Annotated in this window: 214 protein-coding genes, 1 tRNA gene and 1 pseudogene (2 of these 216 only partly in view); 141 read left to right on the top strand and 75 right to left on the bottom strand. The window is 66.6% G+C overall.

Annotated features, from left to right (window positions below; genetic code table 11):
* Positions 1-946, bottom strand: the 5' portion of a protein-coding gene (locus K7G81_RS10155; protein WP_223030622.1) for a pyridoxal phosphate-dependent aminotransferase. The gene continues 254 nt to the left of window position 1, outside the view; the window shows 946 of its 1,200 coding nt (coding positions 1-946); the start codon lies at positions 944-946; the stop codon falls past the left edge of the window.
* 40 nt (positions 947-986) lie between these two features.
* A complete protein-coding gene (pabB, locus tag K7G81_RS10150) occupies positions 987-2,759 on the bottom strand; it encodes an aminodeoxychorismate synthase component I (protein ID WP_223030621.1) in 1,773 nt (590 codons plus the stop codon).
* 84 nt (positions 2,760-2,843) lie between these two features.
* Between pabB and K7G81_RS10145 the strand changes: the two genes are divergently transcribed.
* Positions 2,844-3,503 (top strand): MBL fold metallo-hydrolase, encoded by a 660-nt coding sequence (locus K7G81_RS10145; RefSeq protein ID WP_223030620.1) that lies wholly within the window; start codon positions 2,844-2,846, stop codon positions 3,501-3,503.
* 136 nt (positions 3,504-3,639) lie between these two features.
* Here K7G81_RS10145 and K7G81_RS10140 read toward each other — a convergent pair whose 3' ends face one another.
* Positions 3,640-4,080, bottom strand: a complete 441-nt coding sequence (locus K7G81_RS10140; protein ID WP_223030727.1) for an MAPEG family protein — start codon at positions 4,078-4,080, stop codon at positions 3,640-3,642.
* Positions 4,081-4,268: 188 nt separating this feature from the next.
* On the opposite strand from K7G81_RS10140, the gene rpmF reads away from it, so the two are divergent.
* The 7 genes from rpmF (at position 4,269) to K7G81_RS10105 (ending at position 8,398) form a co-directional block, all read left to right on the top strand.
* Positions 4,269-4,448 carry a 50S ribosomal protein L32 gene (gene rpmF, locus K7G81_RS10135; protein ID WP_223030619.1) on the top strand — a complete coding sequence of 60 codons (180 nt, stop codon included), beginning with the start codon at positions 4,269-4,271 and terminating at the stop codon, positions 4,446-4,448.
* 34 nt (positions 4,449-4,482) lie between these two features.
* The gene (gene plsX, locus K7G81_RS10130; RefSeq protein ID WP_223030618.1) at positions 4,483-5,511 is read left to right on the top strand and encodes a phosphate acyltransferase PlsX; all 1,029 of its coding nucleotides are present in this window, start codon (positions 4,483-4,485) and stop codon (positions 5,509-5,511) included.
* On the top strand, positions 5,508-6,476 hold the full coding sequence (locus K7G81_RS10125; protein ID WP_223030617.1) for a beta-ketoacyl-ACP synthase III: 969 nt from the start codon (positions 5,508-5,510) through the stop codon (positions 6,474-6,476). Before plsX ends, K7G81_RS10125 begins: the two co-directional genes overlap by 4 nt.
* 85 nt (positions 6,477-6,561) lie before the next feature.
* Entirely contained in the window at positions 6,562-6,861 is a 300-nt protein-coding gene (locus tag K7G81_RS10120; protein WP_223030616.1) for an integration host factor subunit alpha, read from the top strand.
* 8 nt (positions 6,862-6,869) lie between these two features.
* Positions 6,870-7,223 carry a MerR family transcriptional regulator gene (locus K7G81_RS10115; protein WP_223030615.1) on the top strand — a complete coding sequence of 118 codons (354 nt, stop codon included), beginning with the start codon at positions 6,870-6,872 and terminating at the stop codon, positions 7,221-7,223.
* Positions 7,216-7,722 carry an Ivy family c-type lysozyme inhibitor gene (locus tag K7G81_RS10110; protein ID WP_223030614.1) on the top strand — a complete coding sequence of 169 codons (507 nt, stop codon included), beginning with the start codon at positions 7,216-7,218 and terminating at the stop codon, positions 7,720-7,722. Before K7G81_RS10115 ends, K7G81_RS10110 begins: the two co-directional genes overlap by 8 nt.
* A gap of 46 nt (positions 7,723-7,768) precedes the next feature.
* Positions 7,769-8,398 (top strand): YbhB/YbcL family Raf kinase inhibitor-like protein, encoded by a 630-nt coding sequence (locus tag K7G81_RS10105; RefSeq protein ID WP_223030613.1) that lies wholly within the window; start codon positions 7,769-7,771, stop codon positions 8,396-8,398.
* A gap of 440 nt (positions 8,399-8,838) precedes the next feature.
* On the opposite strand, the gene K7G81_RS10100 is transcribed toward K7G81_RS10105, so the two are convergent.
* Both K7G81_RS10100 and K7G81_RS10095 read right to left on the bottom strand, forming a co-directional pair.
* Complete coding sequence (locus K7G81_RS10100) at positions 8,839-9,858, bottom strand: GGDEF domain-containing protein (RefSeq protein WP_255586832.1); 1,020 nt, start codon at positions 9,856-9,858, stop codon at positions 8,839-8,841.
* A gap of 111 nt (positions 9,859-9,969) precedes the next feature.
* On the bottom strand, positions 9,970-10,521 hold the full coding sequence (locus K7G81_RS10095; RefSeq protein WP_439649543.1) for a peroxiredoxin: 552 nt from the start codon (positions 10,519-10,521) through the stop codon (positions 9,970-9,972).
* Between the two features lie 105 nt (positions 10,522-10,626).
* On the opposite strand from K7G81_RS10095, the gene hisN reads away from it, so the two are divergent.
* The gene (hisN, locus tag K7G81_RS10090) at positions 10,627-11,412 is read left to right on the top strand and encodes a histidinol-phosphatase (RefSeq protein ID WP_223030611.1); all 786 of its coding nucleotides are present in this window, start codon (positions 10,627-10,629) and stop codon (positions 11,410-11,412) included.
* A 345-nt stretch (positions 11,413-11,757) separates the two neighbouring features.
* On the opposite strand, the gene K7G81_RS10085 is transcribed toward hisN, so the two are convergent.
* The 4 genes from K7G81_RS10085 to K7G81_RS10070 all read right to left on the bottom strand — a co-directional run bounded on the left by K7G81_RS10085 (position 11,758) and on the right by K7G81_RS10070 (position 15,269).
* The gene (locus K7G81_RS10085) at positions 11,758-12,174 is read right to left on the bottom strand and encodes a VOC family protein (protein ID WP_223030610.1); all 417 of its coding nucleotides are present in this window, start codon (positions 12,172-12,174) and stop codon (positions 11,758-11,760) included.
* A 1,078-nt stretch (positions 12,175-13,252) separates the two neighbouring features.
* Entirely contained in the window at positions 13,253-13,567 is a 315-nt protein-coding gene (locus K7G81_RS18020) for a GNAT family N-acetyltransferase (protein ID WP_369412076.1), read from the bottom strand.
* On the bottom strand, positions 13,564-14,682 hold the full coding sequence (locus tag K7G81_RS10075; protein WP_223030609.1) for a M14 family metallopeptidase: 1,119 nt from the start codon (positions 14,680-14,682) through the stop codon (positions 13,564-13,566). The genes K7G81_RS18020 and K7G81_RS10075 overlap by 4 nt, the downstream gene beginning before the upstream one ends.
* Positions 14,679-15,269 (bottom strand): DUF4136 domain-containing protein, encoded by a 591-nt coding sequence (locus K7G81_RS10070; protein ID WP_223030608.1) that lies wholly within the window; start codon positions 15,267-15,269, stop codon positions 14,679-14,681. The genes K7G81_RS10075 and K7G81_RS10070 overlap by 4 nt, the downstream gene beginning before the upstream one ends.
* A gap of 150 nt (positions 15,270-15,419) precedes the next feature.
* Here K7G81_RS10070 and ykgO point away from each other — a divergent pair, with 150 nt between their 5' ends.
* Both ykgO and K7G81_RS10060 read left to right on the top strand, forming a co-directional pair.
* Positions 15,420-15,545: a type B 50S ribosomal protein L36 gene (ykgO, locus tag K7G81_RS10065; protein ID WP_003046794.1), complete on the top strand. Its 126-nt coding sequence runs from the start codon at positions 15,420-15,422 to the stop codon at positions 15,543-15,545.
* Positions 15,546-15,634: 89 nt separating this feature from the next.
* A complete protein-coding gene (locus K7G81_RS10060; protein WP_223030607.1) occupies positions 15,635-16,258 on the top strand; it encodes an HAD family hydrolase in 624 nt (207 codons plus the stop codon).
* A 72-nt stretch (positions 16,259-16,330) separates the two neighbouring features.
* Here K7G81_RS10060 and pal read toward each other — a convergent pair whose 3' ends face one another.
* The 6 genes from pal to K7G81_RS10030 all read right to left on the bottom strand — a co-directional run bounded on the left by pal (position 16,331) and on the right by K7G81_RS10030 (position 20,789).
* A complete protein-coding gene (pal, locus tag K7G81_RS10055; RefSeq protein WP_223030606.1) occupies positions 16,331-16,855 on the bottom strand; it encodes a peptidoglycan-associated lipoprotein Pal in 525 nt (174 codons plus the stop codon).
* An 82-nt stretch (positions 16,856-16,937) separates the two neighbouring features.
* The gene (gene tolB / locus K7G81_RS10050) at positions 16,938-18,323 is read right to left on the bottom strand and encodes a Tol-Pal system beta propeller repeat protein TolB (protein ID WP_223030605.1); all 1,386 of its coding nucleotides are present in this window, start codon (positions 18,321-18,323) and stop codon (positions 16,938-16,940) included.
* A gap of 16 nt (positions 18,324-18,339) precedes the next feature.
* Positions 18,340-19,179 carry a cell envelope integrity protein TolA gene (gene tolA, locus K7G81_RS10045; RefSeq protein ID WP_223030604.1) on the bottom strand — a complete coding sequence of 280 codons (840 nt, stop codon included), beginning with the start codon at positions 19,177-19,179 and terminating at the stop codon, positions 18,340-18,342.
* A gap of 19 nt (positions 19,180-19,198) precedes the next feature.
* Complete coding sequence (gene tolR, locus K7G81_RS10040; protein WP_223030603.1) at positions 19,199-19,636, bottom strand: protein TolR; 438 nt, start codon at positions 19,634-19,636, stop codon at positions 19,199-19,201.
* Positions 19,636-20,328, bottom strand: a complete 693-nt coding sequence (gene tolQ, locus K7G81_RS10035; protein WP_223030602.1) for a protein TolQ — start codon at positions 20,326-20,328, stop codon at positions 19,636-19,638. Before tolQ ends, tolR begins: the two co-directional genes overlap by 1 nt.
* Positions 20,325-20,789, bottom strand: coding sequence for a YbgC/FadM family acyl-CoA thioesterase (locus tag K7G81_RS10030; RefSeq protein WP_223030601.1), 465 nt, complete (start codon positions 20,787-20,789; stop codon positions 20,325-20,327). The genes tolQ and K7G81_RS10030 overlap by 4 nt, the downstream gene beginning before the upstream one ends.
* Before the next feature lie 106 nt (positions 20,790-20,895).
* On the opposite strand from K7G81_RS10030, the gene K7G81_RS10025 reads away from it, so the two are divergent.
* Positions 20,896-21,642, top strand: a complete 747-nt coding sequence (locus tag K7G81_RS10025; RefSeq protein WP_223030600.1) for an ABC transporter ATP-binding protein — start codon at positions 20,896-20,898, stop codon at positions 21,640-21,642.
* Positions 21,643-21,646: 4 nt separating this feature from the next.
* On the top strand, positions 21,647-23,092 hold the full coding sequence (locus K7G81_RS10020) for a putative ABC exporter domain-containing protein (RefSeq protein ID WP_369412075.1): 1,446 nt from the start codon (positions 21,647-21,649) through the stop codon (positions 23,090-23,092).
* An 8-nt stretch (positions 23,093-23,100) separates the two neighbouring features.
* On the opposite strand, the gene K7G81_RS10015 is transcribed toward K7G81_RS10020, so the two are convergent.
* Genes K7G81_RS10015 through K7G81_RS09995 form a run of 5 tightly spaced genes read right to left on the bottom strand, consistent with a single transcriptional unit; the run spans position 23,101 to position 30,749 of the window.
* Positions 23,101-23,913: an ATP-binding protein gene (locus tag K7G81_RS10015; RefSeq protein ID WP_223030599.1), complete on the bottom strand. Its 813-nt coding sequence runs from the start codon at positions 23,911-23,913 to the stop codon at positions 23,101-23,103.
* A 52-nt stretch (positions 23,914-23,965) separates the two neighbouring features.
* On the bottom strand, positions 23,966-25,969 hold the full coding sequence (locus K7G81_RS10010; RefSeq protein WP_223030598.1) for a tetratricopeptide repeat protein: 2,004 nt from the start codon (positions 25,967-25,969) through the stop codon (positions 23,966-23,968).
* Positions 25,953-27,308, bottom strand: a complete 1,356-nt coding sequence (prsR, locus tag K7G81_RS10005; protein WP_223030597.1) for a PEP-CTERM-box response regulator transcription factor — start codon at positions 27,306-27,308, stop codon at positions 25,953-25,955. Before prsR ends, K7G81_RS10010 begins: the two co-directional genes overlap by 17 nt.
* A complete protein-coding gene (prsK, locus tag K7G81_RS10000) occupies positions 27,305-29,356 on the bottom strand; it encodes an XrtA/PEP-CTERM system histidine kinase PrsK (protein ID WP_223030596.1) in 2,052 nt (683 codons plus the stop codon). The genes prsR and prsK overlap by 4 nt, the downstream gene beginning before the upstream one ends.
* A 4-nt stretch (positions 29,357-29,360) precedes the next feature.
* On the bottom strand, positions 29,361-30,749 hold the full coding sequence (locus K7G81_RS09995; RefSeq protein WP_223030595.1) for a TIGR03013 family XrtA/PEP-CTERM system glycosyltransferase: 1,389 nt from the start codon (positions 30,747-30,749) through the stop codon (positions 29,361-29,363).
* 166 nt (positions 30,750-30,915) lie between these two features.
* On the opposite strand from K7G81_RS09995, the gene K7G81_RS09990 reads away from it, so the two are divergent.
* Together K7G81_RS09990 and K7G81_RS09985 are read left to right on the top strand one after the other, a co-directional pair.
* The gene (locus tag K7G81_RS09990; protein WP_223030594.1) at positions 30,916-31,968 is read left to right on the top strand and encodes a mannose-1-phosphate guanylyltransferase/mannose-6-phosphate isomerase; all 1,053 of its coding nucleotides are present in this window, start codon (positions 30,916-30,918) and stop codon (positions 31,966-31,968) included.
* Between the two features lie 64 nt (positions 31,969-32,032).
* Positions 32,033-33,001, top strand: coding sequence for a bifunctional helix-turn-helix transcriptional regulator/GNAT family N-acetyltransferase (locus K7G81_RS09985; RefSeq protein ID WP_223030593.1), 969 nt, complete (start codon positions 32,033-32,035; stop codon positions 32,999-33,001).
* A gap of 10 nt (positions 33,002-33,011) precedes the next feature.
* Here K7G81_RS09985 and pepF read toward each other — a convergent pair whose 3' ends face one another.
* Complete coding sequence (pepF, locus tag K7G81_RS09980) at positions 33,012-34,877, bottom strand: oligoendopeptidase F (RefSeq protein WP_223030592.1); 1,866 nt, start codon at positions 34,875-34,877, stop codon at positions 33,012-33,014.
* A 266-nt stretch (positions 34,878-35,143) separates the two neighbouring features.
* Between pepF and rimP the strand changes: the two genes are divergently transcribed.
* The 7 genes from rimP (at position 35,144) to rbfA (ending at position 41,847) form a co-directional block, all read left to right on the top strand.
* A complete protein-coding gene (rimP, locus tag K7G81_RS09975) occupies positions 35,144-35,707 on the top strand; it encodes a ribosome maturation protein RimP (protein WP_223030591.1) in 564 nt (187 codons plus the stop codon).
* Between the two features lie 4 nt (positions 35,708-35,711).
* The gene (nusA, locus tag K7G81_RS09970) at positions 35,712-37,343 is read left to right on the top strand and encodes a transcription termination factor NusA (protein WP_223030590.1); all 1,632 of its coding nucleotides are present in this window, start codon (positions 35,712-35,714) and stop codon (positions 37,341-37,343) included.
* 62 nt (positions 37,344-37,405) lie between these two features.
* Positions 37,406-38,110: a DUF448 domain-containing protein gene (locus K7G81_RS09965; protein ID WP_223030589.1), complete on the top strand. Its 705-nt coding sequence runs from the start codon at positions 37,406-37,408 to the stop codon at positions 38,108-38,110.
* Positions 38,107-40,752, top strand: coding sequence for a translation initiation factor IF-2 (gene infB / locus K7G81_RS09960; RefSeq protein ID WP_223030588.1), 2,646 nt, complete (start codon positions 38,107-38,109; stop codon positions 40,750-40,752). The genes K7G81_RS09965 and infB overlap by 4 nt, the downstream gene beginning before the upstream one ends.
* Before the next feature lie 60 nt (positions 40,753-40,812).
* Positions 40,813-41,055 carry a type II toxin-antitoxin system RelE family toxin gene (locus tag K7G81_RS09955; protein WP_223030587.1) on the top strand — a complete coding sequence of 81 codons (243 nt, stop codon included), beginning with the start codon at positions 40,813-40,815 and terminating at the stop codon, positions 41,053-41,055.
* A gap of 4 nt (positions 41,056-41,059) precedes the next feature.
* A complete protein-coding gene (locus K7G81_RS09950) occupies positions 41,060-41,440 on the top strand; it encodes a helix-turn-helix transcriptional regulator (RefSeq protein ID WP_223030586.1) in 381 nt (126 codons plus the stop codon).
* Positions 41,437-41,847 carry a 30S ribosome-binding factor RbfA gene (gene rbfA / locus K7G81_RS09945; protein ID WP_223030585.1) on the top strand — a complete coding sequence of 137 codons (411 nt, stop codon included), beginning with the start codon at positions 41,437-41,439 and terminating at the stop codon, positions 41,845-41,847. The genes K7G81_RS09950 and rbfA overlap by 4 nt, the downstream gene beginning before the upstream one ends.
* Positions 41,848-42,101: 254 nt before the next feature.
* Here the strand turns inward: rbfA and K7G81_RS09940 are convergent, their stop codons facing one another.
* Positions 42,102-43,106 (bottom strand): histone deacetylase family protein, encoded by a 1,005-nt coding sequence (locus K7G81_RS09940; protein ID WP_223030724.1) that lies wholly within the window; start codon positions 43,104-43,106, stop codon positions 42,102-42,104.
* Complete coding sequence (gene nhaA, locus K7G81_RS09935) at positions 43,106-44,299, bottom strand: Na+/H+ antiporter NhaA (protein ID WP_223030584.1); 1,194 nt, start codon at positions 44,297-44,299, stop codon at positions 43,106-43,108. The genes K7G81_RS09940 and nhaA overlap by 1 nt, the downstream gene beginning before the upstream one ends.
* A 70-nt stretch (positions 44,300-44,369) precedes the next feature.
* On the opposite strand from nhaA, the gene K7G81_RS09930 reads away from it, so the two are divergent.
* Positions 44,370-45,899 (top strand): DUF389 domain-containing protein, encoded by a 1,530-nt coding sequence (locus tag K7G81_RS09930; protein WP_223030583.1) that lies wholly within the window; start codon positions 44,370-44,372, stop codon positions 45,897-45,899.
* Between the two features lie 20 nt (positions 45,900-45,919).
* Here K7G81_RS09930 and K7G81_RS09925 read toward each other — a convergent pair whose 3' ends face one another.
* The 3 genes from K7G81_RS09925 to K7G81_RS09915 form a co-directional block, all read right to left on the bottom strand.
* Complete coding sequence (locus K7G81_RS09925; protein WP_223030582.1) at positions 45,920-46,480, bottom strand: 2'-5' RNA ligase family protein; 561 nt, start codon at positions 46,478-46,480, stop codon at positions 45,920-45,922.
* A 59-nt stretch (positions 46,481-46,539) separates the two neighbouring features.
* A complete protein-coding gene (locus K7G81_RS09920; RefSeq protein WP_223030581.1) occupies positions 46,540-48,120 on the bottom strand; it encodes a lysine--tRNA ligase in 1,581 nt (526 codons plus the stop codon).
* A 64-nt stretch (positions 48,121-48,184) separates the two neighbouring features.
* On the bottom strand, positions 48,185-49,009 hold the full coding sequence (locus K7G81_RS09915; RefSeq protein ID WP_223030580.1) for a helix-turn-helix transcriptional regulator: 825 nt from the start codon (positions 49,007-49,009) through the stop codon (positions 48,185-48,187).
* 97 nt (positions 49,010-49,106) lie between these two features.
* Between K7G81_RS09915 and K7G81_RS09910 the strand changes: the two genes are divergently transcribed.
* From K7G81_RS09910 to K7G81_RS09875, 8 genes are all read left to right on the top strand, one after another.
* Positions 49,107-50,009 (top strand): SDR family oxidoreductase, encoded by a 903-nt coding sequence (locus K7G81_RS09910; protein WP_223030579.1) that lies wholly within the window; start codon positions 49,107-49,109, stop codon positions 50,007-50,009.
* Positions 50,010-50,065: 56 nt separating this feature from the next.
* Positions 50,066-50,617 (top strand): hypothetical protein, encoded by a 552-nt coding sequence (locus tag K7G81_RS09905; protein WP_223030578.1) that lies wholly within the window; start codon positions 50,066-50,068, stop codon positions 50,615-50,617.
* Positions 50,618-50,810: 193 nt separating this feature from the next.
* Positions 50,811-51,014 (top strand): 50S ribosomal protein L35, encoded by a 204-nt coding sequence (gene rpmI / locus K7G81_RS09900; protein WP_223030577.1) that lies wholly within the window; start codon positions 50,811-50,813, stop codon positions 51,012-51,014.
* Positions 51,015-51,028: 14 nt separating this feature from the next.
* Positions 51,029-51,394: a 50S ribosomal protein L20 gene (gene rplT / locus K7G81_RS09895; RefSeq protein ID WP_223030576.1), complete on the top strand. Its 366-nt coding sequence runs from the start codon at positions 51,029-51,031 to the stop codon at positions 51,392-51,394.
* Between the two features lie 110 nt (positions 51,395-51,504).
* On the top strand, positions 51,505-52,566 hold the full coding sequence (gene pheS, locus K7G81_RS09890; RefSeq protein WP_223030723.1) for a phenylalanine--tRNA ligase subunit alpha: 1,062 nt from the start codon (positions 51,505-51,507) through the stop codon (positions 52,564-52,566).
* Positions 52,563-54,935 (top strand): phenylalanine--tRNA ligase subunit beta, encoded by a 2,373-nt coding sequence (gene pheT, locus K7G81_RS09885; protein WP_223030575.1) that lies wholly within the window; start codon positions 52,563-52,565, stop codon positions 54,933-54,935. The genes pheS and pheT overlap by 4 nt, the downstream gene beginning before the upstream one ends.
* 56 nt (positions 54,936-54,991) lie before the next feature.
* Positions 54,992-55,738 (top strand): SDR family NAD(P)-dependent oxidoreductase, encoded by a 747-nt coding sequence (locus K7G81_RS09880; RefSeq protein WP_223030574.1) that lies wholly within the window; start codon positions 54,992-54,994, stop codon positions 55,736-55,738.
* On the top strand, positions 55,735-56,610 hold the full coding sequence (locus K7G81_RS09875) for an aldose 1-epimerase family protein (RefSeq protein ID WP_223030573.1): 876 nt from the start codon (positions 55,735-55,737) through the stop codon (positions 56,608-56,610). The genes K7G81_RS09880 and K7G81_RS09875 overlap by 4 nt, the downstream gene beginning before the upstream one ends.
* A 21-nt stretch (positions 56,611-56,631) precedes the next feature.
* Here the strand turns inward: K7G81_RS09875 and K7G81_RS09870 are convergent, their stop codons facing one another.
* Positions 56,632-57,342 (bottom strand): FadR/GntR family transcriptional regulator, encoded by a 711-nt coding sequence (locus tag K7G81_RS09870; RefSeq protein WP_223030572.1) that lies wholly within the window; start codon positions 57,340-57,342, stop codon positions 56,632-56,634.
* A gap of 189 nt (positions 57,343-57,531) precedes the next feature.
* On the opposite strand from K7G81_RS09870, the gene msrB reads away from it, so the two are divergent.
* Entirely contained in the window at positions 57,532-58,029 is a 498-nt protein-coding gene (gene msrB, locus K7G81_RS09865; protein ID WP_223030722.1) for a peptide-methionine (R)-S-oxide reductase MsrB, read from the top strand.
* A 20-nt stretch (positions 58,030-58,049) separates the two neighbouring features.
* Here msrB and K7G81_RS09860 read toward each other — a convergent pair whose 3' ends face one another.
* The 7 genes from K7G81_RS09860 to rsmI form a co-directional block, all read right to left on the bottom strand.
* Positions 58,050-58,607 carry a CHAP domain-containing protein gene (locus K7G81_RS09860; protein ID WP_223030571.1) on the bottom strand — a complete coding sequence of 186 codons (558 nt, stop codon included), beginning with the start codon at positions 58,605-58,607 and terminating at the stop codon, positions 58,050-58,052.
* 228 nt (positions 58,608-58,835) lie between these two features.
* Positions 58,836-60,794 (bottom strand): M1 family metallopeptidase, encoded by a 1,959-nt coding sequence (locus K7G81_RS09855; protein ID WP_223030570.1) that lies wholly within the window; start codon positions 60,792-60,794, stop codon positions 58,836-58,838.
* Between the two features lie 93 nt (positions 60,795-60,887).
* The gene (locus tag K7G81_RS09850; protein ID WP_223030569.1) at positions 60,888-62,348 is read right to left on the bottom strand and encodes an MFS transporter; all 1,461 of its coding nucleotides are present in this window, start codon (positions 62,346-62,348) and stop codon (positions 60,888-60,890) included.
* On the bottom strand, positions 62,345-63,175 hold the full coding sequence (locus K7G81_RS09845; protein ID WP_223030568.1) for an SDR family NAD(P)-dependent oxidoreductase: 831 nt from the start codon (positions 63,173-63,175) through the stop codon (positions 62,345-62,347). The genes K7G81_RS09850 and K7G81_RS09845 overlap by 4 nt, the downstream gene beginning before the upstream one ends.
* Before the next feature lie 181 nt (positions 63,176-63,356).
* Entirely contained in the window at positions 63,357-64,313 is a 957-nt protein-coding gene (gene gshB, locus K7G81_RS09840) for a glutathione synthase (protein ID WP_223030567.1), read from the bottom strand.
* 49 nt (positions 64,314-64,362) lie between these two features.
* A complete protein-coding gene (locus K7G81_RS09835) occupies positions 64,363-64,716 on the bottom strand; it encodes a YraN family protein (RefSeq protein ID WP_223030566.1) in 354 nt (117 codons plus the stop codon).
* Positions 64,713-65,546: a 16S rRNA (cytidine(1402)-2'-O)-methyltransferase gene (rsmI, locus tag K7G81_RS09830; protein WP_223030721.1), complete on the bottom strand. Its 834-nt coding sequence runs from the start codon at positions 65,544-65,546 to the stop codon at positions 64,713-64,715. The genes K7G81_RS09835 and rsmI overlap by 4 nt, the downstream gene beginning before the upstream one ends.
* Positions 65,547-65,559: 13 nt before the next feature.
* On the opposite strand from rsmI, the gene K7G81_RS09825 reads away from it, so the two are divergent.
* Positions 65,560-66,756, top strand: coding sequence for a penicillin-binding protein activator (locus K7G81_RS09825; RefSeq protein ID WP_223030565.1), 1,197 nt, complete (start codon positions 65,560-65,562; stop codon positions 66,754-66,756).
* A gap of 6 nt (positions 66,757-66,762) precedes the next feature.
* Here the strand turns inward: K7G81_RS09825 and hemW are convergent, their stop codons facing one another.
* Entirely contained in the window at positions 66,763-67,917 is a 1,155-nt protein-coding gene (hemW, locus tag K7G81_RS09820; RefSeq protein ID WP_223030564.1) for a radical SAM family heme chaperone HemW, read from the bottom strand.
* 41 nt (positions 67,918-67,958) lie between these two features.
* On the opposite strand from hemW, the gene K7G81_RS09815 reads away from it, so the two are divergent.
* The gene (locus tag K7G81_RS09815) at positions 67,959-68,522 is read left to right on the top strand and encodes a CAP domain-containing protein (RefSeq protein ID WP_223030563.1); all 564 of its coding nucleotides are present in this window, start codon (positions 67,959-67,961) and stop codon (positions 68,520-68,522) included.
* Between the two features lie 100 nt (positions 68,523-68,622).
* Here K7G81_RS09815 and K7G81_RS09810 read toward each other — a convergent pair whose 3' ends face one another.
* Entirely contained in the window at positions 68,623-69,405 is a 783-nt protein-coding gene (locus K7G81_RS09810) for an SDR family NAD(P)-dependent oxidoreductase (RefSeq protein WP_223030562.1), read from the bottom strand.
* Positions 69,406-69,546: 141 nt separating this feature from the next.
* Positions 69,547-70,716, bottom strand: a complete 1,170-nt coding sequence (locus tag K7G81_RS09805) for an acetyl-CoA C-acetyltransferase (protein WP_223030561.1) — start codon at positions 70,714-70,716, stop codon at positions 69,547-69,549.
* 102 nt (positions 70,717-70,818) lie between these two features.
* Here K7G81_RS09805 and K7G81_RS09800 point away from each other — a divergent pair, with 102 nt between their 5' ends.
* Entirely contained in the window at positions 70,819-71,484 is a 666-nt protein-coding gene (locus tag K7G81_RS09800; RefSeq protein ID WP_223030560.1) for a nitroreductase, read from the top strand.
* Positions 71,485-71,493: 9 nt separating this feature from the next.
* On the opposite strand, the gene K7G81_RS09795 is transcribed toward K7G81_RS09800, so the two are convergent.
* On the bottom strand, positions 71,494-71,760 hold the full coding sequence (locus K7G81_RS09795) for a hypothetical protein (protein ID WP_223030559.1): 267 nt from the start codon (positions 71,758-71,760) through the stop codon (positions 71,494-71,496).
* Positions 71,761-71,899: 139 nt separating this feature from the next.
* Between K7G81_RS09795 and K7G81_RS09790 the strand changes: the two genes are divergently transcribed.
* Entirely contained in the window at positions 71,900-73,102 is a 1,203-nt protein-coding gene (locus K7G81_RS09790; RefSeq protein WP_223030558.1) for an MFS transporter, read from the top strand.
* A 6-nt stretch (positions 73,103-73,108) separates the two neighbouring features.
* On the opposite strand, the gene K7G81_RS09785 is transcribed toward K7G81_RS09790, so the two are convergent.
* Complete coding sequence (locus tag K7G81_RS09785) at positions 73,109-74,656, bottom strand: DEAD/DEAH box helicase (protein ID WP_223030557.1); 1,548 nt, start codon at positions 74,654-74,656, stop codon at positions 73,109-73,111.
* A 251-nt stretch (positions 74,657-74,907) separates the two neighbouring features.
* Here K7G81_RS09785 and K7G81_RS09780 point away from each other — a divergent pair, with 251 nt between their 5' ends.
* The 10 genes from K7G81_RS09780 to K7G81_RS09735 all read left to right on the top strand — a co-directional run bounded on the left by K7G81_RS09780 (position 74,908) and on the right by K7G81_RS09735 (position 85,352).
* Positions 74,908-75,066 (top strand): hypothetical protein, encoded by a 159-nt coding sequence (locus K7G81_RS09780; protein ID WP_223030556.1) that lies wholly within the window; start codon positions 74,908-74,910, stop codon positions 75,064-75,066.
* Positions 75,067-75,124: 58 nt separating this feature from the next.
* On the top strand, positions 75,125-76,255 hold the full coding sequence (locus tag K7G81_RS09775) for an ABC transporter ATP-binding protein (protein ID WP_223030555.1): 1,131 nt from the start codon (positions 75,125-75,127) through the stop codon (positions 76,253-76,255).
* A gap of 14 nt (positions 76,256-76,269) precedes the next feature.
* Complete coding sequence (locus tag K7G81_RS09770) at positions 76,270-77,280, top strand: LacI family DNA-binding transcriptional regulator (RefSeq protein WP_223030554.1); 1,011 nt, start codon at positions 76,270-76,272, stop codon at positions 77,278-77,280.
* A 67-nt stretch (positions 77,281-77,347) separates the two neighbouring features.
* Positions 77,348-78,772: a glucoamylase family protein gene (locus K7G81_RS09765; RefSeq protein WP_223030553.1), complete on the top strand. Its 1,425-nt coding sequence runs from the start codon at positions 77,348-77,350 to the stop codon at positions 78,770-78,772.
* Complete coding sequence (locus K7G81_RS09760) at positions 78,769-80,052, top strand: extracellular solute-binding protein (RefSeq protein ID WP_223030552.1); 1,284 nt, start codon at positions 78,769-78,771, stop codon at positions 80,050-80,052. The genes K7G81_RS09765 and K7G81_RS09760 overlap by 4 nt, the downstream gene beginning before the upstream one ends.
* A complete protein-coding gene (locus tag K7G81_RS09755; protein WP_223030551.1) occupies positions 80,049-80,927 on the top strand; it encodes a carbohydrate ABC transporter permease in 879 nt (292 codons plus the stop codon). The genes K7G81_RS09760 and K7G81_RS09755 overlap by 4 nt, the downstream gene beginning before the upstream one ends.
* Positions 80,924-81,739 (top strand): carbohydrate ABC transporter permease, encoded by an 816-nt coding sequence (locus tag K7G81_RS09750; protein ID WP_255586826.1) that lies wholly within the window; start codon positions 80,924-80,926, stop codon positions 81,737-81,739. Before K7G81_RS09755 ends, K7G81_RS09750 begins: the two co-directional genes overlap by 4 nt.
* Positions 81,740-81,741: 2 nt before the next feature.
* The gene (locus K7G81_RS09745; protein ID WP_223030550.1) at positions 81,742-83,085 is read left to right on the top strand and encodes a GH1 family beta-glucosidase; all 1,344 of its coding nucleotides are present in this window, start codon (positions 81,742-81,744) and stop codon (positions 83,083-83,085) included.
* Between the two features lie 153 nt (positions 83,086-83,238).
* Positions 83,239-83,682 (top strand): hypothetical protein, encoded by a 444-nt coding sequence (locus tag K7G81_RS09740; RefSeq protein ID WP_223030549.1) that lies wholly within the window; start codon positions 83,239-83,241, stop codon positions 83,680-83,682.
* Between the two features lie 143 nt (positions 83,683-83,825).
* On the top strand, positions 83,826-85,352 hold the full coding sequence (locus K7G81_RS09735; protein WP_223030548.1) for a peptide chain release factor 3: 1,527 nt from the start codon (positions 83,826-83,828) through the stop codon (positions 85,350-85,352).
* A 3-nt stretch (positions 85,353-85,355) separates the two neighbouring features.
* Here the strand turns inward: K7G81_RS09735 and K7G81_RS09730 are convergent, their stop codons facing one another.
* Both K7G81_RS09730 and K7G81_RS09725 read right to left on the bottom strand, forming a co-directional pair.
* The gene (locus K7G81_RS09730) at positions 85,356-86,603 is read right to left on the bottom strand and encodes a spinster family MFS transporter (RefSeq protein WP_223030547.1); all 1,248 of its coding nucleotides are present in this window, start codon (positions 86,601-86,603) and stop codon (positions 85,356-85,358) included.
* An 88-nt stretch (positions 86,604-86,691) separates the two neighbouring features.
* Positions 86,692-89,076: a TonB-dependent receptor gene (locus K7G81_RS09725; protein WP_223030546.1), complete on the bottom strand. Its 2,385-nt coding sequence runs from the start codon at positions 89,074-89,076 to the stop codon at positions 86,692-86,694.
* A gap of 117 nt (positions 89,077-89,193) precedes the next feature.
* Between K7G81_RS09725 and K7G81_RS09720 the strand changes: the two genes are divergently transcribed.
* Together K7G81_RS09720 and K7G81_RS09715 are read left to right on the top strand one after the other, a co-directional pair.
* On the top strand, positions 89,194-89,832 hold the full coding sequence (locus K7G81_RS09720; RefSeq protein WP_223030545.1) for a TetR/AcrR family transcriptional regulator: 639 nt from the start codon (positions 89,194-89,196) through the stop codon (positions 89,830-89,832).
* Positions 89,829-90,248, top strand: a complete 420-nt coding sequence (locus K7G81_RS09715) for a DUF1810 domain-containing protein (protein ID WP_223030544.1) — start codon at positions 89,829-89,831, stop codon at positions 90,246-90,248. The genes K7G81_RS09720 and K7G81_RS09715 overlap by 4 nt, the downstream gene beginning before the upstream one ends.
* A 388-nt stretch (positions 90,249-90,636) precedes the next feature.
* On the opposite strand, the gene K7G81_RS09710 is transcribed toward K7G81_RS09715, so the two are convergent.
* A complete protein-coding gene (locus K7G81_RS09710) occupies positions 90,637-90,915 on the bottom strand; it encodes a DUF2061 domain-containing protein (RefSeq protein ID WP_223030543.1) in 279 nt (92 codons plus the stop codon).
* Between the two features lie 6 nt (positions 90,916-90,921).
* Positions 90,922-92,130 carry an LL-diaminopimelate aminotransferase gene (locus K7G81_RS09705; RefSeq protein WP_223030542.1) on the bottom strand — a complete coding sequence of 403 codons (1,209 nt, stop codon included), beginning with the start codon at positions 92,128-92,130 and terminating at the stop codon, positions 90,922-90,924.
* Between the two features lie 137 nt (positions 92,131-92,267).
* On the opposite strand from K7G81_RS09705, the gene K7G81_RS09700 reads away from it, so the two are divergent.
* From K7G81_RS09700 to clpS, 3 genes are all read left to right on the top strand, one after another.
* Positions 92,268-93,944 carry a PHA/PHB synthase family protein gene (locus K7G81_RS09700; protein WP_255586895.1) on the top strand — a complete coding sequence of 559 codons (1,677 nt, stop codon included), beginning with the start codon at positions 92,268-92,270 and terminating at the stop codon, positions 93,942-93,944.
* A 127-nt stretch (positions 93,945-94,071) separates the two neighbouring features.
* On the top strand, positions 94,072-94,755 hold the full coding sequence (locus K7G81_RS09695; RefSeq protein WP_223030540.1) for a phasin family protein: 684 nt from the start codon (positions 94,072-94,074) through the stop codon (positions 94,753-94,755).
* A 273-nt stretch (positions 94,756-95,028) separates the two neighbouring features.
* Positions 95,029-95,397: an ATP-dependent Clp protease adapter ClpS gene (gene clpS / locus K7G81_RS09690; protein ID WP_439649542.1), complete on the top strand. Its 369-nt coding sequence runs from the start codon at positions 95,029-95,031 to the stop codon at positions 95,395-95,397.
* 2 nt (positions 95,398-95,399) lie between these two features.
* Here the strand turns inward: clpS and K7G81_RS09685 are convergent, their stop codons facing one another.
* Positions 95,400-96,134, bottom strand: coding sequence for a Crp/Fnr family transcriptional regulator (locus K7G81_RS09685; protein ID WP_369412074.1), 735 nt, complete (start codon positions 96,132-96,134; stop codon positions 95,400-95,402).
* A 128-nt stretch (positions 96,135-96,262) separates the two neighbouring features.
* Here K7G81_RS09685 and murA point away from each other — a divergent pair, with 128 nt between their 5' ends.
* The 5 genes from murA to K7G81_RS09660 all read left to right on the top strand — a co-directional run bounded on the left by murA (position 96,263) and on the right by K7G81_RS09660 (position 101,520).
* Complete coding sequence (gene murA, locus K7G81_RS09680) at positions 96,263-97,546, top strand: UDP-N-acetylglucosamine 1-carboxyvinyltransferase (RefSeq protein ID WP_223030538.1); 1,284 nt, start codon at positions 96,263-96,265, stop codon at positions 97,544-97,546.
* 421 nt (positions 97,547-97,967) lie between these two features.
* Positions 97,968-98,966 carry a ligase-associated DNA damage response exonuclease gene (locus K7G81_RS09675; RefSeq protein WP_223030537.1) on the top strand — a complete coding sequence of 333 codons (999 nt, stop codon included), beginning with the start codon at positions 97,968-97,970 and terminating at the stop codon, positions 98,964-98,966.
* A gap of 61 nt (positions 98,967-99,027) precedes the next feature.
* Positions 99,028-99,651 carry a sugar transferase gene (locus tag K7G81_RS09670; protein WP_255586824.1) on the top strand — a complete coding sequence of 208 codons (624 nt, stop codon included), beginning with the start codon at positions 99,028-99,030 and terminating at the stop codon, positions 99,649-99,651.
* Positions 99,652-99,739: 88 nt separating this feature from the next.
* Positions 99,740-100,711 (top strand): FkbM family methyltransferase, encoded by a 972-nt coding sequence (locus K7G81_RS09665; protein ID WP_223030536.1) that lies wholly within the window; start codon positions 99,740-99,742, stop codon positions 100,709-100,711.
* Positions 100,693-101,520, top strand: coding sequence for a class I SAM-dependent methyltransferase (locus K7G81_RS09660; protein WP_223030535.1), 828 nt, complete (start codon positions 100,693-100,695; stop codon positions 101,518-101,520). Before K7G81_RS09665 ends, K7G81_RS09660 begins: the two co-directional genes overlap by 19 nt.
* Before the next feature lie 76 nt (positions 101,521-101,596).
* On the opposite strand, the gene K7G81_RS09655 is transcribed toward K7G81_RS09660, so the two are convergent.
* From K7G81_RS09655 to K7G81_RS09630, 6 genes are all read right to left on the bottom strand, one after another.
* Positions 101,597-103,066: a lipopolysaccharide biosynthesis protein gene (locus K7G81_RS09655; RefSeq protein ID WP_223030534.1), complete on the bottom strand. Its 1,470-nt coding sequence runs from the start codon at positions 103,064-103,066 to the stop codon at positions 101,597-101,599.
* Entirely contained in the window at positions 103,008-103,721 is a 714-nt protein-coding gene (locus K7G81_RS09650) for a LuxR C-terminal-related transcriptional regulator (protein WP_223030533.1), read from the bottom strand. Before K7G81_RS09650 ends, K7G81_RS09655 begins: the two co-directional genes overlap by 59 nt.
* A gap of 381 nt (positions 103,722-104,102) precedes the next feature.
* A complete protein-coding gene (locus K7G81_RS09645) occupies positions 104,103-105,137 on the bottom strand; it encodes an ATP-grasp domain-containing protein (RefSeq protein ID WP_223030532.1) in 1,035 nt (344 codons plus the stop codon).
* Positions 105,137-105,820 (bottom strand): PIG-L deacetylase family protein, encoded by a 684-nt coding sequence (locus tag K7G81_RS09640; RefSeq protein WP_223030531.1) that lies wholly within the window; start codon positions 105,818-105,820, stop codon positions 105,137-105,139. The genes K7G81_RS09645 and K7G81_RS09640 overlap by 1 nt, the downstream gene beginning before the upstream one ends.
* The gene (locus K7G81_RS09635; protein ID WP_223030530.1) at positions 105,817-106,776 is read right to left on the bottom strand and encodes a methionyl-tRNA formyltransferase; all 960 of its coding nucleotides are present in this window, start codon (positions 106,774-106,776) and stop codon (positions 105,817-105,819) included. The genes K7G81_RS09640 and K7G81_RS09635 overlap by 4 nt, the downstream gene beginning before the upstream one ends.
* A gap of 5 nt (positions 106,777-106,781) precedes the next feature.
* Positions 106,782-107,966: a glycosyltransferase family 4 protein gene (locus tag K7G81_RS09630; RefSeq protein ID WP_223030529.1), complete on the bottom strand. Its 1,185-nt coding sequence runs from the start codon at positions 107,964-107,966 to the stop codon at positions 106,782-106,784.
* A gap of 426 nt (positions 107,967-108,392) precedes the next feature.
* Here K7G81_RS09630 and K7G81_RS09625 point away from each other — a divergent pair, with 426 nt between their 5' ends.
* The 10 genes from K7G81_RS09625 (at position 108,393) to K7G81_RS09580 (ending at position 120,084) form a co-directional block, all read left to right on the top strand.
* Complete coding sequence (locus K7G81_RS09625; RefSeq protein WP_223030528.1) at positions 108,393-110,492, top strand: polysaccharide biosynthesis protein; 2,100 nt, start codon at positions 108,393-108,395, stop codon at positions 110,490-110,492.
* Complete coding sequence (locus K7G81_RS09620; protein WP_223030527.1) at positions 110,489-111,715, top strand: DegT/DnrJ/EryC1/StrS family aminotransferase; 1,227 nt, start codon at positions 110,489-110,491, stop codon at positions 111,713-111,715. Before K7G81_RS09625 ends, K7G81_RS09620 begins: the two co-directional genes overlap by 4 nt.
* On the top strand, positions 111,712-112,554 hold the full coding sequence (locus tag K7G81_RS09615) for a sulfotransferase (protein WP_223030526.1): 843 nt from the start codon (positions 111,712-111,714) through the stop codon (positions 112,552-112,554). Before K7G81_RS09620 ends, K7G81_RS09615 begins: the two co-directional genes overlap by 4 nt.
* Positions 112,551-113,876, top strand: a complete 1,326-nt coding sequence (locus tag K7G81_RS09610) for an O-antigen ligase family protein (protein WP_223030525.1) — start codon at positions 112,551-112,553, stop codon at positions 113,874-113,876. Before K7G81_RS09615 ends, K7G81_RS09610 begins: the two co-directional genes overlap by 4 nt.
* An 80-nt stretch (positions 113,877-113,956) precedes the next feature.
* Positions 113,957-114,532 carry a polysaccharide biosynthesis/export family protein gene (locus tag K7G81_RS09605; protein ID WP_223030524.1) on the top strand — a complete coding sequence of 192 codons (576 nt, stop codon included), beginning with the start codon at positions 113,957-113,959 and terminating at the stop codon, positions 114,530-114,532.
* A complete protein-coding gene (locus K7G81_RS09600; RefSeq protein ID WP_223030523.1) occupies positions 114,523-115,761 on the top strand; it encodes an outer membrane beta-barrel protein in 1,239 nt (412 codons plus the stop codon). Before K7G81_RS09605 ends, K7G81_RS09600 begins: the two co-directional genes overlap by 10 nt.
* A gap of 47 nt (positions 115,762-115,808) precedes the next feature.
* A complete protein-coding gene (locus tag K7G81_RS09595; protein WP_255586823.1) occupies positions 115,809-117,125 on the top strand; it encodes a pectate lyase in 1,317 nt (438 codons plus the stop codon).
* Positions 117,126-117,243: 118 nt separating this feature from the next.
* Positions 117,244-118,401: a glycosyltransferase family 4 protein gene (locus K7G81_RS09590; RefSeq protein ID WP_255586822.1), complete on the top strand. Its 1,158-nt coding sequence runs from the start codon at positions 117,244-117,246 to the stop codon at positions 118,399-118,401.
* Complete coding sequence (locus K7G81_RS18015; protein WP_223030521.1) at positions 118,398-119,360, top strand: ATP-grasp domain-containing protein; 963 nt, start codon at positions 118,398-118,400, stop codon at positions 119,358-119,360. The genes K7G81_RS09590 and K7G81_RS18015 overlap by 4 nt, the downstream gene beginning before the upstream one ends.
* Positions 119,350-120,084 (top strand): HAD family hydrolase, encoded by a 735-nt coding sequence (locus tag K7G81_RS09580; protein ID WP_223030520.1) that lies wholly within the window; start codon positions 119,350-119,352, stop codon positions 120,082-120,084. The genes K7G81_RS18015 and K7G81_RS09580 overlap by 11 nt, the downstream gene beginning before the upstream one ends.
* Here K7G81_RS09580 and K7G81_RS09575 read toward each other — a convergent pair.
* The 3 genes from K7G81_RS09575 to K7G81_RS09565 all read right to left on the bottom strand — a co-directional run bounded on the left by K7G81_RS09575 (position 119,997) and on the right by K7G81_RS09565 (position 122,558).
* The gene (locus tag K7G81_RS09575; protein ID WP_223030519.1) at positions 119,997-120,284 is read right to left on the bottom strand and encodes a hypothetical protein; all 288 of its coding nucleotides are present in this window, start codon (positions 120,282-120,284) and stop codon (positions 119,997-119,999) included. The genes K7G81_RS09580 and K7G81_RS09575 overlap by 88 nt on opposite strands.
* A 133-nt stretch (positions 120,285-120,417) precedes the next feature.
* Positions 120,418-121,572 carry a glycosyltransferase family 4 protein gene (locus K7G81_RS09570; RefSeq protein WP_223030518.1) on the bottom strand — a complete coding sequence of 385 codons (1,155 nt, stop codon included), beginning with the start codon at positions 121,570-121,572 and terminating at the stop codon, positions 120,418-120,420.
* Positions 121,569-122,558, bottom strand: coding sequence for a sulfotransferase (locus K7G81_RS09565; RefSeq protein ID WP_223030517.1), 990 nt, complete (start codon positions 122,556-122,558; stop codon positions 121,569-121,571). Before K7G81_RS09565 ends, K7G81_RS09570 begins: the two co-directional genes overlap by 4 nt.
* Positions 122,559-122,661: 103 nt before the next feature.
* Here K7G81_RS09565 and K7G81_RS09560 point away from each other — a divergent pair, with 103 nt between their 5' ends.
* The 9 genes from K7G81_RS09560 (at position 122,662) to K7G81_RS18010 (ending at position 132,886) form a co-directional block, all read left to right on the top strand.
* On the top strand, positions 122,662-123,771 hold the full coding sequence (locus K7G81_RS09560; RefSeq protein WP_223030516.1) for a glycosyltransferase: 1,110 nt from the start codon (positions 122,662-122,664) through the stop codon (positions 123,769-123,771).
* Positions 123,772-123,926: 155 nt separating this feature from the next.
* Positions 123,927-124,991 (top strand): helix-turn-helix transcriptional regulator, encoded by a 1,065-nt coding sequence (locus tag K7G81_RS09555; protein WP_223030515.1) that lies wholly within the window; start codon positions 123,927-123,929, stop codon positions 124,989-124,991.
* A 256-nt stretch (positions 124,992-125,247) separates the two neighbouring features.
* Positions 125,248-126,483: a hypothetical protein gene (locus K7G81_RS09550; protein ID WP_223030514.1), complete on the top strand. Its 1,236-nt coding sequence runs from the start codon at positions 125,248-125,250 to the stop codon at positions 126,481-126,483.
* Between the two features lie 100 nt (positions 126,484-126,583).
* Positions 126,584-126,988 carry a hypothetical protein gene (locus K7G81_RS09545; protein WP_223030513.1) on the top strand — a complete coding sequence of 135 codons (405 nt, stop codon included), beginning with the start codon at positions 126,584-126,586 and terminating at the stop codon, positions 126,986-126,988.
* On the top strand, positions 126,988-127,692 hold the full coding sequence (locus K7G81_RS09540; RefSeq protein WP_223030512.1) for a C39 family peptidase: 705 nt from the start codon (positions 126,988-126,990) through the stop codon (positions 127,690-127,692). Before K7G81_RS09545 ends, K7G81_RS09540 begins: the two co-directional genes overlap by 1 nt.
* A gap of 1 nt (position 127,693) precedes the next feature.
* A complete protein-coding gene (locus K7G81_RS09535) occupies positions 127,694-128,368 on the top strand; it encodes a hypothetical protein (RefSeq protein WP_223030511.1) in 675 nt (224 codons plus the stop codon).
* A gap of 2 nt (positions 128,369-128,370) precedes the next feature.
* Positions 128,371-129,750: a transporter family protein gene (locus tag K7G81_RS09530; protein WP_223030733.1), complete on the top strand. Its 1,380-nt coding sequence runs from the start codon at positions 128,371-128,373 to the stop codon at positions 129,748-129,750.
* Positions 129,751-129,891: 141 nt separating this feature from the next.
* Positions 129,892-132,192: a GumC family protein gene (locus K7G81_RS09525; RefSeq protein ID WP_223030510.1), complete on the top strand. Its 2,301-nt coding sequence runs from the start codon at positions 129,892-129,894 to the stop codon at positions 132,190-132,192.
* 13 nt (positions 132,193-132,205) lie between these two features.
* Positions 132,206-132,886, top strand: a complete 681-nt coding sequence (locus K7G81_RS18010) for a helix-turn-helix transcriptional regulator (protein ID WP_223030509.1) — start codon at positions 132,206-132,208, stop codon at positions 132,884-132,886.
* Between the two features lie 5 nt (positions 132,887-132,891).
* On the opposite strand, the gene K7G81_RS09515 is transcribed toward K7G81_RS18010, so the two are convergent.
* The gene (locus K7G81_RS09515; RefSeq protein ID WP_223030508.1) at positions 132,892-133,866 is read right to left on the bottom strand and encodes a hypothetical protein; all 975 of its coding nucleotides are present in this window, start codon (positions 133,864-133,866) and stop codon (positions 132,892-132,894) included.
* 221 nt (positions 133,867-134,087) lie between these two features.
* Between K7G81_RS09515 and K7G81_RS09510 the strand changes: the two genes are divergently transcribed.
* From K7G81_RS09510 to K7G81_RS09495, 4 genes are read left to right on the top strand one after another with little or no spacing between them, the layout of a single operon-like run.
* A complete protein-coding gene (locus K7G81_RS09510) occupies positions 134,088-134,558 on the top strand; it encodes a MarR family winged helix-turn-helix transcriptional regulator (RefSeq protein WP_223030507.1) in 471 nt (156 codons plus the stop codon).
* A gap of 1 nt (position 134,559) precedes the next feature.
* Entirely contained in the window at positions 134,560-135,993 is a 1,434-nt protein-coding gene (locus K7G81_RS09505; RefSeq protein ID WP_223030506.1) for an efflux transporter outer membrane subunit, read from the top strand.
* A complete protein-coding gene (locus K7G81_RS09500) occupies positions 135,990-137,219 on the top strand; it encodes an HlyD family secretion protein (protein ID WP_223030505.1) in 1,230 nt (409 codons plus the stop codon). Before K7G81_RS09505 ends, K7G81_RS09500 begins: the two co-directional genes overlap by 4 nt.
* Positions 137,216-138,754 (top strand): DHA2 family efflux MFS transporter permease subunit, encoded by a 1,539-nt coding sequence (locus K7G81_RS09495; protein ID WP_369412073.1) that lies wholly within the window; start codon positions 137,216-137,218, stop codon positions 138,752-138,754. Before K7G81_RS09500 ends, K7G81_RS09495 begins: the two co-directional genes overlap by 4 nt.
* 44 nt (positions 138,755-138,798) lie before the next feature.
* On the opposite strand, the gene K7G81_RS17770 is transcribed toward K7G81_RS09495, so the two are convergent.
* The gene (locus K7G81_RS17770; RefSeq protein WP_255586820.1) at positions 138,799-138,930 is read right to left on the bottom strand and encodes a hypothetical protein; all 132 of its coding nucleotides are present in this window, start codon (positions 138,928-138,930) and stop codon (positions 138,799-138,801) included.
* A gap of 83 nt (positions 138,931-139,013) precedes the next feature.
* Here K7G81_RS17770 and K7G81_RS09490 point away from each other — a divergent pair.
* Positions 139,014-139,088, top strand: a tRNA-Thr gene (locus K7G81_RS09490).
* Positions 139,089-139,122: 34 nt separating this feature from the next.
* Here the strand turns inward: K7G81_RS09490 and K7G81_RS09485 are convergent.
* The 5 genes from K7G81_RS09485 to K7G81_RS09465 all read right to left on the bottom strand — a co-directional run bounded on the left by K7G81_RS09485 (position 139,123) and on the right by K7G81_RS09465 (position 146,434).
* Positions 139,123-140,919 (bottom strand): aminopeptidase P family protein, encoded by a 1,797-nt coding sequence (locus tag K7G81_RS09485; RefSeq protein ID WP_223030504.1) that lies wholly within the window; start codon positions 140,917-140,919, stop codon positions 139,123-139,125.
* A gap of 189 nt (positions 140,920-141,108) precedes the next feature.
* A complete protein-coding gene (locus K7G81_RS09480; RefSeq protein ID WP_223030503.1) occupies positions 141,109-141,438 on the bottom strand; it encodes a hypothetical protein in 330 nt (109 codons plus the stop codon).
* 84 nt (positions 141,439-141,522) lie between these two features.
* Positions 141,523-142,545, bottom strand: a complete 1,023-nt coding sequence (locus K7G81_RS09475) for a LacI family DNA-binding transcriptional regulator (protein WP_223030502.1) — start codon at positions 142,543-142,545, stop codon at positions 141,523-141,525.
* On the bottom strand, positions 142,542-143,852 hold the full coding sequence (locus K7G81_RS09470; RefSeq protein ID WP_369412072.1) for an MFS transporter: 1,311 nt from the start codon (positions 143,850-143,852) through the stop codon (positions 142,542-142,544). The genes K7G81_RS09475 and K7G81_RS09470 overlap by 4 nt, the downstream gene beginning before the upstream one ends.
* Before the next feature lie 110 nt (positions 143,853-143,962).
* Positions 143,963-146,434, bottom strand: a complete 2,472-nt coding sequence (locus K7G81_RS09465) for a glycoside hydrolase family 3 protein (protein WP_223030501.1) — start codon at positions 146,432-146,434, stop codon at positions 143,963-143,965.
* A 185-nt stretch (positions 146,435-146,619) separates the two neighbouring features.
* Between K7G81_RS09465 and K7G81_RS09460 the strand changes: the two genes are divergently transcribed.
* The 6 genes from K7G81_RS09460 (at position 146,620) to K7G81_RS09435 (ending at position 156,520) form a co-directional block, all read left to right on the top strand.
* Entirely contained in the window at positions 146,620-148,851 is a 2,232-nt protein-coding gene (locus K7G81_RS09460; RefSeq protein ID WP_223030715.1) for a beta-glucosidase family protein, read from the top strand.
* Between the two features lie 151 nt (positions 148,852-149,002).
* Positions 149,003-152,233, top strand: a complete 3,231-nt coding sequence (locus tag K7G81_RS09455; protein ID WP_223030500.1) for a TonB-dependent receptor — start codon at positions 149,003-149,005, stop codon at positions 152,231-152,233.
* An 88-nt stretch (positions 152,234-152,321) separates the two neighbouring features.
* Positions 152,322-153,041 carry a SapC family protein gene (locus K7G81_RS09450; protein WP_223030499.1) on the top strand — a complete coding sequence of 240 codons (720 nt, stop codon included), beginning with the start codon at positions 152,322-152,324 and terminating at the stop codon, positions 153,039-153,041.
* Positions 153,038-154,069 (top strand): cupin-like domain-containing protein, encoded by a 1,032-nt coding sequence (locus tag K7G81_RS09445; protein ID WP_223030498.1) that lies wholly within the window; start codon positions 153,038-153,040, stop codon positions 154,067-154,069. Before K7G81_RS09450 ends, K7G81_RS09445 begins: the two co-directional genes overlap by 4 nt.
* The gene (locus K7G81_RS09440) at positions 154,066-155,568 is read left to right on the top strand and encodes a tryptophan halogenase family protein (RefSeq protein WP_223030497.1); all 1,503 of its coding nucleotides are present in this window, start codon (positions 154,066-154,068) and stop codon (positions 155,566-155,568) included. Before K7G81_RS09445 ends, K7G81_RS09440 begins: the two co-directional genes overlap by 4 nt.
* Before the next feature lie 91 nt (positions 155,569-155,659).
* Positions 155,660-156,520: an SMP-30/gluconolactonase/LRE family protein gene (locus K7G81_RS09435; protein ID WP_223030496.1), complete on the top strand. Its 861-nt coding sequence runs from the start codon at positions 155,660-155,662 to the stop codon at positions 156,518-156,520.
* 118 nt (positions 156,521-156,638) lie between these two features.
* Here the strand turns inward: K7G81_RS09435 and K7G81_RS09430 are convergent, their stop codons facing one another.
* Both K7G81_RS09430 and K7G81_RS09425 read right to left on the bottom strand, forming a co-directional pair.
* The gene (locus tag K7G81_RS09430) at positions 156,639-158,006 is read right to left on the bottom strand and encodes a methyl-accepting chemotaxis protein (protein WP_223030495.1); all 1,368 of its coding nucleotides are present in this window, start codon (positions 158,004-158,006) and stop codon (positions 156,639-156,641) included.
* A 25-nt stretch (positions 158,007-158,031) separates the two neighbouring features.
* Entirely contained in the window at positions 158,032-159,375 is a 1,344-nt protein-coding gene (locus K7G81_RS09425) for a methyl-accepting chemotaxis protein (RefSeq protein WP_223030714.1), read from the bottom strand.
* A 216-nt stretch (positions 159,376-159,591) separates the two neighbouring features.
* Here K7G81_RS09425 and sdhC point away from each other — a divergent pair, with 216 nt between their 5' ends.
* From sdhC to K7G81_RS09400, 5 genes are all read left to right on the top strand, one after another.
* A complete protein-coding gene (sdhC, locus tag K7G81_RS09420) occupies positions 159,592-160,008 on the top strand; it encodes a succinate dehydrogenase, cytochrome b556 subunit (RefSeq protein WP_223030494.1) in 417 nt (138 codons plus the stop codon).
* 2 nt (positions 160,009-160,010) lie between these two features.
* Entirely contained in the window at positions 160,011-160,400 is a 390-nt protein-coding gene (gene sdhD, locus K7G81_RS09415; protein ID WP_223030493.1) for a succinate dehydrogenase, hydrophobic membrane anchor protein, read from the top strand.
* On the top strand, positions 160,400-162,202 hold the full coding sequence (gene sdhA / locus K7G81_RS09410) for a succinate dehydrogenase flavoprotein subunit (RefSeq protein ID WP_223030492.1): 1,803 nt from the start codon (positions 160,400-160,402) through the stop codon (positions 162,200-162,202). The genes sdhD and sdhA overlap by 1 nt, the downstream gene beginning before the upstream one ends.
* 34 nt (positions 162,203-162,236) lie before the next feature.
* Positions 162,237-162,602: a hypothetical protein gene (locus K7G81_RS09405; protein WP_223030491.1), complete on the top strand. Its 366-nt coding sequence runs from the start codon at positions 162,237-162,239 to the stop codon at positions 162,600-162,602.
* Between the two features lie 91 nt (positions 162,603-162,693).
* Complete coding sequence (locus tag K7G81_RS09400) at positions 162,694-163,680, top strand: alpha/beta hydrolase (RefSeq protein ID WP_223030490.1); 987 nt, start codon at positions 162,694-162,696, stop codon at positions 163,678-163,680.
* 193 nt (positions 163,681-163,873) lie between these two features.
* On the opposite strand, the gene K7G81_RS09395 is transcribed toward K7G81_RS09400, so the two are convergent.
* Complete coding sequence (locus K7G81_RS09395) at positions 163,874-164,467, bottom strand: glutathione S-transferase N-terminal domain-containing protein (RefSeq protein ID WP_223030489.1); 594 nt, start codon at positions 164,465-164,467, stop codon at positions 163,874-163,876.
* Positions 164,468-164,584: 117 nt separating this feature from the next.
* Here K7G81_RS09395 and K7G81_RS09390 point away from each other — a divergent pair, with 117 nt between their 5' ends.
* From K7G81_RS09390 to K7G81_RS09365, 6 genes are all read left to right on the top strand, one after another.
* Entirely contained in the window at positions 164,585-164,959 is a 375-nt protein-coding gene (locus K7G81_RS09390) for a winged helix-turn-helix transcriptional regulator (RefSeq protein ID WP_223030488.1), read from the top strand.
* Positions 164,960-165,253: 294 nt separating this feature from the next.
* Complete coding sequence (locus K7G81_RS09385; RefSeq protein WP_223030487.1) at positions 165,254-165,523, top strand: ribbon-helix-helix domain-containing protein; 270 nt, start codon at positions 165,254-165,256, stop codon at positions 165,521-165,523.
* 67 nt (positions 165,524-165,590) lie between these two features.
* Positions 165,591-168,056 (top strand): TonB-dependent receptor, encoded by a 2,466-nt coding sequence (locus K7G81_RS09380; protein WP_223030486.1) that lies wholly within the window; start codon positions 165,591-165,593, stop codon positions 168,054-168,056.
* On the top strand, positions 168,053-168,790 hold the full coding sequence (locus K7G81_RS09375; RefSeq protein WP_223030485.1) for a tetratricopeptide repeat protein: 738 nt from the start codon (positions 168,053-168,055) through the stop codon (positions 168,788-168,790). Before K7G81_RS09380 ends, K7G81_RS09375 begins: the two co-directional genes overlap by 4 nt.
* Positions 168,784-169,467 (top strand): Fe2+-dependent dioxygenase, encoded by a 684-nt coding sequence (locus K7G81_RS09370; RefSeq protein ID WP_223030484.1) that lies wholly within the window; start codon positions 168,784-168,786, stop codon positions 169,465-169,467. The genes K7G81_RS09375 and K7G81_RS09370 overlap by 7 nt, the downstream gene beginning before the upstream one ends.
* Positions 169,468-169,479: 12 nt before the next feature.
* Positions 169,480-170,556: a PepSY-associated TM helix domain-containing protein gene (locus K7G81_RS09365; RefSeq protein WP_223030483.1), complete on the top strand. Its 1,077-nt coding sequence runs from the start codon at positions 169,480-169,482 to the stop codon at positions 170,554-170,556.
* Here the strand turns inward: K7G81_RS09365 and K7G81_RS09360 are convergent.
* On the bottom strand, positions 170,516-171,085 hold the full coding sequence (locus K7G81_RS09360) for a hypothetical protein (RefSeq protein ID WP_223030482.1): 570 nt from the start codon (positions 171,083-171,085) through the stop codon (positions 170,516-170,518). The two genes, K7G81_RS09365 and K7G81_RS09360, sit on opposite strands and share 41 nt — an antisense overlap.
* A 430-nt stretch (positions 171,086-171,515) precedes the next feature.
* Between K7G81_RS09360 and K7G81_RS09355 the strand changes: the two genes are divergently transcribed.
* Positions 171,516-172,451: a DUF6414 family protein gene (locus tag K7G81_RS09355; protein WP_223030481.1), complete on the top strand. Its 936-nt coding sequence runs from the start codon at positions 171,516-171,518 to the stop codon at positions 172,449-172,451.
* 115 nt (positions 172,452-172,566) lie between these two features.
* Here the strand turns inward: K7G81_RS09355 and K7G81_RS09350 are convergent, their stop codons facing one another.
* Positions 172,567-173,061 carry a GNAT family N-acetyltransferase gene (locus tag K7G81_RS09350; RefSeq protein ID WP_223030480.1) on the bottom strand — a complete coding sequence of 165 codons (495 nt, stop codon included), beginning with the start codon at positions 173,059-173,061 and terminating at the stop codon, positions 172,567-172,569.
* A gap of 22 nt (positions 173,062-173,083) precedes the next feature.
* Positions 173,084-173,410, bottom strand: a complete 327-nt coding sequence (locus tag K7G81_RS09345; protein WP_223030479.1) for a type II toxin-antitoxin system TacA family antitoxin — start codon at positions 173,408-173,410, stop codon at positions 173,084-173,086.
* 214 nt (positions 173,411-173,624) lie between these two features.
* Here K7G81_RS09345 and acnA point away from each other — a divergent pair, with 214 nt between their 5' ends.
* On the top strand, positions 173,625-176,297 hold the full coding sequence (gene acnA, locus K7G81_RS09340) for an aconitate hydratase AcnA (protein ID WP_223030478.1): 2,673 nt from the start codon (positions 173,625-173,627) through the stop codon (positions 176,295-176,297).
* Between the two features lie 62 nt (positions 176,298-176,359).
* On the opposite strand, the gene K7G81_RS09335 is transcribed toward acnA, so the two are convergent.
* The 3 genes from K7G81_RS09335 to K7G81_RS09325 form a co-directional block, all read right to left on the bottom strand.
* Positions 176,360-178,882 (bottom strand): glycoside hydrolase family 31 protein, encoded by a 2,523-nt coding sequence (locus K7G81_RS09335; protein ID WP_255586818.1) that lies wholly within the window; start codon positions 178,880-178,882, stop codon positions 176,360-176,362.
* 253 nt (positions 178,883-179,135) lie between these two features.
* A complete protein-coding gene (locus K7G81_RS09330) occupies positions 179,136-179,792 on the bottom strand; it encodes a LolA family protein (RefSeq protein ID WP_223030477.1) in 657 nt (218 codons plus the stop codon).
* Between the two features lie 74 nt (positions 179,793-179,866).
* Complete coding sequence (locus tag K7G81_RS09325) at positions 179,867-182,170, bottom strand: DNA translocase FtsK (RefSeq protein WP_223030476.1); 2,304 nt, start codon at positions 182,168-182,170, stop codon at positions 179,867-179,869.
* A 142-nt stretch (positions 182,171-182,312) separates the two neighbouring features.
* Between K7G81_RS09325 and K7G81_RS09320 the strand changes: the two genes are divergently transcribed.
* Positions 182,313-183,530, top strand: a complete 1,218-nt coding sequence (locus K7G81_RS09320) for an FAD-dependent monooxygenase (RefSeq protein ID WP_223030712.1) — start codon at positions 182,313-182,315, stop codon at positions 183,528-183,530.
* A 181-nt stretch (positions 183,531-183,711) separates the two neighbouring features.
* On the opposite strand, the gene K7G81_RS09315 is transcribed toward K7G81_RS09320, so the two are convergent.
* Both K7G81_RS09315 and K7G81_RS17955 read right to left on the bottom strand, forming a co-directional pair.
* Positions 183,712-184,218, bottom strand: a complete 507-nt coding sequence (locus tag K7G81_RS09315; RefSeq protein ID WP_223030475.1) for a thioredoxin family protein — start codon at positions 184,216-184,218, stop codon at positions 183,712-183,714.
* Between the two features lie 185 nt (positions 184,219-184,403).
* On the bottom strand, positions 184,404-185,183 hold the full coding sequence (locus K7G81_RS17955; RefSeq protein WP_223030474.1) for a cold-shock protein: 780 nt from the start codon (positions 185,181-185,183) through the stop codon (positions 184,404-184,406).
* 207 nt (positions 185,184-185,390) lie between these two features.
* Between K7G81_RS17955 and K7G81_RS09305 the strand changes: the two genes are divergently transcribed.
* The 14 genes from K7G81_RS09305 to K7G81_RS09240 all read left to right on the top strand — a co-directional run bounded on the left by K7G81_RS09305 (position 185,391) and on the right by K7G81_RS09240 (position 201,393).
* Positions 185,391-186,167 (top strand): TerC family protein, encoded by a 777-nt coding sequence (locus K7G81_RS09305; RefSeq protein WP_223030473.1) that lies wholly within the window; start codon positions 185,391-185,393, stop codon positions 186,165-186,167.
* Positions 186,168-186,198: 31 nt separating this feature from the next.
* Entirely contained in the window at positions 186,199-186,816 is a 618-nt protein-coding gene (locus tag K7G81_RS09300) for a ribonuclease D (protein ID WP_223030472.1), read from the top strand.
* 38 nt (positions 186,817-186,854) lie between these two features.
* A complete protein-coding gene (gene lptC / locus K7G81_RS09295) occupies positions 186,855-187,493 on the top strand; it encodes an LPS export ABC transporter periplasmic protein LptC (RefSeq protein ID WP_223030471.1) in 639 nt (212 codons plus the stop codon).
* 6 nt (positions 187,494-187,499) lie between these two features.
* Complete coding sequence (locus K7G81_RS09290; protein ID WP_223030470.1) at positions 187,500-188,081, top strand: LptA/OstA family protein; 582 nt, start codon at positions 187,500-187,502, stop codon at positions 188,079-188,081.
* A 115-nt stretch (positions 188,082-188,196) separates the two neighbouring features.
* Positions 188,197-188,973, top strand: a complete 777-nt coding sequence (lptB, locus tag K7G81_RS09285; protein ID WP_223030469.1) for an LPS export ABC transporter ATP-binding protein — start codon at positions 188,197-188,199, stop codon at positions 188,971-188,973.
* A gap of 118 nt (positions 188,974-189,091) precedes the next feature.
* Positions 189,092-190,582, top strand: coding sequence for an RNA polymerase factor sigma-54 (gene rpoN, locus K7G81_RS09280; protein ID WP_223030468.1), 1,491 nt, complete (start codon positions 189,092-189,094; stop codon positions 190,580-190,582).
* A 66-nt stretch (positions 190,583-190,648) separates the two neighbouring features.
* On the top strand, positions 190,649-191,506 hold the full coding sequence (locus K7G81_RS09275; RefSeq protein WP_223030467.1) for an endonuclease/exonuclease/phosphatase family protein: 858 nt from the start codon (positions 190,649-190,651) through the stop codon (positions 191,504-191,506).
* Between the two features lie 66 nt (positions 191,507-191,572).
* Positions 191,573-192,514 (top strand): complex I NDUFA9 subunit family protein, encoded by a 942-nt coding sequence (locus K7G81_RS09270; protein ID WP_223030466.1) that lies wholly within the window; start codon positions 191,573-191,575, stop codon positions 192,512-192,514.
* A gap of 69 nt (positions 192,515-192,583) precedes the next feature.
* Positions 192,584-193,390 carry an undecaprenyl-diphosphate phosphatase gene (locus K7G81_RS09265; RefSeq protein ID WP_223030465.1) on the top strand — a complete coding sequence of 269 codons (807 nt, stop codon included), beginning with the start codon at positions 192,584-192,586 and terminating at the stop codon, positions 193,388-193,390.
* Positions 193,391-193,559: 169 nt separating this feature from the next.
* A complete protein-coding gene (locus K7G81_RS09260) occupies positions 193,560-195,011 on the top strand; it encodes an NAD(P)-dependent oxidoreductase (protein WP_223030464.1) in 1,452 nt (483 codons plus the stop codon).
* Between the two features lie 32 nt (positions 195,012-195,043).
* Positions 195,044-195,799, top strand: coding sequence for a DUF2059 domain-containing protein (locus K7G81_RS09255; protein WP_223030463.1), 756 nt, complete (start codon positions 195,044-195,046; stop codon positions 195,797-195,799).
* On the top strand, positions 195,796-200,307 hold the full coding sequence (gene gltB / locus K7G81_RS09250; protein WP_223030462.1) for a glutamate synthase large subunit: 4,512 nt from the start codon (positions 195,796-195,798) through the stop codon (positions 200,305-200,307). The genes K7G81_RS09255 and gltB overlap by 4 nt, the downstream gene beginning before the upstream one ends.
* A 43-nt stretch (positions 200,308-200,350) precedes the next feature.
* Positions 200,351-201,022 (top strand): glutathione S-transferase family protein, encoded by a 672-nt coding sequence (locus K7G81_RS09245; protein ID WP_223030461.1) that lies wholly within the window; start codon positions 200,351-200,353, stop codon positions 201,020-201,022.
* The gene (locus K7G81_RS09240) at positions 201,022-201,393 is read left to right on the top strand and encodes a tRNA-binding protein (RefSeq protein WP_223030460.1); all 372 of its coding nucleotides are present in this window, start codon (positions 201,022-201,024) and stop codon (positions 201,391-201,393) included. Before K7G81_RS09245 ends, K7G81_RS09240 begins: the two co-directional genes overlap by 1 nt.
* A gap of 76 nt (positions 201,394-201,469) precedes the next feature.
* Here the strand turns inward: K7G81_RS09240 and K7G81_RS09235 are convergent, their stop codons facing one another.
* On the bottom strand, positions 201,470-202,147 hold the full coding sequence (locus tag K7G81_RS09235; RefSeq protein ID WP_223030459.1) for a YiaD family glycine zipper/OmpA-like lipoprotein: 678 nt from the start codon (positions 202,145-202,147) through the stop codon (positions 201,470-201,472).
* 150 nt (positions 202,148-202,297) lie between these two features.
* On the opposite strand from K7G81_RS09235, the gene K7G81_RS09230 reads away from it, so the two are divergent.
* The gene (locus K7G81_RS09230) at positions 202,298-203,611 is read left to right on the top strand and encodes a hemolysin family protein (RefSeq protein ID WP_223030458.1); all 1,314 of its coding nucleotides are present in this window, start codon (positions 202,298-202,300) and stop codon (positions 203,609-203,611) included.
* 40 nt (positions 203,612-203,651) lie between these two features.
* Here K7G81_RS09230 and K7G81_RS09225 read toward each other — a convergent pair whose 3' ends face one another.
* Positions 203,652-204,254, bottom strand: a complete 603-nt coding sequence (locus tag K7G81_RS09225; RefSeq protein ID WP_223030457.1) for a helix-hairpin-helix domain-containing protein — start codon at positions 204,252-204,254, stop codon at positions 203,652-203,654.
* 90 nt (positions 204,255-204,344) lie between these two features.
* Positions 204,345-205,610 (bottom strand): phosphoribosylamine--glycine ligase, encoded by a 1,266-nt coding sequence (gene purD, locus K7G81_RS09220; protein ID WP_223030456.1) that lies wholly within the window; start codon positions 205,608-205,610, stop codon positions 204,345-204,347.
* Here purD and xseA point away from each other — a divergent pair.
* The 4 genes from xseA to K7G81_RS09200 all read left to right on the top strand — a co-directional run bounded on the left by xseA (position 205,609) and on the right by K7G81_RS09200 (position 208,807).
* Positions 205,609-206,988: an exodeoxyribonuclease VII large subunit gene (xseA, locus tag K7G81_RS09215; RefSeq protein ID WP_223030455.1), complete on the top strand. Its 1,380-nt coding sequence runs from the start codon at positions 205,609-205,611 to the stop codon at positions 206,986-206,988. The two genes, purD and xseA, sit on opposite strands and share 2 nt — an antisense overlap.
* A gap of 26 nt (positions 206,989-207,014) precedes the next feature.
* Positions 207,015-207,215, top strand: coding sequence for a DUF2093 domain-containing protein (locus K7G81_RS09210; RefSeq protein WP_223030454.1), 201 nt, complete (start codon positions 207,015-207,017; stop codon positions 207,213-207,215).
* Positions 207,216-207,316: 101 nt separating this feature from the next.
* Entirely contained in the window at positions 207,317-208,144 is an 828-nt protein-coding gene (locus K7G81_RS09205; RefSeq protein WP_223030711.1) for a M23 family metallopeptidase, read from the top strand.
* Between the two features lie 144 nt (positions 208,145-208,288).
* A complete protein-coding gene (locus K7G81_RS09200) occupies positions 208,289-208,807 on the top strand; it encodes a YciE/YciF ferroxidase family protein (RefSeq protein ID WP_223030453.1) in 519 nt (172 codons plus the stop codon).
* A 69-nt stretch (positions 208,808-208,876) separates the two neighbouring features.
* Here K7G81_RS09200 and K7G81_RS09195 read toward each other — a convergent pair whose 3' ends face one another.
* Complete coding sequence (locus tag K7G81_RS09195; RefSeq protein WP_223030452.1) at positions 208,877-209,368, bottom strand: winged helix-turn-helix transcriptional regulator; 492 nt, start codon at positions 209,366-209,368, stop codon at positions 208,877-208,879.
* A 116-nt stretch (positions 209,369-209,484) separates the two neighbouring features.
* Here K7G81_RS09195 and K7G81_RS09190 point away from each other — a divergent pair, with 116 nt between their 5' ends.
* The 22 genes and pseudogenes from K7G81_RS09190 to nuoH all read left to right on the top strand — a co-directional run.
* Entirely contained in the window at positions 209,485-209,796 is a 312-nt protein-coding gene (locus K7G81_RS09190) for a CC_3452 family protein (protein WP_223030451.1), read from the top strand.
* 117 nt (positions 209,797-209,913) lie between these two features.
* Positions 209,914-212,004, top strand: a complete 2,091-nt coding sequence (locus K7G81_RS09185; protein WP_223030710.1) for a RelA/SpoT family protein — start codon at positions 209,914-209,916, stop codon at positions 212,002-212,004.
* A gap of 102 nt (positions 212,005-212,106) precedes the next feature.
* Entirely contained in the window at positions 212,107-213,123 is a 1,017-nt protein-coding gene (locus K7G81_RS09180; RefSeq protein WP_223030450.1) for a glycosyltransferase family 2 protein, read from the top strand.
* Between the two features lie 401 nt (positions 213,124-213,524).
* Positions 213,525-213,603 (top strand): annotated as a pseudogene (locus K7G81_RS09175).
* 36 nt (positions 213,604-213,639) lie between these two features.
* The gene (locus K7G81_RS09170; RefSeq protein ID WP_255586815.1) at positions 213,640-213,879 is read left to right on the top strand and encodes a hypothetical protein; all 240 of its coding nucleotides are present in this window, start codon (positions 213,640-213,642) and stop codon (positions 213,877-213,879) included.
* 110 nt (positions 213,880-213,989) lie between these two features.
* The gene (gene thiE / locus K7G81_RS09165) at positions 213,990-214,670 is read left to right on the top strand and encodes a thiamine phosphate synthase (protein ID WP_223030449.1); all 681 of its coding nucleotides are present in this window, start codon (positions 213,990-213,992) and stop codon (positions 214,668-214,670) included.
* 14 nt (positions 214,671-214,684) lie between these two features.
* The gene (locus tag K7G81_RS09160; protein ID WP_223030448.1) at positions 214,685-215,095 is read left to right on the top strand and encodes a low affinity iron permease family protein; all 411 of its coding nucleotides are present in this window, start codon (positions 214,685-214,687) and stop codon (positions 215,093-215,095) included.
* Between the two features lie 68 nt (positions 215,096-215,163).
* A complete protein-coding gene (locus K7G81_RS09155) occupies positions 215,164-216,168 on the top strand; it encodes a L,D-transpeptidase family protein (protein ID WP_223030447.1) in 1,005 nt (334 codons plus the stop codon).
* 4 nt (positions 216,169-216,172) lie between these two features.
* Entirely contained in the window at positions 216,173-216,799 is a 627-nt protein-coding gene (locus tag K7G81_RS09150) for a M23 family metallopeptidase (protein ID WP_223030446.1), read from the top strand.
* Positions 216,800-216,860: 61 nt separating this feature from the next.
* A complete protein-coding gene (gene efp / locus K7G81_RS09145) occupies positions 216,861-217,424 on the top strand; it encodes an elongation factor P (RefSeq protein ID WP_223030445.1) in 564 nt (187 codons plus the stop codon).
* Between the two features lie 4 nt (positions 217,425-217,428).
* A complete protein-coding gene (locus K7G81_RS09140) occupies positions 217,429-217,797 on the top strand; it encodes a hypothetical protein (RefSeq protein WP_223030444.1) in 369 nt (122 codons plus the stop codon).
* Between the two features lie 3 nt (positions 217,798-217,800).
* Entirely contained in the window at positions 217,801-218,613 is an 813-nt protein-coding gene (locus K7G81_RS09135) for an inositol monophosphatase family protein (protein ID WP_223030443.1), read from the top strand.
* 175 nt (positions 218,614-218,788) lie between these two features.
* Positions 218,789-219,163: an NADH-quinone oxidoreductase subunit A gene (gene ndhC, locus K7G81_RS09130; protein ID WP_223030442.1), complete on the top strand. Its 375-nt coding sequence runs from the start codon at positions 218,789-218,791 to the stop codon at positions 219,161-219,163.
* Positions 219,160-219,720, top strand: a complete 561-nt coding sequence (locus K7G81_RS09125; RefSeq protein ID WP_223030441.1) for a NuoB/complex I 20 kDa subunit family protein — start codon at positions 219,160-219,162, stop codon at positions 219,718-219,720. The genes ndhC and K7G81_RS09125 overlap by 4 nt, the downstream gene beginning before the upstream one ends.
* Complete coding sequence (locus K7G81_RS09120) at positions 219,717-220,598, top strand: NADH-quinone oxidoreductase subunit C (RefSeq protein ID WP_223030440.1); 882 nt, start codon at positions 219,717-219,719, stop codon at positions 220,596-220,598. The genes K7G81_RS09125 and K7G81_RS09120 overlap by 4 nt, the downstream gene beginning before the upstream one ends.
* Positions 220,595-221,881, top strand: a complete 1,287-nt coding sequence (locus K7G81_RS09115; RefSeq protein ID WP_223030439.1) for an NADH-quinone oxidoreductase subunit D — start codon at positions 220,595-220,597, stop codon at positions 221,879-221,881. Before K7G81_RS09120 ends, K7G81_RS09115 begins: the two co-directional genes overlap by 4 nt.
* Positions 221,882-221,889: 8 nt before the next feature.
* Positions 221,890-222,270 (top strand): hypothetical protein, encoded by a 381-nt coding sequence (locus K7G81_RS09110; protein ID WP_223030438.1) that lies wholly within the window; start codon positions 221,890-221,892, stop codon positions 222,268-222,270.
* Positions 222,270-222,938, top strand: coding sequence for a complex I 24 kDa subunit family protein (locus tag K7G81_RS09105; protein WP_223030437.1), 669 nt, complete (start codon positions 222,270-222,272; stop codon positions 222,936-222,938). Before K7G81_RS09110 ends, K7G81_RS09105 begins: the two co-directional genes overlap by 1 nt.
* Positions 222,935-223,084: a hypothetical protein gene (locus K7G81_RS09100; protein WP_223030436.1), complete on the top strand. Its 150-nt coding sequence runs from the start codon at positions 222,935-222,937 to the stop codon at positions 223,082-223,084. The genes K7G81_RS09105 and K7G81_RS09100 overlap by 4 nt, the downstream gene beginning before the upstream one ends.
* A gap of 5 nt (positions 223,085-223,089) precedes the next feature.
* Positions 223,090-224,394, top strand: coding sequence for an NADH-quinone oxidoreductase subunit NuoF (gene nuoF / locus K7G81_RS09095; RefSeq protein ID WP_223030435.1), 1,305 nt, complete (start codon positions 223,090-223,092; stop codon positions 224,392-224,394).
* On the top strand, positions 224,394-226,397 hold the full coding sequence (gene nuoG / locus K7G81_RS09090; RefSeq protein ID WP_223030434.1) for an NADH-quinone oxidoreductase subunit NuoG: 2,004 nt from the start codon (positions 224,394-224,396) through the stop codon (positions 226,395-226,397). Before nuoF ends, nuoG begins: the two co-directional genes overlap by 1 nt.
* Positions 226,394-227,201, top strand: partial view of an NADH-quinone oxidoreductase subunit NuoH gene (nuoH, locus tag K7G81_RS09085; RefSeq protein ID WP_223030433.1) — the 5' portion only. 242 nt of this gene lie beyond the right edge of the window; the window shows 808 of its 1,050 coding nt (coding positions 1-808); its start codon is at positions 226,394-226,396; its stop codon lies beyond the right edge, outside the window. The genes nuoG and nuoH overlap by 4 nt, the downstream gene beginning before the upstream one ends.

Here is a 227,201-nt window from a genome sequence, read left to right as displayed (position 1 = left end):
AATGCACGCCGGTGATCTGATTGAGCATCGACACCACGAGGTCGCGGCGGGACTGGAACGCGGCGGCGCGCTCTTTCAGGAAAGACTGGTCGCCGTTCAGCGCGGCGGTCGCCGCGGCCTGCGCGATCGAGCAGGGGTTGGAGGTCGATTGCGACTGCAGCTTGGCGATCGCCTTGATCAGCGCCGCCGCGCCGCCGGCGAAGCCGATCCGCCAGCCGGTCATTGCATAGGCCTTCGAGCAACCGTTGACCGTCAGCGTGCGGTCGTAGAGCGCGGGGCACACCTCGGCGATCGTCGCGAAGCGGAAATCGTCATAGGTGATGTGCTCGTACATGTCGTCGGCGAACACCCAGACGTGTGGATGCCGCTCGAGCACCTCGCCCAGAGCCTCCAGCTCGGCGGCGGTATAGCCCGCGCCGGTCGGGTTCGACGGCGAATTGAGGATCAGCCACTTGGTCCTGGGGGTGATCGCCGCCTCCAGCTGGTCGGGCAGCAGCTTGTAGCCCTGCGAGGCGCCGCACGCGACGAACACCGGGGTGCCGCCGGCGAACTGCACCACGTCGGGATAGCTCACCCAATAAGGCGCCGGCACGATCACTTCGTCGCCGGGATCGACGGTGGCGACCATCGCGTTGAACAGCGTGTGCTTGCCGCCGACGTTCACCGTGATCTGCGCCGGCGTATAGTCGAGGCGGTTGTCGCGCTTGAACTTGGCGGCGATCGCTTCCTTCAACTCGGGCGTGCCGTCGACATTGGTATATTTGGTCTTGCCCGCGCGGATCGCCTCGATCGCCGCTTCCTTGACGAAATCGGGCGTGTCGAAATCGGGCTCGCCGGCGCCCAGGCCGATCACATCGACCCCGGCGCGCTTCAATTCCATCACCTTGCTGGTGATGGCGAGGGTCGGGGACGGCTGGATGCGGCCGAGCGCGGCGGAGGTCTGCATGATGTAAGGCGCCTGTCCTGGAGGGAGGATGCGGTCGCGCCTATAGCCGCTGCCCCTTCGCGACTGCAACCGCCGGAATCAGTCCGCGCAGCGCATTGCCGATGAAAAAGCCGTCGGTCAGGTCGCCCGGCGTCAGATCGCCTTCCACCGCGCGGCCGCTCTCGATCAATTCGGCGCGCAGCACGCCGGGCAGCAGCCCGCGCGACAGCGGCGGCGTGATCAGCATGTCGTCGCGCCGGACGAACAGGTTGGTGAAGCTCCCCTCGGTCATGAAGCCGTCGCGGTCGATCATCGCGATGTCGAAGGTGCCCGCCGCGGCGCGTGCGTCGTTATAGAAGGTCCGGCGGCTGGTCTTGTGCGCGAGGCGGAAATCGCGGGGGTCGGCCGGGTGCCGCACCAGCGCCACCTTGACCGGCCCCGGCGGGGTCGCGGGCATCGCCGACACCTGGATGGCGACGGCGCCGCTCGGTGCCAGCAGCAGCCGGATGCGGCGCGCGGTGCGCAGGCGGAAGGTCGCGGCCTGCAATTCGTTGCGCGTGGCATGGCGATCGAACGGATAGCCGAACTGAAGCGCGCTCGCCTTCATCCGCGCCAAATGGCGTTCGAGCAGGGGAATGCCTTCATCGGGATCGAACGCCATCGTCTCGATCAGGTCGAACGGCCCTTGCCCGGCGGCGACGAACGCGCCCTTGGCCAGGCATTCGGCCCATTCCTCGCCGGCCCGCGAATCGGCCACCACGCCCGATCCCAGCCCGAACCGCGCGACAGCTGGTTCACGGATCGCCAGCGTCCGGATCGCGACGTTGAATATCGCGTCGCCATCGGCGTCGATGCGGCCGATCGCCCCGGTATAGATGCCGCGCGGCTGCCCCTCGATCTCGGCGATCACCTCGCTTGCGCGGATCTTGGGCGCGCCGGTGATCGAGCCGCAGGGGAACAATGCTGTAATCACGTCGATCGCGTCGCGCGCCGGGGCGATTTCGGCGGTTATGTCGGAAACCATCTGGTGCACGGTCGGATAGGTCTCGACGCGGAACAGGGCGGGCGTCTCGACGCTGCCGGTGGCGGCGACCCGCGACAGATCGTTGCGCAACAGATCGACGATCATCAGATTCTCGGCGCGTTGCTTGGCGTCGTCGGCAAGCCGCGCGATCGCGGCGCGGTCGGCGTCGGGCGTCGCCGCGCGGGTGGCGGTTCCCTTCATCGGCCGCGCGAGCAGTCGCCCGCCGTCGAGCCGGAAGAACAATTCGGGGGAGAGCGACAGCAGCGTCTCGCGCCCGGTCGCGATCAGCGCCCCATAGCGCGCCTGCGCCTGTCCACGCAGCCGGGCGTAGAGCGCCAGCGGATCGCCGACGAAGCGCACCTCGGTCGGGAAAGTCAGGTTCGCCTGATAGATATCGCCCGCCGCGATCAGTTCGGCGACATGGGCGAATTGGCCGTCATAGGTCTCGCGGCCGATCTGCGGCGCCGGTGCCGCGGCCCAGGCCGCGGCGGGATCGGGCAGCAGCAGCGGCAGGTCGCCGCGCGCGATCGTCTCGAACCGCGCGAACAAGCCAAACCACACCAGCGGCTCGTCCGGCATGCCGGCGATTGCGAGCCGCGGCTCGATGCCGTTGCCCGCTTCATAAGCCAGGAACCCCGCCGCGTGCAGCCCGGCGCGCTGGCCTGCGCGCACTGCCTCCAGCGCCGGCATCACCTCGGCGGCCGTGCGCGCCTCGATCACGCGCACCGGCGCGCGATAGAGCCGCGCGCCCGCCCCATCGGGCGCGGCATCGTCGAGCAGGACGAACGGGGCGGCGGCATCGAGCTGCATTCTTGACGCCAGATGCACTGCACTGGGCCCTCGGGGCAAGCCCATGCTTGCCGCGCCGCGCGGCGCTGCCTATCCACCAGGGCTATGTCGACTCCTCCGCTCCGTGCCGCGATCGTCCCCGTCACGCCGCTCCAGCAGAATTGCTCGCTGATCTGGTGCACGCGCACGATGCGCGGCGCTTTCGTCGATCCCGGCGGCGATCTGCCCAAGCTGAAGGCGGCGATGGCCGAGCACGGCGTCACCGTGGAGAAGATCATCCTCACCCATGGTCATATCGATCATTGCGGCGAGGCGGGCGTGCTGGCGGCGTCGCTCGAAGTTCCGATCGAAGGTCCGCATCAGGCCGATCGCTTCTGGATCGCGCGGCTCGACGAGGATGGTCGCCAATGGGGAATCGCCGGGCAGGTGTTCGAGCCCGATCGCTGGCTCAACGAAGGCGATCAGGTCACTGTCGGTGATCTGACGCTCGATGTCTATCACACCCCCGGACACACGCCGGGCCATGTCATCTTCCATCATCGCGAATCGAAGCTCGCGCTGGTCGGCGACGTGTTGTTCGCCGGCTCGATCGGCCGCACCGATTTCCCGATGAGCGATCATGCCGCGCTGATCGACGCGATCGTCACCAAGCTCTGGCCCCTGGGTAACGACACCGCCTTCATCCCCGGCCACGGCCCGCCGAGCACTTTCGCTCGCGAACGGCAATCCAATCCCTTCGTCGGCGATACCGCGCTGGCGGGCTGACGCGCTTTCCTACACGGCTGCGTTCTGCTAACGTTCCACCCGCTCCTTGAATCGTCGATCGCTCGCGCCTGCCGGAAGCGATGCCTCGCGCGTAGCGGTGTGACCTTCCGTGACCTTCGCCTTGTTTCGGCCGTTTTCAGCCCTGCGGCGGCCCGACCTCGATCGTGTGCGGCTGGCCGCCGGCACCCTCGGTCAGCGGGGTGATCACCGCATAGAGCCCCAGCCCGGCGAGCAGCAGCACGGTCACCGAAGCGCCGGTCATCCGGCACCACCGCACGCCGTCCATGCCGAACGGATGCAGCACGCGGGCGATCAGGAAAGCGACGCTGGCGATCCACAGCCACAGCGACGGCCCTTCGGTCAGCTCGATCAGCCCGATCAGGATCAGGATGAAGGGCGCATATTCGACGAAATTGGCCTGGGCCCGCATCCGCCGCACCAGCCTTTCGTCGCCGCCGTCGCCGACGAACACGCCCGAGGCGCGGCGTGCCTGCCCGATGCGGAACGCGAGCCACACGTTGATGAGCGCCGCGCCCCCCGCCGTCACCAGCGTGATCGGCAATTCGGCCAGTCCCATCATGCGTCCTCTCCCTCGATCATGTCTGCGGCCTTGCAACCGCTGCGAAAACCGCTATAGCGCGCCCCTTCGCGAAGCGTCCGGCCGCTCGAGCCCTTCCGCGGCCCCGAACGCCGCCGGTTGCGTCTTGAGCCGACCGGGCCTAACGCGGTCCTGATCCAGATTTATAGTGAAGGCAAGGTGCCGAAATGGCCGTCCCTAAGAGAAAGACTTCGCCCTCCAAGCGCGGCATGCGCCGGGCCCATGATTCGTTGAAGGTCGAGGCGTTCCAGGAATGCCCGAACTGCGGCGAGCTGAAGCGCCCGCACAATTTGTGCCCGGCGTGCGGCCATTATAACGGCCGCGAGATCGTCTCGGTCGAGGGCTGATAAGCCCGATCTGAAGCAGCGGAGACCAGCGCGCGTGCCAGACAGCTCCCGGATCGCCGTCGATGCCATGGGCGGTGACGAAGGGCTGGAGGTGATGCTCGCTGGCGTTGCGCGCGCGCGCCGTCGGTTCGAGGGGATGAAGTTCATCCTCGTCGGCAATGAGCCGGCGATTCGCGACGGGCTCAAGACCCACCCCAATCTCACCGCGCATTCGGAAATCGTCCATGCGCCCGACGTGGTCGGGTCGAGCGACAAGCCGAGCCAGGCGATCCGCCGAGCCAAGTCGACCTCGATGGGTGTCGCCATCGATATGGTCAAGCAGGGCCGCGCCGGCGCCGCCGTTTCGTCGGGCAACACCGGCGCGCTGATGGCGATGGCCAAGCTCGCGCTGCGCACGATGCCGGGGATCGATCGCCCCGCGCTTGCCGCGATGCTGCCGACTCTCGGCGATAATGACGTCGTGGTGCTCGATCTCGGTGCCAATACCGAATGCGATGCGCGCAATCTCGTCCAGTTCGCGGTGATGGGCGCGGCTTATGCGCGCACGACGATGGATCTCGCCAGCCCTCGCGTCGCGCTGCTCAACATCGGCACAGAGGATCAGAAGGGCACGGACATCATTCGCGATGCCGCCGCCACGCTGCGCGCGGCCGATCACCTGCCGCTCGATTTCACCGGCTTCGTCGAGGGCGACCGTCTGTCGCGCGGCGATGTCGACGTGATCGTGTGCGACGGCTTTTCGGGCAATATCGCACTCAAGACCGCCGAGGGCACCGCGCGTTTCGTCGCCGATCTGCTGCGCCGCGCGTTCCAGAGCTCGACGCGCTCGAAGCTCGGCTTCCTGATTTCCCGGCCGGCGACTGATTTGCTGCGTCACCATCTCGATCCCAACAATCACAACGGCGCGGTTTTCCTCGGCCTCAATGGTCTGGTGGTAAAGAGCCATGGCGGCGCCAATGAGCTTGGTGTCGCCACCGCGATCGGCCATGCAGCCAAGATGGTCCGCGATTCGTTGACCGAGAAGATCATTGCCGATCTCGCCAATGTCAGGGCCGCTGCATGATTCGCGCCGTCATCACCGGAACCGGTTCGGCCTTGCCGGCGCGCCGTGTGTCCAATGCCGAACTCGCCGAAACCGTCGATACGTCTGATGAGTGGATCGTCGAGCGCACCGGCATCCGCTTCCGTCACATCGCGGGGCCCGAAGAAACCACCGCGACGCTCGGTGCGGACGCGGCCAAGGCGGCACTGGCAGCGGCCGGCGTGGTTGCGCGGGACATTGATCTGATCGTGCTCGCCACGGCGACGCCGGACCAGACCTTTCCGTCGTCGGCCACCAAGGTTCAGCACCTGCTCGGCATCGACGATTGCGTCGCGTTCGATGTCGCGGCGGTCTGTTCGGGCTTTCTCTATGCCGTGCAGGTGGCCGACAGCATGATTCGCGCGGGCTCCGCTCGGCGCGCGCTGGTGATCGGCTCGGAGACGTTCAGCCGCATCCTCGACTGGGAAGATCGCGCCACCTGCGTCCTGTTCGGCGACGGCGCCGGTGCGATCGTGATCGAGGCGCAGGAAAGCGACGTGCAGCATGGACGCGGCGTGCTCGCCACCCGGCTGCACGCCGATGGGCGCCACAACGAACTGCTCTATGTCGATGGTGGGCCCTCCACCACCGGCACGGTCGGCAAGGTCCGCATGAGGGGGCGCGAGGTGTTCCGCCATGCCGTGGTCAATCTCGCCACGGTGCTCGAGGAAACGCTTGCCGCCGCCGGCCTGTCGGTCGCCGACATCGATTGGGTCGTGCCGCATCAGGCCAACGCCCGCATCCTCGATGCGACCGCGCGCAAGCTCGGGCTCGGCGCCGACAAGGTCGTCGTCACCGTCGATCAGCATGCCAACACCTCGGCCGCCTCCGTCCCCCTCGCGCTCGACACGGCGGTTCGCGACGGACGGATCGAACAAGGCGATCTCGTCGTTCTGGAAGCGATGGGCGGCGGCTTCACTTGGGGAGCGGCAGCCGTTCGATTTTGATACGGCCGCGACGGCCCTAAAGGGTCTTTGTGCTTGGCCTGCATTGTGTTACTTCTATGACAGCTTTTGCACGGAAAGGGATCGCATGGCGACTGCCGGGACATTGACGCGGGCTGATCTGGCCGAATCGCTGCACCGCAAGGTGGGGCTGTCGCGCGCCGAGTCCGCGGATCTCGTCGAGCAGGTTCTCGGCCATATGTCCGATGCGCTGGCCAAGGGCGAGAACGTCAAGATTTCGGGTTTCGGCACCTTTGTCCTGCGCGACAAGGGGGAACGGATCGGCCGCAATCCGAAGACCGGCGTCGAAGTGCCGATCGCGCCGCGCCGCGTGCTCACGTTCCGCGCCAGCCAGATGATGCGGGACCGCATCGTCGAGGCTGACTGAGGCGACCGATGACGGATGCGGGCGGCAAGGACGCGAGTGCCTTCCGCACGATCGGGGAGGTCGCGGAAGAGACTGGCCTTGCGCAGCATGTCCTGCGCTATTGGGAAACGCGCTTTTCCGAGCTTCGGCCGCTGCAGCGCGCCGGAAACAGGCGCTATTATCGGCCCGATGACGTCGCGCTGATCCGGCGCATCGACCATCTGCTCAATCGCGACGGCTATACGATTCGCGGGGTTCAGAAGCTCCTCGCCAGCGAAACGCGGTCACCGGGAGAGACTGTAGCCGACGAAGGCTCGCTGCTTGCCTCGTTACAGGCCGTCCGCACCATCATCGCGCGCGCTCTCGCCGACGATCGTGGCTGATCGCCTCGGCGTGATCGCGGCGCTGGCCGGGCTGGCGCTGCTCGCTGCCTGCCATGCGCCACGCACCGACAATCGGATATCGCCGACGCCCGAGGCGAATCGCGTCGCTGCCCCGCACTCTCCCGATGCCGGGGCATTTGCGACGCTGAGCGCCTATGTGGGGCACTATCCATTCGACAAAGTGAATGGCACCAGCTTCCTCGATCAGCCTTCGGTCATCGCAGCGGTGGATCGGCTGGTGTCCGATGGTCGGATAAGGGCGCTCGTGCTCGGCGGCGATGGACCGGGAACCCCGGTCGCGCCGCAGGCGGGCAAGCTCATTGCCTGGGGGTGCGAGACGCACAATTGCGGCGATCACGATTGGACGGTGTCGATCGCGCCGGATGGGTCCGATCCCTCGGTTTGTTATCACGATGCGGCAACGATGCGGGCGCGGTCGCGTTGGTATCTCGCACCTGATCGTGTTGAAATGCGCGACGGCGATTGCCCGAGCAGCTGAGCTCGGCCATTCTCTTGTTGATGATGTTGGATTTCTAGGAGCCGTCATGCTCGAACATGTGCCGCGCTGGCTCGGCGCCGCGATGAAGGGCATGCGTGCCGGCGCCGACAAGCTGGCGATCGTCCAGCCCGCGCTCGGCGGCCGGTTCGATGCGATCGAACTGATGAGCCCGGCCTTTGCCGATGGCGCGCGCTTGCCGCCGCGGTTTACCGCCGATGGCGCGGGCGTGTCGCCGCCGCTGGTCTGGGGCAATGTCCCCGAGGGAACGTCGAAGCTGGTCCTGCTGGTCGAGGATGCCGACGCGCCAACGCCGGCGCCATTGGTCCACGCCATCCTGTGGGGCCTGCCCGCTGATGAGCGCCGCATCGAGGAAGGGGCCATCGTCGCCGACGGCGCGGGGGCGGCGAACGGGCGCGATGTCGGCCGCAACTCGCTGCGGCGCGAGGGATGGCTGCCCCCCGATCCGCCGACCGGGCATGGCGAGCATCGCTATGTGTTTCAACTGTTTGCGCTCGATGCCGAGGTCGCGGATCCGGGCGAGACACCGCGGCGATCGGCGCTGATCAAGGCGATGAGCGGGCACGTTCTGGCGGCCGGCCTGCTGATCGGTTGTTATTCGCGGGGTGAACTGACCCCGGGCGCGCGCGGCGGAGCGGCGGTGCTGAGACCTGCCTGAGCCGCCGCCTGGGCTCAGCCGAACAGGCTGATGCCGAACGCGGCGCTCTGGCCGGCGAGAATCAGGGCGGTGGTGGCGAAGGCGGCGAGGCCGAGGGCGAAGCTGCGAGCCATGATGAAATTCCTGACTGTAAGGGGCGATCCCGATCAGGCGACCGGGATCACGGGGACGGCGGCGGCAACCAGCACCGCGGCGAACATGACGGCGGCAACCACCGAAGTGGCGGTGCGCTGAGCGGCGTCGAAATGAGCGAACATTAGAATATCTCCCTATCAATCTGCGGCGTCCGGACCATCCGAATGCCGATGCCCGTAGTTTTGCAGGGAGCGTGCCAATTTCTTATATTATTGTTTTCAAACGACTTTAATTTTGTCCGATAGAAGAATGCGGATTTTACGCCATTCATCAGCGGTAAATATGCCACCTAGTGGCGCATTATCCTAACCGGCTTTCAGGCAGTTCCGGCCATCGGCCTTGGCCGCGTAGAGCAAGCGATCAGCGCGCTCGAACACGTCGGTCAGCGGCTCGCCCGGCGCCGCGGCGGTGACCCCGGCGGAAAAGGTGATCGCGCCGAGCGGGGCATTGGTCTCGCGCAGCCGATAGCGCTTGCCGGCCACCGCGGCGCGGGCGCGGTCGAGCAGCGCAAGCGCCTCGTCGAGCGCGATGCCGGAGAACAGCACGGCGAATTCCTCGCCGCCGTAGCGCGCGACGAGATGGCCGGCGCAATGATCGGCGAGCAGATCGGCGATCGCCTTGAGCACGCGATCTCCGACAAGGTGGCCGAACGTATCGTTGAAGCTCTTGAAACTGTCGATGTCGCACACCGCGAAGCACATTGCCTCGCGGGACGCGGCGGCGGTGGTGTAGCTTTCCTCGAGCGCGCGGCGGTTGGGCAGCGCGGTCAGCGGGTCGCGGCGGGCATTGTCGCGGGCTTCCTGCAATTTCTGGCGCAGCTCGCTCGCCTCGCTGGTCGCCGCGGCAAGCCGGCGCTCGGCTGAGCGGACACGGTTGACCATCGCCCCGGCGATCTCGACCACCTCGTCGATTCGCACCGAGCCGGCGTTGCGCATCGCGGCGGCGCCGGCGGCGAGGTCGTCGCCGAATTGCCCGGTTTCGTCGCGTATCTCACGCACCATCGTCTCGAAGCCGAGCACCTGATCGTGGGTGCGCGCGACCAGCGCCTGGTTGTGCGCGACCTGGCGCGCGGCATCGGCATCGGCGGCGCCCGGTCCGCCGATGCGATCGAGATCGGCCTGGGTCAGCCGCACCCCGCCATCGGCGATCGTCGCCACCGCCCTGGCGAGCATGCCGTCCGGATTGCTGACGAGCTGATAGGCGAAGGCATAATTGGCCGGGCTGGGCGGCAGATGGTGGGCGCACAGGAAATCGGTGACGCGGGCCATCAGCCGGCGCGTCGTTTCCTCCGCTTCCTGCATCATCGTCGTACCGGAACCGGCCATCCCCAACCGCTCCTGCCGTTGCCGCCCCGGCCATTGCCGGTGGCGCCATGGTGCGTTCATCCCCCCGAACGTAGCGGATACACTGCTAACATCCAGTAACCATGTTACGATTTACTTGTGCGTCAATTGCTTGACTGCGGCCAGCGTGCCGGAAATGTGCCCGGCCGGATCGGGATCGCTATGGACGTACGCGATGTGGCCATCGGGCGCGATCACATATGAGGTGCGCGTGGTGATCTGGCGCGGCGCCGAGCCGTTGATCGGCACCAGCTTGCCGTAATCGACGTCATAGGCCGCGACGACGCGCGGGCCGGCGCTCGCCACGGCGAACTTGCCGGCGCATTTCTGGGTCGAGAATTTGGCCAGCGTCGGCACATTATCCGCCGACATGCCGATCACCGTCGCGCCGGCAGCCTTGAACGCGTCGATCTCCTCGGCGAAGGCATGCGCCTCGGCATTGCAGCCCGAGGTGAAGGCGGCCGGAAAGAAATAGAGCACCACCGGGCCTTTCTTGAGCTGATCGGCAAGGTGAATGCTGATGACTCTGCCGGCGACCGCGCCGCGCGTGCTGAAATCGGGCGCCGTGGCGCCGGGCTTGAGCGTTGCCAGCGCCGGCGCGGCGAGCACCATGGCGAGGCCGGCGGCAATCGTGATCATGCGCATCATCTGTCTCCCTCGGCTATCCGATACTGCACCGGCCCGGCGGACGCCAGCGGTTCGACGCGGGCGGACTGGCGCCGGGGCGCGGCAACCGCTAGGGGCGCGGTGATGCGCATCGACCAAGCCGATATCGATTTCGCCGACCGTCTCGCCGATGCGGCAGGCGCGGCGATCCGCCCCTATTTTCGCGCCGATCACGGGCTCGAGACCAAGCCCGATCAATCGCCGGTGACGCTGGCCGATCGCGCTGCCGAGCAGGCGATGCGCGCGCTGATCCGCGCCGAACGGCCCGACGACGGCATCCAGGGCGAGGAATTCGGCATCCACGAGGGGACGAGCGGCCGGACCTGGGTGCTCGATCCGATCGACGGCACGCGCGCGTTCATTTCCGGCCGCCCGATCTTCGGCACGCTGATCGCCTTGCTGATCGATCAATGGCCGATGGTCGGGGTGATCGACCAGCCGATCATCGGCGAGCGCTGGCTGGGCGTGATCGGCCGCGAGACGCTGTTCAATGGCGCGCCCGCGACGACGCGACGCTGCCGCGCGCTCGACGAGGCGCTGCTGGCGACGACCTCTCCGGCGCTGTTCGACGATGCGCAACTGCACGCCTTCGAGCATCTCGACGCGGCGGTTCGCTCGACCGTGCTGGGCGGCGATTGCTACAATTACGGCTGCCTCGCCTCCGGCCATCTCGACGTGGTGGTCGAGGCCGGGCTCAAGCTCCATGATTTCGCCGCGCTGGTGCCGGTGGTCGAGGGCGCGGGCGGGCGGATGTGCGATTGGCAGGGCGAGCCGCTGACCGCCGATTCGAAGGGCGAAGTGATTGCCGCGGGAGACCCGGCGCGGGTCGAGGAGATCATCGACGCGCTGGCCTGCCGCGGGCACGGATAACCGCGCGATCGGCGCGCGAAGTTGACCAGATTGACTCGATCCAGCAGGTCCCGTCGCTTCGCTGTCGCGACCGTGTCGCGTCAGCGCGCGAAAGCGTGTCGAAAGGGCAAAGCCGGCCATCCACGATCTTGAAGCAGATCGCGGCCGTGTAGGAAAATGGTTTCTTTCGGCGTGTTATCCGCGGGCAGTAAAGTCCCCGGCATCGCGGCCGATCGTCACCGGCGGATTTGTTTTGAGATCCATGGCGTTCCATCACCGCCAGACAGGCCGGTTGGCGTTGCACCATGGATGATGAAACAAGTTCAGCATGACGGCACTTGTGACGCGAACTCCAGGTTTGGATGGCTATCCCTTCAGCGGTCCGGCGATCGACCAGGTGTGGCCGAACGGGTCGTCGAGCTGGCCGTAGCGATCGCCCCAGAACTGGTCGGCGATCGGAAACCTGACGGTAGCACCGGCGGCGAGCGCCTTGTCCCATGCGGCATCGGCGTCGGGCACCTGGAGGTGGAGCACGGTGCCGCTGGGCGGCGGCGCCTTGTGGCCGGTCATCTCCGGGAAATCGTCGTGCAACAGCACCGCGCCGCCGTTGATCGCGAGGTGCGCGTGCATCAGCCGCTTGCCGTCCTGCGCCGGCGAGCGCGCGACTTCGGTCGCGCCGAACGCCTTGGCGTAGAAGGCGATTGCCTCTTGCGCGCGGTTGTCGGCGATCATCAAATGCGGGGTGACGCCGGTGAGCGTGGCGTTGGGATTGGTATCGGGCATGATCGGCCTCCCGAGTCGATGAAGGCGCGATGATAGCGCAACGGGCGCGGGCCGGGGGGTCGTTTTTGGATGGTCGATTATCGTGCTGAGCGGACGCTGAGCCCAATTTCTCATCGATCGCTTGTCGATCGAAGCGCCCGATAAGCGACGCTGGCACAAAGCAGCGTTATGACAATCTGAAAAGCAATCTCAGACCAGAATAGACCGGGGTGGCTTACCCGCGCAGAAGATCCGCCAGTCCTATGATAAGCGGCACCAGCGCAAAGTTCCCAAGCGATCCCAGCTATGAACAGAGCAGTTAGGGACGGCCAAACAAGCCTGCCCAATTTCGATATGCGCTTCCGTTTTGGCGGACCTGTCATTGCGGCAATATGACCGCCTTCGGTACGATCGAAAAGAGGGTAGCTTATCCGCAAGCGGGGTGTCATCCGACGCCTCCGATCGCCTCAATCGAGCGCCAGCACGGAAGAATCAGAACGGCCCTTCGACACGCTCGGGGCTCATCGCATGGCGCGCCGGGCCGGATCGACCTTCAAAAATGCGGCGATTGGCCTGAAGGGGTGATTTTCCGACATTGCGGCATGGGCGGTCGGCCCTTCCAATGTTGGAAAATGTCTGAGACACCGGCTCATTGCCTTGGCCAACCGCTCTTTGATAACTGCATCAGTTCGATCGCAAACCTGTCGCGTTGCGGTCGCCGCGGCGTGCGGCAAGGCCGCGACACTGTCGCGTCGCCGTCGCGCTGCGGACCGCAAACGGTGCTCGCGTGTCGCGCCACTGTCGCGTGGATGCGGCGACCCCGGCGCTTCGTAGGCGCGTTCCCGGCGCATAAGCCCCCCAAACGCTGCCAGGGCCTCCACATTCTCCACTTCAGGCCGGAAATCGCCACTTCATGTCGGCAATTGAGCCCAACCCGACGCCTCCGATCACCTCAATCGAGCGCCAGCGTCATGAATCGATTGTGGGCGCTTGGGGGATAGCCGGCGAAGGCGTCGCAATCGGTGAAGCCGGCGGCTTCGTACATCGCGTTGGCGGGCGCGAACATCGCTGCGGTGCCGGTTTCGAGGCTGAGGCGGCGCTAGCCGCGGGCGCGGGCGACGGCGATCAGGTGCGCCAGCATCGCCCGGGCGACACCGCGGCGGAGATGATCGGGGGCGGTGCGCATCGACTTGAGCTCGGCATGGGCCGCATCGAGTTGCTTGATCGCGCCGATGCCGAGCAAGGTCTCGCCCTCCCACGCCGCGAAGAAGCTGACCGACGGATCGCTCAACCCCGACGAATCGAGCGAGTGCGCATTGTGCGCCGGCGTCGTCGATCGCGCCTCGTCGCGGTGGTGGCGGATCAGCGCCTCGACCCGAGCATCACCCAGGCCACCGGCGCGGATCTCGATCACAGCGCGTCGATCTGCTGCGCCAGCGTCTCCAGGCAGGCGTGGGCGAGGCGTTTGCAGCGCTCGGGCGACCAGCCGTGGACCGCATCGGGATTGGGGTCATGGTCCTTGAACGGCATTTCGAGCGTCATGCCGACCGCGCCGAACCGCTCGGCGAGCTGGTTGGTCGACATCGACAGATTGGCCTTGCCGGCGGCCGATTTGGCATAGCCTTTCTCGGTCTGGAAATCGGGCGTGTTGGCGGCGAGCGCTTGTTCGAAGCGATAATATTTGTCGCCCAGCGCGTCGGTCCACGAGGGAATGCCCTCGAACCCGGCGAGGAAATTGGCGGGGATCGCCTCGTCACCATGGACGTCCATCGCGAAGACGACGCCGGTTTCGTCCATCGCCCGGCGGACGACATAGACCTCGGGGCTCCGTTGCAGCGAGGGCGCGTGCCATTCGCGGTTGAGGTTCACCCCGGCGGCATTGGTGCGCAGATGGCCGCGCCGCGAGCCATCCGGGTTCATGTTGGGGACGAGGTGGAAGGTCGCCTTGTCGAGCAGCGCGGTCGTGACCGGATCATCGCTGCGCGCGAGCTTTTCCAGCGCGCCTTCCATCCACCATTCGGCCATGCTCTCGCCGGGATGCTGGCGAGCGTAGAGCCACACCGGCTTCGGCCCGGTGCCGACGGTGAGGCAATCGATCGATTCGCCGTCGAGCGTCTTGCCCAGCTCGCGATGCGCGAAGCCGGGCATCGCGGCGTAATCGGCAATCAGCTGGTTGTGGCGCTCGGTGGTATAGGGGGCGAAATAGGCGAACCAGACGCAATCTGTGTCGGACGCGTAGCTGAATTCGAGCACGCCGCCCGCATAGCTGGTATCGGCCAGCCGCCAGGTCTCGCGGTCATGGCTGACGCGGGCCTTGTAGCCCGGCCAGCCATCGGGATAGGCCGAGCCGCCGGCATTGAGGATGCGGCAGGTGATCGTCTTGCCGCGTGCCCCGGCGACGCGGAAATAGAACCATTGGTAGAAATCGGACTCGTTATCCTTGACGATTTCGAGGTCCGCACGGGTGCCGTCGATGGCGACGACATGGATGTTGCCGCCATCGAAGGCGCTGGTGATGCTGAGGGTCATGAAACCTTGATAGTGCGCCCCGACTCGCCGGGAAAGCCCTTGAACAGCGCGGCGGCGAGGCGCGACGCGGTCGCTGCGGGGCTGGCTTCCTTCTCGCCGACCGCGCCGTCGAGCTGCGCGCGGCCTTCCCAGATCGTGCTGCCGGTGGCGCGATCGGTGATTCGCACCGACAGCTCCGAGGCGATCAGCTCCTTGTGGCGATGCTTGCCGATGCCGATGCCGCCGCCGACACCGCCGCCGACATGGCGGCCGAAGCCGCCGACGCCGAGGCCGAGCGTGACCGGCGGCCCTTCGTCGATCGTCCCGCGCGAGGTGCGCATGAAGTTGACGGTGGCGAGATATTGCGCGGTTTCGCCCGGCGCGGCGGCGGTGTAGCCGAGCCCGAGCAACTGGCTCTGGACCGCGGCGGCGAAGGTCTTGAACTCGATGCTCGCCGGGCCGGCGCCCGACAGCGGCTGCACGTCGATCGTGCCGCGGCTGATCGGCTGATCGAGATGGAAGCGCGTCACCTCGACCGGGCGCGTTGTGGCGCAGCCGGTGAGCGCGATCGCGCCCATCGCCGCGAGGATCATCTGGATAGTACGCATCTCTACACCTCTCGACCGGCTCGTTCCGTTGCCCCTACGCATCGCTTGTCGCGGAAGGTTCCGCAAGGGGATACGCCTTGACTCGTGGTTGCTCTCCCTATAGGCGGACGCGCTTTCCAGACACCCTTATTTTCGAGAAGCGCGTCCGACATGAAGATCCGCAATAGCCTGAAGTCGCTCAAGGACCGGCATCGCGACAACCGCGTGATCCGCCGCCGCGGCCGCACCTACGTCATCAACAAGACGAACCGGCGTTTCAAGGCCCGCCAGGGCTGAGTCTTTTTGGTTGCCGCACCGGCCCACTCCCCCACCCGGCCTCCCATCTAGGATAGGCTGACTGGGAGGCCGGGTGGGGGAGTGGGCCGGTGCCGAATCCCGCAAAGGCAGTCGTTTTCGACGTCGGGCGGGTTCTGTTCGATTGGGACCCGCGGTTCCTGTACGAGCGTCTGATCGATGACGATCAGGCGCTCGACGCGTTTCTGCGCGAGGTCGTCACCACCGAGTGGCATTTCCAGCATGACGCCGGGCGGCCGTTCGCCGAGACTTCGGCCGAGCTGATCGCGCAATTCCCCGAGCATGAAGCGCTGATCGCGTTGTGGCAGCCGCGCTTCAACGATACCAACAAGGCGCCGATCCCGGGCATGCACGAGCTGGTAGCCGAGCTCGATGCGGCCGGCGTGCCGCTTTATGCGATCACCAATTTCTCGGGCGAGTTCTGGCCGCCGTTCCGCGCCAAGCACGCGCAACTGTTCGATCGCTTTCGTGATGTCGTGGTGTCGGGCGACGAGAAGCTGATGAAGCCCGATGCGGCGATCTATCGGCTCGCGCTCGATCGCTTCGGCCTTGCGCCGCACGAGGCGGTGTTCATCGACGATAATCGCGACAATGTCGCCGGCGCCGCAGCGGTGGGCATGGCGGCGATCCATTTCAGCGACGCGCGTGCGCTGCGCACCGAGCTGGCGGCGCTGGGGCTGCCGATCGCGCGCTGATCCGACAAGAAAAAGGCCGGGCTCGCCGCTTCGGCAAGCCCGGCCCTTCATGCGAAATCGCAGCGCCGGCGATTATTCGATGACGACAGTCACCGCGCGACGGTTCTGCGCCCAGCTCGCCTCGTCCGAGCCGAGCGCGATCGGGCGTTCCTTGCCGTAGCTGATCGTGTTGATCCGCGACGGATCGACACCGCGCTCGGCGAGATAGTTCTTCGCGGCATTGGCGCGGCGATCGCCGAGCGCGAGATTGTATTCGCGCGTGCCGCGTTCGTCGCAATGACCCTCGATAGTGATCCGCACATTGGGATATTTGGCCAGCCATTGGGCTTGGCTGTCGAGGATCTGCTGCGCTTCCGGATCGATGTCCGACTTGTCGGTATCGAAATGAACCGTGTCGCTCGACACCGACTGTTTGAAGTCGGCGGCCGAACCCGGAACGACGGTGTTGCCGACCTGGCCGCTGTTATCGACCGGCGCGGGCGCCGGCGGCGGCGTTTCGCTGGGCGGCGGGGGCAGTTCGGCAGGGCGTTTCTTGGAACAGCCGGCAACCGCGACAAGAGCGGTGGCGGCGATCAGCGTGGTCTTCAACTTGGCCATTATCGCTTCTCCTCGAGTGGATGTTGTTACGGCCCCGCTCCAACGGCGTTAGCCATCGCCGGTCGGGGCCGCTGAGTCAATGTCAGGGGCGTAACGGTCCCCAGGCCGGATCGGATCCATCGAGCGGTGTCGGAATCCGCCGTTCGGCAACACCGGTCTTATCGACGGACCACAGATCCGAGGTGCCGCGGCCGCCCTGCGTGGTGCGGAAGAACATGATCACGCGGCCGTTGGGCGACCAGGTCGGCCCCTCGTCCTGCCAGCCATGGGTGAGCAGTTTCTCGTTGCTGCCATCGGGGCTCATCACCCCGATCTGGAAGGTGCCGCCGATATGCGTGAAGGCGATCAGGTCTCCCTTCGGGCTCCACACCGGGGTGGCGTAGCGGCCGCCGCCGAAGCTGATGCGGTGCTGGTTCGAGCCGTCGGCGTTCATCACGTAGATCTGCTGCGCGCCCGAGCGATCGCTTTCGAATACGATGCGGCTGCCGTCGGGCGAATAGCTGCCGCCGGTATCGATTCCCGGCGAGGTCGTCAGCCGCTGCGGCGCGCCGCCCGAGGCGGAGATGCGATAGATGTCGGTATTGCCGCCGACCGCCATCGAGAACAGCACATAGCGCCCATCGGGCGAGAAGCGCGGCGCGAAGGTGAGGCGATCGCCACGCACCAGCAGGCGCTGACGGCCCGAGCCGATGTCGTAGACATAGATCGACGGCTGCTTGTCGGCATAGCTCATATAGACGATCGACTGCCGGTTCGGCGCGAAGCGCGGGGTCAGCACGATCGACTGGCCGTTGGTCAGGAAGCGGTGATTGGCCCCGTCCTGATCCATGATCGCCAGCCGCTTGATGCGGTGCGCCTTGGGCCCGGTTTCGGAAACATAGACCACGCGGCTGTCGAAATAGGGGCCTTCGCCGGTCAGCCGGGTATAAACGGTATCGGCGCATTTGTGCCCGGCGCGGCGCCAGTCGGCGGGCTGGACGACGAAGCCCTGACGGGTGAGCTCGGTCCTCGCATAGACGTCGTAGAGGTAGCAGCCGACGGTCAGCGATCCGTCGCCATTGGCGCGGACATAGCCTTCGACCAGCACCTGGGCGCCGGTCGTGCTCCAGTAATCGAACGCGGGCGCGGTAACCTCGGGCACGGTGACGGCGCGCAGGCGGTTCGCCGCGACCGGCGAGAACAGGCCCGAATTGCGCAGGTCATCAGTTATAACGCCAGCGAGCTTCTGGCCGAGCACATCGGTCGACCCCGCGGCAGTGTTGACCGTCTGCGTGGTCGGCATCGGCGGGATCGCGATCGGCGTCGGCGCGCCGGCGCCGCCGGTGATCTCGACCTGCAACGGCCCGTTGTTCTGGCCCGGCGCGGTCGCCTGCGGGGCCTGGGACGGCGGCATGGTGGCGGTCTGCGCCATCGCCGGGGCGGCGAAAGCGAACGCCGCTACAAGCTTCCAGAGGGTCGCGAAACGCATCCTTCTCTCCATCGTCTCAGCCGAAGTCGCTCGGCCTGAAGGTGAATTCGATATCTTCCCAGCCGCCCTTGTAGAGATCGGGCGGCAGGCCCTTGAGCGGCGAACAGCGCAGCACCGCGCGGCGGCTCAAATCCGCCATCTGCTGCGAGTATTGCTGATTGGAGCCGTTGACGCCATCCTGGCGGCTGAGCGTCGCCGAGGCGACCGAGCCATCGCGGCGGAATTGCAGCCGCAGCACGGTGACGATGCTCATCGCCGAGGTGCCGGCAAGCGCGCCGAGATCGTAGCACGGCTGGACCTGGCGCTTGATCAGGCCGGCGATGTTGGCGATGTCCTGCGCGCCGATCTTCGAGGCGCGCGGCGCCTGGGTGGTGCTCGCCGACTTCTCCGCGGTGATGCCCTTGAGGAAATTGGGCCCGAGCCGCGAGCCGCGCTCATGCGGCTGGTCCGAGGCCTTGCTGTCGCCCTTCGATTTCTTCGGCTGCGGTTTCGGCTCGGGTTTGGCGGCGGGCTGCTTCTTTTCGGGCTGCGGCTTGCTGACCTCGGCGGGCTTGGGTTGCGGCGCCGGTTTCGGTTTGGGGGGCGCGGGCTGCGGCTCGGCGCTGGTCATTTTGACCGGCGTCGATTGCGCGGCTTCGGCGGGCGGACCGACCTCGGGCGCCTGCGATTCGGCGGGCTGCTGGGTGATCTTCGGCGCGGCCGATTCCATCGCCGCCTCGGTCGACAGGGTGACATCCATCGGCGGATGGCTGAACGACGGCGGCTGGCGCCACATCAGGCTGAACGACAGCAAGGCGAACAGGGCGACATGCCCTGCAATCGCGACGCCGAGACCGGTCTTTTCGGTGCGATCCATCGTCAGGCCGAATCCCCGATCACTTCTCGTCCTTGCCGACCGTGACCAGCGCGACGCGATTGAGCCCGGCACGATTGAGCTCGCCCATCACCTGCATGACGCGGCCGTAATCGAGCCCGCGATCGGCGCGCAGGAAGATCTGCGGCGGCTTGCCGTCGCTCGATTGCGCGGCGATCGCTTCGAAGCGATCGGGCAGATCGCTTTCGCTGACCGGATCCTTGTTGATGAAGATCGCGCCGGTGTCGTCGATCGACACCTCGGTCGGCTTCTGATCCTGATCGAGCGCCTTGGCGCGGCTGTCGGGCAGGTTGACCGGCACGCCCGAGGTCAACAGCGGCGCCGTCACCATGAAGATGATCAGTAGCACCAGCATCACGTCGACCAGCGGCGTGACGTTGATCTCCGCCATCGGCGCCCGCCGCCCGCGACCGCGCCCGGAGGGAAGGTGCATCGCCATCAGGCGGCGCCCTCCAGCTGCCGGCTCAGCGTGGCGTGGAAGCCGTCGGCGAAGCGGTTGAGGCGCGCCTCGATCTTGTTCACGCCGTGGCTGAAGCGGTTATAGGCGATCACCGCGGGGATCGCTGCGAACAGGCCGATCGCGGTGGCGAACAGCGCCTCGGCGATGCCGGGGCCGACCGTGGTCAGCGACGTGCTCTGCGACTGTGCGATCTGGGTGAAGCTGTGCATGATGCCCCAGACGGTGCCGAACAGGCCGACGAACGGCGCCACCGAGCCGACCGTCGCCAGCACGTTCAGGCGATCCGACAGCCGATCGATCTCGCTCGCCACCGTCGCGCCCATCGTCGTCGCCAGCCGCTCGCGCGTGCCGGCGCGATCGACCGTGCGGTTGCGGGTCGATTGCCGCCATTCGGCGACGCCGGCGGTGAACACCCGCGCGGCGGCGAGATCGGTATCCTTGTGCAGCCGGTGGAAGGCGTCGATATCCTCGGCGCGATAAAAGTCGCGCTCGAACTTCTCGGTCGCCTTGCGGGTGCGGCCGAGCTTGCGCCAGAAGCTGAAGATGATCGACCAGGTCCAGATGCTGGCGAGCAGCAGGCCGATCATCACGATCTTCACCACCCAGTCGGCCTGGAGGAACAGCGCGATTGGCGACAGCGTCGCCGCGTTGGTGTTGAAGACAAAATTCATCGGGCGTCGGAATCCTCTTGAACGATCAGCGCTGCAAAAGCGTCGATCCAGGCTTTTGGTTGCCGAACCGGTTTCCCGGAAGGCGCGACGAACGCCGCTGTCACATGGGCCTCGGCCAATAACAGGTGATCGCGGCTGACTGTTTGATGAATGCGGCAGGACGCGGCGCGGAGCGCGACGAGCCGGCTGGCGACGACCAGATCGTCGTCGAGCCGGGCCGGCGCGCGATAATGGATGTGGAGATCGCTGACCGCATAAGCGCCGAGCCCGGCCTCGAACGCGGCGCGCTGATCAATCCCCGCACAGCGCAGCATGTCCGAACGCGCGCGCTCCATGAAACGCAGGTAATTGGCGTGATAGACGATGCCCGAAAGATCGGTGTCCTCGAAATAGACGCGGAGCGCGAAACGGTGCTCGCGCCCTTCGAAGCGGCCGGTGGTCGGTCGGTCGGCATTTACCATCACTGCCGCCTCTAGCGTGTCGGATGGGACGATCAAGCCGAAGCCGGCACGATCGGCGCAACGAAATGTCTTTGACGAAGCGGTGTCTTGTTCGCATGATGCACCGATGACCGACGACGCGCTCCGCCTGACCGGCGTCTGCAAGGCTTTCGACAAGCCGGTGATCACCGATCTCGATCTCGCGATCGCGCCGGGGCAGCTCTATGCGCTGCTGGGCCCCAACGGCGCGGGCAAGACGACGACGCTGCGGATGGTGGTCGGGCTGACGCCGCCCGATCGCGGCCGCATCGCGATCTACGGCATCGACATCGCGCGCGATGCCAATGCGGCCAAGGCGATCACCGCATGGTTGCCCGACGAGCCGATGATCTACGACAAGTTGAGCCCGGCCGAATATCTCGCTTTCGTCGCCGGGCTGTGGCGGATTCCGCCGGGCGAGGCGGCGGCGGAGGCCGAGCGGCTGTTGCGCTGGCTGGAATTGTGGGACGTGCGTGACGCGCGCTGCGAGGGCTTCTCGCGCGGGATGAAGCAGAAGGTCGCGCTCGCCGGTGCGTTGATCCACAAGCCGCGACTGCTGATCCTCGACGAGCCGCTGACCGGGCTGGACGCGGCGATGGCGCGATCGGTGAAGGACGTGCTGCGCGCGCACGCCGATGCCGGGCACACGGTGATCGTCACCACGCATATCCTGGAAGTCGCCGAGCGGCTGGCCGATCGCATCGGCATCATCGCGGGCGGCAAGCTCCATGCCGAGGGCACGCTGGCCGAATTGCGCGCGCTGGCCGGCGAGGACGAGGCGACGCTGGAGGATACGTTCATCCGGCTGACCCAGCCGGCGCGCGAGGCGGCCTGAGGCGGTGCTCGGCTGGGTGATGCGCCATACGCGGCCGGCCTCGTTCGGCTGGTTGCTCGCGCACGAGATGCGCGTGGCGTTGCGCGCGCGGCAGACCAAGGCGGCGACGCGCTGGATCGGCTATGCGGTGATCGCAGTGATCGTCGGGTTCGGGCTGCTCACCGCCAAGGGGCTGGCGGGGACGCCGATTCCGGCGACGCCGATGGCGCTGCTGATCGTGCTGACCGCGACGATCGCCTTGTTCAGCTTCATGACGACGCAGGCGGTGCTCGGCAGCCAGCGCACGCTCTACGAAGCGGGCGATCTCGACCTGCTGTTCTCCGCGCCGATCGCGCCGCGCACCGTGCTGATGGCGAAATTGTGCGGCATCGCGGGCACCATCGTGCTGACCTTCGCGATCTTCCTGCTGCCGTTCGCGGTGCCGGTCGCGGCGCTCGGCCATCCCGGTCTGTTCGGAGTGATTCCGCTGCTGGCGGCGGTGGCGATGGTCGCTGCGTGCCTCGGGCTCGCCATCACGCTGGTGCTGGCGCGGATCGCGGGTCCGCGCGCGGCGCGCACCGTGGGGCAGGTCGCCGCGGCGCTGCTTGGCGGTGCGGTGTTCCTGACGACGCAGATCGTCAATGCCGGCGAGCATCGCCGTCAATCGAGCTGGCAGACGCTGTTCGAGCGGCTGCGCGATGATGGGTTCGGTGCGAGCTACGCGGGGCAATTGCCCGGCCGCGCGGCGTTCGGCGATCCGGTGGCGATCGTGCTGCTGTTCGGCAGTGCGCTGGCGCTGTTCCTCGTCACCGGGCTGATCTTCCGCCGCTTGTTCGAGCGCGGCGTCGCCGATGCCGGGCAGCATCTCAACCGCCGCACCGCCTCGACCAAGGCGATCGCGCGGCATTTCCGCGCCGGGCTGTTCGCCAGCATCATGGCCAAGGAAGTGACGCTGCTGCGACGCGATCCGGCGCTCACCTTCCGCATCCTGCTGCGGCTGATCTACCTGATTCCGCTGATGCTGATCGGCTTCCGATCGGATCATCATCTGCCGCTGGCGCCGGGGCTGGCATTCTTCAGCGTGACGATCGCGGGGCAATTGGTCGGCAGCTTCGCGTGGCTCGCCGTGTCAGCAGAGGACGCGCCGGACCTGATCACCGTCGCGCCGGTCGACAAGGCCGAGATCGATCGCGCCAAGCTGGGCGCGGCGATGGCGATCGCGGCGCCGATCGCGTTGCTGGTGCCGATCGCGATCGCCACGATCAGCCCGATCGCGGCGCTGATCGCGATTCTGTTCACCGCCGCGGGCGGCGCGGCGGCCGGGATGATCGAGCTCAAGCTCGGCAAGCCCGCGCCGCGCAGCAATTTCAACCGCCAGCGCCCCGGCTCGTTCGTCACGCGGCTGCTGACCCTCATGGTGACGATCGTGCTCGGCGCGATCAGCGGTATTGCAGTGTATTTCGTGGGGTAGATTCTCCCTTATTCGATTGCCTTGCCGGCGCGGCCGGCGAGATCGACGAGATATTGCCAGGCGACGCGGCCCGAGCGGCTGCCGCGGCGCGTCGCCCAGCCGATCGCTTCCTGCGCGTCGAAGGGCAGGCCATAGGCCTCGGCATAAGTGCGCACGATATCGACATAGCCGTCCTGATCGACGACGTGGAAGCCGAGGCTGAGCCCGAAGCGATCGGCGAGCGCGAGGTGATCGTCGATCGCGTCGCGCGGGTTGATCGCGCTTTCCTGCTCGGCGATATCGCGCGGCACCAGGTGGCGGCGGTTCGAGGTGACGATCAGCCGCACGTTCTTCGGCCGTGCCTCGGCGCCGCCCTGCAGCATCGAGCGGAGCTGGCGCGCATCGGCCGCGGCATCGAAGCCGAGATCGTCGATGAACAAGGCGAAGGCACGCTTGACCGGGGCGATCGCGTCGAACAGCGCCGAGAGGCCGTCGAGCCCGTCGCCGGGCGCCTCGACCAGGGCGAGGGCGCCGCCCGCCGCCTGCACCGCGGCGATCGTGCTCTTGACCACCGCCGACTTGCCGGTGCCGCGCGCGCCCCACAACAGCACGTCCTGCGCGGCGTGGCCGGCGGCTAGCCGTTCGAGATTGGCGCGCAGTGCTGCCTTCTGCTGCTCGATCCCGTGCAGCATCGCGAGCGGCAGCGGCGAGAAATCCCGCGCGGCGACGAGCGCGCCCTGCCGCCAGACATAAGCGGGGTGCGCGAGCGGATCGGCATGCGCGGGCGGCGGGGGGGCGAGGCGGTCGAGCGCGGCGGCGATGCGGGCGAGCGGATCGGTCATGATCGCTGTCCTACCCCGTTCGGCGGGGGATGGGAACGGCTGTCGCTGCCGGTCAGCCCAATGCCGCCAGATGCGCGGCGATGCCGGGATCGCCGGGGGCGAGGCTGGCGGCCTTGACGAGCAGCTGCCGCGCGCCGTCGCGGTCGCCGGCCTTGGCGAGCGCCCAGCCATAGGCATCGACGATCGCCGGGTTCATCGGCGCGAGGCGATAGGCCGCGGCGCCATAATGGGTGGCGATGGCCGCGTCGCCGTTTTCGGCATGCGCCAGCGCGAGCTCGCCGAGGATCGCCGCATCGCGGTTGCCGATCGTGCGGCGCAGCCCCTCCAGCGTATCGATCGCCGCCGGCCAGTCGTGCGCGGCGAGCTGCCAGCTCGCGGCGAGGCGGCGGGCGGCGATGTTGGCGGGATTCTGCGACAGGAACAGCGCCAGCGCATGCTGCGCCTGATCGCGATGGCCGGTGCGATCGAGCGCCTCGACGAGGCGGAGCATCGCCGGTTCGTCGAAATCGAGGTTGGCGGCGCGGCTATAAGCGGCGGTCGCCTCGGGGAAACGGCCGAGCGCCCATAAGGTGTCGCCGAGCACGGTCTGCGCCTGGGGCGATCCGGGCGAGGCAGCGGCAAGCGCGCGGGCGTGGCCTAGCGCGGCGCCGGCCTGCCCCGCCTCGAGGAAGCCGCGGATCAGGCCAAGCTCGGCGACCGGATCGCCCGGCGCGGCGTTCACCGTGCCGGCCAGCGTCGTCACCCCGTCGTCGGTGCCGAACGGCGCGGACGAGGGCCGCGACGGGCTGGCGGCGCGATCGAGGAAGCCCGCGGCCCAATCCCGCTTGCCCTCGGCCTCGAAAGCGCGAGCGATCAGGGTGAGCGAATAGGCATCGGCATCGGCGCGCAGCCCGATCGGGCGCAGGGCATCGAGCGCGTCGTCGGCGCTGCCGCCGGCGAGCAGCGCGGCGCCGAGCAAGCGACGGGCGCTGAGATTGTAGGGCTGGCTGCCGCTCAACGCGCCCCATTGGTCGGCCGCCTGCTGATAGGCGCCGTTGCGGAAATCGAGCGCACCGCCGAGCAACAGCGCGCCGGGCATGTCGTCGAGCGCGCCGTCGGTCTTGTCGAGCAGATCACGAGCGAGATCGTCATTGCCGGCGCGCGCGGCGAGCACTGCCTGGAGATAATAGGCCATCGGATCGTTCGGACGCTCGGCGAGCGCCCGGCGGCTGGCATCGAGCATCGCGCCGTAACGGCCGAGATCGCCGAGCGTGGCGGCCTTGGCGAGCAGCGTATCGGGATTGCCGGGATCGACCTTGAGCGCGGCATCGAACCACGGCAGCGCGGCGACGAGGCCGTAGCGATCGCGGACCAGCTCGCCCTTGAGCGTCAGCGCGCCGGCATCGCGGCGGCTGAGCGCGAGCGCGCGGCCGATCGCGTCGTCGGCGCCGGCGATGTCGCCCGACTGGCGGCGCAGGCGGGCGAGATCGGCCCAGGCGGCGGCGTCGGGCGCGTCGGCGAGCAGCGCTTCGAGCAGCGCGCGGCCGGCCGGCAGATTGCCGCTGGCGGCGAGCGCGCGGGCCTTCACGCGATCGGCGTAACCGGCGTAGCGATGCAGTGCGCGATCCGCCTCGGGGATCGCCTGATCGGCCTCGTCCTGTTGCAGCCATGCTTCGGCGTAGAGCTGGTGAAGGCGCGCGGGATCGAATCCGGTCGATTTGGCGCGATCGAGCTCGGCCTCGGCCGCGGCGCCGTTGCCGGCGGCGAGATAGAGCCGGGCGAGCAGGGCATGCGCCAGCGGCCAATCGGGCTTGTCGCGCACCGCGGCTGCGGCCTGCGCGCGGGCGCCGCTCATGTTGCCGGCGCGGTACAGCGTCAACGCCGATACGATCTCGCCGCGCGCGCGCGACGGGTGCGGCATCGCGCGCCAGTGGCGAATGCCGAGGACGAGCGCGGCGAGCGCCGCCAGCGCGATCAGCGCCAGAGCACCGCGTCGGAACCATGGCGCGGACAGCCGCCAGCGGCGACGGCGGCGGCGAACCCAGCGCGTCCGGCGGCGCTCAGCCGTGGAGGCCATAAGCCTTGAGCAGGTCATAAAGCGTCGGGCGGCTGATCCCGAGCAATCGCGCGGTGCCGGAGATGTTGCCGTCGGCGCGCGCCAGCGCGTGGCGGATCGCCTTGCGGTCGGCGGCCTCGCGCGCGGCCTTGAGATTGATGACGGTGCCGTCGTCCTCGCCCTCCAGATCGAGGTCTGCGGCGGTGACGCTCTTGCCCTCGGCCATGATCACCGCGCGCTTGATGCGGTTTTCGAGCTCGCGGACGTTGCCGGGCCAGCCCCAGGCATCGATCGCGGCGCGCGCGTCGGGGGCGAGGCCGGTCACCTGCGGGTTCATCGCCGCGGCATATTTGGCGAGGAAATGGCGCGCGAGTAGCCCTGCGTCGCCCGGCCGCTCGGCGAGCGCGGGAATGCGCACGACGATCTCGGCGAGGCGATAATAGAGATCCTCGCGGAAGCTGCCGGCGGCGACCATCGCGTCGACATCCTGATGCGTCGCGCAGACGATGCGAGTATCGACGGGAATCGGCTTGCGGCCGCCGATCCGCTCGATCACGCGCTCTTGCAGAAAGCGCAGCAGCTTGACCTGCAACGGCAGCGGCACGTCGCCGATCTCGTCGAGGAACAGCGTGCCGCCATGCGCCTGCTCGATCTTGCCCTCGGTGGTCTTGACCGCGCCGGTAAACGCGCCCTTTTCGTGGCCGAACAGCTCGCTTTCGAGCAGGGTCTCGGGGATCGCGGCGCAGTTGATCGCGACGAACGCGCCCTGCCGCCGCGCGCTGGCATCGTGAAGGCCGCGGGCGAGCAGTTCCTTCCCGGTGCCACTCGCACCCAGCAGCATCACCGAGACGTCGGCATTGGCGACCCGCTCGATCGTGCGCGTGACCTTCAGCATCTCGGGGGCGGCGGTAATCATCCCGCCGAGCACCGATCCGCCGCCCGCCTGCGCGGCGAGCCGACGGTTCTCGGCTTCAAGCGCGTGGACGTGGAAGGCGCGCTCGACGATCAGGCCGAGCGCATCGATATCGATCGGCTTCTGGTAGAAATCCCACGCGCCGTCGGCGATCGCCTTGAGCGCGCTTTCCCGGGCGCCGTGGCCGGAGGCGACGATGACCTTGGTATCGGGCTTCAATGCGAGGATTTCGGCGAGTGCTGCGAAACCTTCGGACACGCCGTCGGGATCGGGCGGCAGGCCGAGATCGAGCGTGACGACATCGGGCTCCTCGGCGCGCAGCAGATCGATCGCCGCCGCGCGATCGCTGGCGACCAGCACCTCATAGCCGTCATAGGCCCAGCGCAACTGGCGCTGCAGGCCAAGATCGTCCTCGACGATGAGCAATTTGCGCATGCTCTCGCTCATGCCGCTTTCCCCAGTGCGTCGGCTGTCGCGACCGGCAGCGCGACGCGAAAGCGGGTGCCTTCGCCTTCGCGGCTGGCGACAGTGAGCGTGCCGCCCATCGCCTCGGTCAATTGCCGCGCCTCGAACGCGCCGAGGCCGAACCCGCCGGGCTTCGACGAGACGAACGGGCGGAACAATTGATCGCGGACGAAGGCCGGCGCCATGCCGCAGCCGTGATCGATCACGTCGATCGTCGCGCGGCCATCCTGGCTGCCGAGCGCGAGCGTGACGGGGCGCGTCGGCGGGCTCGCCTCGATCGCATTCTGGACGAGATGGCCGAGCACCTGATCGAGCCGCGCGGGATCGGCGAGTGCTGCCGGCGCGCTGCCGACCACATCGATCGGATGCTGCGCGCGGCGGGCGGTGGCGAGACTCTCGACGAAAGCGCCGAGATCGACCGGCACCGCGCGTTCGGCACGGCCGCGATGATGTTGCGACAGCCGCTGGAGCAGCGCGTTCATGCGGTCGGCGGCGTCGCCCAGCGTCGCGACCATGTCGGCGCGGAACGCGGGATTGTCGGCATGACGCTCGGCATTGCGCGCGACCAGGGTCAATTGGCTCACCAGATTCTTGATATCGTGGATGATGAACGCGAAACGGCGGTTGAACTCGTCGAAGCGCCGCGCCTCGGCGAGCACGGCATGCGTCGCCGCCTCGGCGAGATAGCTCGCCGCCTGGCGCCCGAGCATCTTGAGCAGGTCGAAATCCTCCCAATCGAGCGCGCGCGCGATCGGCGGGCGGGCGAGGACGATGACGCCGGCGAGTGCGTTGAAATGGGTCAGCGGGACGAGCGCCCAGGCATCGGGCGAATCGAGCAGCCACAGCGGGACGACGGCACGTTCGGCGGCATCGCCCTCGGTGGTGCGCAGAGGATCGAGTTCGACGATCCGGCCGGTCTCGGCGAGGTAGCGCGCGAGCGGCTCGTCGCCGGCGGCGATCGCCTCGCCCGGCCAGTTCCACGCGCCGGTGACGGCAAGCCCGGCGCCATCGGGCGTCAGCAGCAGCCCGGCGGGCGAATCGGTAACGTCGGCGACCGCCTTGACGATACGCTGTTCAAGCGGGGCGCCGCCATCGTCGGGCCGGCCGAGCGTATCGGTGAAGCGGACCCATTCGGCCCGATAATCGTAGCGATGGCGGAACAGATGCTTGGCGAGCTTGACCTTGATCCAGGCGCGCAGCCAGGGCGTCGACAGCAAGGTCAGCATCGCGGTGGTCGCGCCGAACACAAAGGCGGTCTGCACGATCCGGGCATGGCTGCCGCCAATCCCGGCGATCAGCCCGGTGGCGACGATCATCAGCGCGACGTAAAGCGCGACCGCCGCGAGCGAGAGCGACTGATAAGCGACGGTGCGCGACAGGCGCAGCGACCAATCATCGTTGCGATGGACCGCCAGCGCGAACACCGGCGCCAGCACGACCAGCACCAGCCCGCGCACCGCAGCCATGCCCGCCGGCCATGATCCGGAGAAATAGGCAGCGCCGTAAAGCGTCAGCCCGATGCCCCAGAACAGCGCCAGCGCGGCGACCGCGAGGCGGATGCCGTGGCGGCTGTGCGGCGCGACCGCGGCATGGAGGTGGTGGACCAGCACCAGCGCGCTGACCGCGATCATCATCCGCATCACGAGCGCGGCGGTGGCGAGCGCGGGGCTCACCGGGCCGAGCGACGCGCCGAGCGCGATGTCGAGCGTCGTCATCGCCACGGCGATGACCAGCACGACCCCGTAAATCAGGGTGACGGCAAGCGCCTGCCTTTCGTCGCGGCCGCGGCGGGCAAGCGCGAACATGAAGGCGAGCCAGGCGAGATCGCACACGGTTTCGGCGATCGTGGTCGGCAATTCCCGCGGGCCGATCCCGGCGACCGCGAGCGCCCACAAAGCCGTGCAGGCAAGCGCGGCGGTGAAGGCGAGCTGCGGCACCGCGTCGCCGGCGCGGCGCACCTGGCTGAGCGCGATCGCGCCGAACAGCAGCGCCGCAAGCGCATGGCCCCACAAGGTGAGCGTCGCCAGCATGGCGTCAGCGCGCGCCTTCGGGAAACAGCACGACCCTGATCGTCTGGAGCAGGATCAGGAGATCGAGGAACGGCGAATAGTTCTTGGCGTAATAAAGATCGTATTCGAGCTTCTGGCGCGAATCCTCGATCGAGGCGCCATAGGGATAGTTGATCTGCGCCCAGCCGGTGATGCCCGGCTTCACCATGTGACGCTCGGCGTAATAAGGTAGTTGCTGTTCGAGATCGTCGACGAATTGCGGGCGCTCGGGGCGGGGGCCGACGAAGCTCATCTCGCCCTTCAGCACGCTCCACGTCTGCGGCAATTCGTCGATCCGGAGCTTGCGAATGACGCGGCCGATGCGGGTGATGCGCGGATCGTCCTTCTCCGCCCATACCGCCTGGCCGTGCGCCTCTGCGTCCTGGCGCATCGAGCGCAGCTTCACGATGTCGAAACCGATGTTGTAGAGCCCCACGCGGCGCTGGCGATAGAAAGCGGGGCCCTTGCTTTCCAGCTTGATGGCGAGCGCGGTGAGCACGATCAGCGGCAGCGTGAGCGCCAGCAATATCAGGCTGGCGGTGATGTCGAACAGGCGCTTGAACACCGCCGACAGCATCCGGCTCGACGAGAAGCCGTCGGAAAAGATCAGCCACGACGGATTGACGCTGTCGAGATCGACGCGGCCGGTCTCGCGCTCGAGGAAGGTCGATATCTCGTTGACGTGGACGCCGGTGGTCTTGATCCTGAGCAGATCCTTGAGCGGCAGCGCATTGCGCCGTTCTTCTAGCGCGAGCACGACCTCGCTGGCGTTCAACAGCACGACGTGATCGGCGAGGTTGTAGATCGCGTCGCGCGCGATCGCCTCGGGGATGACGCGGTTGGCCTCGCTCATCGACACATAGCCGACCACGACGAAGGCGGCCGACGGCGAGGCGGCGAGCGCCTTCAGCCGCGCCGCCCGCGCGCCGGCGCCGAGCACGACGATGCGCCGCTTGAACGCCTGGCTGCCGAGCGTCTTGCCGAGCAGGATGCGCAGCGCCATCAGCATCACCATCGAAAACCCCATCGCGTAGAGCAAATTCGATCGCCAGAAGGTCAGCGGCGGCACCAGGAAGAAGATCAGGCTGAGGAAGATCGTGCCGAGCGAGATCGCGATCAGCAGCCGCGTGCCGGCGATCCTGAGCGAGCGCAGCGCATCGGCGCCATAGACGCCGACCGCGATCATCGCGAGCTCGAGGCTGAGCGCGAAGCTGGCGAGTTGCGGGATACGGGTCGAGATCGGCTCGACGGCCATGCCGATCTGGCCGGCGCGCACCGTCCAGCCGAGCTCGGCCGCGACGAGCAGCAGCACGATATCGAACAACCCGAGCAGCAGAACGGCGTTCGGCACATAATGTTTGAACAACCGAATCATCGCTGCGCGGGCCCTCGACCAGGTGTAAAGCATTCCGACACGCTCACCGCTGTCGCAGAAATTGACAAACAAAGATTGAACGCCGCTGCATCCAATCGCCGCGTGGCGGGTTTCGCCCGGCGGGGATTCTCGCCTACAGCAGCAAAAATCGCAGTGGAGACCGTGAATGACCGATCAGCCGCGTATTGTGCCCGTGATCCTGTCCGGCGGATCGGGGACGCGGTTATGGCCGATGTCACGGCCCGAGCAGCCGAAGCAATTGCTGTCGCTCACCGCTGACGAGACGATGCTGCAACTGACCGCGCGGCGGACGATCGACGAAGCACGTTTTACCCCGCCGATCGTGGTCGGCAATGCCGCGCATGCGGAGGCGATCGAGGTGCAATTGCAAGCGGCGGGCGCGCCGCCGCGCGCATTGATCCTCGAACCGGCGGGGCGCAACACCGCGCCGGCGATCGCGCTCGCGGCGATCGAGGCGGGCGGCGCGGCGCCGTTGCTGGTGATGCCGTCGGATCACGTGATCGCGGACGTCGCGGCGTTCCACGCCGCGATCGAACGCGCATTGCCGCTGGTTAACGACGGCTGGCTCGTCACCTTCGGCATCGCTCCCGATGCGCCGGAAACCGGCTATGGCTGGATCGCCGAGGGCGAGGAGATCGCCGGTGGCGTCCACCGCGTCGATCGCTTCGTCGAGAAGCCGCCGCGCGATCGCGCCGAGGCGATGCTCGCGGCGGGCGGGCATTATTGGAACGGCGGCATCTTCCTGTTCCGCGCCGACATGTTCCTGGGCGCGCTCTCGATCCATGCGCCGGAGATGCTGGTCGCTTGCCAGGCAGCGATGGACGGCGCCGCGCGCGATGGCTGCCGGATCATGCCCGATGCCGACGCGTTCGCCGCCTCGCCTGCCGATTCGATCGACTATGCGGTGATGGAAAAGGCCGATCGCGTCGCGGTGGTGCCGGTCGACATGGGCTGGAGCGACGTCGGCAGCTGGGACGCGCTGCACGCGCTGAGCCAGCTCGATGGCGCTGGCAATGCCCATGCGGGGCAAGTGCTGTCGATCGACACCAACAATTGCCTGGTGCGATCGGACGGGCCGCGGATCTCGCTGGTCGGGGTCAGCGACCTGATCGTCGTCGCATCGGGCAACGACGTGCTGATCGCGCCGCGCGGCCGCAGCCAGGAGGTCAAGAAGCTGATCGAGGCGATGAAGCGATAAAAGCTGTTGCCCGCGCGTTCGATAACAAGCTATATAACGCGTTATCGAAGTAATGGAGCGGGTGATGCAGGATATTCTGGCCGATGGCGGGCACCTTTTTCTGGGCAGCCGTTTGAAGCGGCTCGGCGAGCGGATGCAGGCCGATGTGTCCCGCGTCGTGGCGGCGGCGGACCTGCCGATCCAGCCGAGCCAATATCCGGTCCTCGCCGCGCTCGATCTCTATGGCCCAATGACGGTGGGCGCGGCCGCCGACACGTTGGGGCTGAGCCAGCCGGCGATCACCCGGGCGGTGACGCGCCTGATCGATCTCGGCTTGGTCGCCTCGTCGCGCGGCCGCGCCGACCAGCGCTGTCGGACGATCGCGCTGACCCTGGCCGGCGAGGCCGCGCTGGCGCAATCGAAACGCGAGGTGTGGCCGCGCATCGAGGCAGCGGTGACGGCGATCTGTGCGCCGCTCGACGGGCCGTTGCTCGATCAACTCGCGGCGATCGAGCGCGCGCTAGCCGAAGCCCCGCTCGACCAGCGCGCCGCTGCCGCCGCGCCGCCCGGCCTGTCGATCCGCGATTTCTCCGACGCGCTCGCCCCGGCGTTCCACGACATCAATGCCGCCTGGATCGAAGCGATGTTCAAGCTGGAGCCGACCGATCGCGACGTGCTGGAAAACCCGCGCGCCCGGATCGTCGATCGCGGTGGTGCGATCCTGTTCGCCGAGACGCCCGATCTGGGGATCGTCGGCACCTGCGCCTTGCAGAAGACCGGCGAGCGCCAGTTTGAGCTGACCAAGATGGGCGTGCTGGAAAGCGCGCGCGGCCGCAAGGTTGGCGAGTTCCTGCTCCGCGCCGCGCTCGACCGCGCCGCCGAAATGGGCGCCGAGACGCTTTATCTGCTCACCAATTCGGCGTGCGCGCCGGCGATCCATCTCTACGAGAAGATCGGCTTCGTTCATGACGCCGCGATCATGCGCGATTTCGGCGCGCGCTATGCCCGCTGCGACGTCGCGATGCGCTACCGGCCCAAGGATGCGGGCCGGTAGCGCATCGCGGTCACGCCATCAGCGCCTCGACCTGATCGAGCGTGTCCTTGAACACGCCGATCACCGCCTGATACGGCGCCGGGGTCGTCATATCGAGCCCGGCGCGCTTCAGGATATCGACCGGATAGTCCGACCCGCCCGACTTCAGCACATCGAGATAGGTGTCGCGCTCCTTTGCGCCGCCACCGAGGATCGAGCGCGCGAAATAGGACGCCGCCGAGATACAGGTGGCGTATTGATAGACGTAGAAGCTCGAATAGAAGTGCGGGATATAGGCCCATTCGGAGAAATAGGTCGGCGATACCGCCATCTTCGGCCCCGAATAGCGCGTCAGCAGATCGCCGTAGATCCTGGTGAACGCGGCCCCCGACAGGCCCTCGCCGGCTTCCGCCATGTCGTGCACCTTGAGCTCGAATTCGGCGAACATCGCCTGGCGATAGAAGGTGCCGCGGATCTGCTCGAGCTGCTGGCCGAGATAATAGATCTTCTCCGCCTTGGTCCTGGCTTGCGCGATCATATAGGCGGCGAGCAGCTGCTCGTTGCAGGTCGAGGCGATCTCGGCGAGGAACAGCGGGTAATCGGCCTTGTCGTAGACCTGGCTTTTCTGCGCGAGCAGCGAGTGCATCGCGTGGCCCCATTCATGAGCATAAGTGGTCATGCCCGAATAATCCTGCTTCAGGTTGAGCAGGAGATACGGGTGCACGTCGTAGGCGCCGGGGTTCATATAGGCGCCCGATTTCTTGCCCGGCCGCGGCAGCGGGTCCATCCATTTCGCCGCGGTCGATTTCGCCAGCATCGCGACGTAATCGGGGCCGAGCGGGGCGAGCGCCTTGAGCACCGTGGCGCGCATTTCCGCCAGGCTCTCCGGCTTGTCGAGTTCGACCAGCGGCGGATAGATGTCGTAATAGGCGATGTCGGGCAGCTTAAGCAGGCGCCGGCGCACGTCGAAATAGCGATGGAGCTGCGGCAGGCCCTTGTTGGTCTCGGCAACCAGCGTGCGATAGACGCTTTCGGGAATGTTGTTGCCCGACAGCGATGCGGCGAGGCTGGTCGGATAGCGGCGCGCCTTGGCCGTATAGACATCGGCCTTGACGTGGGTGAGATAGCTAGCGCCGAGTGAGTTCTGGAACTTGCCATATTCGCCGAAAAAGGCATCGAACACCGCCTTGCGATCGGCGCGGTCGGCGGCGTCGCGGTGAAGCGTATAGCCCTGATCGTCGAGGCGGACCTGCTGGCCGTCGCTGAGCGTGATCGTCGGCCACGGCATGTCCGAGGCGGTGAGCTGGCTGCGAATGTCGCGCGGCCCCGAAAACGGCGCTGTCGTGCCGGCAAGCAGCGCCTCGCCTTCGGGCGACAGCGTATGCGGCGCTTCCCGCAGGATATTGGCGAGATAGAAATCGAAACGGCTCTTGAGCGTGGCATTGGCGGCAATAAAGCCGTCGATCTTTGCCGCACCCACCGACAGGATCTCCGGCGACATCCATGACGTCGCCTCGCCGAACTTGGTGTAGAGGTCGATCGCCTGCGCCTGCCTTTCCTGGTTCGCGGCGATGCGGACATCGGCGTCGGACTTCAGGCTGATATAGGTATAGATGCGCGCGATGGTGCGGCCGAGATCGGATTGCGCGACCAGCGCGGCGGCGAGCGCGTCGGCCGAATTGCCCAGCGTGCCCTTGTATCGGGCCAGCCCGGGAATCGCGGCGAGCGCCTGTTTGCGCGCGGCATCCCATGCGGCGTCCGACGGATAGATGTCGGTCAGATCCCACGCCGCGCCGGTGGCGTCGGTGGCCTTGTCCTGCGCCCAGACGGGCATCGCGGCGGCAAGCCCGGCGAACACGGCGGCGCCCAGCGCCCCGCGACGGGTCAATTCGGTCATGCAAGCTCCCCAAGTCTCGTGATGGAGCGGTGATGCCAAAGCCCCGGGTGTTTGGCCAGCCTAAAGCACCTCCGTTCGTGCCGGGCCTGTCGCAGCACGGCTTGCGGCAACCGCGCTTCGACGAGCTCGGGGCGACCGGTGGCAAGGATGGTTGCCAACCGTCTTCGACCGGCCTATATCCCGCCTGCCTTCTCTACATCGGTAACGTTGCAGAGGCTGGTCCCGATCGGGGCCGGCGGCAAGAGGACATGCCTGTTGGAGCCCGAATGGCCGATATCGACCTGTTGACGCGGATCATCGAACCCGAAGCCAAGGCGCTGGGTTTCGATCTCGTGCGCGTCAAGATGATCGGCGGCGCTTCGGACCCGACGCTGCAGGTGATGGCCGAGCGCCCCGACACGCGGCAGCTGACCATCGACGATTGCGGCGCACTGTCGCATCGCATTTCCGACAAGCTCGACGAACTCGAAGCAGCCGGCCGCGATCCGATCGACGGCGCCTACCGGCTCGAGGTCAGCTCGCCGGGGATCGATCGGCCGTTGACCCGGCTTCAGGACTATCGGGACTGGGCGGGGCACGAGGCGCGGTTGAAGCTGGTCGAACCGATCGATGGCCGCAAGCAGCTGACGGGTGTATTAGAGGGAGTCGAGGACGACAGAATCGTCATCGACGTCAAGAAACACGAGACGATGCGGGTCGCGTTCGAGGCTGTCGCCGATGCGAAGCTGTTGATGACCGACGCCCTGCTCGCCGCCACCGCGCCGCTTTCGAGCGAGGGCGCAGACGAATTCGAGGCGTCCGACGACGCCGACATGGAAGGACAGGACTGACACCATGGCCACCGCCATTTCCGCCAACAAGGCCGAGCTGCTCGCCATTGCCGATTCGGTCGCGCGCGAAAAACTGATCGATAAGGCGATCGTCATCGAGGCGATGGAAGAGGCGATCCAGCGCGCCGCGAAGAACCGCTACGGCGCCGAGATGGACATCCGCGCCAAGCTCGATCCCGAATCGGGCGATCTGCGGCTGTGGCGCGTCGTCGAGGTGGTCGAACAGGTCGACGACATCTACAAGCAGGTCGACCTCAAGGGCGCGCAGAAACTGCAGCCGGGCGCGGTGGTCGGCGATTATCTGGTCGATCCGTTGCCGCCGATCGAATTCGGCCGCATCCAGGCGCAGGCCTCGAAGCAGATCATCTTCCAGAAGGTCCGCGATGCCGAGCGCGAGCGCCAGTATGAGGAGTTCAAGGACCGCACCGGCGAAATCATCACCGGCGTCGTCAAGCGCGTCGAGTTCGGCCATATCGTGGTCGACCTCGGCCGGGCCGAGGGCGTGATCCGGCGCGACGCGCAGATCCCGCGCGAGGTGGTGCGCGTCAACGATCGCATCCGCAGCATCATCCTGCGCGTGGTGCGCGAAAACCGCGGCCCGCAGATCTTTCTCAGCCGCGCGCATCCCGATTTCATGAAGAAGCTGTTCGCGCAGGAAGTGCCCGAAATCTACGACGGCATCATCGAGATCAAGGCGGCCGCGCGCGATCCGGGCAGCCGCGCCAAGATCGGCGTGATTTCGTACGATTCCTCGATCGATCCGGTCGGCGCGTGCGTCGGCATGAAGGGCAGCCGCGTTCAGGCGGTGGTCCAGGAAATGCAGGGCGAGAAGATCGACATCATCCCGTGGAGCGAGGACACCGCGACCTTCGTCGTCAACGCGCTGCAGCCGGCCTCCGTCAGCCGCGTCGTGCTCGACGAGGAAGAGGATCGCATCGAGGTGGTGGTGCCCGACGATCAGCTCAGCCTGGCCATCGGCCGCCGCGGCCAGAACGTCCGTCTCGCCTCGCAGTTAACCGGCAAGGCGATCGATATCCTCACCGAGGAAGACGCCAGCGAAAAGCGCCAGAAGGAATTCATGGAGCGCTCCGAAATGTTCCAGCGCGAATTGGACGTCGACGAGACGCTGGCGCAACTGCTCGTCGCCGAGGGCTTCGGCGCGCTCGAGGAAGTCGCTTATGTCGAGGCCGACGAGATCGCCGGCATCGAGGGCTTCGACGAGGAACTCGCCGCCGAGCTGCAGAACCGCGCCACCGAGGCGCTCGAGCGCCGCGAACAGGCCAATCGCGAGCAGCGCCAGGCGCTCGGCGTATCCGACGAGCTGACGACGATGCCGTATCTGACCGAGGCGATGCTCGTCACGCTCGGCAAGGCGGGGATCAAGACGCTCGACGATCTCGCCGATCTCGCCACCGACGAACTGGTCGAGAAGCGCCGCGCGCAGCCGCCGCGCCGCTCGGAGAACGCGCCCAAGGTCGAGAACAAGGGCGGCATCCTCGCCGAATATGGCCTCAGCGATGAGCAGGGCAACGAGATCATCATGGCCGCCCGCGCGCACTGGTTCGAGGACGAGCCGGCTGCTGCGGAAACGCCGGCCGAAACCGGGGAGGACGCGGATGCGGAAACCTCCCAATGAGACGGCTGGGGTAGCCACCGGCAGCATCGGCGCCATCGCCGCTTCCCGCGAGGAGGCGGCGCATGGCTGAACCGATCCGCAAATGTATCCTCTCCGGCGAGCGCGAGCCGCGGGGCGAGCTGGTTCGGCTCGCGCTCGGGCCCGATGGCGAGGTGCTGCCCGACGTGCGCGCCAAGGCGCCGGGGCGCGGGGCGTGGATCGGGGTCGGCAAGCGCGAGCTCGAAGAGGCGATCGCCAAGGGCAAGCTGCGCGGCGCGCTGGCGCGGGCGTTCAAGTCGAACGCGCTCGTCATTCCCGACGATCTGCCTGACCTCATCGCCGAGGCGCTGCGCAAGGCGGCGCTCGACCGGCTCGGGCTCGAAGCGCGCGCGGGCAAGGTGGTGATCGGCTCCGAGCGGATCGAGACGGCGGCGCGGCAGGGCAAGCTGCATCTGCTGTTTCACGCGAATGATGCCGGCGTTGACGGCAATAGAAAGCTCGATCAGGCCTGGCGCGTCGGCAGCGATGCCGAAGGAAGCGACATGAAGGGGTTGGTTCTTCCGGTGGGAAGGGCCATATTGTCCTTGGCACTGGGCCGCGAGAATGTGGTACATGGCGGCCTGACCGACCCCGATGCCGCCCGGCGATTGCGCGACGCGCTCGATCGCTGGCTGCACTTTATCGGCCCTGACCTGGATACGGCACCTTGCGAAACGGCCTCGCACGGCGCATCGGCTCTTGGGGCGCACGCGGGTTCGGCCGAGAAGACGACAGAGGATTTTGAGTGAGCGATACCGATAACGAAAAGCCGAAACTGGGCGCCCGCGCACCGCTGGGCCTGAAGCGCACGGTCGAGACCGGCAAGGTGAAGCAGAGCTTCAGCCATGGCCGCTCGAACACCGTGGTCGTGGAGGTCAAGCGTCGTCGCGTGCTGGGCAAGCCCGGCGAGGCCGAGGCGGCGCCGACGCCCGCCCCGACGGCGGCGCCTGCTCCCGCCCCGGTGCCCGCCGCCGCGCCGAAGCCCGCGCCCAAGCCGCCGGTTTCGAACGAGACGCCGCAGGAGCGCCAGGCGCGCCTGTTGCGCGAGGCCGAGGAACAGCGCCTCGCGATGGCCGAGGAAGCGCGCCGCCGCGAGGAGCGCGAGAAGGCCGAGGCCGCCGAGGAAGAGAAGCGTCGCGCCGAAGAGAACAAGCGCGCCGCCGAACAGCAGGCCGAGGACGCTGCCAAGGCGCCCGAGCCCGCACCCGAGCCGGAAGTCGAGACCGCCAAGGCCAGCGAACCGGCGCAGGAGGCTCCCGCGCCGCAGCCGCGCACCGTGTCGCTCGACGATTCGATGCCGGCGCCGCGCCGCTTCACGCCGGTTCAGCGCCCGCAGCCGGCCCGCCGGCCGCAGCCCGCTGCGCCCGCCGCCGCCGATCCCGCCGCACCGTCGTCGCCCGCGGCGCCGAAGCGCAGTGGTGGCGGCGAAGCGCCGTCGCGCGCGCCGCGCAACGATCGCCCCGAGCGCAAGGGTGCCGGTGGCGACGATCGCCGCCGCTCGGGCAAGCTCACCGTCAACCGCGCGCTCGGCGACAATGACGGCGCGCGCGCCCGCAGCCTCGCCGCGCTCAAGCGCGCGCGCGAAAAGGAGCGTCGCTCGCATCACACCGGCCCGCGCGAGCCGCAGGCCAAGCAGGTCCGTGACGTGGTCGTGCCTGAGACGATCACGGTGCAGGAACTCGCCAACCGCATGGCCGAGAAGGGCGCCGACCTGGTGAAGGCGCTGTTCAAGATGGGCATGCCGGTCACCGTCAACCAGACGATCGACCAGGACACTGCCGAGCTGCTGGTCACCGAATTCGGCCACAACATTAAGCGCGTGTCCGATTCGGACATTGATCTGACGCTCGACACGGTCGACGATACCGAGGACCAGCTCAAGCCGCGTCCGCCGGTCGTGACGATCATGGGCCATGTCGATCACGGCAAGACGTCGCTGCTCGATGCGCTGCGCGGCACCGACGTCGTCAAGGGCGAGGCTGGCGGCATCACCCAGCATATCGGCGCCTACCAGGTGACGCTGAAGGACAAGTCGAAGATCACCTTCCTCGACACGCCGGGCCACGAAGCCTTCACCGAGATGCGCGCGCGCGGCGCCAACGTCACCGACATCGTCATCCTGGTGGTGGCGGCCGACGACGGGCTGATGCCGCAGACGATCGAGGCGATCAACCACACCAAGGCGGCCGGCGTGCCGATGATCGTGGCGATCAACAAGGTCGACAAGCCCGAGGCCAATCCGCAGCGCATCCGCGAGCGGTTGCTCGAGCATGAAGTGATCGTCGAGGAAATGTCGGGCGACGTCCAGGACGTCGAAGTCTCGGCCTTGAAGAAGACCGGGCTCGACAAGCTGATCGACGCGATCCAGCTCCAGGCCGAGCTGCTCGAACTGAAGGCCAATCCTGATCGCGACGCCGAAGGCACGGTGATCGAGGCCAAGCTCGACAAGGGCCGCGGCCCGGTCGCGACCGTGCTGGTCAATCGCGGTACGCTCAAGGTCGGGGATGTGTTCGTCGTCGGCGCCGAGAGCGGCAAGGTCCGCGCGATGATCGACGACAAGGGGCGGCAGGTGAAGCAGGCCGGGCCGACCGTGCCGGTCGAGGTGCTGGGCATTTCGGGCGTGCCGTCGGCGGGCGATCCGCTGCAGGTCGTCGAGAGCGAGGCGCGTGCCCGCGAGGTTGCCGAATATCGCCAGGGCGTACTGCTGCAGAAGCGCACGACCCAGGCGCCGGCGAGCCTCGAGAGCATGTTCAGTGCCTTGAAGGACAAGCAGGCGATCGAATATCCGCTGGTGGTCAAGGCCGATACGCAAGGTTCGGTCGAGGCGATCGTCGCATCGATCAACAAGATCTCGACCGACGACATCAAGGCCCGCGTGCTGCATTCGGGCGTCGGCGGTATCACCGAGAGCGACGTGACGTTGGCGGGCGCCAGCGGTGCGCCGATCATCGGCTTCAACGTCCGCGCCAATGCCAAGGCGCGCGAGATCGCCGAGCGGCAGGGCGTCGCGCTCAAATATTACGACATCATCTACGATCTGATCGACGAGATCCGGTCGGGGATGGCAGGCGAGCTCGGCCCCGAGGCGTTCGAAACGGTGGTCGGCCGCGCCGAAATCCGCGAGGTGTTCTCGGCGGGCAAGCACGGCAAGGCGGCAGGCCTGCTGGTCACCGACGGTGTCATCCGCAAGGCGCTCAAGGCGCGCATCACGCGCGAGGACGTCATCATCTACAATGGCGAGATCGCGAGCCTGCGTCGCTTCAAGGACGATGTCGCCGAAGTCCGCGCCGGCCTGGAATGCGGTGTCACGTTCACCCAGAACTTCACCGACATCCGACCGGGCGATTTCCTCGAGACGTTCGAAGTCGAGATGCGCGAACGGACGCTGTAAAGCAAACGATGCGTTTACCGGTCACTTGTATCTGGTAAACGCATCGATTATACCATCGCGGTGGACATCCGCTTCTCCCGAACGGCGGCGCGGTCATTGCTGCGTTGCGACAAGCGTGATCTGGTCCGCGAAAAGATCGGGCAGCTCGCTGACGAGCCACTGGCCTTGAGCGCCAATGTCAAAAAGCTGAAAGGGCGTCCAGAATATCGGCTGCGTGTGCAGGATTGGAGGATCATCTTTCGGATCGATGCCGACACGCTTTGGATCGACGACATCGCCCCGCGAGGATCGGCTTACAGGTGAAACCATGACCGTTCAGATCATCGAAGTCGCCGGCAATCGCATGGCAGTTCTTCCGGAAGACGAATATCGCCAGTTGCTTGATGCCGTCGAGGACCGCGGGGATCGTGACGCCGCGGTCGAAGCGGAGCGTCGTCGTTTGGCAGGGGAGGAATATATTCCGGTGTCTGTCATGGACAGGCTTTTGGCAGGTGAGAGCCCGGTTAAGGTCTGGCGGCAGTATCGAGGTCTGACGCAAGGCGAACTGGCGTCCAGAATCGGCGTGACGAATATGAGCGTTTCGAATCTGGAGAGAGGCTCCAGGGGAGCTAAAATGCAAGTATGGCGCGCTCTAAGTGAGGCGCTGGACGTACCACTCGAAGATATTTTGCCCGAGGATCGACCGTGAGCCGCCCTGCAGAATCATCCGAGACCCAATCAGTCCGCACGCTGCGGGTCGGCGAGCAGGTGCGGCATATCCTGGCGGACATCCTGCAGCGCGGCGACGTGCATGACGAGACGCTGGCGAGGCATATGGTCAGCGTCACCGAAGTGCGGATGTCGCCCGATCTCCGGCATGCGACGGTGTTCGTGAAGCCGCTGCTCGGCAAGGACGAGGAAGCGGTGCTCAAGGCGCTGCGCACCAACACCGCCTATCTGCAGCGCGAGGTCGCGCATCGCGTGAAGATGAAATATGCCGCGCGCCTCAAGTTCCTCGCCGACGAGAGCTTCGACGAGGGCGGCCATATCGACGCGCTGCTGCGCTCGCCGGAAATTGCACGCGACCTCGACGGCGAGGATCGCGACGCCGACTAGGGGCAGATCAACCGGGCCGACGTAGAGCCATCCCGTCATCCCACCGATCGCGCTGCCGTTGATATGGAGTCCCGTCGCGGCGCCGACGAACCGCCATCGGCCTCCTGCGCGACATACGCCATTGCCACCGCCAGCGGTCCAGTCGCGAGGCTTGCCGTCAGGCTCGCCGCCGCTGCCGACAAGTGAAAATCGCGCGCGAACTCAGGCGGCAGCGGCTGCACCAATAGAGCGGCGAAAAGGTGGAGAAGCCGGCTTCAGAATCCGGCAAGGAAGCTCGCGACATTGGCGCCGAGCGCGTCGACCGCATATCCGCCTTCCATCGCGATCAGCACCGGCCAACCGCAGCCGGCGATGTCGCGCGCGAGTCCGGTGTAATCCTCGGTACGGATCGCAAAACCCGAAATCGGATCGTCGACATAGGTGTCCGCGCCGAAGCTGACGATCGCGAGATCGGGCGCGAAGGCTGCAATCGCCGCAAGCGCCTTGCTCTGCGCCGCGCGGAACGTATCGAGCCCGGTGCCTTGCGGCAGCGGCAGGTTGAGCGTGGTTCCCGCGCCGGCGCCTTCGCCCACTTCGTCGGCATGGCCCCAGTAGAACGGATAGTCTGTCGCCGGATCGGCGTGGATTGAGGCGTAGAACACATCGCCACGGGTCCAGAAAATGTCCTGCGTGCCGTTGCCGTGGTGATAGTCGATATCGAGGATCGCGACGCGCTTCATACCGCCGTCGATCGCCGCCTGCGCGGCGATCGCGGCGGTGTTGAGATGGCAATAGCCGCCCAGATAGTCGCGGCCCGCGTGATGGCCGGGCGGGCGGCACAAGGCGAAGGCGGCGCGTTCTCCGTCGTTGATCGCGTCGAGCGCGGAAAGCACGCTCTGCGCGCTCCAATAGGCCGCGCCCCAGGTGTCGGCGGTGAGCGGGGTCGACGCGTCGAGGCTATATTGTCCGGCCAGCGCATCGATCCGGTCGAGCCTCAACGGCCGCCGCCTGACGATCGGCCAGATATAGCCCATCACGTCGCCCGGCCGCCCCGCCGCCGCCCAGCGCTCGGGCGCGGTCTTGAGGAAATCGACATAGCCGGCATCGTGAACGGCGAGGATCGGCGCCTCGCCATGATCCGCCGGGCGATCGAGCGAGCCAAGCGCAGCGGAGACGATCTCGGCGCGCAACGGCTTTTCGGCATAATCGACGAAACCGCCATTGTGCAGTTCCTTGGCCGGGGCATGTGCCAGTTGGCGCGGATCGAAGAAGCCCCGCATCACGCCTGCTCCCGGCTGGTGAAGCGCAGGATGAGGAACCCGCCCAGCGCCGAGAGGATCGAGCCGAGCAGCACCCCGAGCTTCACCGCATCGACCGCCGCCGGATCGGCGAAAGCGAGATCGCCGATGAACAGGCTCATGGTGAAGCCGATCCCGCACAGCATCGCCAGCCCGTAGATTTCCCGCCAGCTCGCGCCGCCCGGCCGCTTGGCGATGCCCAGTTTCACTGCGGCCCAGATGCTGCCGAAAATGCCGATCTGCTTGCCGACGAACAGCCCCGCCGCGACGCCGAGCGGCAATGGCGCAAGCAGTTGCGCCAGCCCGGCGCCGCCCAGCGACACACCGGCATTGGCGAAGCCGAACAGCGGCACGATCGCGAAGGCGACCCAGGGATGCAGGCTGTGCTCGAGCCGGTGCAGCGGCGAATCGTGCTTGCCCGGCGCGCTCGACCGGATCGGCACCGCCATCGCCGCGACCACGCCGGCGATCGTCGCATGGACGCCGGACAGCAGGACGCAATACCACAAGGCGACGAAGCCGATCAGATAGAAGGCGTTGCGCCGCACCCCCATCCGCCCGGCGATCAGCATCGCAGCGAACACCGCCACCGCTGCCGCGAGCGCAAGCAGGTTGATTTTGGCGGTATAGAACAAGGCGATGATCGCCACCGCGCCCATGTCGTCGACGATCGCCACCGTCGTCAGGAACAGCTTGAGCGCGGGCGGCGCGCGACTGCCGAGCAGCGCCAGCACGCCGATCGCGAAGGCGATGTCGGTCGCCGCGGGAATCGCCCAGCCTTCGCCGAGCCCCGGCTCGCTGCGCGTGATCGCGAGATAGACGATCGCCGGCATCGCCATCCCCGCCGCCGCGGCGATCGCCGGCAGCCGCCGCCGTTCCCAGCTCGACAGCCGCCCGTCGAGCAGCTCGCGCTTGATCTCCAGCCCGACGAGCAGGAAGAAGGCCGCCATCAGCCCGTCGTTGATCCACAGGTGCAGGCTCATCGGGCCGAGCGGTTTGGCGAGCACCGGCCCCGTCTCGAGGTGGAGCAGGCCGTGATAGAAATGCACGGTCGCCGGCAGGTTGGCCGCCAGCATCGCCGCTGCCGCCGCGACGATCAGCACGATTCCGCCCGCCGCCTCGCTCGCCAGGAAGTCGCGCAGCGGACTGATCACGGCACGCCTTGCTTCGGCCATCCGAAATCCCCTTTCGTCACCAGTGCCTATCGAGTGGCGCGCGCCACGCAAACCCCCTAAAGAGCGCCGGATGGCCACGCTGATCCGCCCGTCGCATAACCCGATTATCCAATGGTGGCGCGATCATGTCGTTGCCTCGGTCGAGCATGTCCGCGTGGTGGAGAAGGTCCACGAGGAATCGGGCTGGAGCCCGCGCTATCTGTTCATGACTCTGGTGTCGGCGGGAATCGCGGTGCTCGGCCTGCTGCTGTCGTCGCCGGCGGTGGTGATCGGCGCGATGCTGATCTCGCCGCTGATGGGGCCGATCATCGGCCTGGGCTTCGGCATCGCGACGTTCGATTCGGCGGAGATCCGGCGTTCGGGCGTCGCGCTGGGCGGCGGCACGATGGTCGCGATCCTGTTCTGCGCCCTGGTCGTCATGCTGTCGCCCTTGCAGAATGTGACGAGCGAGATCGCGGCGCGGACGCAGCCCAATCTGTTCGATCTGATGATCGCCTTGTTCTCGGCGTTGGCGGGTGCCTATGCGATGATCCGCGGGCGCGAGGGCACGATCGTCGGCGTCGCCATCGCCACCGCCTTGATGCCGCCGCTGGCCGTCGTCGGCTTCGGGCTGGCGACGCTCAACTGGACGGTGTTCTCGGGCGCGCTGCTCCTCTTTTTCACCAACCTGATGACCATCGCGCTGACCGCGGCGGTGATGGCGCGGCTCTACGGCTTTGCGCATCGCCTGTCGCCGCAGCAGACCTTGCTGCAGAGCGTGGCGATCGCCATCGTGTTCATCGCGCTGGCGATTCCGCTGGGCTTCACGCTGCGCAACATCGCCTGGCAGACCACCGCGAGCCGCGACGCGCGCGACGTCGTCGCCAGCCAGTTCGGCGACAATGCTCGGATCAGCCAGATCGACGTCGATTACAAGGTGCGCCCGGTCAAGGTCTCGGCGACCGTGCTGACCCCGCATCTTGTCGCCGATGCCGAGAAGGACAGCGCGATGATGCTCGGCAAGCTGCTCGGCGAGCCGGTTTCGGTCGCGATCGAGCAATATCGCGTCGGCACCGGCGCCGCCGATGCCGAGGCGGCACAGCTCGCCCAGGCGCAGGCCAATGCGCAGAAGAAGGCCGCCGCCGATCATGCCGTGACGCAGCTTGCCACCGAGCTGGCGGTGGTCGCCGGCACCGATCAATCGGCGGTACTGGTCGATCGCGAGGCGCATCGCGCCGTGGTCACCGCCAAGCCGCTGTCGGGTGCGGACCTCGCCGCCTATCGCACGCTCGAAGCGCGCGTGGCGCAGACCGCGATCGACTGGCGCATCACGCTGGTGCCGCCCGCAGCGGCGCTCGACGACGTGACGTTCAGGGCCAATCCCGATGAAAAGGCCGGTGGCGAGATCCCCGACGCGGCGGGGCAGGCGGCGATCGCCACCGCGATCTGGGGCGCCGAGCGGCTCAACCTGCCGATCGCCGTCGCCGGGCCCAAGGACCATGCCGATCAGGTCGCCGACGCGCTGACCAAGGCCGGCGTCACCGTCGTCCGCCAGGGCACGCGGGGCGGCGCCGGGGGCACGGTGACGCTGCGCTGGCAAGCGCCGAGCGCGAGCGATTAGAGCGGTTTTCGCGCAAGAGATCAGCCGAACAGGTCGAGCTGCGGTTCGGCGGCCGCGAGCGCCCAGCTACCGAGCCGTTCGTGCCGGGTCCGGCCGAGGTGGCTGTGGACCAGCACCAGCTCGCGCGCGGTCCAGGCGACCGGCGTCACCGGCGTGTTGAACGGGCGGCCGTCGCGATAGCCCAGGGTCATGTGCGGGCTGAAGCTGTAGTTCGCTCGCGCCTCGATGCCGGCCGCGGCGCACAATCTGCCGATCTCGCGATGCAGCGCGTCGAGCGGCGCAATGCGTCGGCTCGGGCGTAGCGCGATCGACCGTTCGCCGCCGCCGGCGCGATCGAACACCAGCCGGATCGGCGCCGCGGCGATCGCGCTGCCGACGCCGCGCAGCGCCGCGACCAGCGACGGCGGCACACCATATCGATCATCGAGGATGAACATGGTGACGTGCAGCCGATCGGCGGCGACCGGCGCACCCTCGTCATCGAACCACGCCGCCGCATTGGCCACCTGACGCGCGAGCACGATCGGCGGCACCAGCGCAAAAAACAGGCGGTGCGAGGCTGTGACGGCACGATGGAACATGGCGGCCTCCCTTCCGACTCGGTGGCCCTGTGTTCTATACATGTTCCGATCGATTCGCGCTAGCGGGCAAGCGCCTCGGCGATCAGTTTCCGGGTGTTGTCGATCCCGTAGAGCGCGATGAAACTGCCCATCCGCGGCCCCTGCGACGAACCCAGCAACGTCTCGTACAGCGCTTTGAACCAGTCGCGTAAGGACTCGAATCCGCCCGCCTTGCCGATTTCGTAAACGATGTTCTGGATATCCTCCGCGCTGGCCCCGGCGGGCAACGCGGCAAGCTCGGCATCCAGCTTGCGCAGGCCGTCAATCTCCGCCCCCTCCGGCGCACGGCGCTTCAACGTCGGCGCCACGAAATCGCGGTTGTACGCCAGCGCGTAACCGATCAGTCGGTCAAGTTCGGGATAGGTCTCGGCGGAGGCATCCTCGACATAATTGCCGAGATAGCCCCACACCTGTTCCTTGGTCGCCTCGCCGCCCATCACGCCGACGAGATTGAGCAGCAACCCGAACGTCACCGGCAACGCCTCGCCCGGCACATCGCCGTCATGGATGTGGTGGACCGGATTGCCCAGCTGCTCCTTGATCGCCTGCCCCGGATAATTGCCCCGGAACTGCCAGTAATCGTCGACCGCGCGCGGGATCACCCCCATGTGCAGCGCCTTGGCCTTCTTCGGCTCGCGATAGATGTAGAACGCCAGGCTCTCGTCCGGCCCATAGGTTAGCCATTGCTCGAGGCTGAGGCCGTTGCCCTTCGACTTGGAGATCTTCTCGCCCTTCTCGTCGAGGAACATCTCGTAATTGAACCCCTCGGGCGGCCGCCCGCCGAGCACCCGGCAGATCTTCGACGATTGCGTCACCGAATCGATCAGATCCTTGCCGGCCATTTCGTAATCGACCCCCAGCGCCACCCAGCGCATCGCCCAGTCGACCTTCCACTGCAGCTTGGAAAGCCCGCCGAGCGCCGACTGCACGATTCGCTCGCCGTCTTCGTCGGTGAACGCGATCGTCCCGGCCGCGGCATCGACCACCTCGACCGGCACCTGCAGCACCACGCCGGTCTTCGGGCTGATCGGCAGCACCGGCGAATAGGTCGCTCGCCGCTCGGCGCGCAGCGTCGGCAGCATCACGTCCATGATCGCCTGATAGTGGCCGAGCACGCCCCGCAGCGCATCGTCGAACCGCCCGGAGGTGTAATAGTCGGTCGACGAGGCGAACTCGTAATCGAACCCGAAGCGATCGAGGAAGTCGCGCAGCATCGCATTGTTGTGCGCGGCGAAGCTGTCATGCGTGCCGAACGGATCGGGGATGCGCGTCAGCGGCTTGCCGATATGCTCGCGCAGCATTTCCGCGTTCGGCACATTGTCCGGCACCTTGCGCAGCCCGTCCATGTCGTCGCTGAACGCGATCAGCCGGGTGGGCTGGTCGCTGAGCGTATGGAAGGCATTGCGCACCATCGTCGTGCGCAGCACCTCGTTGAACGTGCCGATATGCGGCAGCCCCGAGGGGCCATAGCCGGTCTCGAACAGCACCGCCTCGCCGCCCGGCTTGCCTTGCGGATAGCGCTTGAGCAGCTTGCGCGCCTCCTCATAGGGCCAGGCCTTGGACTCGAGAGCGGCGGTGCGTAGATCGGATGCGTCGGTCATGATCGCGCGCGTCTAGCGAAAGCGGGGCGGCAGCGCCAGCATCGCGCTCCGACCGCGGCGGCGATTACGCATCGCCCGGCGCGCGCTCGCCAATCAACGCACGCACGCGTTCGGCGGTTTCCGGCGTCGCCGGGTTGTAGACCATCAGCGACAGATCGGGCCGGCCGTCGATTGCGAACAGGGAGAATTCGAGCTCGATCGGGCCGAGCTCGGGATGGCGCAGGCGCTTTGTCCCTTCGCCGTGCCCCGCGACATCGTTCGCCCGCCACAGCTGATCGAATTCGGGGCTGGCTCGCGACAGCTCGGCGACCAGCTCCGCCGTCTCGGCGCCCGCGCGCGCGGCATCGGCGCGGAAGGCGCCGACGACGAAGCGCGCGACGCTCCGCCAATCCTCTTGCACGTCGCGCACGCGACGATGCTCGAACATCAGGCGCAGGATGTTGCGGCGTTCGGGCGGCAACTCGGCATAATCCATCAGCACCAGCGCCGCGGCACGGTTCCACGCGATGACGTCCCACATCGCATTCTTGATGATCGCCGGGCTATGGGGAAAGGCGTCGAGCACGCGCTGCAGGCGCGGCGTGATGCCCTCGGCCCGCTGGTAGCGTGGCTCTGGCGAACGGCCGAGACCGAGGATGAAGAGATGCTCGCGTTCGGGCTCGGTCAGCATCAGCCCGGATGCGATCCGGTCCAGCACGTCGGCCGACGGCGCCCCGCCCCGGCCCTGTTCGAGCCAGGTATACCAGGTCGGGCTGATATTGGCGCGCTGCGCGACCTCCTCGCGCCGCAGCCCCGGGGTGCGGCGGCGGCCGCCGGGAAAGCCCAGGGCGGCGGGATCGAGACGCGCGCGGCGATCGCGCAGGAAGGTGCCGAGGGCATTGTCGGGCATGGCCAGCCTGTTGAATATTATACCATGATAAAGTCACTACTTTTACAGGATGTGACCTAGCCCGACATGGCCATGAGGACAATATCGGAGGCTTCTCATGCGCGTATTTCTCACTGGAGCGACCGGCTTCATCGGCTCGCGGATCGTGCCCGAATTGCTGGCGGCGGGTCATCAGGTGCTCGGGCTGACGCGATCCGATGCCGGTGCGCGGACACTCGAGGCCGCCGGCGCCGAGGTGCATCGCGGCACGCTCGAGGATCCGGCCAGCCTGCGCGCGGGCGCCGAGCAGGCCGATGCGGTGATCCACACCGCTTTCGATCACGATTTCTCGCGCTTCGTCGAGAATTGCCAGAAGGACAAGCGCGTTATCGAAGCGATGGGCGCGGCACTCAAGGGCTCGGACAAGCCGTTCATCATCACCTCCGGCACCGGAATGGGCAGTGCGGCGCTGGGCGATGTCGCCAGGGAGGATGTGTTCAATGCCGACAATCCCAATCCCCGGGCATTATCCGAAACGACTGGCAACGCGCTGCTTGATGCCGGCGTCAACGTCTCGGTGGTGCGGTTGCCGCAAGTCCATGACACGGTGAAACAGGGGTTCATCACGCCCTATGTCGCGATCGCGCGCGAGAAGGGCATGGCTGCTTATGTCGACGAAGGCCGCAACCGCTGGCCGGCGGCGCATGTGCTCGACGTGGCGAAGCTCTACGCGCTCGCGCTCAATGCCGCCAAGCCGGGCGCGCACTGGCATGCCGTCGCCGAGGAAGGGATCGAGGTGCGCACGATCGCCGAGACGGTTGCCGCCGGGCTCGGCGTGCCGGCGCGATCGCTGACGCCCGACGAGGTGCCGGCCCATTTCGGCTGGATGGCGCCGTTCGCCGCGATGGACCTGCCGGCGTCGAGCGCGCTGACTCGCGAGCGGCTCGGCTGGAACCCGACCGGGCCCGGCCTGATCGCCGATCTCGAGGCGATGGATTATTCGCAGGTGGCAGCGATTTGATCCGGTGACTTGCCGCCGCCCCGGTGCGATAGGGGTGGCGGACTGACGAGGACCGGATGATGCGTATTGCGATGATCGGGATGGCGCTTGTGGCGGCGACAATGGCGCAGGCACAGGTGCCGGGAGGCGATGGGCCCGCTTTGTCGCCGGGCACCGCGTCGGTCGAGGTGGTCGACGACCAGCACCAACATCCGGCGCTCGACCAGGTGTTCGCCGACGCGGTGGGCTCGGCGTTGACCGACGCCAATTTCCTGATTCTGCCCGGCCAGGGCCACGGCCGCTATATCGCGCGCGTGACGGTGACCCAGCAAGCGCGGGGCGCGGTCGCCGCCGATACCCGATCGGGCGGCGGCGCCAATTACAGCGGGGGGCGACTGGGCGTGGCGTTGCCGGCCACCAAGACGCAGCTTTCGGGGCTGGTGGTGACGCGGCTGACGGTCGAGCTGGCGCTGCGCGACACCGGACAGACCGTGTGGAGCGGCAGCGCCTCGACCGCACAGGTCCAGGGCACCGCCGCCGGTGCGCCGGCGGCCGTTGCCGCCAAGCTCGCCAAGGCCGTGATCGGTCGTTTTCCGCAGAAGATCGAGGAGCCGATCGCGGTTCCCTGACCACCGGCGCGAAGCGGTGTCGGCCGCTGCCGTCACGGCGGCAGGCGATGGACGGCGAGTCATTCCCGGCGGTTGCATTGTGCAACGTGTTCCGTTAAGGGGCCCGCTTCCCGCGAGATCAAGAAGGGACTGCCCGGCCGGTATGGGCTGCCGTGGCCGTCTGCAATCGTCGCGCTAGTATGAGGAGACGAAAATGCCCAAGCTCAAGACCAAGAGCGGTGTGAAGAAGCGCTTCAAGCTCACCGCGACCGGCAAGATCAAGCACGGCGTGGCCGGCAAGCGCCACCGCCTCATCAGCCACAATGCGAAATATATCCGCCAGAATCGCGGCACCGCGGTGCTGTCGAAGGCCGATACCGCGACCGTCAAGGCCTGGGCGCCTTACGGGCTCAACTGAGGGAGGCTGGTTAGATGGCACGCGTAAAACGGGGTGTAACCACCCGCGCCAAGCACAAGAACATCCTGGAACAGGCGAAGGGCTATTACGGCCGTCGCAAGAACACCATCCGCGTCGCGCGGCAGGCGGTCGAGAAGGCCGGCCAGTACGCCTATCGCGACCGCAAGGTGAAGAAGCGCAGCTTCCGCGCGCTGTGGATCCAGCGCATCAACGCGGCGACCCGCGCCGAAGGGCTGACCTACGGCCAGTTCATGCACGGGCTGAAGCTCGCCGGCATCGAACTCGACCGCAAGGTGCTCGCCGACATCGCGATGCACGAGGGCGAAGCGTTTAGCGCCATCGTCGCACAGGCGAAGGCGGCGTTGCCCCAGGCCGCCTGAAGCGACCTGTAGCGACTGCACGAATAGGGGCGTCGGTGGTTTGCCACCGGCGCCCTTTTCGTTATCGGGACCGCGGCCAGGAAAGGGTTGATGTGACGGATTTGGAAAAGATGCAGGGCGACCTGCTGGGGCGGATCGCGGCGGCGGATGATCTCGACACGGTCGAGGCGATCCGGGTCGAGGCTTTGGGCAAATCGGGCAGCGTGACCGCGCTGCTCAAATCGCTCGGCAAGATGACGCCCGAGGAGCGGCAGGCGGAAGGGCCGCGCATCCATGGGCTGCGCGAGGCGGTGACCGAGGCGATCGCGCGCCGCAAGGCGACGCTGGAGCGAGCGGCGCTCGATGCGAAGCTCGCGGCCGAGACGATCGACATGACCTTGCCGGCTGATACGCCGCTGTCTGGGACGGTCCACCCCGTCAGCCAGGTGATGGACGAACTCGCCGAGATATTCGCCGACCTGGGATTCGCGGTGGCGACGGGGCCGGAAATCGAGGACGATTGGCACAATTTCACCGCGCTCAACATTCCCGAGAGCCATCCGGCGCGGGCGATGCACGATACGTTTTATTTTCCGGAAGCCGAGGACGGGGAGCGGAAAATGCTGCTCCGGACGCACACATCACCGGTGCAGATTCGCACGATGATGCAGCACAAGCCGCCGATCCGCATCATCGCGCCGGGGCGCACCTATCGCTCGGATTCGGACGCGACGCACACGCCGATGTTCCATCAGGTCGAGGGGCTGGTGATCGACAAGGGGATCACGCTCGGCCACCTCAAATGGACGCTCGAGACGTTCCTCAAGGCGTTCTTCGAGCGCGACGACATCGTTCTGCGGCTGCGGCCGAGCTATTTTCCGTTCACCGAGCCCTCGGCCGAGGTCGATGTCGGCTTCACGGTCGAGAAGGGCAAGCGCGTGATCGGCGGTTCGGATGGCTGGATGGAGGTGCTCGGCTCGGGCATGGTCCACCCCAAGGTGATCGCGGCGTGCGGGCTCGATCCCGACGAGTGGCAGGGCTTCGCGTTCGGCTGTGGGATCGATCGGCTGGCGATGCTCAAATACGGGATGGATGACTTGCGTGCGTTCTTCGACGGCGATCTGCGCTGGCTGAAGCATTACGGCTTCTCGGCGCTCGACGTGCCCACGCTGAGCGGAGGAGTGGGGGCATGAAGTTCACGCTCGGCTGGCTCAAGGAGCATCTGCAGACCGACGCCTCGCTCGACGAGATCGTCGAGGCGCTGACGCGCGTCGGCCTCGAAGTGGAAGGTGTCGATAACCCGGGCGAGAAGCTCGCCGCCTTCACCGTCGCCAAGGTGCTGACCGCCGAACCACATCCCAATGCCGACAAGCTGCAGGTGCTGTCGGTCGATGCCGGCAAGGGGCCACTTCAAGTCGTGTGCGGCGCGCCCAATGCCCACGCAGGGCTGGTTGGCGTGTTCGGCCCGCCGGGCGCGTTCGTGCCGGGGAGCGGGTTCGAGCTGAAGGTCGCGGCGATCCGCGGCGTCGAATCGAACGGCATGATGTGTTCCGCACGCGAGCTCGAGATCGGCGAGGGGCATGACGGCATCATCGAGCTGCCCCAGGATGCGCCGGTCGGCACGGCGTACCCGGATTATGCCGGGCTCAACGACCCGGTGATCGACGTCTCGATCACCCCCAACCGGCAGGATTGCATGGGCGTGCGCGGCATTGCGCGCGACCTCGCAGCAGCGGGGCTGGGCACGCTGAAGCCGCTGGCGGAGGTGTATCGCACCGACGCGATCGAGCCGATCGCCGGTGACGGACCGGGGCCGGACGTGCGCACCGACGATCCCGCTGGCTGCCCGGCGTTCTACGCGCAGGCGGTGTCGGGCGTGACCAACGGCGAGGCGCCCGAATGGATGCGCCGCTTCCTCACCGCGATCGGGCAGAAGCCGATCTCGACCTTGGTCGACATCACCAATTTCGTGATGATCGATCTCGGCCGGCCGCTGCACGTCTATGATCGCGCCAAGCTGTCGGGCGGCCTCGTCGCGCGGCGGGCGAAGGCGGGCGAGAGCGTGCTGGCGTTGAACGGCAAGACCTACACGCTCGACGACACCATGACGGTGATCGCCGACGATGCCCATGTCCACGACATCGGCGGCATCATGGGCGGCGAGGAGTCGGGCGTGACCGCGGGCACCACCGACGTGCTGATCGAATGCGCCTATTTCGATCCCGACCATATCGCGCGGACCGGGCAGAAGCTGGCGCTGACCAGCGATGCGCGCCAGCGGTTCGAGCGCGGCGTCGATCCGGCGTTCCTCGACGACGGACTCGCCATCGCGTGCCGGCTGGTGCTCGATCATTGTGGCGGCACGGCCAGCGGGGTGACGCGCGCCGGCCAGCCGCCGGTCGAGGCGCGGACGGTCAAATATGATCCCTATCGCGTCGAGACGCTGGGCGGCCTTACCGTCGCGCCCGATCGGCAGAAGGCGATTCTCGAAAGCCTCGGCTTTGAGGTCAGCGATGATTGGCAGGTGACCGTGCCGACCTGGCGGCGCGATGTCGATGGCGTTGCCGATCTGGTCGAGGAAGTCGTCCGCATCGAAGGCATCGACAAGGTGCTGCCGGTGCCGCTCGATCGGGCGCCCGGTGTCGCCACGCCGACCGCGACCGCGGAGCAGAAGATCGAGCGCCGCGTGCGCCGCGCGGCGGCGGCGCGCGGACTCGACGAGGCGGTGACGTGGAGCTTCGTCTCCGAAGCCGAGGCCGCGCCGTTCGGGGGCGGCGCCTGGACGCTCGCCAATCCGATCAGCGAGGATCTGAAGGTGATGCGTCCCTCGCTGCTGCCGGGGCTGCTGTCAGCGGCGGCGCGCAACGTAAAGCGCGGCGCGGACAGCGTGCGGCTGTTCGAGATCGGCCGGCGCTATCTCGATACCGGCGAACGCCCGACGCTCGGCGTGGTGCTGGCGGGCGATCGCCGGCCGCGCCACTGGTCGACGGGGAAGGCGCAAGGCTTCGACGCGTTCGACGCCAAGGCGGAGGCGCTGGCGCTGCTCGCTGCTGCCGGCGCGCCGGTCGACAATCTGCAGGTGTTCGGCGAGGCGGGCGATGCCTGGCATCCCGGTCAGTCGGGCACCTTGCGGCTCGGCCCGAAGACGGTGCTCGCCACATTCGGCGTGGTGCATCCGCTGGTGTTGAAGGCGTTCGACCTCGATGGTCCGCTGGCGGCGATCGAGCTCTATCTCGATGCGATCCCAGCCAAGCGGGCGAGCGGCTTCATGCGGCCGGCCTATACGCCGCCGGCGCTGCAGGCGGTTCGCCGCGACTTCGCCTTCACCGTGCCGGCCGACCTCGCCGCCGATGCCCTGGTCCGCGCGATGAAGGGCGCCGACAAGCAAGCGATCGTCGCCGCGCGGGTGTTCGACGTGTTCGAACGCGACGGCGTGCGCTCGATGGCGGTCGAAATTGTGCTGCAACCCGGCGACAAGAGCTTCACCGAAGCCGAGTTGAAGGCGGTTGCCGACAAGATCGTCGCCGCGGCAGCGAAACTGGGGGCCGTGTTGCGGGGTTGAGGCGATGATGTCGCCCGGCCTCGTGCCGGCTCCACTATCTGACGAAAGGACCAATCATGCGCACAGCCCTTATCACCGGCGCGACGGCCGGCATTGGCGAGGCCGCGGCGCGGGCATTCGTTGCGGCGGGTTGGCGGGTGATCGGCACCGGGCGGCGTGCCGAGCGACTGAGGGCGCTTGGCGGTGAGTTGGGCGACGCCTTCCACGGCGCCGCGTTCGACGTGCGTGACGAGGCCGCCCGCGACGCTGCGCTCGACGCGCTGCCGGAAGATTTCCGCGACATCGACCTGTTGATCAACAACGCCGGGCTCGCGCTCGGCACCTCGCCGGCGCAGGCGAGCGATCTCGATCAGTGGAAGACGATGATCGATACCAACGTCACCGCGCTGGTGTCGCTGACCCACAAGCTGTTGCCGCAATTGATCGAGCGCAAGGGCGCGATCATCAACCTGTCGTCGGTCGCGGCGACCTATCCGTACACCGGCGGCAACGTCTATGGCGGCACCAAGGCATTCGTCCGCCAGTTCAGCCTCAACCTGCGTGCCGATCTGCACGGCACCGGCGTGCGCGTCACGTCGATCGAGCCGGGCATGGTCGAAACCGAGTTCACCGTCGTACGCACCGGCGGCAACCAGGCCGCGTCCGACACGCTTTACGCCGGTGCCGATCCGATGACCGGCGCGGATATTGCCGACACGCTTCTATGGGTGGCCGAGCTGCCGCCGCATCTCAACATCAACACGCTGGAGCTGATGCCGGTGACGCAATCGTTCGCCGGCTTCCAGGTCGCGCGCGCGCAATGAGCGAGCTGGTCGAGATTGGCTCGGGCGCGCTCAGCGCGGCGATCAACCCGTTCGGCGCCGAGCTCACCCGCCTGCGCGATGCCGCCAGCCGCGAGTTGATGACCGACGCCGATCCGGCGTTCTGGACCGGGCATGCGCCGATCCTTTTTCCGATCGTCGGCGCGCTCGAGGGCGATCACTATCGGCTGGACGGCAGCGTCTATTCGATGCCTCGGCACGGCTTCGCGCGGCGATCCTTGTTCGATTGCGTCGAGCGGACCGCCAGTTATGCGCAATTCCGGCTGACAGATAGCGCGGCGACCCGCGCGGTTTACCCGCCGGTGTTCGCTCTCGACATCGCGTTCGCGGTCGACGGCAGCACGCTCGAGATCACGGCGTCGCTGACTAATCCCGGCGACCGCGATCTGCCGGCCAGCTTCGGTTTTCACCCGGCGTTCGCGTGGCCGCTGCCGTACGGCCGGGCCCGCGGCGACCATCGTATCGTTTTTGGCTCCGAGGAGCCCGGCGCGTTGCGCGAGCTTACCGCGGACGGGCTGGTCATGCCCTCGCTCCGGCCGTCGCCGCTCGCCGGGCGGACGCTCGCGCTTGCCGACGATCTGTTCACCGATGATGCGCTGATCTGGGATCCGGTCGAATCCGATCATGTCCGCTACGGTGCGGGCGAGGGGCCGCATCTCGTTGTACGCTTTCCCGATACCCCGCGGCTCGGCATCTGGACCAAGCCCGGCGCGCGGTTCGTGTGCATCGAGCCGTGGCACGGGATTGCAGACCCGGCCGGCTATTACGGGGATTTCCGTGACAAGCCGGGCATCTTCGCAGTGCCGCCGGGTGACACGAAGACGATCGCGATGAGCGTGACGCTGGAAGCCTGAACGCCCAGCGCTCGGGCGCCGTCAGGCGTGATCGATCAGCTCGACGACATCGGAAATGATCGCGCGCATCGCCGTCTGCGCGGTATCCGGCGTGCGATCCTCGATCGCCTTGAGCACGGCGCCGTGTTGCGCCAGATCGGCGGTGCGTCCCTTGATCCGGTTGGTGAAGCGGATCGAGGTGCGCAGCGCGGTGGTCACGACGTCGCGGAACTGGGCAAAGAACGGGTTGGCCGAGGCGTGCAGGATGGCGACGTGGAAGGCGATATCGGCGTCGAGTGGATCATCCTCGCCGCGCTCGGCAGCCTCCATGCGGGCGAAGCCGGCGCGGATCGCGGCGAGTCCGTCGGCATTGGCGGCGCGCGCGGCCAGCGCGGCAGCGGCCGGCTCGATCGCGATGCGCAACTCGCTGAACTGGCGCAGCAGATCGACCGAGAATTTACGGTCGAGCAGCCAGCGCAGCACGTCGGCATCGAACAGGTTCCAGCTGCTCACCGGCTGCACGATCGTGCCCTGACGCGGCCGCGCCGACAGCAGACCCTTGGCAGTGAGCATCTTGACCGCCTCGCGCGTCACCGAGCGGCTGACCGCGTGCTGCTTGGAAAGCTCGGCCTCGGTGGGGAAGGGCGTGTCCTCATAGGCGCCGGTGACGATCGCCTTTCCGATCGCGTCGAGCATGCCATAAGTGAGATTGCGGCCGAGCGCGGTGCGAACGTCTTGGGGGTCGGCGGCCATGAAATCCCTTTCGAGCGTTAGTGTAATCGGACCAATGATATAAAAAGACGACCGCCGAGACAATGCAGGCGCCGTTAGCGGCGAGAGCTGGCGCCTTGCCGCGACGACGGCGCGGCTTCGCCCGATGTCTGGCAGGCGCGGCGAGCCTTCCTATATCTTCGACATACCCTCGAACGGGAGACTGCAATGATGCCCGACCGCCGCCAGTTTCTGTCCGCTGCAAGTGTCGGCGTAATCGGTCTCGCGATGCTCGGCGCCTGTGGCGGCAGCGACGAGGCGCGCGCCGCCGGTCGTTACCCGGTGCGGATGAGCGAGGAACAATGGCGGCGCAAGCTGGGACCGCAGGCGTTCGCCGTGCTGCGCAAGGCAGCGACCGAGCGGCCTTATTCAAGCCCGCTCAACGACGAGCATCGCGCCGGCATCTTCGCCTGCAAGGGATGCGACAACCATCTCTATTCGTCGAACACCAAGTTCGACAGCCATACCGGCTGGCCGAGCTTCTGGGCACCGCTGCCGCATGCGATCCTGACGAAAACCGATCGCTCGCTGCTGCTGGCGCGAACCGAGGTGCATTGCGCGCGTTGCGGCGGGCATCTCGGCCATGTGTTCGACGATGGGCCGCCGCCGACCGGCAAGCGCTACTGTATGAACGGCGTGGCGATGGTGTTTCACCCCGGCAAGGCTTGACGGCCGCCGGGCGGCGGCAATCAGAACTTGCGGATCGCGGCGAGTGCGATGACGTTGGCGAGGCCTGTCTTCTGGTCAGCGGTCATCACCGCCTGCTGCGTCGCGGCTTTCGCGTCGCTGCCGTCGGCGGCAGGATAGATGAAGCCCTTGATCTGATAGACCGTGGTCCCGAGGCCGCCGACCGGCGCATACCACACCTTCACTTGGCTCCAGTCGTTATCGGGCGAGACGTCGACCGCGCGGACATCGGTTTCGACCTTGCCGGGGTGCGACCAATTGGCGTGGGTGAGCAGCACCTCGCGGTCGCTGACCACCTTCGACACCATCGCGACATGGCCCATCGGCATGCGGCCGGTCGCGGCGAAGGCGAGCACCGCGCCTTCCTTCGGCGTGTCGCCGCGCCGATACTTGCCGGCGGCCTGCGCCCACCAGGTGTTGGCGTTGCCGTGAATGTCGATGCCGGAAACCGAGCGGGCGAAGGTGACGCACTGCCAGAAATGGGCCGAGACGGGTGCTGCCGTCATCAGGCCGCACGCGGCCACCAGCGCGAAACGCGCTGCAAATGCTCGGATATTCATGCGACCCCCCAAAGGTCAAACTTATGCCGTGACGGTGTTGAAGCAGGTCGCCCGCCGGGTGAAAACCCCTATAGCCTGATCGACGGAACCTTTTCCGACGAACTGTGTTGCGGCGGGGACGAGTGGCGGAACGTCGTGCGGACGCACGAGCGGAACATCGTCCGGACGTTACCGAAACCTTAAATTTGCGCGGTTTTCAGGCCCTATGGCCCGACGAATCGATCCCGATCAGTTCGTCGCGGCCGTCGGCGTCCCCGTCCAGCCGACGATCTTGTCGACGCCGGCCTGCGTCACCGGATGATAGGTCGGGCGCGCTTCGGCATAGATCTGCTTGGCGAGCGCCGGTCCCCAGTCCGCCTGCTGCATCAGCAGCGTATAGAGCGGCTCGACGAACTTGAGCCGGCCCTGACTGGTCAGGAACTGCTCCGCCGACTTGCTCGCCGGCGGATATTTGTTGGCCAGCGCGAGATCGAGCCAGGCGAAGCGAATCTCGCTGTTGCCGGTCTGGTTCCAGTGGAACTGGTTGTCGAGCGCGGCGAGCTTGTCGGTGCCGATGTTGCGCGGCAGATCGTTGAGGAAACGGATCGTCTCCTGCGTCACCATGTCGGTGGGCACCGCGGTAACATCACCCTTTTTGGCGAACGCCTTTGCCGCGGCGTCGATTTCCTCGAACGCTTCCGACTTCACGTGGATGGCATTGGCCGGCACGCCGGGCTGATAGATCCATTGTTCGAGCCCGATCCGCTTCGCCATGCGCGGATCGTCCTTGAACAGGGTGGCGCGCATGTCCTCGATCAGCCCGGCGCTGGTCTGCGGGCTGAAGGCGTGGCGATCGAAATAGCCCTTCAGCCAGGCGTCGAACTTGTCGCGGCCGACCGCTTTTTCGATCGTCATCAGGAATTCGGCGCCCTTGTCATAAGCGATCTGGGTCATGCCGTCGTCGGGGTTCTGCGACGCCGGAATATCGACGTGCAGCTTGGTCATCGGCGACTTCGGCCCGCCCAATTGCTTGATCGTGTCCTGCAGGTCGGACCACATCAGGTCCTGCTCCATCGCCTCGCGATCGGCGCCGTAGACCTGCTCCATGATGCGGCCCTCGGCATAAGTGGTGAAGCCCTCGTTGAGCCAGAAATCGTTCCACGTCGCGTTGGTGACGAGATTGCCCGACCAGCTGTGCGCGAGCTCGTGCGCGGCGAGGGAGACGAGGCTGCGGTCGCCGGCGATCGCGGTCGGCGTGACGAAGGTCAGCATCGGATTTTCCATGCCGCCATAAGGGAAGCTGGGCGGTAGGATCAGCAGATCGTAGCGGCCCCAGCGATACGGCCCGTAGAGGTTCTCGGCGGCATCGAGGAAGCGCGGCAGGTCGGCAAACTCGTCGGCCGCCTTGTCGACCATCGCCGGCTCCGCCCAGACGCCGGTATTGTCGCTGATCGCCTTGTAGCGCAGATCGCCGATCGCCAGCGCGATCAGATATGGGGGCACCGGCTTGTCCATCTTGAAGCTGAAGGTGCGCCGATCACCGGCGGCAAGCGCCCCCAGCGCAGAATCGCGCGCCGCGCTCATCACCACGTTCATGCCTTCGGGCACGGTGATCTTGGCATCCCAGGTCTGGCGGATGCCGGGGCTGTCCTGGGTGGGAATCCAGCTGCGATTGAGGATCGGCTCGCCCTGGCTGAACAGGAAGGGATATTTCTTGCCCAGCGTCTGTTCGGGCGCGAGCCATTGCAGCGCCTTGGCATCGGGCGCGGTCTGATAATCGATGGCGATGGTGCGCGCCTGGCCGAGCTGGACGGTGAGCGGCGCGCCATGGATCGGGTCGCTCTGGCCAAGCTGATAGTGAAGCGCATGGCCGGCGCCATCGGTCACCTTGCTGATCGTCAGGTGATCGGTATCGAGCACGATCTTTTGGGCATTGGGCTCGGCCGCGACGTCGAGCGTCGCGGTGCCGGCGAGCACATGATCGACGAAATTGGCCTGCAGATCGAGCGAGACATGCGTCACGCGCGCCTCGCGCGGGTTGGCATAGCTATGCACGTCCTGCGCTTCGGGAGTGAGCAGGATCGGTGGAATCGGCTGCGTGTCGGCTACGGGAGTCGCGGCATTTCCCGGGGCTTTTTCGGCGGGCTTGCAGCCGGTGAGCGTCATGGCGGCGGCAAAAGCGAAAGCGGCGAGGAAACGGAAACGCATGGGGTGGCGGCAACCTGTCGTCAAAAGAGCATCGGGGCGCGACCGTTCCTAGCCCGGCACGGATCAAAAGTCATGGCCGAGTTGGGACGAATTTCACGGCGAATGTGGCGTCCCCTCGTCCTCCGCAGCGGCGGCCATCCGCGCCAGCCGCGCCTCGTGCTCGGCCCGACCGAACGGGAAGCGCGAAAAGGCCAATGCCGCGAACAGGCCGAGGGTGAGATAGATGACGATGTAGATCAGCGTCAGCCGGTCGATCGTCGGCACCGGCACCCCGCCCGGGCTCGCCTTGGCCGGGAAATGCGCGAGGCTCAGGATCGCGCCGGCGATGAAGATGCCGATGCCCGACGTGCATTTCTGGACGAAGAACGATCCGGCGAAGAACACGCCTTCGGAACGGCGCCCGGTCTCGACCTCGGATTGCTCGACGACATCGGCCATCATCGAGGCGCCGATGATGAAGCCCGACACGGTGAGCGAGTTGGCCACCGCGATCAGCGTGAAATAGAGCGGCAGGAACACCGGCGCGCCCGGCTCCGGAAACAGGCCGAGCAGCCGCAGGATATAGGGCGTCATCTGAAGCAGCGAGCCGACCAGCGTCACCGTGACGGCGGCACGCGGCTTGCTGGTGCGACGGCCGATGATCGGTGCCGCGGCGAAGGCGAGCAGCACACCCGCCATCAGCACGAACGGGATCACCGTCAGCGATGGCCCGAGCTGCCAGACATAGGAATACATGTAATTGGCCATCGCATAGCCGATGCCCTGATTGGTGTAGGCGGCGAGGCCGGCCAACATCAGTACGACGAAGGCACGGTTCTTCATCGTTTCGGCAAGCTCGCGGAAATGGCCGCGCACGGTTTGCGGCGCGACGACGGGGCGCGGCAGCCGCTTGATCTCGCGATGCGTGCCGAGCGCCGAGACGAGGATCGCGACGACCATCAGCACCGCCGCGCAGATCGCCATCTCGCCATAGCCGGCGCCGCGCAACAGGCCGTTGGGATAGCCGGCGCGTGGCGACAGGAAGACGCGATAGGCAAGCAGCATCATGACCAGCCCGCCGGCCCAGCCGAGCAGGTAGCGCCAGGCGGTGATCCGCGTGCGCTCGTCATAATCGGCGGTGAGCTCCGGGGTCAGCGCCTGCGACGGCACTTCGTAGCAGGAGACCGCGCTCCTCACGAGAACGGCGGTGACGAACAGCCACAGGCCGGTAAGCGCGGGCGACATCTGCGGCGGGTGCCACAGCAGCAGCCAGCCGACCGCGATCGGCACGGCGGAGGCGTACATCCAGGGATGTCGCCGCCCCCATCGGCCGCGCGTGCGATCGGAAAGCGCGCCGACCGCCGGATCGATGAACGCATCGAGCACCAGCGCGGCCATGATGATGAGGCCCACGGTGCCCGGCGCGACCCCGACGACCTGATTATAGAACAGCAGCAGAAAGGTGCCGAAGCCCGAATCCTTGATGCCATAGGCGACCGCGCCGGTGGCATAAGCGATCGTCGTCGGCGTCGAGACGCGGCGCGCCGGCGGCGCCAGCGGGCGGCGGGAACTCACGCGGCGAATTGGTCGAGCGCGGCGAACATCGACGGCTGGCTCGGATCCCAGCTCTGGCGAGTGCCGATGGTCAGCCCGCCGTCGACCAGGATGTGCGTGCCGGTGATGAACGAGGCGTCGTCGCTGGCCAGGAAGGCGACCGCTGCGGCAATGTCCTCCGATCGGCCGGTGCGCTGGATCGGCTGGGCGTGCGCGGCCATGCCGGCGATCGCCTGGTTGGCCTGATCGCGCGCCGCGCCTTGCAGGCCCAGCGTCGCGGTGAAGATGTTGGTGGCGATAAAGCCGGGCACCACCGCGTTGACGCGGATCTTGTGCTGCGCGAGGTCGGCGGCGGCAATCCTGGTCAGATGCAGCACGCCGGCCTTGGCGGTCGAATACGCGGTCGGCGCATAGCCCGAGCCGAGCGCCGAGACGCTCGAGGTGTTGACGATGGCGCCCCCGCCGCGCTTGGCCATCAATGGGGCGGCATAGCGGATGCCGAGCGCGACCGAGCGCAGCAGCAGCGCCTGGGTGCGATCCCAATCTTCTGGTGAAATCTGGTCGATCGGCTCGCGCGCGCCACCGGCGCCGGCATTGTTGAACATGATGTCGAGGCCGCCGGCCTGATCGGCGGCGGTCACCAGTGCCTCGATCTGATCGGCTTGGGTGACGTCGGTGCGCCGGAAAGTGATGCGGCCGTTCGAGGTCTCGGCGAGCGCGCCGCCTTCGGCCTCGTCGATGTCGCCGACGATCACCTCGGCGCCTTCCTCGGCGAACCTCAGCGCCGCCGCGCGCCCGATTCCCGAAGCGCCGCCGGTGACGATCGCCCGCTTGCCCGAAAAGCGCATCCGACTCTCCTATGCCGTCTTTTTTTGACAGCATAGTATGGGGATGGAGCTCGTCAATCGGTGTGTTTGGAATATAGGGTATTTCAGTCATGCCGGACTTGTTCCGGCATCCAAGGTGCCGCAAGTGCTAGCGCAGGTGGAGGGTTGCACCCCGGAACAAGTCCGGGGTGACGAAAGAGGGTTATGCCCGCTCCGCCACGCGGCGCTCGATCGCATCCCAGATCATGCCGGCGGTATCGGTGCCGTTGAATTTGTCGATGGCGACGATCCCCGTGGGAGACGTGACGTTGATTTCGGTCAGCCACTTGCCGCCGATCACGTCGATGCCGACGAAGATCAGCCCGCGCTTCCTCAGTTCGGGGCCGAGGACGTCGCAGATTTCCTGTTCGCGCGGGGTGAGCTCGGTTTTCGCCGCCGAGCCGCCGACCGCGAGATTGGAGCGGATTTCGCCCTCGCCGGGGAAGCGGTTGATCGCGCCCGCCACTGCGCCGTCGACGAGCACGATGCGCTTGTCGCCCTGCGTGATCTCGGGGAGGAAGGCCTGCACCATGTGCGGCTCGCGATAGGCGGTGTTGAACACCTCGATCAGCGAGGAGAGGTTGGCGCCGTCGCGACCGATCTTGAAGATCGCCTTGCCGCCGTTGCCGTGGAGCGGCTTGACGACGATCTCGTGGTGCTCGGCGAGAAACGCCTTGGCTTCGTCGAGACTGCGCGTGACCAGCGTTGGCGGCATGAACTGCGGATAATCGAGCACGAACACCTTTTCGGGCGCATTGCGCACGCTGGCGGGATCATTGACGATCAGCGTCTTGTCGCTGATCCGCTCGAGCAGGTGGGTAGCGGTGATATAGCCGAGATCGAACGGCGGGTCCTGCCGCATCAGCACGACGTCGGCATCCTCGCCGAGATCGAGGCGGACGGGATCGGCGAAGGTAAAATGATCGCCCGCGACGCGCTGCACCGTTACCGGATGCGCCCGCGCCCAGACATGGCCGCTGGCGTAATTGAGGTCCTCGGCCGCATAGTGGAACAGGGCGTGTCCGCGCGCCTGCGCGGCGAGCATCAGCGCGAAACTCGAATCGCCGGCGACGTTGATCTGATCGAGCGGGTCCATCTGGACGGCGACGCGAAGCGGCATGCGGGTCTCCTGTATTGTTGCCGCCATGTAGGAGCGCGGGCGAGCGCCGTCACCCTATCCAGGCATTCTCGATATGGCGTGGCGCCGTGCCGGGGGCGAGCAGGATCACGTCGACGCGGATGTCGTCGCCGGGTTTGGCATAGCGTGGCATCAGGACTTCCGCCGCCGCGGCGACGCGCGACAGGCGGCGCTCGTCGATCGCGAAATCGAGTTCGGCGGCGGATTTGCGCGTCTTCACCTCGACGAAAGCGACGAGGCTGCCGCGTCGTGCCACGAGATCGACTTCGCCCGCCGGCGTGCGCACGCGGGTATCGAGCACGCGCCAGCCCTTGAGCCGCAACCACCACGCCGCGATTCGCTCGCCGCGCCGGCCCGAGGCTTCGGCAGCGCGGCGATTTCTCACGCCTTCATCTCCAGCGCCCGCGCGTAGAGCGCCTTGCGGTCGAGGCCGAAGCGCTTTGCCACTTCTCCGGCGGCCTTGGACGCGGGCAGACGCGTGAGCGCCTCGGCCAGCGCGGCATCGGCGTCGGCCGCGCTGGCCGGCGGCGCCTCGCCCGGTGGCGCGACGACGACGACGATCTCGCCCTTCGGCGGCGCATCGGTGTAGCGGGCGGCGAGGCTCGCGAGCGTGCCGGTGACGGCCTCCTCGAACTTCTTGGTGAGCTCGCGCGTCACCGCCGCCTCGCGGTCACCCAGAACCGCGGCGAGAGTCGTCAGCGTCGCAGCCAGGCGGGGGCCGGATTCGTAGAGCACCAAGGTCGCGCGCACGCCCGCCACCTCGGCGATCGCATCGGCTCTGGCTTTCTCCTTGGGCGGCAGGAAGCCCAGGAACAGGAAGCGATCGGTCGGCAAACCGGCGAGGGTCAAGGCAGCGATCGCCGCGCAGGGGCCGGGGATCGTCACCACCGCGTGGCCCGCGGCGCGAGCATCGCGCACCAGCTTGTAGCCGGGATCGGAAATCAGCGGGGTGCCGGCGTCGGACACCAGCGCGATCGCCTCGCTCGCCATCCGCGCGACGAGGCCGGGGCGAACGCTTTCGGCATTATGATCATGATAGGGTGTCATCGGACGGCGGACGCCGATATGGTGGAGCAGCTTGGCGGTCACCCGGCTGTCCTCGACGGCGATCGCGTCGGCGCGGGCAAGGACATCGGCGGCACGCGGCGAGAGGTCGCCGAGATTGCCGATCGGGGTGGCGACGATATAGAGGCCGGGCGCGAGTGGTGCGTTCATGAGGGGATCAGTCATGGCAGAGGCGATGGGGACACGGCAACGGATGGTTTCGTGGCAAAGGCTGGCCACGATCGCCGCGACATTGTTCGTCGCGGCCTGCTCGACGATCGTGCCCAAGGGGCCGCCGCCGCCGGTCACCGGCCCGGCGCAGACCCGGCCGTCGGAAACCGGCCCGATTCAGGGCGGGATCCCGACCGATAACGACCGCGATCGCGTCGCGCTGCTGGTGCCGCTGACGGGGCAGAATGCCGGCGTCGGCAAGTCGCTCGCCAATGCGACGCAGATGGCGCTGCTCGATACCGGCAGCGCCAAGGTGCGGATCACCACCTATGATACCAATGGCGGCGCGGCGGCGGCGGCCAATCGCGCGCTGGCCGACGGCAACAAGCTGATCCTCGGCCCGCTGCTCGCCGAAGACGTGCGCGCGATCGAGCCGATCGCGAGCCGCGCGCACGTGCCGATCATCACCTTCTCGAACGACGCCAGCGTGGCCGGCGACGGGGTTTATCTGCTCGGCTATGTGCCGTCGCAGGCGATCGACCGCGTGGTGAGCTATGCCCAGAGCCGCGGGGTGACGACCTTTGCCGGGCTGATGCCCAACGGGCTCTACGGCCAGCGCGCGTCGACCGCGTTCCTGCGCTCGGTGGAGGATGCCGGCGGGCAGGTCGTCTCGCTGCAGACCTATGATCGCAGCTCGGCTTCGGTATCGACCGCGGTCAAGCGGATGGCGGCCAAGGCGCCTTATGGCGCGGTGCTGATCGCCGACAGCGGCGCCACCGCAGCAATGGTCGCGCCGACGCTCAAGAAGGCGGTGGGCATGGATACGCGGCTGCTCGGCACCGAATTGTGGAATACCGAAAGCTCGATCGCGTCCAAGACGTCGCTGAACGGCGCGTGGTTCGCCAGCGTGCCCGATGAGCTTTATCGCCAATATGCCGTGAAATATCGCAGCCGGTTCGGCGCCGCGCCCTATCGCCTGTCGAGCCTCGGCTATGACGCGGTGCTGCTGACCGTCAGGGTGGCGCGCGACTGGCGACCGGGAAGCGATTTCCCGCAATCCGACCTGCGCGATCCGGGCGGCTTCTCCGGCATCGACGGCGCTTTCCGCTTCGGGCGCGACGGCATCGCGCAGCGCGCGCTCGAGGTGCAGGAAATCCGCGACGGCCGCACCGTCGTCATCTCGCCGGCGCCGACCTCGTTCGGCAAATAGGCGCGATCAGGCGGCGGTCGTCACCTCGCGCAGGATCGCGTCGAGCAGTGGCATTCCCGTGTCGGTGAGCGCGAGCCGTGCCGGCGATCGCGTGACCAGCCCGGCGCGTTCGAGCCGCGCCACCGCCGCGTCGTCGAGCAGCGGCGCGATCGCGATCCCCCGTTCGGCGTGGCGGCCGAAATCGATTCCCTCGGCAAGGCGCAAGCCCATCACCAGCGCCTCGGTGGCGCGGGCGCGAGGGTCGAGCGGCTCCTCGCTCTGCGTGCCATGGCCGTTGCGCGCCACCGCCGACAGCCAGTTCTCCGGCTTGCGATGCCGGGTGGTCGCCAGCGCGTTGCGGCGGCCGTGAGCGCCGGGGCCGATCCCGGCATAGCCGGTGTAGCGCCAATAGCTGAGATTGTGGCGGCTCTCCGCGCCCTGGCGGGCGTGGTTGGAGATTTCATAGGCGGGCAGGCCGGCGGCGGCGGTGAGGCTGCGGGTCGCCTCGAACAGGTCGGCGGCGGCATCGGCATCGGGGATGACCAGGCGCCCGGCGGCGGCCTCGGTAGCGAAGCGCGTGCCGGGCTCGATCGTCAGTTGATAGAGCGAGAGATGCTCGGTGCCGAAGCCGATCGCGCGGGCGAGCTCGGCTTCCCATTGGGCGAGAGATTGGCCGGGGCGGGCGTAGATCAGATCGAAGCTGACGCGATCGAACACGGCCTGCGCGGTATCGAGCGCGGCGAGGCCCTCGGCAACGTCGTGGGCGCGGCCGAGGAAACGCAGCGCCTCATCGTCGAGCGCCTGCAGGCCCAGCGACACGCGGTTGACGCCAGCGGCGGCGAGATCGGCGAAACGCGCGGCCTCGACCGAGGAGGGATTGGCCTCCAGCGTGATTTCGATCCCCGGCTCGAACCCCCAGGCGGCGGCCGCCGCCGCGATGATCGCCGCGACCGTTTCGGGCGGCATCAGCGACGGCGTGCCGCCGCCGAAGAAGATCGATCCGAGCTTGCGGCCGGGCGTCTCGCGCGCTTCATGGGCAAGATCGGCGAGCAGCGCATCGCGCCACGCCTGCTGGTCGATTTCGGCGCGGACATGGCTATTGAAGTCGCAATAGGGGCATTTCGAGACGCAGAACGGCCAATGGACATAAAGCGCGAGCGGCGGCGTTTGGGCGGCATTCATCACGCCGGCGATATGGCGCGGGCGACGATCGAGGGAAAGGCATGAGGATCATTCTGGCATCGCTGATGATGCTCGCGGCGTGCGCGCCGTCGCCCTCGCAGCAGGCGGCGCCGACTCGTGTGGTCGAGCCCCGCACCTTCGCCGGCCCGGCGCCGCGCGATCCGGCCGCGCTGCAACGCGTGATGCTGGAGCGTCACAACGCGGCGCGGCGCGCGGTGGGGGTGGCGCCGCTGGTGTGGAACGACGCGCTCGCCCGCGATGCGCAGGCCTATGCCGAGCAGATGGCGCGGACCGGGCGATTCGCGCACGCCGTGCAACCGCAGGGGCTGGGCCGCGAGGGCGAGAATCTGTGGACCGGGACACGCGACGCCTATCGCTACCGCGAGATGGTCGATGCCTGGATCGCGGAGAAGAAGTGGTTCAGGAACGGTGTGACGCCCGATTTCAGCACCACCGGCAATTACGAGGATGTCGCGCATTACACGCAGATCATCTGGCGCGGCAGCAAGGCGGTGGGCTGCGCCCTGGCGAGCAACCGCAGCGACGATTACCTCGTCTGCCGCTACAGCCCGCCGGGCAATGTGGTGGGGCAGAAAGCGCTTTAGCCATGTGCGTCATTGCGAGCGCAGCGAAGCAATCCAGAGCCAGGCGCGCGCGCGCTGGATTGCCGCGGGCCTGCGGCCCTCGCAATGACGATGGCGGATTTCAGCGCGGCGCCATGCGGATCGCGCCATCGAGGCGGACGTCCTCGCCGTTGAAATAGCTGTTCTCGATCATCGCCAGCGCGAGCCGGGCATATTCCTCCGGATGGCCGAGCCGCTTGGGAAACGGTACCGAGGCGGCGAGCGCGTCCTTCACCTGTTGCGGTGCGCCCTGCATCAGCGGCGTATCGAAAATGCCCGGCAGGATGGTGTTGACGCGGATGCCCTCGCTCATCAGGTCGCGCGCGATCGGCAAGGTCATGCCCACGACGCCGCCCTTGGACGCCGAATAAGCGGCCTGCCCGATCTGCCCGTCCTCGGCGGCGACGCTGGCGGTCATCACGATCGCGCCGCGCTCGCCATCCACGCCGGGCTCGAGCGTCAGCATGCCGGCGGCCGACTTGGCGACGCAGCGGAAGGTGCCGATCAGGTTGATCTGGATGAGCCAGTTGAACGCATCGAGGCTGAAATGCTTGATCGAGCCATCTTCCTTCGAGCGGCTCGCCGTTTTCATCGCATTGCCGGTGCCCGCGCAGCAGACCAGCACCGCTTCCTGGCCATGCGCGGCGCGCGCCTTGGCAAAGCCGGCATCGACCGAGTCGTCCGAGGTGACGTTCACTTCGCAGAAGACGCCGCCGATCTCGTCGGCAAGCGCCTGGCCTTTCTCGACTTGCAGGTCGAAGATCGCGACCTTGGCGCCCTTCGCCGCAAGCGCCCGCGCGGTCGCCGCACCAAGGCCCGAGGCGCCGCCGGTGACGACGGCCGCGATATTGGTGCCGAGTTCCATGTCATTCTCCCTCGTATATTAGGTCGCCATGCTGAGGTTGTTTCAGCATCCATGGTGCAACGCTGCTCGCTTCCTCGCGGCGACTGTCGGCCCATGGACCCTGAAACGAGTTCAGGGGGACGGTTTGCATTTGGCTACAGCTTACAGCCGCTCGATGATCGTCACGTTGGCGATGCCGCCGCCTTCGCACATGGTTTGCAAGCCATAACGGCCACCGCGTTTCCCGAGCGCGTGGACCAGCGTCGCCATCAGCTTGCTGCCCGAGGCGCCGAGCGGATGGCCAAGCGCGATCGCGCCGCCGTTGACATTGATCTTCGCCGGATCGCCGCCGGTGTGCTTGAGCCAGGCGAGCGGCACCGGGGCGAACGCCTCGTTAACCTCGTACAGGTCGATCTCGTCGATCGTCATGCCGGCGCGCTTCAGGGCGCGATCGGTGGCGAACAGCGGCTCCTCGAGCATCACCACGGGGTCGCCGCCGGTCACGGTGAGGTGGTGGATGCGCGCCCGCGGGGTCAGCCCATGCGCCTTCAACGCCGCTTCGGAGACGACCATCACCGCGCTCGACCCGTCGCAAATCTGGCTGGCGTTGGCTGCCGAGATCACCCCGCCCTCCTTCAACAGCTTGACCGACTGGATGCCCTCGAAGGTCGCATCGAAGCGGATGCCCTCGTCAATGCCGTGCTGCTGCTCGCCTTCGGGCGTCTCGATCGTCAACGCCACGATCTCGTCGGCGAAATCGCCGCGCTCGGTCGCGGCGGCAGCGCGGCGATGGCTTTCGAGCGCATATTCATCGAGTTGATCGCGCGAGAAGCCATATTTGTGCGCGATCATCTCGGCGCCCATGAATTGGCTGAACTGGATGCCCGGATAACGTTCCTCCTGGCGCGGCGACTTGGCCTTGCCGAGCCCGGCCTGCGCGAACAGCATGCCGGTCGAGCCCATCGGCACCCGCGTCATGCTCTCGACCCCGGCGGCGATCACCACGTCCTGCGTGCCTGACATCACCGCTTGCGCCGCGAACTGGATCGCCTGTTGCGAGGAGCCGCACTGGCGGTCGATCGTCACCGCAGGCACGCTCTCGGGGAGTTTCGACGCGAGGACGGCGCCGCGGCCGACCTGGAAGCTCTGCTCGCCGCCCTGGCTGACGCAGCCCATGATGACGTCGTCGATCGCGCCCGGATCGATGCCGGTACGCTCGACGATTCGGTTGAGTACTTCGCCCGCCATGTCGGCGGGGTGCCATCCGGCGAGCTTGCCGCCGCGCTTGCCGCCGGCGGTCCGCACCGCATCGACGATATAGGCTTCTGCCATGCCGTCCTCTCCATTAGTCCTGATTTGCAACCGAGTGTCGCGCGAATTGACGTTCACGGCAAGAGGGTGCGCATACCGAATCGTCGAAAAGGGAGGGGGTGGATGACGGTAACCGAGGCGATAGCGGCGCGGCGATCGGTGCGCGGGTTCCTCGATCGGCCGGTGGCGCCCGATCTGCTCCATGCCATCGTCACCAAGGCGGCGCGCGCGCCGAGCGGCGGCAATCTCCAGCCGTGGCACGTCGATCTCGTCGCCGGAGAGTCGCTACGGCAACTCAAGGCGATCATGCGCGACACACTGGCGGCGGGCCGAATCGAGCCGGCCGCTTATGCGATCTACCCGCCCGCGCTCGGGGAGCCCTATCGCACGCGCCGATTCGCGGTCGGCGAGGCGCTGTATGCGGCGCTCGGCGTGAGGCGCGACGATCGGGAAGCCCGGCGGCGCGCCTTTGCCGACAATTTCGCGTTCTTCGGCGCGCCCGCCGCGCTGTTCGTCACCGTCGACCGCGCGATGGGGCCGCCGCAATGGGCCGATCTCGGCATGTATCTGGAAAACGTGATGCTGCTCGCCGTCGAGGCGGGGCTGGCGACCTGCCCGCAGGAATGCTGGGCGATGTATCCCGAAACCGTCACGCGGTTCCTCGCCACACCGCCCGAGCGCATGCTGTTCTGCGGCATGGCGATCGGTCATGAGGATCCCGCCGCCCCCGCCAACCGCCTGCGCACCACCCGCGCGCCGCAAAGCGAGTGGCTGACGATCCGCGGTTAGCGCTGGGCGCTAAAGCACCACCGTTTCGGGCTTGGTCTGCTCGATCGCGGCGAGGATCATGCGTTCCCAGACTGCGGGGTCGCCCGCGTTGGCCATCGCCCGATCTGGCTCGCGCAAGGTACGCAGCACGGCAGCGGCATCGGCGAGATGATCCTTCCAGCTGTTCTCGACCAGCCGGGCCGCCGATTCCGCGTCGCCTTCGCCATTGGCGCTGATCCGCTGGCCGGCGAGCACGCGCGCGATGCGCTCGGCGGCGGTCTGGGTGCTGATATCCATCGAACCTCTCCTCTGTCGCGACTAGGGTCCTGACCCTAACAACCACCGCGCCGCGATTCGGCTCCCGCCTGCATCGCGCATCACGCCGATGCAGGCTTTTGCAGTTGACGCTGCAGTGCAGCATGGCCAGCTAGGCGCGATGGACGCCTCCACCACGATCGACCGGCCAAGCGGCGCCGTCCGCCATGTCGGCCTCACCCATCTGGCGTTGTCGGTTGGTGGCTTCGCGATCGGCACCACCGAATTCGCGACGATGAGCCTGGTGCCCGATTTCGCGCGCGATCTCGGCATCGATGCGCCCACCGCGGGGCATGTGATAAGCGCCTATGCGCTGGGCGTCGTTGTCGGCGCGCCGACCATCGCGGTGCTCGCCGCCAAGCTGTCGCGGCGGACGTTGCTGATCGGGCTGATGACGATCTTCGCGCTCGCCAACGCGCTGTCGGGCCTGGCGCCGAGCTATCACTGGATGCTGCTGTTCCGCTTCCTGAGCGGGCTGCCGCACGGCGCCTATTTCGGGATCGCCTCGCTGGTCGCCGCCTCGCTGGTGCCGCGCGAGCATCGGACGAAAGCCGTCGCGCGGGTGCTGCTCGGCCTCACGGTCGCGACGATCGCGGGCGTGCCGCTGGCCAATTGGCTGGGGCAAGGGGTCGGCTGGCGCTGGGCATTCGGGCTGGTCGCGCTGCTCGCCGCGTTGACCGCCGCGCTGGTCGCGGTCTTTGCCCCGCGCGACGCGCCCGATCATCGCGCCAGCCCGTTGCGCGAGCTCGGCGCTCTCAAACGCGGCCAGGTGTGGCTGACCTTGGGCATCGGCGCGATTGGGTTCGGCGGCATGTTCGCGGTCTACACCTATCTCGCCGATACGCTGCTCGCGGTGACCCGGGTTTCGCCATCGCTGATTCCGATCGCATTGATGGTGTTCGGCATCGGCATGACCGCGGGCAATCTGATCGCGCCGCGGTTCGCCGATCGCGCGCTGCTGCCGACGGCCGCGGTGATCCTGCTGTGGAGCGCGGCGGCGCTGGCGCTCTATCCGCTTGCGGCCGGGAATTGGTGGGCGATGCTGGCCGATATCGGCGCGATCGGGATCGGCGGCGCGCTGGGCACGGTGCTCCAGACGCGGCTGATGGATGTCGCCGGCGATGCCCAGGCACTTGCCGCCGCGCTCAACCATTCGGCATTCAACACCGCCAATGCACTCGGCCCGTGGCTCGGCGGGCTGGCGATCGCTGCCGGGCTCGGCTGGACCTCGACCGGTTGGGTCGGGTGCGGCCTGGCGCTCGGCGGCCTCGCCATCCTGTTGGTATCGGCGATGGTCGGCCGGCGCACGACGGCGCCGGCCTGATCCGCCTCAGCGTTGCGCCGACTGCGGGCGGCGCGGCCCGCCGCGGCGCGGATTGTTGCCGCGGGGGCGGCGGCGATCCTGCGCCGGCTGGCCGTCGCCGCGATCGTGCGCCCGTGCGCCGTCGCTGCCGCGATACGGCTTGCGCTGGTCGCCGGTCGGCGCGCGCCGGGCATCGCCCTGTCCGGCCGCCGGACGATGACCATCACCGCCATGGGGCGCACGCTCACCGCGCTGCGTATCGCCATATGCCGGGGAACGATTGCCACCCTGGCCCTGACGACGACCGTCGCGGCGCGCTTCGCCGGTCGGCCGCGCCTGGTGCGTGGCGCGCGGGCGGCGCGGCCCACGCTGGCGATCCTCGCGCGGCGCGGGGTCGGCGCCGATCGCCTGCTTGCGCTCGGCCTGGAGCTTGGCCGCGGCGGCGACGAAATCGGCGGGCAGCGCCTCGATCGCGACCTTCTGCCGCGTCGTGCGCTCGATATCGCGCAGATAGGGCCGCTCGTCGTCGGCGCAGAAGCTGATCGCCACGCCGCTCGCCCCGGCGCGCGCGGTGCGGCCGATGCGGTGGACATATTGCTCGGGCACGTTGGGCAGCTCGAAGTTGAACACATGGCTGACGCCCGAGACGTCGATGCCCCGCGCGGCGATATCGGTGGCGACGAGGATCGGCACCTGGCCCGATTTGAACGCACCCAAGGCGCGCTCGCGCTGCGGCTGGCTCTTGTTGCCGTGGATCGCGTTGGCAGCGATGCCGTTGCCGGCAAGCAGCTTCACGACGCGGTCTGCGCCGTGCTTGGTACGGGTGAACACCAGCGCCCGGTCGATCGTCGGATCGGCGAGCTTGATGGTGAGCAGCGCCTGCTTCTCCTTTTGCCCGACGAACGTGACATATTGATCGACCCGCTCGGCAGTGGTCGCCGCGGGCTTGATCGAAACCATGGCGGGATCGTTGAGGAACTGATCGGCCAGCTCGCGGATCGCCTTGGGCATCGTCGCCGAGAAGAACAGCGACTGGCGCTGCCGGGGTAGCAGCTTCACGATGCGGCGCAGCGCGTGGATAAAGCCGAGATCGAGCATCTGGTCAGCCTCGTCGAGCACGAGAATCTCGAGCATCGACAGGTTGACGTATTTCTGGTCGATCAGGTCGAGCAGCCGGCCGGGCGTGGCGACCAGCAGGTCAACGCCGCGGCTCATGTCCTGGCGGTTCTTGTTGATGCTGGTGCCGCCGAATACGGTGGCGACCGAGAGTTGCGAGAACTTGCTATAGCCGCGCGCATTGTCGGCGATCTGGGTGGCGAGCTCGCGCGTCGGGGTCAGCACCAGCATGCGGCAGTGATAGGGCAGCGAGCGCTTGCCCGACTCCGCCAGCCGCTGCAGCGACGGCAGCACGAACGCGGCGGTCTTGCCGGTGCCGGTCTGCGCGATGCCCAGCAGGTCGCGGCCTTCGAGCAGCGTCGGGATGGCCTGCGCCTGGATCGGCGTCGGCTCGCTATAGCCCTTGGCCTCGAGCGCGCGGACGAGCGGCTCGGCAAGGCCGAGTTTGGCAAAAGTCATGGAATAAAACCTTCAAAATGGGCCACGCTCGCCCGGACCAAAGCCGAACGAGGGGCGGGGAAATCGACACCCCGCGTGATATGGGAAGCCCTGAAAAATCGACCGAGGCGGAGCCTGAGCACCGGATGTCTCCCGGCCGCTCGATCACGCTGCATGACGCCTCGATAACGCGGCAAATGGATGCTGCGGCGCAAAAAGTCAATGACCGCAACTATCGGGGCGGCCGAACGGTTGACGATACGGAGGTTCGCATGCCCGATGAAGACCAGCAGACCGACGCCCCCCATCTCACCGGCCAGCAGGCGCGCGGCGGCGATATCGTGTTGCGCACGCCCGCCCGGCGCGCGGTATTCGTCGGCGGGCTGGTGCTGATCGTGATCGTCGCGGTGATCGGCTATTGGCTGAGTTGATCGCAGGATAGTCAGCGCCGGATCGAGCCGCTAGGCTCGCCGCCGAGGGGAGACCGAGTTGGCGGCAGTCGAGCTCAACGGCGTAACCAAAATGTTCGGCGCGGTTGGCGTCCTCGATGGCATCGATCTGGCGATCGCCGATGGCGAATTCGTCGTGTTCGTCGGCCCGTCCGGGTGCGGCAAATCGACCTTGCTGCGGCTGATCGCCGGCCTCGAGGCGCCGAGCGCGGGCACGATCGCGATCGGCGGGCGGGTGGTCAACGATCTCGAACCCGCCGAGCGCGGGATCGCCATGGTGTTCCAGTCCTACGCGCTCTATCCGCACATGAGCGTGCGCGACAATCTGGGCTTCGCGCTGAAGTTGCAGGGCAAGCCGCGTGCGGAGATCGCCGCGGCGGTCGAGGCGGCGGCAGCGACGCTCGACATCGCGCATCTGCTCGACCGCAAGCCAAAGGCGCTGTCGGGCGGGCAGCGCCAGCGCGTCGCGATCGGCCGCGCGATCGTGCGCCAGCCGAGTGCGTTCCTGTTCGACGAGCCGCTCTCGAACCTCGATGCCGCGTTGCGCCAGCGGATGCGATACGAATTCGCGCAACTGCACGATCAACTCGGCGCGACGATGATCTACGTGACGCACGATCAGATCGAGGCGATGACGCTGGCCGATCGCATCGTCGTGCTGTCGGCGGGCAGGATCGAGCAGATCGGAACCCCGGCCGAGCTTTACGACCGGCCCGCGACGCGGTTCGTCGCTGGGTTCATCGGCGCGCCGCAGATGAATTTCCTGCCCGTGACGGCAACGGCCGAAGGCAAAGTGCGGCTCGCCGACGGCACCGTAATCGCGACAGGAATCGACCTCGGCGGAATTGCATCCGAGACGCCGCTGACGCTCGGCATCCGGCCCGAGCATGTCGTGATCGGCGGCGCGGTCAACCGCATCGAGGCGCCGGTGGCGATGATCGAATCGCTCGGCGCCAGCCACTTTGCCTATCTGTCGACCCCCGGCGGCGAGCCGCTCGCCTGCCAACTCGCCGAACAGCCGCACGAGCGCCCCGGCCGGCTCGCGATCGCGCTGCCGCCAGAACGCTGCCACTTGTTCGACGAGAGCGGCCAGGCGCTTCGCAATGCCAGCGCAACGACCGCGAGCAGCCAGCTTGCGGGCATTCATGAAACCGGTTACATGATCGAATAAGGAAAGAGGAGGCGATGGGCACGGCGACGATCCGCGACGTAGCGCGCAAGGCCGGCGTGTCGGTAGCTTCGGCCTCCCGCGCGCTGAACGGCCACCGCAGCGTGACCCCGGCGACGCGGGCGCGGGTGGCCGATGCCGCCCGCGCGCTCGATTACGTGCCGCATCTCGGCGCACGCAGCCTTTCGACGCAGCGATCGAACACGCTGGGCGTGGTGCTGCCCGATCTGTTCGGCGAGTTCTTTTCCGAGATCATCCGCGGCATCGATTATGCCGCGCATCGCCGCGGGCTGCAGATCTTGCTGTCCAATATGCACGGCGATGCCGAGGAAACGGCGGCGGCGATCCGTGCGATGCGCGGGCGCGTCGACGGGTTGCTGGTCATGTCGCCGCAGATCGATGCCGAGGCGCTGGCGAACGCCCTGCCGCGCGGCCTGCCGACGGTGGTGATGGGCAGTCGCGTCGGCGGTCCGCGCCATACCTCGATCGTGATCGACAATTATGAAGGCGCGCGCGAGGCGGTCTCGCATCTCGCCGCGCAGGGCTGCCGCCGCATCGCGCATATCGCCGGCCCCGCCGACAATGCCGATGCGCTCGAGCGGACGCGGGGGTTCCGCGATGCCGCCGGCAGCCTGCTCGGTGATGCCGCTCCGATCGTGTTCGCCGGCGATTTCGGCGAACAGGCCGGTGTCGAGGCGGCGCACGCGATCATCGCCGACCGCACGATCGACGGAGTCTTTTCCGCCAACGACATGATGGGCATCGGCTGCATGGTGACGCTCACCGCCGCGGGGCTCGACGTGCCGCGCGACGTCGCAATCGTCGGCTTCGACGACGTGCCGATCGCGCGCTACGTCACCCCGGCCCTGTCGACCATGGGGCTGGGCATCGCCGCGCTCGGCGGACGCGCGGTGGAGCGGCTGGTCGAATCGATCGAGCAGCCCGACGATACCAGCGCCGGCCCCGAGCGGCTGGTGCCGCAGTTGATCGTGCGCGGATCGAGCCGGCGGCGGGGCACGGCCGAATGAGTTCCCCCCTGCCGGCCGCGCCGTCACCCGGCGCGGCCGGGTTTTTGCCTTGAACGGAGACCTGAGATTGCTTGATCGGCGTGCTTTTGTCGGGCGCTCGGCCCTGGCGCTGGCCGGGCTTGCCAGCGGATGCGCATCCGGCTCGAAGCCCGGCACGATCGCCGCCGCGGCCGACGAGACGCCGCCGATCGACGATCTTCAACACCGCACCTTCCAGTATTTCTGGGACACCTCGAACCCGAAGAACGGTCTCGCGCCCGATCGCTGGCCGACCAAATCGTTCGCCTCGATCGCCGCGGTCGGCTTCGCGCTGACCGCTTATCCGATCGGCGTCGTTCACGGCTGGATCAGCCGCGATCAGGCGCGGCAGCGTACGCTCGCTACGCTCGATTTCTTCGCCAACGCCAAACAGGGGCCGGAGCCGACCGGGACGAGCGGCTACAAGGGCTTCTTCTACCATTTCCTCGACATGGAGACGGGCGAGCGGTTCGATCAGACCGAGCTGTCGACGATCGATACCACGCTGCTGCTCGGCGGCGTGCTGTTCGCGCAGAGCTGGTTCGACACCGATCATCCCGACGAGGTCCGCATCCGCGCGCTTGCCGATCGCATCTACGCAGCGGTCGACTGGACCTGGATCAGGCCACGCTATCCGTTCATCTCGATGGGCTGGCATCCCGAAAGCGGCTTCATCTCCTCGGCCTGGAGCCAGTTCAACGAGGCGCTGCTGCTCTACGTGCTCGCCCTCGGTTCGCCGACCTATCCGATCCAGGCGGGGACGCAGGAGGAATGGACCAGCCGCTTCCAGCCGCAATGGGGCGGCCAATATGGTGAGCCCCACCTCATCTTCCCGGCCCTGTTCGTCTATCAATATTCGAATCTCTGGCTCGATTTCCGTGGGTTGCAGGATCAGTTCACCCGCGCGCACGGGATCGATTATTTCGAGAACAGTCGGCGCGCGACTTATGCGCAGCGCGATTATGCGATCGCCAATCCCAAGGGCTGGGTGGGTTATGGTCCCGATATCTGGGGGCTCACGGCGTGCGACGGGCCGGGGCAGATCACGCGGCAGTTCGGCGGCATCGCACGGAGCTTCACCGGCTACTCCGCGCGCGGGCCGGGGGCCGACGGCGTCGATGACGGCACCATCGCGCCGACCGCCGCAGCGGGCTCGATCGCGTTTGCGCCCGATATCGTGTTGCCCGCGATCGGCGCGATGCACGCGCGCTACGGCTCGGCGATCTACGGCAAATACGGCTTCCTCGATTCGTTCAACCCGACCTTGTCGACCGGGCCGGCGACGCCCAAGGGCCGGATCGTCGAGGGGCTGTGCTGGGTCGACGACGATTATCTCGGCATCGATCAGGGGCCGATCGTCGGCGGCATCGAGAACTGGCGGAGCGGCATGATCTGGTCGACGATGCGGCGCAATCCGCACATCCGCCGCGGGCTGATCCGCGCGGGCTTTTCGGGAGGCTGGCTGTCGCAGTGAAGGCGCGGGCGCTCTGGGCGATCGTCGCGGCGCTGCTCGCCGGCAGCTGCGCGAAGCCCGGTGACCGCGTGACGCTCACCGTCTGGGCGATGGGCGCGGAAGGGACGGCGATCGTCCAGCTCGTGCCCGGATTCGAAAAGGCCAATCCGGGCATCAAGGTCGATGTCGAGCAACTGCCCTTCGCCGAGGCACACCAGAAATTGCTCACCGGGTTCGCCGGCGATTCGCTGCCCGACATGGCGCAGCTCGGCAATTCGTGGCTGCCCGAGTTCGAGGCGCTGGGCGCGCTCGCGCCGCTCGACGCGCGGGTGGCGACAACGCCGGCGATCGATCGGCGCGATTATTTCCCCGGCATCTGGGATGCGAGCCGGATCGACGGGCGGCTCTACGGCGTGCCGTGGTATGTCGATACGCGGCTGCTGTTCTACCGTCGCGATCTGCTGAAACGCGCCGGGTTCGATCATCCGCCGCGCGATTGGGCCGAGTGGCGGCGGCAGATGGTGGCGATCAAGCGGCTGGTCGGGCCGGGCAAATTCGCCGCGATCTTTCCCCTCAACGAATATGAGCCGCTGGAAGTGCTGGGCCTGCAACAGCCCGAGCCGATGGTGACGGCCGACGCGCGCGCCAATTTCGAGAATCCGGGATTCGAGCGCGCGCTCGCTTTCTATCTCGGCACGGTGCGCTCGGGGCTGGCGCCGGCGATCGCCAACACCGAGATCGCCAATATCTGGGACCAGTTCGATCGTGGCGATTTCAGCTTCTACATCACGGGACCATGGCAATTGGACGAGTTCGCCAAGCGGATTCCCGCCGACCGGCAAGACGAATGGGCGACCGCGCCGATGCCGGGCCCGGATGGGCCGGGCGCATCGAATGCGGGGGGATCGAGCCTCGTCATTTTCCGCCGTTCCGACAAGCAGGATGCGGCGTGGAAGCTGATCGCCTATCTCTCGACGCCCGAGATGGAATTGCGCTTCCACCAATTGACCGGCGACCTGCCGCCGCGCCGCTCGACCTGGCGTGCGCCGGCGCTGGCCGGCGATGCCAAGGCGCAGGCGTTCCTGGCTCAACTCCAGCGGGTCAAGCCGACGCCCAAGGTGCCCGAATGGGAAGCGATCGCGACGATGATGCGCACCGTCACCGAGGCGGCAGCGCATAACGATATGCCGGCCGCCGAGGTTGCGGCGGAGATCGATCGCCAGGCCGATGCGATCCTCGCCAAACGGCGGTGGATGCTGGAGCGCGAGCGTAAGAAGCCCGTTGCTGGGGCCGCGTCATGAGGCGCAGCGTCGCCGCCTGGACTCTGGTCGCGCCGGCGCTGATCGCGCTGGCGATGTTCTTCTTCCTGCCGATCGTCGCGGCGTTGCTGCTGAGCTTCACCGATTTCGATCTCTACGCGCTCGCCGATCTCCACAACCTGCGTTTCGTCGGGCTGGGCAATTATCTGACGCTGCTCAAGACCCCGCTGTTCTGGCAGGCGCTGGGCAATACGATCGAGTTCGTCGTGCTCGGCGTCCCGTTGTCGATCGCCACCTCGCTCGGTGCGGCGCTGCTGATCAACTCGAAACTGGCGCGATTCCGCTCGATCTTCCGCACGATCTTCTTCGCGCCCGTCGTGACGACGCTGGTCGCGGTGGCGGTGATCTGGCGTTATCTGTTCAACACCCGGTTCGGCGTCATCAACTGGCTGCTCGGGCTGATCGGCCTTGGCCCGGTCGACTGGCTGGGCAGTCCGCATTGGGCGATGCCGGCGATCGTCATCTTCGCGGTGTGGAAGAATTTCGGCTACAATATGATCATCCTGCTCGCCGGGCTGCAGACGATCCCCGACGATCTCTACGAAGCGGCGCGGATCGACGGCGCGGGGCCGCTGGCGCAATTCCGCCATGTCACTTTGCCCGCGCTGGCGCCGGTGATGCTGGTCGTCTCGATCCTGACGATGGCGGCCTATTTCCAGCTGTTCGCCGAACCCTATGTGATGACCCAGGGCGGGCCGGTGCAGAGCACCACCAGCATCCTCTATCTGATGTTCGTGCAGGGCTTCCAGTTCTGGAACCTGGGTTATGCGACCGCGGTGGCGTTCGTGCTGTTCGCGATCCTGTTCGCGCTGACCTTGGTGCAGGTGCGATTGTCGCGCCGGTGGAGCGGGCAATGAGGCGGCGCGCGATCCCAGTGAATGTGGCGATGTGGCTGCTCGGCCTGTTCGCGATGACGCCGCTCCTGTGGATGCTGTCGGTCTCGCTGATGCAGCCGGGCGAGGCAGCGCATTTTCCGCCGCCGCTGCTGCCGGCGCGGCCGACGGTGCAGAATTACGTCACCTTGTTCGCGACCACCGACATGGCGCGGTTCTTCTTGAACAGCCTGGCGCTGGCGACGCTGGCGACGCTGATCTCGACGACCTTCAACGTGATGGCCGGCTATGCCTTCGCCAAGCTCGATTTTCGCGGTCGCGACGCGCTGTTCCGCTGGCTGCTCGCCGCGCTCGTCATCCCGGCGCAGGTGGCGATGATCCCGCTGTTTCTGCTGTGCAAGGAGCTGGGGCTGGTCAATTCGTTCGCGGGCGTGTTGGCGCCGTCGATCGCGACGGTGTTCGGCATTTTCCTCGTTCGCCAATATGCGCTGGCGATTCCCGACGAGCTGCTCGAGGCGGCGCGGATCGACGGAGCGAGCGAATGGCGCATCTTTCGATCGATCGCGCTGCCGGCGCTGACCCCGATCCTGGTCACGTTGGCGACCTTCGCCTTTCTCGCGAGCTGGAGCGATTTTCTCTGGCCTCTCATCATCTTGAACGATACCGCCAAGCAGACCCTGCCGATCGCGCTCGCCAATCTGTCGCGCGAACACGTCCAGGATTTCGAGCTGATGATGGCCGGCGCCGTCGTCACGCTCGCCCCCGTGCTGCTGCTGTTCCTGGCCTTGCAGCGTTATTATCTGAGCGGCCTGCTGGCCGGCAGCGTGAAGGGATAAGCATGACCAGCCCGTTTCCCGACGATTTCCTGTGGGGCGCCGCCACCGCGGCCTATCAGATCGAGGGCTCGCCGTTGGCCGATGGGGCGGGCGCGTCGATCTGGCAGCGCTTCAGCCACGATCCGCGGCTGATGGCGGCGAAGGGCGATACCGGCGATGTCGCGTGCGATCATTACAACCGCTGGAAGGAAGACGTGGCGCTGATGAAGCGGCTGGGGCTGCAAGCCTATCGCTTTTCTGTCGCCTGGGGGCGCGTGCTGCCCGAAGGAACCGGCCGCGTGAACCAGGCCGGCCTCGATTTCTACGAACGACTGGTCGACGAGCTGCTCGCCAATGACATCGAGCCGCTGCTGACGCTCTATCACTGGGATCTGCCCGCCGCGCTCGACGACAAGGGCGGCTGGCTCAACCGCGATAGCGCCGACTGGTTCGCCGATTATGGCCGGGTGCTGTTCGATCGGCTCGACGGGCGAGTGAAGAAATGGGTGACACTGAACGAGCCATGGGTGGTGACCGACGGCGGCTATCTCCACGGCGCGCTCGCGCCCGGCCACCGCAACATGTTCGAGGCGCCGATCGCCAGCCATAACCTGATGCGCGCGCACGGCGCCGCGGTGAAAGCCTATCGCGAGACTGGCGCGCACGAGATCGGCCTCGTCGTCAATATCGAGCCGAAATACGCGGCCACGGACTCGCCCGCGGACCAGGCCGCCCGCGCGCGCGCCGAGGCGTATATGAACCGCCAGTATCTCGATCCGGCGATGCTCGGCCGCTATCCGCCCGAACTCGCCGAGATGTTCGGCGAGGCCTGGCCCGACTGGCCCGCCGAGGATTTCGCCCTGATCCGGCAGAGGCTCGATTTCCTCGGGGTCAATTACTACACCCGCAACGTCACCCGCGCCGACGACAGTTTCCTGCTGCGCGCGGGGCCGGTCGAGCAGAAGCATGCCAGCCACACGACCACCGGCTGGGAGGTGTTCCCGCAAGGCCTGACCGACATGCTGGTGTGGGTGAAGGAAAGCTACGGCGATATCCCGCTCTACGTGACCGAGAACGGTGCCGCTTTCTACGATCCGCCGCAGCCGATCGACGGCCGGATCGACGATCCGCTGCGCGTCGATTACCTCAAGACGCATATCGCCGCGGTCGGCGAGGCGATCCGGCGCGGCGTCGACGTGCGCGGCTACATGCTGTGGTCGCTGCTCGACAATCTCGAATGGTCGCTGGGCTATTCGAAGCGATTCGGCATGGTCCATGTCGATTTCGAGACGCTGGCACGCACGCCCAAGGCGAGTGCGCATTTCTATTCGGACGTGATCGCCTCAGGCGGCGCCAATCTCGACTGACGATCCGTCCTAGCCCGCAAGGGTAGGTTGCCTCAACGCGCTGATTGCGGGACACTTCGGCCGCTTCGCCGCCTATCGGGCGCGGTCGAGCGAATGCCAGTGATGCGTGCCTGCCCGGCGGACGGCCGGGAACTCGCAACGAAAGGCAAATCGATGAACAAGGGCTTCGTCGCTGCGGCTGCGGCCGTGGCACTATCGTTCGGCGTGACCATGTCCGCCGCCGCTCAGGACCTGCCGTTCAGCTATGGCGATTATTGGGAAGTCTCGGAAATCTCGGTCGATGACGGCGGCAATGCGCAATATATCGACTTTCTCGCCAGCCAATGGAAAAAATCCCAGGAATTCGCCAAGTCGAAGGGCTGGATTTCCGAATATCACGTCCTCGCCAATCTCAACAAGCGGCCCGGCGAGGCGGATTATTATCTCATCACCCAGTTCAGCCACATGCCCGATGCTGCGGAGGCCGCCGCTCGCGACAAGGCCTATACGGACTATATGCAGTCGAGCATGCGGCAGATGGAAGCAGCCAGCGGCGACCGCGCCAAATATCGCCATGTGATGGGTAGCGAGCTGCTCGGCGAAGTCCTGCTCAAATAACCGCGCGCCGGGCGAGCCAGGCGCCGCCCGGCGCCACTCCCCCGCTTTCCCCTTGTCCGGGGGCCTTCCGGCCCCCATAAGCCGCGCGTCCCGATGGCCGGTTTCGCGCGATGCCGAGCCTTGTTCGACTTTCCAGGAACTTCATGACGTCTCCCCGCCGTACCTTCGCGATCATCTCCCACCCCGACGCCGGCAAGACCACGCTGACCGAGCGGTTACTCGTCGCGGGCGGCGCAATCCATCTCGCCGGCGAGGTGAAGGCGCGCGGGGCCAACCGGCGCGCGCGATCCGACTGGATGAAGATCGAGCAGCAACGCGGCATCTCGGTCACCAGCTCGGTGATGACGTTCGAGAAGGACGGGATTACCTTCAACCTGCTCGACACGCCGGGGCACGAGGACTTCTCCGAAGATACCTATCGCACGCTCACCGCGGTCGATTCGGCGGTGATGGTGATCGACGCGGCGCGCGGCATCGAGGCGCAGACGCGCAAGCTGTTCGAGGTTTGCCGGTTGCGCAGCGTGCCGATCATCACCTTCGTCAACAAGGTCGACCGCGAGGGCCGCGCACCATTCGAGTTGCTCGACGAGATCGCCGACGTGCTCGCGCTCGATGTTGCGCCGATGAGCTGGCCGGTCGGCATGGGCGGCACGTTCGAAGGCGTGTACGATATCGCGCACCACCGCATCGCCCGCCCCGAAGGGCCGAGTCGCGAATTCCACGGCAAGATCGAGGACGCGCCCGCGCTGCCCGGCGAGACGGCCGAGGAGATCGAGCTGGCGCAGGCCGGCTATGCATCGTTCGACGAGCAGGCCTATCGCAACGGAGACCTGACCCCGGTGTTCTTCGGCTCGGCGCTCAAGCATTTCGGCGTTACCGAGCTGATCGAGGCGCTGGCGACCCATGCGCCGGGGCCGCGCCCGCAGCCGGCCGAGCCGGCGCCGGTCGCCCCCGAGGCGGACGAGGTGACCGGCTTCGTCTTCAAGGTGCAGGCCAATATGGACCCGCAGCACCGCGATCGCATCGCGTTCATGCGGCTATGCTCGGGCACGTTCAGGCGCGGCATGAAGCTGACGCCGACGGGGCACGGCAAGCCGATCGCGGTGCATTCGCCGATCCTGTTCTTCGCGCAGGACCGCGAGATCGCCGACGAGGCATTTCCGGGCGACATCATCGGCATTCCCAATCACGGCACGTTGCGCGTGGGCGATACGCTTTCCGAAAAGGCCGCTATCCGCTTCACCGGGCTGCCCAATTTCGCGCCCGAAATCCTGCGCCGCGTCGCGCTCAAGGATCCGACCAAGACCAAGCAGTTGCGCAAGGCGCTCGACGACATGGCCGAGGAGGGCGTGACGCAGGTCTTCTATCCCGAGATCGGCTCGAACTGGGTGATCGGCGTGGTCGGCCAGCTCCAGCTCGACGTGCTGGTGAGTCGGCTGGAGGCCGAATACAAGGTCGCCGCGGGGCTGGAGATGGCGCCGTTCGAAACCGCGCGCTGGATTGCGGCGGACGATCCCGCCGACCTCAAGGCGTTCACCGACGTCAACCGAGCGGCGATGGCCAAGGATCGCGACGGCAACCCGGTGTTCATGGCCAAGAGCGCGTGGGAAGTCGGCTATGTCGCCGAACGCTATCCCAACGTGCGCTTCATGGCGACGCGCGAGCGCTAAATATCACCCATGCCAGCCGCGGCGGAGCGGCTTCACCGCGAACAGCATCAGCACGGCCGCGATCAGATAGAAGCCGAGGCACAGGATGGCGGCGTTGCGCAGCGCATTTTCGGCATAGGTCGCGGTCATCGCGTCGGACAGGCGGCCCATCAGCCACGGGCCGATGCCCAACCCGATCAGATTGTTGATGAGCAGGAAGCTCGCCGAGGCAGTCGCGCGCATGTGCGGCGGCACGAGATGCTGGACCGCGGTCGTCACCGGGCCGAGCCACAGGATGTTGAGCGCATTGGGAACGAGCAGCAGCAGCCAGCCGAGGGTGAGCGACGGCGACAACAGGCCGGCGGCGAAGGTCGGCGCGGTAATCAGCCAGGCGATCGCCGGCAGTTTGGCGTACCAGCCGTGGTCGGCGGGGCCGAGCCGGTCAGCCAGCCAGCCGCCGGCGAACACGCCGATCGTACCGCCGATCAGCAGCAGCGATCCCATGAACTGCCCGGTGTGGATGAGATCGAGGTGGAAGCTGCGGATCAACACCGACGGCGTCCACAAGGCGAGGCCATAGCCGGTTAGCGAGCTACACCCGGCGGCGATCGCCATCAGCCAGAAGGCCGGCTTCCGGGCCAGCATCGGGAACACGGTGGCGAGCGGCGCACGCTCGGCGGCCTCGGCGCGGCGCGGCACGTCGCGGACGACGAGGCGGAAGATCGGCGCGATGACGATGCCCGCGAGACCGACCGCGTAAAAGGCGGTGCGCCATTCGACCGCAGAGGCGATATAGGCGCCGAGCAGCGTGCCGCCGGCCAGCCCGATCGGGATGCCGAGCGAATAGATGGCGAGCGCGCGGGCCCGGCTCCTGGGCGGGAAATAATCGGCGATCAGCGCATAGGACGGCGCCACACCGCCCGCCTCGCCCACCCCCACGCCGAGGCGATAGAGGAACAATTGGCCGACGCCCATCGCGGTGCCGCACAGCGCGGTGAACGCGCTCCACACCGTCAGCGAGCCGGTGATGACCCAGGATCGGCTGGTGCGATCGGCAAGATAAGCGAGCGGCACACCGAGCACCGAATAGAGCATCGCGAAAGCAAGGCCGCCGACAGCGCCGAACTCGGCATCGGAAAGGTGGAGATCCGCCTTGATCGCCGGCGCCAGGATGCCGAGGATCTGGCGATCGAGGAAGTTGAACGTATAGACGAGCAACAGCATCGCCAGCACCAGTCGGCGATAAGCGGGGCTGGCGATACGCTCGGTCATGCTGGTGATCCTCCCCGCGTGGCCGGGCGCGCGCGGCGCCCGGTTCCTGGCAGCAGTTGTGGCGTGCAAATGCGCGCCGGTCCAGCGGTCAGAAAAACTTCGCGGTCAGCGTCAGCAACACCTGGCGGGGATTGCCGTAGAAGGCGTCGGCGACGCCATGCAGCCCCAGCGTCGAGCTGTAGCTGCCGTCGGCATTCTGCGTGACGTAATTATAGCCCGAGGTGATGTAGTGCTTGTTCAGGATATTCTTGGCGTGCACGCCGACCGAATAGCGATCGTTGTCGAACGAATAGGTCAGGTTCGCGTCCCATAGCGCATAGGCGGGCTGATCGAGCCACGGGATCGGCGTTTCGAACTGGTGCGTCAGGCTGCGGTAGGAAACGGTCGTCGAGACGTCCAGTTCGTTGCTTCCCATCGGCAGCACCGCGCCGAGCGTGCCGGAAGCCGTCCATTTCGGCGTGTTCTGGATCGAGCGCTGGTTGTGGACGTCGTTGCCGAACGCGTCGATATATTTGTCGTACTTGCCGTCGAGATAGCCGGCGGTGGCGGACAGATTGATGCTCGACCCCGGCCCGGCGAAATCGCGCGCCAGCACCGCATTGCCCTCGAACTCGATACCCTTCATCGTCGCCTTGGCGGCATTGGTGGTGATGCCGATGAAGGTGTCGTTCACCCCATCGCCATTGGTGTCGTAGCCGATCGAGCCCGGAATCTGCACGTCCTTGTAATCGGCATAGAAGCCATCGAGCGCGAAGGTCAGGCGGCGATCGAACAGCGCCGCTTTCCAGCCGATTTCGTAGCTGTTGACGCTCTCGGGCCTGAACAGGAGGAAGTCGTACACTTCCTGGTAGCTGACGGCGCCGTCGTGATTGGCGTCGGGCGCCGCCGCGGCGCTGCCGCGCGGATCGAAGCCGCCGCCTTTGAAGCCCTGTGAATAGCTGGCGTAGAACAGATTGTCCGGGGTCGCCTGGAAGTTGAGCGAGACGCGCGGCGTGAAGCGGCGGAACAGGGCCTTGCCGCGGAAATCGGTGGCGGTGGCGAGAACGATGGGATTGCCGCCGAACTCGGCCGAGCCGCCGAGCTTGGTCTGCTTGACGATATGCGACTTGCGCTGATCCCAGGTGTAGCGGCCGCCAACCTCGAGACTCAGCCTGTCGGTGAAGTTATAGGTGAAGTCTCCGTAGAAAGACGACGTATTGGTGCGCACATCGCCAGCGGTATAGGCGTTGAGGCCCGGCAATCCGATCAGCTCGCCGGTCGGGAACAGCAGTACGTCGAACGCCGTCGAGGCATCGGCGTCGAGATAATAATAGCCGAAGATGCCGTTCAGCTTGCTGCTCGAATAGAGCAACTGGAATTCCTGGCTGACCTGCTCGTTGCGATAGACCGCGGGCACGTCGACGTCCGCGGTCGGCCCGGAATCGAAATCGATCGGCGTGTACGAGCGATCCTTGCGCCACGCGCTGATGCTCTTCAGCGTGACGTGATCCGAAAGCTCGGCCTGCGCGGTCATCGCCAGACCACCGGCCCACACGTCTTCCTTCGGATTGTCGAGCCCGGCTTCGGTGTTGAACACATTCTTGAGGGGCGGTTCGCCGGTCACGAAGTCGGCGAAGATACGGTGGCCGTTGCGCGCGTTGGACTTGTCGTGGGTATAGTCGCCGTTGATGCGGATGAAGGTGCCGCTGTCGGCATGGCCCATCTCGATCGTGCCGCGCGCGGCCCAGATGTCCTTGTTGTAATTGTCGATGCCGAGATTGATGTTCTTGCCGAACCCGTCGTGGCTGAGGCGCGCCACCGAGGCGCCGACACGGAACATGTCGCCGAGCGGCGTACTGGCGGTGATGACGCCATCGGCTTCGTTATAGCTGCCGTAGGTCGCCTTGACCTTTACCTCGGGATGGTCGGGCAGGCGCGCGGTGACATATTTGATCGCGCCGCCGATCGTGTTGCGGCCGTAGAGCGTTCCCTGCGGCCCGCGCAGCACCTCGATCCGCTGTACGTCGTAAATGTCCAGCACCGCCGCCTGCGGGCGATTGAGATAGACGTCGTCGAGATAGACGCCGACACCCGCCTCGAAGCCCGGCACCGGGTCCTGCTGGCCGACGCCGCGGATGAACGCGGTGAGCGTCGAATTGGTGCCGCGAGAGGCCTCGAACGTCACATTCGGGGTGGTCTCGGCGAGATCGGTGATGTCGCTCGCGCCTTGCTTTTCCAGCGCGGCGCCAGTGAAGGCGGTGATCGCGACGGGCGTGTTGAGCAGCCGTTCGCTGCGCCGCCGCGCGGTGACGACGATGTCGCCGGCGCCGCTCGCGTCGGCGGCCTGCGCCGCATTATCCTGATCTGCCGTGTCTGCCTGCGCGGGCGCGCCAGTGGTGCCGGCATCCTGGGCGAAGGCGGGCGCGGCGGCGAGCGCGAACAGCGCAGCCCCCGACGACAGCAATGTGCGGGCGCAATTCAGGCGACGTGACATATGGTCGGTTCTCCCCTCCTGTGGCACCCCCTGTGGCCGGGGTTGTGCAACGATCACCGAGGCTATACTGAAACCTGAACCAGGTTTCAACTTGGGAAATGAACAGAGGGGAACTGAATGGCGAGCGAGCGTGTCCCGGAAGTCACAGCGGCGGGCGCGGCGAGCGCCGGCAAGGCGCCGCGGACGGAGCGCGGCCGCCGGACATTGCGCGCGATCCTCGACGCGGCGGCGGCCGAATTCGGGGAAAAGGGGTTCCACGAAGGCTCCGTCAGCGGCATCACCCGTCGCGCCGGCGTCGCGCTGGGCAGTTTCTATACCTATTTCGATTCGAAGGACGCGGTGTTCCGCGCGCTGGTTCGCGACATGTCCGATCAGGTGCGCGATCGCGTCGCCCCGGTGCTCAAGGCCGCGTCGGATCAGCTCGCCGCCGAGCGGGCCGGGCTGCTCGAATTTCTCGAGTTCGTGCGCGGGCACAAGGAGCTTTACCGCATCATCGACGAAGCCGAGTTCGTCGATCCCGAAAGCTTCCGCGCGCATTATGCCACCACGGCCGATCGTATCACCCAGCGGCTGGTCGCGGCCGCGGCGCGCGGCGAGGTGCGCGATGACGTTTCCGACGTGCACGCCTGGGCGATCATGGGGATGAACGTGTTTCTGGGCCTGCGCTTCGGCGTGTGGGGCGACGATCGCCCGGCCCGCGAGATCGCCGACACGATCGCCGATCTGCTCGCGCGCGGGCTGGCGCCGGGGCGGTGAGCCTCGATCGCTTCGTCGCGGCACAGCAGAACGTCTATCCGACGGCGCTCGCCGAATTACGCGCCGGCGCCAAGCGCAGCCATTGGATGTGGTTCGTCTTTCCGCAGATCGCCGGGCTCGGTCGCAGCGAAACGGCGCGGCGCTACGCCATTCGCGATCTCGCCGAAGCGCGCGCTTATCTATTGCATCCGCTGCTCGGCGCGCGATTGATCGAGGCGACCGAAGCGATGCTCGATCATGCCGGCGCGATTAGCGTCGACCGTGTGCTGGGGCCGGTCGATGCGCTCAAGCTCGGATCGTCGATGACGCTGTTCGAGGCCGCGGCGATCGATCCCGATCAGGCGCGTCCGTTCGCGCGCTGCCTCGACGCCTTCTTTTCGGGCCGCCGCGACCAGGCAACGCTCGATCGCTTGTAATCGCCGTTAACTATCTCCGAAACGGAGCGAATTTCCTGCCAATCCGTTCGTTCTGGGCTAATGTAGAGCGAGTGGGAGCGGCATATGACTCGGACGCGTGCAATCGCGCATTTCCTCAATTCGGCTATCGATCGCCATGGCCATCATCCGACGGCGCAAGAGGAGCGTGCCCAACGCATCGATCCAGCCGCCCCCGATCGCCCTGCGCCGCAACGCAAGACCCGCGCTCGGCCCGATTGACGCCCTAGGGCCAATCGCCATTCAGAAGATGACGAGGCAAAAATGGTGGTTTTCCGTGACCCGGCGCGCAGCGTACTACAGGTACGTGAGCACCGGAAGCGCGGAAGACCGCCATTTGCAGGCCGTCAGGGCTGAATGGCGATCGGCCCTAATTGGCGACCTCATGCTCGGCATCGGTTTCGGCCGCCTCTACGGCGGCTTCGGGCGGGGTCAGATGTCCCCAGCGGATCAGCGACCAGATCCGTTCGTGGAAATAGAACAGGAATATCTTGGTGAACACCTCGGTGCCGGCGATCGCCCCGGCGGCGCTGGTGTTGCCGGTATACAGCAAGCTCAGCACGAACGTATCGATGCTGCCCAGCGCTCGCCAGGTTACGGCCTTGACGAACGAGCGAGGGTGGCTCTCGACGCCACGGAACAAGAACATAGGCGCTCAGCCGGTCCGCGACGATGGGGTGTTGACCCCCATGGATTGCAGATAGCGTTTCACGTTGCGTGCCGCCTGCCGCAGCCTTTGTTCGTTCTCGACCATTGCGATCCTGACATAGCCTTCACCGTTCTCTCCATAGCCTACGCCAGGGGCCACGGCGACATGCGCATGGGTGAGTAATTGTTTCGAGAACTCAAGACTACCTAGATGGGCTAGTGCCGGCGGCAATGGCGCCCAGGCGAACATCGACGCAGGTGGGCTGGGAATCTCCCAGCCGGCGCGGCCGAAGCTCTCGACCAGCACGTCGCGGCGCTTGTGATAAAGCTGCCGGTTCTTCTCGACGATGTCCTGCGGGCCGTTGAGCGCGGCGCAGGCTGCCGCCTGGATCGGCGTGAAGGCGCCGTAATCGAGATATGATTTCACCCGCGTCATCGCCGCGATCAGCTGCTTGTTGCCGACCGCGAAGCCCATCCGCCAACCGGCCATCGAATAGGTCTTCGACAGCGAGGTGAATTCGATCGCGACATCCTTCGCGCCCTTCACCTGCAGGATCGAGACGGTCGGGTTGCCGTCGTAATAGAGCTCCGAATAGGCGAGGTCGGAGATGATCCAGACCTGATTCTCGCGCGCCCACGCGACGAGGCGCTCGTAAAAGGCGAGATCGACCGTCTCGGCGGTCGGGTTGGACGGATAATTGACCACCAGCACGCTCGGGCGCGGCACGGTGAACGCCATCGCGCGTTCAAGGCTCTCGAAATAATATTCGTCAGGCGTGGTCGGCACCGCGCGAATCGTGGCGCCGGCGATGATGAAGCCGAAGGTGTGGATCGGATAGCTCGGATTGGGCGCCAGGATGACATCGCCCGGCGCGGTGATCGCGGTGGCGAGACTGGCCAGCCCTTCCTTCGAGCCCATGGTGACGACAACTTCGCTCTCGGGATCGAGATCGACGCCGAAGCGGCGCGCATAATAATTGGCCTGGGCGCGGCGCAGGCCGGGAATGCCCTTCGATTGCGAATAACCGTGCGCGTCGGGCTTCTGCGCGACCTCGCAAAGCTTGTCGATGACATGCTGGGGCGGCGGCAGATCGGGATTGCCCATGCCGAGGTCGATAATGTCCTCGCCCGCCGCGCGCGCCGCTGCCCGCATGCCGTTGACTTCGGCGATGACATAGGGCGGCAGCCGCTTGATGCGGTAGAATTCTTCGGACACCTGTTCCTCCTATTGGGCAGCGGACATTCGCGTCCGCCCCGCGCGTTGGTTATACGGTGCCCCCCAGGCGCTTGCCAGAGGAGATGAGATTGACCGAGGACAAGCAGCGATCACAGCATGGCTTCACGCTCGAAGACATGCAGCATTGGACCTGGGTGATGGGCCGCGCGCAGCAGATGATGCTCGAAGCGGGGCTCGAGACGCTGCAACAACAGCCCGCCATCCCGACCATCCCCGGCTTCACCGATCAGGCGACCATCGAGCGCGCGCAGGCATTCTGGGCCGACAGCATGAAATTGTGGCAGCGCTTCCTCGATCCCGCCGCGCTGACCGAAGCCGATGCCAAGCCCGATCGCCGCTTCCAGGCAACCGAATGGCGCGACAATCCCGTGTTCGACTGGATTAGGCAGAGCTATCTGCTGATTTCCGACCATATCCTGCGCGGAGTCGATGCGCTGGAGGGAGTCGAGCCGAAACAGAAGGAGCAGCTGCGCTTCGCCGCGAAGAATTTCGTCGACGCGATGAGCCCGACCAACTTTCCCGTCACCAATCCGCAGGTGATCCAGAAGACGATCGAGACGCGTGGCGAGAATCTGCTCAAGGGGCTCGCCAACATGCTCGGCGATCTCGGCAGGGGGCAGCTGACCCACACCGATTCGAGCGCGTTCGAACTAGGCCGCAACATCGCCGCGACGCCGGGCAAGGTCGTCCACCGCACACCGCTTTACGAGCTGATCCAGTATAGCCCGACCACCGACACGGTGTTGAAGACGCCGCTGGTGATCTTCCCGCCATGGATCAACCGCTTCTACATCCTCGACCTCAGGCCGGAGAAGAGCTTCGTCAAATGGGCGGTCGACCAGGGGCTCACCGTGTTCATGGTCTCGTGGAAATCGGCCGATGCCTCGAGCGCAGAGGTGATCTGGGACGATTACGTGTCGGCGCAGATCGATGCGATCGACACGATTCGTGACGGCCTGGGCGTCGAGGGCGTGCACGCGATCGGTTATTGCGTCGCCGGCACCACGCTTGCCGCGACGCTGGCGGTGCTGACCGCGCGCGGCGAAGCGGACAAGGTCAAAAGTGCCACTTTCTTCACCGCGCAGGTCGATTTCGCGCAGGGTGGTGATCTGACGCTGTTCGTCGACGACGAACAGTTGAAGATGATAGAGGCGCTCGCGCCCGAGGGCTTTCTCGACGGGCGCTACATGGCCGCGACCTTCAACCTTTTGCGCGGGCGCGACCTGATCTGGAACTACGTCACCAATAACTATCTGCTTGGCCAGGATTATGCGCCGTTCGATCTGCTGCACTGGAACGGCGACACCACCAACCTGCCGGCGCGCTGGCATTTGAGCTATCTGACCGATCTCTATCGCGACAACCTGCTGGTGCGCCCCGGCGCGCTGGCAGTGGCGGGGACGCCGCTCGACCTCTCCACGGTCAAGACGCCGGCCTATGTCCAGGCGGGACGCGAGGATCATATCGCGCCGGCCGAAAGCGTGTGGAAGATCACCGAGCATTTCGCCGGGCCGATCAAGTTCGTGCTCGCCGGATCGGGGCACATCGCCGGCGTCGTCAACCCGCCGGCGGCCGGCAAATATCAATATTGGACCAACGACAAGCCCGTCGGTTCGCTCGACGAATTCGTCGCCGGCGCGCTCGAAACCAAGGGTAGCTGGTGGCCGGATTGGCTTGGCTGGCTGCGTGACCAGGACGGCGAGGAAGTGGCGGCGAAGGGCGCGCGCAAGCCCGGCAAGGGCAAGCTCAAGGCGCTGGAAGATGCTCCGGGAAGCTATGTGCGGCAACGATGAAACCGGTATCATTGCAATAAGATGCTGCTTTCGTTGCAGCTATGTTGCAGCGCACAAAAACACTTGAAAGGTCCGATTCGATCGCTTATTGTGCGTTGCAGCAATGAGCGAGGAGTCCGAATCAGCCATGGCGAGTAAAGGCCCCAAGCCGACGACCGCAGCCAAGCCCAAGGCGGCGCGCCCCGCGCGCAAGCCAAGGACGACGGCCAAGGCGGCGACCACGCCCGTTGCCCCTCCGCGCGAGACGGCCCCCGCTTCGATCAAGCCGACAGAAGCCGCCGCGCCCGCAGCACCGAAACCGATCGAGACCGTGACCGAAACACCTGCCGCCGCGATTGCCGAGCCGGCGCCAAGCACAAGCGAGGACATCACAATGGAAGACACCGTGAAGAAAACCGCCGCCAAGGCCGAGACCCTGTTCGCCGAGTTCAATGATCGCGCCAAGGCCGCGTTCGAAAAGGGCACCAAGGCGTTCGACGAGATTAACGACTTCGCCAAGGGCAATGTCGAGGCGGTCGTCGAATCGTCGAAGATCGCCGCCAAGGGCTTTGAAGGCCTGGGCCAGGAAGCCGCCGAATACGGCCGCAAGTCGTTCGAAAGCGCGACCGCTGCGATGAAGTCGTTCGCCAGCGCCAAGTCGCCGACCGATTTCTTCAAGCTGCAGAGCGATTACCTGCGCTCGACGTTCGATTCGATGGTCGCTGAGACCTCGAAGAACACCGAAGCGATGATCAAGCTGGCCGGCGACGTTGCCCAGCCGCTGTCGAACCGCGCCGCGGTCGCTGCCGAGAAGATCAAGATCGCCGCGTAACTGGCGATCTGGCGACGCGTATCGTCGCAACAGGGCGGCCGTTCCTCCGGGGGCGGCCGCTCTTTTTTGGTGCTGGCCTCCCCTCGTCGGTCATGCTGACGTGGTTCAGCATCCATGGTGCGCGGCGTGTCGCGTGCATGACGAAGGGTGGCCCATGGCCCCGCGAAACGCGTTTGGGGCGACAACCGGGCATACCGCTGCTCCAAAAAGAGGGTTTACGGCGTCGCACACCTCTTGCCCCTGGCGGCATCGATGCCATATTTTCGGCTCACCATGGCGATTGATCCTTTCCCCCTCCAGGCGGCCGGCCCGGACGCCGGCGACGATGATGTCGACGATGCCGGCACGACCGGCACCGGACTCGCCACCAAGACGCTGACGCGGACCAAGAAGCCGACGCCGTATCGCGTGCTGATGCTCAACGACGATTACACGCCGATGGAATTCGTCGTCCTGTGCCTGCAGCGCTTCTTCCGCATGAGCCTCGAGGACGCGACCCGGGTCATGCTCCACGTCCACCAGAAGGGCGTCGGGGTGTGCGGCGTGTTCAGTTACGAAGTGGCCGAAACCAAGGTCAGTCAGGTCACCGATTTCGCGCGGCAGAACCAGCATCCCCTGCAATGCACGCTGGAAAAGGCGTAAGGTTATCGCGGCTCCGGCAACCAGCTGAGATCGAGATTGGCGTAACGGTTGACGAAATTGGCGGTCCGCGCCAGCGCACGCTCGTCGAGGATCGTCACCCGGCCGTTTTCGCGAGCGATCAGATGCTCGTTCTCCAATTGCCGGAACATGCGGTTGACATGGACCGAGGTGAGCCCGGTGGCGTCGCCGATTTCCTCCTGCGTCAGGCCGAGCAGGAAACTGTCGCCGATCTCGCGGTCGACGATCCGCCGGCGGCCGCGAATCTCGAGCAGGATCGCGGCGACCCGCGCCTTGGCCGAACTACGGCCCAGCCCGGCGAGGCGATCGGTTAGCGCCATCCGCTCGATCTGGTTGTAGACCACCATCAGCGCGGCCAGCCGCGGATGCTCGACCACGATCCGCGACAGCGCCGGCTTCTCGAACGGCGCGACGGTGCAATCGGTAAGCGCGATGACGTTTTCCGGCGCGTCGCGATAGACCAGCCCGGTGATCGCGACCATGTCTCCCGGGAACAGGAAGCGCAGGATCTGCCGGCTGCCGTTGTCGAGCAGCACATAGCTCATCATGCTCCCTGCGCGCAGGATGAACATCTCGGGCGCCGGGTCGTTCTCGCGCACCAGCACCGCGCCGCGCTTCAGATGGCGCTCGCGTTCCTCCAGCCGTGCGAGCGCGGCCTGCTCGGCCGGGCTCAACGGGATCAGATCGCCGAGTCGATCGGCGAAACAACTTGCCGGCACGCGGAACACCCCCTTTGACGTTGACGTCAAAGCAGGGCGCGGGACGGTGCGCATTAAAATCGATCAATAGAACGAGGGCATTGTGCGCAAACTTGCACGGCGTCGGCGAGCGGTTAGAAGCGGACGGCATGGACCGTATCCTCATCCGCGGCGGCAATCGCCTTGCCGGCCGCCTGCCCATTTCCGGCGCCAAGAACGCTGCCCTGACGCTGATGCCGTGCGCGCTGTTGACCGACGAGCCGCTCACCCTGCGTAACCTGCCGCGTCTCGCCGATGTCGACAGTTTCGGGCATTTGCTCAATCAGCTCGGTGCCTCGACCCAGATCGAGGGCGCGCGGCCGGAGGATTTCGGCCGGGTGATGACGGTTCGCGCCGGCCGCCTGACGGCAACCGAGGCGCCCTATGACATCGTCCGCAAGATGCGCGCCTCGATCCTGGTGCTCGGCCCGCTGGTCGGGCGCGCCGGCGAGGCGACGGTGTCGCTGCCCGGCGGTTGCGCGATCGGCAACCGGCCGATCGACCTGCACCTCAAGGCGCTCGAGGAAATGGGCGCCGCGATCGAGCTCGCCGCGGGCTATGTGAAGGCGACCGCGCCGGGCGGCCGGCTGCCCGGCGGCCGCGTGTCGTTCCCGGTCGTCTCGGTCGGCGCGACCGAGAATGCGGTGATGGCGGCGGTGACGGCGAAGGGCGGCACCCGGATCGAAAATGCCGCGCGCGAGCCCGAGATCGTCGATCTGTGCAACTGCCTGGTCGCGATGGGCGCCTCGATCTCGGGAATCGGCACCGAGACGCTGGAGATCGAGGGGCGCGATCGGCTGCACGGCGCGACCTATCGCGTGATGCCCGATCGCATCGAAGCGGGCAGCTACGCCTGCGCCGCGGCGATCACCGGCGGGTCGCTCGATCTCGTCGGCGCCGATGCGGGCGACATGCGCGCGACGCTCGACGCGCTGATCGAAGCGGGCGTGACGATCGAGGAACACAAGGACGGCGTGCGCGTCGAGGCGTCGAACGGGCTTGCGCCGCTCACTCTCTCGACCGCGCCCTATCCCGGCTTCGCCACCGACATGCAGGCGCAGTTCATGGCGATGCTGTGCAAGGCGAACGGCGCCAGCGTGCTGACCGAGACGATCTTCGAGAATCGCTACATGCACGTCCCCGAGCTGGCGCGGATGGGCGCCGACATCCAGGTGCGCGGCCGCACCGCGGTGGTGCGCGGCGTCGACAAGCTGGTCGGCGCGCCGGTGATGGCAACCGACCTGCGCGCCTCGATGAGCCTGATCCTCGCCGGGCTCGCCGCCGAAGGCGAAACGGTGGTGCAGCGCGTCTACCACCTCGATCGCGGCTACGAGCGGCTCGAGGAGAAGCTGTCCGCCGTCGGCGCCGATATCGAACGCGTCGGCGACGGCTGACGGGATGTCCGGGGATGGGGTGGGGAGCTGCCGCCGATATCCTCTCCCCTTGCGGGAGAGGATACGGAGCCTTGGCAGCTTGCTGCCTAGGCGCAGTTGGTGAGGGGGATGCGCGGCTGTGCCGCGCGCGAAGCGGCGCCTCGCATCCCCCTCACTAAGCTCTGCTAGGCGGCAGAGCCGCCAAGCGCCGCTATTCTCTCCCGCAAGGGGAGAGAAATTCATGTCTGCCATTGAGCGAAACCTGCCGACCGCGCCGCTGCACATTGCGCCTAGGAATGTTGGAAACCCGCTGCCATATCATCGGCATGCGCGGCATTTTGTCTCACGCTGGCCCTCTCCGTTTCGCGAAGAGTCATTTTAGGGTCTGCGCGAAACCGCGCGACACTCTCCACTTTCTCCACTTCACCTCGGCGCGGCGGCGATGACCCGGCTCGGCGACTGGCTCGATCCGCAGCCGCACGGCATCTACGTCGCGCCTGCCGACGCCTGGATCGATCCCTCGATCCCGTCGCCGCGCGCAATTGTCACCCACGGCCACGCCGATCACGCGCGCGGTGGCCATGATGCCGTTTGGGCGACGCCCGAGACGCTGGCGATCATGGAGGCGCGCTATGGGCCGCAGGCGGGCCTCCCGGTCGCCTATGGCGAGCCGCTGACGCTCGGCGAGGTCGAATTGCGCTTCGTGCCGGCCGGTCATGTGCTTGGCTCGGCGCAGATCGCGATGGATTATCGTGGCGAACGCATCGTCGTCTCGGGCGATTACAAGCGCCGACCCGATCCCACCTGCGCGCGGTTCGAGCCGGTGCCGTGCGACGTGTTCGTCACCGAGGCGACGTTCGGCCTGCCGGTGTTCCGCCATCCCGACACGCACGAGGAAATCGACAAGCTGCTCGCCGCGCTCCATGCCAATCCCGATCGCTGCGTGCTGGTCGGTGCCTATGCGCTGGGCAAGGCGCAGCGCGTGATCCGCGAACTGCGCGACATGGGGCATGACGATCCGATCTACATTCACGGCGCGCTGCAGCGGCTGTGCGATCTCTATGTCGAGCATGGCGTCGATCTGGGCGCTCTTCTTCCGGCAACCGGCGCTGCCAAGGCCGATCTCGCCGGGCGCATCGTGCTCGCCCCGCCGGGCGCGCTCAACGATCGCTGGTCGCGGCGGCTGCCCGATCCGATCACCGCAATGGCATCGGGCTGGATGCGGATTCGCCAGCGTGCCCGACAGCGCAATGTCGAGCTGCCGCTGATCCTCTCCGATCATGCCGATTGGGACGAACTGACCGACACGATCCGAGAGCTTGCCCCGCGCGAAGTCTGGGTGACACACGGCCGCGAGGACGCGCTGGTCCATTGGTGCACGACGCACCAGATCAAGGCGCGCGCGCTGGCGCTGGTCGGTTTCGAGGACGAGGACGATTGACCGGCCATACCCCCTTTGCCCCTTTGCGCGCCGGGGCCGCTTCGCCCTAGCAATCGGGCCTATGGCGGGTCTCGAGTCCTTCCGTCCGGGCGATGTGATCGATCGCGGCATGGATTTCGCGGTCGGCGCGGTTGCGCTCGTCCTCGCGACGCCGATCATGCTCGCCGTCGCGCTCGCCGTCCGGGTCGCGCTAGGGTCTCCGGTAATGTTTTCGCAGCGTCGCGCCGGCCTTCGCGGGCGCAGCTTCACGATCCGCAAGTTCCGCACGATGGCCGATCGCCGCGATGCCGCCGGTCGCCTGCTCCCCGACAGCGAGCGCACGCCGGCGTTCGGCCGCTGGCTGCGCCGCAGCCGGCTCGATGAGCTGCCGCAACTCATCAGCCTCGTTACCGGCGACATGAGCCTGATCGGCCCGCGCCCGCTGCTGCCGGAGACGATCGCCGCGTTCGGCGATGCCGGTGTCATCCGCGGCATGGTGCGCCCCGGCCTCACCGGCTGGGCGCAGGCGCATGGCAACAGCGTGCTCAGCGATCAGGACAAGCTCGCGCTCGATATCTGGTATCTCGGCAATCGTACCCGTCGCCGCGATCTGCTGATCCTGCTGCTCACTGCGCGGATGATCCTGTCCGGCGAGCGGATCGACGGCCGCCGCCTCGCCGAGGCGCGCCGCGCCGCGCGCGGCTGATCGCCTGCGCGACATCCGAAGTAATCCGTATGCCCGGCCCGTCGCTGCGCGACATTTGGTAGCCTCACGCGTCTTCAGGGAGGCACGGATGCTGTCATCGTCATTGCTGCAGCGCGGCCGGAGGTTCGCGATCGATCACCGCCTGATGCGGGTCAAATGGCTGCGCCACCTGGCGCTCGCCGCGCTCGCGCGGTCCGGCCAGCGCGACATCACCATCGAGCACCATTGGGTGTCGGGGCGGCGGCTGCGCCTCCATCGCTTCCGCCACAAGGGCTATTGGTTCTACGGCCGCCGCCGCGAGCAGAACGTGATGAAGAATTTCGCGCGGCTGATTCGTCCCGGCGATACGGTGTTCGAGCTCGGCAGCCACATCGGCTATATCGGCACCTGGTTCGCGCATCTCGCCGGCACGCAGGGCCGCGTCGTGCTGTTCGAGCCGAGCCCGGACAATCTCGCCTATCTCGAGCCCAATGTAGCCGGGCTCGCATCGGTCGAGCTGGTGCGCCGCGCGGTCAGTGATCGTGAGGGGACGGCGCCGTTCTTCGTCGAGGGGCTGAGCGGGCAGAATTCGACGCTGGTCGACGGTTACAGCGTGTTCGCCGCCAATCGCGAAGCGGCGTTCAGCGACGAGCATTACCGGCAGATCGAGGTCGAGACGGTGACGATCGATGGCTTCATCGCGGCGCGTGGGCTGGTGCCCGATTTCATCAAGATCGATATCGAAGGCGGTGAGCTCGCCGCGTTGCGCGGCATGAGCGAGTGTCTCGCCCGCCATCGGCCGCTGCTGATGGTCGAGGTCACCAACCGCGTCGACGACGTGATGCGCCTGATGGCCGCGGCCGGCTATCGCGCCCACGACTGCCGGCTGCGGGCGATCGCTGCGGATGACGCCGATCCTGGTCCCAACCGCTTCTTCGTGCCGGCCGAAATCAAGCTGGTGGGCCGTCTCGATCAGCAATTTAGGGCTACCCAACCTGCCCGCAAGACGCCTCCCGGTGCCGGCACCTATGCTGCGGACGACACGTCAACACGGAGGGCGGGATGGCAAGCCAGGCAGTAACCAGTAACGATGGCGCGGCGATGTCGCGCGCGACGATCGAGAGCGAGTTGAAGCGGCTGGCGCCGTTCCATCATGCGATCGATCTGCCCCACGGGCTCAGTACGCATCTGCCCGAATTTTCCCGGCAGGAGCGCGAGAAGACGCGGCTCAAGACGCTGATCGATCATGCCTGGCCGTCTATACTGGAAGCGTGCGGTGGCTCGCTCAAGGGCAAGCGCGTGCTCGATATCGCGTGCAATTGCGGCGGCTTCGCGGTCACGGCGGCCCAGGCCGGTGCCGATTACGTGCTCGGCATCGATATCGAGGACCATTATCTCGAACAGGCCAATTTCATCCGCGATGCACTGGCGCTCGACAATCTCGAATATCGCAAGGTCCATCTCGAGGACCTGACGCCCGAGCGCGTCGGCCGGTTCGATCTGATCCTGTGCTTCGGCATCCTCTATCACCTCGAAAACCCGGTGCTCAGCCTGAAGCGGATCGCCGGCGTCGCCGATGGCGTGCTGGTGGTCGATACCACGCTGATGCGGATCCCGGTGATCAACAATCTGCTGCGGCGCTGGCCGATGTGGCACATGAAGTGCGTGCCGGCGGTCGACGATACCGCGTGGAACATCACCACCTCGCGCTGGCGCAAGGCGGAGTTCCTGCAATTCTACCCGAACCCCGCCGCGGTGATCGAGCTGATGCGCTATGTCGGCTTCGATGGCGTCCGGCAGCTCCCGGCGACGATCAAGGGGCTCGAGCCGCGCTATTACGGCGGCACGCGGGCGACCTTCATCGGATCGATCGCCCGACCCGGCGCCTGATTCCCGGCTCCTGGTCTCGGTGTGCGGCGCCGTCCTCGAAAAGGGCGGCGCCGTTTCGTTTGGATGCGCGCGCTGCTCAGCTTTGACTGCTGGCGCGCCGATGCTCGATCGATGCGTGACGCGCGGCGCCCAGCCAGATCGCATCCATCGCCACCGCGATCACCAGCGCCAGCGCGATCTGGCCGATGTTGGCGCCGATCGGCCCGATCCGCGGCACCAGCCAGAAAGCGACCGCGAAGAAGGTCACCATGCCGACCGCGGCGATAATCAGCACCGCGGTCGGCTTGTTCATCGCCAGCAGCGCGGTTCGCGATGGCCCGGCGTGCATCGCCAGGATCACCGCGACAAGCTGAGTGACGAGCAGCGGATAAGCGTCGCCGTAGACGGTGCCGAACCCGATCCGCAGCAGCGCAGCGCCGAATAACCATACCACCACCAGCAACGCGATGCCGACCGCACCGAGCATTGCCTGGACGTGCAGCGTGGTGGACCGGAATCGCGCGATATTGCCCTTGGCCCACATCCGCGCGATGTCTGGATAGATCACCGCCTGCACTTGCGCGCCGATCTGTTGGCCCGCCTTGGCGATCCGCTTGGCGATGTAATAGAATCCCGCCGCCTTTGGCCCGGCCAGCGCGCCGACCACCAGCGCGTCGGCTTCGCTGGTCATCGTTCGCAGCGTCATCGAGATGTTGCTGGTCCAGGCGAAGCTCAGGAAGCCGGGAAAACCGCCCTTGAGCGAACCGATCGGCACGGTCAGCGGATTGCCGATCCCCTGCTTTGAAAGCGCGCGGACGGCGAGTGAAAAGAACAGCACCGCGCCGATCATCTGCGCCACCGTCCAGGTGATCATGAAGCCGTAGAGCCCGGCGCCGCTGTGCCAGCACCACAAGGCGAGGAACACCTGGATCACGTTGCCGACATATTGGGTATAGGCGATCGTCGCGAACTTGCCGGCCAGCCGCAGAGCGGCGGTCGGCATGCCGGTATAATTGATCAGCAGCGCGGCCGAATAGATCACCGCGAGATCGACATGCCGCGCGGAAAAGCCGAACAGCGGCCCGGCGAAGGTTGCGAGGGCGATGGTGATCATCGCTGCGGCAAATGCGGCCAAGGCATCGAACATCAGACCATAAGCGAACAGCCGCCGGAATGCGCCCGGGTCTGCCTTACCTTCCATTTCCGCGGCGAAGCGGATCAGCGGCTGCCACGATTCGAACCGGCAGACGCGTTCGATCGTGCGGCCGAACGACAAGGCGAGGATCAGGATGCCGTAATCATGCGGGCCGAGCGCCCGGGCGGCGATCGCGGTGCTGATCAGCATGATCCCGGCATTGGCGAAATTGCCGGTGGTGAGATGGCCGATGTTGATCAACTGCTTTCGCAGCCCGGTGCCGCGCAGGCGCGCGATCAGCGATCGCAGCGGGCGCGTCGGCAGCGGGGCTGTCCAGCCGGCAAACATCGGTACGCGACGCCGGTCGTACGGATCAGGCGGCGGCGACCAGCGGCGCCGATCGCATGCCGGGGACAGGCTCGGCCTCGCCATAGCCATAGCCCTCGACGCCGCGATTGACCGCCCAGATCGCCGCCTGGGTGCGGTTCTGCACGCGCAGCTTGCGCAGGATCGCCTTGACGTGGACCTTGACGGTGGCCTCGCTGATCTCGAGCCGGCGGGAGATCACCTTGTTCGGGCATCCCATGATCAGGCAGCGCAGGATTTCCAATTCGCGATCGGAAAGCGCGGCGCTGTCCAGCGTCTTGCGCGTATCCGGGGCCTCGAAGAACGTGGCGTGCGCGGGTAATGCGTCGGCCAGCTTGGACGGCATCACCTTCTCGCCCATCGCGACGAGCTGCAGCGAGCCGACCAATTGGCGGCAGCTGATTTCCTTGACGATATAGCCGTGAATACCGAGTCGGAAGGCGCGGACCATCGCGTCGAAATCGAAACTGTCGGAAAGCAGCACCATCCGCGCGTCGGGAAAGCGTCGCTGCAGCAAGCGGACGTTGTCGAGATCATCCTGATCGGCGCCGCTGTCGACCACGATCAGCAACGGCGGCGCATCGGCAGGCGACGCATCAAGGCTATCGGGCTGATCGACCGATTGGACGATATGGAAATTTTCCTCCGTCAGGATGCGACGGAGACCTTCCCGAACGATCGAGTTGCGACCCAGCAAAGCTACGTTGACGGTATCCGGCATAGGTAATCTCCCTGAGACACGTACCGCGACCCGATAGTTTTGACCTTGCTGGTCTGTATTGTTTTTGTTCGATAATTTGGGCGATGGGGCAATTGAGGCGCCCCGACCGTTCCCCCAACTTATGAAGGCGATATTACTTCGGAAGGACAATCTTGTCGAATCTTGAAGGGATTAGTCCTTTTGGATGATCACTTGCATCCCGAAGTAAAGAGAATCGCCAGTATTTCTGCGCATTTTGGTGCGTTCGGACGCCGTGCTGAATCGGCACGTCGAACACGGCCAGACTATGAGTCCTAAGAATCATTAGCGCCCGGAATCCCGAATCAGGACTGAATTAACCATAGTCCTCAATGGAATTCGCACGAGTCGTTGCGCGGTCCGTCAGCCGGCCAGGAACAACGGCATCGGATAGGTCAGCATGGTGAAATGGTCCTCCATTTCGATCGGGCGCTGGAGCGGGCGGCCGAGCACCTGGGCGAGGAGCGCCTGCGCCATCTTGGCGCCGGCGCAATCGACCAACGGATAGGTGTCGGCAAGCATCGGCAGCATGCGATCGATCAGGATCGCGCCATCGGCTTGGCGTACCGCGTCGATTGCCAGTGGGCCGCGCGCCATCGGCAGCAGCTTGGCGAGCCGCCGGGCAAGGGCAGTCAATTGGCGATCGTTTACCGTCCTTGCGATATCGCTGTCGGCGCCAGCGATGATGTGGCAGGTCGCGACGCCGAGCAGCGTACCTTCGTCGTCGAACAGCAGTTGAAGGACGAATCGCTCGCCGCGCGGTATTTCCTGCAGCACGACCGCGCGATTGGGATCGAGTAGCAGCATTTCGGTCGGCGTGCGGATGATGCGGGCGGGCGTTACGTTGCCACCGCTCCTTATCGCGCGGGCGACCAGCGGCCAGCGCCAGCCATCGGGGTTTTCGGCGATTTCGGCGCGCCCGCCGATGCGTGGCACCGCGGCACCGGCGCCGAGTGCGATTTCCTGCCATTGCCAGAGATCGAGCAGCGGATCGACCAACGCCGCCGGCGCCAGTGCCAGCCGGGTGCCGAACGCGCCCAGCGCGTCGTGCATGGTGCTCAGCGGGCCGAGCTCGCGCACGCCGCACGGCACGACCAGACCGACGTGGTGATCGCGGCACAGTGCCTCGATTTCGTCGAGGTAGTCGTCGTCATCGGCCGAAGGGACTCGATGACCACCCTCCGCAAGCAGACAGGCCGGCGCCTGATCGGGGTGTTGATCGGCGGCAAGCACGCGCAACGCGATACCGAGCGTGGTTGCCGCCGTCCGGAAGCAGCGAATCAACGCGACGTTCGTGCCAGCGGAGGTGAAAAGCACCGTCATCCGTTGCGAATCGCGGCTGCCCCGGTCGTCGTCATTGACCGCCGCGCCGATCGAAGGCGCCGCGTCCGAGGGCATCACAGGATCGCCCGAACCGCGACGAAGGCTTCGGCGGCGCGCCGGTGGACGGTCGCCCCGCGCAACATCGCCAGAGCCCGAATCGCCTCGGGAGAGCGCTCGTCGGGAAAAGGTCGCACTTGCGAGGCGAAGCGCGCGAACGCCGCCAGCTTCGCGTCGAGATGTTCGCTGATGTCGATATGGACATTCGGCAGGAAGCCCGGCGTCACGCCTGGTGCCAGCCAGTTGGTTTCGGATAGCGTTTCGTACGCCAGAACCAGGCGCGGCGCGGCGGCGCTGCGCGGCCGTGCCCAGACCAGCGCGGCCTCGAAGGTGATCTGGTGATCGCGATGGATATCGCCGACGAACGGCACGAACAGCACCTCCGGCGCGATGCGATCGAGCCGCTCCCCCAGCGCGCGATTGATCTCGATCGCGGGCAAGTGGTCGAGCTCGGCCGCCGGAAGGTCGAGGAAATGTGTGTCCGCGACGCCGAGCTCCCGATGGGCGATGAGCGCTTCACGCCGCACCTGCTCGACCTGCGTCGTATCGAATTGCGGCGCTACGCCACGCGTCATGATGATGACGTCGACCCGGGCGCCGCTCGCGGCGAGCCGGGCGATCGTGCCGCCGCAGCCGAGCACCTCGTCATCGGGATGCGGCGCGACGATTGCCGCGCGGTCGACCGACGCGAGGTCGATCATGCCGGCTGCCCCAGCACGGCATGAAGCGGCGGCGCGCGTTCGCCGTGCCAATCATCGATGCGCAGTGCCGTTCCGTCGCCGCACATCACCGTGAAGCTCGCCGCGTCGCGCGCGATCACCTGGCCGGGCAGGGCTTGATGGCGAGGGCCGATCGGCGACGGCTCGGCCGCCCAGATGGTCAATCGCTCGCCGCGATGCTCGGTGAACGCGCCGGGATAGGGCCGGCCGACGGCGCGAATCAGCCGATCGAGGGCGGCGGCGTCGCCGCGCCAGTCGATGCGGCCGTCGGCGGCGATACGCTTGGCGGTCCAGGTGGCATAGCGCTCGTCCTGCGGGTCGCGCCGTGCCGTGCCGGCGGCAACCTGCGGCAGCGTGCGATCGAACATCGTTGCCAGCGCAGCCATGTGGCGTTGGTAGAGCGAGGCTGCGGTTTCGTCGGGCGCGACATGAAAGAATTGCTGATCGAGGATCGCGCCCGAATCGACGTCGTCGTCGATCCAGAACAACGAGCCCGCGGTGATTGGCTCCGCGGAAAGAATCGTCCACGGGATCGCGGCTCGCCCACGCATCCGCGGCAGCGGTGCCGGATGGTAGCCGATCACCCGGCCCGGCGCGATCGCCATCAGTTCCGGGCCGCAGAGCTGCGACCAGCCGATCACCAGCAGATAATCGGGATCGAGCGCCGTGATGCGGTCGATCGCGTCGGCCCGGTTGATCTGCTCGACGGTGATGACCGGTATGTCGAGCGCGCGCGCGCGCGCCGTCAGGTCGGCGAAATCCGAATGGCGATGGCTCAGCTCCGGCGGTAGCGTCACCAGCCCGGCGAGCGTCCAGTCTGTTGCCGCCGTGAGCGCCTCGATCGCGACCTGCGTACTGCCCACCGCACCGATCAACACCGCGCGCGCGGGATGAACACGACTCGGCTGGGGGGTGTCGGGGCGGGTCAGAGTATGCATCGCGGTCACCCCTCGGCAGCGAGGGCGGGCGCGGCCACCGGGATTTCGGCGCCGGGGCGCGGGGACGGGCGATCGAGGTGCATGATTGCCAGCAATTGCGCATTGACCTTGGCGACATCGTAATGGGTGACGGCGCGCTCGCGCGCGGCCCTGGCCATTGCCGCCAGCACGCCGCGATCGGCGATCGTCCGCAGCATCGTGGCGGCGAGCGCCGGCGCATCGCGCGGCGGCACCAGCCAGCCGTTGACGCCGGGAATCACCGGTTCGCGACAGCCGGGCAGATCGGTGGTGATGACCGGGCGGCCGCTTGCCAGCGCCTCGAGCAAGGTGCGGGGCAGGCCTTCGCGATAATAAGAGGGCAGGACGAAGACGTGCGCGGCGGCGAGATACGGGCGGACATCGCGCGTTTCGGGGATATGCTCGATAAGCCCGGCATCGACCCAGCGGGCGATCTCGGCGTCGCCGATCCCGGTCGGGTTGGCGGGCTCGGGGCGCCCGACGAGCTGGAATCGCGCGTCGGTGCGATGGTCGCGGACCAGCCGCGCCGCCTCGACGAACTCGCCGATCCCCTTGTCGCGCATCAGCCGGGCGATCATCAGGAAGGTCGGCCGGCCCTCGGGGAGCGGTCGCGCGGCGAAATGTTCGATATCGACCCCCGATCCCGGCACCTGCACCACGTAATGGCTCGTGCCGATGATGCCGTGGGCGATCATCTCGCGGCGGTCGTCGCCATTGAACACAAAGATCGTCGCGGCGCGCGCGACTGCGATGCGATAGGCGCGGCAGGTTGCCCAGCGCAGCAGACGGCGCCCGGCAGCGGCGTCGCTGAACACATAGCCGAGCCCACTCATCAAGACGTGGAAGCGCGATATCCGGGCGATCCGTGCCGCGATGCCGCCGAGCACGATCGGCTTTTGCGTATAGGCGATCACGACGTCAGGCCGTTCGCGCAGCATCAGGGCGACGTAACGCGCCAGGGTCATGAGATCGGCGAGGGGATTGGTGCCGGCCCGATCCATCGGCGTCAGCGCGAAGCCCACGCCCATTTGCGCGAGCCTCGCGCGCACCGCGGGGTCATCGTCGGGGGCGCAGGCGATCACATCGTGGCCGGCATCGCGCAGGTCGGTGAGCAGCCGGCCGCGGAAATTGACCAGCGACCAGGCGAGGCTGGAGAGCACCAGCACCTTCATCGTGCGCGCTCCGCGTCGCGGCGCGTGCGTTCGTTGCTCCAACCGGGGCCATTGCGCCGCGCCATTGCCATCCCGAGCCCTCCCTTGGTGTCGCGCGGACCGGGGGGCAGCCGCGCGACCGTTCAGCGATAGCCGCTCGATGCCCGCCGGGGCACTTGGCAATCGGGGCGATATACTTAGGGGTATCTGCAGGGCCGTCCGCCGTGGTCACCCGGCCGCGCCACGGGCTACATCGTCCGGTCGATATTCCTCCCATATGGGGGATGCGCGCGATTCCGGATAGTCGCCGTCTGGGCGTCTCCGCCGCTCCCACCGATATGATAGCGACCATTACCAGGCCATCGCCGTCGAGGGGGATTCTGCTCGCCGTCGCGCATGGTGGAAGCGCGTCCGCATGCGATCGTGGCGCGCCGGTGGGAGTGACCGATGGCGACGACCCAACCCGAAACCACGGAAGCGTTGCCGGCCGGCGCCGGCGCTGCCCGGTGGTTCGGCGGACGGGATCGCTTGAACGCCCTCCGGTTGCGGCCATTGGTGCGCCTCGTTGCCGTAGGTTTGCTCGATGCCTTGGCGATCGTCGCGTCGATCAAGATCGCGGCAGCGCAAACCGGCAGCGAGCTTGCCGCCGTGCTCGCCCGCAGCGGCACCTTTTCCACGCTGTTCGCCACGATCCCGGTCGGGCTGTTCATCGCCACCGGCCTTTACCGGCGGAGCTGGCGATTCATCTCTTATGCCGATGCGCTCTATCTCGTCACCACGGTAGCTGCGGGCCTCGGCGCCGCCTGGGTAGCGGCGCTTGTCACCTTGCCGGGGCTGCGCGATCAGGGCGCGACGTTGCTCCCCTTCGCCTTGGTCAGCGGCGCTCTCGCGCTGGTGGCGATGGCCGGGCTGCGCGGCGCACGGCGCGGCTTGCGCGTATGGCGCTCGAACCGGCGCGCTGCCGAGACCGCGCAACCACCGCGCATTCGCCGCGCCTTGCTGCTCGGCGATCCCGAATGGGCGTTGGCGATGATCGAGCTGATCCGCGCCGATCGCGGCGCCGGAATCGAGATCGTCGGCGTCCTGACTCCCGACGGCAGCGATCACCGCTTGCAGATCGCCGGCATCCCCGTACTCGGCTCGCCCGAGATGCTCGGCGGCATCGTCGCAATGCTCGATCGGCGCGGGCAGCGCCCGGCGTGTGTGTTGCTGCGCGACGACGGTGCGGATCTGCCACGCCGTGCTTTCCTGCGACTGGTTTCGCTGGCCGATCAGAACGATCTCGTCATCGCGCGCGCCGGGCGACCGGGGGGCGCGGTCGGCCATGGCGGCCGGTTCAACCTCGAATATCTGCCGCTTGCCGACCTGCTCGGCCGCCCCGAGATCAGCCTGGCGCGCGAGGCGGTGAGCAAGCTCGTCGCCGGGCGCCGCGTGCTGGTGACGGGCGCGGGCGGCACGATCGGCGGCGAGCTGGTACGTCAGCTTGCCGCGTTCGGCCCGGCCGAAGTGACGCTGCTCGATCACGGCGAGTTCAATCTCTACGCGATCGACATGGAGGTGCGCGAGCGTTTTCCCAACGTCACGTTCCACGCCGCCTTGTGTTCGGTGCGCCAGCGCGATGCGGTGTTCGAGGTGTTCGCCGAGCGCCGGCCGGACGTCGTATTCCACGCCGCCGCGCTCAAGCACGTGCCGCTGGTCGAGGCCAATCCGTGCGCCGGCATCCACACCAATGTGATCGGCACGCGCAACATCGCCGATGCGGTGTGCACGTTCGGCGCGGCGGCGATGGTCCAGGTATCGACCGATAAAGCGGTCAACCCGGTGGGCATGATGGGCGTCACTAAACGGCTCGGCGAACTTTACTGCCAGGCGCTCGATCTCGTCGGTGGCGGCGAGCCGGACAGCCCGCGCTTCATGACCGTGCGGTTCGGCAATGTCCTCGGGTCGAGCGGCTCGCTGATCCCGCTGTTCCAGCGCCAGCTTGCCGAAGGACGGCCGCTGACCGTCACCCATCCCGACATCGAACGCTTCTTCATGACCGTGGAGGAAGCGGTGCAGCTCATCCTGACCAGCAGCGCGCACGCTTTCGAATGTGATCTCGAGCGCGGCACTGTGTTCGTGCTCGACATGGGTGAGCCGGTGAAAATCGTCGATATCGCCAAGCGCGTGATCCGCCTCGCCGGGCTCGAGCCGGGCGTCGACGTGCCGATCCGCTTCATCGGGCTGCGCCCCGGCGAGAAGCTGTTCGAGGAATTGTTCGACGCGTCCGAGGATCGACTCGAGTCACGGATACCCGGCATTTTCGAGGCGCGGCCGTGCCCGGTGCCGCTGCCCGAGCTGGTGCGCGGGATCAATGAGCTCGAACGCCTCGTCCATGCCGGCGACGCCGAGCGGCTGCGGGTGCGCGCACGCGAGATGGTGGAATGGTCGTCGAGCGCACCGTGGCGCGCCGCCTTCCACGCCATGCTCGAAGAGGCTGCGGCGGTGCCCGGCGATCAGACGATCACTCTGGTCGAATCGCCGCCGCCCGGGGTCACGCTGCAATGACCGCGCTGCGCCTTCGTGAGGCCGACGCCGAGGCGCTGCCCCGCTCGCGCTGGCCGCGGCACGAGGAGGACGAGATCGCGGCGGTCTCCGCCGTGCTGCGCTCGGGCCGGGTCAATTCGCTCGTCCATGGCGATCAGTGCCGCGCTTTCGAGGCCGAGTTCGCCGATTTCTGCCGGATGCCGCACGCGATCAGCCTGGCTAACGGCACGCTGGCGCTCGAACTGGCGTTACGCGCGCTCGGCATCGGGCCGGGAGACGAGGTGATCGTGCCAGCGCGCAGCTTCTTCGCCACCGCAGCCTGCGTGATTGCGGTCGGCGCGACGCCAGTGTTCGCCGATATCGATCCGATCAGCCAGGGCATCGATCCCGACAGCGTCGAGCGCGTTGCCGGGCCCGCGACGCGCGCGGTGATCGCGGTGCATCTCGCCGGCTGGCCGTGCGACATGGATGCGCTTTGCGCCGTATGCGACGCGCACGGGCTGTTGCTGATCGAGGATTGCGCGCAGGCGCATGGCGCCGAATATCGCGGCCGCCGGGTCGGCAGCTTCGGCGCGGCCGCGGCATTTTCGTTCTGCACCGACAAGATCATCTCGACCGGCGGCGAGGGCGGGATGGTGCTGCTCGCCGAGCGCGACGCCTGGGCGCGCGCCTGGGCGTACAAGGATCACGGCAAGAATCCCGCCAAGGTGTTCAATCCCGTCCCCGGCAAGGGCTTCCGCTACATCCACGATAGCTTCGGCAGCAATTTCCGCATGACCGAGATGCAGGCGGCGATCGGCCGCGCGCAGCTCGACAAGCTGCCCGAATGGCTGGCGCGACGCCGCGCCAACGCCGCCGTGCTCGCCGAGGGGCTGGCCGATGACCCGTTGGTGCGATTGCCGCAGGTGCCCGATCACATCGCCCATGCCTTCTACCGGTTCACGATGCTGATCGAGCCGGCGCGGCTCGCGCGCGGCTGCGAGCCGAGCGACCTGCTCGCCTGGCTCAACGCCGCCGGCGTGCCGGCGGCAAGCGGCTCGTGCCCCGATATGTCGAAGGAATATGCTTTCCATCAATGCCCGCCGCGCCGCGACGGCACGCTGGCCAATGCCGCGGATATCGGCCGCCGCTCCCTGGTTTTGCCCGTCGATCACACGTTCGAGCCAGCAGATATGCGCCGCGTCGCCGCAGCGATCCGTGCGATCCTGGACGAGCATGGCGCCGGCTTGTGGATGGGGCGATGAGCGAGGCGCGGCTTCCCGATTTCATCGTGTTCGGCGCGGTCAAGGCCGCGACGACATGGATCCAGGCGCAGCTCGAGGCCAATCCGGACGTATTCATGCCCGCTCCCGAGCCGCATTTCTTCAGCCGCGACTATGACGCCGGCATGGCGGCCTATGCGCGCTGGTTCGCCGATGCGCGCGGCGATCAGCGGGTCGGCGAGAAATCGGCCGATTACCTCGCTCATCCCCGCGCGCCGGGGCGGATCGCGGCGTGGCTGCCCGACGTGCGGCTGGTGGCGCAGCTCCGCAATCCGATCGATCGGGCCTATTCGGATTACAAGATGCTCTATCGCCGCGGCACCGTGCGCGGCGCGCCCGAGGATTACCTTTCCAGCCTCGACAATCCGCAGCCGCGCTTTCTGCAAGACGGGCTCTACGCCCGTCATCTCGCACACTGGTTCGACCAGTTCGATGGTGATCGCATCCTGCTGATCCTGCACGAGGACGTGCGGCGCGATCCGCGCGGCACGGTCGATCGCGTCAGCACGCATATCGGCGTTGCCCCACGCTTCAGTGAACAGGCCGCCGCGCGCCGCGTCAACGATGGCGCCGCCCGTTTGCTGCCGTTGCCGCTGCGCACCATGCTCGCGCCGCTGAAGCGCAGCGTTGCGCCGTTGCGCGGCACCGCCTGGTTCGAAGGCGTCCGTGGCACGATCGCGCGCGACGTGGCGTATCCGCCGCTCAGCGATGCGCTTCGGGCGCGGCTCGCCGATTTCTATGCCGATGACGTGGAACGTCTGTCGCGGATGATCGGCCGGCCGCTCGATCATTGGCTGACCCCGCGACGTGCCGCGGCATGAGCACCGGTCGCGACCGGATCGATCTGCTGCTCGCGCAGGAGCCGGCGGGTTCGCGCAACATCGGTCCCTATCTTCATCGCGGCATCACCCGGCGCTCGGGGCCGATGGTCGCGGTGCGCGCGCTGCTACTGATGGCCGCGTTCTTTTCCGCTTATCAGTTGATCCGGGTGAGTGCGCAGAACATCACGGTGTCGGATGTCGCCCTGCTCGGCGCGTTTGCCCTGCTGGCAACGCGGGGCGGTGTCACCGGCACGCCGTTCGGGCTGTTCACCCCGATGTGGTTCGCGGCCGTCGGGCTGATGCTCGGCGGGCTGTTCTTCAGCAGCCTGATCAACGGCGATCTGTTCCGATGGATGATCATCGCCGTGCAATATATGGTGGCGTATCTGCTGGTGCCGATGGTGGTGATGTCGCAGCCGCAAGGCTTCATCCGCCGGATGATCGTCGCCTTCGTGATCGGCGTCGCGGTGCTCGAAGGCAGCGGCATCCTTGCCTCGTTCGCGATGTCGAGCAACGATGCGACAAAATTGTTCGGTACCGGGTTCCTCGCCGGCAACGGCCGGATGGGCAGCTTCGTTGGCGAGGCGAACTGGAACGGCGCGATGATCGCTTTCGCCGTTGCGCTGCTGCTCTATGCCATCCACGAGCGGCTGGTGCCCCTGGTCGCCGGCGTGGCGCTCGGCATCGTGTTGCTGTGGGGCCTGTTGATGAGCGCCTCGTTCACCGGCTTCACCGCGACCAGCATCGCCGTACTGGTGACGCTCGGCGTTGCCGGGCGGCGCTACCTGTTGCGCATCGCGCTGCCGGCGGCGATGCTGATGGCAGGGTTCGCTTATAGCGGGCTGCCGTTGCCGGCGATCTTCGAACAACGTGTCGGCGATGCGCTGCTGTCCGGCGATATTCAGGAAGCAGGCACCTATACCGGCCGCGTCGGGCTGATCGGCGAGGCATGGGGCATGGTCGAGAACACCAGCCTGCTCGGTGTCGGCGCCGACGAATTCCGGAGCTATAGCAGCGATCACCAGCCGGTCCACGATCTCTATCTGCTGATGTGGGTGGAGGGCGGCATCGTCGCGGTGGCCGGGCTGATCGCGATGCTGGCGATGCTCGTGCTGCTGGCGGTCGCGCGCATGAGCAGACGGCCGGAAACCGCACTGGCGCTGTCTGCCGTGGCGGTTTTCACCGTATATACCGCGGCCAGCCCGCACATGTTCGCCCGGCTTTGGGTGCTGCCGGTGATGCTTGCGCTCGGCCCCCTTTATGGGCGCGACGATGCCTATCCGGCCGGGTATCATGCCCCCTCCTTTTGGGTTGCGGTCTAGGCCTTAATCGTCACCGCGGGCCATCGACCGATCGGCTAGTGTCGGCAGCATCCGTCAGCGAGTCTGGGGAGGCGCAAGTCATGGGGTTCAATCGTCATTTTGCCGGCCTTGCGGCGCTTTTGCTGCTGCCGCTTGCGGGATGCGGCGGCGGTAGCGCGTCGTTGCCGCCGCTGCAGCAGGCATCGGCCACAGATAGCGAATACCGCCTGGGCAGCGGCGACGAGATCCGCGTATTCGTCTACGGGCTCGATCCGCTCAATAACACCTTCATGATCACCGACCACGGCCAGCTCGCCTTGCCGCTGATCGATCCGATCGATGCCGCCGGGATGACGGTGCCGCAGCTCGAGCATGCGATCGCCGACAGCCTGATCGCCAAGCAGATCGTCAAGCAGCCCAATGTCAACGTCCAGCCGCTCAAGCTGCGGCCCTTCTACATCCTGGGCGAGGTGCACAATCCGGGCGAATATCCCTATCGCCACGGGCTCACCGTGCTGTCCGCAGTATCGATCGCCGGCGGCTACACCTTCCGCGCCGATCAGAAGCACATGGCGATCACCCGCACGGTGAACGGCCACCAGACCATCGGCCGCGCCGAGCCGGATACGCCGGTCGCCCCCGGTGACACGATCCGCGTCGACGAGAAATGGTTCTGACTCGCATCGCGTGGCGCGCCGGCCCTGCCGCCGGCGCGGCGCTGTGGCTCGCGCTCGGTGCGCCCGGCGCGGCGCAGCAGCTCGATTCGCCGGCGCCGGTGCTCGCTGACGATATTCCCGATTACCAGCCGACCGGGCTCGGCGCCGGCGCCTTCAAGCTCTATCCCAGCGCGACGGTGCGCATCGCCTATGACAGCAATATCTACGCCAAGGCGACCGATCCGATCGATGATGCGATCGTCACCTTCTCGCCCAAGGCGGTGGCCGATTACGATCATGGCAATCTGCATCTCACCGGCACCGCGGCGGCTGATATCCGCCGCTTCACCACGCATACCACCGAGGACAGCACCGCTGCTCTGGTCAACGGCCATGCCGTGCTGGCGTTCAACGCGACCGATCAGTTGATCGGCGATCTCGGTTGGCAGCGCGCGGTTGAGGATCGCGGTGACCCTGAAGCCCGTACCGACGATACGGTCGGCCCGCGCCTCTCCAATGTGTGGAGCGGGGGCCTCGATTATCGTCATCAGGGTGGCCGGATCGGTTTTCAGGCGCATGGCGGTGTCGATCGCTTCAACTTCCTCGCCGCCAGCGACGCCGATCGGGACCTCACGCAATATGCCGTTTCGGGCCGGGTCTATTATCGCATCCACGGGCTGACCAACGTCTTTGCCGAGGCCTTCGCCAACAGGCGCAATTATCGCCTCGCCACCGATTTCACAGGGATCGATCGCGACGCCAGCACGGTCGGCGGGCGCGCCGGCCTGTCGATCGATCCCGGCGGGCTGTGGAGCGGCGATGTCGGCGTCGGCCTGTTTCGTTTCAATCCGGACGACCCGACGCTCAAGGCGCGAACCGGCCTGTCGGTGCAAGGCTCGCTGATCTACACGCCGACGCCGCGATTGGCATTCACGCTGCAGGGCTTCCGCGGCGATGTCGCCACGGTGCGAAGCGGGGCTTCGACGCGGATCGATACCCGCATCCAGCTCGGGTTCCAGCAGGAAATCCGGCACAACCTGCGGTGGAGCGGCGCGGTCGTCTATCGCCGGTCGCAATTCGTCGGCGGCGGCACGCAGCGGACGCTGGGCGGTGAGACCGAGCTCGAATACCGCTTCAACCGCCGCTTCGCGATCGCCGCGACCGCGCGCTACGCGAACCGTGGCAGCAGCCGCGCGAGCGAACGCTTCGATCGCTTCCGCGGGGCCCTCGAGTTGAGGATGCGCTATTGATGATATGGTTCCACCGCCAACGCATCGCTGTCGCGGGCGTCGTACTTTTGGTCCTTTCGCCCGTCGCCGCTTGCGGCGCGAATGGGCAGGAACCACCGCCGCCGCAGCCGGTCGCGGGGCCGCTCGCCTTTCCCGGCGCGGTCGGCTGGGGTGCCGGCGCGAAGGGCGGGCGGGGCGGCAAGGTGATCCAGATCACGACGCTGGCCGATTCGGGCAAGGGCTCGTTCCGAGCCTGTGTCGAGGCGGCGGGGCCACGCGTCTGCGTGTTCCGGGTCGGTGGGCTGATCCGGTTCACCGGGAGGCCGCCGGTCATCAAGAACCCCTATCTCACCATCGCCGGGCAGACCGCGCCGGGCGGCGGTATCACGCTCGCCCATTCGGGTGGGCCTGATGGGCGCACGCCGCTGGTCATCAAGAACACCCATGATGTCGTCGTCCGCGATATCCGCGTGCGGCTCGATCGGATCGGCGGCGAGCGCGAATCGGAAGATGCCTTCACTATCGAACATGCCGATAACGTGATCCTCGACCACGTCAGCGGCAGCTGGGCGCGGGACGAGAACGTCAATCCCTACGGACAGAACGATCGCATCACGATCAGCTGGTCGATCTTCGCCGAGGGCATTCCCAAGCACGACAAATGCGCACTGCTCGGCAGCGATCCGCAAGGACCGCAGCATCTGAGCTTCATCGGCAACCTCTGCGCGCACAACGGCGATCGCAATCCGGACGTCAATTTCATGCCCGGCTCATGCGTCGAGATCGTCAACAACGTCTTCTATGACGCCGAATCGCAATTCACCGAAATCTGGCAGAGCTATGGCGGCACGCCGGTCTCCGAGGTCGGCAACGTGATGCGCAAGGGGCCGAGCACCGCCGATCATGCCGTCGGGCTTGACGTGGTGCCGATCGCCGCCACCGGCAAGGCGCAGATCTATGCTTATGGCAACAAATACGAGGGCAAGTTCGTCCACGAATCGCCACTGCTGCCTGCGGTCGCCGTGTCGAAGCCGCCGTGCCCGCTGACGGTCGCGCCGCTTTCGGCCGACGCGGCCTATGCCAAGGTGCTGGCCGAAGCCGGCGCTTTCCCGCGCGACGATGTCGATACGCGTATCGTCCACGAAACCGAGACGAGGACCGGTCATATCGTCAAGCAGCCAGGCACCTTCGCGATCCCGGCTTCGGGTACCCCCTATCCTGACCAGGATGGAGACGGCATGGAGGACAATTGGGAACGGGCTCACGGCACCGATCCGACCCGCTTCGACGCCTGGGGCGATGCCGATCACGACGGGGTGGACAATCTCGACGCCTTTCTCGCCGATGCTCATGCGAAGCTGGTGGCGGCGCACGGCAATCCATGATGACGACCATCCGGTTTACCACCCATTTCCAATCGCGTGGCCGATGCGCTCGGGTTTATTCTCGGCCTACGGGTGAAGGTGCGCGACGCCTTCGCCCGACCAGTTGATGGGATGCCTCATGGAGCCGGATGGCCGCACCACGATCTGCTTTCCCTTCGTCGGCGATACCGTCGGCGGTAGTCATCTCTCGGTCCACGGGCTGATCGACCGGCTCGATCGGCGGCGGTTTCGGGTGATCATCGTGCCGCAGGTGCGCGGTGGCGCGATCGCCACCTTGTTCGCGGGCAACGAGCTCCACGCCGGGCCCGATCTCGGCGTTCGCTTTCCGCCCGGCGAGCCATTCGGCCCGGGCAAGGCCCTCAGGGCGCTGTCCGCATTGGTGCCGCAGGTCCGCTTCCTGCGCCGCGAGCGCGTCGATATCGTCCATACCAACGACGGCGGCACTCATGCCCGCTGGGCGCTGGCGGCGCGGCTCGCCGGCGCGCGCCTGGTCTGGCACCATCGCGGCGACCCAGGTGCGCTCGGCTTGCGGACGTTGGCGCCATTGCTCGCCGATCGCGTACTCGCCGTGTCGAGCTTCGCGCTGCCGCGGCGGCGTTGGTGGTCGGCGTCGGCGCGCGCGGAGGTGCTGCACAGCCCGTTCGATGCGACGATCGAGGTTGATCGCCGCGCTGCCCGCACTGCTCTGCTTCGCGAGGCGGCGCTGCCCGAAGACGCGGTGCTGCTCGGTTATTTCGGCAGTTTCATCAATCGCAAGCGGCCGATCGCCTTTGTCGAGGCGATCGCGCGGTTGCGGCGCATCGTGCCCGATCGCCCGGTGATCGGGCTGATGTTCGGAGAAGCCGACGATCCGCGGATGGCGCTCGCGCTCGAACGCCGCATCGTTGATCTCGATGTCACGCGCAACGTCCGCCTGATGGGCTATCGTACCCCCGGCGCGTTCTGGATCGGGGCGTGCGACCAACTTGTCGTGCCCGCGGTTGGCGAGCCGTTCGGGCGAACGCTGGTCGAAGCGATGCTGGTCGGCACGCCGGTGGTGGCGACGCGATCGGGCGGTAATGTCGAGGCGCTCCGCGAGGGGCGGCTCGGCCTGCTTGTCGCGCCCGACGATCCCGCGGCACTTGCCGAGGGGTGCACGCAATTGATTCATGAGCCGGCGGCAACCCGCGCGCGTGCCGCCTTTGCCCAGGGCGATGCTCGCCAGCGGTTCGGCGCCGAGCATCATTGCGCGCGGGTCAGCCAGATCTACACCGAGCTCGTCGGCCGCGCTGCGTGAGGCGCGACCTGCTTCTGCTGTCGGCCGGCCGCCGGGTCGAGCTGATCGAGGGCTTTCGCGCCGCTGCCCGTCAGCTGCTGCCCGCCGCGCGGGTGCTCGCCGCCGATATGCGGCCGGGACTGTCGGCCGCCTGCCAGGTCGCCGATGCCGCCTTCGCGCTGCCGGCCATTGGCGCCCCCGATTATGCCGAGGCGCTCGCCGAACTATGCGCGCGCGAAAAGATCGGGCTCGTCGTCCCGACGATCGATACCGAGCTCGCCCCGTTGGCGCGGCTGCGCGAAGCGTTCGCGTCGGAAGGGACTCATCTCGTCATCTCCGATCCCGCTTTGGTTTCCGCATGCCGCGACAAGACCACGGTAGGCGCGCTGTTCGATCGGCTCGGGCTGGCGAGCCCGGCGCTGATGCCGCACGACGCGATACATTTTCCCTGCTTCACCAAGCCGCGCGACGGATCGAGCAGCATCGGCGCGATGCGCCTCGACGCCCCGGAGATGCTGAGCGAGGCGATGCGCGCCGATCCCGATCGCGTGTTCATGGAGCTCGTCCCTTCTGATCATGTCGAAGTGACGATCGATCTCTATTACGGCCGGGATCATCGACTGAAGGCGGCCGTGCCGCGCCAGCGCATCGAGACCCGCGGCGGCGAGGTGAGCAAGGGCGTCACCCGGCGCGACTGGCTGCATGATCTGCTGCGCGATCGTCTGGCGGCGATCGCGGGCGCGCGCGGCTGCCTGACGCTGCAACTCTTCGCGCCGCCCGCAGGCGATCGCGTGCTGGCGATCGAGATCAACCCGCGCTTCGGCGGCGGCTTTCCGCTCGCGCTCGCGGCGGGCGCCGATTTCCCGGCATGGCTGATCCGCGAATACCTTCTCGGCGAGACGATTTCCTGGTTCGATGACTGGGAGGACCGGCTCGTCATGCTGCGTTACGATGCCAAGGTGCTCGTCCATGGCGGCTGAGCGTCGGCCGCGAACGATCGTGTTCGACCTTGACGACACGCTGTACGCCGAGGCGGATTACGTCCGCTCGGGGCTGGCGGCGGTGACCGCGCTCGTCGGGCGTCTGACCGGCGCGGCGGTCGATCCCGTCGAGCTGCCCGAGACGGACCCGCTCGGTGCGATCCGCCGCGCGGCGCGGTTGCCCGAGGCGGCGTTCGAGGCGTTGCTATGGACCTATCGCCTGCATCGTCCGGCGATCACGCTGCGCCCCGGCGTCGCGGCGGCGATCGCGCAATGCCGGCGGCGCGGCGAGGCGATTGCCGTGCTCACTGATGGTCGCGCGATCTCGCAACGGCTCAAGGTCGCGGCGCTCGGTCTCGAATTGGATGGTCTGTTCATTTCCGAGGAACTGGGCGCGGCCAAGCCTTCGCAGGCCGGGTTCGTCGCGGTCGAGAATGCACTGCCGGCGGCGCGCTATGTCTATGTGGCAGACAATCCGGCCAAGGATTTCATCGCGCCCAATGCCCGCGGCTGGTACACGATCGGGCTAAGGCCGAGGCCGGATGCAATCCACAAATGGGATCTGGCCGCCTTGCCCGCGGCGACACGGCCACACGACTGGGCCGATGATTTCAGCGCGATCGCGGCATTGCTCGATCAATGCGCCGTGCGCTCGCGATCGAGCCGGTCGGCGACGCGACGCAGGATCGCGGGCAGCATCGTGCCCAGCCCGACCGACTTGTAGAGCATCACCGTCGCGCCCAGCATCGCTTGTCCCACTGCGGCTTCGTCGAGGCCGCTGCCCAGCAGGTCACCGTAGATCGCGGCGATACGCACGCTGGCGTCGAGCACCGCCGGATTGTCCAGCAGCGCGTCACCCGGGTCGCCGGGATCGCTGTGGCGATCGATGAAATCGTCATCGAGATGGCGGGCCGCTCGGTCCATCACCGTGCGCCCACGAAACAATCGATCGTCAAGTTCGTCATCGCCAACCCGGCCATCCTGTGTCAGCTCTTGCGGAGCCTGTGCTCCGGCGGTTCTGCGACTCGCCCGGCTGATCCATGTGAAGATCGGCTGACTATGAACGCTCGCGACGCGCTGGCAAGTGACAATAGGATGACGCCCGAATGAACCGCGCCTTAGCCTTTCGGCGTGGTCTGGCGACGGCATCGAGCAGCGCATCCCAGCGCGCCAGGACGGTGCTCGGGGCATAGGCGCGCATCGCCGCGCGGGCTGCGGTGCCGATCCGCGATCGTAGCGCATCGTCGCCCAGCAGCCGGTCGAGTCCGATCGCCAGGGTGGCGACATTCTCCGCCGGGATCAGCAGCCCGGTCCGTTCGGGGGCGATCAGTTCGGCTGGGCCGAACGCGCAATCGGTGGCGAGCACGGGTAGCCCCGCCGCCATCGCTTCGGCGAGCACGTTGGGAAAGCCTTCGTAACGCGAGCTCAGCACCAGAGCGCCGGCTTCGGCGAGCCAACCGCCCGGCGCCGCGCTGAGTCCGCGGAGAGCGATCCGGTCCGCCATTCCGAGTGTCGCGATCCGGCTGGCAAGGGTGGCGCGATCGTCGCCCTCGCCCCAGATGTCGAGCTGCCAGGCCGGGTGGCGATCGGCGACCCGCGCATAGGCGTCGATCAGCAGATCGAACCCTTTCTGGTGCGTGAGGCGCCCTACCGCGGCGAGCCGCGGCGGCAACGGGTCCTGCGTCGCGACGGCATAAGGTTCGATCGGGTTGGGGATTACGGTAGCGCGCTTTCGCACACCGCGCGGCAGGCAGCGTCGGCTCGCCGCAGTCTGCAGCACGATCGCCGTCGCGCGGCGGTAGAGCAGGCGAAGCGCGAGATTCCAGATCGGGTGCGCATCCTGCCGTGTCGGGTTGTTGCGTTCGCAGGGTATCACGCGCGCCGGCAGGCCGATCGTCGCCAGCAGCGTGATCGCGTTGATCTTGGTCAGCAGGCTGAGCACGATATCGGGCTGCGCGGCGGCGAGCAGCCGGCGCAAGCGCATGATCCGCGCGAGCGGTTCGATGGCCGAGCGCCGCGTTGCTCCGAGGCGGTGGATCGTCGCGCCCTCGGGCAGCGGATGAAAGATCGGGTCGTCTGGCCGGTCGAACGCGATCACTGACACTCGATCACCGCGCGCGACGAGATGATCGGCGATAAGCGCGATCACCCGCTCCGCACCGCCGGCGCCGAGACCGGAGGTAACGATCGCGATATGCCGTCGCCGCATCATCCCCGCGCGACCGGATAGCCCAGCGCGGCGAGATCGAGCCCGGTCAGCCGCTCGGTCCGCGCATTGCTTTCGGCATAAAGGTCGCCGATCCGCGCGGCGATCGCACGGTCGAGCCGTCGCGCCAGCCAGCGTTCGAGCACCGCCGGCGACAGCCGCTCGAACACCGGCAGCAGCCGCGCGTAGCGTTTGTGGAAGCGCGTGATGTGGAACAGCGCGCCGGGGCTGAGCTCATTGTGATAGAACAGCAGGTTGAACGGCCGCTGCACCAGTTGCATCATCAATGGCCGTCGCTGGTTGGCCCGCGCCGCCGGTACGATCGGCAATGCCGGTCCGCCGCACAGCCGCGCGATCGCATCGGCGAACCCCTGGGGATCGCGGGCGAGGTGCTCGACGGGGAGAACCAGCACGCGATCCTCGCCGAACAGCCGATGATAGAGCGCGACCAGCCGATCGAAGGCATAGAAATCGGTGGTGAAGCTCGGCTTGCGGCACAGGCTGGGCTCGGGCGTGTCGAGGAAGCGGCCCAGGCTCTCGACCCCGCCATCAGTGATATGCTGGCGATACATCGAGCCGATCAACGCGCGCTGCTCGCGGATGACGATCAGCACCCGCGCCTCCGGAAAGGCAGCGGCGAGACGCTCGGCAATCGTCACCCGGTCGCGACCGCCCGAAGAGGGATAGCCCGACAAGCGTTCGTGAGACAGCACCAGCGTCAGCCCCGCCGCGCGCGCATCGGCGAGCGGCGCGGCATAAGCGGCGGCCGCGCCGGCGGGATCGAAGGCCAGCGGATCGGGGACGACCAGGTCCTCGACCAGTCGATGGCGCGGGGTCGCCGGCATCGCGAAGCGGCGCGGATCGGCGAACAGATGGTTCTGCAGCCAGGTCGATCCGGTCTTGTGGAATCCGACGTGCAACAGCACCGGCGCGGGCGACGCGCGGACGGCGCTGGCATCGACGGGCGGGGCGAAAGCGTCGGTATCGGTCATCGCCTCACCACTGGCATGCGCGCGCGCGCGCCGCGACGGGTGCATCGGTCCTAGCCCGAAATCGCATTTTCCCCGCAGGCGGCGATGTCCGAAACGGGCGGTGATGCGTATCCTGTCGATCCTCACCAGCTTCACCACCGGCGGGGCCGAGGCGTTGGTCACCAGCCTGTCGCGGCGGTTCGTCGTCGAAGGCCATGAAGCGCTGATCGTTGCGCTGTGCGATGCTGCGACGCTCGGCAACTCGCTCGAATCCGAGGTCGCGATGAAGGCCAGGCTCGCTGCCGCGGGTGTCGAGACATCCTCGCTCGGCCTCGCCAACCGGCGCAATCCGATCGCGGGGGCCTGGGCGCTGCGGCGAGCGATCGCCGCGGCGCGGCCCGACGTGATCCACGCCCATACCGCCCAGGCTGGCTTGATCCTCGCGCTGTTGCGGCCGTCGGTGCCGGTGGTGATGACGCATCACAACAGCAAGCTCAGCTTTCCGCCCGCGCTGTTTCGCGTGTTCGATACGGTGGTTCGCGGTTATGTCGGGATCAGCGCCGAATGCTCGGCGATCATCGCGCGCTTGTCGCGGCGCCCTGTCTCGACGATCATCAACGCCGCCGACGCCGCGTTCGAGGTGCCCGAGCCGCGGCCCGCGCCGGCGGCCGATCCAGTGGTTATTGCGGTCGGCGCGCTATCGACGCAGAAGAATTATCCGTTGTTGATCCGGGCTACCCCGCGACTGCGCGACCTGATGGCGCGGGCCGGGCGCAAAGTAAAAGTCCATATCGTTGGCGATGGCGCGCCGCTTGCCGAATTGCGTGCGCTCGCCGATCGCGAGGGCGTCGGAGATATCGTTACGCTGCTCGGCGCGCGCCATGATGTCCCCGATCTGCTCCGTGCCGCCGATCTGTTCGTCAACTGCTCGCTGTGGGAGGGGCTGCCGGTGGCGATCATCGAGGCGATGATGGCCGGGTTGCCGATCGTCGGGACCAACATCGCGGGCAATCGCGAGCTCGTTCGTCCCGAACTCAATGGCGTGCTGGTGCCGAAGGCCGACCCCGCAGCATTGGCGGACGCGATCGCCGCCGTACTGCTCGATCCCGCCCGTTATGCCGCCCTGTCCTGCGGTGCGTGGGAAGCGTCACGGCGCTTCTCGATCGAAGGTGCGGGCCGCGCGCATCTCGATCTCTACGCCCGGGTCCAGGCCGAGCGTGGGCGCGCCGCCTGAACGAACGATCTACCCCTTCCGCACCCGGCTCGCGGCCATCCGATATCTTTGTGATGCGGCGAGACGTGCTAATCTGGCGGTAGCGGGTCTCAATTCCGCCGCATCGGCAGACACGGGCAAATGCCCGGCATCCGTGCGGCGACGCAGGAGGGGCAATGCTCGAGCTCGTGGATACGGTCGGTGCGGCGGCCCGGCCGGTTACCGGTTTGGCCGCTTTCGATGCCGACGGCGATGAAGTGCGCGCGCCGGTGCTTGCCGGCGACGCCGACCTTGCCGGCCTGCTGGTCGAGATCGGGCAATTGATCGGCGCCGATGCGATCGGCCTCGTCCATGTTACGACCAGCGGCCGTGCGGGAGAGACGCTGGCCCGCGCCGCGATCGATCCGCAGCGCGATGGCGCCGCTCGCGAAGACCTGCAGGCGGCGCTCGACGGAATCGACTCCGATGCCGGCATGCCTTGCGAACATGGCGACCTCGCCATGCTGCTGCTGCGGCCGCGGCCGTCGGATCGTGTCGGCCTTTATGCTGTCGCGTCCGGTCGCAGCAAGGTCGCGGCGCGGCTTGCCGGGTTCGCGCCGCTCATCGAACGCAGCCTCGCCTTGTGGATGAAGGCTCATATCGAACGGCTGTTACGCGACGATCAGCGCGTTGCGCTCGACCGGCTTGCGACGGCCTTGTTGCTGGTCGATGGCGACGGCGCGATTCATTTCGCGAACCATGCGGCACGGACCTTGCTTGCCGCGGCAACCGATCTGTTCGAAGCCGACGGCCGCCTGATGCTGCGCGACGTGCAGGAAGCGACGCGGTTGCAGCTGATGCTCCACCACGTCGTCGCTCAGCCGAACCTCGATTCCGCCGGCGATCCGCTGATCGTCGCCGTCCCCCGGCCGGGCCGCTTTCCCCTGCTGCTGGCTCTCCATCCGCTGGGCTCGGGCCCCGGCCGGCCCCGCATCGCGGTTCAGCTGATCGATGCCGAGGCTGATCGCGACTTGCCGATCGCTGCCGTGGGCGACCATTTCGATCTCACGCCGGTCGAATGCCGGCTGGTCGACCAGCTGGTTCGCGGCCGCACCCTCGTCGAGGCCGCCGAGGTAATGCGGCTTAAGGAACAGACGGTGCGAACCTACCTAAAGCAGGTGTTCCAGAAGACCGGCCTGCGTCGCCAGACCGACTTGGTCAGCGCGATGATCAAGACGGCGCTGCCGCTCCTTTCCGCCTGAACCATCCGCTCGCTGCGCCTATCCGCACGGCAGTGTCGGCGCGTGCCCGCCCGGAATCGACAAGCATTTGGCGCAAAGGGGGTATTTGTCACGAAAATCCCCGTTTGGGGGGTGTCAATTGCCTCGTTTGCGGCGGGGGTTTTCGCCCGGCTGGGCCATGCCCGGCGGCGTTGCGGGACGTAATTTCATCGATGCGCGGCGCTCCAGGGCAACCCGCGATTCCGATCGTCAACGCAACCGAAGAGGATTTCGAGAGATGAACAAGCTCCTGACAGGCACCGCCGTCGCGGCTTTCCTGACCGCGATCGCCGTTCCGGCCATGGCCGATCCAACACCGACGCCAAGCCCGACGCCCGCCGCGACACCGGACACCAATACGGCGTCCGCCGGCAATGCCGCCGCAGCAGGCGGTTCGAGCGCCACCAGCGACAATTCGAACAACTCGGTCAACACCTCGGTGGCCGATTCGGGCAACACCGCCGTGGCGGACAGTGGCAACACCGCCGTTTCCGATAGCGGCAATATGTCGGTGGCCGACAGCGGCAACGACATGAGCAATAACTCGACCAATGTCGGGATTGCCGACAGCGGCAACGACATGAGCAACAACTCGACCAACACCAATGTCGCGGACAGTGGCAACGATCAGTCGAATAACTCGACCAACGTCGGCATCGCCGATTCGGGCAACGACAATTCGACCAACGACGCCTCGACCAACACATCGGTGGCGGACAGCGGCAACACCTCGGTGGCCGATAGCGGCAACGACATGAGCAACAATTCGACCAATGTAGCCGACAGCGGCAACGATCAATCGAACAACTCGACCAACGTCGGCATCGCCGATTCGGGCAACGACAATTCCACCAACGATGCCTCGACCAACACGTCGGTAGCGGACAGCGGCAACACATCTGTTGCTGACAGTGGCAACACGTCGGTGGCCGACAGCGGCAACGACAACAGCGACAATTCGACGAACACCAATGTCGCGGACAGCGGCAACGATCAGTCGAACAACTCGACCAATACGACCAACAATGTTGCCGATAGCGGCAATGACAATTCGAACAACTCGGTCAACACCAACGTCGCCGATTCGGGGAACGACAACAGCGACAACTCGACCAATGTTGCCGACAGCGGCAACGACAATTCGACCAACGACGCATCGACCAACGTCTCGATCGCGGACAGCGGCAACACCACGACCACGTCGACGCAGTCACAGACCTTCGCCGGCACGTCGAACGTGTTCGGCAACGGGGCGCTGGTCGCTTCCTCGACGCTGTCGAGCTACGTCTCTGGCGTGTCGGTCGCGTTCGACATGAACAAGAAGTCGGGGCCGGTGAACAACAGCCTGTCGAACCAGGGCAACGCGTTCCAGAACTATGCCGGCGTCCAGGCGCTCAACCAGAATACCGGCGCCGCCGCTTCGCAGAACGCGAGCGTGAACCTCGCCGTCAGCACCGGCGACGTGTCGTTCTGACGCGCTCGGTGTGATCCCCTTGGCCAGCGCCTCGGCAGTTCCCCTCGCCAAACCCGACGAGGCGCTGGCCATCCCTTCAAGGCCGTTTGGGAGAGGCCCGATGGTGATCCGTTCGTTCCTTGCCGCTGTTGCGTTCGTGCTGGGCGCAAGCGCGGCCACCGCGCAGACGGTCGATGCACCGGCGGCGACCGCCCCCGATCCGGCGGCATCCCACCTGTTCAGCGAAACCCCGCTCGACGAAGCCGGGCTCGCGCATGTCTCGGGCCGTGACGGCACCCCCACCTGGGTTTCCGCCAATTCCTCGAGCAACGCGACCGTCGGCAACAACAGCGTCGGCGATCAGTCGCCGACCGGCACGCTGGCCGTTTCCGACAACGCTTTCCAGAACGTGTCGGGCATCTCGATGGTCAATCTCAACACCGGCAACAACAGTGCGATCAACGCGTCGATGAACATCAACGTGCTGATCAGCCAGGCGCCGGTGGCGAACGGCGGCGGCATGTGATGATCCGCCGCGCCGGCATCCTGCTCGGCTCCGGCCTCGTCGCCGTCGCGCAGCCCGCGGCGGCGCAACACGTGCAGCGGTTCGAGATTCCGGCGCTGCCCGGCGGCGGTTTCCAGGTGCCGATGCGTTCGATGCTGGACGCGCGGTTCTACACCGTGATCCGCCAACGCTACGATTTCAGCTGCGGCTCGGCCGCGCTCGCTACCCTGCTCCACTATCACTATGGCGTCGCTGCCAGCGAGGACAGCGTGTTCGCCGGCATGTGGAAGGAAGGCGATCGCACGCTGATCAAGCAGCAGGGCTTCTCGCTGCTCGACATGAAGCGGTATCTGACCGCGATCGGCCTGTCCGCGGACGGCTATCGCGTCACGCTCGACGATATTGCCAAGGCCGGCGTGCCGGGCATCGCGCTCACCGTGGTCGACGGCTATCGCCACTTCATCGTCATCAAGGGCGTGCGCGGCGATCACGTCCTGGTCGGCGATCCCTCGAAGGGCCTGCTGGTCTATGATCGTGCCGCTTTCGGCAAGATCTGGGACGGGCTGTTCTTCGTCGTCACCGCCGCGCAGGATGTCGGCAAGTCGTCGTTCAACCGGTCCTCGCAATGGGCGCACTGGCTTCGCGCCCCGGTCTCCGGCGATTTCGCGCGGCCGCTGAGCGAAGCGGCGCTGTCGCTCGCGGCCCCCCAATTGGGGGATTTCTGAGATGATGCGGCGTTTCGCCAAGGCGCTGGCCGTGGTGCTGGCGATGATGTCGGCAACGACGGCACGCGCTACCGACGCGCCCGCGCTGTTCGCCGCGCCGGCGCTGAGCGACGCCGAACTCGCCGGGCAACGCGGCGGCTTCGAACTGCCCGGCGGCATCGACGTGGCGCTGGCCGCGACCGTCACCACCAGCGTCAACGGCGCGCCGGTACTGACCACCACTTTCAAGATCGTCGGCGATACCGCCACCGTCACCACCGATGGCGTGCTGGCCACCGTCACCGCTGCCGCGCCGGCGCCGGTCAACGCGAGCAGGGGCGCGCTATCGGCGCCGACGCCGACGATCACGATAAACTTTGCGCAGGCCACCGCGGCGCCGGCATCGGCCACGCCGCCGGTCTCGACCACCGAGAGCAAGGCGAGCGTGACGACGGTGCTGACCGCGCCCGGAGAACTGGCCAGCACTGCCTCGCTCGATGGGCTGCAGGTGACGCATTTCGTCGGCGATCGCATCGGCACGATGGTCGCCAACAGCGGCGACGGCCGCATCATCAACCAGAGCCTCACGCTCGATCTCACTTTGAGCAACGCCGCGCCGTTCTCGATCGGCTCGACGCTGGCCCGCGTGCAGGATGTCGCGGCGGAGGCAAGCATGTGGCGCGGGGCGGGGGGCTGAACATGAACGACCATATCGGACAACGACTCCGGCGTCTCGCCGGCATCCTGGCCGTCGCGCTCGGATTGGCCGCCGCCACACCGGCGCTGGCGATGGACCCCGCGGTGCTCGGCGCCCCGTCCGGCCTGTCCCCAAATGGGGGTATCGGCGTTGCCCAGACGGCGGCCAGCGATCCCGAGGCAGAGCTCGCTGCTGCCCGTGCGCAGATTGCCGCGCAGCAGGCCAAGCTCGACGCGCAGCAGCGACAGCTCGACGCGCAGGCCGCGCGGCTCGATGCGCTCGAGCAGAAGCTCGCCGGGGTTGCCGACACCGCGCAGCAGGCGCGTGACGAGGCGGTCGCTGCCCGCGCCGCGCCGGCCGCCGGGCAGGTTGCCGCCGCCACGCCGGTCAAGGTCGGCCAGCCCGATGAGGACGATCAGCCGCCCTCGGTCGCGGTGCTTGACGATCAGGGCCGCGTCGTCACCCCCAAGGGGCAGCTCGTCGCCGAGTTCGGCCTCGATTACGCGCGTGCCGATCGCAATCGCGCGGTGTTCCGTGGCGTCGAACTGATCGAATCGATCCTGGTCGGCGTGTTCGATATCAACGAGAGCCGGCAGGACATCCTCACCGCGTCGGGCACGCTGCGCTACGGGCTCGCCGACCGGCTCGAGGTCGGCGTCCGCGTTCCCTATGTCTATCGCGCCGATCATTCGGTGCTCGCGCCGATCGCCGGCAGCACCACCAACGATCAGGCCGCGACGGTGGACAGCTCGACCAGGGGTGGCAACATCGGCGATGTCGAACTGTCTGCGCGGTATCAGATCAACAACGGCGGCCCCGACAAGCCCTATCTCACCGCCAATCTCCAGGTCGACCTGCCGACCGGCCGCAGCCCGTTCGCGGTCAAGCGCGACGCCAATGGCGCGGCGCTGCAATCGGCGACGGGCGCGGGCTTCTACGGCATCTCGCCGAGCATCACCGCGATCGTGCCGACCGAACCTGCGGTGCTGTTCGGCACCGTCGGCTATACCTACAATATCGCGCGCAACGTCCATACGCGGATTCCGCCGGTCCAGATCGATCGCGTCGCGCCGGGCGGCGAGCTCAATTTCTCCGCCGGGATCGGTATCGCGGTCAACCAGCGTACCTCGTTCAACATCGGCTATGCCCACACCTGGGCGTTCGGTACCAAGACGGTATCGCGGGTGCTCGACCAGCGCACCGGCGAGCCGACCGGCGATCCCATGACCACACGCTCGCGCGATCTGCAGATCGGGCGGCTGCTGTTCGGCGTATCGTATCGGCTCAACAACCGCTCCTCGATCAACTGGTCTGTCGAAGTCGGCGCGACTCAGGACGCGCCCGACGTGCGCACCTCGCTGCGTATCCCATTCACGTTGTAATCCCGCCCGGCTGCTCGAAAGGCTTAGCCAACATGCCCATCGCACCAGCCCCAATAGCGGGTGCCCTCTCCGTCGCCTCGCCGCACAATGCGGGGAAGGGTGAGCCGGCCCGCCGCGCCGGCCGCCGGAAGGGGTGAGGCGATGAACGATCTGGCGATATTCCCGGGCGGAGCAGCCCTGCCGGGTGACCGGCGCGACGAGAGCGAACGCCGTGTGATCGGCGGCGACATGGCCGATACGATGAGCCTGTCGGCGCGTCAGATCTGGCAGGTGATCCGGCGCCACTGGAAGTTGCTGGCAATCGTCGTCGGTGCGTCCACATTGCTTGCGCTGGTTACGCAATTGATGGCCACCCCGGTCTATGAGTCGGTCGGTCTCGTCCAGGTCGAGCTCAACGAAAGTGCCGATGCCCGGCAGGACGAAATCGCGGCGCGCGATCAATTGCGCGTCGCCAACGAAGCGCGCACCTATCGCGCTCGCTCGCTTGCCGAGAAGGTGGTTCATGATCTCAACCTGACTCACAATCGTCGCTTCATGGGCGATGCGGTGGTGCCCAAGGGCGTATCGTCGCCCGCTGCGGTCGATGCGGCGACGACAAAGCTGCAGAACATGGTGCAGATTTCCAGCCAGACCGGATCGGATTTCATCGATATCGCGGTGCGCAGCCACTCGGCCGCACTGTCGGCACAGATCGCCAACCAGTTCGTCGCCAGCCTGCGCGCGCGGCGCCTCAATCAGCGCCAGCAGCGCAAGCAGGACCTTGCGGGCGCGCTGGAAAGCGAGGTGACGCGTCTCGCCAGCGTCGCCAAGACGGCCGATGACCGCGTCGCCGATTTCCGCCGCACGCATGACATGCCGGCCGGCGCGGGCAGCGAGGAAGATTATGCCCAGTTCAACCGCATCGAGGTCGAAGCTGCTTCGGCCAACGGGATGCGCGCCGCAGACGCCGCGCGCTCGGCGGGCGATTCGCGTGCCGCGACGATGCGCACGACAGCCGGCGCGACATCGTCGCTGCTCGACCAGCAGCAGCGCCAATATGATGCGCTGACCACGCAGCGATCGAGCCTCGCGGTGACTTTCGGTGACGGGCATCCCGACATCCAGCGCATCGACGCCCAGCTCGCCGAGCTCAAGAAGGACATGGCCGCCGAGCGCGCCCGCGTGATCGGTGACGAACGCGCGCGCATTGCCGCCGACACAGCCCGCGATCAGACGCTGGCGCAAAGCGTGGCTGCTGCATCGGCGGCGCGCGCCGGGCAATTGGCAGGTCAACTTGCCGATCTCAAGCGGCGGATCGTCGCGAATACGGTCAACACGCCCGAGCTCGCCGAGCTGCAACGCCAGGCGGATATCGCGCATCAGGCCTATGCCGCGGTCGCGCAGCGCGCCGAAACGGTCAAGGCTGGTCTCGATTCGAGCGGCGTCAATTCATGGCTGGTATCGCCCGCGGTCGCGTCCGACGTCCCGATCGCACCGCAGCCCAAGCGCACCGTTGCCGCCGCCTTCATCGGCTCGACGATGCTCGGCCTGATGCTGATCTATCTGATCGAGCTGTTCGACAACAAGCTCAGGACCAGCGAGCAGATCCGCCGCCTGTTCCGCCTGCCGACCTTCGGCATGTTCCCGGAAATCGCCGGCGCCTCGGCGCGGACGCCGGAGGAAAGCCCGGTGTTGCTCGATCCGCAATCGCTGTTCGCCGAGGTCGCGCGGTCGCTCCATGCCGAGGTCGCGCAGCTCCCGCACGAAGGCTCGACTCAGTCGGTGCTCGTCACCTCGCCGCTGCCGGGTGACGGCAAGTCGACGATCGCGTTGAGCCTTGTCGCCGCCGCTTCGGCGATGGGCCGGCGCGCCGTGGTGGTCGATCTCGATCTGCGGCGCCCGGGATTGCTTCAGGATATCCAGCGCGAGGTCGACGGCCCCGATCTGGTCGATTACCTCACTGGTACGGCGGACATGCGGAAGCTGTTGCCGTCCTCTCCCTCGTCACAGGCCGAGCGCGAGATCGATACCTACAAGCCGGTGGTGATCTCGACCCGCGAACCGGTGCGCGATCCTGCTTCGTTGATCCGCGTCAGCCGGTTGCGCTCGCTCGCCGCCGAGCTGCGCGAACGCTTCGATCTCATCATCATCAACGCGCCGGCGACGCTGGCGGTGCGCGACGCGCGGACATTGACCGATATCGCCGATGCGACGCTGGTCGTGCTCAGTTGGGGCAAGACCACAGTCGAGCAGATGCGGGCCACGCATCAGCTCCTCCAGGGCAAGATCGATGCGGTGGTGTTCAACCAGGTCGATTATGCCGAGCATGCGCGTCGCGGCTATGGCGATGCCGTCCAGTTCTATGTCGATTCCTCGGCTTATTATACCGGCCCGATTCCGCAGCGGCGGTCGTTCGTCGAGTGGCTGCGCGGGCTGGTCGGCCGTCCGGCCGCGGCCGGATAGAACGCGCTTGTTCGTGCCCGGGCCCGTCGTGAGCGAGATGTCGACCGCCCCGGCTGGCACCATCGCCGTGACGCTGATCGATGCCAGCGCTTTCTCGCGCTCGTGCACGCTGGCCGGACTGGAAGAAGCGGCGGGCCTCGTCGTTCGTGCCGCCGCCACGGTCGCTGCGGCCCCACCGGAACGGCCCGATCTCGTGCTCGTCCAGCATCATGCCGGCGATCCGCTCGACCTGCTGACTGCCGAATTGCGCGCGGCGCGGCGCGCGTGGCCCGGCGCGATGCTCGCCGTGCTCGCCGATGCGGCGGCGGCCGTCGCGCTCACGGCATTGAGGTCCGGCGCGCGGCTGGTGTTGCCTGGTGACGTCGGGCTCGACAGCGTGATCTCGGCGATCCGCCTTGCCGATGCGTCGCTCGCGGTGGTGCCGGTCGCAGCGCTGACGATGCTCGAACAGCCCGATACCGGCGTTGAATCGGGGGAGGGACATGTCGCGCCGCTCGGCGCCGAGCAGCTCGGGTTGCTTACCCCACGTCAGCGTGACGTTATCGGCGTGCTTGCCACCGGCTTATCCAACAAGGCGATCGCGCGGCGGCTGGGGATCAGCGAGAGCACGGTCAAGGTGCATATCCGCGCGATCATGGCGGCGACCGGCGTCAGCAACCGGACACAACTCGTCGCCCGCTTCCTCGCCGGTTGAAGCGATCAGACCGCGCCGATCAGCAATGTGACGTTGCCGCTGCGCGGATCGACCGTCGTTGCCGGCGCATTGCCGATATGGACGACACGGTGAAGCGTCGGCTCGATTCCGAAACGGCGGGCGAGCCGGCCGGGGAAGATCGCGATCGAGTCGAGCCCAATCGGCAGCTCGTGCCAGCGGCCGTTCGCGAACACTTCGGTACGCACGTTGGTCCGCGCGCCCGTAAGCGCCGAGAAATAGCGTTCGTCGACATGCGCGCGCTCGACGATCGTGTCGCCCTCGGCAAGCCGCTCGCGCGGGTCGCGCGCCGCTATTCGGGCGGCGAAAGCACGGACCAATACGCCGATTCCCGGCACCAGCGACAGCATGCCGATCAGGTCCGCGAACCCCTTGCGTGACAGGAAGCCGGTGGCGCGTTGCCGCTGGCGATCGATCGCCGCGCCGAGCCGACCCCAGCGGCCGAGTGAATTGGCGGTAAGCTGCGCGAGACTGTCGAAGTCGCTCGCATGCGGCTGGTACTTGAGGCGCTGCACGGCAACCCGTGCCGTAGCCTGGGTTTGTCCTTCCGGTGTGAGAGCCATCATCACCGTCTCGGCAAGATCGGCGCAGCGCTCGATCGTCTCGCGCTCTATCACATAGTGCGCATTGCCCTGCGCGAACCGATCGGGGCGCGCGCGCGCCGAGCCGGTCGTGTCGCGTTCGATCTCGAACTTGCGCGCGATATAGCCGTGCTGGCCGGGCTGGAAATAGAACAGGTCACCCAGGCTGACGGTGATGTCGCCAGTGCCGTGATGGTTGCGCGCGATGTCGATCAGCGGCGCCTGCCACGGCAATTGCTCGCGCTCGTTCTCGACGAGCCGGGCCCACAAGTCGCGCACGCGCGCGTCGCCGCGGATCACCGCGGCAACGGCGCCGGTGGCGAAACCCGTCGCGAGCACGCCCTGGCGCAGTTCGTCAACGCCGAGCTCTAAAATGGTCATGGCCGGCCAGCCTTGCGGCGCGCACGCCGCCTTGTCATCCGCAAATAGGACCGCTCACCCGCAAGAACCCGTCGCGCTACTTCTTAAGGGCAGTATCCTGCGGGAATCGGCGGGAGGGAGACGATTGCTTGATCGGTGCGTGGCGAAAAATGAGGCCCGCCCCTTGAAAGCGTGCCGGCGATCAATATCTGCACCGGCAACAATTGCCTGGGCAATCAATTATGGCCGATTTTTACACCGTCGAAAGCTTCTCGCCGCGCGTTTCGCTGGGCTATCTGCTGCGTCGGATCAACAAGCTCGGCATCGCGCGGGTCGAAGCCGCGTTCGACGGGTGCGACATCTCCTTCACGCAATGGGTCGTGCTGGCATTGGTGTCGAGCGAGGTCGCGACGACCTGCACCGAGCTTTCGCGCAATATGGATCACGACAAGGGCGCGCTGACCCGTCTGCTCGATCAGCTCGAAGAGCGCGGGCTGGTTGTCCGGCGCCGCAATGACGAGGACCGGCGCGTCAGCAGGCTATCCACCACTGCCAAGGGAAGAGAGGCGGTTGCCGATCTCGCGCGCCGGGTGGTCGACGTATGGAACCACATCCTGCGCGATTTCGACCGCGAAGAGATCACCCGGTTGATCGACACCCTGGGCCGGCTGCTCGATCGCATGGAAGCCCCCGAAACAGAATCGGATCGTTGAGATGAAGCGTACGGTCATCGGCATCACCTCGCTCGGCGCATTATTGCTGGCGGGCTGTGCGATCCCCAGCGAACGGGTCGCTGTCACGCCCGTCGCTTCAGGCTCGATCGGCCTCGGCGCCGATGCCGCGCCGGCGATTGCTGGCGATTGGTGGACCGCGCTGGGGGACCCGCAGCTCGATCGCATCATGGCCGATGCGATGAGCGGCAGCCCGACGCTGGAGGCGGCGATGGCCCGGGTGCGGCTCGCGCAAAGCACGCTTTCGGGCAGCGAGGCGGCGCGTCGTCCACAGATCACCGGCGATGTCAGCGATCAATTCCAGCGGCTGAGCAGCGTCTACATCATCCCGCCGCCTTATGGTGGCAGTTTCCGCTGGGTCGGCCAGGCGCAGGCGAATCTCAGCTGGAATCTCGATTTCTGGGGTCGGCAGGCCGACCGTATCGCCCAGGCGCGCCACGGCGCAGAGGCAGCGGCGCTCGATTACGATGCGGCGCGACTCGCGCTCGCCGGCTCGATCGCGCAGACCTATGTCGAGCTGGCGCGCGCCGAGCGGCAGATCGCGCTCGCGCAATCGACCGTCGATCAACGCGACCACGCCGTCTCGCTTGCCGAAGTGCGCAAGAAGAGCCAGCTTTCGAGCGACATCGACGTGCGCGCCGCCGAAACATTGCTCGCCCAGGCGCGGCAGGCACTGGTCGAGGCGCAGGGGCAGCGCGAAACGGTGATCCACGCGCTGGCGCTGCTCGCCGGGCGCGGGGCGGATTATTACGGCACTATCCAGCCGACCCGATTGCGGCTCGATGCGGTGCTGCCGCTGCCGGCGACGTTGCCTGCCGACCTGCTCGCTCGCCGTCCGGATATTCTCAGCGCCAAGGCGTCGGTCGCCGCCGCGGGCGCGGGCCGGCAGGTCGCGCGCAAGGCCTTTTATCCCGATATCAACCTGATCGGCCTCGCCGGGCTGCAGGCGCTCGGCATCGGCAATCTCTTCTCCAGCGATGCGTCGACCTACGGGGCCGGGGCGGCGATCCATCTGCCGATCTTCGAAGGCGGCAAGCTCAAGGCCGATTATGCCGGCGCCACGGCGCAGGTCGATGCGGCGATCGCCGAGTATAACCGCACGGTGCTCGGCGCGGTGCGCGAAACCGCCGACGCGCTGACCCGCGTGCGCACGCTGGGCGATGATCTCGCTCAGCAACAGGATGCGGCGAACGGCCTTGCCGAGGTGCAGCGGCTCAATGCCGTGCGCGTCTCGACCGGGCTCGATTCGCGGCTCGATCTGATCGGATCGGATGTGCGGCTGCTCGCCGCGCGTCAGCAGACCGTCAATCTCCAGGCCGACAAGGCCGTTGCCCAGATTCAATTGCTGGTCGCCGTCGGCGGCGGGTTCGATCCCGCCGGCGCCGCGGCGCTCGCCGACACGAGGACCGCCCAATGACCGACGCTACCCAGGACGACATCCGGCATGACGCCGAGGCCGAGACGATTGCCGAGGAAGCGGTGCAGCCGCCGCAGGCGAGCCCGCCGGTGGAGCGCGGCAATCCGCGCGCGCGCCGCAAGTGGCTGGCGATCCTCGCCGCGATCGTGGTTATCGCGATCATTGTCTACGCGGTGTGGCACCTGTTCTTCGCCGCGCCGAGCGAGACGACCGACGACGCTTATGTCGCCGGCGACACGGTGACGATCACCGCGCGCGATCCCGGCACCGTCACCGCGCTTTATGCCGACGATACCGAGCGGGTGCGCGCCGGCCAGCCGCTGGTCGATCTCGATCCCGCCACCGCTGATGTCGATCTCGCCGCCGCTGCGGCGCAGCTCGGCCAGGCGGTGCGCGGTGTGCGCGGTGATTTCTCCGCGGTCAGCGCGGCCAATGCGGAGGTCGCCAACGCCCGCGCCGATCTCGCGCGGGCCCGCAACGATCTCGCGCGGCGTCAGCAAGCCGCTGGTCAGGGCGCCGTGTCGGGCGAGGAAGTGTCGCACGCCGCCGATACGGTGAAGACCGCGACCGCCGCGCTCAACCTTGCCGAGAGCAAGCTGGCGCAGGCCCAGACGCAGGTTCAGGGCGCCGACGTGCGGAGCAACCCCGCGGTGCTCGCCGCGATCGCCGCCTATCGCCGCGCAGCGATCCGCCGTAGCCATATGCACATCGTCGCCCCGGTCGACGGCACGATCGCGCAGCGCACCGTGCAGATCGGCCAGCAGATCGCCGCGGGCACGCCGCTGATGGCGGTGGTACCGCTGCATCGCGTGTGGATCGATGCCAATTTCCGTGAAACGCAGCTTGCCGATCTGCGCGTCGGCCAGCCGGCGACGATCACCACCGATACCTACGGCGGCAAGGTCGTCTATCACGGCCATGTCGTCGGTCTGGGCGCGGGCAGCGGCAACGCCTTCGCGCTGCTGCCGCCGCAGAATGCCAGCGGCAACTGGATCAAGATCGTCCAGCGCGTGCCCGTGCGCGTGGCGCTCGACGCGAATGAGCTCGACAAGCATCCGCTGCGCATCGGCCTGTCGGTCGACGTCGATGTCGATACGTCGAACACCTCGGGATCGCTGCTTGGCCGCGAGGCGCACCAGGCCTTCGCGACCCAGGCGAGCGACAGCCCGGACGTCGATGCCGATATCGCGCGGATTATTGCCGCCAACGCGGGTCGCGGGCGGTGAGCGACGCCGCCCAAGCGCCGCTGGAGGGCAGCGCGCGTGCGCTGATCGCCTTCGCGCTCGCGCTCGGCACCTTCATGCAGGTACTCGATTCGACGATCGCCAACGTGTCGTTGCCGACCATTGCCGGCAACCTCGGCGTCAGCGCCGATCAGGGCACCTGGGTGGTGACGTCATTCGCGGTGGCCAACGGCGTCGCGGTGCCGCTCACCGGATGGCTGATGGGCCGGTTCGGCGTGGTCCGCACCTTCGTCGTGTCGGTCGCGCTGTTCACGCTCGCGTCGTTCCTGTGCGGTATGGCGTGGAATCTCAATTCCTTGATCGCCTTCCGCGTATTCCAGGGCGCGGTGTCGGGGCCGATGATCCCGGGCAGCCAAGCGTTGTTGATCGCCATCTTTCCGCCAGACAAACGTTCGACCGCGCTGGGCGTGTGGTCGATGACGACGCTGATCGGCCCCGTCGCCGGGCCGATCCTCGGCGGCTACATTTCGGATAATTACCACTGGAGCTGGATCTTCCTGATCAACGTTCCCGTCGGCATCTTCTGCGCGATGATCTGCTGGCGCGGTCTGAAGTCTCGGGAAACGCCGACGCGCAAGTTGCCGATCGATTCGATCGGCGTGGCAATGCTGGTGATCTGGGTCGGCGCGTTGCAGGTGGTGCTCGACAAGGGCAAGGATGCCGACTGGTTCAGCTCGCCGTTCATCGTCGTCGCCGCGATCGTCGCCGGGGTCGTGTTTCTTGCCTGGCTGATCTGGGAGATGACCGATCGCCATCCCGCCGTCGATCTGATCATGTTCCGGCGCCGCAATTTCACGCTCGGCACGATCGCCTTCTGCCTCGGCTATGCGGTGTTCTTCGCCAATGTGCTGCTGATGCCGTTGTGGATGCAGACCCAGCTCGGTTACACCGCGACCTGGGCCGGGCTGGTCGCGGCGCCCAGCGGCATGGTGGCCGTGCTGCTGACGCCGATCGTCGCGCGGCTCAGCGGCCGGATCGATGCGCGGGTTCTGGCGACGGTGGCGTTCATCGCCTTTGCGACGTCGTTTTTCATGCGCTCGCATTTCACCACCAACGACAGCTTCTGGGTCTATACCATGCCGCTGCTCGTCCAGGGTGTCGCAATGAGCACGTTCTTCCTGGCGATGCTGACGATCCAGCTTGATGGCATCCCGCCCGAGCGCATCCCGTCCGCGACCGGCATTTCCAATTTCGCGCGGATCACCTCGGGCAGCTTCGCCGCTTCGCTGATCACGACGATGTGGGATCGCCGTGAGGCATTGCACCAGAGCCGGCTGGCTGATCATTTCACGATCTTCCAGCCGCGTTATCGCGATACGATCGCGCATCTGCAGGCGCTGGGCGCAAGCGCGCAGCAGGGCGCCGCGGCGATCACGCGCCAGATGGTGCACCAGGCCTATCTGCTCGCTGCCGACGATCTGTTCTGGCTGTCGGGCTGGATCGCGCTGGCGATGATCGCGCTGATCTGGTTCGCACGCCGCCCCGCGGGCAGCGCCGGCCACGTCGCCGCCGATTAGAGCGGTTTTCGACAGGCCGAAAACCGCTCTAGGGAGAGGGCGCCTTAATCACGGTCTTCCGCGCGCGGGGGCGTCGGCGGCGGCGCATCGTGCCCGCGCGCTTGTGCCTTGCGCTTGCGCAGGTTCTCGCGGAGCTGTTCCGCCAAGCGGGCGGCGCGGTCTTCCTTCTCGGCCATGGCACGCGCAATAATCGCTCAATGCCCGCCTTGACAATCGGGGTCTCTCGCGGCCATAGGCGCCGCTCCCCGACATGGGCCGTGCTGCCGTAGCTCAGTGGTAGAGCGCATCCTTGGTAAGGCTGAGGTCGTGAGTTCAATCCTCACCGGCAGCACCATTTCCCGGCCGTCGGGGCTGCGTGTCGATCCGTCCTAGCCGATCGGCGCGCACTTGGCTTCGAGCCAGGCGTGATCCTCGCCGTCGAGTTCGGGGGCGATCTTTTCCAGCACCTTGGCGTGATAGGCGTTGAGCCACGCCAGTTCGCTAGCCGTCAGCAGCTCGGGCAGGATCAGCGAGCGCTCGATCGGCACGAAGGTCAGCGTCTCGAAGCCGAGCATCGGCGTGTCGCCGCCCGCTACCTCGCGCTCGATCACCAGCACCAGCGTCTCGATGCGGATGCCGTATTCGCCCGCCTTGTAATAGCCCGGCTCGTTGGAGAGGATCATGCCCGGTTGGAGCGGCACGGCGGGGCCGCCGCCGGGATAGATCGGCTTGGCGATCCGCGCCGGGCCCTCGTGGACCGATAGATAGGCGCCGACGCCGTGGCCGGTGCCATGGGCGAAGTCGAGCCCGGCTTCCCATAGCGGCCGCCGCGCGAAACCGTCGAGCTGGCCGCCGTTGGTGCCCTTCGGGAACAGCGCGGTATCGAGCGCGATATTGCCCTTGAGCACGCGGGTGAAGCGGTCCTTCATTTCATCCGTCGGCTCGCCAATCGGGATCACGCGGGTGACGTCGGTGGTGCCGTCCTCATATTGCCCGCCCGAATCGACGAGATAGAGCTGACCCGGTTCGAGCTCGGCATTCGACTGCGGCGTCGAATGATAATGCGGGCTGGCGCCATGCGCGCCGGTCGCCGAAATCGTGTCGAACGACGTATCCTTGAGCAGGCCGGTCGCCTGGCGGAACTCGAGCAGCTTGTCGACGCAATCGAGCTCGGTGAGGCCGCCCTTGGGCGCGGTTTGCTCCACCCAGCGCAGGAAACGGCTCAGCGCCGCGCCATCGCGCACGCTTGCCGCCCTGTGGCCGGCGATTTCGGCGTCGTTCTTGATCGCCTTGGCGAGCACGACGGGATCGGGGAGCGCCAGCACTGTCGCGCCACCGGCTTCGAGCGCATCGAAGATCGCGGCGACGGCATTGTCGGGATCGGCCGCGACACGCTTGCCGGCGAAGCGCCCGAGCGCAGGGGCGAACTCGATCCGGTCGTGGACGCGCACGGCGTTGCCGAGGTGCTGCGCCACCGCGTCGGTCATCTTGTCGGGGGCGACATAGAGGTCCGCGGTGCCGTCGGCCGAAACGATCGCGTAGCTCAGCGCGACCGGCGTGTGCGCGACATCGCCGCCGCGGACGTTCAGCGCCCAGGCAATCGAATCGAGGGCGGAAAGCACCACCGCATCGGCCTTCTTCGCGCCCAGCCAGTCGGCGATCTCCTGCCGCTTCTCCGCCGAGGAACGGCCCGCCGCCGCGTTCGGCTGAACGGCGAGCTTGGCATCGGACGGGGCAGGGCGATCGGGCCACACCGCATCGACCGGATTGGTGTCGACCGCGACCAGCTCGGCCCCCGCTTCGGCAAGCGCCCTGGCTGCCTCGGCCGCCCATTGCCGGGTGTGCAGCCACGGGTCGTAACCGATCCGCGCGCCATTGCCGGCATGCTCGGCGATCCAGTCCGAAACCTTGGTGTCGGGCACGCCGACATAATGCCAATGCCGGCCGTCGACTTGTTCGCGCACTTGCAGCGTATAGCGCCCGTCGGTGAAGATCGCCGCTTCCTCGGGCATTACCACCGCGGTGCCGGCCGATCCCTGGAATCCGGTCAGCCATGCTAGCCGCTGCGCATATTCGCCGACATATTCGCTCATATGCTCGTCGGTCAGCGGCACGACGAAACCGTCCAGCCGATCGCGCTTGAGCTGGTCGCGAAGCGCCTGGAGGCGGTCGGCGTAGGAAGACATAGACGAAAATCCCTATCAGTGAATCGCTGGAAACGGCCGATGGCCTGATTGCCGCCTTGTGGCAGAATTCGGACGCGGGTTACAGGCCAGCGATCCGCCGCGCAGGGATTTCCACAACGAAAAAAGGCCGGCTCGCCTTTTGGGCAAACCGGCCTTTTAAAACATCGGCGTCAGCCGCAGGTCAGCCGATCAGCAACCGTTCCGGCGGTTCTGTGCGGCGTCGTGCTTCTTGTCGAGATGCTTGCCGAGCAGCGCGCCGCCGACACCGCCGGCGACCGTGCCCAGCGTGCCGCCGCCGAGCGCATGGCCAAGCAACGCGCCGCCCGCGCCGCCGGCGATCAGGCCGGTCGTGCCGCTGCTCTTCTTGCAGTGATAGCGATGGTAACGATGATATCGGCCGTCATTGCCCTTGTAGGTGCGGTCGTGGCTGTAATGATGGGTCTGGGCAACGGCCGGCGCGGCCATCGTCACCGGCATGGCAAGGCCCGCTGCGGCGGCAAAGGCGAGAGCGAACTTCATGGCAAAAACTCCTCCACGTATTTTGTGCGACGAGCGATAGCGCTGTGCGCATGATTCACGGCTGAATCAATCCGCAACCTTCGGTTAAGGTTCCCGCGGTGCCGGGGCCGAACTCGGTCGCTCGATGATCTCATACGGCAGGACGAGGCAATCGGCGCCCCTGCCGCCGTCGGTGCCGCGCTGCGCGATCAGCATGTCGACCGCGGCCGCCGCCATCTCGACATTGGGCTGCTTGACCGTGGTGAGCTGCGGCCACGCCATGCGAGCGAGCGGCGCATCGTCGAACCCGGCGATCGACAGCGTCTCGGGCACCGCGATTTGGTGGCGCATCGCGACCACCTGCACCGCGAGCGCCATCTCGTCGTTGCTCGCGAACACCGCGGTCGGCAGATCGCCGCTGCCGAGCAGCGCTTCGGCTGCGGCGAGCCCCGAACGGAACGAGAAATCGCCCTGCAGCACCCGCTTGCTGGCGATCTCCAGCCCGGCCTCTTGCAAGGCGTCGCAAAAGCCTTGCCAGCGGCGATGGGACGCGCTGTGCAACGGATTGCCGCGCAGGAAGGCGATGTCGCGATGGCCGAGCGCGATCAGCCGTCGCGTCATGTCGCGTGCCGCGGCGCGGTCGTCCATCCGCACCTGCGGCGTGCGGTCGAGCTGGTCGCCCGGCGCGATCCGCACGATCGGAACCTTGCGCTCCTCCAGCATGTCGATCAGCTCGGACCAGTCGCATATCGGCGGGGTCAGGATCACGCCGGCGAAGCGAATCGAATTGAGCGTCGCGTCGAGCTCCGCCATCCAGCCCGGTTGCGCGCGATCGACCTGTTCGACGATCAGGTGATGGTTGCGTTCGCGGCAGCGGCCCAGCGCGCCGCGCTGGATGTCGGCGGCATAGCCCGAGGCGGGATCGTCGAAGAACAGCCCGACGAGAAACGAGCGTGCGCTGGATAGCCCGCGAGCGAAGGCGTTGGGGCGATATTGCAGCTCCTTCACCACCTTCATCACCTGCTCGCGCACTGCCGCGCGCACGTGCGGTTCGCCGTTGATGACGCGCGACACGGTCTTGGCCGAGACGCCGGCCCGCCGCGCGACGTCGAGGATAGTGACGGTCACGCCGCTATCGCCTTGGGCTCGCGCCGCCAGATCGCGCTGCAGGCCCAGCCGAACAGCGCGATGCCGGCATAGCAGACCGCTGACAGGCCCAACGCGCTGCGCAGCCCTTGCGCATCGGCGATCGCGCCGGTGACGACCGGGATCACCGCGCCGCCCACCACCGCCATGCACAGTGCCATCGAGGCATAGGGTGCGCGCGTCTCGTCATCGGGCAGCGATAGCGCGAACAGCGTCGGATACATGATCGAATTGCACAGCCCGACCGCGATCAGCGCTACGGCGCCGCCAGTACCGGTCGCGCCCATCGCGGCGAGCACCAGCATCGCCGCGCCGATCGCGGCCGCCACAAGCACGCGCGGCGGTGCCCATCGCGACAGCACCATGGCGCCGGCGAACCGCCCGACCATCGCGCCGGCCCAATAGAGGGCGACGAGCCGCCCGGCATCGACCGGCGCGAGCCCCAGCACGTCGCCGCGCACCAGATAATTGGCGAGATAGGTGCCGATCGTCACCTCGGCGCCGACATAGCCGAACATCGCCACGGTTCCGGCCAGCAGTCGCCGGTCGGCCAGCACTGCGCCGAGCTCGTGCAGGGGGATGCGGCGCGGCGCGGGCAGCGGCCGGAGCAGCTCGCGATGGCGCGCGAACCCCCAGGCCAGCACGGTGACGACCAGCGCCGAGGCGATGAACGGCACCGCCAGCATCAGCGAATGATCGTGCCCGGTCACGCTGTCCTCGGCGAGCAGGAACGATGATCCGGCGAGCGGGGCGAGCACCGTGCCGATCGAATTGAACCCCTGGAGCAGCGTCATCCGCGGGATCGCGCGATTGCCGGGCTCGACCACGGCGATCACGATATTGCCGGCGATCTGCAGGAAGGTGATGCCGCCCGCCAGCGCCAGCAGGGCAAGCAGCACGGCGGGGTAATTGGTCATTGTTGTCGCGGCGATCAGCGCCAGGCAGCCCAGCCCCATCACCCCGAGGCCGAGCGAGATGCCCCGCATGTAGCCGATCCTGACGAGGATCGCGGTGATCGGCAGTGCGAACAGCAGATAGCTCGAATGGAACGCGAGCTGGACCAGCGAGGCACGGAAGTAATCAAGCCCCATCAACAACTTCAATCGCGGCACCAGCAGGCTGACCAGCGAGACGAGGAACCCACCCATGAAATAGATGCCGATCGAAAGCCGGAACAGGCGCCGCGCGCGCTGTTCGGCGGGATCGGCGGGCAGCATGGTGGTCACAGGCGCGAACTGTAGCCGATCGCGCGCCCTGCGCAACGGGGCGATATCGGTCCGGGCGTTCACGCACCCATTCGTCATACCGGACTTATTCCGGCATCCACTTGTCCAGTCGCGCCGGCCGGACGTGTTGCACGGTCGACCCTGGAACAAGTCCGGGGTGACGGGAGCGATGGCTACCGGCAATCCACCAGCCCGTCGCCCGGCGAGGCGAGGCGGATCGACGATATCGTCACGTCGAGTCGGCCGGCGGTGGTCAGCGCGAACGGCTGCGTGATGTGCGCCGCGTCGCCGCCGGCGATGCAGCGCAGCGGCACCGCGAGCTGTCCCCAGTCATGCGATGCGGCAAGCGCGCGCAGGCGATCGGTGACCGGCAGTGCGCCGAAGCGCACCGCATCGACCGGGCCGGCATCGACCTTGAGGTCGACCACCACCGCGACGTCGCCATTGCTCTCGCGGCTGAGGTCGGTCGCCGGGCCGGTGAGCGCCGCGGTGGCTTTGCCTTCCCCGCTCCAGACGAGCCGGATCGAATCCTCCTGCGCGTTGCGGTCGGCGGCGTGGGCCGTCACCAGATCCGATCCCGCGGCAAGCGGCGTGGTGCCGTCCGCCGTCAGCAACAGGTGCCGGCCGTTGGTTGCGCGGCCGCGGATGAACAGGGTACGCGGATCGCCGTCGGTCGACGCGCGCTGTTCGGGCAAGTGCGGCACGTCGCCCTTCTCGCCGGTCTTCAATCCATAGCCATAAGCGAACAACGGATCGTAATGCGCGTCGCCGACGTTGAGCGGCGTCTGGTCGGTGGCGCGCGGCCAGCTGTAGGGCAAGGTGCCACGAAACTGCTGCTTGCCGAACAGCATGTCGGCAACGCCTTCGCCTTCCGATCCCGGCAGCCACGCCGCGACGAATGCGTCCGAGGCGTTGAGATAGGGATTCACCCAGAGCGGTCGGCCGGACAGGAACACCGCAACCACCGGCACGCCCGCCGCCTTCAGCCGCTTCATCATCGCCAGCGTATCGATCGGCGAGGGATCGTCGAACGCCACGTCGCTCTTGTCGCCCTGGAATTCGGCATATGGGTTCTCGCCGAACACCACGATCGCGGCGTCGGGCTTCGATTGATATTTGCCGTCCAGTGATAGCGTCGCGGTGCCGCCGGCTGCCTTCACTTCCGCGTCGATCCCCTGCCAGATCGAGGTCGCGTGCGGAAAATCGCTTGGCTTGGTGCCGGTGCCTTGCCAGGTCAGCGTCCAGCCGCCGGCCTGCTTGGCGATATTGTCGGCGCCGTCGCCGGCGACGAGGATGCGCGCGCCGGGCTTCAGCGGCAGCGTCGATCCTGCATTCTTCAGCAGCACCAGCGATTCGCGTACCGCCTCGCGCGCCACCGCGCGATGCGCGGGGCTGCCGAGCAGATCATATTGCCCGGCGTACGGGCGTTCGGACGGCCGCTTGGCGTCGAAGATGCCGGCGCGGAACTTGACGCGCAGCACGCGGCGCACCGCATCGTCCAGCCGGCTCATCGGGATCGCGCCCGATTTGACTTCCCTGAGCGTCGATTCCCAGATGCCCTTCCAGCTATCCGGCGCCATGTAGATGTCGAGGCCGGCGTTGATTGCCTGCGGGCAATCGGTGGTGGTGCAGCCAGCGACCTGGCCGTGCGCGTTCCAGTCGCCGACGATGAAGCCATCGAATCCCCAGTGCTGCTTGATCACACCGGTCAGCAAGCTGTCGTTGCCGGTCATCTTGCGGCCGTTCCAGCTCGAAAAGCTCGCCATGATCGATTGCACGCCGGCCTTGATCGCCGCTTCGTAGGGCGGGGCGAACAGATCGCGGAGCTCGGCCTCGCTGACTTCCGTGTCGCCCTGGTCCTTGCCGTTCTTAGTTCCGCCGTCGCCCAGGAAATGCTTGGCGGTGGCGATGACGTGCGGGCCTTTGAGCCAGTCCTTGGAGCCGACCTTGCCTTGCAATCCCTCGACCAGCGGCCCGGCATAGCTGGCGGCGATCTCGGGGGTTTCGCCAAACCCCTCGTAGGTGCGGCCCCAGCGATCGTCGCGGACCACCGCGATGGTCGGCGCGAAGGTCCAGTCGATGCCGGTCACGCGCATTTCGATCGCGGTGATCGCGCCGATCTTGCGCATCAGCGCCGGATCGCGCATCGCGCCCAGCCCGACATTGTGCGGAAACAGCGTCGCGCCGACGATGTTCGAATGGCCGTGGACCGCGTCGATGCCCCAGATCGCGGGAATGCGCGGCAGCTTGGGGTCGTCGCTGGTCGATGCGTCCCAGAAGGCGTCGGCGAGCGCCAGCCAGTCCTTGGCGGGGGCGTTATACTGCCCATGCGGGTCCGAATTGCCGCCGTTGAACACCGAGCCGAGATGATATTTGCGCACGTCGTCGGGGGTGATCGAGGCGATGTCGCCCTGCACCACCTGGCCGACTTTCTGTTCAAGCGACATCCGCGCCATCAGCCGCGTGATCTTCGCCTCGATCGCGGGATCGCGCGGCACCGGCGATCCGACGGTCGGCCATTGCTCGGGATGCGCAATATTGGCGGGGGTGGAGGGTGTCGGCGGTGCGGTCTGCGCCAGCGCGCTTCCCGCCAGCAAGAGCGCGGACACCGCCGCTATCCGTGCCGCGCTCGCCATCTGAATCATTATCCTCTCCCGCTTTGGTTTCGGCGTTCCTATCGCGCAAATCCGCTGTTGACAACGATGTCGGTCTTGTCGATTTAGCGCTCACCAATTGGCATAATAAGAGGTAGGGGATGCGGGGAGCAGGCGTGGCCGCCGATCGCGGGCGGCAGTTCAGGGCACATAAGCGGCATGCGGTGTCGTCGGCGATGCTGGTTGCCGCTGCGCTGGCGGGCGCGGTGCTCGTCGCACCCACTGCCGCTCAGGCCGGTCAGTCGGCGCCGGTCTGGCAGGATACGTCGCGCCCCGCCGCCGATCGTGCCGCTGCGCTGGTCAAGGCGATGACCCGCGACGAGAAACTGCGTTATGTCCACGGCCTGTTTCCGCCGATGACGAAGCCGGCGCCCGCCGACATGATCCCGTCGGCCGGCTATATCCCCGGCGTTCCCCGGCTCGGCATTCCCACGCTGCGTGAAAGCGACGCGAGCCTCGGCGTCGCCAATCAGGTCGAGCAGCGCAAGGGCGACGTTGCCACCGCCTTGCCCTCGAGCCTCGCCACCGCCGCGACCTTCGATCCCGATCTCGCCTATCGGGGCGGCGCGATGATCGGTGCCGAGGCACGCGCCAAGACCTTCAACGTGCTGCTGGCCGGCGGCGTCAACCTCACGCGTGACGCCTGGGGCGGGCGCGATTTCGAATATCTCGGTGAAGATCCGCTGCTCGCCGGCGTGATGGTCGGCGCGCATATCCGCGGCGTACAGTCGAACCACATCGTCTCGACGATCAAGCATTATGCGCTCAACGCGCAGGAAACCGATCGCATGCTTGCCGATTCGCGGATCGATCGCGCCGCGCTCGAGGATAGCGACCTGCGCGCTTTCCATATCGGCATCGATGCCGGCGAGCCCGGTTCGGTGATGTGCGGCTACAATCTCGTCAATGGCGATTGGGACTGCGAAAACAAGTATTTGCTGACGACGGTGCTGCGCGACCAATGGGACTATCCCGGCTGGGTAATGTCCGATTGGGGCGGTGTGCATTCGACTGACAAGGCCGCGCTCGCCGGGCTCGATCAGGAATCGGGGCAGGAGCTCGACAAGCAAATTTATTTCGGCAAGCCGCTGGCGGAAGCGATCGCCGCCGGGCGCGTGCCCGAAGCGCGCCTCGATCAGATGGTCACGCGCATCCTCACCGGCGTGATCGCCAGCGGCCTTTACGACCACCCGACGCCGGCCACCGCGCAGCCGATCGATTATGACGCGCATGCCGCCGTCGCGCAGCAGGTTGCCGAGCAGGGCATAGTGCTGCTCAAGAACGCGGACGGCGTGCTGCCGCTGGCCAAGACGGCCCGGAAGATCGTGCTGATCGGCGGTCATGCCGATGTCGGCGTGCTGTCGGGCGGCGGCTCGTCGCAGGTCCGGTCGGTTGGCGGCGTGCCGGTCGAAATTCCGCTCAAAAGCGGCCCCGCCGCCTCATTCGCGCGGATCACCTGGCACGATTCCTCGCCGCTCGATGCGATCCGCGCGCTCGCGCCCGGCGCCGAGGTTACTTATGTGTCGGGCGACGACCCCGTTGCCGCGGCGGCCGCAGCGCGTAATGCCGATGTCGCGATCGTCTTCGCCACGCAATGGCGCACCGAGGCCGAGGATATCCAGACGCTCGCGCTGCCCGACAATCAGGATCGGCTGATCGACGCGGTGGCCGGCGCCAATCCGCACAGCGTCGTCGTGCTCGAAACCGGCGGCCCGGCGCTGATGCCGTGGCTCGATCGCGTGCCGGCGGTGGTCGAGGCCTGGTATCCCGGCCAGCGCGGTGGTCAGGCGCTCGCGCGGCTGCTGTTCGGCGAGGTCGATTTCGCCGGCCGCTTGCCGATGACCTTCCCGGCCAGCGAAGCGCAATTGCCGCGCCCGCATCCCGTCACGCCCGCCGGCGGCGCCGGACCCGATTCGGCGAGCAATGCCGGTGCGGGCGACACGAGCGCGCTCAGGCCGTTCCCGGTCGATTATCACGAAGGCGCCAATGTCGGTTATCGCTGGTATGCCGGGCAGGGCGAAAAGCCCCTGTTCCCGTTCGGTTACGGGCTGACCTATACGCGCTTCAACTATTCGGACGCGCATTTCACTGGCGGTGCGCAGCCATCGGCAACGGTGACGGTGCGCAATGATGGCGATCGCGCCGGCGTCGCGCTGCCGCAGCTTTACGCGGCGGCGGGCGACGCGCCCGCGCGGCTGGTCGGCTGGCAGCGCGTCAAACTGGCGTCGCACACGAGCAAAAGCGTAACGGTGACGCTCGATCCGCGCGCGATCGCCGCCTGGCGTGATGGCAAGTGGGTGCTTCCCGGCGGCGCCTATCGCCTCACGCTCGGCACCGATGCGGTGACGTCGATCGCCAGTGAGACCGTCACATTACCGCAACACGTTACCGAAAAAGCGCGCCGATAGGACGTTTACGACCCATTCCCGCCGCGTAACGCCACGGTTTCAAGTTGACATCGTTGTCTGGAATCGTAGGCATGGCGCCAAGCGGGATCACAATCGCTTGTTTTAACAACACCCGGCCGCACCCTGTCGGCCGAACCTGAAGGGAGGAGCTATGAGGGGGATTACCTTGCCGCCGCGTCTCGTGCGTTCGGCTTCTGTTATCGCTATCGCAACCGGTCTGGCGCTGCCGTCGGCTGCTTATGCGCAAACCGCCGACGCCGCGCCGCCGGCCGATGCGGCGCCGCAGGTCGGTGCCACGGCATCGACACCCGAGGCGACGCAGGACATTGTCGTTACCGGCATCCGCGCCTCGCTCGAGCGATCGATCGCGATCAAGCGCGATTCGACCGGCATCGTCGACGCGATCTCCGCCGAGGATATCGGCAAATTCACCAATACGAACCTCGCCGAATCGCTGCAGCGCATCCCGGGCGTGTCGATCGACCGGATCAACGGCGAAGGCTCGACCGTCACGGTGCGCGGCTTCGGCGCACAATATAACCTCGTCACGCTCAACGGCCGCCAGCTCGCCACATCGAATATCGTCGCGGTGGGCGGCGATCAGGGTGGCGACGGTGCCGGCGGCTTCGGTCGCTCGTTCGATTTCGCCAACCTGGCGTCGGAAGGCGTCAAGACGCTCGAAGTCTACAAGAGCGGCCGCGCGGCGGTTCCCTCCGGCGGCATCGGCGCGACGATCAATGTCGTCAGCAACCGCCCGCTCGATGCGCACAAGCCTGGGCTGACCGGCAGCATCGGGGTCAAGGCCGATTGGGATAATTCGGCCGATGCCTGCATCTCGTGCGGTGCCGCGGTCACGCCCGAGGCCTCCGGCATCGTGAGCTGGAGCGATCCCGAGCAGCGCATTGGCGTGTCGGTGTTCGGCAGCTACCAGAAGCGCAATTTCAGCTTCCCCAGCGTTGCCAACAACGGCTGGAACATCATGACGCTGTCGCACTTCCTCGATACGAGCAGCGATGGCGCGGGCACGGTCACGCCGTCGACCAAGCTCAACAATGTGCCGACCGATCCCAACGTGCTCGTCTCGGTTCCCGACGACAGCCGTTATCACTTCTCCGAGGCGAGCCGTGAGCGGATCAATGGCCAGGCGGTGCTGCAGTTCCGGCCGACCGATTCGCTGACCGTCACGGTCGATGGTCTCTACGCGCAGCTGCGCGAATCCGAACGCCGCTCGACCCAGTCGAACTGGTTCAATCGCCCGTTCGACGAAGTGACGTTCGATGATGCCAGCAACGGTATCGCCACGACGCAATATCTCCATGAGGTGATCAGCGGCGTGAAGGATGCCGCCTTCGAACAGGCCTATCGCGCCCAGAAGAACCGCCTCTACGATATCGGCGGCAACGTGAAGTGGAACCCGACCGATAGCCTGACGCTGTCGCTTGACGGTCATTTTGGCAAGGCCGAAAGCCTGCCAGACAATCCCAATGGGCAGACCTCGACTACCGTGGCGTTCAACACGCCTGTCGTGGCCGAACACTCACTTTACACCACTGATGGCGGCTTCCCGCAGCAGGGATTGCAGGCGATCAACGATTGCTACGCAAGCTCGACCCCGAAGGGTGTTGCCTTCACCAAGGGTAATTGCGACGGCGTCATGGATCTCGGCGACCTGTCGGGTGCCGTTCAGCGTCAGTTCGATTCGACGCAGACGCAGCGGATCAAGGAGCTGCGGCTCGATGCCGGCTGGGCAGTCGGTGGCGGTCTGCGCTTCGACGCGGGCGGCGATTACCGCGAGACCAAGACGCGTCAGACGCAGTATAATACGCGCCAGGTGCTTGGTGACTGGGGCAACTCGCTGCCGCCCGACATCGAGGCAGTGGCGCCGGGGCAGGTGTTCAACTTCTGCGCGGTCTGCAAGTTCGACCATCACAGCGCGAACCCGGATTTCTACACGCTCAACGCGTTCCGTACCGAGGACGCAACGAAGCTCTATAACGCGCTTTACGATCACTATATCGGGATCACCAACGACGGCGTCGATCACGAGAATTTCATCGATGCCAACAACGACAATCGCGTTCGTGAGAAGATCTGGGCGGCCTATGTCCAGGGTACCTGGGACGGCCACGTAGCCGGGATTCCGACCAACGTCGTCGCCGGTGTGCGCTACGAGAACACGAAGGTCTATGCGGTTTCCTACCAGACGGTCCCGCAAGCGATCGTGTGGAACGCGGACAATGATTTCTCGGTCAGCTATTCGACCGATCAACAGGCCGTCACCAACAAGGGCAGCTACGACAACTTCCTGCCGTCGGTTGATATTGCGTTCGACATCACCCGCACACTGAAGGCGCGCGTCTCGTACAGCAAGACGATCGCGCGGGCGCCTTATGGCAGCCTGTTCGCCTCGACCTCGGTGGGTACCCCGCCGCGGCCCACCGCGCTCGGCGGCATCGCTGGCGGTAATTCCAACAATACCGGCTTGATCCCGCTTGATTCGGACAACATTGACGTCAGCCTCGAATGGTATCCGCGCCGTGACGTCTATTTCTCGGTCGGCTTCTTCCAGAAATGGGTGCACAACTTTATCGGCAACACGCTGGTCAACGAGAATCTGTTCGGCCTGCGCGATCCGACCTCGGGTCAGGCCGGCACGCGTTCGGGCACTGCGAAGGAGCAGTTGCAATCGGCGTTCGGCGCCGGGATCACCGATGTGAACCTGTTCACCTATACGGCGATCCTGACCAAGAATAACGGTGACGTGGCAGCGACCAACGCCGAATTGGCGCCGCATTTCGATACGACTTCGCACACGTTCGATCAGGGCTATGTCGATCAGGTCCTGGGTGCGTATGACGTCACGGCTGACAACAACGATCCGTTGTTCAACTTCTCGGTCAACACGCCGATCAACAACCGCGATGCCAAGATTCATGGCTTCGAATTCGCCGGCCAATACTTCCTCGGCGATACCGGTTTCGGCGTTTCGGGCAGCTATACGCTGGTTCGTGGCGACGTCGGCATCGACGTGGCGGCGCCGCCGAGCGTCGATCAGTTCGCGCTGGTCGGCTTGTCGGACACCGCCAACGCGACGCTGATGTACGACAAGTACGGCTTCTCGGCGCGCATCGCGTACAACTGGCGCGGCAAATTCCTCAGCCAGCTCAACCGCGACAACTACCATAGCCCGGTCTACACGGCGCCGTACGGTCAGCTCGACCTCAGCCTGAACTACGACATCTCGCCGCACATGTCGGTGTCGTTCGAAGGCGTCAACCTGACCGAGGAAGGCGTCCATACCTATGGCCGCGAGAAGTCGAATACCTTCTATCTGTCGGAAGGTTCGGCTCGCTACATGATCGGCGCGCGCTACAAGTTCTGACGCGCGTCAGAAGCAAAAAGGGAGAAGGCCGCTCAACGGGGCGGCCTTCTTCGTCTATGGTGCCTCGAAACAATCTATAGCGAGAGCGATGTCCGGCCCTGTCCTGCTCAACAATGTCGATCACGCCGATCTCAAGGTCGTGCTCGATCGCGGCGCGCGCTATGGCGACGCGGTCAACCAGGCGCCGGTCTTCGCGACCGAGTTCGAGGCGCTGCAGCGCGAATATGCCATCGTCTTCCGCCGCGATCCCGCGGGAGTCTTTCGCGCGACCGTGCTGCTCGGCTTCGAATCGGGCGAGAATCTTTATCTCGATGGCGATCGTTGGGATGCGCGCACCATTCCGGCGGTGATGAGCCGAGGCCCCTTCTCGATCGGCACGCCGGCGCCGGGCGAGGCGGGCGAGCCTATGATCCACATCGACCCCGATCATCCACGCGTCTCGCGCGAGCATGGCGCCGAGATCTTCAAGCCTCATGGCGGCAACAGCGCTTATCTCGACAGCGTCGCCGAGGTGTTGCAGCGTATCTATATCGGCAGCCAGGCCGAAGGCGCGATGTTCGCGGCGTTTGCCACGCATGGCCTGATCGAGCCGGTCACGCTCGAAGTCGAGATCGGCGACGGCCGGCGCTATACCGTGCCCGATTGCCACACCATCTCGCTCGAACGCCTCGCCGCACTCGACGGTGCCGCTCTGGCTGATCTCAACGCGCGCGATATGCTACGGCTGGCGATCTGGGTGCGTTCGTCGCTTGGCAACGTGCCTGCGCTCGCCGAGCGAAAGCTGCGCCGCGACGTCGGCACGCCGTGACCGCCCCGGCGCCCCGCATCGAGCGCCGCACGCGCGAGATTTCCGGCGGCGCCATCGACCTCGCGGCGCTGATCGCCGACAACCGGCCGGCAATCATCAAGCGCGCGGTTTCGGATTGGCCGCTGGTCGAGGCCGGCCTGCGCGCGCCGCGCGAGGCGATCGACCATATCCTGTCGTTCGATGTCGGCCGCCCGATCACCGGCTATGTCGGCGATCCGGCGATCCGCAGTCGCTTCCATTACAATGCCGATGTGACGGGCATGAACTTCACAGCCGAGCGCACGCCCCTCGCCGATTTCCTGGCGCGGATCGAAGCCGCGATCGCCGTTGACGATCCGGCCAGCTTCTACATCGGCTCGACCGATATCGACACCTGGCTTCCTGGGTTTCGCGCCGCCAACGACCTCCATCCGGCCGACGATACGTTCGATCGATACCCGCCGCTGGCGAGCATCTGGATCGGCAATCGCACGATCGCCTCGGCGCATTACGACATGTCGAACAACGCGGCGTGCTGCGCGGTCGGCCACCGCCGCTTCACCCTGTTCCCGCCCGATCAGGTCGCCAATCTCTATCCCGGCCCGCTCGAGCCGACCCCGGGTGGGCAGGTCGTCAGCATGGTCGATTTCGCCGCACCCGATCTGGCGCGCTATCCGCGCTTCGCCGATGCGCTCGCCGCCGCCGAGGTGGCCGAGCTCGAGCCCGGCGACGTGCTCGTCTATCCCGCCTTGTGGTGGCACCATGTCGAGGCGCTCGACGCGTTCAACGTGCTGGTCAATTACTGGTGGGACGCGGTGCCGGCCTTTGTCGACGATCCGACGACGACGCTGCTCCACGCGTTGCTTTCGCTGCGTGATCGCCCGCCCGCCGAGAAAGCCGCCTGGCGCGGCCTCTTCGATTACTATGTGTTCGGCGAGGGCGATCCCGCCGCGCATCTGCCGGAGGGCGCGCGCGGCCCGCTCGCCCCGCTCGACGAATTGGCGGCCCGCCGCCTGCGCGCTCGTATTCTGGGGAGACTGAACCGATGACCGAGACCAACCCGCGCAAGCGCGTGGTGGTGGCCGGCGGCGGCACCGCCGGCTGGCTCGCCGCAACCGCACTGGTCCGCCAACTCGGCCCGCTGGTCGATGTCACGCTGGTCGAATCGGACGAGATCGGCACCGTCGGCGTCGGCGAATCGACCATTCCCACGATCCGCACTTTTCACAGTTTCGCGGGGATCGAGGAGGACGCCTTCGTCCGTGCCACCGGCGCGACGTTCAAGCTCGGCATTTCCTTCGAGAACTGGCGCCGCGACGGCGATCATTATTTCCACTCGTTCGGTTCGGTCGGGCGGTCGGTGTTTCTCGCCGATTTCCAGCATTTCTGGCTCGAGGCGCGCGCGCAGGGCTTCGGCGGCAGCTTCGGCGATTATTCGTTCGAGCTGCGCGCGGCGCGCGAGAACCGCTTCACCAACGATCCCGAGGCGGGGCTGGCCTACGCCTATCACCTCGACGCGACCGCCTATGCGCGCTTCCTGCGCGGCCTTGCCGAGCCGGCCGGCGTACGCCGTGTCGAGGGTCGCATCGCCGCGGTGGAGCGCGATGGCGAGGGCGGCGACATCACCGCGCTCACGCTCGCCTCCGGTGCCCGGATCGAGGGCGATTTCTTCATTGATTGCACCGGCTTTCGCGCGCTGCTGATCGAAGGCGCGCTCGAAACCGGCTTCGAGGACTGGAGCCACTGGCTTCCGACCGACAGCGCGCTCGCGGTCCAGACCGAGCTCGTCGGGCCGCCCGCGCCTTATACCCGCGCGATCGCGCATCGGGCCGGCTGGCGCTGGCGCATCCCGTTGCAACACCGCATGGGCAATGGCTTCGTCTTTTCGAGCGCGCAGATGAGCGAGGACGAGGCGCGCGCGCAGTTCGCCGCCGATCTCGAAGGCGCGCCGCTGTTCGAGCCCCGCCTGCTGCGCTACACCACCGGCATGCGGCGCCAGGCGTGGCACCGCAATTGCCTTGCGCTCGGCCTCGCCGCCGGCTTCGTCGAGCCGCTCGAATCGACCAGCATCCACCTCGTGATGATCGCCATCACCCGCTTCATCCGCGGTTTCCCCTTCGCGCGGGAGTGCGCCGCGCTCGCCGATCGCTTCAACGCCCAGTCGCGCGCCGAATGGGAGCATGTCCGCGATTTCGTGATCCTGCATTATTATCTCAACCAGCGCGACGGCACCTTCTGGCCCGGCCGCGCGGCGATGAACATTCCCGATACGCTGGCCGCGCGGATCGCGCTGTTCCGCCAAAGCGCCGCCGCCTATCAGGATCAGGACGATCTGTTCCGGATCGATTCCTGGGCACAGGTGTTGTTCGGCCAGGGTGTCGAGCCGGCATCATGGCATCGCATCGCCCGCACGCTGCCGCCCGAGCAACTGCGCCGCGCGCTCGCCGATCTCGATGCCGGCTTGGCGGCGCGTGTCGCGCGTCTGCCGACGCAGGCCGCCTTTCTCGGCGCCCGCTACGCGCCATCGCCGGCCGCGGCGGCGGGGTAGGGTCGGTCGGCCCTGCCGCCTTCCCCGAACGCCGTTCGGCAACTAAGAGATTGGCGGCATATTTATCATACGACTCAAGGAGGGCTGGCCAGTGCCGCAATTCAGGATCATCGAGCGCGGGAGCCATGACGAATTGGGCGAGGGGCCGACCTGGGTGGCGCGGCTCAACCGGCTTTTCTGGGTCGATATCCTGGCACCGCGGCTATGGTCGCTCGATCTCTCCGATGGCGCCACGCGATCGTGGGACATGCCGGAGAAGATCGGCTGGATCGTCGAGCAGGCCGGCCGCGACGATTTCCTGATCGGCCTGGCCAGCGGCGTCGCGCGGCTGACGCTCGATCCCTTCGCGATCACGCCGTTGCTCGATCCCGAGCCCGATCGTCCGGCCAATCGCCTCAACGACGCCAAGGTCGATCCGCGCGGCCGCTTGTGGCTCGGCACCAAGAGCGACGACGATCCCGATTCGAAGGGCGCACTCTACCGGCTCGATCCCGATTTCGCGGTCAGCCGGCATGATGATGGCTATGGCGTCACCAACGGTCCGACGTTCAGCGTCGACGGCCGCTGGCTTTATCATACCGACAGCGACAAGCGCATCGTCTACCGTTTCGCGCTGCATGACGACGGCTCGCTCGGCGAGCGGCAGGATTTCATCCGCTTCGAGCCCGAATGGGGCCATCCCGACGGCATGACCACCGACAGCCAAAGCGGCCTGTGGATCGCGCATTGGGCCGGCGGCCGCATCAGCCGCTTCACCCCCGAGGGCGAGCTCGATCGCTCGATCGATCTCCCCGCGCGCAATATTACCAGCGCCTGTTTCGCCGGCGAGCGGCTCGATCGCCTGTTCGTCACTTCGGCGCGCACCGATAGCCAGGGCGAGCCCGAGGCGGGGGCCCTGTTCGAGGTCGAAACCGGCATGACCGGCCGCCCGGCCACGCTGTTCGGCGGCTAAGCGGCCCGTATCGAAAATCGCGCCGTTCGCCCCGGCGAACGGGTCGCCGAACCTTCCAGGTTCCGCCAGCGTCCGGGGACCGTTTCCAGCTGTTTCACGGCTGAAGCGCCGCTTTTGGTCAGGCCGCGACGCTGTCCGAAAAATCGTCGGCGGCGTGGCGCAGGCCGGCGAGGCGCTGATCGACCTCGCCGAAATCGCGTTCGAGCGTGCCGATCTCGCTGGCGACGGTTTCGGTATCCTCGCGGATGGCGGCGATGGTGTTGGACATGGAATCGGCGGCGAGCGCGGTTTCGTCGACCGCGGCGGTGATCGCGGTGACGGTCTGCGCCTGGACTTCCATCGCCTGGCGGATGCGGTTGGCCGATTCCTGAACCTCGTCGACGGTGTCGCGGATCGAGGCGTTGGTTTCGACCGTCGAATGCGTGGCGGATTGGATCGCGGCGATCTTGGCGGCGATGTCGTCGGTGGCGCGCGCGGTCTGGTTGGCGAGGCTCTTCACTTCCTGTGCCACCACCGCGAAGCCGCGTCCGGCATCGCCGGCGCGCGCGGCCTCGATCGTCGCGTTGAGGGCCAGCAGGTTGGTCTGCCCGGCGATGTCGCGGATCAGGCCCAGGATCGATTCGATCGATTTGGCATGATCGGAAAGCGTCGCCGACATGCCGACCGCGGCGCCTGCCTGGCTCGATGCCCGGGTGGCGATCTCGGCTGCCGCTTCGACTTCGGCCCGCGCATCCTCGATCGCACGGATCAGCCCGGCCGCGGTCTGCGCTGCCTCGCGCATCGCCACCGCCGATTGCTCGGCCGCCGCCGCTACTTCGCTCGCCTTGCCCAGCATCCCGCGCGCCGCGCCGGCGGCATTTTCCGCCTGCGTATGCGCGCGACTGCCGAGCTGCGCGGTCGCGTCCAGCGTCACCCCGATCGACTCGCGAAACGCCGATGCCTGGGCGTGGCGCTCGCGGCGCAGCTTCGCTTCGTCGCGCTGCGCATAATGCTCGGCCATCACCGCCGCCTCCACCATCGCCAGCCGCTGGATCACGTCGGCGAGCTGGCATGCGGTTGCGACATCGTCGCCCAGCGCCGCCTCGATCACCTCGACTACCTTGCTATGGCCGACCGACAGGCCAGAGAGATAGGCGTGGATCGGCACGCCCGCTTTGTGGCAGCGCGCGGCGTTGCGCAGCGCCATCGACAGCCATTCGCGGCTCAGCGGTGCGGCATATTTGTAGCGGACATAGTCGGCCGACTCGCGGCGCTGCCGCGCGCGCGCCTCGCCCGTCATCGTCCCGCTTGACGCGCGGACCTCGGGATCGGCGAGAAAGCGTTCGAGAAACGCGTCGGCGATCGCCTGGCAATGGCCATCGATCAACCGCGAGATCGTCGCGCACGCCGGCGCCAGCGCGCCGTCGGCATCGTACGACCGCAGCCGGGCGGTCAGCGCGTTCAGCGTTGCCTCGCGCGCCGCGTTTAGCTCGGTTGGTGCCCCCATGCCGGTGTCTTCCCTCTCCTGGTCGTCATGCCGCGACTTTCGTGACGAAGTCGCTGGCGCTGTGCTTTAGCGAGCCGAGCCGCCCGTCGAGCGCATCGAAGCCGGCGCCGACCGAATCGATTTCGGAAGCGACGGTTTCGGTATCCTCGCGGATGGCGGCGATGGTGTTGGACATGGAATCGGCGGCGAGCGCGGTTTCGTCGACCGCGGCGGTGATCGCGGTGACGGTCTGCGCCTGGACTTCCATCGCCTGGCGGATGCGGTTGGCCGATTCCTGAACCTCGTCGACGGTGTCGCGGATCGAGGCGTTGGTTTCGACCGTCGAATGCGTGGCGGATTGGATCGCGGCGATCTTGGCAGCGATGTCGTCGGTGGCGCGCGCGGTCTGGTTGGCTAGGCTCTTCACTTCCTGCGCCACCACCGCGAAGCCGCGTCCGGCATCGCCGGCGCGCGCGGCCTCGATCGTCGCGTTGAGGGCCAGCAGGTTGGTCTGCCCGGCAATGTCGCGGATCAGGCCCAGGATCGATTCGATCGATTTGGCATGATCGGAAAGCGTCGCCGACATGCCGACCGCGGCGCCTGCCTGGCTCGATGCCCGGGTGGCGATCTCGGCCGCCGCTTCGACTTCGGCCCGCGCATCCTCGATCGCGCGGATCAGCCCGGCCGCGGTCTGGGCCGCCTCGCGCATCGCCACCGCCGATTGCTCGGCCGCCGCCGCTACTTCGCTCGCCTTGCCCAGCATCCCGCGCGCCAGCACCGATGCCTTGCCGCCCTGTTCGCGCAGCGTGCCGCCCTCGGTCAGCGCGGTTTCGACCATCGCGGCGATCCCGTCGCGGAATTCGGCGGTCAGCCGGTCGCGCGCTACCCCGGCGCTGTGCTCGCGATAGGCATTGTACAGCGCGACGGTGATTTCGCCTTCCAGCGCGGAAAGCCGCATCAGCACGTCGATCATCTGCGGCAACCGCGCTTCGTCGCGCGACACGCGCGTCATCAGCGAATCGAGCGCCGCGCGGTCGCTGGCGTTGATCATCGACAACAGCGCCATCGGCGACACGTCGGCGACATAGGCGGCGGCCACCGATCGCTCGATCGATTCGATCCAGCCGCGCTTCGCGGTCTCCAGGAACCTTTGGCGCAGGAAGGTGACGCCCAGATCGATCATCTTGTCGGTTTCCTGCGGCGCCCAGACCCGGTCGTCGGCGAAGCAGCGCAGCCATTGCTCCCAATAAGCCTTGGAAATGGCGTGGATATCGGGCTCGATGATCGCCCAGATCTCGCGGCTGGTGTCGGCCAGCGCAGCATCCCGGTCGAACACGCGCAGCCGGGTGTCGAGGTCCACGTTGGCAGCAAGCACACCGGGTGCAGGCAAGTCGGTCTTGGTCACGTGCGTCCCCCAAAAGCGCAGCGGGCCGGCATGCCGGCGATTTACCCGGCAAGACTTAGGCCGCTCTGGTTAACGCGGAGTTAGAGCGGTTTTAGATGGGTCGATGATCGCGCGGGAATCAGGCGATCGCTCGTCGCTCGGCTTGCATCGGGCGCGGCGAGGACTAATAGGTCGCCTGTCTCTTTGATCGAGGATCATGCCTTGGCCAGCCAGCCCGTCCGAACACGCCCGCTCTCGCCCCATCTCACCGCGTGGAAATGGGGCCCGCACATGCTCGTCTCGATCCTCCACCGCGCGACCGGAGACGGCATGGCGGTAGTCGGCACCATCGTGTTCGTCTGGTGGCTCGCCGCGCTGGCCGGAGGCGAGGCGACCTATGCCGGGTTCGTCGATACCTTCACCGTGTCGGGCGGTGGGCTCAACATCCTCGGCTATATCATCGGCATCGGCGTCAGCTGGGCGTTCTTCCAGCACATGGCGAGCGGCATCCGCCACCTCGTGCTCGATACCGGCGCCGGCTTCGAGCTCAAGACGAACAAGGCGTTCGCGATCCTGACGCTGGTCTTTTCGATCCTCGCGACCATCGCCTTCTGGGCCTATCTGCTGGTGGGGAAATAATCATGGGCAACGGCACCCCTCTCGGCCAGGTTCGCGGGCTCGGCCCCGCGCACGAAGGCACGCATCACTGGTGGCACCAGCGGCTGACCGCGGGCGGCAACCTGCTGCTCGTGCTCTGGTTCGTCGTCTCGATCGCGCGGCTGCCCGGTTATGACCATGCCACGCTGACGGCGTGGATCTCGTCCTTCTGGGTCGCGATCCCGCTCGCGTTGCTGGTGCTCAGCGTGTTCTATCATTTCCGCCTCGGCCTGCAGGTGGCGATCGAGGATTACAGCCACGGCCCCGGCCGCATCGCCTGGATCGTGCTCCTCAACGCCTTCACTCTCGTCGCTGGCGCCATCGCCCTGTTCTCGATCTTCTCGATCGCCTTTTCCGCTGGAGCCGCTGCATAATGGCTGATGCCTACAAGATCATCGACCACACCTATGACGCGGTGGTCGTCGGGGCCGGCGGATCGGGGCTGCGCGCGACGATGGGGATCGCCGAAAAGGGCCTCAAGACCGCCTGCATCACCAAGGTGTTCCCGACCCGCAGCCACACCGTCGCCGCCCAGGGCGGCATCGCCGCGAGCCTCGGCAACAACACGCCCGATCACTGGTCGTGGCACATGTACGACACGGTGAAGGGCTCCGACTGGCTCGGCGACCAGGATGCGATCGAATACATGGTCCGCGAGGCGCCCGCCGCGGTCTATGAGCTCGAACATGCCGGCGTGCCGTTCAGCCGCAACGACAATGGCACGATCTACCAACGTCCGTTCGGCGGTCACATGCAGAATATGGGCGAGGGCCCCCCGGTGCAGCGCACTTGCGCCGCCGCCGATCGCACCGGCCATGCGATGCTCCATGCGCTCTACCAGCAGAGCCTGAAATACGACGCCGATTTCTACATCGAATATTTCGCGCTCGATCTCATCATGGAGAACGGCGCCTGCCGCGGCGTGATCGCACTGTGCCTGGAAGACGGCTCGATCCACCGCTTCCGCTCGCACTCCGTCGTGCTCGCGACCGGCGGCTACGGCCGCGTCTATTTCTCGGCGACCTCGGCGCACACCTGCACCGGCGACGGCAACGGCATGGTGCTGCGCGCCGGCCTCAACCTGCAGGACATGGAGTTCGTCCAGTTCCACCCGACCGGGATCTACGGCGCCGGCGTCCTCATCACCGAGGGCGCGCGCGGCGAGGGCGGGTATCTGACCAATTCCGAAGGCGAGCGGTTCATGGAGCGCTACGCCCCCTCGGCCAAGGATCTCGCCAGCCGCGACGTGGTTTCGCGCTCGATGGCCATGGAAATCCGCGAAGGCCGCGGCGTCGGCAAGGACAAGGATCACATCTTCCTGCACCTCGATCATATCGATCCCAAGGTGCTGCACGAGCGGCTGCCCGGCATTACCGAGACCGGCAAGATCTTCGCCAATGTCGATCTCACCCGCCAGCCGCTGCCGGTGGTGCCGACGGTGCATTACAACATGGGCGGCATCCCGACGAACTATCACGGCGAGGTCGTCAACACGAAGGACGGCGATCCCGATGCGGTCGTCCCCGGCCTGTTCGCGGTCGGCGAGGCGGCGTGCGTCTCGGTGCATGGCGCCAACCGCCTGGGCTCGAACTCGCTGATCGATCTCGTCGTGTTCGGCCGTGCCACCGGCATGCGCATCGCCGAGCTGGTCAAGCCCGGCACCGCGCACGATCCGCTGCCCAAGGGCTCCGAGGACATGGCGCTCGGCCGTCTCGATCACTTCCGCAACGCCAGCGGCGGCTCGCCGACCGCCGAGGTGCGCCTGCAGATGCAGAAGACGATGCAACGCCACGCCGCGGTGTTCCGCGATTCCAAGCTCTTGAGCGAAGGCGTCGAAGAAATCGGCAAGGTCTACAAGCGGATGGAGGACATTCACGTCACCGACCGCAGCCTCATCTGGAACACCGATCTGGTCGAGACGCTCGAGCTCGACAATCTCATCGGCCAGGCGATGGTGACGATGCGCTCGGCGGAAAACCGCAAGGAAAGCCGCGGCGCGCACATGCACGAGGATTTCCCCGAGCGTGACGACGCGCATTGGATGAAGCACACCGTGACGACCTTCGACGGCTGGGGCGGCAAGGGCGGCGAGGTCAAGATCGACTATCGCCCGGTGCATGATTACACGCTCACCGACGAGGCCGATTACATCAAGCCGAAGAAGCGCGTCTACTGATCCCCGGCCGCGGCCGGCCGATCATCGAGGGCAGATGTTCAGCGTCCATTACGATCCCGGCGCCAATTGCCTGAAGATCAGCGTCAGGGGATTCTGGAAGCCGGAGGACGTCGCCCCGCTGGCCAGGGAAGTGGGGCGCAAGGCGATGGAAGCCCGCGCGATTCGCGACGATTTCAACGCGCTCGTCGAATCGTTCGATTTTCCGGTCCAGGCCAATGACGTCGCCGATCTGCTCGCCAACATCATGCGCGGCGGCATGGCGCTGACCAGCGGCCGCGCCGCCGTGGTCGTCGGCAGCCTGCTCAACAAGGCGCAGGCCGAACGAACGTTGGCCCACCCCCGGCTGCGCGTGTTCACGACGATGGCCGAAGCGGAGGCGTGGCTGGCCGGAGAGGGATAGGGCGGCGCTGTCATGTCGGGGCCGCGGCGGACGGCATCTTACCCAAAGGGTGCGCTGGACCGCAGATGGTCGAACCAAGGTGGAAGTTAAAATGGAAGATCCCGATCGCGGCGTGACGATACCGGCGCGGACCATCGCCGTGCCTCGCTCGATCAGCGCCGAGGCGCGGGCGGCGCTTGCTCGTCTCGTCGACGACACCGGCGTGCCGGCAAACGCGCGCCACGCCATCCCGGCCCCGGACGATGTCGCGGGCTGGATGGCGCTCAAAGCCGCGGCAGACGCGCATTACGCCGCCGCCGTCAAAGGGCTGGCCGGCACGCTGCGCGCCGCTGCCGAAACGATTGCGGTCGAGCAAACGACAATCTACCTCGCGACACCGCCGGCGCCGTTCGATCAACGCGGCGCCCTGATCGATCTGCATGGCGGGGCGCTGGTGGTCGGGGGCGGTGAGGCCTGCCGGATCGGCGCATGCCGGCAAGCCGATCAGCACGCCGTGCGATGTTACGGCGTCGATTACCGGATGCCGCCCGAATATCCCTATCCGGCAGCGCTTGACGATTGCATGGCTGCATATCGCTTCGTTCTGGGCCGCCACGCGCCCGATCGTATCGTCATTTGCGGGCGATCGGCGGGGGGAAATCTCGCCGCGGCGATGCTGCTGCGGGCGAAGGATGAAGGGCTGCCGATGCCAGCAGGCCTCGTCCTGCTGTCGCCGCAGGTCGATCTGACCGAATCCGGTGACAGCTTCCAGACCAATCGGATGATCGATCTGGTGCTCCCTCGCCCGCTGCGATCGAACAACCTGCTCTATGCGGGCGGGGCGGACCTCGCTGATCCTTATTTGTCACCGCTGTTCGGCGACCTGCGCTCCTTTCCGCCGACCTTCTTGCAGACGGGGACGCGCGATCTGTTCCTGTCGAACACGGTCAGAATGCACCGGGCGCTGCGGCAGGCGGGCGTCGAGGCCGAATTGCACGTCTTCGAGGCCATGCCCCACGGCGGCTTCATGGGTGGAACGCCGGAAGATCGGGAACTCGAGGCGGACATTCGTCGGTTCGTCAGGGCACAGTTGGATTGATCCGGGGCTTGGTGACCACGGCCGGGTTTCTGGCCGGCAGTGGTTGCTAGCGTCCCATTCCAATTCGTCGAGGCGACCTGCGCGACGGTCTGCGGCTGGGACTTTGCCGCCCGACCGCTTCCCGTCGTGGGCGAAGCAAAACGTCGTTGAAGCGTTCGCGTCGCCCGGCGTCCGTATCCCCGGCCGCGACCGATCATTTTGCCGGCGCCAACCCCTCTTCGGCACGGGCGCGCACGACGGACGGCCTGTGGTTCATCCGCTCGAAAAAAACCTGGAGACGCGCGGGCGTCGCGATCTCGAATTGCGCCGCCGCGAGCAGGCACCAGTACAGATAGGGATCGGCTATCGAGATCGACTGGCCGAGAAGGAACGGCTTTTCTCCCATCTGTTCGTCCAGAAAGGCGAACGCCTTCGTGAGGGCATTGCGCGCCGTCGTCTGCTCCGCTTCGGCCGCTCTCTTGAAGAACGGCCCGAGGCCGCCATGAATAGTCGTTGCCATGTAGGACAGAGCCTCCAATGCCCGGCTTCGCCCCAGCGCGTCCTCCGGAAGCAATTTGCCGCTGTGATCCGCGATATGAGCGAGGATCGCGAGATTCTCGGTTAGGATCGAACCATCGTCCAATTCCAGGGCGGGCACGAAACCGCGTGGGTTGATCGCCAGATAGTCTCTACCGTCACGTGTACGCTTGTCGCGGTCGATCGGCATGAGATCGTATGGCAGATCGGCTTCGATCAAGGCGATGTGATCGGCGATGCTGCACGCTGCGGGATAGAAATACAGGCGCATTTTTGGTCTCCCCACGCCGTTTCGAAGGCGTGATTATGTGGTCTGGATTGCTGACCAGCTCCAATTATGAGACAGGAGAAGACCTCACAAGAACGCATAATTTCAGGACATGGTCACATGGGCAGGACCGCTCCGCTCGCTGAACAGAATAGTTGCCGTGCCGTCAGTGAGGTTCTCAGCCGGGTCGGCGACAAATGGTCGGTCCTTGTCATCGTCGCCGTCCGAGAACGGCCGCACCGCTTCAGCGAGCTGAAGCGCAAGGTCGGTGGCATCTCCCAGCAGATGCTCACATCGACGCTCAAGACGCTGGAACGGGATGGCTTGGTGACACGGACTGTCGTGCCCACCACGCCGCCCCAAGTCAGCTATACGTTGACCGATCTGGGGCGATCACTGTCCAGCACGCTCCGGCAGCTCGCCGAATGGTCGATCGACAACCTTGCCACGATCCAGGAAAGCCGACGCCGATATGACGAAGGGCGTCCGACATAGGGCCGCGCTTGCTCGACCGCGAGCGGCGCGCACATACGACCATACCGCTACTCGCGCGTGCTGAGCCTGAGGAATCGGCACATGGCCCGCGGAATGGCCGCGCCTGGGTCGGCTCCAGTCAGAGTACGGGTTTACGCGGAACGGCCGCTTCAGCCGGACCGAGCGCCAAGACCTGACCGGGCACTTCCCACCCAATCCCCGCCACGCGCATAATCCTTGCTCCACCCCGCCCAGCGGCTAAGTCTGCGCCATGTCGTCAGCGCCGCCGCTTCCACAGTCCCGCCCGTTCGCTGCATGAGCACGCCGGCGATCGTTCCGCCGCCCGGCGGCTTTCTCGGGCCGGTCAAGCGATCGGTGACGATCGCCGGGCATGAGACGTCGATCAGCCTCGAGCCCGTGTTCTGGCGGGCGCTCGAAGCGGCCGCCGCGGCGCGCGGCCTGCCACTCAACGCGCTGGTCGCGGAGATCGATGCCTTGCGCATCCTCGCCGATCCGCCGCCCAACCTCGCCTCGGCACTGCGCACCTGGCTGCTCGGCACCAGACATGAGAATTATTCGCAATAGCGTTGACACTGCGATCGACTCTCAATAGCAGCCCTTTCGATCACGCTAATCGAAGGGGACAATCACCATGCCATCGCCCGCCGCCGCTCGTCCGCGTGCCGCCGCCACGCCCGCCTTTCTCGCGCTGGGCTGCGTCGGCGCGTTCGTCTCGGGGCCGGCATTCGGCGAGAGCCCGGCGCCGGTGCCGGCCGATCCCGCGGCCAACGATCCCGGCCAGGTGCAGGCCCGCGAGGACATCCTGGTCAACGGCCAGCGCGATCGCCGCGGCGCCAAGGATGTCGCCAGGCCGATCGATACCCCGCGCTCGGTCGTCGTCCTGCCGGAAAAGGTCATCAAGGAAACCGGCGCGTCGACGCTCGCCGATGCGCTGCGCACCATCCCCGGCATCACCTTCGGCGCGGCGGAGGGCGGCAACCCGATCGGTGATCGCCCGTTCATCCGCGGCTTCGACAGCCAGGGCTCGACCTTCGTCGATGGCGTCCGCGATCCCGCATCGCAGACCCGCGAGGTGTTCGCGGTCGAGTCGGTGCAGATCGTGCGCGGCTCGGATTCGACGCTCGGCGGGCGCGGCTCGGCCGGCGGCTCGATCAACGTCATCTCGAAACTGCCCGAGCTGGCCGATTTCGGCACCGTCGATCTCAGCTACGGCAATGCCGATTACAAGCGCGGCACATTCGACGTGAACCGCAAGCTCACCGACACGATCGCCGTCCGTATCGAAGGCATGGCGCACGATCAGGACGTCGCCGGCCGCGATGCGATCTGGCAGAAGCGCTGGGGCGTCGCGCCGTCGATCTCGCTCGGCCTCGGCACGCCGACGCGCCTCACGGTGGCTTATTATCACCTCACCACGCACGAATTGCCCGATAGCGGCATCCCCTATCTTTACGTCACCAGCAACGCGCCGGGCACCGGCGACATCCACACCCGCCCCGCGATCGGGGACGTCACGCTGATCTCCGGCGAGACCGGCCATGTCTCGCGCGATTCCTATTACGGCCTCGCGAAGCGCGATTTCCGCGACACCACCACCGATCAGGGCACGATCCGCGTTGAGCACGATTTCGGCGGCATTACGCTGCGCAATACCGCGCGCTGGTCGCACAACCGGCAATCCTTCATCTTCACCGTGCCCGATGACAGCCGCGGCAATGTCTACGGCACCGATCTGTCCGATCCGGCGACCGCGGGCGGCTATGTCTGGCATGCCGCCAAGTCGCGCTACGGCTATGACGAGAGCGTGGTCGATCAGACCGATCTGTTCGGCAAGGTCAAGACCGGTAGCGTCGAGCACAGCTTCGCGATCGGCACCGAGATTTCATGGGAGCAGGCGCGCAAGGGCTCCTATGCCCCCACGTCGGGGCAGAGCGCGTCGGTCGGCTGCACCGCCGACGACATCGCTGCGGGCTATTGCACCAGCCTGTTCGATCCCGATCCCCGTGCGAACTGGGTCAATCGCGATGCCTCGGGCAATCCCGCCCCGATCGTCAGGAACGGCCCGGCCAGCGAAACGCAGAACGATGCGCACACGCTGGCGGCCTATGCCTTCGATTCGATCACGCTGATCCCGCAGCTGATCCTCAATCTCGGCGCGCGCTACGATCATTTCGAAACGAAGCAGACCGCCGGCACGCCGGCGACCTCGCTCAAGCGCAGCGACGATCTTTTCAACTGGCAGGCGGGCCTCGTCTACAAGCCGGCCCGCGATGTCAGCCTCTATGCCTCCTACGCCACCGCCGCGACGCCGCCCAACAGTCTGCTCGGCGAGGGGCGCGAGGATAATGCGCTGACCCCGGGCCGCGGCCAGGCCGCGATCGACGTCAACGATCTGAAGCCGCAGAAGACCAGATCCTACGAGGTCGGCGCCAAGGCCAACCTGTTCCACGAACGCCTCGCGCTCACCGCTGCCGCCTTCCAGACCGAAACCAAGAACGCCCGCGTCACCGGCGCCGACGGTAATGTCGATTATATCGGCGAGACGCGCATCCGCGGCATCGAGCTGACCGCCAATGGCGAGATCCTGCCGGGCTGGAGCGTGTTCGGCGGCTATACCTATCTCGATCCGGTCATCAGCGATGGCGGCTTTACCGTACTGACGGCGGCGGCGGTCGGCGACCAGGCGGCGCAGACGGTGCTGGTGCCGTCGGTCACCACCGGCAAGCAGGCGCCCAACACCGCGAAGAACAGCTTCACCTTGTGGACGACGCTGCAAGCGACCAAGCGTTTCCAGATCGGCGGCGGCGCTTTCTACACCGGCAAGCAATATGGCGGCTATGCCAGCAACCCCAGCGCGACGCAGGATGCGGCTGGCGTCGTCACGATCCACCCCGCGACCCAGACGCTGTTTCGCGAAATCCCCGGCTATTGGCGCTTCGATGCGCGCGCCGCCTATCAGCTCACCGATCACATCGGCCTCAGCGTCAATGCGCAGAACCTGACCGACAAGGTCTATTTCACCCAGGCCTATGCCTCGCATTACGCCACCATCGCGCCCGGCCGTACCGTGTTCGGCACGATCGAGGTCACGTTTTGAGCGAGGACGTTCTCGCCCTCTCGGCCGATGAGGTCGCCGCCCGTCTCGCCGCGCCGCCGGCAGAGCGGGCGGCGTTCGTCCGCGCCGCGGCCGAGGCGGGGCTCGCCGAGGCGCAGGCGGTCTATGGCCAGATGCTGCTCGACGGCCATGGCGTCGCGCGAAACGAAGGCGCCGCGCTCGGCTGGTTCAGGCGCGCCGCCGCGCAGCGTCACGTCATGGCGCTCAACATGGTCGGGCGCTGCTACGATCTCGGCTGGGGCACGCCGGTGATGAAGGATCGCGCGGCCGAGTGCTTCCGCCTCGCCGCCGAACAGGGGCTCGATTGGGCGATGTATAATTATGCGACCCTGCTCGCGCTCGGCCAGGGCGTGCCCGAGGACAAGGCCGCCGCGCTCGACTGGCTCGAACGCGCCGCGCAGCTCGGCAATGCCAAGGCGATCAACTTCCTCGGCAGCTTCCATGAGGACGGCTGGGTCGTCCCGCGCGACATGGCGCAGGCCGCGCGGCTCTACGCCCGCGCCGCGCGCGGCGGCGATTTCCGCGGCTGCTTCAACCACGCCCGCATGCTGGGCGAGAAGGGCCGCATCGACGAGGCGCTCGGCTGGCTCGCCCGCGCCGGCGAAACCGGCACCGCCGCGTTCGTCGACAAGGCCTGCGCCTGGCTCGCGACGTGCGGCATTCCCGGCTTCGCGACGCGCGGGCGTCAGGCGATGCGGCGGGCGGCGTCATGCTGATCGCGATCCCCGACATCCTCTCGCCCGAGGAGCTCGCCCGCGTCCGCACGACGATCGACGCCGCCGACTGGGCAGACGGCAACGCCACCTCGGGCCACCAGTCCGCGCTCGCCAAGCGCAACCGCCAGCTTCCCGAAGAGTCCGACGCCGCCCGCGCCGCCGGCGCCCTGATCCTCGACGCGCTCGCCCGCGCGCCGCTGTTCGTCGCCGCCGCGCTGCCGCTCAAGGTCTTCCCGCCGCTGTTCAACCGCTATGCCGGCGGCGAGGCGTTCGGCGCGCATGTCGATACCGCGGTGCGCATCCGCCGCGGCAGCGATTTCCGCGTCCGCGCCGATCTCTCCGCCACCCTGTTCCTCGAAGAGCCGGACAGCTACGACGGCGGCGAGCTGGTCGTCGAAGACACGTTCGGCGAGCAGCGCGTCAAGCTCCCCGCCGGCCACCTGGTCGTCTACCCCGCCTCGAGCATCCACCGCGTCGAGCCGGTGACGCGGGGCCAGCGCACCGCCGCCTTCTTCTGGATTCAGTCGATGGTGCGTGACGATGCCGCCCGCCGCCTGCTGTTCGAGCTCGACGGCGCGGTGCAGCAGGTCGCCGCCACCGCCGGCCAGGCCGATCCCGCCGTCGTCCGCCTCACCGGCGTCTACCACAACCTCCTCCGCCGCTGGGCGGATTGCTGAGGGCCCCTGCGCATGACCAAGCTCCAGCTCCGCCGCGCCTGGTTTCAGGTGCACAAGTGGATCGGCCTCGCGCTCGCGATCCTCATCATCCCGCTCTCGCTCTCGGGCGCGCTGCTCGTCTGGGACAAGCCGGTCGACCGTCTGCTCAACCCCGCGCGCTACGCCACCACCGGCACCGCGCAGCTCCCCGTCGCGCGCTATCTCGCCGCCGCCCGCGCGGCGCTGCCCCCCGGCGCCGCGATCGCCAGCCTCGCGCTGCCGCACGGCGCCGGCCCCGTCATCGTCCAGGCGAGCACCCCCGGCGCCGGCAGCCGCCCCGGCCCGCCGCCGCGCACCGCGGTCTGGCTCGATCCGCCGAGCGCGCGCGTCCTCGCCGTCGCCGACAGCCGCTCGGGCGCCTTGCGCGTCATCCACCGGCTCCACGGCAGCCTGCTCGTCCCCGGCGTCGGCCGCACGATCGTCGGCTGGATCGGCGTCGCGATGATGCTGTCCTGCTTCACCGGCATCTGGCTGTGGTGGCCGACCACCGCGCGCTGGACGAGGGGCCTGCGCTGGCGCCGCCACCGCAATTTAGACACCAACCTGCATCACCTCACCGGCTTCTGGATCGCGCTGCCGCTGTTCGTCCTGTCGCTCACCGGCGCGTGGATATCCTTCCCCGGCGTGTTTTCGCCCGGCCGAGCCGACCGCGGCCCCCCGCGTTTCCGGGGTGGCGCGCCGATCGCCGAGACGCGGATGACGCCGCAGGCCGCGCTCGATGCCGCTCGCCGCGCCACGCCCTCGCCGGTCGAGTCGCTCGCCTGGCCGACCGACGCGAAGCACCCGCGATGGACGATCGCCACCGCCGGCTCCACGCTGATGCTGGACGACGCCAGCGGCGCGATCGCCGCCGCGCCCGCCCGGCCGCACGGCGGCCCCGGCCTGTCCGGGCTGATGCGCCGCATCCATGATGGCGAGGGCATGGGCCCGCTGTGGCAGGCGATCATCTTCGTCGCCGGCATCATCCCCGCGCTGCTGGCGGTCACCGGCATCATCATGTGGTGGCGCGCTAGGGTTTGGCGTCGCCGGCTGCGGCGGCCTCGCGCTTGAGCCGCCGCTCGACCGCGTTGAGCTTCGCTTCCAGCGCGCGGTCGGTCTCCTCCTGCGAGACGTTGACGACGATCCGCGTGCCCCGCGATTCGCCCGGCTTCGGCGGCCAGTTCATCGCCGGGACGTCGCTCGCCGCGTCCTTCGCCTGCGCTTTCGTCCCGCCATCGCCGGTGAAGCCGCGCTGGAGCAGCAGCCGCAGCAGCGAATCCGAATAGCGCCGCTTGCTCGCCACCACCTTGCCGCCCTGCACGATCGGCTCCTCCCAGCCGATCACGGCACGCTCATAGGCGGCCTGCTCGATCGTCGGCATCGCCTTGGCGAGCGCCCGATCCCAGGCGCGGGAGAAGGGCGCGGAGCGCTTCTTCATCCGATAGGCCGAGGCATTCGAAATCCCCGCCCGAGCACAGGCATCGCGCACGCACCCGGTTTCGGAGAGCGCCCGCAAAAACGTCCGCTGCCGCGCCGGCGTCCACCCGTCGTGCCGCACGCGATAGCCGTCGATCAGGCCGGAGCCTTTTTGGTTCGTCATGTGATGTGACCGCCGATATTCGCCCCTGCGCTGATAACCTATTTGGATCATAAATGCAAGCCGAATTTGCCCGCTAGCTGGCCAAAGCTGAGGGAGAATGCGGCCCAAGCAATTTCGTATTTGTTGCGGGAAATTCTGGCGCCCATTCCTGTCTCGCCGGGGAAACAGTCGGGCGGTCGATGCTTTACCTCAGGACAGATATTCAATGCGCGCGTAGACTGTTATGGTCAGCAGAGATAGGGTGCCATAGATCATGACGCAGGTTCATGCGCTGAAAACAGGACCGGTCAGTTGACCAAGAAGCACAAATCGGACAACAATTCTGCGGGTTCCGCTTTCGATCATGCGGGGCAACTATTGCAGACTGTCCCAAAGCGGCTCGCCGACACCCAAGAGCGGGTGGTGAAGGAAGCGGAGAAGATCGAATACGATGCAGAAGAGCACCTTCGAGACATCCGGCGAGGCGGACGAAATTTCAAACACCGATTTCGTCCTTGATTTCCTATACCATGATAGCCGCCGGATCGGCTCATTTCTTTCGCAGTTTGAGGGTGATGGGCACCTTCAGCAACTGACGCGATCGAAGGACGCTTCGCGAGGAAAGAATGAAGCCAGCAAAAGTGATTTAAAAGGCAACCTCGGTGTTGCGGCTGGTGGCTTTCAAGGAAGTCTAGAAACGTCATTGAGCATGGTCGAAGGCTACTCTCGAGTGTTCGATCCTTATTGGGCCAACGCACGGGCTTTTTTAGACTTTTTGAGCGATCGAGACATGCTTCAGCGCAGAGTTACGGCTGCGCAGTTGGGACAATTCGTTCTTTGCAAGGGTTATCTGAGCATCCTCGACCTGACGATGCTCAAGGGAGCTTGGAAGCTCCCGACTCTCCAGCGTAAGGTGCTCGCCGGAGCATTGTCGAACAAGCCGATTTCCAAGATGACGCCGTCCGAAAAGGCAGAGCATCGAGAGCAAAAAGAAAATACAGAGATGATGATGGAACTGATGCAGATTTTGCCTCATTCCATCCAAGCCTCGCTAATCACCAGTGACGAGACCGATACAGCTTTGGCATGGTGCTCCCTGCGAGAGGAGTATTTGGTGACGTCTGCTGCCGACCTTACGTTGGGGCATGGCGTTAGGATGCCAGGAGAGTGGTCTATGGTAGGCATTTTGACTGCGCAACCTGAATACGTTGTGCCCGATTTCACGAACACGTCGGAGCAAACGCCAGGCGTGCTTCAAAGTCTGATCGGACAAGTTTCGCAGAATCTCGCACCTGTTGTTAAAGTGGCAATGGGGCGGCCGAGCGCGGCTTACGCAATTACGCCTCTGCTAATATTCCGCGAGGTAACTGGTTCGGAAGTGGAATAGTCTCTCGTTAAATAAGCCCCCGCGCGCAATTTGGCTGGTATGAGTTGATTGCATTGCAATCGCCACGCTTCGTCTTGTAATCTGTTTTTCTACTATTGCATCTTCGCGCTGCCAATCAGTCAAACGCCCCCACCACCGTCTCGATCGGCAAAAACAACGTCCGGCTATCCGCCGGATATTCCAACCACTCCGCGCACCGCAGGTAAAACCGCTTCGCCGCCTCGTCCTTGGCCTGCACCAGCACCGCGCCGATCCCGATGCTCTGCGATGCCACCGCGATCCGGCGCAGCGCATCGGCCAGCAGGTCGGCACCGAGTCCGCGGCCCGCATGGCTCTTGCTCACCGCCAGCCGGCCGATCACCGAAACGGGCACGCTGTCGGGCGCATTACGCCGCACCTTGCCCGGTGCCGCCTGCCGCTCCACCGCGCCCGCCGCGATGCAGAAATAGCCGACCACGCGCGCGCCTTCGCAAACCACATAGGTTCGCGAAAATCGGCTCTCGTTCTTCAGCGCGCGCTGTTTCAGCCAGTCGTTGAGCACCGGCTGCCCGCAATCGAAATCGGTCAGGTCGTGATCGGCGGTGAGCGGGACGGGGGCCGATAGCGTCATCCGCGCGCCAGCCCGGCGTGGCTCAGGCGTCCCACGCCGGCGTCCGCCGCAGCAGCGCGCGCAGCTTCGGCCCCGGCGCCGGCGGATTGTCCAGCGCGTCGACGAACGCCGCGTAGCGCGCGTCGTCGAGCACGAACAGCCGCTGGTCGAGCAGCACGTCGATCGCCTGCGCCCGCGCGCTGTCGATCATGAACTCGGTCCGCGTCTTGCCCAGCACCGCCGCCGCATCGTCGATCAACTGCCGCGTCGTCGCCTCGATGCGCAGGTTGATGCTGCCCTTCGTCTCGAAAGCGGCGCGCCGCTCGGCCACGCCGGTCGTTGTATCGGGCAGGGGGGCGGCCTTCGTCATGCCGGTCGGATACGGGTCTGTATCCACAATGTCAATACAGATGCCGCATTTGCCCGATCAACCGACACGCGCCCAACCCCTTCCCCAACGCCCACCCCCTTGCTAAGGCCCGCCGCGACTCTGGCGCACGCCTGAGACCCCGCCGACGCGCCCGCGCAGCATCCTGCTGCCTCCCCGCGCGCGCCGGCCAGGCAGATACGGAAAGGCAGTTCACATGACCGCGATCGGCAACGACACGCTCGGCACCCGCGATACGCTGGAAGCCGGCGGCAAGAGCTATTCCTATTACTCGCTCGCCAAAGCGGCGGCGAAATATGGCGATGTCTCGCGGCTGCCCTTCTCGATGAAGGTGCTGCTCGAAAACATGCTGCGCTTCGAGGACGGCAAGACGGTCACCACCGATGACGTCCAGGCGATCGTCGATTGGCAGAAGGAGCGCCGCTCCGATCGCGAGATTCAGTATCGCCCCGCGCGCGTGCTGATGCAGGATTTCACCGGCGTGCCCTGCGTCGTCGATCTCGCGGCGATGCGCGACGCGATCACCAAGCTCGGCGGCGAGGCGGAGAAGATCAACCCGCAGGTTCCCGTCCACCTCGTCATCGATCACTCGGTGATGGTCGACGAATTCGGCACCCCCAAGGCGTTCGAGGACAACGTCGCGTTCGAATATGCCCGCAACATGGAGCGTTACGAGTTCCTCAAATGGGGCTCGAAGGCGCTCGACAATTTCCAGGTGGTGCCGCCGGGCACCGGTATCTGCCACCAGGTCAATCTCGAATATATCGGCCAGGCGGTGTGGCATTCGGCCGGGCCGGACGGCGGCGAGGTCGCCTATCCCGACACGCTGGTCGGCACCGACAGCCACACCACGATGATCAACGGCCTCGGCGTGCTCGGCTGGGGCGTCGGCGGGATCGAGGCGGAGGCCGCGATGCTCGGCCAGCCGGTCTCGATGCTGATCCCCGAGGTCGTCGGCTTCAAGCTGACCGGCAAGTTGAACGAGGGAATCACCGCGACCGATCTCGTGCTCACCGTCACGCAGATGCTGCGCGCCAAGGGCGTGGTCGGCCGCTTCGTCGAGTTCTACGGCCCCGGCCTCGAAAGCCTGACGCTCGCCGATCGCGCGACGATCGCCAATATGGCGCCCGAATATGGCGCCACCTGCGGCTTCTTCCCGGTCGACGGCAAGACGATCGATTACATGCGCCTCACCGGCCGCACCGACGATCAGCTCGCCTTGGTCGAGGCCTATTGCAAGGCGCAGGGCATGTGGCACACCGGCGACCAGGACCCGGTGTTCACCGACACGCTCGAGCTCGACATGAGCCAGGTTCACGCCAGCCTTGCCGGCCCCAAGCGCCCGCAGGACCGCATCACCCTCAACAAGGTCGATGACGTGTTCAACGGCGATCTCGCCAAGGTCTACAGCAAGTCGGCCCCGGCGCGCGTCGCGGTCGAGGGCAAGAGCCACGATATCGGTGACGGCGATGTCGTCATCGCCGCGATCACCTCGTGCACCAACACCTCGAACCCCGCGGTGCTGATCGCCGCCGGCCTCGTCGCCCGCAAGGCGCGCGCCAAGGGGCTTACGCCGAAGCCGTGGGTCAAGACGTCGCTCGCGCCGGGATCGCAGGTCGTCACCGATTATCTCGAAAAGGCCGGGTTGCAGGATGATCTCAACGCGATGGGGTTCAACCTCGTCGGCTATGGCTGCACCACCTGCATCGGCAATTCTGGCCCGCTCGCCGCCCCCATCTCGAAGGCGATCAACGACAACAATCTCGTCGCCGCCTCGGTGCTGTCGGGCAATCGCAACTTCGAAGGCCGCGTGTCGCCCGATGTGCGCGCCAACTTCCTCGCCTCGCCGCCCTTGGTCGTCGCTTATGCGCTGAAGGGCACCGTCACCGAAGACATGGAAGAAACGCCGATCGGGCAGGGCTCGGACGGCGAGGACGTGTTCCTGAAGGACATCTGGCCGACCAATCAGGAAGTCCGCGACCTGATGGATGCCAACATCGACGACGACATGTTCCGCGCGCGTTACGGCAACGTCTATGCCGGTGACGCGAAATGGCGCGATATCGACGTCGAGGGCTCGGAGGTGTTCCAGTGGCGCGCCGGCTCCACCTACGTCGCAAATCCCCCGTATTTCGAGGGCATGGAGATGACCCCGGCGCCGGTTTCCGACATCATCGAGGCCAAGCCGCTCGCGATCCTCGGCGATTCGATCACCACCGACCACATTTCGCCGGCGGGCAGCATCAAGGCGGACTCGCCAGCCGGAATTTACCTGCAAGAACATCAGGTTAGCCGCCAAGACTTCAACAGCTACGGCTCCCGCCGCGGCAACCACGAAGTCATGATGCGCGGCACCTTCGCGAATATCCGCATCAAGAACGAAATGGTCCCCGGCATCGAAGGCGGCATGACCAAGTACGACGGCGAAGTCATGCCGATCTACGACGCCGCGATGCGCTACAAGGCCGATGGCACGCCTCTGGTCGTCGTCGCCGGCAAGGAATACGGCACCGGCTCCTCCCGCGACTGGGCCGCCAAGGGCACGATCCTCCTCGGCGTCCGCGCCGTCATCGCCGAATCCTTCGAACGCATTCACCGTTCGAACCTCGTCGGCATGGGCGTGCTGCCGCTGCAGTTCGCGGAAGGCGTGACGCGGCAGAGCCTCAAGCTCGATGGTACCGAGAGCTTCAGCATCCACGACGTGGCAAATATCCGCCCGCGTCAGGACGTCGAGGTGTCGCTGACCCGTGCCGACGGCTCGAGCGAAACATTCAAGACCCGCTGCCGGATCGATACCATCAACGAGCTCGAATATTTCCTCAACGGCGGCATCCTGCAATACGTGCTGAGGAATCTCGCCGCGGGCTGAACAGGTCATGCAAAGTCCCTGCATTTCCCGGTGCAGGGACTTTTCCTTTTAAACGGCCCCGATCAATCTTTCGCGAATGTCACCGTCGTTTCGGTCGTCGGCGGCGCGATCGTCGCGCTGATCGTCTCGTTCGCCGCATCGGCACTGGCGGGCACATCGTTGTTTCCCAGCGTGGCGGAGCCCTTGCCCTGCCAGCCGTGCACGACGACCCGAACCGCTTGCCACCATGGCGCGAAGCTGCCTTGGCGCTTGCCGAACGTCACGCTGATGCCCTTGTCGGTAACGGTGCAGCGAACCGTCTGGCGGGCATAGGCGCCGCCCTGATAGGCCATCGAATGCCCGTCGTCGGCATAAAGCGTGCCGCCGCAGTCATCGCCGGGATAGACGTCGAGCTCGAGCGGCCCGTCTGGCGTCTCGGCGGTGCTCTGGACGAGCGGCTGGCGCGGTACGATCGCGCCGGCGCGAACGAATACCGGTAGCCGGTCGAGCGCGGGCGTTTCGGTGAGCTTGATTTCGCCGCCGCCCGCGCCGGTTCGTGCCTCGGCCTGCACGCCGGCGTCCAAGCCATTGCCGCCAGTGCCGGAAACCGGCTTGCCCGTCCAATAGTCATACCAGCCGCCGGCCGGCAGGCAGACGTCATAGGACTGCGGCGATTCCATATGCGGCGGCGGTGCGATCAGCAGGTCGCCGCCGAGCGTGAAGCTCATCGATTGGTCGCAACTCGCGCCGATCGCCTGTGGGTAATCGTAGAAGACCGGCCGCATGATCGGATCGCCAGTCCGCGCATTCTGATCGGCGAGCGCGTAGAGATAGGGCATCAGCCGGTAGCGCTCATCGACGAAGCGGCGCCGGATCGCGAGCTGCTCGGGCCCGTCGACCCATGGCTCGACCCGCGGCGTGCCCTTGGCCGAATGATCGCGGAAGATCGGCGTGAAGGTGGCGATCTCGAACCAGCGGGTGAGCAGTTCCGGGCTCGGCCCGCCGGTGAACCCGCCGACGTCCGCTGCGCCATAGGAAAAGCCGGACAGGCCGAGGTTGATCATTTGGTGCACCGCGAGCTTCAGGTGATCCCAGGTCGCGCTGTTGTCTCCCGTCCAGGTGACGGCGTAGCGCTGGCCGCCGGCATAGCTCGCCCGTGTCATCACGAACGCGCGCTCGTTGGGGCGCAGCGTGCGCAGGCCGTCATAGGTCGCGCGCGTATTCTCCATCCCGTAGACGTTGTGAATCTCGGCGTGAGTCGCATCGCGCGGGGCGAACTGGTCGCTCGCGATATGATGGATATTGTCGAGCGGCATCGTCTTGGTCGGCGTGTCGAAGATCGCCGGCTCGTTCATGTCGTTCCAGATGCCGGAAACCCCGTCGTCGAGCAGCCCCTTGAAGTTGGTGCCATACCAGGCACGGGCGCCGGCATCGGTGAAATCGGGGAACACCGAGGGCCCCGGCCAAACCGGCCCGACATAGACCGATCCATCGGCGGCATGGACGAAATGATTGCCGGCCACGCCGCTGTCATAGGGGGCATAGCCCTGGTTCGGCAGGTCTGCGACGTGAAGATCGGCGATGGCGACGATCCTGATGCCATCGTCGCGCATCTGCTTCACCACCCCTTTGAAGTCGGGGAATGCCTTGCGGTCGATGGTGAACGGGCGGTTGCGATCCTGGTAATCGATGTCGAGCCAGATCACGTCGATCGGGAATCGATCCTTGCGAAAGGTTTCGGCGAGCCGGCGCACTTCGTCTGCCGAGCCATAGCTCCAACGCGATTGCTGATAACCCAACGCCCATTGGGGTGCGAGCGGCGCCTTGCCGGTGAGATCGGTATAACGACGCACCACCTCGCGCGTGGTCGGCCCGGCGATGATGTAATAATCGATCGGGCCATCCGGCCCGCCCATCGCCAGCGTGTCCGCCGCCTTGTGCCCGAAATCGAACCAGGTCCGCCACGTATTGTCGAGCAACACGCCATAGCTGCCGCCCTCGCCGCCCACGCCGATGAAGAACGGAATCGATTTGTAGATCGGGTCGGTCGAGCTGTCGAAGCCATAGGCATCGGTATTCCAGTCGACGAACGTCTTGCCGCGGCGATCGAGCGTGCCGCCGGTCTTGTCGCCCAGCCCGTAGATATGCTCGCCGATCGGCAGCGCCTTGCGCAGCGTGAAGGCGGTGCCGTCGAGGTCGATCGGCTGTGCTGTATCGGCGGTGATGACCTTGCCCGCCGGATCGGTCACGGTCAGCGCCAGCGTCTTCGCATCGACTTTGACCACCAGCGCATCGGTGCGGAAGCCGTCGCTTGTCGGCGTGACCCTTGCCCAAGCCGCGCGCATTGCCGGCAGGACCGCCCAACTCGCATCCTCGGGAAGCGTGCCGTCGCGACCGATCCGGATGCGCAGGACGCTGTCCGTCAGCGCGGTGATGCGCATCACCAACCGGCCCTTGCGATAGTCGATCCCATCCTCGCGCGGTGTAACGGAGGCGGCACCAGCCGCGACGTCTGCAATCGAGCCGTCTCTCGGTTGCGCGCCAACCGGCGTCGTTGCCATCGCCGCTATCATCGCGCTGCCGAGCAGCATTGTCTTGCCGACCATCGTCATCCTCTCGTTTTCAGATCGACGGGTCATGCGGACGACGCGAAACAGCGTCAACCGAACGGCATACGAATGCAATGATCGGATAGGGAAAGGCCCCCGTTCCGGGGGCATGGAACGGGGGCCAACCTAGCGTTCGTCACGCAGGCGGGAAGCGGGGTGTCATCCGGGTAACAGGGGGAAAATCCCGAACGGCCCGCATCCGCAGGAATGCTTCTATGCCTGCGAACCTGTCGCCAATATGAATGAACCGTCAGCGTCCGTGGGTTTTTCGCCGCGGATCGTTGAATCGGAACATGTTGTCGGAAACTGGCACGTTGAATTTCTGATTGTCGAGCCGGATCGTGGTGCGGTTGTTCTGGGCATCGAGCGCCACCCAGCCTTGCAGCAGCAACCTGCCAGGGGCCGAGTCGCTGCGCGCGAAGACCAGGGTGATGCGACCATATTCGGGGTGATCGGGATCGTTCACCTCGACCGAAACGATCCGCGGATCGCCGCTCTGCACGATGTGCGCGAAGCGACCGACATTCTTGGTCGGATCGATCAGCACGCTGAGTGGCGAGCCGCCGACCGGCCAGCGCTGCACCTGATCAACCGAATAATCGATGAAATAGACGTTCTTGCCATCGCCGACGATCAGCAGCGGCACGTCCTTCTGATATTGAAAACGGATCTTGCCCGGCTTCTTGAGCGTCAGCGTGCCGGTCAACACCTTGCCGGCGCGATCGGTCTGGGTGAAGTCGGCGGTCATGCTGTTGGTCGCCTGCAGCGATTTCTGGACGAGCGCGAGATCGCCCGATACCGGCGCGGCGAGAACCGGCGCCGGCGCAATCACGGCGGGAATCGCAATGGCCGCGGCAAGCGCAGCGGCGAAACGGATGGTCACGGGCAAGACGTTCCTCTCGATCATGGCGGCAATCGTTACATCACCGCATTGAACGCGCGGTGAATTCGCCTGAACGGCAATGTTCAGCTTTGGTTGCGTCAGGTCGGGCGTCCGTCACGGTCCATCAGCACTTCGCGGCGGCCGACATGGTCGGGCCGCGAGACCAGCCCTTCCTTTTCCATCCGCTCGATCAGCCGCGCGGCGGAATTGTAGCCGACGCGCAACTGGCGTTGCAGCCACGAGGTCGATGCCTTCTGGCTTTCCGCGACGAGCTGGCAGGCCGAGCGATATTGCTGTTCCTCGGGCGAATCCTCGCCGCTCGGCGCGCCGTCGAGTGCGAAGCTCTCCTCGGGCTCCTCGGTAACCGAGGAGATATAGTCGGGCGCGCCCTGCGATCGCCAATGATTGGCCACGGCCATCACCTCGTCATCGCTGACGAAGGGCCCGTGAACGCGCGCGATCTGCTTGCCGCCGGGCATGTAGAGCATGTCGCCCTTGCCGAGCAGTTGTTCGGCGCCCTGCTCACCCAGGATCGTCCGCGAATCGATCTTCGAGGTGACGTGGAAGGAGATGCGCGTCGGCAGGTTCGCCTTGATGACGCCGGTGATGACGTCGACCGACGGGCGCTGCGTCGCCATGATGAGGTGGATGCCCGCCGCGCGCGCCTTCTGGGCGAGCCGCTGGATGAGGAATTCGACTTCCTTGCCCGCGGTCATCATCAGGTCGGCAAGCTCGTCGACGATCACCACGATCTGCGGCAGTACCTCGTAATCGAGCTGTTCTTCCTCATAGACCGGCTGGCCGGTCTCGGGATGATAGCCGGTCTGCACCTTGCGGCCGAGTGGCTTGCCCTTGGCCTTGGCCGCGCGGACCTTGTCGTTGAACCCGGCGAGGCTGCGCACGCCGACCGAGGCCATCATGCGATAGCGGTCCTCCATCTGCTCGACCGCCCATTTCAAGGCGCGCACCGCCTTGGCCGGCTCGGTGACGACCGGGGCGAGCAGGTGGGGAATGTCCTCATACATGCTCAATTCGAGCATCTTGGGATCGATCATGATCATTTTGCACTGCTTCGGCGTCAGCCGGTAGAGCAGCGACAGGATCATGCAATTGAGCCCTACCGATTTGCCCGATCCAGTGGTGCCGGCGATCAGCAAATGCGGCATCGGCGCGAGATCGGCGATCACCGCGTCGCCCGCGATATTCTTGCCGAGGATGATCGGCAGCTGCGCCGACTGGTCCTCGAAGCTCTGCGAAGCGACCAGTTCGTGCAGGTTGACGCCCTCGCGCCGCGCATTGGGCAGTTCGATGCCGATCACGCTGCGCCCCGGAATGGTGGCGACGCGTGCAGAGATCGCCGACATGTTGCGGGCGATATCGTCGGCCAAAGCGATCACGCGGCTCGCCTTGACGCCGCTTTCGGGCTCGAGCTCGTACATCGTCACCACCGGCCCGGGGCGGACCTCGACGATCGAGCCCTTGACCTTGAAATCGTCGAGCACATTCTCGAGCAGCCGCGCGTTGCGTTCCAGCGAGGCCTTGTCGACCGACCCGCTGGAGGACGGCGGCGCCGGCTTGAGCAGATCGAGCGCGGGCAGCTGGAAATCGTCGCGCAGGTCGAGCGAGGCCTGGCGCTCCTTGGGCTTGGCGACCGAGGGTGCAGTGGTGCGCTCGGCGATCACCGGCGCGGGACGCGTCTCCGGCGTGGCGACCGGACGCGGCGTAGCGGGACGGCGCAGGATCGGCGCGGCGTCTTCGCTGTCGTCGGGTTCGACCGCTGTGTCGCGCTGATCGGTCAGCCGCTCGCGTCGCGTGAACCATTCGCGGTCGCCGATATGCAGATCGAGGCCGCGCAGCCAGAAGATCAGCCCGGCGATACCCGCCGCGAGGCCGATGCCCCGCGCCGTCCAGGTAATTGCGACGGGATCGCCGATCAGCCCGATTGCCCAGCCGAGCGCCGAACTGATCGTCAGGCCGACGAGGCCGCCCCAGCCCGCGGGCAGCGTCATTACCGCCGAATCGGAAACGAAGGCGATTGCGGTGGCGATCAGCACCAGCCCGATCAGGCTGCCGCGCAGCATCCGCCGCCACTCGCCGATCGGCTCGTCCCGCCACAAGCGCGTGCCCCAGATCGCGCCCAAGGGCAGCAGCAACGCCACCGCGGGACCAGCGATCGCGAGCAGCAGATCGGCGACGAACGCGCCCGGAATGCCCAGCCAGTTGCTCGCCGGGCCGCCGGCGGCGGTATCGAAAGAAGGGTCGCCCGAATGGTAACTGACCAGCGCCAGCGCGATCAGCAGCGTGCCGATCAACAGCGCCACCGCGCCGAACAAGGCGCCGCTGCGCTTCGCGCCTGCCTTTACCGTCTGCCGCCACATCGACGGCTGCGCCCGGCTCGCCATCGGATATCCCCCACAATGTACGCTGGATGTTCCTGTGCCGAGCATCGCCTGTGCGGAGTCTGGCGTCAAGACCGCGCGTGCCGCGGCGCTGCGGCCACGCTTGGTCCTTTCCCCCGAGACCTCGGCGCTCTATGCCGGGGGCATGACGCAAGCGGACGTTCTCATTCTCGGCGGCGGGCTGGTCGGCGGCGCGCTCGCGGTGGCGCTCGACGCGCATGGCCTCTCCTCGATCGTCGTCGATCCGGCGGACCCGGCGGTAACGCTGGCCAAGGGATTCGACGGCCGCGCCTCGGCGGTCGCCAGCGCCAGCGGGCGGATGCTCGCGGCGATCGGGATCGCGGATCGGCTTGCCGGCGAGGGCTGCGAGATTCGCCATATCCGGGTGAGCGACGGGCTCGCGCCCGGCAAGCTCGATTTCATTCCCGATGCCGATGACGATGCGCTCGGCACGATGTACGAGAATCGGCTGCTGCGCCGCGCGATCCATGAAGCCGCGGTCGCAGCGCCGCGCGTCGATTTGCGGATGAAGCGTAAAGCCGTCGCGGTCGAGCGCACGGCGGCGGGCGTCACCGCGACGCTCGATGACGGCGCCGAGGTCCGCGCGCCGCTGCTGATCGCCGCCGAGGGTCGCAATTCGCCGACCCGCGAGGCCGCGGGAATCCGCGTTGCCCGCTGGTCATACGATCATCACGCGATCATCTCAGCATTCAATCACGAGCGGTCGCACGAGAATATCGCATTCGAGATTTTCTATCCCGCCGGCCCCTTCGCGCTGTTGCCGCTCAACGACGATGCCAATGGTCATCGCTCGGCGATCGTCTGGAGTGTCCATGCCAAGGATGGCCCGGCGATGCTCAAGCTGTCCGATCGCGGCTTCCTGGCTGAGGCGGAGAAGCGGATGGGCGGGTTCCTGGGCGGCCTTTCCAACCTGTCGCCGCGATCGAGTTATCCGCTCGGTTTCCACCATGCGGCGACGATCACCGGGGAGCGGCTGGCGCTGGTCGGCGATGCCGCGCACGGCATCCATCCGATCGCCGGGCAGGGGCTCAATCTCGGCTTCCGCGACGTCGCCGCGCTCACCGAGGTGCTCGTCGAGGGCAAACGACTGGGGCTCGATCTCGGCGATGCCGCGCTGCTCGCGCGCTACCAGCGCTGGCGGGGGCTCGACACGCTGATGGTCGCCGCGTCGACCGACGCGCTCAACCGCCTGTTCGGCGTGCCCGGCCGGGCGGCGAGCGCGGTGCGGCGCTTCGGCATTTCGGCGGTCGATCGCATCGCGCCGCTCAAGGAACGCTTCATGGCCGAGGCGCGTGGCGAATCGGGCGAATTGCCGCGGCTCCTGCAGGGCGAAGCCGTCTGACATCGGGGAATCGACGTTCTCCGCATAAAGAGGATCGTCACCCTGAACTTGTTTCAGGTTCCATGACGCACCATCACCGACACGCGTTTTGGTTGCCGTTGTTCCCTGGATGCCGAAACAAGTTCAGCATGACGACGCTTAGAGCGGCGAGCTTCAGATTCGGGTCACCAGCCCGCTGTCCTCAGGTCCATTGCGCGAGCCAGTCGGCCAGCGCCTGCGGGTTCATGCTGCGCGCGTCGGCCAGCGCCTCGGCGTGGCCCTTGTTAACGACGCGATCGGTGCGGGGGTCGACGACCAGCACGGCGGGAACGCCGGCGAGCTTGGCGATGCCATAATGCTGCGCGATCGCCAGATTCTTGTCGAAACGGCCGATGTCGACGGTGACCTCGATAAAATGTCTGTCGAGAAACGGCGCGAGTTTGGGCAGCTTCATCGTGCCGGCCAGAATGCGGCAATCGAGGCACCAGTTGCCGCCCATGTCGATCAGCAGCAGCTTGTGCTCGGCGCGAGCGCGGGCCTTGGCGACGGCGACGGCTTTCATCGCATCGGCTTGCTCGTCATAGGGCAAAGGAAGCGGCTGGGCGAGCTGGTTGAAGCTCGATGCGGCGACCCTGGGGGCGGGCGCGTGCGCGGCGAATGCAGCACTTGCGGCCGTGATGGCAAGGAGGGGGGCTGCGAGAAAACGCATGGGCTTGTCCTTGTGTGGCGATCCTGAAGTCAATGTTGGCCGGGCGCACGCAAATGTCCAGAAAGTCCCGTTTGGGCGCGAGCAAGATCCAAGCCTTCAGTCCGCAGTGCCGGCGGCCGCACGACAAACGCAAACGGCCCGCCCGGATCGCTCCGGACGGGCCGTTTTGATCGAAAAGCCGGGGCTTATTCGCCGGGCTGAAGGTTCACCGCAGCATATTTGCCGCGACGATCGACCTCGAGCTCGAACGACAGGCGATCGCCCTCGTTGAGCGTCGGCATGCCGGCACGCTCGACCGCAGAGATGTGGACGAACGCATCAGGCTGGCCGTCATCGCGCTGGATGAAGCCGAAGCCCTTCATCGCGTTGAAGAACTTGACCGTGCCGGTTGCCTTCTCGCCGGTCAGCTGGCGCTGCGGGCCGCCGCGATCACCGCCGCCAAAGCCGCCTTCGCGCGGCGGACGGGGAGCACGCTCCTCGACCGGCATCGGTTCGCCGTCGATCTTGAGATCGGTCGCCGAGATGCGGCCGCCGCGATCGACCAGCGTGAAGCTGAGCGGCTGGCCCTCGGCCAGGCCGGTCAGGCCGGCCTGCTCGACCGCGGAGATGTGAACGAACACATCCTCACCGCCGTCATCGCGAACGATGAAGCCGAAGCCCTTCTGGCCGTTGAAGAATTTGACGGTGCCCGAGCCTTCGCCGACGACCTGGGGGGGCATGCCGCGGCCACCACCGCCGAAGCCACCACCGCCGCCGCCACGAAAACCGCCGCCGCCACCGCCGCCGCCGAATCGGTCACCGCCGCCGAAGCCGCCGCCACCGAAGCGATCGCCGCCGCCGAAACGGTCGCCGCCACCGAAGCCACGATCCTGGAAACCGCCACCGAAATCGTCACCGCCGAAATTGTCGCGCTTATCCCTGCCGCGACCGCCGCGCTCGCCACGGCGTCCTTTGTCGAAACTCATGCCCTGTTCGTCTTCCCGGTTCGCCCGAATTCACATACATAAAGCCCAAGCGCCGGACGACGAACGCAGGTCTTCGGGCGCTCCGCCGAACGCGCCACGGCCCCTTCATAGACCAAATGCCGCCGTCTCGCGAACAAAATCGTGATATCGTACGGCGAAGCGTTTCAATAGTTGCACGAGCGTTGCCACAACGGCACAGATGCGGCCATGTCGATCGCGGAATTGATCACCGATCCGGCCGCTTGGGCTGCTCTCGTTACGCTGGTGGTGATGGAGGTGGTGCTCGGCATCGACAACCTCGTGTTCGTCTCGATCGTGTCGAACAAGGTGCCGGAGGCGAGCCGGACGCGAGTCCGGCGGATCGGCATCTCGCTCGCACTGGTGCTTCGTCTGGCCTTGTTGTCGATGATCGCCTGGATCGTCGGGCTCACCGCGCCGGTTTTCGATCTCGGGCTGGTCGGTCCGCCGGGCGCGCATGGCGAACCGAGCTTCGAAACGGCGTTTTCAGCACGCGACCTGATCCTGCTCGCCGGCGGCCTGTTCCTGATCTGGAAGGCGACCAGCGAAATCCACCAGACGATGAGCGGGGAAGGGCATGGCGAGGGAAATGTCGCGGCCAAAGCGGTGCTCGGCGTCGGTGCGGCGATCGCCCAGATCATCGCGCTCGACATGGTTTTCTCGATCGATTCGATCCTCACCGCGGTCGGGATGACCGATCATCTGCCGGTGATGATCGTCGCGGTGGTCGTCGCCGTCGGGCTGATGCTGCTCGCCGCTGATCCGCTGGCCGAGTTCATCAACCGCAATCCCACGGTGGTGATGCTGGCGCTGGGATTCCTGCTGATGATCGGTGTGGTGCTGATCGGCGAAGGCTTCGGCGCGCATATTCCCAAGGGCTATATATACACAGCTATGGCATTTTCCGCCGGGGTCGAGACGCTCAACATCGCGGCCCGGCGCCGTCGCGAGCGGGCCAAGCATTGAGCCGGAAGGCGAACGGCGCTAGGCGCGGCGGATGACTGTCCATTTCCACGAAGAAGACATTCCCGCCGGCCTGTTCGGCCCCGGCCCGATCGCCGTCGATACCGAGACGATGGGCCTCAACACGCCGCGCGATCGGCTGTGCGTCGTTCAGCTGTCCGATGGCGGCGGTGACGAACATCTCGTCCGCTTCGCGCCGGGCAGCGATTATGCCGCGCCCAATTTGAAGGCGCTGCTGGGCGATCCGGCGCGGCTCAAAATCTATCATTTCGGGCGATTCGATATCGCCGCGATCCAGCATTATCTCGGCGTGGTCGCGGGCCCGGTCTATTGCACCAAGATCGCCTCGCGGCTGGTGCGCACCTATACCGATCGCCATGGGCTCAAGGAATTGGTCCGCGAGCTGCTCGGCCAGGATATTTCCAAGCAGCAGCAATCGTCGGACTGGGGCGGCCCGGTGTTGAGCGACGCGCAGAAGGATTATGCGGCGTCGGACGTCCGCTATCTCCACGCGCTCAAGGAAGAGCTCGACCGCCGCCTGGCGCGCGAGGGCCGCACCGCGCTGGCCCAGGCGTGCTTCGATTTCCTGCCGACTCGTGCGGCGCTCGATCTTGCCGGCTGGCCCGAGATCGACATCTTCGCGCATGCGTAATTCGATGAGCTTGTGCCGTTCCGCCGAAGGCCGCAAAAATGTCTGAGGTCGCCCGCCAGATCCGCTCGGCGCGGCAGGTCTGGGCAGCGCCGGGGAGCAGTCACGACCGGCTGATCGGCACGTTGCGGGTGCTGCTGCCGATCGCGATCGGGGTGCTCGCCGCGTTCCTGGTGATGGCGCCGCTGACTCGCAGCGGCGATTCGAGCTTCCTGCTCGCCAAGAACAATGTCGCGGTCGCGCAGGAGCGGCTCAAGATCGAGCGCGCCAACTATCGCGGGCAGGATAGCAAGGGGCGGCCGTTCGAGCTCACCGCCAATTCGGCGATCCAGAAGAGTTCGGCGGAGCCGATCGTGCGATTGAACGGCCTGGCGGCCAAAATCGGGCTCTCCGACGGGCCGGCGAAGATCGTCGCCAACCAGGGGCGGTACAATATGAATACCGAGCAGGTCGCGCTCGATGGGCCGATCACCTTCCGCTCGGCGGGCGGCTATGCGCTCGATACCGCCGATGCGACGGTCGACCTCAAGACCAGGACAATGGAAAGCGAGGGCGCGGTGACCGGCTCGGCGCCGCAAGGCACGTTCAGCGCCGATCGCATGTCGGCCAATCTCGAGAACCGCAGCGTCACGCTCGATGGTCATGCCCGCTTGCGGATCGTGCCGGGAAGGAACAAATAGCGCGCCATGCCGCACGCTTCCCGCGCCCTGCTGCCGCTCATCCTGCTCGCTGCCGCGCCCGCGGTCGGCCAGCAGCGCCACGATTCGCGCGCGCCGATCGATTTCGACGCGGCGCATATCGAGCTGCAGGACAAGGATCATCGCGCGATCCTTTCCGGCGGCGTGACGCTCAAGCAGGCCGAGATGACGCTGCAGGCAAGCCGCATGACGGTGAGCTATACCGGCCAGGTGCTCAACGGCTCGCCCCAGGTTTCGCGGTTCGATGCCGCGGGCGGAGTCACGGTGACGCGCCCCAACCAGACCGCGCGCAGCCAATACGCCGTCTACGATCTCAACAAGCGCGTCATCACCATGCTCGGCGCGGTCTCGCTGACGCAGGGCGGCGACACCGTGAACGGCGGACGGCTGACACTCAATCTCGACACCGGCCGCGCGGTGATCGACGGGTCGGCGGTCGGCGGCACCGGCGGGCCGAGCGGCGCGCCCGGCAGCGTGACCAGCAGTGGCGGGCGCGTCACCGGCCACTTCTCGGTGCCGCAGCGCGACACCGATCAATCGAATCCGGCAAGCCAGTCGAACAGCCAATAGCCGTATTCTTCGTCCAAGACCTTTGAACCGGCGCGCGGCTTGGCCTACATGGCCATGCACGAAACTTGCCAATCGCGTCGGCCGTAACGGTCAGGGCGCGGCACGAGGACCGTAGATGGACGAGATCACCAGCCTCGCCGAGGCCGAGCCGATCGTCGAGACCCCGCCCGCCGACGGGCTGGCGGTGATCTCGATCGCCAAGGCCTATGACAAGCGGCCGGTGCTGACCGACGTTTCGGTGTCGGTGGCGCGGGGCGAGGTGGTCGGCCTGCTCGGGCCCAACGGCGCGGGCAAGACGACCTGCTTCTATTCGGTGATGGGGTTGGTGAAGCCCGATTCGGGCCGCGTGATGCTCGACGGCGACGATATTACTGCGCTGCCGATGTACCGCCGCGCGATCCTCGGGCTCGGCTATCTGCCGCAGGAGACGTCGATCTTCCGCGGCCTGTCGATCGAGAAGAATATCCTCACCGTGCTCGAACTCTCCGAGCCCGATGCGGCGGCGCGTGCCGAAAAGCTCGATCGGCTGCTCGACGAGTTCGGGTTGACGCGGCTGCGCGACGCACCGGCAATGGCCTTGTCGGGCGGCGAGCGGCGCCGCGCGGAGATCGCCCGCGCGCTGGCGGCGGACCCGTCGATCATGCTGCTCGACGAACCGTTCGCTGGCATCGACCCGATTTCGATCGCCGATATTCGCGACCTGGTAAAAGACCTCAAGAGTCGCGGGATCGGCGTGCTGATTACCGATCACAACGTCCGCGAGACGCTCGACATCGTCGATCGCGCCTACATCATCTATGATGGCCGCGTGCTGTTTTCGGGGTCGCCGGAGGAACTGGTCGCCGATGCCAACGTGCGGCGGCTGTACCTCGGCGAGGGCTTCTCGCTGTGATTTCTGCGCTCGGCTTTGCCGAGCGGGCGGCACCGGCCCGTTCCCCCACCCGGCCATCCAGCGCCAGCATCCTATGGGTGGCCGGGTGGGGGAGCGGGCCGGTGCGGGCTATCTAACAATGTCCCTCGCGCCGCGCCTCGATCTTCGGCAGACGCAATCGCTGGTGATGACGCCGCAGCTTCAGCAGGCGATCCGTCTGCTCGCGCTGTCGAACCTCGAGATCGAGGCCTATATCGCCGAAGAGATCGAGAAGAACCCGCTGCTCGACAACGCGCCCGACGATGACGGCCCGGCGCCCGAGCCGGCCGAGACGGCGGCCGACGAGCCCGCCGGCGCGGACGCCCTGATCGAGGGGCGGGGAAGCGATGAGGCCGCGCTCGACGTCGATTTCGCCGCCGAGAGCTTCCATCACGACAGCGCGGCCGATTCGATCGGTGGGATCGACGGCGGGCTGGGAATGAACGGGCTTGGCGGCGGCGGGGCGGCCGGCGAGGATGGGCCCGATCTCGACGCCTTGGCGGCCGGCGGTGTGAACCTCGCCGATCACCTGCTCGCGCAGGCCGGCACCGTGATCGATCGCGATGACATGTTCATCGCCGCGCACCTGATCGATCAGATCGACGAGGCAGGATATCTGACCGCCCCGCTGCTCGATATCGCCAATCGGCTGGCGGTGCCACTGGCCCGCGTCGAGGCGGTGCTGGCCGACATCCAGACGTTCGATCCCACCGGGGTCGGCGCGCGCAACCTTGCCGAATGCCTCGCGCTCCAGGCCAGGGAGGCCGATCGCTACGATCCGTGCATGGCGCGGCTGATCGACAATCTTGACCTCGTCGCGCGCGGCGATCTGCCGCGATTGAAGCGGCTTTGCGAGGTCGACGACGAAGATCTCGCCGACATGATTCGCGAATTGCGCAACTACGACCCCAAGCCCGGCCTCAGGTTCGGCGGCGAGGCGGTGCAGGCGGTGGTGCCCGACATCTTCATCGCGCAGCGCAAATCCGGCTGGGCGATCGAGATCAACGCCGCGACGCTGCCGCGCGTCCTGGTCAACCGTTCTTATTATGCCGAGCTGTCTTCGGGCCCGCAGGACAAGGCGTCGCGAAGCTGGCTATCGGATTGCCTCGCCAGCGCCAACTGGCTGGTCAAGGCGCTGGACCAGCGGCAGCGCACGATCATCAAAGTGGCAACCGAGATCGTGAAGCAGCAAGAAGAATTCTTCCTGAAGGGCGTCGCTCATCTGAAGCCGATGACCCTGAAGCAGATCGCCGACGCGATCGAAATGCACGAATCGACTGTCAGCCGCGTCACCAGCAACAAATATCTCTCCTGCGCACGCGGGTTGTTCGAGCTCAAATATTTCTTCACCTCGGCGATCCAGTCGGCCGATGGCGGCGAGGCGGTGTCGGCCGAGGCGGTCAAGAGCGCGATCCGCACGCTGATCGCCGGCGAGGGCAAGAAGATTCTGTCCGACGACACGTTGGTCGATCTGCTCAAGGCCCGGGGGTTCGATATCGCGCGGCGCACCGTCGCCAAATATCGCGAGGCGATGGGCATCGGCAGCTCGGTGCAGCGTCGCCGGCAGAAGGCGCTTGAGGGCGGCGACTGAGTCTTAAACAAAACATTTTTCTGAAATCGCCTTGCATCGGCACGGCGCCGGCTTAGGGTCGCCGCCATGCCTCGTTTCCTGAAATACGCCGCTGTTTTCGCTCTCGCGCTCGGTCTGTCCGCGCCCGGCCTCGCGAAAGCGCCGTCCGCCCCGCTGCGGGTGATGACGTTCAACGTCCGTACGACGATCAATGTCGATGACGGGCCGGAGGCGTGGCCGAAGCGGCGCGACCTGTTCATCGCGACGATCCGCGACGCGAATCCGGATATTTTCGGCACCCAGGAATTGTCGCAGATGCAGGGCGATTACATCGTCTCCCGATTGCCGCACTATGCCTGGTTCGGGATCGATCGCGAAGGCGGGCACGAGGACGAGCATATGGGCGTATTCTATCGCCGCGATCGGCTCGATCTGGTGACGATGGGCAATTTCTGGCTTTCTGAAACGCCCGACGTGGTGGGCAGCAATTCGTGGCACACGCCGTTCCCGCGAATGGCGACCTGGGGCCTGTTCACGGACAAGGCGACGGGCAAGCGCTTCTATCTGTTCGATACGCACTTCTTCTATCGCGACGAGGACGAGGTGCCGCGCACCAAGGCCGCGCAGATCCTGCTCGACCAGATGGCGAAGATCGACACCGATGGCACGCCCGTAGTGCTGACGGGCGATTTCAACACCACGCCGGGCAGCGACGCTTACAAGCTGATCGCCGCGAGGATGACCGATATCCGCACGGCGGTGGCGAACCCCGGCGGCCCGGACGAGACCTTCCACGGCTGGACCGGCAAGGCCGACAAGCGGATCGACTGGATGTTCGAGAGCGGTTTCACCCCACTTTCCGATACGACGCTGACGACGCATCGCGGCACGCTTTACCCGTCGGACCATTTTCCCGTGCTCGCCACGCTCGGCTGGGAGGATTGAAGCGGTCTTGAGCCATTCCGGCCCGCGGTCTAGGGCAGGCCAAACGCTAACGAGGGCTGAGACGCGATGAAGGACAAGTTGGTCACGCTGATCGGGGGCGGCGGTTTCGTCGGCCGCTATGTCGCGCAGGCGTTGCTCAAGGCCGGCGCGCGGGTGCGCGTTGCGCAGCGCGATCCGCGCCAGGCGTGGTTCATCAAGCCGCTGGGCGGACTCGGCCAGACCCAGTTCGTCGCCGCCGACGTCCGCAAGCCGGAAACGGTGTCGCGCGCGGTTCATGGCGCCGACGCGGTGGTCAACCTCGTCGGGCTGCTGTCGGGCGATCTCGACGCTGTTCATGTTTCCGGCGCCAGGGCAGTTGCCGAGGCCTGTGCCAAGGCCGGGATCGGCGCCTTCGTCCACGTCTCGGCGATCGGTGCTGATCCGCAGAGCGAATCGCGTTATGCGCGTACCAAGGGGGAAGGCGAGCAGGCGGTTCGCGCGGCGTTCCCCAATGCAACGATCCTGCGCCCGTCGATCATCTTCGGCCGCGAGGACCGCTTCATCAACCGCTTCGCCGAAATGATCGTCAAGGCGCCCGTCGTGCCGGTGCTTCGCGCGCCGGTGAAGTTCCAACCGGTGTTCGTCGGCGATGTCGCCGCGGCGGTGGCCAGGGCGCTCGCCGATCCCGAAGCGTTCGGCGGTAAGACGATCGAGCTCGGCGGGCCGGACGTGTTGACGATGGGCGAGCTGATCCGCTGGACGGCGAAGGAAATCGGCCGCCATCGCAGCTTCATCGATCTTCCGGATGCGCTCGGCGGCGCGATCGCCGGCATGGGCTTCCTGCCCGGCGCGCCGATCACGCGCGACCAGTGGCAGATGCTGCAGCATGACAATGTCGTTAGCGCTGGCACCGAGGGCTTCGCCGCGTTCGGCATCAGCCCGACGCCGCTCGATTCGATCGCGCAGAGCTGGCTGGTGCGCTATCGCCGCCACGGCCGTTTCGGTGCCGAGATCGATCAGGCCGCCTGACCGTACCTTCCGCGGCCGCACCCGCGGGGCGGCCTTTCTGCAGGCCTCCCGTCGTAAGGGCGCTTATCCATGCCGCTGATCGTCACTGCCATCCTGCTCGGCATCGTCGAGGGATTGACCGAATTCCTGCCGGTCTCCTCGACCGGGCATCTGATCCTCGCCAGCGAATTGTTCGGCTATTCGGCCGATCAATGGGCGGTGTTCAACATCGTCATCCAGCTCGGCGCGATCCTCGCGGTGATCGTGCTTTACTGGCGGACCTTCTGGGCAGTGGCACAGGGCATGCTCAAGCGCGAACCCGTCTCGTGGCGGTTCGCGCGCAACGTCGTCGTCGCGTTCGTCCCCGCCGCGGTGATCGGCCTCGCGCTGCATTCGTACATCGAGGAATTGCTCGGCGCGCCCAAGGTGGTTGCGGTGGCGCTGGTCCTCGGCGGCATCGCCATCCTCGTGCTCGAAAAGGTAATCAAGCATCATGACGTGGTCGGCGTCGCCGAAATTCCGCTCGGCCGCGTGATCGGCATCGGCTTTCTGCAATGCCTGGCGATGGTGCCGGGCGTCAGCCGTTCGGGCGCGTCGATCATGGGTGCGCTGGCGCTTGGCGTCGAGCGCCGCACCGCGGCCGAATTCAGCTTCTTCCTGGCGATCCCGACGATGCTTGGCGCGACGACGGTCGAATTGTGGAAGAACCGCGAGGCCTTGGCGGGCGCCACCGTCAGTTGGGGGCTGATCGGGGTCGGCTTCGTCGTCGCGTTCCTCGTCGCGATGGTGGTGATCCGCTGGTTCGTCGGCGTGGTCAGCCGGCATGGCTTTCAGCCGTTTGCCTGGTATCGAATCGTGGCTGGCGGCGCGGCGCTGATCTGGCTGATGATGAGATAGGTCCGAAAAGGACTTATTTCTCCGGTGAAAGATGTTCGAACCAAATACTATGGCGCAATATTCGATCTAAATTAGTCAGCATATATGACCTATTGATCGATTTTTGCGTGACAGCGACGCTCTGCCTTCCTAAAGCTGCGCCGAATCTTTCGGGGTGGACCACGGATCAATGGCGAACGACGCAACGCTCAAATTTGTCGACCGGCAGCAGGCTTATCCGGCCAAGCGGCCTGCCGATGCGCGCGCCAAGGACTTTCGCGAGATCGCCAATCGCTACGCCGCGCCGGCCGGCGAGGAGCAGGCCGGCCGCTGCTCGCAATGCGGCGTGCCATATTGCTCGGTGCATTGCCCCCTGCACAACCATATTCCGGATTGGCTGCGCCTGACCGCCGAGGGGCGTCTGCGCGAAGCCTATGAGCTGAGCAACGCGACCTCGACCATGCCGGAAATCTGCGGCCGCATCTGCCCGCAGGACCGATTGTGCGAGGGCAATTGCGTGATCGAATTTTCCGGCCACGGGGCGGTGACGATCGGCTCGGTCGAGAAGTTCATCACCGATACCGCATGGGAGGAAGGCTGGGTCGAGCCGCTGCAGCCGGGCCGTCCGCGCGGGCAATCGATCGGCATCGTTGGCGCTGGTCCGGCCGGGCTGTCCGCGGCGGATTACATGCGTACGCTCGGGTATGACGTGCATGTCTACGATCGCCACGATCGCGCCGGCGGCTTGCTGACTTACGGCATTCCCGGGTTCAAGCTCGAAAAGCATGTCATCACGCGCCGTGTCGAGCGGCTCGCGGCGGGCGGCGTCGTCTTCCACGACAGCTTCGAGGTCGGCCGTGACGCCACGCTCGACGAGCTGCGCCAGCGACACGACGCGATCCTGATCGCCACTGGCGTATACAAGCCGCGCGCGATCAATGCGCCGGGCGTCGGGTCGGATGGCGTCGTCGAGGCGCTCGATTATCTCACCGCATCGAACCGCAAGGGCTTCGGCGACGCGGTGCCGACCTTCGACGACGGCTCGCTCGACGCCGCCGGCAAGCGCGTGGTGGTGATCGGCGGCGGCGACACCGCGATGGATTGCGTGCGCACCGCCGTTCGCCAGGGCGCCACCTCGGTCAAGTGCCTCTATCGCCGCGATCGCGCCAACATGCCCGGCTCGCAGCGCGAGGTCGGCAATGCCGAGGAGGAAGGCGTCGAATTCGTCTGGCTGTCCGCGCCGCAGGCGTTCGACGCCGACCAACGCGTGACGGGCGTGCGCGCGCAGCGCATGCGGCTCGGGGCTCCCGATGCGAGCGGTCGCCGCGCGCCCGAGGTCGATCCCGGCAACGATTTCGTCGAGCCGGCCGATCTCGTCATCAAGGCGCTCGGCTTCGATGCCGAGGATCTGCCGGCGCTGTTCGACGCGCCCGAGCTCGGCGTGACGCGTTGGGGCACATTGCTGGTCGACAAGGACATGATGACCAATGTCGACGGCGTGTTCGCCGCGGGCGACATCGTGCGCGGCGCCAGCCTGGTCGTCTGGGCGATCCGCGACGGCCGCGACGTCAGCGACAAGATGCACCAATGGTTGAAGGCGCGGGCGGCCGCCGGCGCGCAGGCCGATCGCGTGGCGGCATGACGAGGCGCGTCGCCGCAAGGGGGAGGAATGCCATGATCAAATCGTCGTTTGTTGCCGCTGTCGTGTTGCTCGCCGCCACGCCGGCGATCGCGCAGACCGCCGCTGCGTCCGATGCGCCGGCACCCGCCGCAACGCGCGCGCCCGCCGATCCGGCGACGCTCGCCAAGGCGCGCGAGGTCGCCGCGCGGCTGCTGCCGCCGGGCACCTATCGCAAAATCCTCGGCCCGATGATGGCGCCGATGATCGACAATATGGGCAATATGATGAAGGCGATGCCGCTCAAGCAGATCGCCGAGATCGGCGGCCTCGATGCGCAGCAGGCGGCCGCGCTCGACAAGGTCGACATCACCAAGGTGATGGCGATTTACGACCCGCATTGGCAGGAGCGCGAGAAGCTGTCGATGCAGGCGATGATGGCGTCGATGGCCGATTTCTTCACCACCGTCGAACCCGATCTGCGTGAGGCGATGGCCGAGGCCTATGCCCATCATTTCACCGCCGCCGAACTCGATGACCTCAACCGGTTCTTCGCCACGCCGACCGGCGCGAAATACGCCAGCCAGTATATGGCGATCATGACCGATCCGGCGATGATGGACAGCATGAAGAAGATCATGCCGAAGATGATGCAGCAGATGCCGCGGTTCATCGCCGCCGCCCAGAAAGCGACCGCCGGCCTGCCGGCGCCGCACAAGATCGAAGACCTGACCCCGGCCGAAAAGGCCCAGCTCGCCAAGGCGCTCGGCGTCGATGAAAGCGACCTGCACGATCCGAAGAGCACGCTATGATCGACCAGCGCACCCGCCTCGCCTGTGAGGGCATGTACCGGCCCGAGTTCGAATCCGATGCCTGTGGCGTCGGGCTCGTCGCGGCGACTGACGGACAGCCGTCGCGCCGCGTCGTGCAATCGGCGATCGACGCGCTGAAGGCGGTGTGGCACCGGGGCGCGGTCGATGCCGACGGCAAGACGGGGGACGGGGCGGGGATTCACGTCGATCTGCCGCGGGCGTTTTTCGACGATGCGATCCGGCAATCGGGTCACCACCCGCTGTCCAACCGGCTGGCGGTCGGCATGATCTTCCTGCCGCGCACCGATCTGGGGGCGCAGGAAACCTGTCGCGGCATCGTCGAGACCGCCATCATCGAGGCGGGCTATACGATCTACGGTTGGCGCCAGGTGCCGGTCGACGTTTCGGTGATTGGCCGCAAGGCGCAGGAGACGCGTCCCGAGATCGAGCAGATCATGATTGCCGGGCCGATGCCCGACGAACAATCGGCCGCCGAGTTCGAGAAGAACCTCTATCTCGTCCGCCGCCGGATCGAGAAGCGGGCGATCGCGGCGCAGGTGTCGGGCTTCTACATCTGCTCGCTGTCGTGCCGTTCGATCATCTACAAGGGGCTGTTCCTCGCCGAATCGCTGTCGGTCTTCTACCCCGACTTGCTCGACGAGCGGTTCGAAAGCCGCGTGGCGATCTTCCACCAGCGCTATTCGACCAACACCTTCCCGCAATGGTGGCTGGCGCAGCCGTTCCGCTGCCTCGCGCACAATGGCGAGATCAACACGATCCGCGGCAACAAGAACTGGATGCTGAGCCACGAGATCAAGATGGCCAGCCTCGCGTTCGGCGAGCAGTCCGAGGACATCAAGCCGGTGATCCCGGCCGGCGCGAGCGACACCGCCGCGCTTGACGCTGCGTTCGAGACGCTGTGCCGCGCCGGTCGCGATGCGCCCACCGCCAAGCTGATGCTGGTGCCCGAAAGCTGGCACGAGGGCAGCGACATGCCGGCGACGCACCTCGCCATGTACCGCTATCTGGCGAGCGTGATGGAGCCGTGGGACGGCCCGGCCGCGCTGGCGATGACCGATGGCCGCTGGGCAGTCGCTGGCATGGACCGCAATGCGCTTCGCCCGTTGCGTTATACGCGCACCGATGACGGGCTGCTGATCGTCGGATCGGAAGCCGGGATGGTCGTCGTTCCCGAAACCAGCGTGGTCGAAAAGGGCGCGCTGGGGCCGGGCCAGATGATCGCGGTCGACCTCGAGGAAGGCCGGGTGCTGCACGATCGCGAGGTCAAGGATCGCGTCGCCGGCGAGGCCGATTACGAAGGCATGGCGGCCGATTTCCTGACCGTCGATGCGCTGCCCGATGGCGCCGAGACGCCGAGCGGCCGGTTCGAGCGTGCCGAGCTGACGCGTCGGCAAGTCGCCGCCGGGCAGACGCTCGAGGACATGGAGCTGATCCTGTCGCCGATGGTCGAGAGCGCCAAGGAAGCGATCGGCTCGATGGGCGACGATACGCCGCTGGCGGTGATCTCGGACAAGCCGCGCCTCATCAGCCAGTTCTTCCGGCAGAATTTCAGCCAGGTCACCAACCCCCCGATCGACAGCTTGCGCGAACGCCATGTGATGTCGCTCAAGACGCGGTTCGGCAACCTCGCCAATATCCTCGACCCCGCCGGGCAGCAGAGCCGGGTGCTGGTGCTCCATTCGCCGGTGCTGACCAATGGCGATTGGGATCGGCTGCGGGCGCATTTCGCCGGCGCCGCGGCAGAGATCGATTGCACGTTCGAAACCGGCGGCGGCGCCGAGACGCTACGCGCCGCGATCCAGCGCATCCGCGACGAAGCTGAACAGGCGGTCCGCCAGGGCAAGAGCGAGCTGTTCCTCACTGACGAGCGGGCCGGGCCCGATCGCGTCGCGATCGCCGGTGTGCTCGCGGCGGCCGCGGTCCACACCCATCTCGTGCGGCGCGGCCTGCGGTCATACGCCTCGATCAACGTGCGCACCGCCGAGTGCCTCGACACGCATTATTACGCGGTGCTGATCGGCGTCGGCGCGACGACGGTGAACGCCTATCTCGCCGAAGCCGCGATCGCCGATCGCCATGCGCGCGGGTTGTTCGGCGATTTGTCGATCGATCAGTGCCTCGCCAACCATCGCGTGGCGATCGAGGACGGCCTGCTCAAGATCATGTCGAAGATGGGGATCGCGGTGATCTCCAGCTATCGCGGCGGCTATAATTTCGAGGCGGTGGGCCTGTCGCGCGCGCTGGTCGCCGATCTCTTCCCCGGCATGCCGACCAAGATTTCGGGCGAAGGCTATGCCTCGCTCCATTTGAATGCGGTGCTCCGCCACGAAGCGGCCTATGATCGCGCGGTGGTGACGCTGCCGATCGGCGGCTTCTATCGTCAGCGCCACACCGGCGAGACCCATGCCTATTCGGCGCAGCTCATGCACCTACTGCAAAGCGCGGTCGCGACGGACAGCTATTCGACCTATCTGCAATTCTCGCGTGGGGTCGCCGATTTGCCACCGGTCTATCTGCGCGATCTGCTCGAGTTCAATTTTCCTGGTGAGGGCGTGCCGGTCGATCAAGTCGAGCCGATCACCGAGATCCGCAAGCGCTTCGTCACGCCGGGGATGAGCCTCGGCGCGCTGTCGCCCGAGGCGCACGAGACGCTGGCGATCGCGATGAACCGGATCGGCGCCAAGGCCGTGTCGGGCGAGGGCGGCGAGGACAAGAGCCGCTACAAGCCATACGAAAATGGCGACAATGCCAATTCGACGATCAAGCAGATCGCCAGCGGTCGCTTCGGCGTCACCGCCGAATATCTAGGCGCGTGCGAGGAAATCGAGATCAAGGTCGCGCAAGGCGCCAAACCCGGCGAGGGCGGTCAGCTCCCCGGCTTCAAGGTCACCGAGTTCATCGCCAAGCTGCGCCACGCCACGCCGGGCGTGACGTTGATTTCGCCGCCGCCGCACCACGACATCTATTCGATCGAGGATCTCGCGCAGCTGATCTACGACCTGAAGCAGATCAATCCGCGTGCGCGGGTCTGCGTCAAGTTGGTCAGCTCAGCCGGCATCGGCACGGTCGCGGCTGGTGTCGCCAAGGCGCACGCCGACGTGATCCTCGTCGCCGGACACAATGGCGGCACCGGCGCGTCCCCGCAGACCAGCATCAAATATGCCGGCACGCCGTGGGAAATGGGCCTGAGCGAGGTCAACCAGACGCTCACGCTCAACAGCTTGCGCGGCCGGGTCAAGCTGCGCACCGATGGGGGGCTCAAGACCGGGCGCGACGTCGTCATCGCCGCGATCCTCGGCGCCGAGGAATTCGGCATCGGCACGCTCAGCCTGGTGGCGATGGGCTGCATCATGGTGCGCCAGTGCCATTCGAACACCTGCCCGGTCGGCGTCTGCACGCAGGACGAGCGGCTGCGCGCCAAATTCACCGGCTCGCCGGAAAAGGTCATCAACCTGATGACCTTCATCGCCGAGGAAGTGCGCGATATCCTGGCGCGCCTCGGCGTGCGCAGCCTCGATGAGGTGATCGGGCGTACCGAGCTGCTCCGCCAGGTCAGCCGCGGCGCCGAGCATCTCGACGATCTCGATCTCAATCCGGTGCTGGCCAAGGTCGATGCCGATGATTCGCAACGACGCTTCAGCCTCGATACCTTCCGCAACGAGGTGCCCGACAGCCTCGATGCGCAGATCCTGAAGGATGCCGCCGCGGTGTTCTCGCGCGGCGAGAAGATGCAGCTCACCTATTCGGTCCGGAACACGCATCGCGCGGTCGGCACGCGGCTGTCGTCGGAGATCACCGCGCGGTTCGGCATGTCGAAGCTGTCGGATGGCCATGTCACCGTCCGCCTGCGCGGCTCGGCGGGGCAGAGCCTCGGCGCGTTCCTGTGCAAGGGCATCACGCTGGAAGTGTTCGGCGACGCCAACGATTACGTCGGCAAGGGCCTGTCGGGCGGCATCATCGTCGTACGGCCGGTCGTCTCCTCGCCGCTGGCCAGCAACGAGAACACGATCATCGGCAACACCGTGCTCTACGGCGCGACCTCGGGCGCGCTCTATGCTGCCGGCCGCGCCGGCGAGCGGTTCGCCGTGCGCAATTCGGGCGCCAATGTCGTCGTCGAAGGCTGCGGCGCTAATGGCTGCGAATATATGACCGGCGGCGTCGCGGTGATCCTCGGCCGCGTCGGCAACAATTTCGGTGCCGGCATGACGGGCGGCATGGCCTTCGTCTATGACGAGGACGGCGGCTTCGCGGCGCGCGCCAATCCCGACAGCATCGTCTGGCAATGCCTTGCCTCGACGCATTGGGAAGCCGTGCTCCACAACCTGGTGCGTGCCCATGCCGAAGCGACCGACAGCAAGTGGGCGGCGGGATTGCTCGAGGATTGGGAGCGTGTTCGCGGCCGCTTCTGGCAGGTCGTGCCCAAGGAGATGCTCAGCCGCCTGCCGCAGCCGCTCGACGAGGCCGAAACGTTGGTTGCCGCCGAATAACAGCCCCTTCCGCTCCGCTGCACGGTGACGTAACAGCGGACGGATGTGGCAGCTCTACCAATTCCCGCTCTGTCCTTTCTCGCGCAAGGTCCGGCTGCTGCTGGGCGAGAAGGGCGTCGGTTACGAGCTGGTTCGTGAGTCGCCCTGGCTGCGCCGTGACGAGTTCGTCGACATGAACCCGGCCGGGCAGACGCCCGTGATGACCGATCCCACGCGCGGCCTGATGCTGGTCGATTCGATGGCGATCTGCGAATATTTCGAGGAGACGATCGACAAGGCGGCGATGATTAACGGCACCCCCGCCAATCGGGCGGAGATCCGCCGGCTCGTCACCTGGTTCGACACGCATTTCTATCAGGACGTCACCGCGCCCCTGCTTCACGAACGCATGGTCAAGCGCCTCGTCCATCGCGCCGCGCCCGATGCCAAGGCACTGCGTGAAGCAATGAAGGCGGCCGAGCGGCATCTCGATTACGTCGATTACCTGCTCGATCATCGCAACTGGATCGGCGGATCGACGATGAGCCTCGCCGATCTCGCCGCCGCGGCGCAGATTTCGGTCGCCGATTATCTCGGCGGGATCGACTGGAAGGGGCACGATCAGGCGTCGAGCTGGTACGGCGGGTTCAAGAGCCGGCCGAGCTTCCAGCCGCTCTTGTCCGAGCGGATGGAGGTGATCGGTCCGCCCAAACATTACGCCAATCACGATTTCTGATGCACGTCACGCATGATCCGGCAGCCGGCGCCGCGCCGCAGATCGCCTTCGACGATTTCCTCGCGGTCGATGTCCGCGTCGGCACGATCGTCGCCGCGGAGCCGTTTCCCGAGGCGCGCAAACCGGCGTTCAAGCTGACGATCGATTTCGGCCCAACGATCGGCACCAGGCGATCGTCGGCGCAGATCACCGAGCGTTATGCGCTGGGCGATCTCGTCGGCCTTCAGGTCGCGGCGGTGGTCAATTTCCCGCCGCGCCAGATCGGGCCGATGATGTCCGAAGTGTTGACGCTCGGCTTCCCGGACGAGAACGGCCATGTCGTGCTGGTCACGCCCAGCCGCCCGGTCCCCGACGGTGGGCGGCTGTTCTAGCGGTTTATGAAATTGCGCCGCTCCGCTTCGTTATTGCGAGCGGAGCGACGCGATCCATTGCCTGTCGGCCGATTCTTCAGCTCACGTCGCTGGCCGGAATCGGCACCACGCGGATCTCGACGCGGCGGTTGGCGGCGCGGCCTTCCTCGGTATCGTTGGGCGCGATCGGTTGTGTCTCGCCAAAGCCGCGCGTGCCGATTCGAGCGCTCTGCACACCGCGGCTCTCGAGATAGGCGGCGACCGAATTGGCGCGGCGCTCGGACAATTGCTGGTTGTATGCCTCGCTACCGGTCGAATCGGTGTGCCCGTAAACGTCGATATAGGTCTCGTTATATTGCGACAGCACCTGCGCGACCTGATCGAGCGTCGACTGGAACTGCGGCTGCACCGTCGCGCTGTCATAAGCGAAGGTGACGTTCGACGGCATGTTGAGGACCAGGTTGTCGCCCTGCCGCGTCACGCGCACGTCGGTGCCCGCGGTACGGGCGCGCAGGTCGCGCTCCTGCTTGTCCATATATGCGCCGATTCCCGCACCGGCGATGCCGCCCAGCCCGGCGCCGACGATCTTTTCGGTCCGGTCGTGGCGCCCACCGACAAGATCGCCGAGCAGATAGCCGCCCAGTGCGCCGCCGATGCCGCCGATCGCGGTGTTGGAAAGCCGCTTCTGCCCGGTTTCCGGATCGGTGACGCAGGCGCTGGTCGCCAGCATCGCGCCGAGCGCCGCGGCGGTGGCCAGTTTCGAAATCGTTCGCATTGCAAAATCCCCTATTCGTGCCGCTCGCCTTGGCGGTCGGCGTTGAATCAAACCCTGCTCTGCCGCGCTTGTTCCGCATCCGAACTGAACCGATTCTGATCGCACGGTTGTCGAAACGACAGTTTCACGTCAAAGGAGGGGGATAGCGCCATGCATCCGCTTCCGCCCTTCCCCTGGATCGACGTCGTCATCATCCTTGCGCTGGTCGTGCTCAACGGCCTGTTCGCGATGGCCGAGCTGGCGATCGTTTCGTCGCGACGCGCGCGGCTCGAGGCGATGGCCAAGACCAGGCGCACCGGCGCCGCCACGGCGATCGCGCTGGCTGCCGATCCGGGCAAGTTCCTGTCGACCACGCAAGTCGGCATCACGCTGATCGCGATCGTCTCCGGCGCATATTCGGGCGCCAGCCTCGGCGAGCCGACCTCGCTGCGGCTGGCCGCGCTGGGCCTCGATCCGGATACCGCGCGCACGCTGGGCTATGCGCTGGTGATCGGCCTCACCACTTTCGCGTCGGTGGTGATCGGCGAGCTGGTGCCCAAGCAGATTGCGCTGCGCACGCCCGAGCCGATCGCGGCGCTGGTCGCGCCGACGATGCGCTGGCTGTCGATGATCGCCGCGCCGATCGTCTGGGTGCTCGATTCGACCAGCGCGCTGCTGTTTCGCCTGGTCGGCATGAAGCGCGAGACCGATCGCCACGTCACGGCGGAGGAGCTGCACCTGATCGTCGCCGAAGCCTCCAAATCGGGCGTGCTCGAGGAGCATGAACGATCGATCATCTCGGGCGTCGTGCGGCTTGCAGATCGGCCCGCGCGCGAGGTGATGACGCCGCGCACCGAGGTCGATTGGCTCGATGCCGATCTCGATACCGCCGGCATCCGCGCCGCGCTGATCGAGACGCAGCACACCCGGCTGCCCGTCGCCGAAGGATCGATCGACGCGGTGATCGGCGTCGTCCAGGCGCGTGATATCGTCGCCGCGCTGTTCGAGGGCCGGCCGCTCGATCTGCGCGTGCTGATGCGCCCGGCACCGGTGATCCCCGATCAGCTCGACGCGATGGATGCGCTCGGCGCCTTGCGTCGCGCCGAGGTGCCGATGGCGCTGGTGCATGACGAATACGGGCATTTCGAGGGGATCGTCACGCCGGCCGACCTGCTGATCGCGATCGCCGGCGAGTTCGCTTCGGACGCCGATCCCGGCGAGGCGCCGCCGATCGTCGAGCGTGACGATGGCTCACTGCTCGTCTCCGGGCACATGTCGGCCGATGCCCTCGCCGAGCGGCTCGGCATCGATCTGCCCGAAGACCGCGATTATGCAACCGCCGCCGGCTTCGCGCTCGCGGTGCTGCGCCACTTGCCCGCCGAGGGCGAGAGCTTCGTCGAGCAGGGCTGGCGCTTCGAGGTGGTCGATCTCGACGGCCGCCGTATCGACAAGCTGCTGGTCAGTCGCGCTCGCCGGCACGACTGAAGCGTCGAACCGATCCGGCTAGGCCGAAACCGACTGAAAATTAACCGAGCTTGCCGAAGATCGCCTCGTAGGATGCGCGGTCGCCGGCGGTGAGCAATCGGGCTTGCTCGATCCAGCGGTCGCGCGCCATCCGGCCGCGGAACGTCCCGAGATCGGCGTCGAGCGCTTCGGCCTCGGCCGGCGAGAGCGCGGCGATCTGGCCGACGGTGGTGATTCCCAGCTCGCCGAGCCGCGCGGAAACCTTGGGGCCGAGCCCCTTGAGCAGGGTTACGGGGGCGTCGCTGTCGCCACCCGATGCCGGCGCGGCGGGAGCCGGAGCGGGTGGCGCTTTGGTTGCGGCCTGCACTTCGACCGGGGCTTGGACCGGCGCCTCGACCGGCGGCGCGGCGCGGGCCGGCTCGGGCGCGTCGACCAGCGGCGGCGGCGGTGCCGTCACCGGCGGTGTCGCTTCCCGCGGCTCGATTGTGGCGCGCGCGGTGACGGTCTCGACGCCGCTCGCCTCGCGTTCGGCACGCTGGCGGGCGCGACGGCGGCCGCCCCACCAGATCACCAGCATCGCGGCGATCGCCAACAGGATGATGAGCACGATGTGCGCGGTGGTGATGACGGCGGTGCCGCCGGACATGGCGTCGGCGTGGTTCATCGCGGGCGATCCTCTGTTTTGCCGGCCCTCATCGGGCAATCCGTGGCAAGACCATAGCCAAGTTGTCGAACGGGGCCAAACCCGCGGCGCTCAATCGCGCGCCAGCGCCCGCCAGCCGATATCGCGGCGGCAGAAGCCGGTCGGGAAATCGATCGCGTCGATCCCGCGATAGGCCGCTGCCTGCGCTGCTCGCACGTCGGCGCCAGTCGCCGCCACGCCAAGCACGCGCCCGCCCGACGCGACCAGTGCCTCGCCCTCGCGGATCGTGCCGGCCTGGAAGACGCGCGCGCCGGTTGCTTCCGCCTTGTCGAGCCCAGTGATCGCGCCGCCGGTCTGCGGCGTGCCGGGATAGCCATCGGCGGCCATCACGACGACCAGCGCGACGTCGTCCGAAAAGGCCGGCGCGGGGGCCTCGCCCAGGCGTCGCTCCTCGGTCGCCAGCATCAGCGCCAGCAGATCGCCGGTGAACCGCATCATCAGCACCTGGCATTCGGGATCGCCGAAGCGGACATTGTATTCGATCAGCTTCGGCCCGTCGGCGGTGAGCATCAGCCCGGCATAGAGCACGCCCGAGAACGGCGTGCCCGCCGCGGCCAGCGCCGCGACCGTGGGGCGGACGATCTCATCGATTGCGCGGCGTTCGAGCTCGGGCGTCAGCACCGGCGCCGGGCTATACGCGCCCATCCCGCCGGTATTGGCGCCGGTGTCGCCGTCGCCGACGCGCTTGTGGTCCTGCGCCGATCCGAACGGCACGATCGTCTCGCCATCGGTCAGCACGAACAGGCTGGCTTCCTCGCCCTCGAGGAATTCCTCGATCACCGCGTCGCCGCCCTGCCGGCCGGGGCCGATGATCGCGTCGATCGCCGTTTCGGCTTCCTCGCGCGAGGTGGCGATGGTGACGCCCTTGCCGGCAGCGAGGCCATCGTCCTTGATGACCACCGGCAGCGTGAAGTCGCCCAGCGCGGCGCGCGCGCCGTCTCGCGAGGTGACGCGGGCGTAGCGTGCGGTCGGGATCTTCGCCCGTGCGCACAGATCCTTGGTGAAGCCCTTCGAGCCTTCCAGCCGCGCGGCTTCCTTGCCGGGGCCGAACACGCCGATCCCCATCGTGCGGATATTGTCGGCCAGGCCGTCGACCAGCGGCGCCTCGGGACCGATCACGACGAAGCTCACCGAATGGCGCAGGCAGAAATCGATCACCCCGCGATGATCGGCGGGGTTGAGATCGACGATCTCGGCATGGTCGGCGATGCCGGGGTTGCCCGGCGCGGCATAGAGCGTATCGAGGAGCGGCGATTGCGCCAGGCGCCACGCGAGCGCATGTTCGCGTCCCCCCGATCCGAGTAACAGGACGTTCATGGCAAGCTCTTCCCCCGATGACGGTACGCCAAGGCTCGTAGCGAACGAGATGCCCGGCGACAACGCCGCGCCGTTCACCGTGAGCGAGCTTTCCGGGCGACTGAAGCGGCTGGTCGAGGGCGAGTTCGGCCATGTCCGCCTGCGCGGCGAGATTTCGGGCTACAAGCGCGCCGCGTCGGGCCATGCCTATCTGTGCCTCAAGGACGAGGCCGCGGTGATCGACGGGGTGATGTGGAAGGGCCAGGCCGCGCAGCTTCCCTTCGCGCCGCAGGACGGGATCGAGGTGATCGCGACCGGGCGGCTGACCACTTATCCGGGCCGCTCCAAATATCAGATCGTCATCGAGCGGATGGAGCTCGCCGGCGAAGGCGCGCTGATGGCGCTGTTCGAGAAATTGAAGGCGCAATTGGGCGCCGAGGGGCTGTTCGACAGCGCGGCCAAGAAGCGGCTGCCGTTCCTGCCCCAGGTGATCGGCGTCGTCACCTCGCCGACCGGCGCGGTGATTCGCGATATCCTCCACCGGCTCGAGGATCGCTGCCCGACGCGGGTGATCGTCTGGCCGGTGCAGGTGCAGGGGCCGACCGCGGCGGGCCAGATCGCGGCGGCGGTGCGCGGGTTCGACACAATTCCCGAGAGCGGCCCCGTGCCGCGCCCCGATCTCGTCATCGTCGCGCGCGGCGGCGGCTCGATCGAGGATCTCTGGGCGTTCAACGAGGAAGTCGTGGTCCGCGCGATCGCCGCTTGCTCGATCCCGATCATCTCCGCGGTCGGGCACGAAACCGATACCGGCCTCAGCGATTATGCCGCCGATCTGCGCGCGCCGACGCCGACCGCGGCGGCCGAGCTCGCGGTGCCGGTGCGTGCCGATCTGATCGCGACGCTGCAGCAGATGGCGAGCCGGATGGAGCGGTGCGCGCGGCGCTATCACGAGCGTGGGCGCGAGCGGCTCGACGCGCTGGTCCGGCTGCTGCCGGGGCGCGATCGCCTGCTGGGTCCGCAGCGCCAGCGCGCCGACGAGGCCGGCGCGCGGCTCGATCTCGCGCTCGAGCGCCGGGTTGCCCGCGCGCGCACCGAGCTCGATCGCACCGCCGGCGCGCTGCGCCCGGCGGCGCTCGATCACCGGTTGCAGGCAGCGCGCGATCGGCTGAACCGCACCGGGCGATTACTCGACTCGCTCAGCCCGGAAGGCCCGCTCAAGCGTGGCTATGTCCGGGTCGACGCGCGGCCGTCGGGCGCGGTCGTCTCCTCGGCCGCCGAGGCGAAGCGGGCCGGCGCGCTGACGCTGCATTTCGCCGACGGCAGCGTCGACGCGCGGGTTGAGCGCAGCGGTGGCAAAACCTATGCTTCGCCCGCGCCCGAACAGCCCAGCCTGTTGTAATCCCCAATGCGAGTGCCTGCTGCCCCATGCTGATGTCACACACTGCCCGTCTCGCCCGCCTGCATTATATGGCCAATGGTTTCCGCGTGCTGGTGCCCGGCGATCATGTCGCCTGCGCGGTCACCGCCGAGCCGATTCCGATCGACGAGCTGCGCTATTGGAGTGTCGAAAAGCAGCAGCCCTATGCCACCGCCGAGATCGCGCTCAAGGCGATGACTGCCGCGTGAGCCGGGCCCGCGTCTGGCTCGCTGCCGCCGCGCTGCTGCCGCCGCTGGCGAGCTGCGTTGGCCCGCCTGCCGCGACGCCGGCGCGACCCGTCGCGCGTCCGATGCCGCCAGTCGGCCCGCCGATGCCGCCGCCCGCGCCGACGCCGTCGCCGACGCCTTCGGGCCCGGCCGATTTCGTTCTGACCGGCGAAATCGAACAAGGCGGCGCGGTGATCGGCACCGCGCCCGGCGGCACGCAGTCGCTCGCGTTCGACGGCAAGACGATCCCGGTCGCGCCCGACGGCACGTTCCTGATCGCCTTCGATCGCGATGCCGGGCCCAATGCGTTGCTCGTCGCCACGCTGGGCGACGGACGGCAGATAAGCAAGGCGCTGGCCGTCGCGCCGCGCGCCTGGAACATCTCGCGGCTCGACAGATTGCCCAAATATCCTGTCCCCAGCGCCGAGTTCATGCGGCTGCGCCCGCCCGAGATCGCGCAGATCAAGGCGGCACGCGCGACCGATCATTACGAGGACGGCTGGCGCCAGCATTTCATCTGGCCGGCCACCGGGCGCATATCGACGCTGTTCGGCTCGCAGCGCATCTACAAGGGCGGCGAGAAGGGGTCGTATCATTCAGGGATCGACATCGCAGTGCCGACCGGCACCCCGATCCGCGCGCCCGCCGATGGCGTGGTGATCCTCGCCGCCGATCATCCCTTCACGCTCGAAGGCAATCTGCTGATGATCGATCACGGCATGGGCTTGAACAGCGCCTTCCTGCACTTGTCGAAGATCGACGTTACGGTCGGCGAGCGGGTCCGCCAAGGGCAGGTGATCGCCGAAAGCGGCGCCACTGGCCGCGCGACCGGGCCGCACCTCCACTGGAGCCTGATGTGGCGCGGGTCGCGGATCGATCCGTTGCTCGTCGCAGGGCCGATGCCGGAATGACTGAGACGCGGCGTCCAGATTAACGCAGATCAGCGTGATTTCGTCGATTCCGAGCGCAACGGGCCGCCGCGCGGATCGTTGAGGGCAATGAGTGCGACGCGGCGTCGCGCTCCTTTCCAAAACGATCAGCCAGGAGGGACCGACATGGGCCTGTTCAGCAAGGATATCGAGACGTTCGAGGACCTCTTCCTGCACCAATTGCAGGATGTCTATTACGCCGAGAACCAGATCACCAAGGCGCTGCCCAAGATGATCGACAAGGCGACCGATCCCGCGCTCAAGGCCGGGTTCGAGACGCATCTACGCGAGACCGAAGGCCAGATCGAGCGGCTTGAGCAGGTGTTCTCGATGATCGGCGAGCAAGCCAAGGGCGCGACCTGCCCCGCGATCGAAGGCATCATCAAGGAAGCCAATGAAGTCGCCGGCGATATCGCCGACAAGGCAGTGCTCGATGCCGCGCTGATCGCCTCGGCACAGGCAGTCGAGCATTACGAGATCACTCGCTACGGCACGTTGATCGCCTGGGCGAAGCAACTCGGCCGCAGCGATTGCATCGATCTGCTCCAGGCGACGCTCGACGAGGAATATGCCACCGACGACAAGCTGACCTCGATGGCGACGTCGAAGGACAACGCCCGGGCCGCGGCTGCCGAGCCCGCCTGAGCGCGCACCGGCCCGGCGAGGCGACCGCCGGGCCGGCCTGCCGCCTGGGCATTGCCTTGAGGCGGCGGATTATTCGGCGGCCTGTGCCTGCTCCTCGTCGCGGGCGACATCCTCGGGCAGCGACCACAACAGGTCGTGCTTGGTCAGCACCCGGCCGTCATGCGCATGGACCTGGATCGTCGCGATCGGCCGGCGATCGCGTGCGTCGACCAGCACCGGGCTCGCCGGCATCCCGGTTTCCCAGCGTTCCCCCCATTGGCGAAGCGCGATCATCGTCGGCAGCAGTGCCATGCCCTTGTCGGTCAGGCGGTATTCGATCTTGCGCCGGTCGGCGGGCAGCGCATGGCGCTCCAGGATCTCGTGCTCCACCAGCCGGCCGAGCCGGTTGGCGAGGATGTTGCGCGCGATCCCCAGCTCGGACTGGAATTCCTCGAAATGCTGCAGCCCGTTGAACGCCGCACGCAGGATCAGGAACGACCAGCGCTCGCCCATCGCCTCCAGTGCCGCCGGCAGGCTGCATTCGGCGAGATCGCGCAGGGGTTCGCGGAGCTTTTCAGTCATCGATTTGCAACCTATCTCAAAAATGCCGTAAGGGAAATGGGATATAAGTTTCATCTTGAAACTCGCACATGCACAATCTAAGTGGCGATTCGCAACTTAGAAGTTGGGAGGTTCAGATGATTCGTACGCTTTCTCTCGCCGCTCTCGTCGCTGCCGCGGCGATGGTCTCGCCCGCCGCCGCGCAGGCGCGCGCCGCCGGCTACTACACCGCGATCCCCGCCGCCGCGCCCAGCGAGGCGAGCTACGTCACGCGCAACACCCTGTGGTCGTGCAATGGCGGCACCTGCGTCGCCCAGAAGGCGGCCGATCGCCCGCAATTCGTCTGCGAGCGGATCGCCAAGTCGGTCGGCAAGCTCGATTCCTTCTCCGCCGGTGGCGAGGCGCTCGACGCCGATGCCCTGGCCAAGTGCAACGCCAAGGCGAAGTAACGCCGATTGCCCTCATCCTTCCGCGCCCCTTGCCGCTCCCGACGGGAGTGCGAGGGGTGAGGGCATCGCGCATCAAATCTATTGCATTGCAGCGGCAAGCGACCCGATATGGATCGCGTGTTGCGCCAATATGAACTGGTCGATCGGGTCCTCGGCTACGATCCTGACGCCGATGAGGCGCTGCTCAATCGCGCCTATGTCTTTTCGATGCACGCGCACGGCAGCCAGAAGCGCGCCAGCGGCGACCCCTATTTCAGCCACCCGATCGAAGTCGCCGGTATTCTGACCGACCTCCACCTCGACGGAGAGACGATCGCCACCGCGATCCTCCACGACACGATCGAGGATACCGTCGCCACTCATGACGAGATCGAGCGGCTGTTCGGGCCGCAGGTCGCGCGGATGGTCGACGGCGTTACCAAGCTGTCCTCGATCGAGGCGCAGACCGAAAACGAGCGCGCCGCGGAAAACCTCCGCAAATTCCTGCTGGCGATGTCCGACGATATCCGCGTGCTCTTGGTCAAGCTCGCCGATCGCCTGCACAACATGCGCACGCTGCACTTCATCAAGAACGAGGACAAGCGCCGCCGCATCGCCAAGGAGACGATGGACATCTACGCCCCGCTCGCCGAGCGGATCGGCATGTACGAGTTCATGAAGGAGATGCAGACGCTCGCCTTCCGCGAGCTCGAGCCCGAGGCGTATGAATCGATCACCAAGCGGCTGCAGGCGCTCAAGGAAGGCGGCGGCGATCGCATCGCCAAGATCGGCTCGGGATTGAAGCTGCTGCTCTCGCGCGGCGGCATCGAGGCGGAGATTTCAGGGCGCGAGAAGCATCCCTATTCGATCTGGAAGAAGATGTCCGAGCGCCATGTGAGCCTCGAGCAGCTTTCCGACATCATGGCGTTCCGCGCGATCGTCGATACCGAGGAGGAATGCTACCGCGCCTTGGGCGTGATCCACCGGCGGTGGCCGATGGTGCCGGGCCGGTTCAAGGATTATATCTCGACGCCGAAGCGCAATGGCTATCGCTCGCTGCACACCACGGTGATGCACGCCGACAATACCCGCGTCGAAATCCAGATTCGCACCCACGAAATGCACCAGCAGGCCGAATACGGCCTCGCCGCGCACTGGGCGTACAAGCAGGATGCGGTGCGCCCCGATACGCAGGTGAGCTGGATTCGCGATCTGGTCGAAATTCTCGATACCGCGGACAATCCCGAGGAGCTGCTCGAGCATACGCGGATGGCGATGTATCAGGATCGCATCTTCGCCTTCACCCCCGCCGGCGAGCTGATCCAGCTGCCCAAGGGCGCGACCCCGATCGATTTCGCTTATGCCGTCCACACCGATCTCGGCGACCAGGCGGTCGGCGCCAAGATCAACGGCCGCGTCGTGCCGCTCAGGACCGAGATCGCCAATGGCGATCAGGTGCAGATCCTCCGCTCCAAGGCGCAGACGCCGCAGCCGAACTGGCTCAACTTCGCGATCACCGGCAAGGCGCGCGCGGCGATCCGCCGCCACCTGCGCCACAAGGAACGCGACGAGACGGTGGCGCTCGGCCGCAAGCTCTATGAGGAGATCACCGGCCGCTTGCCCGCGCCGGTCGGCGCCGACGCGCTGGACGATGCGGTCAAGCGGCTCAAGATGGCCGACGAGGACGCGCTGATGGAAGCGATCGCGCGCCGCACCGTTACCGATGCCGAATTGATGGAGGCCGTGATGCCCGGCTCGTCCGGGCTGGATACGGATCGCGACATGCCGCCGCAATCGAGCGCGATCTCGATCAAGGGGCTCACCCCCGGCGTCGCCTACACGCTTGGCGAATGTTGCCATCCGGTGCCGGGCGATCGCATCGTCGGCCTGCGCCGGCCCGGCGCGGGAATCGAGGTCCATACGATCGATTGCCCGGCCCTGATCGAGGGCGAGGACGTCGACTGGATCGATCTCGCCTGGGGCGACGAATCGGAAGGCGGTACTGCCGAGATCGCCGTCGAGGTGAAGAACGAGCCCGGCGCGCTCGGCGTGGTCGCGACGATCATCGGTGCGCAGCGGGCGAATATCATCAACCTGCGGCTCGATAATCGCGACACCACGTTCCACACCAACACGATCGATATCGAGGTGCACGATCTGCACCATCTGATGCGCGTTCTCGCAGCGCTGCGCGCCGCCGACGCGGTGAGCAAGGCGGAGCGGACGTGACGGCTACGCCGGGTGGGCAGCGCGGCTGTCCGCCGGGGCCTTGCCGGCCTTGGCCTGCAATCGGCGGATGACGGCGCCCGCGCCGGGCGCTAAGGCGACGCCATGCACCGGCCCGAGCTGTCGATCGTCGTTCCCTGCTATAACGAGGAAGGTTGCCTCGAAGCCTTGCACGCGCGCGTCTCCGCGGCGGCGAAGGCGGCGGTGGGCGGCGATTACGAGATCGTCCTCGTCAACGATGGCTCGCGCGACGGCACCTGGCCGTTGATGCAGCGGCTGGCGAGCGCCGATCCTCGGCTCGTTGCGATCAACCTGTCGCGCAATCACGGCCATCAGCTCGCGCTGACCGCCGGGCTCGACCTGTGCGCCGGCGAGCAGATCCTGATCATCGACGCCGATCTGCAGGATCCGCCCGAGCTGCTCGTCGAGATGCGCGGGCTGATGGCGGCCGAGCGAGCCGATGTCGTCTATGCCGTGCGCCGCAAGCGCGAGGGCGAATCGGTGTTCAAGAAGCTGACGGCGGCGGCATTCTACCGCGTGCTCGATCGCGTCACCGATACGCCGATTCCGATCGACACCGGCGATTTCCGGCTGATGAGCCGACGGGCGCTCGATGCGTTCCTGTCGCTGCCCGAGCAGGCGCGCTTCATCCGCGGCATGGTCGCCTGGGTCGGCTTCCGCCAGGTGCCGTTCGCCTACGACCGCGCCGAGCGCCATGCCGGGGCGACCAATTATCCGCTCGCCAAGATGATGCGGCTCGCCTTCGATGCCGTCACCGGGTTCTCGACTGCGCCGCTGCGCTTCGCCAGCCACGCCTCGGTGCTGCTCGCCGCCGCGTCGCTGCTGCTGCTGGTCTATATCGCCTGGGGGTTCTTCGAGGGCGATCCGGTGCCCGGCTGGACGTCGACGATGCTGGTCGTCGTGGTGTTGAGCGCGATCCAGATGTTCGTGCTCGGCATGATCGGCGAATATCTGGGGCGGCTCTACGTCGAATCGAAACGCCGCCCGCTCTACCTCGTCGCCGACATCGCCGGCCCGGTCCGCGGCCATGCCACGCTGGGCTACAATGCCGAGGATGTCGAGCACGATATCGAGGACACGTCCGCCAAGGCAGCGGAGTAGGCGGCGCCAATTATTTCTGGCCGGTTTCGCTCCAGTTTCGGCGTGAAGTGGACAAAGTAGACGCCCTGGGAGCGTTTTCGCGGCTTTTGCGCCGGGAACGCACCAACGAAGCCGCCCGTTCGCCACGCCCACGCGACAATCGCGCTACACGGGCGGGACGAAACGCGACAGGGACGCGACGATGACGCACGCCGAGGCGACAGTGACGCGGCGGGTTCGCGGTCGAGTTACTACATCTGTCAAAGAGCGGCCGCCCGAGCGGACCGCGACGGTGTCTCAGACATTTTCCAACATTGGAAGGTCTGTCGGCTCACGCCCCATTTTGAGCCGTTCCCACCACATATCACGCCGCTCGAAGCCGGACATTGCCCAGCAACGCGATTGGACGTTAAATAGTCCGCGCCAACGTGACGGAATTGGTAGACGTATCGCTACAGCGATCCCGGTGACGGGTGTGGGTTCGATCCCCAGCCGTTGGCAACATGGTGTGATAAAAAAGCAGGGCGACGGCACATCGTGAAAGAAGATCGTTACCTCTCGCCAGGTACGCGCGTGCGCCTCGACAGTCTCGTAGATGACGATGGCCAGCCAACTCCTGAGTTCGGAATCGTCGTTCATTGCTGGTTGGACGATGGAATTGGCATGTTCGATTGTTATGTCGCATTCTTTGGCAATGCGCTGCCGGAAGGAAAGCCTTCCGAAAAGCCGTATGTGCTCCGCTATGCGGCTACTTCTTTGATGGTGCTACCTGACTGAGTCGCAATGCAAGGTGCGCTTTTTATCTCAACACAACCAAAAGCAGCCCGTCCTCTTCCCACCCAATCCCGGCCATTCCGCTCTTGCGCGTCGTGCGCTAGGAGCGCGTCATGGCTATCGACGACCTGCCCGACCCGCTCGACCCCGAATTCGCCGCACAGTTCGTGCGCGACGACGCGCGTGAGCCGTGTCAGCTCTATCTCATCTCGCCGCTCGATGTCGGCGATGCGTTTCCCGAACGGCTCAAGCGGGCGATCGATTCGGGGCCGGTTGCGGCGTTCCAGTTTCGCGTCAAGCATGTCGATCAGCATCAGGCGGCGCGGCTGGCCGAGCCGTTACAGGCGATCTGCGCCGATCACGACGTTGCGTTCATCGTCAACGACAGCGTGAGCCTGGCCAAGCGGCTCGGCGCCGATGGCGTCCATCTCGGGCAGGAAGACGGCGATCCGCGCGAGGCGCGCTCGATCCTCGGCCCGTCGGTGCAGATCGGCGTTACCTGCCACGACAGCCGCCACCTGGCGATGGAGGCCGGCGAGGCGGGCGCCGATTACGTCGCGTTCGGCAGCTTCTACCCGACCACGACCAAACAGGTGCGCCATCATCCCGATCCCTCGATCCTGTCCTGGTGGGCAACGATGTTCGAGCTGCCGTGCGTCGCGATCGGCGGAATCACGCCGCAGAACGCGCCGCCGCTGATTGCAGCGGGCGCGGATTTCCTCGCGGTGTGCGGCGCGATATGGAATGATGACGAAGCCGCCGCGGTTCGCGCTTTCAGCGAGGTGCTCGGCTGATCGGGAGATTGGCCATGCTCGACCGCCTGTTCACCGCCATCGCCACCGGCATCGCCTCGTTCGCGGGGCGGCCGTCGGCCTTCATCATCGCCGTCGCGCTGATCGTGATCTGGGGCTTCACCGGCCCGCTGTTCCATTATTCGGACACCTGGCAGCTTGTGGTGAACACCGCGACGACGATCGTCACCTTCCTGATGGTGTTCCTGATCCAGAATTCGCAGAACCGCGACGCGGCGGCGATGCAGGCCAAGCTCGACGAGCTGATCCGCGCGGTGGCCGAAGCGCGCAACGAATTCATCGGCATCGAGCACAAGACCGATACCGAAATCGAGGCGATTCGCCGCGCGATCGAGGATGAAAGCGGCGACGTTCACCTGCGCCGCGGCCGGTTGCGCAGCGTCGACCGGTTGCGCGAGCGGTTGTAACGGCACGGATACAACCTGCCGCCTCGGCGGTTCTTGGCTCCACGCGTATCAGTGAGGAGCCTGTATTCATGCCGAGAATCGCCGCCGCCGCGCTCTTGCTGGCCAGCATTGCCGCGCCCGCCGCTGCACAGGCGCCTGCCGCCAGCCCGCAGCAGGGCATCGACATGGGCGTCCTCCACGTCCAGGTGATCCTCGATCACCTCGGTTTCTCCCCGGGCGTGCTCGACGGCAAGAAGGGCATGTCGCTGACCGCGGCGATCAAGGGCTTCCAGGAAAGCCGAGACCTAAAGCAGACCGGCGAGGTGGATGCGGCCACGCTTGCTGCGCTCAAGCCCTATGAGGGCTGGACGCCGACCAAGACGCTGGTGCTCAGCCGGCAGGCGCTCGCCGGGCCCTATATCAACCCGATCCCGCATGGCGAGGACAAGCAGGCCAAGCTGCCCGGCCTCTATTATCGCTCGCCGATGGAGAAGCTGGCGGAGATGTTCCACACGACGCCCGAGACGCTGATGGCGCTCAACAGCCCGAGCACGCCGCTGACGCCGGGAACCAGGGTGGTGTTTCCCAACGCGCTGCCGACCTCACGCGATTATCCCGACGATCTGCCGCAGCATTGGCGCGATACGCTCAATATGCTCAATGTCGACGCCAATGAGCCGCAGGCGGCGAAGATCGTCGTCGACAAATCGGAAAAGGTGCTCAAGGTCTATGACGATCAGGGCAAGCTCGTGCGCCAGTTCCAGGTGACGACCGGGAGCACCCACGATCCGCTGCCGATCGGGCACTGGAAGATCAACGCGGCGGACTACAATCCGAAATTCCATTATAATCCTGCGCTGTTCTGGGACGCCAAGTCGAGCGATACCAAGGCGATGCTGCCGCCGGGGCCGAACGGGCCGGTCGGTGTCGTCTGGCTCGACCTGTCGAAGGAGCATTACGGCATCCACGGCACGTCCGAGCCGCAGTTGATCGGGCGGACCGAGAGCCACGGTTGCGTGCGGCTGACCAACTGGAATGCGGCGCGGCTGGCGCTGATGGTCAAGCCGGGCACGCCGGTGGTGTTTCAGGAATAGCAGGGTGACGCGGATCGGCTGGACCTTCCTGATCCTTGCCGTGATCGTCATCGGCGGCTTCCTGTCGATGCTGCGCGTCGGCGGGGCGGCTCCTTCCGCACCCGGCTCCTCCGCGCCCGGACCCGCCGCCGCGCCCCAACCGGCGGCATCGCCGATCGCCGTCCGGGCAACCGGGCATCCCGGCCTGCCGCGCCTGATCGTGCCCGTCGAAGGCGTCTCGCCGGACCGGTTGTCCGACGATTGGGGCGATCCGCGCGAGGACGGCCGGCGCCTGCACCACGGCATCGATATACCTGCGCCCGAAGGCACGCCGGTGATCGCCGCCGCGCCGGGCACAATCGAGAAGCTGTTTCACTCCGACAAGGGCGGGACGACCCTCTACGAACGATCGCCGGACGGACAGTGGCAATATTATTATGCCCATCTCTCGGGCTATGCCGCGGGCGTGCACGAGGGACAGCGAGTCGATGCCGGCGATACGCTGGCTTATGTCGGCGACAGCGGCGATGCGCCGGCCGGGGTGTTTCACCTTCATTTCGGCCTGTCGTTCATGCGACCCGGCGATGGCTGGTGGCAGGGGCAGGCGGTCAATCCCTACCCGTTGCTTGCGAGAACGGTGCCCGACCGTTAAAGGGGCGCCCTTCGGCGGTCGTGCAGGCTGCCCAAGAGCTCTTTCCAGCAGGTGTATCCCCATGAAGATCAGCGGCGTGGACATCCGTCCCGGCAACATCATCGAATATGAAGGCGGCATCTGGCGCGCGGTGAAGATCCAGCACACCCAGCCCGGCAAGGGCGGCGCCTATATGCAGGTCGAGATGAAGAACCTCATCGACGGCCGCAAGACCAACGTCCGCTTCCGTTCCGCCGAGACGGTCGAGCGCGTGCGGCTCGACACCAAGGACTTCCAGTTCCTGTTCGCCGACGGCGACATGCTGACCTTCATGGACAAGGATACCTACGAGCAGATCACGCTGCCGACCGACCTGCTGGGCGACGCCGCGGCGTTCCTGCAGGACGGCATGGACGTGGTGATGGAGCTTCACGACGAAAAGCCGATCAGTGTGCAGCTTCCCGACCAGATCGAGGCGACGATCGTCGAGGCCGACGCCGTGGTGAAGGGGCAGACCGCCTCGTCGAGCTACAAGCCGGCGATCCTGGACAACGGCGTGCGCATCATGGTGCCGCCGCACATCTCGGCGGGCACCAGGATCGTCGTCGATGTCTACGAACAAACCTATGTGAAGCGTGCGGACTGAGTTTATGCGAATTTTCCTGCCTCTGATCGCCGCCGCTGCGCTTGCCGCGCCTGCGCTTGCCGCCGACAAGACGCCGGCCAAGCCGACCCAGGCGCAGCTCAAGAGCGCGCAGCAGACACTGAGCTACATCATCAGCGCGATCAATTCGAAGGACGTGCCGACCGAGATGAAGAACGGCCTGTTCGGCTGTCTCTACGAGAATTCGCTGAGCAAGATCTCGACCGCGCGCGACGAGGTGCTGGCCAAGAACAAGGGCAAGATCGACGAATCGAACCCGACGCAACAGCTCGTCGTCATCGCCGAAATCTGTGGCGCGCCGATGCCCAAGGCAGCGGCGGGCGCCGCGCCCAAGGCTGCGCCGAAGGGCCGCTGAGCGATGGTCGCGCATTCGGGCCTGATCACCGTGATGGAGCGTGCCGCGCGCAAGGCGGGGCCGCGCCTGCGGCGTGATTTCAACGAGGTCCAGCATCTGCAGGTCAGCCGCAAGGGGCCGGCCGATTTCGTGTCGATGGCCGATCAGCGCGCCGAACAGACCTTGTTCGAGGAATTGTCGCGCGCGCGCCCCGATTGGGGCTTCGTGATGGAGGAGCGCGGTGAAATCGCCGGCGCCGAGGGCAAGGGCCGCTTCATCGTCGATCCGCTCGACGGCACCTCGAACTTCCTCCACGGCATTCCGCATTTCGCGATTTCGATCGCCGCCGAGGAGCAACGTCCCGACGGCCGTTGGGAGCCGATGGCCGCGCTGGTCTATCAGCCGCTCACCGACGAGAGTTTCTGGGCGGAGAAGGGGCGCGGCGCGTGGTTGCAGGACCAGCGGCTGCGCGTTTCGTCGCGCCGCGATCTGTCCGAAGCGCTGATCGCCACCGGCATTCCGTTTCTCGGCCACGGCAATTTCGCCGAATGGAGCCGCATCTTCGGTGCGATCGCCCCCGAAGTCGCCGGCATCCGCCGCTTCGGCTCGGCGGCGCTCGATCTCGCCTGGGTCGCGGCGGGCCGGTTCGACGGCTATTGGGAATCGGATCTCAACCGCTGGGACGTCGCGGCCGGCATGCTGCTGGTCAAGGAAGCCGGTGGCTTCATCACCGATTATCGCGGCGGTGATCGCGCGATCGACCGCAACGAGTTCCTTGCTGCCAACGACGCGCTGCATTCGAAGCTGCACAAGCTGGTCGCCGCCGCGTTGCGCTGAGACGATCGCCGCGCGCCGGCATTCGCGCGCGTGCCGGCCGTTCAGAGACGGTTAAGCGCAATATCCTGGCCCAGGCGCTTTATTGCGATTCATTCTCACGGATGCGGGCCTTGCCCGCCTCGGGCCATCGTCCTAGAAGCCCGGCCAACCGTTATTCGCACCTGCGAGAAGGCCAGTGTCAGAACTGATCCAATTCCTGCCGATTCTCTTGTTTCTCGGCGTCGCGCTCTTATTGTCGACTGCATTCGTGGTGTTGCCGATGCTGGCTGCCCGTGCGACCGGCGCCCACCAGCCCAACCCGGACAAGCTGGCCGAATATGAGTGCGGCTTTCCGGCGTTCGAGGATCCGCGCAGCCAGTTCGACGTGCGCTTCTATCTCGTCGCGATCCTGTTCATCGTGTTCGATCTGGAAGCGGCGTTCATCTACCCGTGGGCGGTATCGGTGTTTCACCTCGGCTGGACGGCGTGGTTCGCGATGATGGTGTTCATCGCCGAATTGGCGCTCGGCCTTGTGTATGCGTGGAAGAAGGGAGCGTTGGATTGGGAATGAAACCGCACTCCGGCCCGGTCGAGCTGCAACGCTCGGCAGCGGGCGGGGCGATCGTCCCGCCCGATCAGGCGTTCTTCAACGATCTGAACGGTGAGCTCACCGACAAGGGTTTCCTGGTCACCTCGACCGAGGAACTGTTCAAATGGGCGCGCACCGGCTCGCTTTGGTGGATGACCTTCGGGCTCGCCTGCTGCGCGGTCGAGATGATTCACGTCAACATGCCGCGGTACGACCTCGAGCGCTTCGGCGCCGCGCCGCGCGCATCGCCGCGCCAGTCGGACGTGATGATCGTCGCGGGCACCTTGTGCAACAAGATGGCGCCGGCGCTGCGTCGGGTCTACGACCAGATGTCGAACCCGAAATACGTCATCTCGATGGGTAGCTGCGCCAATGGCGGCGGCTATTACCATTACAGCTATTCGGTGGTGCGCGGCTGCGACCGCATCGTGCCGATCGACATTTACGTGCCCGGCTGCCCGCCGACCGCCGAGGCGCTGCTTTACGGCATCATGCAGCTGCAGCGGAAGATTCGCCGCAGCGGGACGATCGAACGATGAGGGCGCCGGCTCCCGCCTATGCCGCCGATCTCAACGGCGAGACGATCGAGGCGGCGACCAGGGCGCTTGGCGATATGCTGGTGCGGGCGCAGGATCGTGTCGGCGAGGTGACGCTCTATGTCGATCGCCAGCAGCTGATCCCGGCGATGATCGCGCTGCGCGATACGCCGGGCCTCGAATACCAGCAGCTCATGGAAATTGCCGGCGTCGATTACCCGGATCGCGAGGAGCGGTTCGAATGCGTTTATTGCCTGCTCAGCCTGACGCGCAATCATCGTATCCAGGTGCGGGTCAACACCGATGAGGTGAAGCCGGTGCCGTCGGTGACCAGCGTCTGGCCGGTCGCCGGCTGGCTCGAGCGCGAAGTGTACGACATGTACGGCGTGCTGTTCGACGGCAATCCGGACCTGCGCCGCATCCTGACCGATTACGGCTTCCGCGGCCATCCGCAGCGCAAGGACTTCCCGCTGACCGGCTATGTCGAGCTGCGCTATTCCGAAGAGGCCAAGCGCGTCGTCTATGAGCCGGTGCAGCTGGCGCAAGATTTCCGCACGTTCGACTTCATGAGCCCGTGGGAAGGTGCAGAATATATCCTGCCGGGCGACGAGAAGGGTATGTTGCCCGAAGCCAAGGGCGCGCCGACGCCGCTCAAGGCTGACGAGATCAAGAAGGCCGACGCCGAGCAATCGAAGAAGGCGGACCCGGCGCCGACGCCCAAGGCGACCGAGACCCCGGCTGATACCGGTGACGGCAAGGCCACCAAGGCGAAGACGCCGAAGAAGCCCAGCACTGCCAAGAAGCCGGCGCCGAAGAAGGTGGCCGCGCCCAAGGCCAAGACCGCCGCCAAGTCTGCTCCGGCCAAGGAGCCGAAGAAATGACCGACGAAACGATCACCACGGACACCGCGCCGCCGATCGGCACGACCGACGATCCGTATCTCGAGCAGTTGCTCGGGGACAAGGACGCGATCGATCCGACCACCGGCGACGTCGCGATCCAGAACTATACGATCAACTTCGGCCCGCAGCACCCGGCGGCGCACGGCGTGCTACGCCTCGTCATGGAGCTCGACGGCGAGATCATCGATCGCATCGATCCGCACGTCGGCCTGCTGCATCGCGGCACCGAGAAGCTGATCGAATACAAGACCTATGCGCAGGCGCTCCCGTACATGGATCGCCTCGATTATTGCTCGCCCTTGTGCATGGAGCACAGCTTCGTGCTCGCGGTCGAGAAGCTGCTCGATCTCGAGGTGCCGCTGCGTGCGCAATACCTCCGCGTGCTGTTCGCCGAGCTGACGCGCATCTCGAACCACATGCTCAACATCGGCAGCCATGTGATGGACGTCGGCGCGATGACGCCGAACCTGTGGCTGTTCGAGATCCGCGAGGATTGCCTCAACTTCTTCGAGCGCGTGTCGGGCGCCCGCATGCACTCGAACTATTTCCGCGTCGGGGGCGTGCATCAGGACGCGCCCTTGAAGCTGCTCGCCGATATCGGCGACTGGCTCGACACGCGGCTGCCGCGCCTGTTCGAGGACGCGATGAGCCTCGTCGTCGACAATCGCATCTTCAAGCAGCGCAACGTCGATATCGCGGTGGTGAGCCGTGAGGACGCGATCCGCTGGGGCTTCTCCGGCCCGATGATTCGCGCGGCGGGCATTCCGTGGGACCTGCGCAAGTCGCAGCCCTATGACGTTTACGATCGCATGGATTTCGAGATTCCGGTCGGCACCAAGGGTGATTGCTACGATCGCTTCATGGTCCGCGTCGAGGAGGTCCGCCAGTCGGCGCGGATCATCAAGCAATGCCTCGCGGAGATGCCCGAGGGCCCGATCGCCAGCCTCGATCGCAAGGTCGTACCGCCCAAGCGCGGCGAGATGAAGCATTCGATGGAAGCGCTGATCCATCACTTCAAGCTCTATACCGAAGGCTATCACGTCCCCGCCGGCGAAGTGTATGTCGGCACCGAGAGCCCGAAGGGCGAGTTCGGGATCTACATGGTCGCCGACGGCTCGAACAAACCCTATCGCTGCAAGATCCGGCCGACCGCGTTCAGCCATCTGCAGGCGATGGATTTCATGTCGCGCGGCCACATGCTCGCCGATACGACCGCCATCCTCGGCGCGATCGACATCGTGTTCGGGGAGTGTGACCGGTGATGTGGGCCATGGCCACTACAATCGCAGTTCTTTTGGCCGCACAGGCCGGCGCTAATAAGAGCGAGCAGGATGCGGTGGCCAAGCGGTTCGTGGCTGCGGTTCAGGACAAGCGAGACTATGAAGATTCTGATTTCGTAACGCCATTGCGAGAAAAGGATAAGCAGTTCTTCGCGTCGTTCGCAAAATGCAGGTATAGATATACCAGTCACCTGGTCAACGATACTCCGCAAAAACCGGGAGCGTATGTTGAGGTTCCTGACGAAATTATAATTGGGTGGAAATGCAAGGGTGTTCCTGCGGAGACCCCGGTCGGCTTAACCTTGGTTTTCAGTGGGACCAAGATTGAGAAGATCGAAACTCACAATGTTGATTTAATGAAAGCGGACTAGTGGCTGAAGCACCCCAAATCCCGGATGAGGCCGAAACCCGCGCGCGGTGGGGCGGTTTTGCCTGGACCACGGAAAACGCCGTGAAGGCCAAAGAGATCATTGGCCGCTATCCGGCCGGTCGCCAGGCATCGGCGTCGCTGCCGCTGCTCGATCTCGCGCAGCGCCAGGTCGGCGCCGAAACCAAGACGCAAGGGTGGCTGCCGGTCCCGGTGATCGAGTTCGTCGCGCGTGAGCTCGACATGCCGTACATGCGCGTGTTCGAGGTCGTCACCTTCTACACGATGTTCAACCTCGTGCCGGTCGGCCGCTATCATGTGCAGGTGTGCGGCACGACGCCGTGCATGCTGCGCGGTTCCGACGACGTGCTGGCGGCGTGCAAGAACCACGGCCTCGCCAAGGGCAAGACCACGCCCGACGGCCTATTCACGCTGACCGAGGTCGAGTGCCTCGGTGCCTGCACCAACGCGCCGATGGTGCAGATCAACGACGATAATTATGAAGATCTTGATTACGACAGCATGACCGCGATCCTCGAGGCGCTGGCACGCGGCGAGACGCCCAAGCCCGGCCCGCAGATCGATCGCCAGACCAGCGCGCCCGAAGGCGGCCCGACCACGCTCAAGGAAATGGTCTCCGAAAACCACGATTACCGGGGCGAATGGGCGTGAGCGCGCTCGTCGCCGTCATCCTGGGGATCATCGTCCTCATCATCTTCCTGAAGCTCGCGCTCGGCGTGCTGGCGATCGTGCTCGGCCTGGCCGTGGCGGTGGTTGCCTATTTCATCGCTGAGAAGCTGATCGGAAAGGGGCGCTGACAGCCATGCTCGCTAACAAGGACCGCATCTTCACCAACGTCTACGGCTTCCAGTCGTGGCACATCGATGCCGCGATCAAGCGCGGCGATTGGGACAATACCAAGGATCTGATGGCGATCGGGCAGGACGCCATCATCGACAAGATCAAGGCATCGGGGCTGCGCGGCCGCGGCGGCGCGGGCTTCCCGACCGGCATGAAATGGTCGTTCATGCCCAAGGAGCCGAAGCCCGATCGGCCCAATTTTCTCGTCATCAACGCCGACGAGTCCGAGCCCGGCAGTTGCAAGGACCGCGAGATCATCCGCCACGATCCGCAAAAGCTGATCGAGGGCGCGCTGATCGCCGGCTTCGCGATGCGCGCACGCGCCGCCTACATCTACATCCGCGGCGAGTTCATCCGCGAGGCGGAGAATTTGTTCACCGCCGTCGCGGAAGCCTATGAAAAGGGCTTCCTCGGCAAGAATGCCGCCGGATCGGGCTATGATTTCGACGTCTTCGTCCATCGCGGCGCCGGCGCCTATATCTGCGGCGAAGAGACCGCGATGCTCGAAAGCCTCGAGGGCAAGAAGGGCCAGCCGCGCCTCAAACCGCCGTTCCCGGCGGGCGCCGGCCTCTATGGCTGCCCGACGACGGTCAACAACGTCGAATCGATCGCGGTGGTGCCGACGATCCTGCGGCGCGGGCCGGAATGGTTCGCCAGCTTTGGTGCCGAAAACAACAAGGGCACCAAGCTCTTCCAGATCTCCGGCCATGTGAACAAGCCCTGCGTCGTCGAAGAGGCGATGTCGATCCCGTTCCGCGAGCTGATCGAGAAGCATGCCGGCGGCATCCGCGGCGGCTGGGATAATTTGCTGGCGGTAATCCCGGGCGGCTCGTCGGTGCCGCTGGTCCCGGCCGAGCAGATCATGGATTGCCCGATGGATTTCGACGGGCTGAAGGCGCTCGGCTCGGGCCTCGGCACCGCGGCGGTGATCGTGATGGACAAGTCGACCGACATCGTCCGCGCGATCAGCCGGATCAGCTATTTCTACCGCCACGAAAGCTGCGGCCAGTGCACGCCGTGCCGTGAGGGCACTGGCTGGATGTGGCGCGTGATGGAGCGAATGCGCACCGGTGACGCCGAGATCAGCGAGATCGACACGCTCTACCAGGTGACCAAGCAAGTCGAGGGCCATTCGATCTGCGCGCTCGGCGACGCGGCGGCCTGGCCGATCCAGGGCCTGATCCGCCATTTCCGCCCGGAGATGGAGCGGCGCATCAAGGACAATCGCGGCGGCGGTCTCGAACCGATGATGGAGGCGGCTGAGTAATGCCGAAGGTTAAAGTCGACGGCGTAGAGATCGAGGTGCCGGCCGGCGCCACCGTGCTGCAGGCGTGCGAGCTTGCCGGCAAGGAGATCCCGCGCTTCTGCTATCACGAGCGGCTGTCGATCGCCGGCAATTGCCGCATGTGCCTGGTCGAGGTGAAGCCCGGGCCGCCCAAGCCGCAGGCGTCTTGCGCGCTGCCGGCGGCGGACAATCAGGAGATCTTCACCACCACGCCGATGGTCAAGCATGCCCGCGAAGGCATGATGGAGTTCCTGCTGATCAACCACCCGCTCGATTGCCCGATCTGCGATCAGGGCGGCGAGTGCGACCTGCAGGACCAGTCGATCGCTTATGGCCGCGGCCAGTCGCGCTTTCAGGAGAACAAGCGCGCGGTCACCGAGAAATATATGGGGCCGATCGTCAAGACGGTGATGACGCGCTGCATCCAGTGCACGCGCTGCGTCCGCTTTGCCGAGGAAGTCGCCGGCGTCGAGGAAATCGGCGCGATCGGGCGCGGCGAGGACATGCAGATCACCTCGTATCTCGAACATGCGGTGACCAGCGAGCTGTCGGGCAATGTCGTCGATCTGTGTCCGGTCGGCGCGCTGACCTCGAAACCCTATGCGTTCGAGGCGCGGCCGTGGGAATTGAAGAAGACGCTGACGATCGACGTGATGGACGCGGTCGGCACCAACATCCGGCTCGATAGCCGTGGGCGTCAGGTGCTGCGCTGCCTCCCGCGCATCAATGAGGACGTCAACGAGGAGTGGGCGACCGACAAGACGCGTCACGCCGTCGACGGTCTGGTGCGCCGGCGGTTGGACAAGCCTTATGTGCGGCGTGACGGCAAGCTGGTCCCCGCGACGTGGGAAGAGGCGTTCGCGGCGATCGCGGCGGTGAACGCCGGCAGCAGCGTCGCGGCGGTGGCGGGCGACCTCGTCGATTGCGAGACGATGTACGCGGCCAAGGCGCTGGTGACGGCGATGGGCGGCTCGCTGCTCGAGGGCCGGCAGACCGGCATGGATTACGACACGTCGAGTCTCGCGGCGGTCAATTTCAACACCACGATCGCCGGCACCGAAGAGGCCGACGCGATCCTGCTGGTCGGTACTAATCTGCGCTGGGAAGCGCCGCTGGTGAACACGCGGATCCGCAAGGCGATCAAGAAGGGCGCGAAGGTGTTCGCGATCGGGCCCGAGGTCGATCTCACCTACCGCGTCGAGTGGCTGGGCAATGACCTGTCGGTGCTTGGCAAGCTGCCGAAGAACGTCGCGGATGCCTTCAAGGGCGCCGAGAGGCCGATAATGATCGTCGGTGGTGCGGCGTTGAGGAGCGCGCATGGCGCGGCGTTGAAACTCGCCAAATCGCTCAAGCTTGTGCGCGACGGCTGGAACGGCTTCAACGTCGTCCATTTCTCGGCGGCGCGGATGGGCGGGCTGATGCTCGGTTACGCACAGAAGGGCGGCATCGCCGATGTCGTCGCGGGCAAGCCCAAGCTGGTGTTCTTCCTCGGCGCGGACGAGGTTGATTTCAGCAAGTTCGACAAGAGCTTCAAGGTCTATGTCGGCCATCATGGCGATCACGGCGCGCATCACGCCGACGTGATCCTGCCCGGCGCGAGCTATGCCGAGAAATCGGGCACCTGGGTCAATCTGGAAGGGCGCGTCCAGCGCGGCGAGCGCGCGGTGTTCCCGCCGGGCGACGCGCGCGAGGATTGGACGATCTTCCGCGCGCTCTCCGAGAAGCTCGGCCAGACGCTGCCGTTCGACACGATCGAGGAACTGCGCGCCGATATGGGCCGCGACGTGCCGGCGCTGGCCAAGGAAGGCCTCGCCAGCTTCGAATGGAACCCGCCGGCGCTGTCCGATACCGCCGTGGGCACGATCGACGCGTATCCGATCAAGGATTTCTACCTGACCAACGCCATCTGCCGCGCCAGCCCGACGATGCAGCTCTGCTCGGCTGAACTGCTGCATGGCGATGAGCTTGCGGAGGCCGCGGAATGACCGCACTCTTCACTTCCTGGGGCATGGCATACGGCTGGGCGTGGTTCCTGGCGACGATCATCGGTATCCTGGTGATCGCGCTGCCGGTGATGCTCGCGGTTGCGCTGATCATCTATGCCGACCGCAAGATCTGGGCGGCGATGGCGCTGCGCCGCGGCCCCAACGTGGTCGGGCCGCTCGGCATTTTGCAGAGCTTCGCCGACGGATTGAAGGTGTTCCTGCAGGAAACGATCATCCCGGCGGCGGCCAATCGCGGGCTGTTCCTGCTCGCGCCGATCATCACCTTCACCGTCGCGCTGATCGTCTGGGCGGTGGTGCCGTTCCAGCCGGGCGTGGTGCTGTCCAACATCAATGTCGGCTTGCTCTACGTCCTCGCGGCGTCGTCGATCGGCGTCTACGGGATCATCATCTCGGGCTGGGCGTCGAACTCCAAATATCCCTTCTATTCGGCGCTTCGAGCCGCCGCGCAGATGGTCAGTTACGAAGTCTCGATCGGCTTCGTGTTGATCTCGGTGGTGCTGTGGGCGGGGACGTTCAACCTGACCGGCATCGTCGAGGCACAAAGGGGGCTGTACGGCTTCATCAACGGCAATTGGGCCAATCCGCTGCTGTTCCCGATGGCGATCGTGTTCCTGATCTCGTCGATGGCCGAGACGCAGCGCGCACCGTTCGACCTCACCGAGGCGGAAAGCGAGCTCGTCGCCGGTTACCAGACCGAATATTCGTCGATGGCGTTCGCTTTGTTCTGGTTGGGTGAATATGCCAACGTCATCCTGATGTGCGCATTGAACGCCAGCCTGTTTT

Source organism: Hephaestia mangrovi (assembly GCF_019880555.1).
GTDB lineage: Bacteria > Pseudomonadota > Alphaproteobacteria > Sphingomonadales > Sphingomonadaceae > Sphingomonas > Sphingomonas mangrovi.
This window is presented reverse-complemented; position numbering and strand designations above follow the sequence as displayed.

Coding starts and splice junctions, on each gene's coding strand:
- pabB (WP_223030621.1), bottom strand. CDS start 2,759: ATGCAGCTCGATGCCGCCGCCCCGTTCGTCCTGCTCGACGATGCCGCG.
- K7G81_RS10145 (WP_223030620.1), top strand. CDS start 2,844: ATGTCGACTCCTCCGCTCCGTGCCGCGATCGTCCCCGTCACGCCGCTC.
- K7G81_RS10140 (WP_223030727.1), bottom strand. CDS start 4,080: ATGGGACTGGCCGAATTGCCGATCACGCTGGTGACGGCGGGGGGCGCG.
- rpmF (WP_223030619.1), top strand. CDS start 4,269: ATGGCCGTCCCTAAGAGAAAGACTTCGCCCTCCAAGCGCGGCATGCGC.
- K7G81_RS10125 (WP_223030617.1), top strand. CDS start 5,508: ATGATTCGCGCCGTCATCACCGGAACCGGTTCGGCCTTGCCGGCGCGC.
- K7G81_RS10120 (WP_223030616.1), top strand. CDS start 6,562: ATGGCGACTGCCGGGACATTGACGCGGGCTGATCTGGCCGAATCGCTG.
- K7G81_RS10115 (WP_223030615.1), top strand. CDS start 6,870: ATGACGGATGCGGGCGGCAAGGACGCGAGTGCCTTCCGCACGATCGGG.
- K7G81_RS10105 (WP_223030613.1), top strand. CDS start 7,769: ATGCTCGAACATGTGCCGCGCTGGCTCGGCGCCGCGATGAAGGGCATG.
- K7G81_RS10100 (WP_255586832.1), bottom strand. CDS start 9,858: ATGGCCGGTTCCGGTACGACGATGATGCAGGAAGCGGAGGAAACGACG.
- K7G81_RS10095 (WP_439649543.1), bottom strand. CDS start 10,521: ATGCGCATGATCACGATTGCCGCCGGCCTCGCCATGGTGCTCGCCGCG.
- hisN (WP_223030611.1), top strand. CDS start 10,627: ATGCGCATCGACCAAGCCGATATCGATTTCGCCGACCGTCTCGCCGAT.
- K7G81_RS10085 (WP_223030610.1), bottom strand. CDS start 12,174: ATGCCCGATACCAATCCCAACGCCACGCTCACCGGCGTCACCCCGCAT.
- K7G81_RS10075 (WP_223030609.1), bottom strand. CDS start 14,682: ATGACCCTCAGCATCACCAGCGCCTTCGATGGCGGCAACATCCATGTC.
- K7G81_RS10070 (WP_223030608.1), bottom strand. CDS start 15,269: ATGCGTACTATCCAGATGATCCTCGCGGCGATGGGCGCGATCGCGCTC.
- ykgO (WP_003046794.1), top strand. CDS start 15,420: ATGAAGATCCGCAATAGCCTGAAGTCGCTCAAGGACCGGCATCGCGAC.
- pal (WP_223030606.1), bottom strand. CDS start 16,855: ATGGCCAAGTTGAAGACCACGCTGATCGCCGCCACCGCTCTTGTCGCG.
- tolB (WP_223030605.1), bottom strand. CDS start 18,323: ATGCGTTTCGCGACCCTCTGGAAGCTTGTAGCGGCGTTCGCTTTCGCC.
- tolA (WP_223030604.1), bottom strand. CDS start 19,179: ATGGATCGCACCGAAAAGACCGGTCTCGGCGTCGCGATTGCAGGGCAT.
- tolR (WP_223030603.1), bottom strand. CDS start 19,636: ATGGCGATGCACCTTCCCTCCGGGCGCGGTCGCGGGCGGCGGGCGCCG.
- tolQ (WP_223030602.1), bottom strand. CDS start 20,328: ATGAATTTTGTCTTCAACACCAACGCGGCGACGCTGTCGCCAATCGCG.
- K7G81_RS10030 (WP_223030601.1), bottom strand. CDS start 20,789: ATGGTAAATGCCGACCGACCGACCACCGGCCGCTTCGAAGGGCGCGAG.
- K7G81_RS10025 (WP_223030600.1), top strand. CDS start 20,896: ATGACCGACGACGCGCTCCGCCTGACCGGCGTCTGCAAGGCTTTCGAC.
- K7G81_RS10015 (WP_223030599.1), bottom strand. CDS start 23,913: ATGACCGATCCGCTCGCCCGCATCGCCGCCGCGCTCGACCGCCTCGCC.
- K7G81_RS10010 (WP_223030598.1), bottom strand. CDS start 25,969: ATGGCCTCCACGGCTGAGCGCCGCCGGACGCGCTGGGTTCGCCGCCGC.
- prsR (WP_223030597.1), bottom strand. CDS start 27,308: ATGAGCGAGAGCATGCGCAAATTGCTCATCGTCGAGGACGATCTTGGC.
- prsK (WP_223030596.1), bottom strand. CDS start 29,356: ATGCTGGCGACGCTCACCTTGTGGGGCCATGCGCTTGCGGCGCTGCTG.
- K7G81_RS09995 (WP_223030595.1), bottom strand. CDS start 30,749: ATGATTCGGTTGTTCAAACATTATGTGCCGAACGCCGTTCTGCTGCTC.
- K7G81_RS09990 (WP_223030594.1), top strand. CDS start 30,916: ATGACCGATCAGCCGCGTATTGTGCCCGTGATCCTGTCCGGCGGATCG.
- K7G81_RS09985 (WP_223030593.1), top strand. CDS start 32,033: ATGCAGGATATTCTGGCCGATGGCGGGCACCTTTTTCTGGGCAGCCGT.
- pepF (WP_223030592.1), bottom strand. CDS start 34,877: ATGACCGAATTGACCCGTCGCGGGGCGCTGGGCGCCGCCGTGTTCGCC.
- rimP (WP_223030591.1), top strand. CDS start 35,144: ATGGCCGATATCGACCTGTTGACGCGGATCATCGAACCCGAAGCCAAG.
- nusA (WP_223030590.1), top strand. CDS start 35,712: ATGGCCACCGCCATTTCCGCCAACAAGGCCGAGCTGCTCGCCATTGCC.
- K7G81_RS09965 (WP_223030589.1), top strand. CDS start 37,406: ATGGCTGAACCGATCCGCAAATGTATCCTCTCCGGCGAGCGCGAGCCG.
- K7G81_RS09950 (WP_223030586.1), top strand. CDS start 41,060: ATGACCGTTCAGATCATCGAAGTCGCCGGCAATCGCATGGCAGTTCTT.
- K7G81_RS09940 (WP_223030724.1), bottom strand. CDS start 43,106: ATGCGGGGCTTCTTCGATCCGCGCCAACTGGCACATGCCCCGGCCAAG.
- nhaA (WP_223030584.1), bottom strand. CDS start 44,299: ATGGCCGAAGCAAGGCGTGCCGTGATCAGTCCGCTGCGCGACTTCCTG.
- K7G81_RS09930 (WP_223030583.1), top strand. CDS start 44,370: ATGGCCACGCTGATCCGCCCGTCGCATAACCCGATTATCCAATGGTGG.
- K7G81_RS09925 (WP_223030582.1), bottom strand. CDS start 46,480: ATGTTCCATCGTGCCGTCACAGCCTCGCACCGCCTGTTTTTTGCGCTG.
- K7G81_RS09920 (WP_223030581.1), bottom strand. CDS start 48,120: ATGACCGACGCATCCGATCTACGCACCGCCGCTCTCGAGTCCAAGGCC.
- K7G81_RS09915 (WP_223030580.1), bottom strand. CDS start 49,009: ATGCCCGACAATGCCCTCGGCACCTTCCTGCGCGATCGCCGCGCGCGT.
- K7G81_RS09910 (WP_223030579.1), top strand. CDS start 49,107: ATGCGCGTATTTCTCACTGGAGCGACCGGCTTCATCGGCTCGCGGATC.
- K7G81_RS09905 (WP_223030578.1), top strand. CDS start 50,066: ATGATGCGTATTGCGATGATCGGGATGGCGCTTGTGGCGGCGACAATG.
- rpmI (WP_223030577.1), top strand. CDS start 50,811: ATGCCCAAGCTCAAGACCAAGAGCGGTGTGAAGAAGCGCTTCAAGCTC.
- rplT (WP_223030576.1), top strand. CDS start 51,029: ATGGCACGCGTAAAACGGGGTGTAACCACCCGCGCCAAGCACAAGAAC.
- pheS (WP_223030723.1), top strand. CDS start 51,505: ATGCAGGGCGACCTGCTGGGGCGGATCGCGGCGGCGGATGATCTCGAC.
- pheT (WP_223030575.1), top strand. CDS start 52,563: ATGAAGTTCACGCTCGGCTGGCTCAAGGAGCATCTGCAGACCGACGCC.
- K7G81_RS09880 (WP_223030574.1), top strand. CDS start 54,992: ATGCGCACAGCCCTTATCACCGGCGCGACGGCCGGCATTGGCGAGGCC.
- K7G81_RS09875 (WP_223030573.1), top strand. CDS start 55,735: ATGAGCGAGCTGGTCGAGATTGGCTCGGGCGCGCTCAGCGCGGCGATC.
- K7G81_RS09870 (WP_223030572.1), bottom strand. CDS start 57,342: ATGGCCGCCGACCCCCAAGACGTTCGCACCGCGCTCGGCCGCAATCTC.
- msrB (WP_223030722.1), top strand. CDS start 57,532: ATGCCCGACCGCCGCCAGTTTCTGTCCGCTGCAAGTGTCGGCGTAATC.
- K7G81_RS09860 (WP_223030571.1), bottom strand. CDS start 58,607: ATGAATATCCGAGCATTTGCAGCGCGTTTCGCGCTGGTGGCCGCGTGC.
- K7G81_RS09855 (WP_223030570.1), bottom strand. CDS start 60,794: ATGCGTTTCCGTTTCCTCGCCGCTTTCGCTTTTGCCGCCGCCATGACG.
- K7G81_RS09845 (WP_223030568.1), bottom strand. CDS start 63,175: ATGCGCTTTTCGGGCAAGCGGGCGATCGTCACCGGCGGCGCTTCGGGA.
- gshB (WP_223030567.1), bottom strand. CDS start 64,313: ATGCCGCTTCGCGTCGCCGTCCAGATGGACCCGCTCGATCAGATCAAC.
- rsmI (WP_223030721.1), bottom strand. CDS start 65,546: ATGAACGCACCACTCGCGCCCGGCCTCTATATCGTCGCCACCCCGATC.
- K7G81_RS09825 (WP_223030565.1), top strand. CDS start 65,560: ATGGCAGAGGCGATGGGGACACGGCAACGGATGGTTTCGTGGCAAAGG.
- hemW (WP_223030564.1), bottom strand. CDS start 67,917: ATGAATGCCGCCCAAACGCCGCCGCTCGCGCTTTATGTCCATTGGCCG.
- K7G81_RS09815 (WP_223030563.1), top strand. CDS start 67,959: ATGAGGATCATTCTGGCATCGCTGATGATGCTCGCGGCGTGCGCGCCG.
- K7G81_RS09810 (WP_223030562.1), bottom strand. CDS start 69,405: ATGGAACTCGGCACCAATATCGCGGCCGTCGTCACCGGCGGCGCCTCG.
- K7G81_RS09805 (WP_223030561.1), bottom strand. CDS start 70,716: ATGGCAGAAGCCTATATCGTCGATGCGGTGCGGACCGCCGGCGGCAAG.
- K7G81_RS09800 (WP_223030560.1), top strand. CDS start 70,819: ATGACGGTAACCGAGGCGATAGCGGCGCGGCGATCGGTGCGCGGGTTC.
- K7G81_RS09795 (WP_223030559.1), bottom strand. CDS start 71,760: ATGGATATCAGCACCCAGACCGCCGCCGAGCGCATCGCGCGCGTGCTC.
- K7G81_RS09790 (WP_223030558.1), top strand. CDS start 71,900: ATGGACGCCTCCACCACGATCGACCGGCCAAGCGGCGCCGTCCGCCAT.
- K7G81_RS09785 (WP_223030557.1), bottom strand. CDS start 74,656: ATGACTTTTGCCAAACTCGGCCTTGCCGAGCCGCTCGTCCGCGCGCTC.
- K7G81_RS09780 (WP_223030556.1), top strand. CDS start 74,908: ATGCCCGATGAAGACCAGCAGACCGACGCCCCCCATCTCACCGGCCAG.
- K7G81_RS09770 (WP_223030554.1), top strand. CDS start 76,270: ATGGGCACGGCGACGATCCGCGACGTAGCGCGCAAGGCCGGCGTGTCG.
- K7G81_RS09755 (WP_223030551.1), top strand. CDS start 80,049: ATGAGGCGCAGCGTCGCCGCCTGGACTCTGGTCGCGCCGGCGCTGATC.
- K7G81_RS09750 (WP_255586826.1), top strand. CDS start 80,924: ATGAGGCGGCGCGCGATCCCAGTGAATGTGGCGATGTGGCTGCTCGGC.
- K7G81_RS09745 (WP_223030550.1), top strand. CDS start 81,742: ATGACCAGCCCGTTTCCCGACGATTTCCTGTGGGGCGCCGCCACCGCG.
- K7G81_RS09740 (WP_223030549.1), top strand. CDS start 83,239: ATGAACAAGGGCTTCGTCGCTGCGGCTGCGGCCGTGGCACTATCGTTC.
- K7G81_RS09735 (WP_223030548.1), top strand. CDS start 83,826: ATGACGTCTCCCCGCCGTACCTTCGCGATCATCTCCCACCCCGACGCC.
- K7G81_RS09730 (WP_223030547.1), bottom strand. CDS start 86,603: ATGACCGAGCGTATCGCCAGCCCCGCTTATCGCCGACTGGTGCTGGCG.
- K7G81_RS09725 (WP_223030546.1), bottom strand. CDS start 89,076: ATGTCACGTCGCCTGAATTGCGCCCGCACATTGCTGTCGTCGGGGGCT.
- K7G81_RS09720 (WP_223030545.1), top strand. CDS start 89,194: ATGGCGAGCGAGCGTGTCCCGGAAGTCACAGCGGCGGGCGCGGCGAGC.
- K7G81_RS09710 (WP_223030543.1), bottom strand. CDS start 90,915: ATGTTCTTGTTCCGTGGCGTCGAGAGCCACCCTCGCTCGTTCGTCAAG.
- K7G81_RS09700 (WP_255586895.1), top strand. CDS start 92,268: ATGCAGCATTGGACCTGGGTGATGGGCCGCGCGCAGCAGATGATGCTC.
- K7G81_RS09695 (WP_223030540.1), top strand. CDS start 94,072: ATGGCGAGTAAAGGCCCCAAGCCGACGACCGCAGCCAAGCCCAAGGCG.
- clpS (WP_439649542.1), top strand. CDS start 95,029: ATGGCGATTGATCCTTTCCCCCTCCAGGCGGCCGGCCCGGACGCCGGC.
- murA (WP_223030538.1), top strand. CDS start 96,263: ATGGACCGTATCCTCATCCGCGGCGGCAATCGCCTTGCCGGCCGCCTG.
- K7G81_RS09675 (WP_223030537.1), top strand. CDS start 97,968: ATGACCCGGCTCGGCGACTGGCTCGATCCGCAGCCGCACGGCATCTAC.
- K7G81_RS09670 (WP_255586824.1), top strand. CDS start 99,028: ATGGCGGGTCTCGAGTCCTTCCGTCCGGGCGATGTGATCGATCGCGGC.
- K7G81_RS09665 (WP_223030536.1), top strand. CDS start 99,740: ATGCTGTCATCGTCATTGCTGCAGCGCGGCCGGAGGTTCGCGATCGAT.
- K7G81_RS09660 (WP_223030535.1), top strand. CDS start 100,693: ATGGCAAGCCAGGCAGTAACCAGTAACGATGGCGCGGCGATGTCGCGC.
- K7G81_RS09655 (WP_223030534.1), bottom strand. CDS start 103,066: ATGGCGAGGCCGAGCCTGTCCCCGGCATGCGATCGGCGCCGCTGGTCG.
- K7G81_RS09650 (WP_223030533.1), bottom strand. CDS start 103,721: ATGCCGGATACCGTCAACGTAGCTTTGCTGGGTCGCAACTCGATCGTT.
- K7G81_RS09645 (WP_223030532.1), bottom strand. CDS start 105,137: ATGCCCTCGGACGCGGCGCCTTCGATCGGCGCGGCGGTCAATGACGAC.
- K7G81_RS09640 (WP_223030531.1), bottom strand. CDS start 105,820: ATGATCGACCTCGCGTCGGTCGACCGCGCGGCAATCGTCGCGCCGCAT.
- K7G81_RS09635 (WP_223030530.1), bottom strand. CDS start 106,776: ATGCATACTCTGACCCGCCCCGACACCCCCCAGCCGAGTCGTGTTCAT.
- K7G81_RS09630 (WP_223030529.1), bottom strand. CDS start 107,966: ATGAAGGTGCTGGTGCTCTCCAGCCTCGCCTGGTCGCTGGTCAATTTC.
- K7G81_RS09625 (WP_223030528.1), top strand. CDS start 108,393: ATGGCGACGACCCAACCCGAAACCACGGAAGCGTTGCCGGCCGGCGCC.
- K7G81_RS09620 (WP_223030527.1), top strand. CDS start 110,489: ATGACCGCGCTGCGCCTTCGTGAGGCCGACGCCGAGGCGCTGCCCCGC.
- K7G81_RS09615 (WP_223030526.1), top strand. CDS start 111,712: ATGAGCGAGGCGCGGCTTCCCGATTTCATCGTGTTCGGCGCGGTCAAG.
- K7G81_RS09610 (WP_223030525.1), top strand. CDS start 112,551: ATGAGCACCGGTCGCGACCGGATCGATCTGCTGCTCGCGCAGGAGCCG.
- K7G81_RS09605 (WP_223030524.1), top strand. CDS start 113,957: ATGGGGTTCAATCGTCATTTTGCCGGCCTTGCGGCGCTTTTGCTGCTG.
- K7G81_RS09600 (WP_223030523.1), top strand. CDS start 114,523: ATGGTTCTGACTCGCATCGCGTGGCGCGCCGGCCCTGCCGCCGGCGCG.
- K7G81_RS09590 (WP_255586822.1), top strand. CDS start 117,244: ATGGAGCCGGATGGCCGCACCACGATCTGCTTTCCCTTCGTCGGCGAT.
- K7G81_RS09580 (WP_223030520.1), top strand. CDS start 119,350: ATGGCGGCTGAGCGTCGGCCGCGAACGATCGTGTTCGACCTTGACGAC.
- K7G81_RS09575 (WP_223030519.1), bottom strand. CDS start 120,284: ATGGACCGAGCGGCCCGCCATCTCGATGACGATTTCATCGATCGCCAC.
- K7G81_RS09570 (WP_223030518.1), bottom strand. CDS start 121,572: ATGATGCGGCGACGGCATATCGCGATCGTTACCTCCGGTCTCGGCGCC.
- K7G81_RS09565 (WP_223030517.1), bottom strand. CDS start 122,558: ATGACCGATACCGACGCTTTCGCCCCGCCCGTCGATGCCAGCGCCGTC.
- K7G81_RS09560 (WP_223030516.1), top strand. CDS start 122,662: ATGCGTATCCTGTCGATCCTCACCAGCTTCACCACCGGCGGGGCCGAG.
- K7G81_RS09555 (WP_223030515.1), top strand. CDS start 123,927: ATGCTCGAGCTCGTGGATACGGTCGGTGCGGCGGCCCGGCCGGTTACC.
- K7G81_RS09550 (WP_223030514.1), top strand. CDS start 125,248: ATGAACAAGCTCCTGACAGGCACCGCCGTCGCGGCTTTCCTGACCGCG.
- K7G81_RS09545 (WP_223030513.1), top strand. CDS start 126,584: ATGGTGATCCGTTCGTTCCTTGCCGCTGTTGCGTTCGTGCTGGGCGCA.
- K7G81_RS09540 (WP_223030512.1), top strand. CDS start 126,988: ATGATCCGCCGCGCCGGCATCCTGCTCGGCTCCGGCCTCGTCGCCGTC.
- K7G81_RS09535 (WP_223030511.1), top strand. CDS start 127,694: ATGATGCGGCGTTTCGCCAAGGCGCTGGCCGTGGTGCTGGCGATGATG.
- K7G81_RS09530 (WP_223030733.1), top strand. CDS start 128,371: ATGAACGACCATATCGGACAACGACTCCGGCGTCTCGCCGGCATCCTG.
- K7G81_RS09525 (WP_223030510.1), top strand. CDS start 129,892: ATGAACGATCTGGCGATATTCCCGGGCGGAGCAGCCCTGCCGGGTGAC.
- K7G81_RS09515 (WP_223030508.1), bottom strand. CDS start 133,866: ATGACCATTTTAGAGCTCGGCGTTGACGAACTGCGCCAGGGCGTGCTC.
- K7G81_RS09510 (WP_223030507.1), top strand. CDS start 134,088: ATGGCCGATTTTTACACCGTCGAAAGCTTCTCGCCGCGCGTTTCGCTG.
- K7G81_RS09505 (WP_223030506.1), top strand. CDS start 134,560: ATGAAGCGTACGGTCATCGGCATCACCTCGCTCGGCGCATTATTGCTG.
- K7G81_RS09500 (WP_223030505.1), top strand. CDS start 135,990: ATGACCGACGCTACCCAGGACGACATCCGGCATGACGCCGAGGCCGAG.
- K7G81_RS17770 (WP_255586820.1), bottom strand. CDS start 138,930: ATGGCCGAGAAGGAAGACCGCGCCGCCCGCTTGGCGGAACAGCTCCGC.
- K7G81_RS09485 (WP_223030504.1), bottom strand. CDS start 140,919: ATGTCTTCCTACGCCGACCGCCTCCAGGCGCTTCGCGACCAGCTCAAG.
- K7G81_RS09480 (WP_223030503.1), bottom strand. CDS start 141,438: ATGAAGTTCGCTCTCGCCTTTGCCGCCGCAGCGGGCCTTGCCATGCCG.
- K7G81_RS09465 (WP_223030501.1), bottom strand. CDS start 146,434: ATGATTCAGATGGCGAGCGCGGCACGGATAGCGGCGGTGTCCGCGCTC.
- K7G81_RS09460 (WP_223030715.1), top strand. CDS start 146,620: ATGCTGGTTGCCGCTGCGCTGGCGGGCGCGGTGCTCGTCGCACCCACT.
- K7G81_RS09455 (WP_223030500.1), top strand. CDS start 149,003: ATGAGGGGGATTACCTTGCCGCCGCGTCTCGTGCGTTCGGCTTCTGTT.
- K7G81_RS09450 (WP_223030499.1), top strand. CDS start 152,322: ATGTCCGGCCCTGTCCTGCTCAACAATGTCGATCACGCCGATCTCAAG.
- K7G81_RS09440 (WP_223030497.1), top strand. CDS start 154,066: ATGACCGAGACCAACCCGCGCAAGCGCGTGGTGGTGGCCGGCGGCGGC.
- K7G81_RS09430 (WP_223030495.1), bottom strand. CDS start 158,006: ATGGGGGCACCAACCGAGCTAAACGCGGCGCGCGAGGCAACGCTGAAC.
- sdhD (WP_223030493.1), top strand. CDS start 160,011: ATGGGCAACGGCACCCCTCTCGGCCAGGTTCGCGGGCTCGGCCCCGCG.
- sdhA (WP_223030492.1), top strand. CDS start 160,400: ATGGCTGATGCCTACAAGATCATCGACCACACCTATGACGCGGTGGTC.
- K7G81_RS09405 (WP_223030491.1), top strand. CDS start 162,237: ATGTTCAGCGTCCATTACGATCCCGGCGCCAATTGCCTGAAGATCAGC.
- K7G81_RS09400 (WP_223030490.1), top strand. CDS start 162,694: ATGGAAGATCCCGATCGCGGCGTGACGATACCGGCGCGGACCATCGCC.
- K7G81_RS09395 (WP_223030489.1), bottom strand. CDS start 164,467: ATGCGCCTGTATTTCTATCCCGCAGCGTGCAGCATCGCCGATCACATC.
- K7G81_RS09390 (WP_223030488.1), top strand. CDS start 164,585: ATGGGCAGGACCGCTCCGCTCGCTGAACAGAATAGTTGCCGTGCCGTC.
- K7G81_RS09385 (WP_223030487.1), top strand. CDS start 165,254: ATGAGCACGCCGGCGATCGTTCCGCCGCCCGGCGGCTTTCTCGGGCCG.
- K7G81_RS09380 (WP_223030486.1), top strand. CDS start 165,591: ATGCCATCGCCCGCCGCCGCTCGTCCGCGTGCCGCCGCCACGCCCGCC.
- K7G81_RS09370 (WP_223030484.1), top strand. CDS start 168,784: ATGCTGATCGCGATCCCCGACATCCTCTCGCCCGAGGAGCTCGCCCGC.
- K7G81_RS09365 (WP_223030483.1), top strand. CDS start 169,480: ATGACCAAGCTCCAGCTCCGCCGCGCCTGGTTTCAGGTGCACAAGTGG.
- K7G81_RS09360 (WP_223030482.1), bottom strand. CDS start 171,085: ATGACGAACCAAAAAGGCTCCGGCCTGATCGACGGCTATCGCGTGCGG.
- K7G81_RS09355 (WP_223030481.1), top strand. CDS start 171,516: ATGCAGAAGAGCACCTTCGAGACATCCGGCGAGGCGGACGAAATTTCA.
- K7G81_RS09350 (WP_223030480.1), bottom strand. CDS start 173,061: ATGACGCTATCGGCCCCCGTCCCGCTCACCGCCGATCACGACCTGACC.
- K7G81_RS09345 (WP_223030479.1), bottom strand. CDS start 173,410: ATGACGAAGGCCGCCCCCCTGCCCGATACAACGACCGGCGTGGCCGAG.
- acnA (WP_223030478.1), top strand. CDS start 173,625: ATGACCGCGATCGGCAACGACACGCTCGGCACCCGCGATACGCTGGAA.
- K7G81_RS09335 (WP_255586818.1), bottom strand. CDS start 178,882: ATGGTCGGCAAGACAATGCTGCTCGGCAGCGCGATGATAGCGGCGATG.
- K7G81_RS09330 (WP_223030477.1), bottom strand. CDS start 179,792: ATGATCGAGAGGAACGTCTTGCCCGTGACCATCCGTTTCGCCGCTGCG.
- K7G81_RS09325 (WP_223030476.1), bottom strand. CDS start 182,170: ATGGCGAGCCGGGCGCAGCCGTCGATGTGGCGGCAGACGGTAAAGGCA.
- K7G81_RS09320 (WP_223030712.1), top strand. CDS start 182,313: ATGACGCAAGCGGACGTTCTCATTCTCGGCGGCGGGCTGGTCGGCGGC.
- K7G81_RS09315 (WP_223030475.1), bottom strand. CDS start 184,218: ATGCGTTTTCTCGCAGCCCCCCTCCTTGCCATCACGGCCGCAAGTGCT.
- K7G81_RS17955 (WP_223030474.1), bottom strand. CDS start 185,183: ATGAGTTTCGACAAAGGACGCCGTGGCGAGCGCGGCGGTCGCGGCAGG.
- K7G81_RS09305 (WP_223030473.1), top strand. CDS start 185,391: ATGTCGATCGCGGAATTGATCACCGATCCGGCCGCTTGGGCTGCTCTC.
- K7G81_RS09300 (WP_223030472.1), top strand. CDS start 186,199: ATGACTGTCCATTTCCACGAAGAAGACATTCCCGCCGGCCTGTTCGGC.
- lptC (WP_223030471.1), top strand. CDS start 186,855: ATGTCTGAGGTCGCCCGCCAGATCCGCTCGGCGCGGCAGGTCTGGGCA.
- K7G81_RS09290 (WP_223030470.1), top strand. CDS start 187,500: ATGCCGCACGCTTCCCGCGCCCTGCTGCCGCTCATCCTGCTCGCTGCC.
- lptB (WP_223030469.1), top strand. CDS start 188,197: ATGGACGAGATCACCAGCCTCGCCGAGGCCGAGCCGATCGTCGAGACC.
- rpoN (WP_223030468.1), top strand. CDS start 189,092: ATGTCCCTCGCGCCGCGCCTCGATCTTCGGCAGACGCAATCGCTGGTG.
- K7G81_RS09275 (WP_223030467.1), top strand. CDS start 190,649: ATGCCTCGTTTCCTGAAATACGCCGCTGTTTTCGCTCTCGCGCTCGGT.
- K7G81_RS09270 (WP_223030466.1), top strand. CDS start 191,573: ATGAAGGACAAGTTGGTCACGCTGATCGGGGGCGGCGGTTTCGTCGGC.
- K7G81_RS09265 (WP_223030465.1), top strand. CDS start 192,584: ATGCCGCTGATCGTCACTGCCATCCTGCTCGGCATCGTCGAGGGATTG.
- K7G81_RS09260 (WP_223030464.1), top strand. CDS start 193,560: ATGGCGAACGACGCAACGCTCAAATTTGTCGACCGGCAGCAGGCTTAT.
- K7G81_RS09255 (WP_223030463.1), top strand. CDS start 195,044: ATGATCAAATCGTCGTTTGTTGCCGCTGTCGTGTTGCTCGCCGCCACG.
- gltB (WP_223030462.1), top strand. CDS start 195,796: ATGATCGACCAGCGCACCCGCCTCGCCTGTGAGGGCATGTACCGGCCC.
- K7G81_RS09245 (WP_223030461.1), top strand. CDS start 200,351: ATGTGGCAGCTCTACCAATTCCCGCTCTGTCCTTTCTCGCGCAAGGTC.
- K7G81_RS09240 (WP_223030460.1), top strand. CDS start 201,022: ATGCACGTCACGCATGATCCGGCAGCCGGCGCCGCGCCGCAGATCGCC.
- K7G81_RS09235 (WP_223030459.1), bottom strand. CDS start 202,147: ATGCGAACGATTTCGAAACTGGCCACCGCCGCGGCGCTCGGCGCGATG.
- K7G81_RS09230 (WP_223030458.1), top strand. CDS start 202,298: ATGCATCCGCTTCCGCCCTTCCCCTGGATCGACGTCGTCATCATCCTT.
- K7G81_RS09225 (WP_223030457.1), bottom strand. CDS start 204,254: ATGAACCACGCCGACGCCATGTCCGGCGGCACCGCCGTCATCACCACC.
- xseA (WP_223030455.1), top strand. CDS start 205,609: ATGGCAAGCTCTTCCCCCGATGACGGTACGCCAAGGCTCGTAGCGAAC.
- purD (WP_223030456.1), bottom strand. CDS start 205,610: ATGAACGTCCTGTTACTCGGATCGGGGGGACGCGAACATGCGCTCGCG.
- K7G81_RS09210 (WP_223030454.1), top strand. CDS start 207,015: ATGCTGATGTCACACACTGCCCGTCTCGCCCGCCTGCATTATATGGCC.
- K7G81_RS09205 (WP_223030711.1), top strand. CDS start 207,317: ATGCCGCCAGTCGGCCCGCCGATGCCGCCGCCCGCGCCGACGCCGTCG.
- K7G81_RS09200 (WP_223030453.1), top strand. CDS start 208,289: ATGGGCCTGTTCAGCAAGGATATCGAGACGTTCGAGGACCTCTTCCTG.
- K7G81_RS09195 (WP_223030452.1), bottom strand. CDS start 209,368: ATGACTGAAAAGCTCCGCGAACCCCTGCGCGATCTCGCCGAATGCAGC.
- K7G81_RS09190 (WP_223030451.1), top strand. CDS start 209,485: ATGATTCGTACGCTTTCTCTCGCCGCTCTCGTCGCTGCCGCGGCGATG.
- K7G81_RS09180 (WP_223030450.1), top strand. CDS start 212,107: ATGCACCGGCCCGAGCTGTCGATCGTCGTTCCCTGCTATAACGAGGAA.
- thiE (WP_223030449.1), top strand. CDS start 213,990: ATGGCTATCGACGACCTGCCCGACCCGCTCGACCCCGAATTCGCCGCA.
- K7G81_RS09160 (WP_223030448.1), top strand. CDS start 214,685: ATGCTCGACCGCCTGTTCACCGCCATCGCCACCGGCATCGCCTCGTTC.
- K7G81_RS09155 (WP_223030447.1), top strand. CDS start 215,164: ATGCCGAGAATCGCCGCCGCCGCGCTCTTGCTGGCCAGCATTGCCGCG.
- efp (WP_223030445.1), top strand. CDS start 216,861: ATGAAGATCAGCGGCGTGGACATCCGTCCCGGCAACATCATCGAATAT.
- K7G81_RS09140 (WP_223030444.1), top strand. CDS start 217,429: ATGCGAATTTTCCTGCCTCTGATCGCCGCCGCTGCGCTTGCCGCGCCT.
- K7G81_RS09135 (WP_223030443.1), top strand. CDS start 217,801: ATGGTCGCGCATTCGGGCCTGATCACCGTGATGGAGCGTGCCGCGCGC.
- K7G81_RS09125 (WP_223030441.1), top strand. CDS start 219,160: ATGAAACCGCACTCCGGCCCGGTCGAGCTGCAACGCTCGGCAGCGGGC.
- K7G81_RS09120 (WP_223030440.1), top strand. CDS start 219,717: ATGAGGGCGCCGGCTCCCGCCTATGCCGCCGATCTCAACGGCGAGACG.
- K7G81_RS09115 (WP_223030439.1), top strand. CDS start 220,595: ATGACCGACGAAACGATCACCACGGACACCGCGCCGCCGATCGGCACG.
- K7G81_RS09110 (WP_223030438.1), top strand. CDS start 221,890: ATGGCCACTACAATCGCAGTTCTTTTGGCCGCACAGGCCGGCGCTAAT.
- nuoF (WP_223030435.1), top strand. CDS start 223,090: ATGCTCGCTAACAAGGACCGCATCTTCACCAACGTCTACGGCTTCCAG.
- nuoG (WP_223030434.1), top strand. CDS start 224,394: ATGCCGAAGGTTAAAGTCGACGGCGTAGAGATCGAGGTGCCGGCCGGC.